Here is a 227,848-nt window from a genome sequence, read left to right as displayed (position 1 = left end):
TGATGATGAACAGGCCACGCAGGGCGATGCCGGCGGGCAGCAGCACGCCGTAGTCCTGGGCGATGGTCTTGTTCAGGTCGGAGACCAGGGGGAAGGACACGCCGTGGATGCCGCCGTCCTTGCGGGGCGTGTTGGCCCAGGCCCAGTGGCTGAAATGGGAATCCACGCTCACGCCGATGACCTGGGTGTTGCGGGCCTCGAACTCCTTGATGGCGTCGGAGAAGGCCAGGATCTCGGTGGGGCACACGAAGGTGAAGTCGAGGGGGTAGAAGAACAGCACGACCTTCTTGCCCTTGTAGTCGGACAGCGAGACTTCCTTGAACTCGCCGTTGACCAGGGCCTTGGCCTTGAAGTCGGGTGCGGGCTGGGTGACGAATGCGGCCATGATGCCTCCAAATGGGGACTTGCCCCTGGGTCCGGTGGGAAGAATCAGGCTACGGCGGGGCTCGGGGGGGTTCAAGGAGAATGTCCGACCAAATTGGTAAAGAATATTGAACCCGTAGGTCAACTGAGATGCGCAGATGCAGTCAGGATGCGGCTTCCATGCTAACCTGCGGGGTTCCAGACCCGCCCAGGACCTCCATGCAGCCCATCCACCTCTCCGTGTTCTCCGAGACCGCCCGCCTCAAGCAGGTGGTGATCCACAACCCCGGCCCCGAGGTGGACTTGATGGTGCCGGGGATGATGGAAAAGCTGCTTTTCGACGACATCCTCCACGGCGACCTGGCGCGCTACGAGCACGAGCAGTTCCGGAAGGTGCTGGCCAAGGTGGCCGACGAGGTGCTGGACATCCAGGACCTCTTCATCGAGTCGCTCCAGGACCAGGGCGTCAAGCTGGCCTTCATCGAGGACCTGCGGCGCCTGGTGGGCCTGCCGGACGACACCTGCAACCTGTTGCGGGACATGGCCCCGGCCGACGCGGCGCGCAGCGTCATCGGCGGCCTCCCCTGGGATGACATGCCCGGCCACACGCGCTGGGAGGAGGAGTTCGATTACCGGGTTCGGCCCATCCCGAACCTGCTGTTCATGCGGGATCCCGCCTCGGTCATCGGGGACGGCTACAGCGTGAACTCCATGGCCACCTGGGCCCGGGAGCGCGAGCCGCTGATCCTCAGCTATGTGTTCCGGCACCACCCGCGGCTGAAGCACCACACGGACCAGGACAAATGGTTCGATCAGGTCACGCCCCTGGTCCGCGGCGAGATCAAGGCCCCGGTGAGTCTGGAAGGCGGCGACATTCTGGTGCTCAGCCGCAAAGTGCTGGCCGTGGGCTGCAGCGAGCGCACCCAGGCCGACGCCATCCACCTGCTGGCCGAATCCCTGCGGGCGCACCGGGCCGAGAACGAAGACAGCTTCGACCACCTGCTCATGGTGCTCATGCCAAAGAAGCGCAGCGCGATGCACCTGGACACCATCTTCACCCGCACCAGCGAAGACGAATGTCTGGTCTATCCGCCCTACTTCGTGGAGGGCAGCCGGGAACTCCTGAATGTCACCAGCATCGACCTGCGCCACCCGGAGCTGCGCATGAGCACCCAACCGAGCCTGCTCCGGTCGCTGAAGGCCGTGGGCGTGGACCTGCAGCCCATCTTCTGTGGCGGGAAGGATCCCATCCTCCAGCAGCGGGAGCAGTGGACCGACGGCGCCAACGCCTTCTGCCTGGCCCCGGGAGTCATCGCCAGCTATGCCCGCAACATCGCCACGGGGGAGGCCCTCGACAAGGCCGGCTACCGGGTGGTGACGGCCCGGCAGGTCCTGACGGAGGCGAGCCTGGACCTGCTGGATGGCCAGAAGTACCTGATCCAGATCGAGGCCGGTGAGCTGAGCCGGGCCCGGGGCGGTCCCCGCTGCATGACCATGCCGCTGTCACGGGAAGGCGCATGAGCGCGGGCCCGGGCGAGCGCGCGACTGGCCACCCGGTGCTGGCCGACCTGGACCGCGCCCTGGCCCAGGGCGCCGCGCCCGAGGTGTGGATCCGCTTCCCGCGCCAGCTGGGCGATGTCGTGATGACCCTCCCCTTCCTGCGGACCCTCCAGCACCACTGGAACGGGGTGGCCACGGCCCGGGGCGTACACCTGCGGTGGATCGCCGTGGGCCATCACATCGGCGCCGCCTTGCTGTCGGAGGCCGATCCCGCCTTCATCGCCGCGTCCCTCATCGAAGGCGGCGGGGCCGCCAAGCCCGATCCCTGGGCCCTGGTGCGGGGCTGGCGCAAGCGCCCTCCCGCCGCCTTCCTGAACCTCTCGCAGAGCGCCCGGCTGCCCTTCGCCGCCTGGCTGAGCCGGGTGCCCATCCGGGCCGGCATCGCGGACAACCATCTGCGCCTGCTCTACCACCACCCCATCAAGTACCGCGACCTGCCCCTGCACATTGCCACCCGCATCCAGCCCCTGCTGGCGACGCTCACGGGCGATGACCGGGCCCTGTGGCTGCCCCTCACGCCGGACCTGCTGGGCGGGCGGAAGGGGCCCGAGAAGCTCCGCGAGGTGGGCTGGGCGGGCGAGCCCTACGCCACCCTGGCCTTCGGCACCCGCGGCTTCGGCAAACGCTGGTTCCCCGAGGACCGCACCTGGCCGGAGCTGATGCGGCTCCTTCAGGCCCGCGGCCTCCGCCCGGTCCTGCTGGGCGGGCCGGACGAGGCGCCGCTGGGCGCCGAGCTCGCCGCGGCGGTGCCCGGCGCATTGAACCTGGCGGGAAGGACGACCCTGCCTGAAGCCTGTGCCGTCCAGTCCGCGGCCTGGGGCAATGTGGCCATCGATACAGGTCTGGCGCACACGGCCGCGGCTACGGGGCGGCCCACGGTGACCCTCTTCGGCCCCAGCCCCGAGGTGTGGGTGAACCCCATCGGGCCCCGGGCCCTGGCCCTGCGGGGGCCGGATGTGGACTGCGACCCCGGGGTGGCGGCGGACTTCCCCACCCATGGCTCCAGCGCCCATCGGATTTCCCCATCTCGCGTGATGGAAGTGTTGACATTGCTGACGAAAGAATCCTGAAGGGGTTCCTGCTAGACTGACTGTCCGCGCCTCGTCACCCCGAGGCGCCCCTTTTTTTATGGCTGACATGACCCCCTCTCCCGCTCCCACGCTCCGGCACCGCCTGGAGTACGGTGTCTTCCGCCTGCTGGATGGGGTGATCGGGCGCCTGCCCTGGGCCACAGTGCAGGCCCTCGGGGAGGCCGCGGGCACCTTGTTCTATCTGGTGGACCCCCGGCACCGCCGCATCGTCCGGGAGAACCTGCGCTTCGCGGACCTGGGCCTCTCCGAGGCGGAGACCCGGGCCATGGCCCGCACCTGCTTCCGGCACTTCGGGGCCTTGTTCGTGGGCCTGCTGCGATTGCGCCGAGCCACCCCCGAGGAACTGGACCGCTGGATCAAAGTCGAGGGTCTGGAGCACTTTGATGCCGCCCAGGCTTCCGGCAAGGGCTTCATCCAGCTCACGGGCCACTACGGCAACTGGGAGGCCATCGCCCTGGCCCAGAGCCGCCACGGCCGTACCCTGGATGCCATCGGGCGGGAGCTGGACAACCCGCTGCTGGAGCCCATCTCCCTGGGCTTCCGCACCCGGTTCGGCAACCGGGTGATCCTCAAGGACGGCGCCATGCGGGAGACGCTGAAAGCCCTCAAGGCCGGCCGCGGCGTGGGTTTCCTGCTGGATCAGGATGCCCTCACCATGGGGGTGTGGGTGAAGTTCCTCGGCCAGTGGGCCTCCACCTTCGGTACCGCCGGCAGCCTGGCCGCGCGCTATGGCCTGCCCGTGCTGCCGGTCTTCAGCTGGCCCAACCCCGACGGCACCACCACCGTCCGCTTCGAGCCCCCCTTCCAGGTGCCCGTCACCGGCGATGCGGCGAAGGACGCCTGGGTGGCCACCCAGCTCATGACCGCCCGCATCGAAGATCAGATCCGGAAGGACCCCCGCTGGTGGTTCTGGATGCACCGCCGCTTCAAGACCCGTCCCGGCGAGGGGAACCCCCTTCCGGCTCCGCTTCCGCCCCCAGAATGGGTAGAATCGGTTCAACTCTCCCGCGTGTGACCGGGCCCCTCGGCCCGCCTTTTTTTGACCCTTTCCCCGGACATGACCATGCCCAAGCACGTGCTCGTGAAGCTCGAGAAGGAACTCAAGGACATCAAGCAGGCCCTTCTGGTGGACATCCCCCAGGAGATCGCCCGGGCGGCCGGGCAGGGCGACCTGTCCGAAAACGCCGAATACGAGCAGGCGCTGGCCAAGCGCGACATGTTCCAGAACAAGCTCGTGACCATCGAGAAGCGCATCTCCGAAGTGGCCAGCCTGGACATCAGCCGCCTGCCCAAGTCCCGGGCCGCCTACGGCTCCAAAGTCACGATCCTGGACCTCGATTCCGAGGAGGAATTCACCTACACGCTGGTGCTTCCGGAGGAACTGGATGGCCACCCGCAGCATCTCAGCATCAGCTCCCCCATCGGCATGGCGCTGGTGGGCCAGGAAGAGGGCAACGAGGTCCGCGTCCAGATCCCCGCGGGCACCCGGCGCTTCGAGATCCTGGAACTCAAGACCATTCACGATGTAGCCTAGGCACGGTGCCGTTCAGTTCAGCCCCCAGGAGGGGAGTGACAGATGAATAAATACAAGCGCGAGCAGAAATGCTCCTTCTGCGGCAAGGAGCCCCACGAGGTGGAACAGCTCCTCGCGGGACCCGAGGCCTTCATCTGCAACGAGTGCCTGGAAGCCGGGCAGCTCCAGCTGCGCATGAGCCGCCAGGGCAAGCCCCTGGGCAAGCACGAGGCCCGGCTCAGCCGGCCCAAGGAGATCAAGGCCTTCCTGGACGACTATGTCATCGGCCAGGAGGCCGCCAAGAAGCGCCTGAGCGTGGCGGTCTACAACCACTACAAGCGCATCCTCACCCCCCGCAAGGCCCTCGGCGGGGCCGAGGTGGAGCTGTCCAAGAGCAACATCCTGCTGCTGGGCCCCACGGGCACCGGCAAGACCCTGCTGGCCCAGACCCTGGCCCGCTTCCTGGATGTGCCGCTCGCCATGGCCGACGCCACCACGCTGACCGAGGCCGGCTATGTGGGCGAGGATGTCGAGAACATCCTCACCAAGCTGCTGCAGGCCGCCAACTACGATGTGGAGCGGGCCCAGCGCGGCATCGTCTTCATCGACGAGATCGACAAGGTGGGCCGCAAGAGCGAGAACCCCAGCATCACCCGCGATGTGAGCGGCGAGGGCGTGCAGCAGGCCCTGCTGAAGCTGGTGGAGGGCACGGTCGCCAATGTCCCGCCCCAGGGCGGCCGCAAGCACCCGCACCAGGAGTTCATCCAGCTGGACACCAGCAACATCCTGTTCATCTGCGGCGGCGCCTTCGTGGGCATCGAGGACATCATCAAGCAGCGCATCCGCGCCAAGGCCGTGGGTTTCGGCTCCACGCCCTCCTCCAAGGAGGACAAGGAGAACTTCCTGCGCCTGGTGGAGCCTGAGGACATCATCAAGTTCGGCCTCATCCCCGAGCTGGTGGGCCGCCTCCCCGTGGTGGCGGGCCTGTCGCCCCTGGACTGCGAGGCCCTGGTGGCCATCCTCACCCAGCCGAAGAACGCCATCACCAAGCAGTTCGTGAAGCTCTTCGACATGGACGATGTGGATCTGAGCTTCGAGGAGGGGGCCATCGCCGCCATCGCGGAGCAGGCGCTCACCCGCAAGCTGGGCGCCCGCGGCCTCCGCAGCCTGGTCGAGCAGATCCTGCTGGAGCCCATGTACGAGCTGCCCTCGGACAAGCGCACCTCCCGCGAGTCCCTGCGCATCACCCGCCAGAAGGTGGAGGAAGTGCTGGGCCTGCCCTCCCAGCCCATCTCCGCCGCGGGCTGAATCGAGGCTTCCTTGGCCGTTCCCAAAACCCTGACCCTGCCGGCCATTCCCATCCGGGACATGGTGCTGTTCCCCGGCGCGCGGGTGCCCTTCGTGGTGGGGCGGTCGGCCTCGGTGCGCACGCTGGAACTGGCCATCAAGGCCGGCGACCACCTCCTGATGCTCACGCAGAAGGACGCCAAGGTGGAGACGCCGGGCCAGGACGACCTCTTCGCCATCGGCACCCTGGCCCTGGTGGAATCGGTCATCGCCCTGCCCAAGGACTACTACAAGGTGGGCGTGAAGGGCATCGCCCGGGTGAACCTCCGCCGCTACGACGACAGCGGCGAGGTCATCCAGGCCGAAGCCTACCTGCTGCCGGAGCCCAGCCACCCGGCGGGCGAATCCCTGCAGCCCTTCCACCAGGCCGTGGAGGCCTTCCTGGGCCGCAACCCGGATGCCTCCCGCCTGCTGAGCATGGACCAGATCCGCGAGCTGCCCCTGGGCAAGGCCATCGACACCGTGGCCGGCCTCGTGCCCGCCGAGGTGAAGCAGAAGCAGGACATCCTCGAGCAGCTGGAGATCGGCCCCCGGCTCGAAGCGCTCATGCGCCTGCTGGAGCTGGATTCCGCCCGCTCCGAAGTGGACCGCACCCTGGACGAGAAGACCCGCCAGCGCCTGGATCAGGACCACAAGCACTATGTGCTGAACGAGAAGATGCGGGTCATCCAGCAGGAGCTGGGGAAGAAGGAAGAGAAGGACGAATCCACGCGCCTGAAGGATCAGATCGAGGCCGCGGGCATGAGTGCCGAGGCCAAGGCCAAGGCCCTGGAGGAACTGGAGCGGCTCGAGGCCATGCCGCCCCAGAGCGCCGAAGCCACCGTCAGCCGCACCTACCTGGACTGGCTGCTGGCCCTGCCCTGGAAGGCCATGGCCGAGGAGCGGCTCGACCTCACGGAAGCCGAGCGGGTGCTGGACGAGGACCACTCCGGCCTCGACAAGATCAAGGCCCGCATCCTCGAGCACCTGGCCGTCATGGCGCGGCTGCAGAAGGGGGAGAACGGAGATGAAGGCGCCCGTCCCCCCCTCCGCGGCCCCATCCTCTGCCTGGTGGGCCCTCCGGGCGTCGGCAAGACCTCCCTGGCCCGCAGCATCGCCCGGGCCCTGAACCGGCCCTTCGTGCGGCTCTCCCTGGGTGGCGTGCGTGACGAGGCCGAGATCCGCGGCCACCGCCGCACCTACATCGGCTCCATGCCCGGCCGCATCATCTCGCTGATGAAAAAGGCGAAGGTGCGGAACCCGCTCATGCTGCTGGACGAGATCGACAAGATGGCCTCGGACTTCCGCGGCGACCCCAGCTCCGCCCTGCTCGAAGTGCTCGACCCCGAGCAGAACGCCAGCTTCCAGGACCACTACCTGGATGTGGGCTTCGACCTCAGCCAGGTGCTCTTCCTGGCCACGGCCAACATCCGCCACCAGATCCCCGAGCCCCTGGAGGACCGCCTCGAGGTGCTGGAACTCAGCGGCTACACCACCAAGGAGAAGCTGGCCATCGCCGAGCAGCATCTGCTTCCCCGCGCGCTCGAAGGCCACGGCATGAAGGATGTGGGCGTGCGCTTCGAGCCGGCCGCCCTGGAAAAGCTCGTGCAGGCCTACACCCGCGAGGCCGGCGTGCGCCAGCTGGAGCGGGAGATCGCCAACATCCTGCGCAAGCTGGCCCGGCACACGCTCCAGCCCGAAAGGGGCGAACCCTTCGATCCCATCATCACCGCCGATCGCGTGCCGAAGCTGCTGGGCCCCGAGAAGATCCTGGAGACCCGCGCGGAGGACACGGCTCCGCCAGGCCTGGTGAACGGCCTGGCCTGGACGCCCACGGGCGGCGACCTGCTGACCATCGAGGCCGCCGTGCTGCCCGGCAAGGGCAACCTCAAGCTCACCGGCAAGCTGGGCGAGGTCATGCAGGAGAGCGCCAACCTGGCCCTGAGCTATGTGCGGGCCCGGGCCGAGCGCCTGGGCCTGAAGCGCGACTTCCTCGATTCGGTGGACCTGCATGTCCATGTGCCCGAGGGGGCCATTCCCAAGGATGGCCCCAGCGCCGGCATCACCCTGGCCACGGCGCTGATCTCGGTGCTGACCGGCATCCCCGCCCGGGCTGACATGGCCATGACCGGCGAATTGACCCTTCGGGGCCGGGTGTTGCCCATCGGTGGCCTCAAGGAGAAACTCCTTGCCGCCCACCGGCAGGGGCGCAAGGCCGTGCTCATTCCCAGCGAGAACGCCCGCCACCTGGAGGATGTCCCCGCCGAGGTCCGCGAACAGCTGAGCATCCACCTCGTGAGCCACATGGACGAGGTCATCCAGCTGGCCCTGACCCGGATGCCCCAGCCCCTCCAGATCGAGGGCGCGCCCATCGCCGCCCCTGTCCGGGAGAATCCGGCGACGGCGCAGTAGGGAAGGCCGGGCTCCGGCCTGCTACCCTTTCCCCATGCGCTTTCTCGCCAGTCATGTCCTCCACTTCGTCGTCATGGGTCTCGGCATCGCCCTGGTGCTGGGCCTGCTGCACCCGACGACGCGACCGGAACGGACGCGGGCCTCGATCCTCAAGCATGCGGCAGGGCTCATCGGCATCGGGCTGGTCCTGGCCTGGCTGATGTACTTGCTGCCCTGGCATCCCGTCCGCTTCTGACCCGGAAGGAGGGGCCGTGGTCGAGAAGGTCCTGGGCCTCTGGGCGAACCTGATCGCCATCCTGGAGCGGATCGCCCGGGTGCTGGCCGTCCTGTGGCACGAGATCGCCCGCGCCGTGCCGCCCCTGGGCCGGGCGGGGGCCTTCACGGTCGAGGTGCTGGGCAAGTACCACAAGGACGACTGCCTGAGCTACGCCGCCGGCCTCAGCTTCTGGCTCATCGTGAGCCTGGTGCCCCTGTCCACGCTGCTCTTCAAGCTGCTGGGGGCCATCCTCGGCAGCCGCGCCTATGGGCCGGCGACCTTGAAGACGCTGGAGGAGATCGTGCCCTACCTGCCGGACAAGCTCGTCGTGGACGCCCTGGCCAACAGCCAGAAGATCGGCGGCATGGGCCTCTCCTGGTTCGTGCTGCTCTTCGGCAGCTACTGGGGCATCAGCCAGCTGGACACCAGCCTCGCCCATGTCTTCGGCCTGCGCATCAAGAAGCACCGGCAGACACGCAAGAACCACCTGCTTCGCCAGGTGGCCTTCCTGGTGGGCGGACTGCTCACGATGGTGATCTTCCTGACGCTGATCATCGGCGGCGCCCTGCGGAAATTCATCCCCATGAAGCAGGCGGACCTGCTGCCCTACATGGGGCCCCTGCTGGGCCTGCTGGTGGTGACCATGGTGCTGCAGCACCTCCCGCGCCTGCATGTGAAGTTCCGCCATGCCTTTCTCGGCGCGGCCATTTCCACGGCCCTGTGGTGGCTGGCGAAGTGGGGCTTCGGCGTCTACCTGCGGCACACCCTGACCTGGGGCATCATGTACGGCTCCCTGCTGGGCATCGTCGCGGCCCTGACCTTCCTCTACTACAGCTGCGCCATCCTGCTGCTGGGCGCCGAGATCACGGCGGCCTTCTACCGCCACGAATCGGGCGCCACCATCGTGCCGCCCTGGCTGCGGGCGAAGGCCGAGGACCCGGCGAAATCCTAGGCGATCTAAACCGCCGGAACAGGCCATCGTAGCTCCGTCCATCGCCAGCCTGACCGCTGGTCCCTTTCCGGACGAGGTTCCCCTTGCGAAACCTTCGCACGCCAGGCCTTCGGCTCGTCGCCGCCGCCCTGACCCTCAGCGTCTGCGCCTTCGCCCAGGAATCCCGGGTTTCGGCGGTGGAACTCGCCCTGCAGGGTCGCAAGGCTCACCTGGCGAAGGATTATGCCCGAGCCGCCGAGTGTTACCGGCGCGCGGTCGCGCAGGGGGCGAGGAGCGCCCGGACTCCCTTCGACGGGGCGCGGGCCAGCGTCCAGGCGGGGGATCGGGAGGGCGCGTTCACCCTGCTGCGGCGGGCCATCGAGCTCGGATTCCGTGAGGCTGGAGAGCTGCGCGGCAGCGCCGACCTGGCCCCGCTCCAGGGCGATCCGAGGTGGACGGACCTGGTGGCTGGCGCCGTGGCGAACGAAGCCCGCTTCCTGGCCAGGCATGCGGACCCAGAAGGTGCGGCTTTCGTCACTTCTGATGTGGAACGCTTCTGGAAGGTCTATCCAAAGCTCCACGCCGCCGCCGATCCGGTGAATCTGCTGGCCCGCGAATACCTCGACGCAGGCAGCGTGGGGCTGCAGGACTTCATCCCGAACCGGATCCTGAGCGCCGCGAACCTCCGGGCCGTTCTCCAGAGCCACCCCAGGTACTTCGCGGCCATCCGGAACCACACGATGAAGGCGGCCGGCGCGGAACCGGCCGTGCGCCAGGCCTTCCGGCGCTTCAAGGCGCTCTATGCCGAGGCCACCTTCCCCGATGTCTACTTCGTCATGGGCGCCCTGAATTCCGGAGGGACCTCCTCCTCCAACGGCCTGTTGATCGGCGCCGACCTGTTCGGCGGAGGGCCGGGGGTGCCCCTGGACGAGATGGACGACTGGTGCCGGGCGGCCATTCACGAACCCACGGATCTGCCCAGCATCATCGCCCACGAGCTGATCCACTTCCAGCAGAGGCACGACGCACAGACCCTGCTCGGGAAGGCCTTCCATGAAGGCTCCGCCGATTTTCTCGCCTCGCTGATCTCCGAGGGGAACTTCAACCAGGCCGCCTACGATTACGGCTACGCCCACGAGGCCGAGCTGTGGAGGCAGTTCCGGACGGAGATGGGGGGAGGCGACGCGTCGAGGTGGCTCTACGGCAGCAGCAGGCGCGAGGGACGCCCTGCCGACCTCGGCTATTTCCTGGGATTCCGCATCGCCCAGGCCTACTACGGCCGGGCGAAGGACAAGCCACAGGCGGTCCGGGACATCCTCACCTCAAACGACTTCGAAGGGATCCTCAAGGCCAGCCGATATGGCGAGGATCTGAAGTAGGTCCCGGATTCAGTCGTCGTCCCGTCCCCGCTGGCTGGCGGGGATGGCGTAGCCGTCGGCCTTGTACTCGTTGATCTTGTTGCGCACGGTGCGGAGGGCGATGTCCAGCTGCTCGGCGGCGTGGGTGCGGTTGCCCTTCAGGGCGCTGAGGGTGGAGAGCAGCCAGAATCGCTCGAGTTCGGGCAGGCTCAGGCCCAGGGGCAGCACCACGGGCGTGCCCATGGGCACGCCGACGAGGGGCTTCTGGGGGTCGGCGACCACGGCCCCGGCGGGCGCGGTACCGGTGGCTGCGGCCACCGCTTCGCGCCGGGGGGGCGCTGCGCTGCTGGCGGCGGGTGTCCAGGCCTCGATGACCAGGCTTTCGGGGGGGTCGTCGGGCAGGTCCTCGAAGGCCTCGGCCGGCAGCAGCCAGCGGAGGTCCTGCTGGCTGAGGCGACGGCCCTGACTCAGCACCACGCAGCGCTGGATGACATTCTCCAGCTCGCGGATGTTGCCGGCCCAGGGATGGCGCGTGAGGGCGGCGAAGAAGCTGGGGACGAGCTCGGGCACGGGGCGCTCGTTCTCCCGGGCGTACCGTTCGGCGAAGTGGGAGGCCAACAGGTTCAGGTCACCCGGCCGGTCGCGCAGGGGGGGCAGGTCCAGGGGGATCACATTCAGGCGGTAGTAGAGGTCCTCGCGGAAGCGTCCGGCCTTCACCTCGGCTTGCAGGTCGCGGTTGGTGAGCGCGATGAGCCGCACATCCACGGGAATGGGGCGGGTGCCGCCCAGGCGGTCCACCGTGCGTTCCTGCAGCACGCGCAGCAGCTTGCCCTGGAGCCCCAGGGGCAGCTCGCCCACTTCGTCCAGCACCAGGGTGCCGCCGTCGGCCTGCTCGAAACGCCCGGCCTTGGTGCCGGTGGCGCCGGTGAAGGCGCCCTTCTCGTAGCCGAACAGTTCCGATTCCAGCAGGTTCTCGGGGATGGCCGCGCAGTTGATGGCCACGAAGGGGCCGCTGCGACGGGGGCTGGAGCCATGGATGAGCTTGGCCAGCAGCTCCTTGCCGGTGCCGCTTTCGGCCTGGATGAGGATGGTGGCGCGGCTGTCGGCGGCCCGGCGCGCCAGGGCCAGCGTCTCGCCCAGCACGGGATCCTGGGTGAGGATCACCGGGGCCTGGGCCGGCTCTTCGGCCTTCAGGTGGCCCTCGGACTTGAGCGCCTTGTTCAGGGCGAGGGTGAGTTCCTCGGGGCTGAAGGGCTTGGAGAGGAAGTCGAAGGCGCCCAGGCGCATCGCTTCCCGTGCTGTCTCGAGGCTGCCGAAGGCGGTGATGAGCAGGACGGGCAGGCCCGGATCCACCGCCTTCAGGCGGGCCGTGAGCTGCAGGCCGTCCATGCCGGGCATGCGCAGATCCGTGACCACGGCATCGTAGGCGCCGGGCCGCACCATGCGCAGGGCCTCCTCGCCGCCCCGGGCCTGTTCCGCGAAGAACCCGGACCGTTTGAGGCTCATGGCCATGCCATCCCGCATTCCGGGATCGTCGTCCACCACCAGCACCCGAAGGGGAGTCGCCATAGCTCAGCATCCAGGCGGCCATGACGGCCGCTCCACCTGTTATCGGGTGCTGGAGTCGGGACTGGAGTTTTGGGGGGGTCGGCGCTTCCGGAGCCGGTGGGGGAGGTCCCCGGCCCCGGATTCGCCCCGCACGGGGTCGCCATGGCGGCGGATGAGCAGGTAGAGCTGGCGGCGGCTCACCCCGAGGCGCGCGGCGGCCTCCACGCGGTTGCCGTAGGCCCGGCGCAGGGCGCGATGCAGGAGGAAGCGCTCCAGCTCGTGCAGGTTGGTGGCCAAGTCCTCGGCCTCGAAGCGTGGCGGCCCCGCGGGACCGGGCTCGGGCAGCTGGCCCAGCAGCTTCCAGCGCAGGATGCGGTTCCGCAATTCCCGCAGGTTGCCGGGGCAGGGCAGGGTGCCCAGGGTTGGGGGCAGGGGCCCCTCCAGGCCCTCCTCCGCGGCGAGGGCCGCCAGGACGGCCGGTATGGCCTCGGGATGTTCCTCCAGCTCCGGCAGAGCCAGATCCAGGCAGGCAAGGCCCTCGGGGGCCGGGTGCCGGGCAGCGATCACACCCCCCGGATGGGTGGTGAGCCAGGCCCCCGCATCGGATTCCTCCCCGGCTTCGGTCCAGGGTGTCCCGCGGCGCCGGGCGAGCTCGGCCGCCAGCGAGGAGACGCCGGAGCCCGCGGGACCATGGACCCATAGCCCCTCGGTGCGGGTCACCACCGCGTCCAGGTGGGCGCCCCAGCGGGCGAAGCCCGGCAGCAGCGGAAGGGGGATCAGAAGGGCTCCATGGCTCCGTCCATCTTGGGCGGGTGCGGCACCGGGGGCTAGTAGGTCCAGGTCAGCGAGCAGCCTGTTTCCTTGGCGAGCTTTTCCGCCAGGTCGGGATCATGCTTCAGGCGCAGATCCCGGCTGGCCCTCACGCGGGCCACGAGCCCCTCCTTGGAGCGGTATTCAAAGGTCACGGGAAGGTCGCCCCGGTGGTCGCCCAGGAGGGCGGCCAGGCGCGGGGGGCATTCCCCCGGGGGCAGGCGCACCAGGGCCCCGGTGAAGCCCTGGCCCTGGAAGCGCTCCAGGGGCTCGAGCTGCGTGGCGAAGACCTTCACCACGGTCTGTTCCTCCTCTTCTTCGGAGTCGCCGTTGCCATTGCCGTTTCCGTTGGCCTGGATCGTCTCCACCCGCAACTCGCCGGTGATGCGCAGCATGGCCTCGGGCAGGGCGAGGTGGCCGTACTGCTCGAAGGGCCGCCGACCGGGCTTCTTGGTGACGGGATCCCACTTGCTGGCCATGAGCAGCACTTCCATCTTCCCGGCGGGGTCCTCCACCTGGAGGATGGCCCAGGGCTCGCCTTTCTGGTTGGTCTTGAAAGCCACGGTGGAGACCATGGCGCCCAGCGTCACCTCGTTCCGGTCGCGGAGGCGGCCCGAGGCCACATCCTCCAGGATTTTCGACAGGGTGCCGTGCGTGTGCACCTGGATGGCGTCGGCGAACTCCTCGAGGGGGTGCCCACTGACGAAGAGGCCCAGCACCTCTCGTTCAGCGGCCAGCCGCGTCTTGCGGTCCCAGGGCTCGACATTCTCGGGCACACGCCAGTCCTCGCTGAGGCTGGCCAGCTCCGCATCGTCGAAGAGGCTGGTCATACCCTCGTCGCCGCCGCTGCGGGAGGCTGCGGACACGGCTCCGGGGAGGCCTTCGATGAGGGCGGCCCGGTTGGGTTCCAGGCTGTCGAAGGCCCCGGCCTTGATGAGGGATTCCCACACCTTGCGGTTGGCCTTCTGCAGATCGGTGCTCTTCAGGGCATGGAAGAGGTCCTTGAACCCGCCTTCGGCTTCGCGGGCTTCGAGAATGGCCTGGAGCGCCGCCTCTCCGAGCCCCTTGACCGCGGCAAACCCGAAGCGGATCTGCCGTTCGGAGGTGGCGGTGAAATCCAGCGCCGACTGGTTGATGTCGGGGCCCAGCACCTCGATGCCCCGTTCCCGGCAGTTCTGCACATATTTCGCCACATCGTCCGTACGGCCCGACTTGGTGGAGAGCAGGCCCGCCATGAACTCCACGGGGTAGTTGGCCTTCAGGTAGGCGGTCTCGTAGGCGACCATGGCGTAGGCGGCGCTATGGCTCTTGTTGAAGCCATAGCCGGCGAAGTACTCGATGAGGTCGAACATCTCCGCGACCTTGGCCTTGTCGTAGCCGCGGGCGGCGCCCTGCTCGATGAACTTGGTCTTCTCCTTCGCCATCTTCTCCTTGTCCTTCTTGCCCATGGCGCGGCGCAGCATGTCGGCCTCGCCGAGGGAGTAGCCGGCGACGAGGCTGGCGATCTGCATGACCTGTTCCTGGTAGAGGATCACGCCGTAGGTGGGGGCGAGGATGGGCTCCAGATCCGGGAACATGTAGGTCACGGGCTCGCGGCCGTGGCGGCGCTCCACATAGGTCGTGCCCATGCCCGCGCCGAGGGGCCCCGGGCGGAAGAGCGCGTTGAGCGCGATGAGGTCGTCGAAGCGGTCCGGGCCCAGCTGACGGAGCAGCTGCTTCATGCCCCCGGATTCGAACTGGAAGACCCCGTCCGTGTCTCCGGCGGCGAAGAGCTCGAAGGTCTTCTTGTCGTCGAAGGTGCGGATGGTGGTCATGTCCTTGGGCTGGCCATGACGCCGGGCGATGACTTCCTGCGTCTTCGCGATCTGGGTGAGCGTCTCGAGGCCCAGGAAGTCCATCTTCAGCAGGCCCGCGCGCTCGGCCTCGATCATGGTGTACTGAACCATCACCTTCTTGTCCTTGTCCATGCTGAGCGGCGCGAACTGCGTCAGCTCGTCCGGCGCGATAATCACCCCCGCCGCGTGGACGCCGGTGTTGCGGGACAGGCCCTCAAGGCGCGCCGAGATGTCGAGGATGTTCCTCACCTCGGGATCGGACTCGTACAACTCGCGGAGCTTGTCGCTCTTCTCGAGCGCCTCGCCAACGGTGATGGGCTTGCCGGGCTCCTGGGGAACCAGCTTGGTGAGGTTGTTGGCGAAGGCGAAGTCCTTCTCGAAGACCCGCGCCACATCCTTGATGACGGCCTTCGTCTTGAGCTGGTTGATGGTGACGATGTTGCTCACCTTGTCCTGGCCGTACTTCTCGGTGACATAGTCGATGACCTTCTGGCGGCCGTCCCGGCAGAAGTCGATGTCCACATCGGGCATGGAGACGCGCTCGGGATTCAGGAACCGCTCGAACAGCAGGTCGTACTGCATGGGGTCGATGTCGGTGATCTTCATGGACCAGGCCACGATGCTGCCCGCCGCCGAACCGCGGCCGGGGCCCACGGGCACGCCCATCTCCCGGGCCTTGCGGATGAAATCCCAGACCAGGAGGAAGTAACCCGGGAAGCCCATCTTCAGGATCATGTCGAGCTCGAAGGCCAGGCGCTCGCGGTATTTCTCCTCGGCATGCTTGAGGGCGCCCGCCTGCCAGAGAGGGCGGCATTCGGCCAGGCGCTGCTCGAAGGTCTCCTTCGCCACATGCAGGAAGTAGGATTCCAGGTCGTAGCCTTCAGGCACCGGGAAGCGAGGCGTGACGGGTTTCCGCGTGATGGGGAAGAGGTCGATCTTGGCGGCGATCTCGAGGGTGCGTTCCAGATACTCCGGGTGATCCGGGAAGACGGACCGCATCTCCTCGGGCGTCTTGACGAAAAACTGATCGGTGGAAAAGCGCATGCGCTTCTCCTTGGCCTTGGTGGTCTTGGTGCCGATGCACAGGAGCGTGTCGTGCAAGTCGGCGTCCTCGTGGTTGAGGTAGTGGGCGTCGTTGGTCGCCACCAGGGGAATGCCCAGCTTCTTCGCCAGTTCCATCTGGTAGGGGATGATCTCCCTCTCCTTGTCGAAGCCCTGGTCCTGGATCTCCAGGTAGAAGTCCTCCCCGAAGATGTCGCGGAAATCGCGGGACACGCGCTCCGCCTGGTCCAGGCGGTTCTGAAGGATGCGGGCCTGGACCTCGCCGCCCAGGCAGGCTGACAGGGCGATGAGGCCCTCGCTGTGCTCGCGGAGGATGTCCTTGTCGATGCGGGGCTTGTAGTAGAAACCCTCGGTGAAGCCTGCGGAGACCAGCTTGGAGAGGTTGGCGAAGCCCACGGAATTCTTCGCCAGCAGCACCAGGTGGTAGCCCGCGTCGCGGGACCCGCTGGGATCCACGCAGTCCTCCAGGCCCTCCTCGCCAGTGGTGTTCTTCGCCTCGAGCTTGCGGTCGAAGCGGGTCTTGGGGGCCACATAGACCTCGCAGCCCAGGATGGGTTTCACCGCCCAGTTGCCCTCGGCATCCTTCGTCTTCTCGCAGGCGTCGTAGAGCTTCATCATGCCGAACATGTTCCCGTGATCGGTGACGGCCACGGCGGGCATGCCGGAGGCCCGGCACTTCTTCACGAGATCGGGAATGCGCGTCAGGCCGTCGAGGAGCGAATGTTCGGTGTGCAGGTGGAGATGGGCGAAGCTCATGCAGCCATTCTCCGATGGAAGGTCGGCTCCGGGGCAAGTGCCCAGGGCTCAACATGCTTTTGGGCGCTCTGTCGGCTTTAGGGGCGCTCAGCGCCGGGACAGCAGGTCCTGGAGGAGCTCCCGGAGCGGCCGCTCCTCCGCGGTCCCCTCCAAGCGGGCGTGGGGTCCTTCGGTGGTGGGCCCCCCCACCTGCACCCAGCGGGGGCGGCGGCGCTGGATGTCGCCTTCCCGCCAGACCGCGAGAATGCTGGGCTCCCGGGCCCAGATCAGGACGCTGGGGTAGGGGCCTTCCCTCGGCGGCATGGTGCCCCAGAGCTGAACCTCGGCGCCCCACTCCCGCAGCCAGGCTTGGACCCGGGCGGCGGAGGCGGGATCGTCCATGCCCAGGGCCACGGTCCAGCCGGAGAGGAAGCCCCGGGCACCGGGCTGCGTCTCCCCGTCACGCTCGTACCACCCCAGCCGCTCGTGGTGGTAGAGGACGCGGGTCTTCAGCCGATAGGGCACGCCGTCCACCGCCAGCAGCGGCAGGTCGGGGAACTCCCGCACGCGGTCGGCCCAGGTGGTTCCGAAGAGGTTCTCCATCAGCGCCGAGGGCCGGTCGGTGCGGAAGGCGTTGCCGGGCACGAGGCTGCGCCAGACCTCCACCTCCATCTCGGCCCGGTGGATGCGCGATTCCATGGCGTGGACCACGAACCACTGCCAGGAGGTCCCGATGGCCATGGCGAGGATGACGAGGCTGAAGCCCGAGAGGCGAATCTTCAGGCCGAAGAGGCTGTGGGCGGCGATCTCGATCACCACGGGCAGGGTGACCCCGATGAACCCCAGGAAGAGCCGGCGCCCCAGCGGATCCCCATCCTGCTTGGCCCGAAGGGTCCAGAAGATGATGCAGCCGCAGCCCACGAGGTAGGTGGCGTTGTAGGCATGGTGGGCCCAGGCATCCGCCAAACCGGGATGGGGCAGCACCAGGTTGCGGACATAGTTGGGAATCATGCCCAGGGCGATCCATCCAGGGAACCGGGGGGGGATGTGGTTCGGGAAGAGCTTGGTGAGGGCCGTGCAAAGGGCGATGAAGCCGAAGACCACCAGCAGGCTCTGGGCCCGGTCCACCAGATCGGGGTTCATGCCGGGCAGGGTGCCCAGGGCCAGGACGCCATGCCGGCACCCCACCAGCAGGCAGGTGAGGGCCAGCCAGCCCATCATGCGGTCCCGCCGCGACAGGGCATCCGTGATGTAGCTGACAAACAGGGCCGCCAGGGCCCCGGTCTGCAGGGCATCGAGGAAGGGCCAGTCCAGGAGTTGCATGCGATTCCCTTGCGGGGGTGGGAGGATGGATGGGTCCAGCCTAATCCATCCTGGGTCCCGTTCGTAGCAACCAACATGCTGGAGAATGCCGTGACCGCCCTTGAGAATGCCGCGATCGTCATCGGGAGGCTTCCTTGATCGCCTTCGAAAACCTGGAAGTGCGCTACGCCGCCACGGCCGCACCCGCCCTGAAGGGCCTGACCCTCGCCCTGGACCGCGGCATCGTGGGCCTGCTGGGTCCCAACGGCTCCGGCAAGTCCACGCTGCTGAAGACCCTGCTGGGCCTCTTGACGCCCTCCCGGGGTTCCGGCACGGTGCTGGGGGTTGGCCTGGGGGCGCCCGAGGCTGCACGGTTGCGGGCCCGCATCGGCTACATGCCCGAGTACGATGCCCTCATCGAGGACACCTCGGCCTACGAGCAGGTGGCCTTCTGGGGTGAGCTGAGCGGTCTCGCGCCGGAATCCGCCCGGGATCGCGCCCACGAAGTGCTCTACTTCGTGGGGCTCGACGAGGCCCGCTACCGGCCGGTGAGCGGCTATTCCACCGGCATGCGGCAGCGGGTGAAGCTGGCCCAGGCCCTGGTGCACAGCCCCGAGCTGATCTTCCTGGACGAACCCACCAACGGCCTCGATCCCGACGGTCGCCGCCGCATGCTGGATCTCGTGCTGCGGGTCCACGCGGAGCTGGGCACGGGCGTCATCCTGGCCTCGCACCTGTTGGGCGATGTGGAGCGCGTGGCCGACCAGCTGGTGATCCTCGACCAGGGCCAGATCAAGGCGGCAGGCTCCATGGCTGGATTGCGGAAGGCCCTGGCGCGTCGCGTGGAGCTGCGTTTCCTCGATTCGCTGGACGCGGCCCAGGAAGCCGCCTTGGCGGAGCTGGGCACCGTGCTGGAAGGCCGGAACGGCCTCTACGACCTGGAACTGGTCGAGGCGGACCCCACGGCTGCCTTCCGCTGGGCCGAGAACCATGGCGCCACCCTGGTGCAGCTCACGCCGCGCCACGATCGCCTGGATGAAGTGCTGCTGCGGGCCCTCCACGGGGCTCCGGCGGCCGTTGGAACGGGAGCCTGACGATGCCCATCTACGCCCCCACCCTGCCGCCGGCCCCGGATCTCAGCCACGGCCATCCCCCGGTCCTGGTGCTCCTGCGCTTCGATGTCGCACGGCTCTGGCGCCAGAAGATCGGCCGCTTCTTCGGCTTCGCCTTCCTCATGCTCCTGATCTGGAAGGTGGCCCGCATCTATGTGGATCACCTGCTCCAGACGAACCAGGCCTTCAAGGCCATGCAGGACTTCGCCAAGACGGTCCTCACCCAGGGCGCGGATTTCCAGGCGGACCTGCTGAATCCCGCCAGCTACCTGCTCTGGTTCCTGGTGGCCCTGGTGGGCGGCGGACTCGTGGCGAGGGACACCCTCTACCGTGTGCGGCCCCTGATGTACGCGCATCCCGTGGCGCCCCGGGACTACCTGCTCGCCAAGCTCGGCTTCGCCTCGGCGCTGCCGTTCGCCATCCTGCTGCCCTTCGCCCTGCTGCCCTGGCTCATGTCCCTGCTGCTGGCCGGCACGAGCGGGCCGGTATGGGTGACGGCGCCCCTCCGCCTGCTGCCGGCCATGGCCATCAGCTCGGTGCTCATGGGTTCGCTGGCCGTGGGCGCCTCCAGCATGGCCGCCACCCCCCGGGCCGGCATCGGCTGGGTGCTGGGCCTCGTGCTGGGTGCAGGCACCCTGGCTTCCATGATCCACGGCCTCACGGGCATCCGGGCCATCGATGGCCTGAACCCCGTCATGCTGGCCGAGGCCTGGCCTCAGCTCTTGGTGGGCGTCGCCCGCCCCCTGGTGGGCTGGGTTCCGGCGCTGCTCGGCACCGCCTTCCACATCGGCCTCTGGACCTTCGTGGCGGCCCGGCGGACCCAGCCTTCGGAGGCGGTGATTTGATGATCTCCCTCGACCGCGCCTCCCTCCGCTACGGCCCCATCCTCGGCCTCAGCCCCACCACCTTCGAGCTGCCGGATGGCGGCGGCATCACGGGCCTGCTGGGCCCCAATGGTGCCGGCAAGTCCTCGCTGCTGCAGCTCCTTTCCGGCCTGCTGCCGCCTTCAGGCGGCGAGGTGAAGATCTTCGGCGAGGCCCCTTTCCGCAATCCCGCCGTGCTCGCCCGCCTGGGGCTCGTGCCCGAAGGCGACCGGCTGCCCTCGGGCCTGCGCGCCGATCGCTGGCTTCACATGATGGGCGAGCTCTCGGGACTGTCGGGCGAAGACCTGAAGGCCGCCGTGAGCCGGGCCCTGGACACCGTGGGCATGGCCGACCGCGCCCACCTTCCGTTCGCACGGATGTCCAAGGGCATGCGGCAGCGCATCCGCCTGGCCCAGGCCCTGCTGCACGAGCCGCAGCTGCTCATTCTCGACGAGCCCTTCAACGGGCTGGACCCGGAAGCCCGCCTCACGCTCATGGCCCTGCTGCGGGATCTGGCCACCAAGGGCGCGCGGGTCCTGGTTTCGAGCCACATCCTCGGCGAGATCGCCCAGCTCACGGACCGCATCCTCCTGCTGTTCCGGGGCCGCCTGCTGGCCGAGGGCACGGTCACGGAAATCCGCCAGCTGCTGGATCGCCACCCGGTGGAGTTGCGCCTTACGGGGGAGGCCCAGGTGCTGGCCCGCTGGGCGGTGGAGCAGCCGGAACTGGCGGCCCTGCGCATGGAGGACGGCGCCGTGGTGATCTCGGTGAGTTCCCCCAGGGACATCCTGCCCCGCCTGCAGAAGGCCGCAGCCGAAGGCGGCATCCCCCTGCGCGCCCTGGACCCCCTGGACCTGAACCTGGATGCGGTCTTCCAGTATCTCACCAAGGATCATGCCTAATGCTGTCCGGGGATTCCTCGCTGCGCGAACACCTGCGGGCCCCCGCACCTGGAGCGGGCGGAGTCCCCTCCAGGCTTGCCTTCTCAGACGCTGCGACCCGACTCGATCCCACTTGGGGGAATCCATGATCATCACGGCACCCTCTCCCCTGGCGACCCTCCGGGCCACGGCCCGCGGCTACGCACCCCGCGTCCTGCAGGGGCGCGGCTGGGTTCTGGCCGCACTCGTGGCGGTCCCCGTGGGCCTCAGCCTGCTCTTGTCCGTGATCGCCCGCCTCAAGGGGGCGGATGGCGATCCGGCCGAGGTCCTGAAGGTCTTCCACGAAGTGCTGGTGAAGATGATGCTGCCCATCATGGCCCTGGTGGCCGCGCCCGCAGGCATCCGCGAGGATCTGGAACAGCGCACGCTGCCCCTGCTGCTGGTGCGCCCCGCGCCCGCCTGGGCCCTGCCCCTGGGGAAGGGACTGCCCTGGTTCGCCTGGGGGGCCCTCTGGCTGATCCTCGGCGCCCTGGGCCTCCAAGTCGTCGGTGGAGATCCGGCCCTCCTGCCCGGCCGCATCCTGGCCCTGGTGGGAGCCTGGTGGGGCGAACTGGCCCTGATGACGCTCGCGGGCCTGCTCTTCAAGCGCGGCACGCTGTGGGGGGCGCTCTACTTCTTCCTGTGGGAGCCTCTGGTGCGGATCTTCCCACCGATTCTGCAGCGCCTCACCTTCACCCACCACATTGAAAGCCTCGCCGGCAGCCGCGCCGGCCAAGTGCAGGCCCATCAGCTGCTGGCCCAGGAGCAGGTGAGCACCCACCCGGCGCTGGCCATCCTCGCCCTCCTCGCCTTCGGTGCCCTCTGCTGGGCCCTGGCGGGCTGGAAGCTCCACCGCACGCCCGTGGGGCTGGCGGGGAGCGAGGCCGAGGGGTAGGGGCCGCCCCCTGTAGACTGGAAGGATGGCCGAACCCTTCCGCACCGTCACGCCTGCAGGCACCGAGATCCTGATCGAGCCTCTCCCCCATGTGCGGAGTTGTGCCGTGGGCTTCTGGGTGCGGCGGGGCTCCCGCCACGAGGCCACTTCCGAAGAGGGCCTGGCCCACTTCCTCGAGCACACGGTCTTCAAGGGCACGGCAGCCTATCCCACGCCCGACGAGCTGGCCGCCGCCACCGACCGTCTGGGTGGCCATGTGGATGCCTTCACGGGGAAGGAAGTGGCCTGCTTCTATGGCAAGGTGCTGTCGGACCAGCTGCCGGAGCTGATCCACCTGCTGGGCGAACTGGTGACCGCACCCCGCTTCGATGGTGAGGAACTGGTCCGCGAGCGCAGCGTCATCCTCGAGGAAATCGCGCAAAGCGAGGACCAGCCGGACGACTGGGTGAGCGAACTGTTCTATGGCGGCTTCTGGGAAGGCACGCCCCTGGCCCATCCCATTCTGGGCAGCCGGGAGCAGGTGTCGGGGTACGGTCCCACGGAAGCCCGGGCCTTCTTCGACCACACCTACCGGGCGCCGAACCTGGTGGTGGCCGCCGCGGGCGCCCTCGAGGCGGAACCCTTTCTCGCCTTGCTGAAGCCGATTCTCGACCGCCTGCCGAGGGGTACTGACCATGCGCCCGGCACCCTGGCGCGCACCCGCCCCTTCCTGCTGAATGTGCCCCGGAAGGACCTCCAGCAGGCCAACCTCGTCATGGGCTTTCCCGCACCGGATCACCACTCGCCGGACCGCGCGGCGGCCCACCTGTTGAGCCATGTATTGGGCGGCGGCATGGCCTCGCGGCTCTTCATGGAGCTGCGGGAGCGCCGGGGCCTTTGCTACCAGGTGGGAAGCTATCTCAGCCCCTACGCCGACACGGGCGCCCTTCAGATCACCGCCAGCTGCGCCCCGGCCCAGCTGCGGGAGCTGGTGCAGCGGACCATGGTCGAATGTGCGCGGGTCCGCGACCGGGGCGTGGAGGCCGACGAATTGGAGCGCGCCAAGCTCCAGGCTCGCACCAGCCTCGTGTTCAGCCAGGAAAGCAGCAGCAGCCGCATGTTCAGCCTCGCCCACCAGGCCATCCACCACGGCGAGCTGCGCAGCCTCGATCAGCAGATGGCCGAGATCGAAGCCGTCAATCCGGCGGATCTTCTCCGGGTGGCGCAGTCCCTGCTCGATCCCGCCCAGCTCGGCCTCAGCGCCCTGGGCACGCGCCGCGGCTGCGACATCCGGTCCCAGGATCTGGTGGCCTGAGGGCGCCGGACAAAACCCCCATGCGGCCGCGCGTCGTGGCCTACAACGCCCCCGCGAGGCGGCGCACGGCCTCCTCCAGCTCCGCTTCGTCCAGCGCCGAGAACCCGAGGCGCAGGTTGGACAGCGGCCGGCCCTGGAAGTCGAAGGCGCGGCCCGTGACGAGAGCCACGCCCGCCCGCCGCGCCCGGGCCGTCCAGGCCTCCGCGTCGATCGCCGGATCCACGCGGAGCCAGAGGCACATGCCCCCGGCCGGGAGGTCGAAAGTCACGGCCCCGCCCAGGTGTCGGCGCAGGGCTCCGGCCAGGACCTCTCGCCGGGCCTGGTAGATCCGCCGCATCTTCCGCGCGTGCCGCTGGATCAGTCCGTCCTCCAGGAGCTCCGCCGCCGCCCGCTGGAGCACCTGGTCCCCCTGGCCGTCGGCGGCCTCCCGCCGGGCGGCCAGGAGTTCCACCAGGGTGCGGGGGCCCGCCACGAAGCCGAGGCGGAGCCCAGGGGCGAGGATCTTCGACAGGGTCCCCAGGTAGATCACCACGCCGCCCGGGTCCTCGCACGCCAGCGGGAGCACGGGGCGCCCCTCGAAGTGGAACTCGTTGTCGTAGTCGTCCTCCAGGACGGCGATCCGGTGGCGCGCGGCCAGGTCCAGGAGGCGCATGCGGCGGGCGGCGCCCATGGTCACGGTGGTGGGGAACTGATGGTGGGGAGTCAGGTAGACCGCGCGGATGGGTCCCTCGGCCAGCCGCGCCGCCAGGGCCTCCACCCGGAGGCCCGCCTCGTCCACCGGCACCGGTACGAGTTCCGCCCCCGCGGCCCGCAAGGTGGCCCAGGTGGCGGGATAGCCGGGGTCCTCCACGGCCACCCGGTCGCCGGGCCGGATCAGGGTCCGCGCCACCAGGTCCAGAGCGCCCTGGCTGCCGCCCGTGATCATCAGGCGGCCCTCGTCCACGGCCAGACCGCGCATCTCGGACAGGAGCCGGGCCAGCGCGGCGCGCAGCCGCGGTTCTCCGCGCGCATCCCCGTACCCGAGCAGCTCCCGGCTGCCGAGCGCGCGGCGGTAGGCCCGCGCGAGGAGGTCCGTGGGCACAAGGCGCAGGTCCGGCAATCCGCCGCCGAAGGCCAACAGGCCTGGTTCCCGGAGGCTCTTCCGCGGGCGCGGCGCCGGCAGGTCGTAGCCCGCCCGGCCCATCGCCTCGGCCCGCGGACCGGCGGGGGGCTGTGGCAGGTCCCGGGCGATCCGGGTGGTGCGTTGCTCGGCTACGGTCCAGCCCTCGGCCTCCAGCTCCCGGTAGGCGGCCAGCACGGTGTTGCGGTGGACGCCCAGCGTGTCGGCGAGGGTGCGCGAGCCGGGCAGAGGGTCTCCCGGGCGCAGGCGGCCGCGCCGGATGTCCGCCCGGATGGCCTGGGCGACCTGCTGGAAGACCGGCTCCCGGGAGGGACCGGCCTGGAGGGCGACGGGGAAGGTCCAGGGGCGCATGGTCTAGTTGTAATGATAAAAATGGATCTTTTCAATGTGCCATGCCGCCCGATCCTGGAGATGGCCACCCCGGCCCCGGAGGCTCCATGCGCACCTCGAAACCCCACCCCGAACTCGCCCCCAAGGGCTACCAGGGCCTGCTCCAGGTCGTCCGGCATGTCAGCGCCTCGGGGCTGGAGCACGGCCTGCTGCACCTCCTCGAAGTTCGGGCCTCCCAGATGAACGGCTGCGCCTTCTGCATGGACATGCACGCCACGGCGGCACTGGAGGGCGGCGAGTCCGAGCGCCGCCTGAACCTCCTGGCCGCCTGGCGCGAGGCGCCCGTGTTTTCCCCCCGTGAGCGTGCGGCCCTGGCCTGGACCGAGGCGCTGACGGACCTGGGCCGGCACGGGGCCGACGATGCCCTCTACGCGGCCACCCGCGAGCACTTCACCGAGCAGGAGATGGTGGACCTGACCTACGCCATCGCCCTCATCAACGCCTGGAACCGCCTGGGCGTGGGTCTTCAGCCCGACCTCCCCGGGGTGACCGCATGAGCGCCGTCCTCACCTACAGCCTGGATCGGCGGCCGGAGGTGGAGGCGATCCGGGCCCTGTACGCCGCCGCGCCCCTGCGCCGTCCCATCCACGATCCCGAGCGCATCCGCCGCATGTTCGAGGGCTCCAATGTCGTGATCTCCGCCTGGGACGGGGACCGTCTCGTGGGTCTGCTGCGCGGCTGGACGGATTTCGTCTACGACGGCTACATCTGTGACCTCGCGGTGCATCCCGCCCACCAGAAGGCGGGTGTGGGGCGCCGCCTGCTGGAGCTGGCCCGGGGGCTGGACGAAGGCATCCAATGGGTGCTCCAGGCCGCGCCCCTCGCCCGGGATTACTACGCCCATGCGGGCTGGGAGCAGATCGGGAACGGCTGGAAGATGGACCGCGCGGGCTGGACTCCCGGGCCCTACGACGCCTATCAGGCGGAGCACGCGGACCTGGCGGCGAAGGCATGATGGCGCCTTCGCGCCCACCCCTGGCCCGGTGGGCCCTGCGCTACACCCGCCTGGCCCTGGGCGCGGCCTTCCTCTCCGGCATCGCCTCCCGCTTCGGCCTCTGGGGCCCGGGCCGGGGTTACGGATCCTTCGCGAACTTCATGAAGTACACGGCTCAGGTGAACAGCTTCATGCCCGCCTCGACCATCCCCTTCCTCGCCTGGGCGGCCACGGCCGCCGAGCTGCTCCTGGGTCTGGCCCTGCTGCTGCCGCTCCGCGGCGGTGCCGCCCGGGCGGTGGCGCTGGGCAGCGCCGCGCTCCTGGCGGTCTTCGGGCTCGCCATGGCCCTGTCCTTCGGCCTGAAGGAACCGCTCGACTACTCGGTTTTCTCGGCCTCCTCGGCGGCCCTGCTCCTGGCCCTGCACCCTTCTCCGGATTCCTGAGGCCCCATGAACGACCTGTCCCTCTACCTGGCGTCCGTGCTGATCTGGGGGTCCACCTGGATCGCCATCACCTTCCAATACGGACGGGTGGCCCCTGAAGTCTCCGTGGTCTACCGCTTCGGCCTCGCCGCCCTCCTGCTGGCGGCCTGGTGCTTCCTGCGGGGGCTGAAGCTCCGATTCACACGGCGCGAGCACGGTTGGTTGGCCCTCCAGGGTGCCCTGATGTTCGGAATCAACTATGTCTGCGTGTACCTTGCCGAGCAGCGGATCCCTTCCGGCCTCATGGCGGTGATCTTCTCCCTGCTGGCCATCCTCAACCTCTTGGGCGCGCGGCTCTTCTTCGGAACGCCCTTGGCCGGGAAGGCCCTCGGGGGCGTGGCCCTCGGCGTGGCGGGCGTGGGAATCGTCTGCCTGCCCGGGGCGGGACCAACCTTCGGCGCGGCGTCCCTCCGCGCGGGGCTGGCCCTGGCCCTGGGCGGAACCGTCACCGCCAGCCTGAGCAACCTGGTTTCCCAGCGCAATCAACGGCACGGCATCCCGGTCATGCAGGGCAATGCGGTGAGCATGGCCTACGGCGCGGCCTTCGTGGCCCTCTACTGCGCACTCTCAGGCCGGACCTTCACCTTCGACTCATCTCTCCACTACCTGGGTTCCCTGGCCTTCCTGTCCGTGTTCGGGTCGATCCTGGCCTTCGGCGCCTACCTCACGCTCGTGGGCCGCATCGGGGCGGGACGGGCGGGCTATGCGATGGTGGCCATCCCCGTGGTGGCCCTGGCCCTCTCCACGGCCATGGAAGGCCTCCGGTGGCACTGGGGTCTGGCCCTGGGCGCGGGCCTCTGCCTGGCGGGCAATGCCCTGGTGTTGCCCAGGCCGCCACGACCCAAGGGGGCACCCGTCTGAACGCTGGGACTGTGACTTCCGACGGGGCTAATGGGGCGGCATCTGAAGACCCCAGTAGCAATCGCGGAACAGGGGGCCGAAATCCTTCCTGCCGGCCATGGTGGCGACCTGCTCGACGGAGGCGGTGGTCACGGTCTTCCAGCGGAAGTTGGCGATGATCGACTTCATGAAGATCGCGAAGGCCTTGTCGCCCATCTCCTTGTGCATGGCGGCGAGAATGAGCGCCCCCTTCTCGTAGAGGAGGGAGGTGCGGGCCATGAAGGAACCTCGGGGGTCATCGACCCAACGGAGCCGGTTGGCGAAGGGGATGGTGCCCGATCCCGCGTAGGCCGAGGCCTGGTTCCGCCAGCGGCTCAGCAGGCCTTCGTAGGCGCTCGTCCCCTGGTTCTTCATGCTGCGCATGGCCAAGGCCGAGGCATAGTTCGCGAAGGATTCGGTGATCCACTGTTCTTCGGAGGAGGGCATCTTCACGAGGTGGCCCCAATACTGGTGGGCGATCTCGTGGGCGAAGCGCTGGTTGATGCCCTTGGTGAAGAAGCTGCTGATGGTGTCCATCTTCGCGTCGAAGGCTTCGTTGGTGATGATCATCATCCCGGGAGGGGCTTGGCCGTAGCCCAGGGAATTGACCTGGATGATGTCGAACTCAGGGAAAGGGAAGGCCTCGAACAGATCTTCGTAGAAGCCGATGGTCTGCCGGGCGATGTCGATGAGCCGCTTCTGCATGCTGCCGCCCTTGTTGCCGTAGGTGGCCACGCGGATGGTGAGGCCATCCTTGGTGTCTTCGACGAGGCTGTAGGCCCCTGCGAACATGGAGAAGAACTGCACGGGCTTGTCGATGCGGACTTCGAGGAGGTTTCCTGTCTCGCTCTGGATGCGTCGCAGGGTCCGGCCTGGAGCGACCGGCACATCGTCCTTGGGCGTCTGGACGAGGGCATGCACCGTGTAGGCTTGCCCGTCCATCTCCGGTTGCGGGAACCAGGGTTCGACGCCGAGTTCCCAGTAGTTGTCGCCGCCGGGGCGGAGCAGGATCGGGCCACCGTATTCGAAGGTCAGGGCGAAGGGCTGTCCCGCCGGTTGGGGGTGGTCGAGCTGGACGAGAAGGGTGTTGTTCCGGTGATGGAAGGCGAGGCTCCGCCCCTCGGCATCGAGCACCCGGGAGACCTTGTAGAATCCCCGCTTGTAGGCCCGGTCCACGAGGTCGTAGAGATTCAGCGACAGGACGGCCAGGTCTTCATCCCCGGCGGCGAGGGTCTCGGTGACCTTCAGGTCCGCCCCCCCCTTTCCGGCCTTCATATCAATGTCGACGGCTGTAAGGTTGAGCAGCGGCGCCAGGGGCGCCTTCCAGGTCCAGCCAATGGGCTGCTCGGACAACGGGATCAGCCGCAGACCATCGTAAATGGCAGGCCGATAGGGATCCGCAATGGCCCAGAGCCACTCGCGCTGCGCACCCCCCTGATCCATGGCGTAGATGAAGGGGCTGTCCACGCCGGTGATTTCGGCCCGCACCAGGGCGACCTTCGGTGTATTGGCAAGGTGGACGGCGAAGTCCTGGCCGCGGTCGCCCAGCCCGTCCCGCTGGAAGTAGGCCCAATCGGCGGCGAATGAATCCCTGGGCACCTCCGCGGTGTTCCCTGCCGGGAAGGCGAAGTTCAGGCCGGCCTGCCAGAGGGTGAAGCTCCGGATCTCCTCCGTCAGCACCTGCTGTCCGTTCGCGTCGCTGAGAATGGCCTTGGAGGCGTGCTTCTCGAGGTTGTGCTTGTGGTTGGAGGCGAAAGCGCTGCGCTCCAGAGGTTCTTCGGAACGGTATCGGAAGGAGCCCTTTCCCTTGAAGTGGAAACCGAGGGTTCGGCCCTGGGACACCAGGGGCACCACGGTGCCGGAGGCCATGCTGAAGGTCATCCGGCCCACCGGAAGCTCCCAGTTCTTCACCGCGAGGCCTTCTCCGAGCGTGGGCTGGGCGGTGTAGAGCGCCACCCGTCGGCTCAGGTCCGGGGGGACCGGGGCGTCGGCGGCGTTCACGACCGTGGACAGGCCGGCCAGGCACAGGGACAGCGCGAGGCGCAAGACGGAAAGGATGCGCATGAATCACTCCGGATCGGGGTGGGCTGAAGGCGGGTGACTCAGCTTACCGGATTCCACCGCGCCGCGAGGCCGTGCTCCAGGAAGGGGACACCGGAGCCCGGGGTGGAATGCCGCTAGAATGAACGGGGGCCTCGGCCCCCTTTTTCGTAAGGACCGGTGTCATCCCCCATGACCGATCACCACGCCATGCCCTGGGATCGCCCCGCCCCCGAGCGGGAGGGACTGCCTTCGGCCTGGTCGCTCTTTCCAGAGGAGCTGGCGGCGCTCGGCTGCCCCGGCAGCGCCCTGGAGACCTTCCGGCGCCTGCACCGGCCCTGGACCTGGAAGGGCGGTGTTCCGGACCTGGGTTCGGGCATCCGCCGCTGGCTGGAGGGCGTGGCGGACCTGCGCCTGCCGCGCCTCGCCGAGCGTCAGCCTTCATCCGACGGATCGACCAAGCTGGCCCTGGAGCTGGCGGACGGCCGGCGCATCGAGGCCGTCCACATGCCGCGCCGGGTGCGGAACCCCCGCGTGACCTACTGCATCTCCAGCCAGGTGGGCTGCGCCATGGGGTGCACCTTCTGCGCCACGGGCAGCATGGGAATCCTGCGCAACTTACAGCCCGGCGAGATCCTGGGCCAGGTGCTGGCCTTGATGGCGGCCCTGGGGCCCGACCGGGGCCACGAGCTGACGCTGGTCTTCATGGGCATGGGCGAACCGCTCCACAACCTGGACCACCTGCACCGCGCCATCCGTCTCATGTGCCACCCGGCGGGCCTGGGGCTGGGGAAGAACCGCATCACCGTGAGCACCTCCGGCCTGGTGAGCGGCATCGAGAAACTCTCCAAGCTGGAACCCCGCCCCCTCCTGGCCCTCAGCCTCAACGCCACCACGGACGAGGCGAGAAGCCGCACCATGCCCGTGAACCGCGTGTGGAACCTGACCCGGCTGCGGCGCGCCCTGGATGACTGGGCCCCTCGGCGCGGCGAGAAGTTCTGCTTCGAGTATGTGCTGCTGGCCGGGGAGAACGACACCGAGGCCGACGCGGAGCGGTTGGCGGCCTGGCTGGGCGATCTGCGGAGCGGGCACAACCTGAACCTCATCCCCATGAACGAGCACGCCGCCAGCACCTTCCGCGAGCCGGGCGAGGACCGCGTGCAGCAGTTCTCGGAATGGCTGAAGGCCCGAGGCTGCTTCGTGACGGTCCGGCGCAGCCGCGGCCGCGATGTGCAGGGTGCCTGCGGACAGCTGGTGAAGGGCAGGGCGCTGGTCGCGGAGGACGCGGAATACCGCGGAGTGCACGGAAAAACCCACGGATGATCGGCCCGGATTCCGCGCCTTGGTACCTGCCGTGACCAGCGTTTCCTTTGCCTCGGATCCCCAAGGCATTGAATGATGGAGCATGCACATCCCGGTCCACCAGCTCCCCCACGGCCTCGGCCTCGACCTGCCTGCCGCCGCCACGGCCCATGCGGCGGGCATGGACCTGCGGGCGGCGACGCCCGCAGGTGAGACCTGGACGATCGCGCCGGGCCAGCGGCGGCTCGTGCCCACGGGGCTGGTGCTGGCCATCCCCAAGGGCTTCGAAGGGCAGGTGCGGCCCCGGTCGGGGCTGGCCCTGCGCCACGGCCTCACGGTGCTGAACGCCCCCGGCACCATCGACGCCGACTACCGCGGCGAAGTGCAGGTGCTGCTCGTCAACCACGGGGAGGCGGCCTTCGATCTGCGCCGGGGCGAGCGCATCGCGCAGCTCCTGGTGGCGCCCGTCGAGAGCTGGACCTGGGTCCCCGAGCCCAGCGTCGAGGCCCTGGGCGACACCGAGCGCGGTGGCGGCGGTTACGGCAGCACTGGGCGCTGAGGGGTTTTCCCTGGAATGCCGGTTGGAACAGCTATAGGATCGGTCTCCCACCCCGGAGGCCCCATGCGCGCAGCCGCCCTTGCCCTGTCCCTCACCGCCCTTCCCGCGTTCGCAGGCCAGCCGCTCACCTATGCGGATGGCGCCACGAAGCTGGCGGGGTATCTTTCGAAGCCGGCGGCCGCCAAGGGCAAGGTTCCCGGCGTGGTGGTGATCCACCAGTGGATGGGCCTCACGGACCATGAGCGGAAGGTCTCCGACGATCTGGCGAAGCTGGGCTTCGTGGCCCTGGCCGCGGACATCTACGGCGAGGGCGTGCGGCCCGCGGACACGGCCGCGGCCGGCAAGCTGGCGGGCCAGTACAAGGGCGACCGGGCCCTCTACCGCCGCCGCATCGCCGCGGCGCTCGAGACCCTGAAGGCCCAGAAGGGTGTGGATGCCAGCCGGCTGGCGGTCATCGGCTTCTGCTTTGGAGGCACGGGGGCCCTGGAGGCGGCGCGGGCCGGCCTACCCGTGAAGGGGGTGGTCTCCTTCCACGGGGGGCTGGATGTGCCCGCGGGCTTCGCGCCCGGACCCGTCACGGCCAAGGTGCTGGTCTGTCACGGGGCCGACGATCCCTTCGTGCCCGCCAAGGAGGTGGCGGCCTTCCAGGAGGAGATGCGCGCCTCGAAGGCGGACTATGTGTTCGTGGCCTACGCCGGGGCCGTCCATGCCTTTACCCAGAAGGAGGCGGGCAGCGACAACAGCAAGGGTGCCGCCTACAACGAGGCCGCCCACCGTCGCAGCTGGCAGCACATGAAGGACTTCTTCAAGGAGATCTTCTAGGGGTACAGAGCTGCGCCCCGCGGTGGCGGGGCGCAGCCGGGACCTTCAGTTGGCGCGGTTGGGGTAGGCGGGCTTGCGAGTGGCCGGGGGCTGCTTCTTGAGGGCGGCCTCCACTTCCTGGATGGCCCGATCCAGCTGGGGATCCTTGCCCTGGGCCAGAAGCGCAGGATCGTCCATCACCTCAATGTCGGGGTCGACGCCGTAGCCTTCGACGACCCACTGGCCCTCCTTGGAGTAGATCCCGAAGGTGGGCACGGTCACATTGCCGCCGTCGATGAGGGCGGGGGTGCCGCTGATGCCGATGAGCCCGCCCCAGGTGCGGCGACCGATGAGGGGACCGAGGCCGGCCTTCTTGAAGTAGTGGGGGAAGAGGTCGCCGCCGGAGCCGCTCCAGCCGTTGATGAGCATGGCCATGGATCCGTCGTGGGCCACCGCGGGCCACTGCCAGTCCTTGCCGTCGCGCACGCCCCAGTAGTTGATGGTCCTGCGCCCCAGCATCTCGATGAAGCGGTCGGGGATCTGCCCGCCGCTGTTGAAGCGCTCGTCGATGATCAGGCCGGCCTTGTCCCACTGGCCGCGGAACTGGCGGACCAGGTCCGTCTGGCCGCCGATGCCCGTGTCGGGCACATAGACATAGCCGATGCGGCCGTTGGAGGTCTTCTCGACGAACTTCCGTTTCGCTTCGACCCAGGCGGCGTAGCGGAGGGCATAGTCGCTGGCGAGGGTGTCCACGAGCACTTCGTGGGCGCCCTCCAGGGTGGGCTTCTCATTGACGGTGAGGAGCACGGTCTTGCCGGCCAGGCCCTGGAACGCGGCCCAGGGATCCTTGCGGACATCGAGGGGGATGCGGTTCACGGCCAGGAGGTAGTCGCCCTCCTTCACCTTGAGGCCGGGCTGGGCCAGGGGGGCGCGGGCCTGGGCATCCCACTCTGCGCCCCGGAGGATCGTCTTGATGCGGAAGGCGCCGTTCTCCAGCGCGAAGTCCGCGCCGAGCAGGCCCACACCCAGGCGGGCGGGCATCTCCTGATCGCCGCCGCCGCGGTAGGCGTGGGAGGCGTTCAGCTCGCCGATCAGCTCGCCGATGACGAAGTTCACATCCTCGCGGGTCACGCAGTCCTTGAGCAGCTTGCCGTAGCGGGTCCGCATGGCCTTCCAGTCCACGCCGTGCATGCCGGGGTCATAGAACATGTCGCGCTCGAGCCGCCAGGCGTCGTTGTAGATCTGCTGCCACTCCGACTGGGGATCGACCGTCATCCTGAGCTCGGCGGTGGGAAGCTTCTTCTCGAACTTCTGATCGGGCTTGAGGTCCAGCAGGGCGTATTCCTGCTTGCGGTTCACGAGCACCTTCTTGCCGTCGCCACTGAGGACGGCGCCGTCCACATCGGCCAGGACGGCCTTCTCCTCGCGCTCCTCCAGGTCGTAGGTGTAGAGGGTGGTCTTGGTCTCGCCCATGGGGTTCATCTGCGCGGCGCGCCGATAGACCAGCTTGCCCTTCACCGCAGCGACATCCGCGTAGTAGCCGGCCGGGGGCGGCAGCAGCACCATGCGGCTTTCCATTCCCTCGAGGTCGATCTCGACGGGCTTGGGAGCGTCCTTCTTGTCCGCATCCTTCTTGTCCCCGCCTGATTTATCGGCACCGCCCTCCTTCTTGTCATCCTTCTTCTCATCCTTGGCAGCGTCGGCATCATTGCGGGCGGCCAGGGGGGAGGGGACATCCCGGCGCAGCGGGATGGCGGCGAGCCGGGTGGTGGCGGCATAGACCCAGGTGTTGTCGAGATCGCTGTAGGTGGGGCTGAACTGCTGGCCCGAGGTGAGGAAGAGGTAGTTGCCCTCCGGGTCGAAGGCGGCGTCTCCGGCGTTGAAGAAGGGCGAGGTCACCTCGTGGCGCTTGCCCGTCTTGGTGTCGTAGAGCGCCACCACGCTGTTGCGGTTCCCGGTGTCGCGGGGATAGGCGAACCAGCGGCTGTCGGGGGACCAGGTGGCGCGGAAGTCGTCCAGGGGGCCCTCGAACATGAAGAGGCCCTTGTCCACCTGCTGCACCTTGCCTGTGTCGAGGTCGCAGAGGTTGATGCGCATGGCCTGATCGGCGAACACCACGCGTTTGCCGTCGGGAGACCAGGTGATGCGGTAGCGGAAGCCGGGGCCCATGTGGGTGACCTGCCGCTCGGCGCCGGATCCGTCCGCGGGACGCACGCACAGCTCGTATTCGCCGCTGCGGTCACTGAAGTAGGCCACCTGCTTGCCGTCGGGCGACAGGGCAGGGTGGCGCTCCGCCGCGCCGGGGGTGCGGGTGAGGTTGATGACATAGCCCTTTTCCGCGGGCACGGAGAAGATCTCACCCCGGGCCTCGAAGACTGCGCGCTTGCCCTGGGGGGAGAGGGCGGGGTTCTTGATGAGACGGCTGGCGTTCTCCTCCCGGGGCTTCAGGGTGGCGCCATCGGTCACCACTTCGACCTTCACTTCCACGAGCTTTTCGGAGGGCAGCTCGATGCGGTGGAGGCGGCCCCCGGCCTCGAGCACGATGTCGGAGGGGCCGATGGCCGGGAAGTGGGCGTCATAATCCTTGAAGAAGGTGATCTGCTTGAAGGCCTTGCCGGCGAGATCGTAGGACCAGATATTCGCGCGCTTCGTGCCGTCGCGGTCCGAGAGGAAGTAGAGCTTCCCCCCATGCCACATGGGCTGGGAGTCATTGGAGCCGCCGGCGCTGGGCAGGCGGCTGGCGGTCTTCTTCTCCAGGTCGTAGAACCAGATCTCCGAGGCCATGCCGCCGCGGTAGCGCTTCCAGGTGCGGAAGTCGGTGGAGACGGGCTGGTAGGCGAGCACCTTGCCATCCGGGGACAGGGCGCCGAACTCGGCGTAGGGCAGGGGCAGGGCCTGGGGCAGGCCACCGTCCTTGGCGACGGTGAAGAGCTTGTTGAAGCGGTCCTTGCCGGACTCCATGCCCGAGGCGAAGAGCAGGGACTTGCCGTCGGGGGTCCAGTCCACCATGCGATCGGCCATGGGGTGATGGGTGATGCGAGCGGGGATGCCACCCGCCACCGGAAGGGTGTAGAGATCGGGGTTGCCATCGTAGAACCCGGTGAAAGCCAGCGTCTTCCCGTCCGGGGAGAAGCGGGCGAAGGACTCCTCGCCCTTGGGGGTGGACAGCCGCTGGGCCACGCCACCGGTCTTGGGCACCAGCCAGAGGTCGTTGGCGTAGGTGAAGACGATCTGGGTGGCCGAGACATCGGGATAGCGCATCAGCCGGGCGTCGACCTGCGCGCTGGCGCTGACGGAGGCGGCCACGACGATGGCGGTGGAGAAGAAGGGGAGAAGACGCATGCGACGCTCCGGGCTCGTGAGGGGTCCAGGCAGCTTACGCGGGAAGGATCCGGATCGTTGAGTCAGGTCATGTGCTTGTAAGTGACAACACTTTCGTCAAAAATGATCTAGACGGCATCTATGTTCTTCGAAAGCACCTCCATGGACACGCTCTTTACCGTCTGGCCCCTTGATGAACGCAGCAACCTGAACTGGCGCCTGGGGGAACCGGTGCCCCACTGCCATGCCTTCCACCAGGTCTTCTTCATCACGGAGGGGACCGGCACCCACTGGGTGGACGGTGAGGAGACCCGGATCCACGGCCCATGGGTGATGCTGGTGCCCAAGGGGAAGAAGCACCTCTACCTGCCGGATGCTCAGGATGAGGGGTGGATGTTCGATTTCGACGAGGAGTTCCTGGACGAGGACGCCTCGTGGCTGTTCTCGGATTTTCTCGCCTCGCCGAACCTTCCGCTACCCAAGGACGAACTGTTCCAGCAGGCCTCGACCCTGGCCCGGCTCCTGTGGGATCTCGGCAAGCTCAGAAACGACGAGTCGCGCCCGGTGCTGCGCCACCTGCTCTCGGCCTTCCTTCACCTGCTCCAGGGGCGGATCCGCGAACAGGCTGCCCACAAGCAGGCCCACCGAAGTTCCGACTTCAAGCTCTTCCAGGCTTTCCTGAGGCAGCTGGACGAAAGCTTCGCCGCGGAGAAGGAGGTGGAGTTCTACGCGAGGAAGCTGCGCTGCACCGCGCGCCGCCTGAGTTCAGCCTGCAGGCTCATTCTCGGCAAGACTCCGCAGATTCTCATCCTTGAACGCTCCATGCTGGAGGCGAAGCGGCTGCTGCTCCACTCCGACCTGAGCATCCAGCAGATCGCCGCCGAACTGGGTTGCGAGGACCAGTCGAACTTCACGAAGGCCTTCCGGAAGGTCTCGGGGGAAACCCCTTCCCAGTTCCGGAAGTCGCGGATCCTGATCCAGCCTGCGCCGGGAGCGAGAAACTGAATCACGCGATGGTGCCGTCAGGGCATCTCGGGTTCCTCGGGTACGGGATTTACCAATAATTGGTCGCCGGGTACCAGGAGGAAAAGGCGTTCCGGAGCTAATCTCTGGCCATGCCGTGGGCATTGAGAACCCATGGGTAGTTATTAACTCAAAATCATATAAATGTTGCTTTTAAGCAACCGGACGGAGGTCTGTCGTGACATCGAGAACCCTTCTTTTCACCCTGGTCGGAGCGTGCGCGCTGCCGCTGGGTTTGGCGGCGCAGGCGAGTGATGTGCAGATCTACGGCACCTTCCTGCCGTTTCTGGATCATGTGAAGACCAGCGGGGCGACCGCGCCGGGCCTGTCCCCGGCCAACGGCGGCGCCACCCAGGTGGCGGCCTCGGCCTACACCGGCGACCTGGGCAACCTGCCGGGTCGGAATCGCATGACCTCGGGCACCTCGAATCTGGGCTTCAAGGGCAGCTACAAGGTGAACGAGGACCTGAAGATCATCTGGCAGATCGAGAGCGCCGTCAGCCCCGACGGGGATGCGCCCAACAGCCTCACCAGCCGCAACAGTGCTCTGGGCCTCGAGGGCAGCTGGGGCCGGGTGTTCTACGGGAACTGGGACACGCCCTACAAATATCCCCTGCTGTTCGTGGGCGCGCTGCGGGGCCTGAACCCCTTTGACAACGCGCTGACGGCCAATCCTGGCTTCAATGTGCCCGGGACCACCACCCAGAACGGTCGGGCGAATACTGCGGCAGACGCCGCCTTCAACCGCCGCCAGGGGAACAGCATCCAGTACTGGAGCCCCGTGGTGAACGGTTTCTCGGGCCGGATCGCCTACTCGGTGAACGAGGGCAAGACCACGGCCACGGCAACGGCGCCTTCGGCCAGTCCGGATCTGTGGTCGGCGCTGCTGAGCTACAAGGCCGGGGCCTTCAACATCAGCTATGGATTCGAGCAGCACAACGACTACTTCGGCCTGGCGCAGCTGGGCGGATCGGCCGGAGCGACGGCCACGAATACCGGCTCCAAGGATGTGGGCCATGAGCTGGTGGCGAGCTACGCCTTCAGCACAGGCACGCGGGTGTCGGCCATCGTGGAGCGGCTGAGCTACGACACGGACGACACCGTGGTGGGGAAGGTGAATCACTATGAGCGTGACGCCTGGTACCTGCTGCTGCAGCAGCGCTGGGGTGCCCATCAGGTGTTCGGTGCCTACGGCAAGGCCAACGCGGGCAGCGCCAAGCTGGTGGGCGGCGGTCCGACGACGACGAACGGGCTGGGCGGTTCCCAGTGGAGCGCGGGGTACACCTACAGCCTGACGAAGACGGCGGATCTCTACACCTCCGTCTACGGGATGACCAACGAGCGATCCGCCACCTACGCGCTGTTCCCGCCCGTGGGCAGGGTCGCCCCCGGCGCCTCCACCACAGGCTTCGGCCTGGGCATCCTCTACACCTTCTGACGGGACGCCGGGCGCGGGGGACTCCCCCGGTGAGGGCACCCGCGCCCCGGCTCCACGACCAGACACACCCCCTTTTTGGAGCACGCCATGGGCAATCTAGGCATGACTGAAATTCTTCTGATCGGCGTCGCGCTGCTGGTCTTCTTCGGCCCATCGCGGCTGCCCGAACTGGGCAAGTCGCTGGGCAAGAGCATTCAGGAATTCAAGAAGGCCGGCCGCGAGATCACGGACTCGGCCAAGGAATCCGTCGCCCCCGAGGCGAAGGTCAAGTAGCCAGGCCGCGGGGCGGGGAAACCAGCCTGCCCGGCGTGCTGTGACATGAACCCGTCCACTCAGGAGGAATGAGGCATGAGCCAGGAACATTTCCAGGAAGACAAGGAAACAGATCAGTACACGAAGCAGGTGATCGAAAACGGCCTCTCGCGCCGGAGCTTCCTGTCGCGGGCGGCGGGAGGCGCCGCCGCCGCGGGCCTATTCGGGCTTTCCAGCCTGCCGGCCGTGGCCGCGGGCACCACGAAAACCAAGGACCTGGAGGTCGCGACGAGCTCGGATGGCGGGGCGACGCTCTCCTTCCTGCCGAAACCGAAGCCCATCCGCGACCGCGAGATCGCGGAGACCCTGACCTTCGATGTCGTCGTGGTCGGTGCGGGCGCCTCGGGCGTTCCGGCGGCCCTCTCGGCGGCTGAGAACGGCGCCAAGGTCGCGGTGATCCAGAAGGCGCCCTTCGCCCTCTCCCAGGGGAACACGGGATCCGGCGTTGATCTGGCCACGAGCGAGAAGGCCGGTGTCGAGGCGCTGGTCGCCAGGCTCATCGCCGACAGCAACCACCGCTGCAATCCCAAGCTCATCCGGCAGTGGGCCTACCACTCGGGCGAGGCCGTTCGGTGGGTCATCGACCGCGCCAGGCAGGGGGGGTCCCCCGTCGTGGATCAGGGAAGCCCCGCCCAGCGGGCCATCCTCAAGGTCAACGGCTACAGCATGGGCTATGTCACCTCTTTCTTCGGGCCGAAACCCTACACCACGGGCGACGGCATGCGCCACCTGGCCAAGACCGCCGAGAAAGCCGGTGTCCGGTTCTTCTACCTCATGCCTGCCGTCCAGCTGGTGCAGAACAAGGCCGGCGAAGTCATGGGCGTGATCGCCAAGGGCTCCAACGGCAAATACACGAAATTCCTGGCCAAGAAGGGCGTGATCCTGGCCACGGGCGACTACCAGAACAACAAGGCCATGTCCGACTACTTCGTGCCCGATGTGAAGCACCTGGGGCGCAAGCAACTTGACAAGACCGGCGACGGCTTCGCCCTGGCCTACTGGGCCGGCGGGGTCATTGAGCCCATCGGCCACACCAAGATGCTGCACGACTTTGACGCGGGTCCGGCCTCCATGTGCGACATGCCGTTCCTGGCCGTGGACCGCAAGGGCCGGCGGTTCGTGAACGAGACCGTCGAGATGTCCCTGCTGAACAACTACCTTCGCGACGCGGAGAATGCCGGGCACTACTCCCAGATCTTCGACTCGAACTACATGACCCAGGCCGCGACCTGGCCGGGCAAGCTGGTCCCGCCCGAGGGCCTGAAGAACTACATGCCCGACGATCCGAGTCCCAAGAAGGGCGTATTCGAGTCACAGGTCAACACGCATGTGGCCGACACGATCGAGGAACTCGCCCGGAAGATCGAGGCGGATCCGGCGATTCTGGCGGCCACCGTCAAGCGCTACAACGAGGTGGTCGCCTCGGGCAAGGACAGCGATTTCGGCAAGCCTGCCGACCGCCTGATCCCGGTCGTCAAGGCCCCGTTCTACGGGATCCACCGCCGCGTCCGTGTCTCGGCCATCTGCTCGGGCATGCTGGTGGACGAAAACCACCAGGCCCTGAACGCCGAGGGCAAGCCCATCAAGGGGCTCTTCCTGATCGGCAACCTCGGTGGCGGGTTCTACGGCGGGGTGGACTATCCGCTCACCGTCTTCGGCCTCTCGCTGGGACGCTGCTACACCTTCGGGTACCTCACCGGAAGGCATGTCGCAAAGCTGTAGGCCAAGCTCCGGATGTCCCCAGGGGGCCCGCTCCCCGGGGACATCCATCCGACGATCCATTTCAAGCTGGGGAATCGCCCCGACCGCTTCCCCAGAAGCCGCCACGATGGGAGAAGACATGAAACGCACGACTGTTCCAAAGCCCGCCGCCGCACTCCTCGTTCTGCTCTTGACCGCCCTGTCCGGAGGCGGCCTGGCCGCCGCCGGGACCGCCGCGAAGGGCCAGGCTACACGCACCTCCAAGCATGCCGGCCAGGGAATCACCTGCGCCCAGTGCCACGGCAAGGCCCCCAAGAAGTCGGTGGTTGCGATGCAGCAGTGCCTCGGTTGCCATGGCGACACGAAGGCACTCGCCGCTCGGACCGCCCAGGTCAAGCCGACGAATCCTCACGAAAACCGGCACTTCGGTACCGAGGCCGATTGCAACCGCTGCCACCACGAGCACATGACCTCGGAAAACCTCTGCCTCCCCTGCCACAAGTTCAATTTCAAAGTGCCTTGATCCAGGGCTCGGGCGAGGGTGGGGCATGCACCCCATCCTCGCCCGGCGACCCAGGTGGCCATCGCCTTCCGTGACCCGGCCCTGAAGGGACGCTGATCCGGCCGATCTTCCTCCGCGGATGGACCCTCCCGCCCCAGCCTGAACCGCCACCGCCCGGCCTCCCTCGGGGTTGGGCGCTTTTCTGATCGGACACCATGCCCACGCCGGCCGCGCCGCCCGACAAGATGAGCTTCTGGGAGCACCTGCAGGAGCTGCGGGTGCGCATCGTGCGCTCGCTCCTCATCGTGGCCGTGTGTTTCGCGGCGACCTACGCCTTCCGATTCAAGCTCTGGACCTGGGCCCAGAAGCCCTTCCTCGACGCCATGGCCCGCCAGACCGGCAAGGCCGCCGCCGAGCTCCAGCCCTTCGCCTTCACGGATCTCACCGAGCCCTTCTTCAGCATGATGCGGCTCTCCCTCTGGGCCGCCGCCTTCCTCGCCGCGCCGCTCCTCTTCTACCAGCTCTGGGCCTTCATCCGGCCCGGCCTGCTGCCCAAGGAGCGCCGCCTCGTCATCCCCTTCGTGGTGGTCACCTCGGGCTGCTTCCTGGCCGGGTCGGCCTTCGCCTACTTCCAGGCCTTCAAGTTCCTGGGCGACATCCTCTTCCAGGAGGCCGCCGCCGCGGGACTGCGCGCCAACCTCCATGTCTCGGACTACCTCGACCTCTTCATCTCCACCACGCTCATCACCGGCGTGATGTTCGAGCTGCCCGTCCTGTTCTTCTTCCTGGCGAAATTCCGCATCGTGACCGCCCGCCTGATGCTGAAGTACTGGCGCCACGCCACCATGGCCATCCTGATCTTCAGCGCCTTCTTCACCCCCGGCGATGTCGTCGTCACCACCATCTTCTTCAGCGTGGTCCTCCTCGGCCTCTACTTCATCTCCGTCGCCGTCGCCTGGGCCGCTGAACCCCGCCGGCCCAAATAGGCCGCACAATGGTCGGATCTCCGGAGGCCCCGTGCGATCCCTGTTCTGTGCCGTTCTCGCCTGCCTTGCCCTGGCGGCCCAGGGGCCGGGGGTGGACGAGGCCGCCCTCCGGGCCCACCTCGCCTTCCTGGCGGATGATGTGCTGGAGGGCCGGGGCACAGGACAACGGGGCGGGGACCTGGCCGTGCGTTACCTGGAGACCCAGCTGCAGGTGCTGGGCCTTCAGCCCGCAGATGGCCTCAGCTACCGGCAGGCGGTGCGCCTCTCGGGCCTCCGGCTGGATGTTGCCGCCAGCAGCCTGGGCTTCGAGGGGGCCAAGGGCGCCCTGACTCCGGCCCTGGGCACCGATCTGGTGATGGGCGCAGCCGCGGCGGAGGACGCCCTGGCCGTGGATGCGCCGCTGGTGTTCGTGGGCCACGGCATCGCGGCCGATGGCAGCCGGGACGACTACAAGGGCCTGGATGTGCGGGGCCGCATCCTCGTCATGCTCGTAGGCGACCGGCACGCGGGGCCGCCCATGCCCCTCTGCTGCGAACCAGAGAATTTCTACGGGCGGTGGACCTACAAGTTCGAGGAAGCCCGCCGCCGGGGGGCGGCAGGCGCCCTGCTGGTGCACACGGCCGCCTCCGCCGGCTACGGCTGGCCCGTGGTGCGGAACGGCTGGACCCAGGAGCGCTTCCAGCGGGCGGGTTCGGGGCAATCCGGCGCGATGCAGGGTTGGATCACGGAGGCCACCGCGATCCGGCTCTTCGCGCTGGCAGGCCAGGATTTCCGGGCGCTGGCGGCCGGAGCCGACGCCCCGGCCTTCCGCCCGGTGCCGCTGGAGGTGCGGGCCAAGGGGCGCCTCCGCTCGGCGGTCCGTTCACTGGTGCAGTGGAATGTGGCGGGCCTTCTCCCCGGTACCGATCCCGACCTGCGGAAGGAGCTGGTGATCTATTCGGCCCACTGGGATCACTTCGGCAAGGGCGTGGACGGCGCCATCTACGCTGGGGCCGTGGACAACGGCACGGGGTGCGCCGCGGTACTCGCCCTGGCGAAGGCCCTGGTCCACCAGCCCCTGAAGCGAAGCGTGATGTTCTTCTTCCCCTGCGGGGAGGAGCAGGGCCTGCTGGGGTCTTCCGCCTATGTGGCGGCGCCCCTCTGGCCGCTGGCGAAGACGGCGCTGGTCATCAACCTGGAGAGCCTCAATGTGGTGGGGCCCACGCGGGACATCGGCCTGCTGGGATCGAAGGAGGCCGGCCTCCGCAGCCTCTGCGCCCAGGCCGCCGCGACGACGGGACTGATCATCACGCCCGCCAAGGCCGATCCGGCGGGGCTCTGCTTCCGCTCCGACCACTTCCCCTTCATGCAGGCGGGGGTACCGGCCCTGTCGCCGGGCTTCTCGCTGGATGGCGGCTGGGACTACCTGGGCGACAAGGCGGCGGCCCAGGCCCGGGCGGCGGATTTCATGAACCACTACCACCGGCCCACCGATCGCTACGATCCCGCCTGGAACCTGGAGGGCCTGATGCAGCAGGTGCGCTTCGCGCTGGAGCTGGGACGCTTGGCGGGGACGGCGTCGCGGAATTAAAAACAGACCCTAGCGCCCGGTGACCACCGCGTCGCTCGCGTCGGCTCCGGCCTTCACCTTGCCGTAGTCCAGCTGGCTGCCCCGCAGGCTGTGGGGGATGAGATACACCACGGCCATGGCGAGGGTCGCGGCCAGCACGGCCGCGCGGGGCCAGACCTCGCTCCGACGGGGTCGCAACCCGGCGACGAGGGCGGCCGCCGCCCAGGCGAGCCACATGAGCAGGGTCTTGTTGTCGGTCAGGTCGTAGCCCCAGGGAAAGCCCGTCCAGTAGGCCCCGAAGGCGGCCTTCTGCACGAAGGGCCCGAGGATGAGGCCTCCGAGCGTGAGGCAGGCCAGCGTGATCCAGAGCAGCCGGCGGGGGGCCTCGGGTCCGAACAGCGCGCCGAGCCCGGCCCGCAGGCCCACCAGCACGGCGACGAACATCATGGAGAGGTGGGCGAGGAGCAGGGGCGCCGGGACGGGGCCTTTGTAGCGCAGCACGATGGGATCGGTGGCCGGGATGCGCTGGATCGCCCCAGGCTCGCCGACCTCCACGCTGTATTCCAGCTTGCCCGCAGCCAGTTGCTTCGGCAGGTAGCCCGCGAGCTCGGCGCGGCCGTCCTTCTCCTCCCGAACCATCGCCTGCCGGGTCCAGGCCTCCTGCACGGGGAACCGCCGCCACACCAGGGTGGCGGGCACGCCGGGATCGGGCAGGGCCACGCGGGCCTCGCGCACGGTTTCTTCGCTGCGGATGAACCTGTAGGCGACGGCCTTCCCGCCGACGGTCACGGTGCCTCGCAGGGGATGCGTCGGCCCCGTGCGCCGCTGGTAGATCACCGTGGCGGCCATGAGCAGCACGGCGAGGAGCCACAGCAGGGCTGCGCGGGATCGGAGGGACGGGGCGGGGGACATATGCGACCACCCTATCGCAAGCGACTACATTCCTGGAAGCCTCGCCCAGCGCAGCTTGGCGCTGGTGGACCGGGGATTGGCGCGCCGTTCCTCCGGGGAAGCCCGGAGGGGCTCCGGGGCGATCTCAGCGTAGATCCCCTCCCGGAACCCCTGCAGGAAGGCCTTCTTCACCCGCCGGTCCTCGCCGGAGTGGAAGGTGAGGATGGCCACCCGGCCCCCGGGGTTCATGCAGCCGGGCAGCAGGGACAGGAACTGGTCCAGCACCGTGAACTCGTCGTTCACGGCGATGCGCAGGGCCTGGAAGGTCCGCTGGAGGGCCTTCTTGGTGTCCGCTTCTTCCAGGCGCTCCGGGCGCAGGGCCTCGCGCACCCGTTCCGCCAGGTCGCGGGTGGTGCGGATGTTCTGGCCATGGATGGCCCGGGCGATGGTTTCTGCATGGGGTTCATCTGCGTTCTCCACCAGCAGGTCGGCCAGGGTCTGCTCGTCCAGGGTGGCCAGCAGGTCGGCGGCGGACTTGCCGCGCTGGGGGTTGAGCCGCAGGTCCAGCGGGCCTTCCACCTTCCAGGTGAACCCCCGGGCGGGGTTGTCGATCTGCATGGAGGACACGCCGAGGTCCGCCAGTACCAGATCGAAACCACCGGCTTCGGCCTTCAGGCGCGGCAGCCCGGCGAAGTTCATGCGACGCGTCGTGAACGCTTCCTCCCCGAAGCCCAACTCCCGCAGTCGGGCTTCGGTGCGCGGCAGTTCCAGGGGATCCACATCCACGCCGAAGAGGTGGCCCCCCGGCAGCAGCAGCGGCAGGATCTCCCGCGCATGCCCCCCATAGCCCAGGGTGGCATCCAGGGCCACCTCGCCGGGCCTCGGCTCCAGCGCCGCCAGGATCTCCGCGACCATGATCGAGCGATGCGTCCCGGCCGGCGTGTGGCCCCGGGCCTTCACCTTCTCCAGCTCGCCCGCATGCTGATCCGGCGCCAGTTCCTTGTATTTCTCCTCGAAGCGCCGCGGGTGGGTGCCCTTGTAGCGGGGCCGGCGCGGGCGCGGAAGGTCGTCAGGGCTCATGGACGCATGGTAGCCGTGCGCGGCGTCCCGGGCCAAAACGCGATCAAGGCCGGCCGACATCAGGCCGGCCCAAAAAAAACGCCACCATCGGCCAAGTGCTATATATTTTACCTAAGCATCATCAAAAAAAGACAGGTGGACCATGACCCTCAAGTGGACTTCCATCCTTCCCCTGGTCGCAGGGCTCCTGCTGCAGTCTTGCGGGGGCGGTGGAGGTGGCGGGTCCACCTCCGGAGGGGCGGGCGCCACGCCCGGCGACACCACCAGGCCTGTGGTCGTCTCCACCAACCCCTCCAACTTCGGGACGGGGGTTCCGGTCAACGCGGTCATCACCGCCACCTTCAGCGAAGCGCTGGATGCCTCCACGCCAGCCTCGGCCTTCACCCTCGCCCAGGGCTCGGCGCCTGTCGCCGGGACGGTCGCCTTCACCGGCGGCAACGCCACCTTCACGCCCTCCGCCAGGCTCGGCAACAGCCTGACCTACACGGCCACGCTGTCGACCAGCGTCCGGGATCTCGCCGGGAACGCCCTGGCCAGCCCCTTCAGCTGGAGCTTCATCACCAGCGACTGCAACGCCATCACCCTGGCCAAGCAGCTCAACCTGGGGGCCGTGGTCGGCGGGGTCGGATTCAAGGCCCTGGCCACGGATGGGACCTCCATCTACCTGTGGACCCAGGCGGACTTCACCGCCACCGTCGGCACCGTCTTCAAGATCGATCCCGTCAGCGGCCAGATCCTCAGCACCACGAATGTCCCGCTGGTGCCCATGTCGCCCACCAGCACCCCCAACGGCATCCAGTTCGTGGCCGACATCACCTGGCACAGCGGCGCGCTCTGGGCCACCGGCACCTACATCGGCCCGGGTGGGACCTTCCCCCAGGCGGTCTTCCGCATCAACCTGGCCACGGGCCTGGCCGAAAATCCGATCCCGGTCTCCGCCGGCCTCACCGGCGAAGTGACCATCCTGCAGGGCCTGGCCAGTGATGGCACGAACCTCTATGTCGCCATGGATCGCGAGCAGCAGACGACCGTGCCGCCCCACCTCATCGTCAAGTTCAATCCGGCCACCAGCTCGAAGATCCCCCTGTCTCCGGCCCTGGTCACCACGACCGGCCAGGCCACGCGCCTGGATTACGGCGGCGGGGCCCTGTGGGTCTTCAACAATCCGAACTTCCAGAAGAACGATCCCGGGTCCGGGGCGATCCTGGCCTCCTACTGCAAGACCGACGGAGGGGCCAACATCCTCTACCTGAACGGCTCCATCTGGTCCATCAAGGACACCGTCCTGATGGCCTACACGCTGCCCTGATCCGGCCGCGCAGGCCTCGTCCACCTGCGCGGGCGGGGCTACTCTGCAGGGATGGATGTCCCCGCCTTCACCTACCGTCCCCTCGGGTTCGTGCGCTCGCCCTACGCGAAGCGCATCGATGCCCCGCATCAGCCCACGGTCGTGGCGGGCACGGAAACGGGTGCTCCCGCGGAGGCCACGCTGGAGCTGGACCCGGCGCTGCCCGAGACCGTGCTGCGCGATCTGGAGGGCTTCGAGCGCATCTGGCTCATCTTCGCCTTTCATCTGAGCGAGGGCTGGGCACCGCTGGTGCAGCCCCCCCGGGGGCCGAAGGCGAAGCGCGGCGTGCTGGCCACGCGATCGCCCCACCGGCCCAACCCCATCGGCCTCTCCTGCGTGGAGCTCGTGGGCATCGAAGGACGCACCCTCCGCCTGCGGGGCGTGGACCTGCTGGACGGCACGCCGGTGCTGGACCTGAAGCCCTATGTGCCCTACGCCGACGCCTTCCCCGGGGCCCGTGCCGGCTGGATCGATGCGGTGGATGAGGCCACGGGCCAGCACTCGGCGCCGGGTCCGAAGCGGCCGCGGCGCGCTTGACGGGGTGGGGGTGCCAGTCCACCCTACGGAAGCTTCCACGCGCCATCACCCCATAGGAGCCTTCCATGGTCCCGGTTTCGGTCTCGCTCACGCAGCTCTGGCTGCCGATCCTCCTCGCCGCCGTCTTCGTCTTCGTGGCCAGCAGCCTCGTCCACATGGTGTTGAAGTGGCACAACTCGGACTACCGCGCCCTGGAAAACGAGGACGAGGTCCGCGCCGCGATTCGCAAGAGCTCGCCGGCTCCCGGCCAGTATGTGATTCCCCACTGCCCCGGCATGAAGGACATGGAGAAGCCGGAGATCCAGCAGAAGTACCAGGAGGGCCCGGTGGGCTTCCTGGTCCTGAGTCCCAACGGCCTGCCGGCCATGGGCAAGGCCCTCGGCCTCTGGTTCGTCTATGCCCTCGCCGTGGCCTTCATGGCCGCCTATGTGGCCTCCCGCACGCTGGCGCCGGGCACCCACTACCTGCAGGTGTTCCGCGTCGTGGGGGCCGTCTCCTTCCTCACCTACGCCGGCGGCAGCGTGCAGATGGGCATCTGGATGGGCAAGCCCTGGCGCAGCGTGGTGAAGGATCTGGTCGATGGCCTGATCTACGGCCTGGTGAGCGCCGGGGCCTTCGGCTGGCTCTGGCCGCGCTGAGTCCGGGCCCATGGACTCCGGTTCCCGCGATGCCTATGGGCACCTCTCGTACCGCGGCCTCATCGCCTGGCCCGAGCGCCTGAAGCGCGAGGAGCCGCTCTTCCGGCGGGTGCTGGAAGCGGCGCCCTCGCGGCGGGTGCTGGATCTGGGCTGCGGGACCGGCGAGCACGCCCGCTTCCTGGCTTCCCTCGGGTTCGAGCCCACGGGCGTGGACGCCTCCCCCTCCCAGGTGGAAGCCGCGCGGTTGGCCGATCCCGAGGGCCGCTATGTGCAGGGCAGCCTCACGGCGCTGTCGGGCCTGGTGGAACCCGGCTTCGGCGCCGCGCTCTGCGTGGGCAACACCCTGCCGCACCTCACGGACGCCGACGATCTGCGCCGCTGCTTCTCCGGCCTCGCCAGCCGCCTCCTCCCGGGCGGCCGCTTCCTCCTCCAGATCCTGAACTACGACCGCATCCTGGATCGCGGCGAGCGCACCTTTCCCGTGATGGTGCGGCCCGGCGAGGCGGGTGCCGAGACGGTCTTCCTGCGCCTGATGACGCCCCGGCCCGACGGGCGGATCACCTTCACCCCCGCGACCCTGCGCTGGCGGCCGGGCACGGAATCGCCCCTGGAGCTGGTGTCCGCCGAGGAGATCCAGCTGCGCGGCTGGCGCCGCGCCGAAGTGGAGGCCCTGCTGCGCGAGTCGGGATTCGAGGTGCGGGAAGTCCTGGGCACCATGACGGGAGAGCCCTGGAGCCCGGCCTCGCCGGACCTGGTGCTGCTGGCCCACCTTTGACCCGGGCCTGACTCGGCCCCGGCCCAGGCCCAGCTCAGGCCCCGGCTCAGGCCCGGCTCAGGCCTTGGGGATCACATGGAACATCACCCCGAAGACATGGCAGGCGCTGCCGGCCACGACGAAGAGGTGCCAGAGGGCGTGATGGAAGGGCAGCTTCTCCATGCTGTAGATGGCGGCGCCGGCGCTGTAGAAGAAGCCCCCGCCGAAGAGCCAGTAGAGGCCGTGGGTGGGCAGGGCCCGCGCCAGGGGCGCGGCGGCGATGACGATGAGCCAGCCCATCAACAGGTAGATGACCGTGGAGATCCAGCCCATGCGCTTCACGAACGCGGAGTTGAGGTCCGGGCTTCCGGGCAGGGCATGCAGGTGGTCCACCGGCGGAGGGAGGAAGGCCACGCGGGCGAGCCGGCGGTAGAAGATGCTCTTGAAGGTGATGCCGAGCACGGCCAGCCCCCAGATCAGGCCGAACAGGGTCCAGCCCCAGGCCCCACGGAGCACCGAGAGGCAGAAGGGCGTGTAGGTCCCGGCGATGAGGGTGAAGATGGCCGAGTGGTCGAAGACCTTGAAGACCAGCTTCACTTTGGGGCCCCGGAAGGCGTGATACAGCGTGGACATGAGGTAGAGCAGGATCAGCGTGGATCCGAAGATCGACACGCCCACCACATCCCTGGCCGTGCCCCGGATCGCGGCGAAGACCACCATCACCACCAGCGCCGCGATGGACAGGGCCACGCCAAGTCCGTGCGTGAGGCTGTTGGCCAGCTCCTCTCCGGGTGTCTGGGGGGTCGATCCGTGGATGGAAGCCATGCGGGACATGGCTCCAAGGATGACAGACTCTAGGGACCATCTCCTGGAGCTTCCGTGCGCATTCGTCCGATCTTCTCCCTGCTCCTCGCGCTGGCGGTTTCGGCCCAGGCCCCCGTCGGCAGGCCGGGGGGCGTGGTGGTGAGCCAGGAGCGGCTGGCCTCGGAGGCCGGGGCCCAGGTGCTTCGGGAGGGGGGCACTGCGGTGGATGCGGCCGTGGCCACGGCCTTCGCCCTGGCGGTGGTGCATCCCGCGGCAGGCAACCTGGGCGGTGGGGGCTTCCTGCTGTCGAGGTCGGCCGGAGGCCAGTCCTCCTTCGTCGATTTCCGGGAGACGGCCCCGGCCGCGGCCCATCCCCGCATGTGGCAGAAGGAGGGCGTCTACGACGAGGCCCGGCACCACCAGAGCCTGGCGGCCGTGGGCATTCCCGGCACCGTGGCGGGCCTGCGCGAGGCCTGGAAGCGGGAAGGCCGCCTGCCCTGGGCGCGCCTCCTGCGGCCCGCCATCCGCCTGGCCCAGGAAGGTTTCGTGCTGACCGAGAACCAGGCTGCCAGCCTGGCGGAGCAGCTGCCCGCCTTCCGCGTCCATGCACCCACCCTGGCCCAGTTCAGCCGGAAGGGCGAGCCGTACCGGGCCGGGGACCGGCTGGTGCAGCGGGACCTCGCCCGCACCCTGGCCCGCTTGTCGAAGGACTGGACGGAGTTCTACCGGGGCCGTACCGCCGCGCTCATCGTGCGCGACATGAAGGCGGGGGGCGGCCTGATCACGGCCTCGGACCTGCGGACCTACCGGCCCGTACTGCGCGAGCCCCTGCGGGGGACCTACCGTGGCCTCGAGCTGCTCGCCGCGCCGCCGCCCAGCTCCGGCGGCCAGGTGCTGATCGAGACCTTGAACATGCTCGAGGGCTACGACCTGAAGGCCCTGGGCGCCGGGTCTCCCGCGGCCATCCATCTGGCCGCCGAGGCGCTGCGCCGCGCCTTCGCCGATCGGGCCCAGTACCTCGGCGATCCGGCCTTCAATCCGGAGCTCCCGCTGGCCCGGCTGCTCTCCAAGGCCCATGCCGCGGAGCTGCGGACGACCATCTCGCGGGAGCGTGCGTCGGCCTCGGCGCCGGACCGCTTCACCTGGCCGAAGGACCGCCCCGACACCACGCACCTTTCCGTGGTCGACCGCCAGGGCAATGCCGTGAGCCTCACCTACACCCTGGAGGACAGCTACGGCCTCAAGCGCATCGTGCCGGGCGCGGGCTTCCTGTTGAACAACGAGCTGGGTGATTTCAATGCCGTTCCGGGCCTGACGGACGCCACGGGCCGCATCGGCACGGCGCCCAATCTCGCCCAGCCCGGGAAACGGCCCCTGTCCAGCATGTGCCCCGTGATCCTCGTGCAGGCTGGCGCGGTGTTCATGGTGAGCGGCAGTCCCGGGGGGCGCACCATTCCCAGCACGGTGCTGAACACGGTGCTCCAGGTCGTGGATTTCGGCCTGGACGCCCGCGCCGCGGTGGACGCGCCGCGCTTCCACCACCAGTGGCTGCCGGATCGCCTCCAGGTGGAGGCGGACCTGCCGGTGGCCGCCAAGGAGGCTCTGAAGGCGAGAGGACATGTCCTCAAGGAGGTGGCGCGGCAGGGCTGCGCCCAGGTGATCCTCGTGCAGGACGGGGTCCCCCGGGGCGCGGCGGATGCGAAGCGCTGGTCCGACAGCGGCGTGGCGACCGAGTAGGTCCGCCCTGGAGACCCGTCCTAGGCGACGGCGCCCTTCTCCTTGAGGAAGGCGCCCAGGGCCATGTCCTCGCCCTGGATGTGCTTGACCAGCCAGTCCTCGAGGAAGCTCAGGACGGACGAGGTGAGGACCACCTTGCCGGCCTGGTAGTTCGCGATCAGGTCACCGACCTCCTTCACGAGATCGGCGTGGATGGCGCAGTGGGTGTTGGTGCCGGGATAGCGGTGGGCGATCATCATGCGCTCTTCGCCCTTGAAGTGCTCCACGGTGTAGTCCTTCAGGAAGAGCAGGGTCTTCTCGATCTCATCCTTGCCCTTGCCCTGCTTCATCGCGGCGTGCAGGCGGTTCAGGGCTTCCACGAGGGAGCGGTGCTCCGAATCGATCTTGGCGTGACCGACTTCCAGGGTGGGACGCCATTCCATGTAGGCCATGTGCTTTGCTCCATTGGTCCAAACGCCCGCTCCGGCGGGGCGGAGGTCAGGTTATTCGGTGGAGCCGATGGAAGCCTAGTATTTGGATACCAGGATGTGATTTATGTCATAAGGCGCGTCGATGCTGTCTTTAAATGTGAAATTTGCGTGAACAGAATGACTTCTGTGTGACCCCAGATGCCTCAGGAGCCGGACTCGCCCTTCAGGTGGCGATCGAACCAGCGGAGCATTTCCCACAGGGTGTGCTCGATGGATTCGCGGGCGATGTAGCCGTGGCTCTCGAGGGGCAAGGTGACATAGCGGACGGTCTGTCCGTTGCCCTTCAGGGCCGCGTAGAGCCGCTCGCTCTGCATGGGGAAGGTGCCGGAGTTGTTGTCGGCCTCGCCATGGATGAGCAGGATCGGCGCGTTGAACTTGTTGGCCGCCATGAAGGGCGACACCTTCAGGTACATCTCTGGCGCTTCCCACAGGGTGCGGCGCTCGCTCTGGAATCCGAAGGGGGTGAGCGTGCGGTTGTAGGCGCCGCTGCGGGCGATGCCCGCCTTGAAGAGGGTCGAGTGCGCGAGCAGGTTGGCGGTCATGAAGGCGCCGTAGCTGTGGCCACCCACGCCCACGCGCTTGGGATCGATGACGCCCAGCTCGTCCGCCTTGTCGATGGCGGCCTTGGCGCTGGCGACCACCTGGTCGAGGTAGGTGTCGTTCACGGTCTGCGGATCGCCCACGACGGGCATGGTCGTGTTGTCCAGCACCACATAGCCCGACAGCAGGAAGAAGAGGTGGGACATGCCGCCGAGGGTTGTGAAGCGGTCGGTGGAACCGCTCACCTGGCCCGCGGTGGCGGCGTCGGTGAACTCCATCGGATAGGCCCAGATCACGGCGGGGCGGCGCTCGCCGGCCTTGTAGTCGGGCGGCAGGTACATCGTGAAGCTGAGGGCCACGCCGTCGGGCCGCGTGTACTTCACGAGCTTCTTCTGGATTTTCCGAAGGTCGGGCAAGGGATCCGCGAAGGCGGTCAGGGCCCTCGCCCCGGCTCCGTGAAGGACATAATTCGGTGCTTCCGCGGGGCTCTCGCGACGGGTGATGAAGCGGCCGTCCGGCAGCAGGGCCGCAGGGGACTCGAAGACGCCTTCGCTGCAGTGGAAGAGCCGTTCGGCCTTCAGCGTCGTGGAGTCGAAGCGGTCCAGGAAGGGGCGGTCGCCGGCAGCCGTGGCGCCGGATCCGGTGAGGAGCAGGGCACTGCCCTGCTGCCGCAGGGCCATGTGCCCGTTGGTCAGCAGGCGCTGGGCGAAGGCCCCGGGGTCGCGGTATTTGTCGTTGCTGCTGAGGTCGAAGGCCAGGCGCGCCTCGGCGGGCTTGGATGGATCCAGCAGCCAGGTCCGGGTCCAACGGCGGTCGCGCTCGTATTCCCGCACCACGGCCAGGTGGCCGCCTTCGCCCCAGTCCAGACCGCTCAGCCGGGCCTTGAGGCGGAGCCACTCCGTGGGCGCGGCCTGGAAGGGCGCGGCCTGCAGAAGGAGGCGGTCACGGAAGTCGGCCTTGCGCTTGGGATCACCGCCGTCCAAGGCCTCGACCCAGGCCAGCGTGGCGGGTTCCGTGGGCCGCCAGTGGAGGCGGCGGGGGCCCGTGCGCACACCTTCGAGGGGAATGCCCTCGGCCAGCGGCAGGTCGGCGGCCGTGTGGACGAGCGCGCCGCTGCGATCCCAGACCTCCTCGCGCACCGGGAACTGCGAGGCCGGCACCAGGAAGGAGAAGGGCCGTCGGAGCCGCGCCACGAGGATCCATTGGCCACCCGGCGCGGGCTGCACATTGGCGTAGAGGCCGGGCTTGCCAAGGGGCGTGGCGGTGCCGCTGGTCAGGTTCACGCGCACCAGCTGGGACTGGCCCAGGAACTCGAAGAGGGTCTCGTCGTGGGCGTTCTGGAGCAGATCCTGGTAGGTGGGGGCGGGGGCGGCCTTGCCCTCGTTCTCCTGGATGCGGGGCCCCACCGGCACCTCGGGCGCCCGGGGGACGGGACCCTGGCCGGCGGGCACGGCCTTGCAGAGCAGGCTGCCGTCCGGCATCCAATCCAGGGGATCGCCCAGGGTGGCATTCAGCTTCAGGCCCTCGACCCGGTGGAGCTTGCCGGTGCCAGCCTCGCCCACCCACAGCTCCGTGGCGTCCGCCGTGGTCCCGAGCAGCACGAAGCGGGCGCCGTCCGGCGACCAGCGGGGCTGGCCCAGCAGGATGCCCGGGGGCAGGGCGATGGGCCGGGCGGGCCCGCCCTTCAGATCCTGGATGGCCAGGGCTTTCAGCCGCGTCGGGTTGTGGGGACCCCGGGTTCGCGGATTCAGGCGCAGGCCAGCCAGCCGGACCATGGGCTGGGCGAGATCCTTGATGGGGGGATGGCGGGCGACCTCGGCCAGGAGGAAGCGGTCCCCCGTCGGGCTCGCGAGGAGGGTGGGCGTCCCGGGGGCATCGAGGACAGCCTGGATGGCCTTGGGCGCTTTCTGGTAGGGCGCCGGTTGGGCAACCAGGGCGAGGCTCAGGAAAGGCGCGAGGGGTCGCAACATGCTCGGCTCCGGGGAATGTCCAGGAGCCTACCATGTCATGCGAGGTATCGGTTGAGCGCGGGGCCGATCTTGCGTGGGACCCGTCTTGGGAAGGGTTTGCCGGAGCTACTCGATCCGGAAGCGGGCGTGGCTCCCACCGGGGCCGGGCGTGACCTCCAGGCGGGCGGGGATGCGGGCCTTCACTTCCTCCAGGTGGCTGATGAGGCCCACCAGGCGGCCGCCCTGGTTCAGGTCCTCGAGGGTGCGGAGGGCCAGATCCAGGGCCTCGGAGTCCAGGCTGCCGAAGCCCTCGTCGATGAACACCGTGTCGAGGCGGATGCCGCCCGCATGGCGCTGCACGACATCCGATAGACCCAGCGCCAGCGCCAAGCTGGCCTGGAAGCCCTCACCGCCCGAAAGGGAGCTCACGGCCCGGGCACGGCCCGTGTGGCTGTCGGTGATCTCCAGCTGAAGGCCGCCGGCCTTCCGCAGGTCCGTGCTGACCGTGGCCCGGCGCAGGGCGTAGCGCTGCTTGCTCATGCGGCGCAGGCGCTCCGAGGCCGAGATGAGCACTTCGTCGAGGATGGCGCCCTGGACGAAGCGCTCGAAGGAGACGCGGTCGCCCTCCTCGCCGCGGGCCACGCGGGCCAGACTGGCCGCGGCGCGGTGGCGGCGCTCCTCCGCCTCGCGTTTGGCCTCCAGGCGGGTGAGGGCCGTCTCCAGCCGCTGCAGGGCGGCCTGTTCGGACTGGGCGCGGCCCAGGGCCTCGCCCGTGGCGGAGAACCGGGCCTGGGCGCTGTCCCGGGCCGTCTGGAGGGCGGGCAGATCCGGGGCCTCCAGTCCCTCGGCCAGGGCCTCGGCGCGGGCAGAGCGGTCCCTCGCGGCGGCGGTTTCCGCGGCATGGGTCTCGAGGGAGGCCGCCAGGGATTCCATCTCCCCGGCACTGCGCCGGGCCAGGTCGAAATCCGTCCGGCCGTGGAAGTGGGCGGCGGCCAGGGCGTCTTCAAAGGCGCCGTTGGCATTCCAGGAATCGGTCCGCGCCGCCTCCAGGCGCCCGCCGTGGGCCTTCAGCTCAGCCTGGGCCTGCATGGCCGCAGCCTGGGCCGGTTCCCGGGCGGCGCGCGCGGCCTTGAGGCGGGCCTCGGATTCGGCCAGGGCCTCCTCGGCCTCGCGCCGCCGCGTGGAGAGGGCGCCCGGCACGCGCAGTTCCTGGAGCAGGGCATCCTCGAGAAGCTGCATCCGGGCCTTGGCCCCGGCCTCCTGGACCATCAGATCGGAGAGCCGCTGGTTCGTCTCGGAAAGCTGGGCCTCCGACAGGTTCCGCGCGGCCTCGGCCTCGGCCAGCCGCTGCTCCGCCCGGGCCAGGCCCGCCTCGGCGGAGCGGCTGCGGTCCAGGTCCTCCCGGTGCCGCGTTTCGAAGATGGACAGGTCCTCCAGGCTGATGCCCACATGCTCGCCCAGTCGCTCGGCCAGGTCCTGGCGCCGGGCCCGGGCCGTGTCCAGGGCGGCCCGGCGGGAGGCGGCAGCATCCTGGGCGCGGGCCTGGGCGGTCTCCGCATCCTCCTGCTGTTCCTGCGACTGACGCATCTCCTGGTCGTCTGGGAGGTCCGCCGAAGGCAGGGCCGGGTGGGGGTGGGCTTCGCTGCCGCAGACGGGACAGGGCTGGCCGGGATGGAGGTCGCGGGCCAGCCGGGCGGCCTGGGCGGCCAGCCGCTGCTCCTGCAGGCCCCGGTGGCGCTCCCGGGCAGCCTGGACGGCCTGTTGGGTGGCCAGCAGGGTTTCCTGGGCCGCTTCCAGGGCTGTGGCGGCGCGATCCACCGCTTCGATGGCCCGGTCCAGATCCTCCCGCTGGGAGCGTCGCTGGCGGACCAGCACCAGCAGTCCCTCGCGACCCGCCAGCTGGGAAGCCTCGGTGCGCGTCTCCTGCAGGAGGAGCCGCTGCTGGGAGAGTTCCTGCTTGGAAGTCTCGACCCGACGCTTCTGCCAGCCCGCCAAGTCCTCCAGTCGGCTCCGCTCCAGGGCCGCTTCCCGGGCCTCCTGCCGCGCCTGCTCCAGGGCCTCCAGCTTGGGCTCGAGGTCCCTCAGCCGCTGGATGGTCCGGCGCAGCTCTTCGCGGCGCACCTCGTGCTGCTCGGCGTCCGTCAGGACGGCTTCCGCGCGGGCCAGATCCTGGGCCCGCTCGTCGGCGAGAGCCGCGAGGCGCGCCTCTTCCTGCTCGAGTTCCTGGATGCGGGCGAGGCTCTCCTCCAGACGGACCGCCGCGGGCGTGACGGCTTCGCAGCGGCGGGCCCGCTCCAGCTCCGTGCGGCGGGCGTCCATGATGCGGGAGAGGCCCTGGAGGCGCGTGATTTCAGCCCGGGCGGCCTCGCGCTCCGCCAGCCGCTCGGCGGCGCGGGAGCCTTCGTTCAGGGCTGTGTCGGCCCGCTCAAGGAGGCCGCTGGCTTCCACCTGCTCGAGGCCCAGGGCTTCCAGCCGGGTCGCGGTGGCCTGGAGCAGGCCCGGGAGATCCTGGGCGGCGGCCACGCCGGCCTGCGCGAGGAGCTGACGGGTTTCCGCGTGGGCCGTGCGCAGGGCTTCCTTGAGGACCCTCTCCTCGTCGGCCAGGGCCTCGCTGATGCGGGCGTAGCGGATGGTCTGGAAGAGGGTCTGGAGGATCGCCTGGCGCTCGGCGGACCCGGCGAGCATGAACTCCTGGAAGCGGCCCTGGGGCAGCAGGACCACCTGCCGGAACTGGCTGGCCTTGAAGCCCAGCAGGTCGGCCACTTTCGCATCCACCGCCGTGGGCTTCTCCGTGGCGAGCGGGACTTCGGCCTCGCCCTGCAGCTCCCACAGGTTCGCGGCATAGGGCTGTTTCTTGGTGCCCTCGCCGCGCTGCCGGGGCACCTGCTGCTCTGGCGACCGCTCCACCCGGTACCGCCGGTCGCCCAGGGCGAAGTCGAAGACCACCTGCGTGGGGATGTCGGCGGCGGCGAAGTGGCTGCGGAGGTCGCGGGTCTCGCGCAGGCCCCCGCTGGTCTCGCCGTAAAGGGCGTAGCTGATGCCGTCCAGGAGGCTGGTCTTGCCGGCGCCGGTGGGCCCGTGGATGAGGAAGAAGCTCTGATCCTTCAGATCCGCGAAATCGAGTTCCTGCCGTCCCGCATAGGGGCCGAAGGCCTCCAGGGTGAGCTTGAGGGGCTTCACTCGGCGGCCTCCCCGGACAGGGCCCGGCCCGCCACCTCCTGGAAGAGGGCCCGTTCGGCCTCGTCCATGTCCCGCCCGGCGCTGTCGCGGAAGAAGGTCTCGAAGAGGGCCGCCGGGTCGAGCTCCCGGTCCACGGAGGGCACCACCTCCTGCGGCAGTGCCGGGGTGGCCGGGGCGGGCTGGATGCCGAGGATGTTGGGGTAGATCTGGCGCAGGCGGGCCATGGCATCCAGCACCGGGCCCTCATCCAGCAGTTCCAGGAATAAATAGTCCCCGGCCTCGCCATGGGGGCCGCGCATCAGATCCTCGAAGCGGCCCCGCAGCCGGCGGAGGTCGCGGCGGGGGCTGAAGGGGAGGGGCTCGGTGCGGACCGGGCCGTGATCCGGCAGCTCCACCAGGGTGAGGGCCTTCACATGGCCCGCCTCGGAAGCACTGTATTTCAAGAGGCTGCCGGCATAGCGCACCTGGGCGTAGCCCGCCTCCTGGGGTCGGTGCAGATGGCCCAGGGCGGCGTAATCGCAGGCCTTGAACAGGGCCGCGTCCACTTCGCCCGTGCCGCCGACGGCCAGGCCCAGTTCCGAATCAGAGCCCTCGCCCCCCGCGACGAAAGCATGCGCCACGGCCACGAAGCGGCGGCCCGCGGGATGGTTCGCGCGCGCCCGGGCCAGCTGGGCGGCGAGAGCGTCCTGGTGGGTGCGGATGGCGTCGTCCTGGAACGCATGGCGGGCCGTGGCGGGATCCGCGTAGGGCATGAGATGGAAGGCCGCGTTGCCGATCAGCACCGGCGAGGCCCCGGCCCCGAGGGGGCCGGCCACATGGAGGCCCTGGGTCTCCAGGAAGCCGGAGGCGAACCCCAGGCGCTCCGGGCTGTCGTGGTTGCCCGCGATGATCAGCACGGGCACGCCGAGGCCGCGCACGAGGCGGTCCAGCGCGTCATCCAGCAGGGCCACTGCCTCCTTCGGGGGCACCGCGCGGTCATAGAGATCCCCGGCGACCACCAGAGCCTCGGCGCGGGTCTCCTTCACCATGGCGGCCACCTGGTCGAGGGCGTGGGCCTGGTCGTCCAGGAGGTTGGCGTTGCAGAGGGTCTTGCCGAGATGCCAATCGGAGGTGTGGAGGAATCGCATGGGGTTCCGCAGGGGGCGAGCAGGGTAGGTGCTGGCTCCGAGTATTGCATCCCAGGCGTGGATCGGGGCCGCTCTCAAGTTCCCCGGGGCTCCGGGCCGATAGGATGTTGACCTTCTGCACGGAAGAAGGAGGTGCCATCCTGGTCACTCCCTCCCTTCCCCCGGTCTGAGGAGGCTCATGTTCAGCCGCAGAAAGAACGACGCAACCTCGCGGGCGGCCTCCGCGCCGGCCTCGACGGTGCTGGGCGCGGGCTCCCGGTGGCAGGGGGAGATCCGCACGGGGACGACCAGCCTGCGGGTTGAGGGGGAAGTGGAAGGCACCATCCTGAGCGAAGGTCAGGTCACGATCGCCGCCGGAGGCCTGGTGCGCGGCGCCATCCATGCCCGGCGGCTCGCGGTGATGGGCCGCGCGGAAGGCGTGGTCAAGGTGGAGGAATGCCTCGAGATTCTGGGTGCAGGCTGGGTCGAGGGTGAGGTGGAACTCGGCACGCTGGTGGTGGACGAGGGTGGGACCCTGGTCGGCAGCTGCGTGCGACACACCCTCCCGCCCGTGGAGAAGGCGCCGGTGCCGCTGGTGCCGCGCAAGGAGGAACGGACCGTGGACCGCTACGGCCATCCCGCCAGCGGCACGCACGACTTCACGCCCTCTGGTCGGGGCCCCGACTGGAAGTTCTAGCAGCCCGGGATTTCGGGCCGTTGCAGAGGTGGCGATTCCGGGGCGCTTGGCGCCGGTTGGTTCAGCGCTGGACGCCGGTCAGCTTAGCGCTTGGCGCCAGTCAGGTTGGTGGCGTCGAGGTTGGCTTCATCCAGGTTCGCCTCGCGCAGGTCGGCCCCGCCCAGGTTGGCACCGCTGAGCTTGGCCCGGTTGAGGTTCGCCCGGCCCAGATTGGCGCCGCTGAGGTTGGCCCAGACCATGTTCGCGCCGTTGAGGTTGGCGGCACTCAGGTCGGCGCCATCGAGGCTGGCGTCGATGAGGTTGGTGTGGCGCAGGTCCGCACCGGAGAGGTTCGCACCGGAGAGGTTCGCGCCGGAGAGGTTCGCGCCGTCCAGGTAGGCGTCCTGCAGGATGGTCTCGCGGAGGTCCGCCCCGCAGAGGTTCGCGCCGTCGAGGTTGGCCTGCCGGAGGTCCGTGTTCTTGAGCGAGGTCTGGCGGAGATCCACGCCACGGAGGTCGGCCCACACGAGGCTGGCGCCCGTGAGATCGGCGTTCACGAGATTCGCCTCGTTCAGGTTGGCCTGATAGAGGTTCGCGCCGCTGAGGTTGGCCCGGTTCAAGTTGGAATTGCTGAGGTTGGTGCGGTACTCGCCGCGGGATTCCGTGGGCAGGGAGGCCAGATTGGCTTCGCGCAGGTTCGCGCCCTCCAGGTTGCAGGCGAAGAAATTCGTGCCGCTGAAGTCCGAGTTGCGCAGGTCGGCGCTGGCGAGGTCGCTGCCGCTGAGATCCGCACCCAGGGCCTGGGCGCCGCGCAGGATGGCGCCCTTGAGCTTGGCGCCCGTGAGGTTGGCGCCGTTCAGGACGGCGCGGTTGAGATCCATACCTTCGAGGGCGAAGCCGCTGAGGTCCACGCCCGACAGGTTGGCGCCCGTGAGGACGGCCCGGTCCAGGGTGGCCCCGCGGAGGTTGGCGGCGAAGAGGTTGGCCTCGTGCAGGTTCGCGCTGAGGATGCTGCCGGCGAGGTCGGCCCCGGAGAGGTCGGCCCCGGAGAGGTCAGCCCCGCAGAGGTTGGCGGTGCGGAGGTCGTCACCGCTGAGCTTCGCGCCGCGGAGGTTCGCACCGCCCAGGTGGGTCTCCTGGAGCTTGGCGCCGCTGAACAGCGCCCCGGCGAGGTTGGCGCCATCGAGGTTGGTCTGGGCGAGGTCCGCCCGGGAGAGGTCCGCGCCCTTCATGTTCTTGCGGGAGAGGTCCACGCTGGCCAGGTTGGCGCCCACGAGCAGGGTGCCCACCAGCACCGCGCCGTCCAGCTGGGCCCCCGTGAGGCTGGCGCCGGTCAGGTTCGCGCCGCTGAGGTTGGCCCCGCCGAGGTTGATGTCGCGCAGGTCGGCGCCCGTGAGATCCGCTTCCCGGAGGTCGGTGTTGCTCAGGACCGCGCCGCCCAGCTGGGCTGCGCCGAGGTTGGCGCCGGCGAGCACCGCGCCGCTGAGGTTGCAGCCGCTGAGGTCGGCCTTCTGGAGGTTGGCGCCATGCAGGTCCGCACCCTCCAGGTTGGCCTGGCGCAGCACGGTCTCGGCCAAGTCGGCCCGGCTGAGGTTCGTGCGCCCCAGGTCCATGGCGCGGAGGTTCGTGCCGTGGAGGTTGGCGCCACTGAGGTTCGCGCCCTTGAGCTTGGGCACATCGTCTTTTTCGTATTTCAGGATGTCGAGGTTGCGGAGGTCCGCGCCGGCCAGGTTGGCGCCGCTGAGGTTCGTGCCCTTCAGGTTGGCCCGGCTCAGGTTCGCGCCCTCGAGGTTGGCCTCGGTGAGGCTGGCCCAGTGGAGATCGGCGTCGGCCAGGTTGCTGCCGCCCAGGTTCGCGAGGTTCAGGTTGGCCCCGCCCAGGGTGGCGCCCAGGAGGCTGGCGCCGGAGAGGTTGGCCTTGGCGAGGTTCGCCCCCACCAGGTTGGCCTGTCCGAGGTTGGCGCCTTCGAGGTCCGCGCCCTCCAGCACCGTCTGGCGGAGGTCGGCCCCGCTGAGGTCGGCCCCGCGGAGGTTCTTCCCGCTCAGGTCCAGGCCCGTGAGGATGACGCCGCTGAGGATGGCGCCGGCGAGGCTGGCCCCGCGGAGGTTGGGCACGGTGGCCGGTTCGTACTGCTGGATGTCGAAGAAGGTGAGGTCGGCGCCGCTGAGGTTGGCTCCCGCGAAGTTCGCCCCCGCGAGCCGGGCGCGGCTGAGGTTGGCGCCTTCAAGATCGGCTTCGTCGAGGTTGGCCAGCCGCAGGTCCGCGCCGATGAGGCTGGCGCCGCAGAGCCGGGTTTCGTTGAGGACGGCGCCCGCGAGGTTGGCCTCGGAGAGGTTCGCCCCAGTGAAGTCAAAGCCCCGCAAATCGAGGCCGCTCAGATCGGCGCGCTGGAAGTTCTTCCCCGACTTGAGGATGAAGACTACTTCCTTCCGGGTAAGTTCGCTCATGGAGCTTCCTTTGCGGCTTGGATCGACATTCGATTAATCCCGAGTTTATCCAGCACGCTTGGGGCGCGCCACAGGATTTAGGCCCATTCCGGAATGGAGGGGGAGGCTAAATCCCGCGGCCCGCAAGCCTTTGCGGCTTGGTCCCGGGCGGCTGTGAAAAAACACCCACTAGGTCGAGAACGATGAAGCCCCCTCGCGGGGGCTCCATCCGTGGAACGGGCTGGGGACTACTCCCGCTCGGCCTTGTTGAACGCGTCGGCCAGGGTCGCCTTCTTGAACTCGGGCTGGCGGGCCTTGGCGGCCTCGAAATCGCCGCGCTCCATGTCCTGCTCCAACTGCTTGACGGAGAGGCCGATGCGGCGCTCGGTGGGATCGAGCTTCACGATCTTCATGGTGAGCTCCTGGCCGGCGGTGAACTCCTTCTGGATGTCCTCCACCCGCTTGCGGCTCAGCTCGGACACATGGACCAGGCCCTCGATGCCGTCGCCGAGGTCGACGAAGGCGCCGAAGTCGGTCAGGCGGGCGATCTTGCCGGTGATGACGGCGCCCACATTGTGGTTCTCGAAGAAGATCTCCCAGACATTGGGCTCCATCTGCTTCACGCCGAGGCTCATGCGCTGGGCCAGGGGGTCCAGGTTGAGGACCTTGGCGGTGACGCTGTCGCCCTTCTTCACGATCTCGCCGGGGTGCTTGATCTTCTTGGTCCAGCTGAAGTCGGACACATGGATCAGGCCGTCGATGCCCTCTTCCAGTTCGACGAAGGCACCGAACTCCGTGATGTTGCGCACGGTGCCCGTGACGATCATGCCGGGCTGGTACTTCTCGGCGATGGCCATCCAGGGGTTGGGGGTGATCTGCTTCATACCGAGGCTGATGCGGCGGTTCTCGCTGTCCACCTGCAGGATCAGGGCCTCGACCTGGTCGCCCAGGTTGACCATGCCCTTGGCGGACTTGACCTTCTTCGTCCAGCTCATCTCGGAGACATGGACGAGGCCCTCAATGCCGGGCTCCAGTTCCACGAATGCACCGTAGTCTGTGATCGAGACGACCTTGCCCTTGACGGTGGCCTGGATGGGATAGCGCTCCTCGACGGAGAGCCAGGGATCCGGGAACTTCTGCTTGTAGCCGAGGCTGACGCGCTCGGTGTCCTTGTCATACTTGAGCACGGCCACTTCGACCTTGTCGCCCACCTGGAACATCTCGCTGGGGTGGTTGAGCCGGCCCCAGGACATGTCGGTGATGTGCAGCAGGCCGTCCACACCGCCGAGGTCGACGAAGGCGCCGTATTCGGTGATGTTCTTGATGGCGCCCTCGACCAGCTTGCCTTCCTCGAGGCCCGCCAGGGTCTCTTCCTTCAGGCTCGCGTTGATGGTCTCGAGGAACAGCTTGCGCGACAGGACGATGTTGCCCCGGCGGCGGTTGACCTTGATGACCTTCATGTCGAAGGACTTGCCGAGGTAGGGATCCAGGTTGCGGACGGGCTTCATGTCCACCTGGCTGCCGGGCAGGAAGGCGCGGATGCCGATGTCCACGGCCAGGCCGCCCTTGACCTTCTCGAGCACGGTGCCGTGCACGGTCATGTTGGAACGGAAGGCCTTCTCGACCTCGTCCCAGATCTTCATCTTCTCGGCGCGCTCGCGGCTGAGGCGCACATTGCCGTTGGCGTCCTCGAGCATCTCGAGCAGCACTTCAACGACATCGCCCACCTGGACGCCCTGGGTGCCATCGGGGTTGTTGAACTCGTCCAGATTGACGGTGCCCGACCCCTTGTAGCCGATGTCGATGATGACATCCTTGCCGCGGATCTCCACGACGACGCCACGGACGACCTCTTCCTCGCGGAGACCGCGGGTCTCGCCCTGCAGCGCGGCCATGAACTCCTGGCCTTCCGCGCTGTCGTCCTCGACATAACCCGCGTCGAGCACGGTGATGCGGCCCATCTGCTTGGAGCCCAGGCCTTTGATGATTGATTCTAACTTGGACATGTAAGTCCACCTCGTTTGGTTGCGCCCACGCTCTGGTGGTGCGCTGGAATCCCGGCACACGAAGTCCGGCAGAACGAACAGACTACCGAGGAACCCCTGGGGGGGCCAGGGAAAAGGCTGCCATTCAGGCCCGGCCTGCTCTTACTTCGCCGTGAACTTGAACTTCCCCTTGTGGCATTCGAGGCACTTGACGACCGGGGGCTGGTGCTGCCGGTGGCATTCAGTGCAGCTGATCTCCCCCAGGTGGGAGTCGTGGGGGTTCACCGGCAGGTGCTTGGTGACTTCCTTCATGGCCGGGTAGTCGCCATGGCAGGCCATGCAGGAATCGGAAGCCACGGCCTTCTGGGTGGGCTTCTCCTCGTGGTGGCAGTTGAAGCAGTGGACGCCGGCCTTCGCATGGTGCTCGGGCAGCTTGCGGGTCGCGGGAGCCTGGGCCAGGGCGGGGATCGCCCCGAGGAGGCCGCAGAGGAGGAGGGCGAAGCAACGGGCGTGGGTCATGGCAGTTCCAAAAAAGGCCCGTCGGCGCGACGCCTCTTGGTCCAGAAGCAGTGTACAGGATGCCCGTGCCGATCGGAGCCGGCCGCCGGGGCCTTACTGCCGAAGCAGGGTCATCCCGTTGGTCGCGGTGTATTCCCGCTGGCTGTAGATGCCGTTCCAGGTGTAATCGAAGGTGCCGGTGAGGATGTCCGTCGTGAAGTTGAACACCCCGGCGGGGGTGGTCCCGTTGTACAGGGTCAGCCGGGTGGAGCTGATGACCCCGGTGAGGAACATGGGGGAGACCTCGGGGACCAGGATCGGGTTTGCGCAGGCGGTGGCGGATACGGGGGCGTAGGTCCCGCGGGTGAAGCTCATCTGGACATACACATGGTTCTCGTCGGAGCCCGCTGTGATGACGAAGGTCACCGTCCAGGGCTGGGTGCCGGCCAGCATCATCGTATTGAGGGCGTTGCTGCAGGAGTCGGTGCTGATGTTGACCGTGGTGGGAAGGGGCGCCTTCCAGGTGCCGACAAGGGGGCGGGCCGGGGTCAGGACCGGGGCGTTCTGACCATCACCGGCGCCTCCGCAGGACCAAGCCAAGGACAACAGAACCAGGGCACCCGCCGGACGGGCGAAGTGGATGGACATGAGACCTCCCTTCGAGTTCGGGATGCGCGACCACCAGGAAGGGCCATCGCGCAAGGAGTTGGGCAAGTCGGCAAGGGGCTGTGGACCCAGTCTACTCCCGCAGGGTGCAAAGATAACGGATCTTTGTGTCTTCTAAAAAGCGCCGCCCCCCTCCTGCCTGGCCACAGGGATTCTCCGGAGGGCCTGCGCTGCGGCTCCAACCCAGGGGTGCCGGGCGAACTCAGACCGAGATCACCACGATTTCGGGGTCCACTTCCTTCTGCAGCATGCCCTCGATGGCGACCAGGGTGCCGGTGAGGCTGGCGGGGCAGCTGCCGCAGGCGCCCATGTAGCGGATCATCACCTGCTTCTCATGGCGCCCCACCAGCTCGAGGCCGCCGCCGTCCGCCGCCAGGGCCGGCAGGATGGCGCTTTCCAGCACCATGCGGATGTCTTTCAGCATGGGATCGTTCTCATCCTCGATCTTGGTGAAGACTCGCGGCGCTCCCGGGGCGCTGGCCTGGCCCCCACCCGCGCCCGCGGCCGCGCGGATGGGCGCGGCGAGCAGGGGCAGCATCTCGGGCCAGCCCTTGTCGTCGGTCTTGGTGACGGTGAGGAACTTGTCCTGCATGAAGACGGAAGTGACATTCCCCACGGCGAAGAGGTTCTTGGCCAGTTCGTCGTGCTCGGCGGTTTCCGCATTGGGGAAGGACTTGGGGAAGCCCACGGCCACGGATTCCTTCAACACGAACTTCACCGCGTTGGGGTTGGGGGTGTATTCGATTTCAGCGATTTTTGGCATGGCTATTCCGTCGAGGCTTCGGCTTCGCCCTTGAGCGCGGCGTGGAGGGTGGCCCAGGGGAGGACGGCGCACTTCACGCGGCTGGGCAGATCCTTGACCCCGCTGAAGAGGGTGAGCTTTCCCAGGAGGGGCGTCTGGGCGCCGGGCTCCAGCTCGCCGCGCACCATGCCGCGGAACTGCTCGGCCATGGCCTCGGCCTCGGCCACGGGCCGACCTTTCACAGCGCCGGTCATGAGGCTGGCGCTGGCCACATCGATGGCGCAGCCGCTGCCTTGGAACTTGATCTCCTGCACCAGGCCGTCCTCGATCACCAGGGTCAGGTCCAACTGGTCCCCGCAGAGCGGATTGTGCCCCTCCGCGTGGTGGGTGCAGGCTTCAAGCTTCCCGAAGTTCCGGGGCTTCTTGTTGTGTTCCAGGATCACCTGCTGGTACAGCTCGCGGGGGTCGCTCATTTGAACAACTCGATCGCCTTCAATACGGCGGAAATGAGCACATCCACTTCCTCGCGGGTGTTGAAGTACGCGAAGGAGGCGCGGGTGGTGGCGGGGACCTTGAAGCGGGTCATGACGGGCTGGGCGCAGTGGTGGCCGGCGCGGACCACGACGCCCTCGCCGTCCAGCAGGCTGCCCATGTCGTGGGGATGGATGCCGTCCACCACGAAGGAGATCACGCTGGCCTTGTCCTTGGCGGTCCCCAGGATGCGCAGGCCGGGGATGCCCGTCAGGCGCTCGGTGGCGTAGACCAGCAGGTCGTGCTCGTGGGCGGCGATGCGATCCAGGCCGAGGGTCTCGAGGTAGTCGATGGCCGCACCCAGGCCGATGGCCGCGGCGATGGGCGGCGTGCCCGCCTCGAACTTCCCCGGGGCGGCCATGTAGGTGGTCTTCTCCCAGGAGACGGAGCGGATCATGTTGCCCCCGCCATGCCAGGGCGGCATGGCCTCGAGGAGGGCCAGCTTCCCGTAGAGCACGCCGATGCCCGTGGGGCCGGAGAGCTTGTGGCCGCTGAAGACATAAAAGTCGGCGTCCAGGTCCTTCACATCCACCTTCAGGTGAGGTACGGCCTGGGCGCCGTCCACCAGGACGGGCACGCCCTTGGCGTGGGCCCGGGCGATGATCTCCTTCACGGGATTCACGGTGCCGAGGACATTGCTGACATGGACCACGCCGACGATCTTCGTGCGCTCGGTCAGGAGCTCATCGAGCGAATCGAGGAGCAGCTCGCCCGCATCGTTCATGGGGATGACCTTGATGGTGGCGCCCTTCTCCTCGGCCAGCATCTGCCAGGGCACGATGTTGGCGTGGTGCTCCATGGCCGACAGGAGGATTTCGTCGCCCGCCTTCACCACCCTGCGGCCGAAGGTCTGGGCCACGAGGTTGATGGACTCCGTGGTGCCGCGGGTCCAGACGATCTCCTTGACGGAACCGGCGCTGATAAACCGGCGCACCTTCTCGCGGGCCGCCTCGTAGAAGTCGGTGGCCTCCTGGCTGAGGGTGCTCACGCCCCGGTGGACATTGGTGTGCTCTTCCCGCTGGTACCGCGTCATGCGATCGATGACCGGAATGGGCATCTGGCCGCTCACGGCGCTGTCGAGGTAGACCACGGGCTTGCCGTGCAGGATGCGGGAGAGCAGGGGGAAGTCCTTGCGGACCGCCGCCATGTCGAGGGTTTTCAGGTCGACGCTCATCCGAGGTCCCCCAGCGAAGTGGCCTGGGTGCGGGCCATGACAAGCTGGCGCAGGGCCCGACGCAGGCTGGCCACGGGAATGTGGGTGAGCACATCGGCCGCGAAGCCGTAGGTGAGCAGGTTCCGGGCATCGTCGGCGTTCAGGCCCCGGCTCTGGAGGTAGAACAGCTCCTCGGGATCGAGCTGTCCCACCGTGGCGCCGTGGCTGCACTTCACATCGTCGGCGTAGATCTCCAGCTGGGGCTTGGTGTCGACCCGGGCGGATCCGGAGAGGAGCAGGTTGCGGCTCTGCTGCTTCGCATCCGTGCCCTGGGCATGGGGAGCCACGCGGACCTGACCGTTGAAGATGGCGCGCGCCTTGCCATCCACGATGCACTTGTGCAGCTGGTGGCTGAGGGCGTTCGGTTCCGCGTGGAGCATGAAGCTGTGCGTGTCGGCGACCTGGGGACCGTCCAGCAGGGCCAGGCCATCGAGGCTGGCTTCGGCCCCCTCGGCCAGGCGCACCCAGGGTTCCTGCCGGGACAGCCGGGCTCCGAAGCTGAGGGTGCGGGAATGGTACTGACCGCCCTTGGCGATCTCGGCCTTCAGGGTGCCCAGGTGGAAGGCCTCCAGATCCTCCCGCTGCACGCGCTCATGGCGGAGGATCGCGCCCTCGGCCACGCGGACCTCGACCACGGGGCAGCTCAGGTAGGTGCCTTCGCCGTGGTGCTCTTCCACCAGCTCAAGCTCGGATCCGCGCTCCAGGACCACCAGCACCCGGGGAAAGGTGGCCACGGGCGCCGCGGCCTGCGTGATGAAGAGGAGGTGCAGGGGCAGTGCCACCTTCAGGTTCTTCGGCACCAGGATCACGGCGCCGTCCTCGAACCGGGCGGTGTTCAGATCCGCGAACGGGCCCATCTCCGTGCCGGCCCCCACACTGCCGAGCGCGTGGCAGGCCTCGCTGGCAGTGGACATGGGGAAGAAGCGCACGCCGGCCGGCACGGCCGAGGTGCAGCTGGCATGGGGGGCGTGGTGCCCGTTCACGAAGACCTGACGCGTGCCCACCATTTCGGGGAGCAGGTGGCCGCTGATGTCGACGGCGGCCTTGGGGGCGGGTCCAAAACTGAGGCCAGAGAGGGGCTTCAGATCCGTGTATTTCCAGTCCTCGTCGGCGGTGGTGGGCAGGTCCCGGCCCGCCAGGCGAACCTCCGCCTCCACCCGCAGGGTCTCCCACTCAGCGGGCCGGGGCCCGCTGAGCAGATCCACCAGCAGGTTGGAACCAGCGGCGACCGTGGTCATCGGGCGCCCCCGGCGGCGGCCTCTTCCAGGACCCAGTCATAGCCTCGGTCCTCGAGCTCCGTGGCCAGCTCCTTGCCGGCGCTCTTGAGGATGCGGCCGCCGGAGAGCACATGCACGAACTGGGGCTGGATGGTCTCCAGGATGCGGGGGAAGTGGGTGATGATCAGCAGGGCACGGTCCGCGCGCTGGAGCTTGTTCACGGCGTCGCCGAGCACCCGCAGGGCGTCGATGTCCAGGCCGCTGTCCAGCTCGTCCAGGATGGCCAGCTTGGGTTCCAGCACGGCCATCTGGAGGATCTCGTTGCGCTTCTTCTCGCCGCCTGAGAAGCCTTCGTTGAGGCTGCGGTCCAGGAACTCCTCGCGCATGGCCACGAGCTTGATCTTCTCGTGGATGAAGTCGTCGAACTCGAGGGGATCCAGCTCGTCGCGGCCCTCGGCCTCGGCCTTCTTGTTGTAGGCCAGACGCAGGAAGGCGGCGTTGCTCACGCCGGGCACCTCGATGGGGTGCTGGAAGCCCATGAAGATCCCCGCGCGCGCGCGGGCATCGGGCTCGAGCTCGAAGAGGTTCCGACCCTCGAAGAGCACCTCGCCGCCGGTGACTTCGTAGGCCGGATGGCCCACCAGCACCTTGCCGAGGGTGGATTTGCCCGAGCCGTTGGGGCCCATGATGGCGTGGATCTCCCCGGCCTTGATCTCCAGGTCGATCCCCTTCAGCACCGGCGTGCCGTTGATCGAGGCGGTGAGGCTTTTTATGGACAGCATGGGCACTCCGAGGGTCATCCGACACTTCCTTCGAGCTTGAGCGACAGCAGCTTGGTGGCTTCGACGGCAAACTCCATGGGGAGTTCGCGGAAGACATCCTTGCAGAAGCCGTTGATGATCATGCTGATGGCCTCCTCAGCCGGGATGCCACGCTGTTGGAAGTAGAGCAGCTGCTCTTCCCCGATCTTGCTGGTGGTGGCCTCGTGCTCCACCTGGGCGCTGCGGTTCAGCACCTCGATGTAGGGGAAGGTGCTGGCGCTGCAGGCCTGGCCGATGAGCATGGAGTCGCACTGGCTGAAGTTGCGGGCGCCCTCGGCTTTCGGCTGCACCTTCACCAGGCCGCGGTAGCTGTTGGAGCTCTCGCCGGCGCTGATGCCCTTGCTGACGATGGTGCTCTTCGTGTTGCGGCCGATGTGGATCATCTTGGTGCCGGTGTCGGCCTGCTGCTTGTGGTTGGTGAGGGCCACGCTGTAGAACTCGCCGATGCTGTCGTCGCCCAGCAGCACGCAGCTGGGGTACTTCCAGGTGATGGCGCTGCCGGTCTCCACCTGGGTCCAGCTGATGTGGGAGCCCTTGCCCTTGCAGAGGCCGCGCTTGGTGACGAAGTTGAAGATGCCGCCCACGCCGTTCTTGTCGCCGGCGTACCAGTTCTGCACGGTGCTGTATTTGATGGAGGCATGATCCAGGGCCACGAGTTCCACCACGGCCGCATGCAGCTGATTGGTGTCGAACTGGGGCGCGGTGCAGCCTTCCAGGTAGCTGACGCTGGCGCCCTCCTCGGCCACGATCAGCGTGCGCTCGAACTGGCCCGACTCCTTGTTGTTGATGCGGAAGTAGGTGCTCAGATCCATGGGGCAGGCCACGCCCTTGGGGATGAAGACGAAGCTGCCGTCCGTGAACACGGCGCTGTTGAGGGCGGCGTAGAAGTTGTCGGAGGGGGGCACCACGCTGCCCAGGTACTGCTTCACCAGGTCCGGGTGGGACTTCACGGCCTCGCTGAAGCTGCAGAAGATGATGCCCACCGTGGCCAGCTTCTCCCGGTAGGTGGTGGTCACGCTGACGGAGTCGAAGACCACATCCACGGCCACGCCCGCCAGGGCCTCCTGCTCATGGAGGGGGACGCCGAGCTTCTCGAAGGTGCGCTTCAGTTCGGGATCCACCTCGTCCATGGAGGCGTACTTGGGTGCCTTGGGCCGGGGGGCGCTGTAGTAGACGATCTTCTGGAAGTCGGGCTTCGGATAGTCGACCTTGGCCCACTCGGGCTCGGTCATGGTCAGCCAATGCCGGTAGGCCTTGAGGCGGAACTCCAGCAGCCAGTCGGGCTCACCCTTCTTGGCCGAGATGAAGCGGATCACATCCTCGTTGAGCCCGGCCGCGACGCTGTCCGCCTCGATGTCCGTCACGAAGCCGTACTTGTATTCCTGGCTGGTGACCACATTCAAGGTGGTGCTCATCGCCGTCTCCCGTGAGGCACATCCAGGCCGTGGGGGCGGGTGCGCCTACCCGCGGCTGGGACATGCTCCTCATCCATTCTGAAATCTCGACCAAAATTGTCAACTTAATAGGCTGTGGCCCTGGTCACGGCTGGGGCGGTTCGTCCAATTCCTTCATGAGGCCCCGGATCTGGGACCGGACGCCCTTGGCCTGCGATTCGTTGAGGTCCCCGGGGTCGGCCTCCAGGCCGGTCTTGAGCAGGGTCCGGGCCTCCTCCCGCTCGCCCAGGCCCGCCAGGGCCGCGCCCAGCTGGAAATGGTTGATGAGGGTGGGCTCTTTTTCCAGGAGGGGGTCCAGCAGGTCCAGCACATCCTGGTGGTGCTTCAGGGCCAGCAGGTACTGGCCCAGCAGGGTGCGGGCGCGGGGTTCCAGGCCGGGCAGGGGGTGGGCGTGGAGGCGGCGGACCTCGACGAGGTCCTGCTCGGTGACCTGGCCGTTCATGAGGCGGTAGGCCAGGCGCATGAGGGCGGCTTCCCAGGCGCCGCTGCTCTTGGGATGCCGGGTGAGGAAGGCGTCCAGGGCCCGGGCGATCTCCGGCTCCCGCTTCTGGGCCATGAGGTGTTCGAGCACCAGGCGCAGGGCCAGGAAGCACAGGCGGGGGTGGCGGTCGGAGCAGGCGAAGTCGAGGGCGGCCTTCAGGGTCTTTTCGGGCTGACGGAGGAAGGCCAGGCGCAGCTCGAGCCATTCGAGGCGCTGGCTCCGGCCCTTGCGGCGGGCGCGCTTCAGGAGGAGGGCCGCGGATTCCAGCTGGTCCTCGTCCAGAAGGGTCTCGGCCTCGTCCAGCAGGGTCTGGGTGCCGGGCTTGCCGTCCCGGGCCTCCCGAAGCTGGGAGTGGGTCTCGGCATCCAGCATCAGCAGCAGCTGCGGATCCCCCGGGTTCTGCAGGAGCAGCTCATGGAGGATGGCGAAGGCCTTGGGGCGCTCATCCTGCAGGAGGTAGGCCTCGGCCAGGGCCTCCCGCACATGCAGGTCGCCGGGCAGGTAGGCGCTGGCATCCTTGAGCACGGGCACGGCCAGGGCGCTCTCCCCGCGAGCCAAGTGGACCTGCCCCAGCAACAGCAGCGTCTCCCCGTCTTTCCGGCGGGCCACGGCCTCCTGCGCGGCCTCCAGGGCGCCCTGGAGATCCTCCTGCTCCAGGAGCAGCTCCGCGAGCATCATGCGGGGCTCGGGGTCATCGGGGCGCAGGTCCGCGGCCTGGTGCATGGCTTCGATGGCCTGGTCGGCGCGCTCGGGCAACTCCTGGAGGAGCTTGGCCAGCAGCATCCAGGCCTCGAAGTGGCGGGGGCTCAGGCCCACGGCCTTCCGGGCGAGGCTTTCCGCCTCCTCGAAGTTCTGCGCGGCTTCGTGCAGCGAGGCGACCGTGAAGATGAGTTCGTAGTTCTTGGGATCCAGGGGCAGGGCCTGGCCCAGGCGCTGGGCGGCGCCCGGCAGGTCGGCGGATTCCAGCAGGGCCGTGGTCTCCAGCAGGGCCCGCTTGAGCTGGGACATGGACTTGGGCCGGGCGATGGGGAGGATCCGGGCCCGGTAGCGGGTGAAGAGTTCCCGGGCGCTGATGAGGTTCAGGTTCTCCTCCACCAGGTGCTCCCAGCGCTCGGAGAAGGCATGGGCATCCAGCTGGCGCTTCTGCTCCATCTCCTGCACCAGGGCCATCAGGCCGTTGCGCAGCATCACCTCGCTGCGCTCCAGCTTGCCCAGCTGGTCGGAGACGGTCTCCAGGTAGGTCTCCACCCGGCGGAGGGTCTCTTCCAGGCCGGTGATGCGCTCCAGGAGGTGTTCTTCCAGATCCTCGCCGCCCTCCGCCTCCTCGGGCTCGTCCTCCCAGGTCTGGTCCCCGGCGAGGATGAGGAGCCGCGTGCCGCACTTCACACAGGTCTCCCGATCCCCGGGATTCCAGGTGAGGCAGTTCTGGCAGTAGGAGCCGGGCAGGTCGTTGGCCATGACACCAGGATAGATGGGGAGGATGGTATCCGAGGTCTGAAGGTTTTATCCTGATGGCGGCGAGGGCCTCCCATGAGCGACGAGCAGGATCGGCAGGACAAGCGCCAGGAAGCCATGGAGTGGGTGGGGAAGGCCTATCAGCTCCACATGAAGAACGAGGTGGCGAAGGCCATCAGCCTCTACACCAAGTCCATCGAGATCTGCCCCACAGCGGAGGCCTACACCTTCCGGGGTTGGGCCCGGTCCTTCGAGAAGGACTACGCCTCGGCCATCGAGGACTGCCACCGGGCCATCGACCTGGATCCCGAGTTCGGCAATCCCTACAACGACATCGGCGCCTACTATGTCGAGCAGGGCGAGCCCGACGAGGCGATTCCCTGGCTGCGTATGGCCCTGAAGGCCAAGCGCTACGAAAGCTACTGCTTCCCCCACTTCAACCTGGGCCGCGTCTATGAGGCCAAGGGTCAGCTGGACAAGGCCCTGGAGCACTTCCGCCACGCCCTGGACGAGAACCCGCGCTACATCCTGGCCGCCAAGGCGGTGGAGCGCGTGAAGGGCAAGCTGGCCGCGCAGAACCCCGAAGCGATCCGCTGAATCACCCAGGACCGGGCGGGTTGAATGAACGCGGAGAAGAGCGGCCCGACGGACTCGGCTTTTCTCCGCGTTGAACGCATCCTCAGCACCCGAAGGGCGGCTGGATGAACCTACCGGAGGGTGACCTGCTCCGGGGCCGTCAGCGAGAAGGTGACGGACTGAGACGCGGGAATGCGGATCACGGTATCGGCGGTGCCGGCCGCGAGCGCCGTTCCGGCGAGTGCACCCGCCGCCGCACCACCCAGGGCATGATCCCCCTGGTGGTTCTTGTCGGTGAGCACGCCGACCAGCGCACCCAAAGCGGCGGTGCCTCCGATGAATTTGGCGTCACGCTTGCCGAGGGCATCGCCCACCACCATGTAGGTTCCAGCGTCCACGCCGTTGCGGCCCACCGTGGTCAGGCGGATGCCCAGCCCGCCCTTGCCGCTGGAGAGGCGGCCTGCGGGCGTGCTCTGGGCGACGACGCCGCTGACCGTGGTACCTGCGGTCCAGGCCACGGTGCCGCCCACCACCACATCCTCGGACAGGGTTCCCGACCAGGGATCGCCGGCCTGATCCCGATCCGTCGCGAGGTCGGCACTCATCCTGACGGTGATGCGCGTGCCACTGGGGACTTCCACCGTGGTCACCTTGGGAAGCTGGGCGACCGGGGTCGAGGCCAAGGTGACGGCATCTTTGCGGCGATCCGACGCGCGCTGGCGGGCCTCCGTCAGCTGGCGGTCCAGGGCGCGCATGTGGGCGGCGGTCACCTGCTTGAGGGCCTCCTGGTCGCCGGAGGCGGTGGTTTTGCCGGCCTTCATGTCGGCCACCTGCTGTTCGAGCATGGCCACCCGGTCATCCGCGGCCTTGGCCTGCAGCTGGGCGGCGACCTGGGCCTGGACGGCGGGATCGTTGGCCTTGGGTTGGCAGGCGGTGAAGCCGGCCACCAACAAGACCACCAAGGACCCATGGACGAATCGATCGTAGGTGTACATGTCTGCTCCTGATGAGGCCCCCGGGGAAGGCGGTGAGGCCTGGCCCGGGATCGGCCGAAAGGGAAAGGGCGACCCAGGCGTCCGGCATCTGCCAAGGGCAGGTACCCAACAGGTCAACCCCACCAACCACGCAGATTCCGGGCCAGTGTTTAAATATTTGATAAATAAAATGTTGAATTCGTTGTCGTTGAGGGACCAATCATTTGATCGATCAATATGAAGCAGAGTCTTGTTCAATTCGATCAAGAGCCCCTGGCTCCATGGGCGCCCTCGAGCTTGGTGTTCGTAGGGCCGTCAAATCTATGCTGAACTGGAGGTGAGGTTGCCATGAAGTTCACCATTGCCCACAGTCCCGATTCCGATGATGCCTACATGATGGCGCCGCTGGCGCTGGGCTGGCTGGATCCCGAGGGCTTCGAAATCGAGTTCATCCGCAAGGACATCGAGACCCTGAATGCCGAGGCCGTGGAGGCCCGGTACGATGTGACGGCCATCAGCTTCGGCGCTTATCCCGAATTGAACGACCGCTATGATCTGCTGACGGCAGGGTCGAGCATCCAGGAAGGTACGGGCCCGCTGGTGGTGAGTCGCGCGCCCCTGGAGGTGGCGGCCCTGAAGAGCCTGACCATCGCCATCCCGGGGCGCCGCACCAGCGCCTACCTGGCCATGCGGAAGTGGTGCGCCGAGCATGGCTTCGAGGCCGCGGTCGAGCTCGTGCCCTTCGACCAGATCCTGCCGGCCGTGGCCGAGGGCCGCTTCGAGGCGGGCCTGCTCATCCACGAGAGCCAGCTCATGTACCGGGACGCGGGGCTGCGCCTGGTGGTGGACCTGGGCGCCTGGTGGAAGCATGCCTACGACCTGCCCCTGCCCATGGGCGGCAACGCCATCCGGAAGGACCTGCCCGCCGAGGTGAAGCAGCGCTTCGCCGTCCTGATGCGGAAGAGCGTCGAGATGGCCCGCGCCCGCCACTGGGAGAGCGTGGACTACAGCCAGTCCTTCGGCCGCGGCATGGATCGCGAGATGATCGGCCGCTATGTGAACGCCTGGGTGAACGACTTCACGGTGGACCCCGGGCCCCGGGGCCGGGAGGCCGTCACCCGGCTGCTGGGCCTCGAGCCCGTGTGGATCCAGGGCTGATCCATCCGCCCGCGGGCCCCCCGCGGGCGGAGTCGCCTTTTTCTTCCCCGAGACGGTTCAGTCCCGCGCCGCTTCCAGGCGGATGGGCACCCGCAGCTTGCGGCCTTCGCGCTGGATGTCCAATTGGGCGCTGCTGCCCAGGGGCAGGGCCTCCACGGCATCCAGCAGGCCGTCCCAATCCTCGACGGCGCGGCCGTTCACGGCCTGGATGAGGTCGCCGGCGACGACCTTGCGACCGTCTACGCCGACCCCCTGGAGGCCGGCCCGGGCGGCGGCGCCGCCACGGAAGACCTTGCCGACCATCACACCCTTCTGGGGGCCGAAGGCGCGCTCTACCAGCCGCGGCGCCACGGGCTCGAGGCCCAGGTCCGGGCGCTCCAGCTTTCCCCGGGCGATGAGCTGCGGCACCACGCGGTTCACGGTATCCACGGGCACGGCGAAGCCGATGCCCGCGCTGGCGCCGCTGGGACTCTGGATGGCGGTGTTCACGCCGATGAGGCGGCCCGCACTGTCCAGCAGCGGCCCGCCGCTGTTGCCGGGGTTGATGGCCGCATCCGTCTGGATGACCCCTGCGATGCGGCGCCGGGTGACGCTCTGGATCTCGCGGCCCAGGGCCGAGACCACGCCGGTGGTGAGTGTCTGGTCCAGGCCGAAGGGATTGCCGATGGCCAGCACGGCCTGGCCCACCTGCAGGTCGGCGCTGGTGCCCAGGGGGATGGGCCGCAGCTTCGGGGGTGTCTTCGCCAGCAGGAGCACGGCCAGGTCCTTGTCCGGGGCCCCGCCCACATAGGCGGCCTCATGGCGGCTGCCATCCGCCAGGGTGATGTAGGCCCGTGCGGCGCCCTGGATGACATGGAAGTTCGTCACCACATGTCCTTCCGCATCCCAGATGAAGCCCGTGCCCGAGCCCGCGGGCACCTCCACCACATCGAGCCCGAAGAAGTCCCGGCTGCGCTCCTCGGTGGTGGTGATGTAGACCACGCTGGGGGCGGCCTCCTTGAAGCGCCGGATGGGCACCTGCTCCCACTCGGGGAGGGGACCGCGGGGCTCCACGGGACGGGGCCTGGCGAGGCTCGGGGTGAGGGCGTGGCCGCACCAGCCCGCGAAGACGCCCGCGGACAAGAGGCCGAGGATGAGAATGCTCCGGCGCATGGGACCTCCAAGGCGGGACCCAATCTACCGGGTCGGGTGGATAGGTCAACCCCTTGAGAACGAATAATTATGATTTCTTGAAAATCGAGGCTTGACATATGATGTTTAAGCACTAAGATTTTATTCGGTAACAGCATCATGGCCTGGGACTCAGGCTCATCGATGGCTGAGTGCCCCATTCACAGGAGGAATCATGACCATCCTTCGCACCCGCACCCCCCAAGTGACGCCGGCCACGGCCGCGACCCTGGAGCCCTTCCGCTTCATGCGTGATTTCATGCGCTGGGATCCGCTCCGCGACTACGACCTCGGTGCCCCGACCGCCGCCTTCATGCCCAGCTTCGATGTGAAGGAGAGCCCGGATGCCTACCAGTTCCGGGCTGACCTGCCTGGCATCCTCGAGGCCGACCTCGAGATCAGCCTGGAGGGGACCCGCCTCACCGTGGCCGGGAAGCGCGAGGAAGAGGTCCTGAAGGACGGTGAGCGCATCCATTTGTCCGAGCGCAGCCACGGTCACTTCAGCCGCACCTTCAGCCTTCCCGAAGATGTGGAGGGGGAGAAGGTGGTGGCGGAACTCCGCAACGGCGTCCTGACCCTCATGGTGCCGAAGCGCCCGGAGGTCCGGCCGCGCAAGATCAATGTCAGCCTCGGGTGAGCGTTCCGCTCCCGAAAAAAGGCCCCGGAAACGGGGCCTTTTCGCGTCAGTTGTAGAAGAACAGCGGGGGGCCGAAGGTGCCTGGGGCGGTTGGGCTGTTGAGGCGCACGGTGATGTCGCCGTCCGCCACCACCAGATCCGGGAAGCCATCGCCATCCATGTCGCCGATGGCCACGCCCATGGGCCCCCAGCTGCCCCGGTAGCTGGTGGGTGCCAAGAGGGCCCCGGGCGTGGTGGGATCCTGGAGGAAGACGGAGAGGCCGCCCGGATCGCCCGGAAGCCCCGAATCGGCCACCACCACATCCACCTTGCCATCGCCGTTCAGGTCCCCGATGGCCAGGGCGGTCGAGCGGTAGCCGGTGGCGTAGTGGACAGGTGCCAGGAAGGTACCGGGTGCGCCCTGGAGCAGTACGCTCAGGCCCTGGGCGGTGGGGCCGACCGCCGCCCCGTAGTTGGCGGTGAGCAGATCAGGTCTGCCGTCCCCGTTGAGGTCTACGGCCTTGATGGCCACGGGCTGGGTGCCCGTCGCATAGTCCACGGCGGGGGCGAAAATCCCGGCGCCGGTCTGGAGGAGGACGGACACGGTGTTGGCGGTGGTGGCCACGGCGAAGTCGGTCCGGCCGTTGCCGTCGAGGTCCGCCGCGACCACGGCCTGGGGATCGCCCCCAACGGCGTAGGCCAGGGGCGCATTGAAGGCACCGGTGGCGGTCTGCGTGAAGACGAGCACGCTGTTGGCCCCGCTGGCCGCCACCACGAGGTCCATCCGGCCGTCGCCATCAAAGTCCCCCGCGGCCACATCCAGGGGGCGGCGCCCCGGCGTGGCGAGCACGGTGGCGGGCTGGAAAAAGCCGGGCCGGGAGGGATCCGCCAGGCGGACCGAGAGGCTCTGGTCCCCGGCGTTGGCCACAATGAGATCGGGGCGACCGTCCCCATTCAGGTCCGCCAGGATCAGGTTGGCCGGACCGCTGCCCACGCCGAAGCGGGTGGGCAGGACGAAACTTCCGGCGGACCCCTGGAGCCGCGTGGACACATAGCCCTGGGTCGCGGCCCCGCCGAGGCTCGTGGAGACCATGCCGAGGATGTCCGGCAGGCCGTTGGCATCGATGTCGGCCACCGCGATGGCGTTCACCAGGTAGCCGGAGGCGGGGCCGTCAGCGTGATCCGAGCTTGAACATCCCAGCAGGGCGAGGATCCCGAGTGAACCGGAGAGCAGGGCGGGAAGGCGCATGGAAGCTCCTGGAACCTGTGAAAACAAGGATGCGCGGCGGGCCCGATTCCGCAAGGGCAGGCTCAGGCCCGGACACCCCTTGGATGCCGCGGACAGCTGGATGGTTGAGCCCTCAGATCTCCTCGACGCTCACCTGCCAGGTGACGAGTTCCCGGGGCAGCAGGGCGGGCCAGTAGGCCACGATCTCCTGGGCCTTGGGCCGGCCTCCGGCGAAACCGGTGACGCCCGCCGGGCCCGCTGTGACGAGCGGGGCGATCTCCCGACCGAAGCGCTCCACTTTTTTACGGTCGGGATCTTTCACGCTGAGGCGCAGGACGATCTCGGCGGGATCCGCCGGAGCGGGCGCGATGCCCGCGTGCACCGTGCTGGCGCCCAGGAATTCGGCGTCCGTGTGCTCGTAGTCGAAGCCCGCGGCCTTCAGGCGCTTCCAGACGATGTCCGCGCAGAGCTGCGCTTTTTCCAGGGCCCGGGGGCCGCAGAGGGTCAGCTGGCCCGTCGCCTTGTAGCCCTTGAGGTAGGCCCCGCTCACCTTGAGGAAGGGCGTGCGGGGTTTGCCGGTGATGCCGCTGACGCGCACCCGGTCGGGTCCGGCCGGTTCGAGGTGGATGCTCGTGAAATCCGCCACCACATCGGGCGTGATGTAGTTCTCCGGGTCGCCCATCTCGTAGACCAGCTGCTCGCTGACGGTATCCACGGTGACCAGACCACCGGTGCCCGCGTGCTTGGTGATGACGAAGGTGCCGTCCTCCGCGACCTCGGCGATGGGGTAGCCCACATTCCAGAGCTCGGGGACCTCCCACCAGCGGCTGAAGTTCCCGCCGGTGCTCTGGGCGCCGCACTCGAGGATGTGGCCCGCCACCGTGCCTGCGGCCAGGCGGTTCCAATCCTCCGGGGCCCACTTGAACTCGTGGATCAGGGGCGCGAGGGTCAGGCCCGGGTCCGTGCAGCGGCCCGTCAGCACGATGTCCGCGCCGGTGTCCAGCGCCTCCACCATGGCCTGGGTCTGAAGATAGACATTGGCGCTGAGGATGGTCCGCGGCGCGTCGAAGAGCCCCTCGCCGGTGTCCATGTTCGCGAGCTTCAGGCCCTTCGCCTCGAACTCGGGAAGCCGGGCCAGCACATCGTCGCCAGTCACCGTGGCGACCTTCAGGCCCGTGATGCCCAGCTGGCGGGCGACTTCCAGCACGGCGGCGCGGCAGGCCTCGGGGTTCACGCCGCCGGCGTTGGCCACCACGCGGATGCCGGTGGCCTTGAGCTGGGGGAGCACGCGCTTCATCAAGTCCACGAAATCGGTGGCATAGCCCAGCTTCGGATCCTTCCGGCGCTGCTTCTGCATGATGGAGAGGGTGACCTCCGCCAGGTAGTCCAGCGTCAGGTAGTCGATGCCCCCGGCCTCCACCAGGCGCACCGGGGCGTCGATGCTGTCGCCCCAGAAACCTTGGCCATTGGCGATGCGGACGAGCTTCGGCATGTCTGACTCCGATCGAGACGGATGACCAGTCTACTCGTAGCGCAGTGCCTCGATGGGATCCAGCTTGCTGGCCTTGGCGGCTGGGTAGAGGCCGAAGATGAGGCCGATGGCTGCGGGCACGGCGAAGGCGCTGACGATGGCCCAGATGGGGACCGAGCCCATGGTGCCCAGGAGGGCCTTGCCCAGGGCCGCGCCCAGGATGAAGCCGAGGCCCACGCCGATGGCGCCGCCCAGAACGCAGAGGAAGGCGGCCTCGATGAGGAACTGCAGCATGATGTCGTGGCGTTTCGCCCCCACGGCCTTGCGCACGCCGATCTCGCGGGTGCGCTCGGTGACGCTCACCAGCATGATGTTCATGATGCCGATGCCGCCCACCAGCAGGGCGATGGAGACCATGCCGCCGGCCACGGCGGTGATGGTGCCGGTGATGCCGCTGATGATCCCGGTGATCTGCTTGGGGCTGAACACCTTGAAACCGCTGAGTTCCTTGCCGCGCAGGCCCTTGATGCGGCGGAGGGCATCCTCCACCAGGGCGGCCCCGTCGTCGGCGGTGAGGCGGGGGTCGATGCGGGCCTGGAAGAAGAGCTGGCGGCGCTGGGTCTCGGACAGCTGGGCCAGGCCCGTGCTGAGCGGAATGAGGATGTTCTGATCCGGGTCGTTGCCCAGCTGCGCGCCCTGCTCCTCCAGCACGCCGATCACTTCGAGGCTGAGGGTGGGCGTGGTGAGGATGTGGCCGAGGGGGTTGCCCTTCAGGCCCAGCTTCTCGATGACCCGGGGGCCGATGATGGCCACCTTGTTGCCGAGCCGCAGGTCCGAGGGGACGAAGTTGCGGCCCGCCACCAGGTTGATGCTGTTGAGCTCCAGGTAGCTCTCGTCCGTCATGATGAGGTTGGCGTTGGCGGTGCGGCCGTCGGCCTTCACCTCCGAGCCGTTGAAGAAGATCGGCGTCACCTGGGTGATCTGGGGTACCGCGTGGGCCAGGGCCCGCATGTTGTCCAGCGTCAGGTCCTTGTTCTTGATCTTGGTGAGCTCGGCGAAGGGCATGTCGCCCGGCATGACGGGCCGGATGAAGATGGTCTGGCTGCCCGCGCGCTCCACCTGCTTCAGGACGCTGGTCTGGAGGCCCTGCACCAGGCTCACCACCACGATCACGGCCGCCACGCCGATGATGATGCCGAGGGTGGTGAGGGCGGAGCGCAGCTTGTTGGCCTTGAGGGCGCGAACGGCGGCGGAGAGGGGCTCGCGGATGTCCATTATTTCTTCGTGTCCTTGACCTTCGCCAGGTCGCTGTCCGACCGGGCGCGCAGCGTCACCGTGGCCTTGTCCTTCAGCTCCTTCAGCTTCCGGATGGGCCCCGTGAGCACTTTGTCGCCCTCGGCCAGACCTTCCTTGAGCTCGAAGAACTGGGTATTGGCGATGCCCACCTGCACGGTCCGCTCCTGGGCCTTGCCGCCCTTGAAGACCATGACGATGTTGCGGGTCATGGGGGCCAGGAGGCCCTGCTTCTGGGCCTCGTCGGGGCTCCCCTCCCGCTCGAGCACGGCCTGCAGGGGGACGCGCAGCACGCCCTTGGCCTCGCGGGTGAGGATCACGGCGCGGGTGCTCATGCCGGGCCGCAGCTGGCCCAGGTCCGAGGCTTGGCCCTGGAGCAGCACCTTCACCTTGTAGAGGTTGGCGTCGGTGCCCGTCTTTTCCGTGCCCGTGGCCACCTCGATGACCGAACCCGGGAAGACCTTCCCCGGCAGCGACTCCACGGTGACCTGGGCGGTCTGCCCCACCTTCGTGCGCACCACTTCGCTTTCGTTGACCTTGATCTCCGCCTGCATCTCGCTCATGTCGGAGATGACCATGAGCGTGGCCCCCGGCAGGTTGCTCATGCCGGGAATGGCGGTCTCGCCCTTTTCGGCCTTCAGGCTCGTGACCCGGCCCGTGATGGGGGCGCGCAGCGTGGCCTTGGACAGGCCGTCCTGCATGGCCTTCAGGTTGGCGTCGCTCTGGGCGACATTGGCCCGGGCGCTGTTGTAGGAGAGGACGGCGCTTTCCTTGGCGAGCTTCTGCTGGCGGAAGTCCTCGTCCGACATGAGCCCCTGCTGGCGCAGGGCTTCATAGCGCGGGAAGCTGTCCACGGCGCGGCGCATGGCGGCCTCGAGGCGGGAGGCGTCCTGCCGCGCAGCCTCAAGCAGGCCCTGGGCCTGGGCCAGGGCCTGCTTGAGGCGCTCCTGGTCGATGCTGACGAGCAGGTCGCCCGCCTTCACATCCTGGCCGTCCTTCACATGGATGGCCTTGATCTCACCCGCCACCGAGGTGCCGATGTTGATCTGGGTCTTGGCGCGGATCTCGCCGCTGGCGCTGATGGTCTCGCGGATGTCGCCGCGGCCCACCGCATCCCAGGAATAGGCGCTGTCCTCATCCTTGGCGCCGCCGAAGGCGATGCCGAGGGTGACCAGGATGACGAGGGCGGCGGCCCCGCCGAGCAGGAGCTTGGTGTTCCGGGACGCCATCTACTTGGCTCCGAGGATGCGGAGTCCGATGCCGAAGGCCATGGGCACGAGGACGCAGATCAGGGCGCCCGATGTCTTCATGCGGACGAGGTGGCGCAGGGCGAGATAGGTCAGCACGGCCTCGGCCAGGTAGAACAGGTCGATGCTGTAGAGGAAGGCGTGGAGCTTGAGGCTCTCCACATGCAGGAAGTAGCCCAGGGAGGTGGGGGCGAGCTTTTCGGGAGTGAGGCCGCCGATGGGGCGCACCAGGCAGATGACGATCAGGAGCAGGGTGTGGGGCAGCCGCACCAGGGTGGGGACCACCGCGGCGCTGAGGGCCTGCGGATACGAGGGGGCTTCGGCCTCGGGCAGGGCCTTGCCGATCAGCCAGTAGAAGAGCCCCACCAGGGCCATGGCCGCGGCGGTGCCGAAGAGGGCGCCGATGATGCCGAAGGGCAGGACGAACTTCTTCTGCATCTCGATGATCATGTCGATCTGCGAGGCCTGGATCTGGGGATTGCGCTCCAGCATGGGCCGCAGCATCTCCTCCACATCCACCCGCAGGCCCCAGATCACCGTGACCACCAGGGCGGCCACGACGAGGACCCCCAGGGCCCAGCCCCAGCTGGGGGCCTTGTTGAGCTTTTGGAAGAGCTCCACCGGGGCCGTGAAGACGCCGACGATCTGATCGATGAGTCCGGGGGCCTTGGGGCGCGGCGCCTCGGGCTGGTCACCGTACAGGGAGGAGGGCTGATCGCTCATGGGAATCTCCGGAGGCAACACCGTACTGGATAGGGGACCCCATTGTCCCATCCTTCCGCCCAGCGGCGGGAATCCACCGCCGGCCGGGTGGAGAGCTCCGGGGGATGGCCCCTGACACTTCGTCAAGGAAGCCTTGAGAAACCTGACAATCAGAGCCCGCCGGCCTACACTGGCCCTTTCTCATTCGGCAGCCATCCATTCCCACCTCGCCAACCCATCCCGGAGCTCCCATGGCCACCCTCGCCGCGAAATCCGAAGCGCTGATCCAGCAGGAAAACCAGTACGGCGCCCACAACTACCATCCCCTCGATGTGGTCTGCACCAAGGGCGAGGGCGTCTTCCTCACGGATGTGGACGGCAAGAAGTACATGGACTTCCTGGCCGCCTACTCCGCCGTGAACCAGGGGCACAACCACCCGAAGATCGGCGAGGCCATGATCGCCCAGATCAAGACCCTGGCGCTCACCAGCCGCGCCTTCCGCAACGACCAGTTCCCCCCGCTCCTCGAGAAGCTCTGCAAGCTCACCGGCTTCGACAAGGCCCTGCTCATGAACAGCGGCGCCGAGGCTGTTGAAACAGCCTTGAAGGCCATGCGCAAGTGGGGCTACGACAAGAAGGGCATCGAGTACGGCAAGGCCGAGATCATCGTGGCCGACGGCAACTTCCACGGCCGCACCACCACCATCGTGGGCTTCAGCACCGATCCCGACAGCACCAGCCGCTTCGGCCCCTTCACCCCCGGCTTCGTGATCGTGCCCTACGGTGACCTGGAGGCGGTGAAGAAGGCCATCAATCCGAACACCTGCGCCATCTTCATGGAACCCATCCAGGGCGAGGGCGGCGTGGTCATCCCGCCCGACGGCTTCCTCAAGGGCCTGCGCGAGGTCGCCACGAAGAACAACTGCCTCCTGGTGCTCGACGAGATCCAGTCCGGCCTGGGCCGCACGGGCAAGCTGTTCGCCTTCGAGCATGAGGGGATCCGCCCTGACGGCATCACCATCGGCAAGGCCCTCAGCGGCGGCTACTACCCCGTGAGCGCCTTCCTGGCCAACGATGAGGTCATGGATGTGTTCACCCCCGGCATCCACGGCAGCACCTATGGCGGCAACCCACTGGCCTGCGCCGTCGCCAGCGCCGCTCTCGATGTGCTGGTGGACGAGAAGCTGGTGGAGCGCGCCGCCGAGCTGGGCGAGTACTTCGCCAAGCGCCTGAAGGGCATGAAGTCCGACAAGGTGGAGCTGGTGCGCGTGCGTGGCCTCTGGGCTGGCGTGCAGCTGAAAGAAAGCGCGGGGAAGGCCCGTCCCTACTGCTACCAGCTCAAGGACCGCGGCATGCTCTGCAAGGACACCCACGAGCAGATCATCCGTCTCGCGCCGCCCCTTGTGATCACCAAGGAGCAGATCGACTGGGCTGTGGATCAGCTGGAAGCCGTGCTTCAGGGCTGAATTGCCGCACAAGTCACAATCTGATTACCCCATCCGCCCCTGGGTGATGGGAAAATGAAGGATATCGGCGGGAATTTCATAATCCCCGGAGTTCCTTCATGTTGAAAACGATCCTGACTTGCCTGATGGTCCTGGTTCCAGGGGCGGCGCAGCCGCCCCTGGAACCAGCCGGCGTCCGGGCCTCCGGGGCCATTCCCGGCTTCCAGGCCGATCCGGCGCCCCCGGCTTGGCTGCGCCTGGATTCCCATCTTCTGGCGGATCCCGATTGCCGCCACTACAGCTACGAGGCCTATGCCGCTCCGGACGGGTGGCTGGTGCGCTACATCATGTTCCCGGAGGACCGGGAGGATTTCCGGGAGATCGAGCAGGTCTTCCTCTATCCCAAGAGCCGGGGCAAGGCGGAACGGATTCCACCGGCATCGGTGCAGATCGAACCCCAGGCGGCCCAGTGGAAGGGGCGGACCTTCCGGCTGGTGGACCGCCGGGATCTGATCCGGGATTGATTCCGCGCCTCCCGCGTGGCTGACCGTGGCCGTTTCCTGGACACTGGAGGAGGAGGCGCCCATGACCCCTGGCCGAGTCGAGTCCATCCACCTCGCCATGGAGGCCGGGGCCTCCATGCGCGGCGTACCCGAGGCCACCGCCCTGCCGGGGGTCGGCCTGGAGGGCGACCGCTACGCCACCCGCATGGGCAGCTTCTCGGCCAAACCCAAGCCGGGTCGCCAGATCACCCTCATCGAGGCGGAGGCCATCGAGGCGCTGGCCTTGGAGCTGGGCCTGGTCCTCGCTCCGGGTGAAACGCGCCGCAACCTCGTCACCCGCGGGGTGGCGCTGAACCACTTGGTGGGCCAGGAGTTCACCGTGGGCGAGGTGCGTCTGCGCGGCCACGAGCTCTGTGAGCCTTGCGCCACCCTGGCCCGCGTGACGGGCAAACCCCAGATCCTGCCCGGTCTCATCCACCGGGGCGGCCTGCGCGCCGAGATCCTGGGCGGGGGCGTGATCCGCGTGGGAGATTCGGTTCGGATTTGACGGTCACCGGATTTTCGAACCACCCGGTTCAACCGGCCAAGGGTTCACGGCCTCCATGGAGGGGTTGGGGGACGCCGCCATGATCAGACTTTTCATCCGAGGGGACCTGCGCCTGGCTTTCGCTGGAGGGCTCCTCCTGGCCTGGGCTCCGGCCCGGGCCCAGAACCCGACCCCCCTGGTTCCGGTGAGTCGCCGGGTGGCCACCGCGCCCGATCGGGTGCTCGCGGCACCTGAGGCCGCGGTGGAACGGCTTGCGGCCCGGCTGGGCCTGACCGACGCGCAGAAAATCCAGCTGAAGCCCATCCTGGCGGAGCGCCAGGACCAGATGCGGGTCATCCAGGGCGATGCCTCCCTGCGCCCCCACCATAAGCTCCGGAAAGCGAAGGCGGTCCATGAGGAGTACGACCGGAAGATCCTCGCGATCCTGAATGACGAGCAGAAGCGCCAGTACGAAGCGTTGGAAGCCCAGGCCAAGGAGGCGCTGAAGCGCCGACGGCAGGCCCGGAAGGAACCCTCGGCGCCTGGCTACCCGGCGGACTGAAGAGGCTGGCCCCGGGGCGTCCGGAAGCGGGCCAACAGCAGGCCGGCGCCCAGGGCGATCCCGAAGGCGGAAAGCCACACCGCGCGCGGGCCGGCCTTGGCGTAGGCCAACACGCCCAGCCAGGGTCCCAGGGCCAGACCGGCGGCGAAGCAGAGGGAAAGCAGGCCCATGTACTCGCCGCGCCGGTCCGGGGGCGCCAGGGTGGCCACGGCGTCGCTCATGGCGGGGAACAGGATCATTTCGCCGAAGGTCCAGATCACCGTGGTGAGGATCAGCGTGGTGCGGCCCGTGGCCCAGGCCGTCAGGCCGAAGCCCGAGGCCAGGCAGAGCGCCCCGACGAAGAGCTGCCGGCCGTGCGGCCAGCGGGCCATGGCCAGGTTCAGCGAGACCTCCAGGGCCACGATGATCAGGGTGTTGACCGTGAACAACAGGCCGTAGAAGCGGCTGCCCAGGCTCAGGTCGCGCACCACCCACAAGGGCAGGGTGCCCTCGATCTGGAAGAACACCATCAGCAGGGGGACGAAGGGGAGCAGGAGAAAGGCCAGGTGGCGGTCCCGCCAGGGGCTGGCGCCCCGCGCCTGGTCCTGGTGGGGGGAGGGCCGGGGCGGCGTCTTCAGCAGCAGGCCCAATAGCGCGGCCCCGGCCAGGGTGCTGAGCCCGTCGGTCCAGAACACCCAGGTGTAGCTTCGATGGGCGATGAACCCGCCCACCGCCGGCCCCACGGCCATGCCCAGGTTCACGGCCAGCCGATGCAGGGCATAGACGGCCTTGCGCTGCTCGGGTGGGGCGAGGTCCGCCAACAAGGCCATGGCGCTGGGCCAGAAGGCCTGGGTGAGGCCCGCCCAGAGGAAGATGAGGGCGAAGAGCAGGGGCTTGGTGGTGGCCAAGGGTAGGAGCAGAAGCAGCGTCCCCGACGACCAGAGGCTGGCCTTCAGCACCTGGACATGGCCGAGCCGGTCCGCCAGGCGGCCCGAGAAGGGCCCGGCCGCCAGGGCCCCCGCGCCGTAAACCATCATGCCGAACCCCGCCTCCCCCGGCGTCCAGCGGCGGCCCTCGGTGAGGTAGAGCACCAGGAAGGGCAGGGCCATGGTGCCGAGGCGGTTGACCAGGGTGCTGGCGCACACCAGCCAGACTTCGCGGGGGAGGCCTCGGAGGCCCTTCCATGGGTTCATGCCTTTCACTCTAGCGAAAGACCGGGGGTTCCTTCCGCACCCGGGTTGCCGGGCTCCCGCTAGCCCCGGGCCCGCTCCCGGCCGCTGCGGCACCACTCGCTCCAGCTGCCCACATACAGCGAGGCCCCGGTGAGGCCCGCCACCTCCAGGGCCAGGAGGGTGTGGCAGGCGGTGACGCCGCTGCCGCAATGGACGGTGAGGCGCGCGGGCGGCACGCCCCCCAGCAGGGCCTGGTACTGGGCGCGCAGGTCCCCGGCGGCCTTGAAGCGGCCATCGGGGCCCAGGTTGTCCGCCCAGGGCAGGTTCAGGGAGCCGGGAATGTGGCCGGGGATGGGGTCGAGGGTCTCGTTCTCCCCGCGCCACCGCTCGGAGGAGCGCACATCCAGCAGCCGGCGGGTGGGATCCTGCCGGATCGCGTCCACCGCCTCCGCATCCGCCAGGGGAAGGGCCCAGCGCTCGGCCGGGTAGGGCCCGAGGGGAGTCACGGCAGGCACTTCGACAGTCACTGTCAAGCCGGCGTCGAGGGCCGCCTGGAGACCGCCGTCGAGCACGAGGACGCGCTCGTGCCCGAGGGCCCGCAGCATCCACCAGAGGCGGGCCGCGGCATTCCCTCCGCCGCTGGCATCGTAGACGACCACCTCCGTGCCGGGATCGATGCCCCAGGCGCCCACCTGGGCGGCGAAGCGGGCCAGGGGCGGCAGGGGGTGGCGTCCGCCCCGGGCCGGATCATGGCCGGCGTCGGTGGCGGTGCTCAGCTGGCGGTTCAGGTCCGCATGGAGCGCCCCGGGCAGGTGGCCGGCGGCATAGTCGGCGGGCTCCTGCCGGGCGTCCAGCAGGCGGACCCCGGGCAGGCGGAGGCGGAGATCGGAGGCGGACAGGATGGGCATCCCCCCAGTATGAAGCGGCTGCCGGCGGCGGTACCCTCGAGGCTGATCCTGGAGCCTCCATGTCCGATGCCTATGTTCCCGAATCCCGCTGGCGGACCCTGGCGGCCGCGGTCCTGGTGGGCGGGGGCCTGCTGCTGGCCGGGGGGGTGGCGATGCGGGGCCTCTTCGGGGGCGGGCAGGAGGGCGCAGCCTCCGCCGGGGTCGATGTGAGCCGCGTGGCCTTTCGCGATGCCGAGGGGAACCGGCACACCCTGGCGGACTACCAGGGCAAGGTGGTGCTGGTGGATGTGTGGGCCACCTGGTGCCCCCCCTGCCGCAAATCGCTTCCGGAGGTGGCCGAACTCCAGAAGGCCGGTGGCGACCGCTTCGTGGTGCTGCCCATCTCCGTGGACCGGGACGGATGGAACGATGTGAAGCCCTTCCTGGCCCAGAACCCCCGGTTGGGCCTCACGGCCTACCTGCCGGACGGGGAGCGCGGGCTGGAACCGTTCGGCGAGATCAGCGGCATTCCCACCACGCTCGTCGTGGACCGGAAAGGCCGCCTGGTGCAGCGCTGGGCGGGCTATGCGGAGGGTCGGGCCCGACGGGCCCTGGACGAGGCCCTGAAGGCGCACTGAGCATGGCCGCCCGGCCTGCCGCGCCAGCGGCCCCCCGGCCGGCCGCCGCGTTGGCGGGCTGGCCCGTCTGGGGCCGGCCGCTGGGGTGGCTGGCCGTGATCCTGCTGGGGCCGCTGCTGCTGCTCCCGACGCCCCTGGCCCCGCTGGCCGTGGGCTGGGCCATCCTGCTGGCCCTGGTGATCTGGGGCATCGGCGTGGCGACGGTGATCGGAGCCATGGTGGGGACCACCACGCCGGTGCTGATGCACCTGGAGCGCGGGGTCCGCCGCTGGGCGGCGCGGTTTGCGCCGGATCCGGAGGCCCTCTGGCTCCAGTGGGCGAGGGAGGCGCACCGCTCCAGCCAGGCCCACTGGTGCCTGGAGCGGGCATCGGACCTGGGTGGGGCCGAGGCCCTATTCCAGGAAGGGCTGGCCTATTTCGAGGGAGGATTCGGTGCGGGCGGACAGATCGCCGGTCGCGAGCGCATGGCCCGGGCCGCGCACCAGGGGCACCCCGAAGCGGCCTACTGGCTTGCGGAAGCCCTGCGCACGGGCCGCGGGGGGCGAGGCGACGCGGCGGGGGCGCTCCATTGGTACCAGGCGTCGGCCGCGGCCGGATTCGGTCCCGCGGCGGTCTGGCTGGCCGAGGCCCACGCGATGGGAGACGGCGTGGCGGTGGATCCGGACCGGGCCCGGCACTGGGCCGGGGTCGCCGGGCGCCTGGCCCCGCACCCGCCCCTGAGCCGAAGCCTCCTGCGGCATGACGCCGCCCCGGAGGATCCCCTGGTCCAGGCCGGGGCCAGCCTTCTCCAGAGCCTGGAGGACCTGGCGGATCGCGGACTCCAGCACCGGGCGGGGCGCTGGGCGCTGGGCGTGGGCGCGGTCCTGCTGGCGGGGCTGGGGTTGGGCACGGTGGTCACCTTCTTCCTGGTGGGCGCATCCGGGCTCTTCTTCCTGCCCCTGGTGCTGGTCGCCCCGCCCGGCATCATGCTGGCCTGGCAGGCATGGCAGCTGCGCCGGGATCGGCCGCGGCAGGGCCGGGATCGCCTGCGCGAAGCGGCCGAGGCGGGAGATCCCGAGGCCTGTTTCCGCCTGGGCATGGCCTACCGGAAGGGCACGCCGTCGATGCCCCCGGACGATTCATGTGCCGCGGTCTGGTTCCGCCGGGCCGCCGAGGCCGGCCACCGGGAGGCCATGGGTGCCTTGGCCCAGGCCTACCTCGGAGGCCATGGCGTGGTCAGGGATCCCCGGGAGGCGGCCCGCTGGACCGAGGCCTCCCGCCAGGGCCCTGCATGAAATGAATCAACTTCTCGACCGGCTCGTCCGATGACAGGTCAGGGAGGTGTCATGCTCCGCAGCTCGATCAGCCTGGTGGCCCTGCTCGCCCTGATGGGCTGCAAGGACGACCCGCGCCGCATCGAGAACGAGAACCTGGGCGTCGCCGCCACCTTCCCGGGGCCGCCGAAGCTGCACCGGCACACGGATCCCGGTCCCTTTGGGGAGGTGGAGTGGTTCGACCTGGCCATGAGCCCACCTGGGCGGCTGGACGAGACCTTCAGCGTGGCCGTGGGCAATCTGCCGCCGGGGGACAAGGGCGGAACCACGCCGCGGGAGATCCTGACCACCTTCCAGAACTTCCTGACCTACCGCCTCGGAGCCCTCCGGCGCGCGGAGCTTCCGGCCGCCAAGGGGCCCGGGTTCCGCTACAAAGTGAAGGGCGCGAACGGCGGCTTCATCGAAGGCGTGGTGGTGCTGCGCCGGGGCCGCCTGCACCATGCCCAGGCCGTCGTCCGCCGAGAGGACGATCCGCGCACCTTGGCCTTCCTCGACGACTTCGAGGTGAGGACGAGGTAGGGCCTCACCGCATGAGGGCGGCCACGGACTGGACCACCTGCTCTGGGTCCGCGTCGATGGGCAGGCTCGGATGGGCGCCGGGCACGGCCCCACCCACGCCCAGGAAGGGCAGGCCGGCCGCCTGGGCGGCGTTCAGGTCGTGAGGGCGGTCGCCCACATAGAGGTGGGGCCCGGGACAATCCTGCAGGGCCCGCCGCAGCAGGGCTGTCCGATCGTGGCGCGGCAGGGAGCCCAGGCGGGGGATGGCCGGATCGATGCCCAGGACCTCGGCCTTGAAGGCCAAGAGGTCCGGCGCGTTGCCGGAAACCACCCAGACCCGGTGATGGGCCGCCAGGCGATGCAGGGCGTCCAGGATGCCCGCGTAGGCAACGGCCTCCCGCCCCCCGGGGGCGAAGACGGCCCGGAAGCGCTCCACGCAGGCCGCCTCGTAGGCCTCGTAGCCCGCCTCGTCGAGCGCCGTCCCGAAGCGCATGCGGTGCAGCTCGTCCACGATCTCCCAGTCCGTGGAGCCGGTGCAGCGGCCCAGTTCCTCCGCGCTGGGGGCGGAACCCCAGAGTTCGCCCAGGGCCTCCCGCAGCAGCACGAAGCCGGAGCTGAAATGGCCCAGGGTTCCATCGAGGTCGAAGCAGAGCGGCATGGCCCAGGATCTCACGGGATGGCATGCTCAAAGGAGGACGGTTCCTTGATGCACCTGCGAGCAGCGTTTCTACTGGCCCTATCTCTTCCCGTGGCGGCGCAGGAAGGGCTGCGGTACCGCATGCAGGTGTGGATGCGCGGCGAGGCCGCGCCGCTGGAAACCCGGTTCCGCCTGGTGGCCACGGCGGGCACCGTCAGCCACAACCGCGTGAAGAAGCCCCGCATGGGCGGTTGGCGGCTGGAGGCTGACCGCACCCAGGGCACCCCCTACGCCCAGGCCCTGCTGCTGGGGCGGGCCGAGCGCCTGCTCTACCTGGCGGGCCCCTCGCCCCAGACGCGCCCTGAACCCATCGCCCTGCGCTTCGGTGCGCGCAGCTTACCGGTGTGGAGCCTGGAGCTGCCCAAGGGCCTGCATGCCTCCACCGCCTTGGTCGAGGTCGGCCCCCGGCTGCTGGCCCTCTGCGACCTCAGCGCCCGCTTCGAGCGCGGCGACCTCGCCCGGCTGGAGCTGCACCTCGAGGGCCTGGACGCCACGGAGTCACTGGCCCCCGCCGAGGCGGGGACGGTGCTCCTCAGCACCCTCCAGGCCTGGTCGCAGGAGCAGCAGGCGGAAGCCGAAGACGGCGGCACCGTCCGCTAGCGGTGCCGATCAGAGCAGGCTCAGGGTCGTGACCTTCTTCGTCAGGGTGGAGGTGCCGAATCCGGCATTGCGGTCCTCGCTGGTGGCCCGGCTCACCACCAGGCGGCTCCCGACCCGGATGAACTGCCGCTCCTGGCTGCTGCCGCCCTCGAAGCTGATGAACATGCGGCTGCCCTTGTAGGCCACGGTGGTGGCGAAGGCCAGGGGCTGGCCATCGGCACCCACCCAGACCTTCGCATCCACCTTGAGTTCCTTCAGGTACTTCCTTTGGTTCTCCGGGATCTTCGGGGTGAGCTTCAGCACCAGCAGCTTCGCCGGTCGGCCCTGCCAGGCCTCCGGCCGTTCCTCGAGGAGTTGGGCCTGTCCCAGGTCGCGCAGCAGGGCCTCGGCGTAGTCCAGGGCCTCGGTGGCTTCCAGGGGGTCCAGGTTCCTCAGGGCGGTACGGGTGGGTGCGGCGCGTTCAGGCTCACGCTCCTGGGCGGCCAGCTCCCGGACGGCCTGCTGAAGGGTGGGCCGCGCCCAGGTCACGAGGAGCCCCCGGGGGCCCTCCTCCAGCTGGGCGGAAACCTTCCCCTGGCTGACGATGGGCTTCTTGTCCTCAGTGGTCTGGCGCCAGAAGCTGTGCTCCAGGGTGGCCTTCACGGCCTCGCCCCCGTGGGGCTTCTGGAGGGCCGTCCGCAGGTCGTCGAGGCTGTTGGCGCCCAGGGGCAAGGCCGACGACAAGGTCAGGGCAAGCAGGAGGATGGGTAGGCGCATGAGGGCTCCGGAGTCGACCAGGGATGCGGAAGCTACGGGTTCCGGTTCCCGAGGGTTATTCTGGAGGACTCGGAGGAATCATGCCGTTCAGGGACGAATGCGGGGTGTTCGGGATCTGCCCCCAGGCGGAAGCCTCCCGTCAGACCTACCTGGGCCTCTACGCCCTGCAGCACCGGGGGCAGGAGGCGGCGGGTATCTGCTCCGGCGACGACCAGGGGCTGCACCTGCACAAGGCGCTGGGCTATGTGGCGGATGTGTTCACCGAGACGGTCCTGGACGGCCTGCCCGGCGATGCCGCCATCGGCCACACGCGGTATTCCACCACCGGCGGCAATGTCGCCTCGGCGGCGCACCCCTTCCTCATCCACGGCCGCTTCGGTCAGGTGGCCCTCTGCCACAACGGGAACCTGACCAACACCGAGACCCTGCGCGCCGCCCTGATCGCGGATGGCCACACCTTCACCAGCCCCTCGGATTCCGAAGTGCTGCTGGCCCTCATCAACCGGGCCCAGGCGGACACCCTGGAAGATGCGGTGGTCTCGGCCCTCCGTCAGGCGCAGGGCGCCTATTCCCTGCTCATCCTCACGGAGCACACCCTCATCGCCGCCCGGGATCCCCATGGCTTCCGGCCGCTGGCCATGGGCCAGATGAACGGCACCACCGTGTTCAGCTCCGAGACCTGCGCCTTCGATCTGGTGGGCGCGGCCTATGTGCGCGATGTGGCCCCGGGCGAAATGGTCGTCGTGCCGCGCCGGGGCGGGGAGCTCCGCTCCCTCTTCCCGTTGCCGAAGGTGCAGGCCAAGCCCTGCGTCTTCGAGCACATCTACTTCGCACGGCCCGATTCCCTGGTCTACGGCCAGAGCGTGATGGTGGCCCGGCGCGAGATGGGCCGCCGTCTGGCATTGCGGCACCCTGTGGAGGCCGATCTCATCGTGCCCGTGCCCGACAGCGGCGTGAGCGCGGCCCTGGGTTATTCCGAGCAGTCCGGCATCCCCTTCGACTTCGGCATCATCCGCAACCACTATGTGGGCCGCACCTTCATCGAGCCCAAGCAGAACATCCGCAGCTTCGGCGTGAAGGTGAAGCTGAATCCCGTGCGCCACCTGCTGGCAGGCAAGCGCGTGGTGCTGGTCGATGACAGCATCGTGCGGGGCACCACCAGCAAGAAGATCGTGCAGATGGTCCGCGAAGCCGGGGCCAAGGAAGTGCACATGCGCATCGCCTGCCCGCCCACCACGCACTCCTGCTTCTATGGCATCGACACGCCCAAGCGGCAGCACCTCATCGCCTCCTACATGTCGATGGCGGAGATCACGGCGTTCGTGGAAGCCGACAGCCTGGGCTACCTCGACCTGAAGGATCTCGAAGCCTGCATGGGCGACGATGGCCAGGGCTTCTGCTATGCCTGCTTCACGGGCGACTATCCCGTGGCGCCGGGCGCAAAGGGCTAGGAGCGGGCCGGGGAGCCTTCTTGGCGCTTATCATGGGCCATGTGCCTCATCGCGCTCGCCTACCGCGCCCATCCCGCCTTCGAACTGGTGGTGGCCGCCAACCGTGACGAATACCACGCTCGGGCCACGGCCCCGGCGGGCCCCTGGGAGGATGCGCCCGGGGTGTTCGGGGGCCGCGATCTGGCCCAGGGGGGCAGCTGGCTCGCACTGTCGAAGCGGGGCCGCCTGGCCTGCGTCACCAATGTGCGGCGCATGGAGGCCCCGGATCCGGCGGCGCCGTCCCGGGGGGCGTTGGTGGCCTCCTTCGTGCGGGGCCACGAATCGGCGCAGACCTTCTCCGAAGGGATGGCCACCCGGGCGATGGCCTACGCTGGTTTCAACTTGCTGCTGTGGGATGGTGGGGATCTGCGCTACCTGAACAACCACCCGCGGTTCCTCTCCCGCCAGGTGTCGCCGGGGGTGCATGTCGTCTCGAATGCGGACCTGGATACCCCCTGGCCGAAGACTGAGCGGCTCCGGGCGGTGATGGAGGCCTGGGTGGCCGCGGGGAAGGACGACGAAGCCCCACTGCTCGCCGCCTTGGCCGATGCGCGGCCCGCCCCCGATGCCGACCTCTCCGACACGGGCGTCGGGCTCGACCTGGAACGCCTGCTCTCCCCGCCCTTCATCGTGAGCCCGCGCTACGGAACGCGCTGCACGACCCTGGCGGCCCTGGGGCGGGATGGGGCCGTCCGCTTCACCGAGCTGCGCTTCGACCCCTCCGGCCAGCTGTCCGGGCGCACCGATGCGCGGTGGACCCTCGAACCGGAGGGCCGGTCGTCATGACGGGCTCCGGCCCTTCCGGGGCGCCCCAGGCCCGCTTCGAGGATGGCCTGCGCTTCCTGGCGGCCGCCCTGGCGCTGGACCTCGACCACCGCCACAGCGCGGCCATCGTGAGCACCGCTTGCGACGCCATCCAGTGCTTCCTGGTGGCCTTCGAAGCGGCGGCGCGGCGGCGCCTGCCCGATCCCCAAGGCGAAGTGGCCCGGCTGCGGGGCCAGCTCGAAGCCCTCCTCACCCCCCGGCAGACCCCCGAGGATGCCGCGCGGAATGCCCTGGTGGCCGCGCGCCTGGCCCGGGATCAGGCCGCCCGGCTGCTGCCGCGGCTGATCGATTAGGCCGGTTAGAAGTTGGCCCGGCCCAGGGGCACATTGCGGGGTACGGGATTGCCGCCGAAGCGGTCCACGGGCAGGGTGGCCGAGGCCAGGTTCGTGGGCTCGAGTCCCGCGCCCCCGCCGATGGCGCGGAGGAACTTCCGAAGGTCCTGGCGGAACCAGACGACGAACTCCTGGAACGCCACCTGGCGGAGCTCCTCCTTGGAGAGTTCGCCGACCACCTCCACCACGGCCGAGGCGGAATCCGCCGGAGGGGTGAAGGTGCGCCACGGCCGGACGCCGCCATCGGTGTCCCCCATGATCCGGGCCAGGAAGGCGGCATTTTTCCCCGGTTCCGGAAGCTCGGGACGGGGCTCCTCCCCGGCCAGAAGGCTCGAGGTCCCGGCCGTGAAGCCCGAAACGAGGCAGAGGGAGAGCAGGAGGCGCATGGTCTTGGAATGAGGGCATCGGAACGGAGGTTCCCGGCACCGGGCCTCAGTAGACTGGACCCATGCCCATCGCGATCCTCGGACCCACGGCCTCCGGCAAATCCGCCGTGGCGGTGGCCGTGGCCCGGCGCATCGGCGGCACCATCGTGAATGGGGATCCCTACCAAGCCCTCTCGGGCCTGGCCATCGGCACCGGCCAGCCGGACGAGACGGAGCGGGGCGGCGTGCCCCATGTGGGCTACGGCGAATGGCCCCTGTCGGCCCGCCCCAATCCTGCGGACTTCGGGGCCTGGGTGCGGGAACGGCTCTCGACCTGCCGCGAGCCTGTGCTGGTGACGGGGTCGGGCCTCTATCTCCGGGGCATCTGGGAGCAGCTCAGCGGCCTGCCCCCGGTGGCGCCCGGGCTGGTGGACCGGGTACGGCGCTGGGGCGTGGCCCTCAGCATGCCCACGCTGCACCGCTATCTGGCCGCAGTGGATCCAGTTCGGGCCGCCGCTCTGCATCCCAACGACGCGGCTCGGATCCAGCGGGCCTTGGCCCTGCATCTGGCCTCCGGGAAGGCCCCATCGACGCTGCTCACTGGCCCCGGGACGGGCCTTCCGGAGGGCTGGCGGGTGCTGGTGGTCTCGCCGGGCCGCGAGCGCCGACGGGAGCGCGTGACGGCCCGCGTGGCGGCCCAGGTGCGGGCCGGCTGGCCCCGGGAGGTGCGGGAGCTGGTGGCCGCGGGCCATGGCCCCGACCTGGTGGCGCTGCGCCCGCTGGGCTACACGGCCTGGATGGCGGGAGGGGACCCGGCCCAGACCCAGGCCACCGTCGTGCAGGAGACCCAGGCCTATGCCAAGCGCCAGGCCACCTGGTTCCGCAACCAGCTGCCTGCGGCGCCCCACTGGGATCCGGACACCGAGTCGCTGGAAACCGCTTTCGCCCGCTTGGGGCTGGCATGACGCCGACCGTCTGGTACGAGGGCCGTACCTCCCTGGAGCTGCTGGGCGGCCCCGGCTGGGCCTGGATCGGCCTGCGCTCGGGCGATGGGCTGAATCGCCTGCACAGCGACCTTCTGGTGGCCCTGGACCGGCTGTTCATCGAGCTCCGATGGGCTGGCGTCCGCCGCGTGGCCCTCAGCAACTCGGGATGGATGGGGGACCGCGGCCATCATTTTTCAGCCGGAGCGGACCTGCACGAGGTGGGCTCGCTGGATCCCGTGGCCGCCGAGCCCTTCGCCCGGCGCGGCCAGCGGGTGATGGCCCACCTGCTCTGGCCCGGCTGGCGCACGCTCACGCTCCTGTCGGGTGTGGCCATGGGCGGCGGCTGCGACCTGGCCCTGCACGGCCAGGAGCGCTGGGCGGTGGATGCGGACGCCACCACCGGCAAGGGCGGGCTGCGTCTGGCCCATCCCGCGGCGAAGCACGGCATCCTCACCGGCTTCGGCGGCACCGTGCGGCTCCCGGAGATCCTGGGCCCGGAAGGGGCCGATCGCCTCTTCCTTCATTTCGAGACCTGGGGCAGCGCCGAAGCCCTGGCAGCCGGCGCCGTCCACCGCACCCTGCCGCCGGAAGCGGCGGGTGCGGCCGTGCTGGGTTGGCTGGAGCTTAGCGCCCCGCCGCGATGAGGGCCGGGATGGCGATGGCGGCGGCGATGCCGCAGCAGCAGAGCAGGAAGATCGGCGTCAGCGCCGCGCAGACGCCGCGCCAAGTGTCGGTCCGGTGCATGCGCGCGAGGCCCATGCCGATGACCACCATGCCGGCGATCTGGATCAGGAAGCCCAGGTAGGGGATGAGGCCGCCGATCTGGATGAAGGCCGAGGCGTACCCGTAGGCCCGGATGGTCTGGCCGGTACCCACGCCGGGCTTGAGGCCGCCCCACATCCACAGGAAGAAGTGGTTCAGGGCGCCGCCGACGACCATGCCCAGGAAGCTCACCAGGGGCATCAGCAGCAGGATGACGCCGAAGATGATGGGCATGATGGCGGCGAGGGTCTTGCCGTCGCCTTTGCCGGTCTGCTCCAGGGCCGCGAGCATGATGCCCATGCCGACGAAGAAGAAGACGGCCGCCATGATGAGGAACACGGGGATGGAGAGGAGCAGTAGGAAGCGCCAGGGGGCGCCGAGGCCTTCTGTGACGGGCACGCGGTCGAAGAGCTCCATCGGGTTGCTGAAGACCAACCGGAACATGCCGCCCACCCGCGACCCGAAGGAGGGGAAGGCCTCTGTGTCTTCGAAGGGGATGGGCCGCAGGGCCGGGGTTTCCGGCAATGCATGGCCGGACGGAGGCGGGAAGGGTGGCGGCGGGATCCTGGGCGGTTCGTCCAGTTCAATGACCGGCGGCGGGGGCATCGGCTGAGTCAGGGGCTGAATCGGCGGCGGAACCCGAGGTGGAATGGGGGCTGGGGGCAGAGCGTCGTGCGGGCCAGGGATCTCGGTCATCCTTCGCTCCGGGGAAGTGCACCCACGCTATCACGCTTCGCGGAAGTCCTTCGGGCGCAGCCCCAGCTTTTCCAGCCGCGACAGCAGGGTGGAGGGGGCCAGATCCGCCAGGACCGCTGCGCCGTCGGCGCCGGAGATCTTGCCGCGGGTGTGACGGAGCAGCCGCTCCAGATAGGCGCGCTCCTGGGCCTCCCAGGTGAGGGGCCGCCCGGTCCGTTCACTGCCACTTCGGGAGGGCAGGGCGCCCGGAGGGAGTCGTAGCTCGTGGCCGGCCGAGAGGATGGCGGCGCGCTCCAGCACATTGTGTAGTTCGCGCACATTGCCGGGCCAGGCGTAGGCCTCGAGCTGGTCGCGCACGGGCTCCGGCAGGCGGATGGGCGGGCGGCGGTTCTCCCGGGCGAAGCGGTCGAGGAACCCCTCGGCCAGGGCGGCGATGTCCTCGGGCCGCTCCCGGAGCGGGGGCAGGTGGATGGGGAAGACGCTGAGGCGATAGAAGAGATCCTCGCGGAAGCGCCCCTCGGCCACGGCCTTGTGGAGGTCCGCGTGGGTGGCGGCCACCAGGCGCACATCCACCTTGCGGGACTTCTCCGAGCCCAGCGGATCGATCTCCTTCTCCTGAATGGCCCGCAGCAGCTTGGGCTGGAGGTCCAGGGGCAGGTCGCCGATCTCGTCGAGGAAGAGGGTTCCCCCATCGGCCAGCTCGAATCGCCCTTTGCGGGCCGAGGCGGCGCCACTGAAGGCGCCCTTCACATGGCCGAAGAGCTCGGACTCGATGAGCGAGGCGGGCAGGGCGCTGCAGTTGACCTTGATGAAGGGCTTGTCACGGCGGGGCGAGAGGTGGTGGAGCGTCTGGGCCACCTTCTCCTTGCCGGTGCCCGTCTCCCCGGTGATGAGCACCGTTGCGGCGGTGGTGGCCACCTGGCGCAGCTGATCGAGGATGCCGAGCATGGCGGGGCTCCCGGCCCGCAGGGGCTCCTGCAGCACATCCCGGCGCTGGACCTCGCGGAAGTAGCTGACCTCCTCCGCCAGGCTGCGTTCCCGTTCGGCCAGCCGGGCCAGGTGTTCAGCCTGCTTGAGGCCCAGGGCGAGCAGGGAGGCGAAGACGCCCACATGGTGGAGCACGCTCTCGGGGTACTGCCGGCACACCATCGCATCGAGGGTCATGAGGCCGAAGGTCTCGCCGCGGCTGCGGAGGGGAGCCACGAGGCAGCTGTGCCCATGGGGCATCTCGAGGAGACCGTGGAAGGTGTCCTCGCCGGGATCGTCCTCCTCGAAGGTGGCGGGCCGGGAGCGGGCCTTGAGCGCGTTCTGCAGGCGGAGATTGCCCCGCACGGGGATCCGGGCTTCGGACAATTGGGGCGTGGCCAGGGGCCCCACGGCGTAGGCGACCCGCAGACCTTCGCCCTCCCGCAGCAAGACGGTGGCGAGATCATAGGGCACCAGCTGACCGAGGCGCTCGAAGGCGTGGGCGACCATGCGCTCCGGCTCCTCGCCCAGGGTGAGCAGGGCACCCGCTTCTTCCACCAGGCGGGCTCCGGTGAGGGCGGTCTCGAGATCCGGCGTGGGCACGGCTACCTCCACTCCGATTCTCGACATTTCGAGATGGTGGTCAAGCCTCCAGCAACATAAACGCTTCCCTAGGTCGAAAGGTATACTTCATTCCTGCCACCAAGGACCTGCTTGCTCTCCGACGCCTCCCACTTCGGTTCCTACCGTCTGATCTCCCGGCTCGGGGAAGGCGCCATGGGCGAAGTCTGGAAGGCCCTCGACCTGCGGCTCGAGCGGGAGGTGGCGCTCAAGATCCTGAAGGATGCCGATGATCTCCGGCGCAAGGCCCTCATCGGCGAGGCCAAGCTGGCCTGCCAGCTCAATCACCCGAACATCGCCCATATCTATGACGCGGGCGAGGTGGAGGGGACGCCCTACATTGCCATGGAGCTGGTGGTGGGCCGCACGCTCCGCGCCCTGGTGGGCCGCCCGCTCGAAGGTGAGGCCCTGCAGGACCTGGCCCGCCAGGCCGCGGCCGCCCTCTCCCACGCGCACCAGAAGGGCATCGTCCACCGTGACATCAAGCCCGAGAATCTGCTGCTGACGGATGAAGGCCAGCTCAAGATCCTGGATTTCGGCATCGCCCGCCGGGGGGCCGACGACCTTCCCGCGGGGCCGACCTCCCATCACATGACCCTCGTCGAGCACACGGCACCCGGCTACAGCCAGGGCACCCCCGCCTACATGAGCCCGGAACAGGCCAATGGCCAGCCCCTCACGGGCCAGTCGGACCAGTTCAGCCTGGGCGTGGTGCTCTACGAGCTGGCGACGGCGGTCCACCCCTTCCTGCGCGGCAGCCTCGTGGACACGCTCTACGCGGTGACGCGCGATGAGCCTCGGCCTCTTTCGGAGGCGAGGCCGGATCTCCCGCGCACCCTTCAGGACGCCATCCACCGTCTGATGGCCAAGTCCCCCAAAGACCGGTTTCCGAACCTGCAAGCCCTGGTCGCGGGGCTGTCCGAGAACATCCCCACGGCCACGGTGCCCCACCTCAGCCGGCCGGTGGCGCTGCTCCGTCGGCCCCGGCGGACCTGGCTCCTCGTTTCCTCGGGCCTGGTCCTCGTGGCGGCCGCCGGGCTCGGCGGCTGGCTGCTCCGCAGCCGCGACGGCTCCGGCCTGGGGGAAGCCCGCCGGGCCTCGCGGCTGGACTTCACCCGGGGGCGCCGGGTGGTGGCCATCCTGCCCATGGAGCAGCTGCAGCCGGATGCGGAGCATGCCTGGCTGAGCAACAGCTTCGCGGATGCCATGGCCTACGGGCTGGTGCGGCGGGACGACATCCTGGTGGTGGACCGCCTGCGGGTGGTGGAGGCCATGCACCAACTGGGCGACACCCCCGGGCAGGCCCCCCGGGCCCTCGGCGAATTGGGCCGCCAGCTCAAGGCGGAGCTGCTGGTCCTGGGCAGCTATCAGGTCGTGGGGGGGCAGCTCCGCATGGGGGTTCGCGTGGTGGATGTGGCGCGGGGGGCGACCCGGCACCAGTTCCAGCTGGACCGCCCCGTGACCGACCTCCTGAAGCTGGAGGACGAGCTGCAGCAGCGGCTGCCCCAGGAGATGGGGCTGGGCAGCGATCCAGGCTCGCTTCGCTCCCAGGCCAAGAACCCCCGCACCCGGGAGCTCTACACCAAGGCCCTCCAGGTCATCACCGATGGCAACCAGGATGCGGTCCAGCTGGCGAACTCCCTGCTGGCCTCGGCCATCGAGATCGAGCCCGACTACGCCCCGGCCCGGGCGGAATACGCCTGGACCCTGGCGGAGCTGGGTGCGACCCGCGCCTTGAGCCAGGGACGCTTCGCCGAGGGGCAGGCCCTGCTCCGCCAGGGCAAGGCCGCTGCCGAGCAGGCCATCGCCCTGGATCCCAGCGCCTCCCAGGCCTACCGGGCCCTGGGTTCCATCCTGCTGCGACTGGGCGATCTGGAGGGCGCGAGCCGCTCCGCGCTCCAGGCCGTGCGGCTTGATCCCGCGGACCACAAGGCCTACGATGTGCTGGCGGATGTCTTCGCGGGCCTGGAAGGCGAGGACAACCACCAGACGGCCCGGCGCTACTTCGAGAAGTCCCTGGCGCTCTTCCCCGAGGGTTGGCAGGCCCACCACCGGTACGGCGTGCTGCTGCAGAATGACGGCGACCTCCTCCAGGCCCTCGAGCATGCGGACCGGGCCATCGCCCTGCGGCCCTCCGCCGAGTACGCCTATGTCACCGCCGCGGATGCCCTGCTCTGGATGGGGCGCGCTCCCGAGGCGGAAGTCCGGCTGAAGGCCGGCCTGCGCGAGGTGCCGACTTCCAATGTGCTGCGCAGCCTCATGGCCTACACCGCCTGGGACCGCGGGGATCGCGCCTCCGCCGAAGGGTATCTCCGGGAGCTGGAGAACGCCTGGCCTCCGGACCACTCCAACACCGTGCTCCTGGTGGCGGTCAAGCAGGCCGTGGAGGGCGAGGCGGCGGCCGCCCGGGCGCAGATCGAAAGCTACCGGCAGAAGCTGCTGGCCTCGGATCTCGCGGCCAAGAAGCACAACGAGAAGCGGGTGCTTTCCGTGAACCTCTACTTCATGGCCCGCATGGCCGCCCGGCTGGGTGATCCGACGGGCGCCAGGAACCTGCTCGACTTGGCGGACCGCCTGCACACGGGCAAGCGCCGCGTGGCCCAGCAGGATCCGGCCTTCCGGTAGGATCTTCTAAGATCTGTTTTCAAATTCCACGACACCGCGACGAAGTCGCGGCATTTGAAAACAGACCCTAGCAGGCCGTTTCGTGGGCCTGGGCCACCAGCTCTTCGATGCGGCGGCGCACTTCCTGCACGAGGGCTTCGCGATCCGGGTGGTCGGCCGGGTGGACGGGCTGGCCCATCAGGAGGGTGTACCGTCCCGGCCGGATCTTCAGGCTGCCCGGCGGGAGCACCTGATGGCCCCCCACAGTGGCCATGGGCACGATGGGCACGCCCGCATCCTGGGCCAGGGCGAAGCCGCCCTTCTTGAAGGGCAGCATCTGGCCGGTGTGGCTGCGGGTGCCTTCGGGAAAGATCACCACATTCTTGCCGTCGCGGATCTGCTGGGCCGCTTCGAGGATGCTGCGGCGGGCCCGCTCCCGGTCGCCGCGGTCGATGAAGATCACCCCTGCGGCCCACCCGGCCCAGCCGATGAAGGGCACATACTTCAGCTCCTTCTTGGCGATGTAGACCGCGGGAAGCGGAAGGGCGGCCACCAGGATGGGGGGGTCCATCTGGCTTTCGTGGTTCGACATGAAGATCACGGACTGGCGGCCTTCGCGGATGGCATCCGGCATCTGCTCCCAGCCATGGAGGGTGTAGGGGATGTGGCAGAACCAGGCCATGCCGCGGGCGAACATCGGCCCGACCGTGAAGAAGGCCCGCTGCCGACCGAGGACAGGCACGGCCAGCAGGATGCCCAGGACGGTCAGGGGTACCGTCGCCAGGGCCCAGGCCACCATCACAACTCCGCCGAATCCCGTGTCCCGCCAGTTGGCCACGACGCCTCCTCGTGCTATTCAAGCTAGCAGTTCTGGAGGTCTCCCGTGGGCATCACTGAGCAGATCCTGACCGACCACGCCACGCGAAAAGACGGGGAGGGCGTCACCTGGTTCACGGCCGCCGATCTGGCGCGGCTGGGCATCCGGGACGCGCTGTTCACCGTGATGCAGACCGTCCAGCACACCCTCCGCATGCGGAGGGCGCGCCAGATCGTCGAAAGCCACGGCTGCACGGATCGCTGGAGCGTGCAGGACGCCCACTGACCCGAAGGGTCAGACGCGGACACCCGCCTCCATCGCCGTGGCACGGGGGTGGAGAATCTGGTTTTCCAGGTAGATGTGCAGGTGCAGGTCGCGCTCCATGGTCTCCAGGCCGTCGTAGAGGGCCCGGAAGGTGGCGCAGCCGTCCGCCGGCGTGGTGTAGGCACCGGTGAGGTCCCGAAGCTCCGTCAGTAGGGCCCCGACGGCCTCGTGTTCCATTTCCATGACGCGGATGGGGCTCTGCACCGAGCCGAAGCAGGAGGAACCCGTCTGCCCCTGTTCCATCTGCCGGATGAAGGGGAAGAGAATCTGCTCTTCCTTCATCATGTGCGGCATGAGGTCGGCCACCAGGGCCCGGTAGAGCTGGCCCACGCGCTCCAGTTCAGGGTGCCGCTCGCCGTGGGCCCGGAGAACCTTCTCGAGGAGCATCTCGAGACGGGGCATCTCCTCGCGGAGGTAGTCGTGGTGGGTGACCACGATGTGCTGGATGAGGTCTCCGAGCGGGGCGTGAGTCCAGTCGCGGAGCGAGGGGACGCCTGCGGTGGGAATCTCCACGGTGGCCAGGCCCTTCAGGACTTCTTCAGGATCCTGGTGGGCGAGCTGACAGGCTTCTGCCAGGCTGCGGTGGCCACCGCAGCAGTAGTCGATGCCCAGGCGCTCGAAGTAGCGCATGGTTTCGGGCCGCGCCATCACCAGCTCGCCCACCTTCGTGTCCAGTTCCGTGTTCATGTCGGCTCCTCGGTGGGGACGGTCCCCCGGCACCCAGGATGAGGTGGTCGGGCCGTGAAGGGCATCACATCTTGACTAAAAAGGTCATATTTTCTTTAATTCTTTCGATGAAAACCTATCTACTTGATTTCACGATTTTTAATCTACGGTAATGGACTTCGATACATTCTTGGGGGCGTCTGGATGGACCCCATGGTCGGCCACGGTCAGTCGGTCCAGGTATTCCATCTTCAGCACGGACATGCGGAAGGCCAGGCGCTGGAGGGCCACGGTCGCGGCGAAGACGAAGAGGTTGGGATCGCCGCTGAAGGGGACCTCGATGTACTTCGACCAGTAGCGGTCCTGTCCCATGGGCTTGCCCGCCACGGCCAGGGCCAGCTCGGGCTGCTTTTCCGCGATGAGCATGATGTCGGCACCGCGGATCTTGTGGGTGTGGATCTGGCTGATGGTGATGCGGATGTCGCGCTCCTCGCTGGGGCATACGAAGAGCAGGGGGTAGTTGGAGAACCGGGTCTCCACCAGCTCCGGCCAGGCCTGGAGGGCCTCGATCCCCCCGGCGAAGGGGCGCCCGTCACGGTGCTGCTCGTAGACTTCCAGCAGGCCCGCCAGGTCCTGGATGGAGAACAGGGTGTTCTTGCCGAGGATGGTGTTGGGGCCGTGCTTGAACTCGGCCGCATCGTAGCCTTCGGCGTGGTTGAGCACGACTTCCCGGATCTTGAGGGCGCCCTCGCGGGCCAGGCCGATGAGGCCCGTGCCAAGGATGTGCAGGGAGGGCTCCAGGTAGAGGCGCTTCGCGGCCTCCTCCACATCGCGCTCGCACATCCGGAGGGTTTCGGCGATGAGTTCCTTGGCGCGCTCCAGGTTGGCGGCGATCTTCCGCTCGGTGAGCGAGAAGGAGGCGGCCAGCACATACAGGATGGCCACCTGGTTGAGGAAGCTCTTGGTGGCGGCCACGGCGATCTCGGGACCGCAGAGGATGGGCAGGTAGAACTCGGACAACTCCTGCGGGATGCGGCTGTTCTCGTTGTTCACCAGGGAGATCCGCCGCAGCCCCGGCACCCGGGCGCGCACATCCTGGAAGATGTCCACCAGGTCCTTCGTCTCGCCGGACTGGGTGATGCCGAGGAGGAGGTCGCGGGGCTGGAGTGCGTTCAGGTACATGGACCGGAACATGCCCGGATTGCACGGGAAGACGGCCACGCCTGAGAGGTTGTTGAAGAAGGTGGCCGCCACCAGGGCCGCGTGGTACGAGGTGCCCGAGGCGACCAGGAAGACGCGCCCGCCCTCCTTTTGCGTCTCCCGGATCGCCTGCACCAGCTCCATGAGATGGCGCGTGACCCGGCGGCGCTTCTTCCAGATGAAGAGCAGGTCGAAGAGGGCCAGAGCCTCGGAGGCCTGGGGATCGAGGCGTTCCAGGTCTGCAAGCAGCTGACGCTCGTCCGACAGGGGGCGCCCGCCGTGGGCCCGCAGGACATCGGCGTGGGGCTTCACCCGGGTGGTCAGCTCCCGATGGACGGGATCCGCCAGGAGCCCCTTGAAGGCCGCCACCAGGGCGGGTTCGTGGGGGGCCTCGTAGAGCGCGAGAACCTTGCCCAGCAGGGCCTTGCAGAGGTCCTTCCGGTCCTCGAAGGCGGCGAACAGGCCCTCGGTTTCGGGCGAGCGGAAGTAGTAGCGGAGCACCTCGTCCAGGTTGTCGGGCGCCGAGGCGATCTCCTGCTCCATGAAGTAGCGGAAGGGGGCCCGCAACCCCGTGTCGCGCACATTGAGCTTGGAGCGTTTGGGCCGCGGCACCGAGAACGCGAAGTCCTTGCCCAGGGTGAAGACCAGGTAGTCACGCTCCGTGAACCAGAGCCCCTCGCCCTCGGAGAGGGGGATGAGCATGCGGGTCTTGGAGAGCACGGATGTGAGGTCGCTGGACACCACCACGAAGTCGCCGTGGGCGTCGGTGCCGATGCCCGCATAGAGCGAGGAGCCGGATTTCACGGCCACCACGCCGGGCACCTTCGGATCCGCGAAGGCCGCGGCATAGGAGCCCTCGGCGCGGGCATCGGCCTTGCGGGCCGCATCCATCAGGAGGAAGGCGCCGTCGGGAATGGCAGCCTTCAGCCCGGCGGCCGCGTAGGCGGCCCGGCAGGCCGCCAGGGCCGAACTGGGGTCAGCCAGGTTGGCGGCGTAGGCATCCTCGGTGAGGTGCGTGATCATCTCGCCGTCGTTGTCGGAGACCACGGTGTGGCCCTGAATGGTCAGGGCGGGCTTGAGCGCATCCGTGTTCGAGATGTTGCCGTTGTGGGCCCCCACCATCTCGACCTTGCAGCGCACGAGGTGGGGCTGGCTGTTCACATCCGTGACGGCGCCGTAGGTGGCCCAGCGCACCTGGCCGATGAATCGCTGGCCGGCCTGCCGGTCGATGCCCAGCTCGGGCACCACGCGGCTGGGGGCGCCGACCTTCTTCAGGAGCTTGATGGCCCCGTCGTCCCCGATGAAGGAGGCTCCGGTGGAGTCGTACCCGCGGTATTCCAGGCGCTTCAGCAGCTCACCGGCCTCCCGCCCCATGGCGGAAACCTCGGATCCATAGCACAACGACACGATTCCGCACACCGCCGGACCTCCCCAAAGCCTTCATCAGCATTCATCACAGGCCAAAGCCACCCTCCATCCTGGGATAGAAGGGTGGTTTATGGAACCGGGTCGATCCCGCCCTGGGTCAGGGGTGAACAGCGGAGCAGGCGCCAGGTGGTGAGCAGGCCGCCGCGAAGGGTGCCGTACCGCTGGATGCAGCCCAGGCCGTAGTGGCTGCAGGTGGGGGTGAACTTGCACTGGGTGGGGAGGTGGCTGGACAGGGTCGCCTGGTAGGTGCGGATCAGACCGCGGCAGACCCAGGCGGTGGGCTGGAAGCGCACGGGCAGGCAGGCTTCCAGCACCAAGTAGAGCCCGAGGGCCGCCAGGGGGTGGGCCGCCAGCCAGGCCACCACCCTAGGCCTTCGCCGCATCCGCCTCGGCCTTCACTTTCCGGGCTTCCTCAAGGAAAGCGGGGACCAGATCCTCCTCCTTCACCTTCCGGATGAGCTCGCCCTTGCGGTAGATGAGACCCTCGCCCGCGCCGCCGGCCACGCCGAGGTCGGCGTCCTTGGCCTCGCCGGGGCCGTTCACCACGCAGCCCATGACGGCGTAGGTGATGTTCTCGTGGTTGATGGCCTTGAGGCCTTCTTCGATCTCATGGGCCACCCGGTTGAGGTCGATCTGCACGCGCCCGCAGCTGGGGCAGCTCACCATGCGGAAACCACCGGTGCGCAGGGCGAGCGACCGCAGCATCTCGTGGCCCACGCGGCACTCGTCCTCCCCGTCACCCGTCAGGGACACGCGGATGGTGTCGCCCAGACCCTCGGCCAGGAGGATGCCCATGCCCACACTGGAGCGGATGGTGCCACCGAAGGGCGTGCCCGCCTCGGTGATGCCCAGGTGGAAGGGGTAGTCCACCTGCTTCGCCAGCAGCCGGTAGGCCTGCACGGTGCGGACCACATCGCTGGCCTTGAGGCTGATCTTGATGTCGCGGAAGCCCTCGCGCTCGAGGACCTCGATGTGGCGCAGGGCGCTCTCCACCATGGCCTCGGGGGTGGCGGTGCCGAACTTCTCCAGCAGGTCCTTCTCGAGGCTGCCGCCGTTCACGCCGATGCGGATGGGAATGCCTTTCGCGCCGGCCTTGTCCACCACGGCCTTGACTCGGTCCTGGCCGCCGATGTTGCCCGGATTGATGCGCAGGCAGGCGGCGCCCCCGTCGGCGGCCACGAGGGCCAGGCGGTAGTCGAAGTGGATGTCGGCCACCACGGGGATGGGGCTGCGGTCGCAGATCTCATGGAAGACTTCGCCGGCTTTCTTGGTGGGCACGCTCACGCGGACGATCTCGCAGCCGGCGTTGGCGTAGCCGTAGATCTGGTTGACCGTGGCCTCCACATCCCGGGTGTCCGTCTTGGTCATGCTCTGGACGCTGATGGGGGCGTCCCCGCCCACCGGCACCTTGCCCACCAGGATCTGGCGGGTCTTCCGACGGGGGGCGAGGGGCTGGAGTTCCTGATCGGACATGGGGCCTCGGTCAAAGAATCCAGTTTACCCGCCTATGGATGGCTGTACGCAGCGCGCGGCCCGGGTGGGCCGCGCGACGAACGGGAAGTCCTGTTACCGCTTGAGGTTCAGGGTTTCCTGAAGCAGCTCGTCGGTGGTGGTCACGATGCGGGAATTGGCCTGGTAGCCGCGCTGGCTGAGGATGAGCTTGGTGAATTCGCCGGCCACATCCACATTGGAGAGCTCGAGGTTGGAGCCCAGCACGCCGCCGCGACCGCCCTGGTTGGCCAGGCCGACGGTGGGGGAACCCGAGGCGAGGCTCTGGCCCCAGTGGTTGTTGCCGGTCTGCACGAGGCCGTTCACATTGTTGAAGCTGGAGAGGGCCACCTGGGCAAGGGAGATGACCTGGCCGTTGGTGAAGGTGCCGCTGATGATGCCGTTCTGGTCCACGGTCAGGTCGCGCAGGGTGCCGGCCGCGTAGCCGTCCTGGAAGCTGCTGCTGGTGGTGCTGGCCGCGGAATACTGGGTCAGGTTGACGGAGTTGTCGGGGTTGACGATGTTCCAGGTGATGTCCTGGGAGGCGGTCCCGTTGTTCCAGTTGATGGCGGTCAGCTTGGGATTGTTCCCGGCGGTTGGGGCCGCGCCATTGATGGTCAGCAGGGTGCCGGCCGCGCTGAAGGTCAGCGTGCCGGTGGCGCCGCCGCCGATGGTGGCCGGGGCGGCGACAGAGGCCGCGTAGTCCCAGGTGTTGGGCCCCGTCTTTGTGTAGGTGACGATGATGTTCTGCGCATTGCCCTGGCTGTCGTAGACCTGGATGGGGGTCGTGAGCGAGGACACGGGGGCGCTGGGGGGGACCGTCGAGGTCGGGTCGAAGGTGGAGGCGTTCAGGTTGATGCCCAGGCGCACATTCTGGGTGGCGAAGGCGCTAGCGGTGGTGCTGGCGTCGATGCGGATGGGGGCCAGGGAGGCGGAGGTGTTCACCAGGCCCGTGGCCGTGTCCCGGTTCCAGCCCATGACATTGGCACCATCGCTGGCCACCAGGAAGCCGGCGTTGTTGCGGGTGAAGTTCCCGGCCCGGCTGAAGACCTGGCGGCCGTCAGAGGTCTGGAGGGTGAAGAACCCGTTGCCCTGGATGGCCATGTCGAGGGCGTTGCCCGTGCTCTGGAAGGAGGACTGGGAGAAGTCCTGGCTGACGCTGTTGGTCTGCACGCCCAGGCCGAACTGGATGGGGTTGCCGTTCCCCTGCGTGGACACGCCGCCCAGGCTCGTGCTGAAGATGTCGCGGAAGGTCGTGCTGGAGCCCTTGAACCCGACCGTGTTGATGTTCGACAGGTTGTTGCCGATCACATTCAGGGCACTGGCGTTGGTGGACAGGCCCGAAAGGCCGGAGTAGAAGGCGGAGTAGAGGCTCATGGGGTTCTCCTGGGGTCTGGGGTCGGGTTCAGGCGGTGATTTCGAGGACATCGGCGAGGGAGAAGATGTTGCCTCCCGAAGCCAGGTAGATGCCGTTGTCCTTGAAGGTCACGGCGTCCACCTTCAGGGTCAGGCTGGTGCGGAAACTCACGGCTTTGCCATCGTCGCCGGTGGCCGAGACCTCCACCTTGTAGGCACCGTCCGGCAGCGGCGTGCCCGAGGCATCCTTGCCGTCCCAGGCGAGGGTCGAGGCGCCCCGGTTGAGGTGGCCCTGGGGCAGGGTGGCCACCACATTGCCGGTGGCGTCGCGCACGGTCACGGTCACATTGGCCGCGGAGGCGAGCTCCAGGTTCATGGCGGCCTGGCCGGACTTCAGGTTGAAGCCGGAGCCGTCCACCTTCACAGTCTTGCCCACCAGGCCCGCAGTCTGGGCCTGGAAGAGGCCGGCGGTCTGGGTCTGGAGGCCGGTCAGCAGGGTGTTGGTCTGCTGGCTCTGCTCCAGGCTCGAGAAGCTGGTGAGCTGCTGGACCATCTGGTTGGGATCCTGGCCGGCCCCCGTGGGGTCCTGGTTCTTCAGCTGGGCGACCAGCAGCTTGAGGAATCCGTCCTTGTCCAGGGCGTTCTTGGCCGTAGCCGTCTTATTGGTCGTCGTGGTGGCGGCGGTGGTCGCGCTGATCATGCCGGTTTCCATAGGGACCTCCAGGGGGGTGAGAACAGGAAGCGTGCCGATCAGGCGTAGAGCTCGACATGGTGCGGGTTCAGGATGGACGGGGCGGCGGCTGCGGGTGCTTCTTGCCGGGCTGCCAGCCCCGCGAGCGGGGAACGGTCCCGGAAGGCGGGCGGCGGGGGCGCCTCCTGGAAGGGGCGGTGGCCCTGCTGGAGATCGAAACTGCCCAGTTGTAGACCTTGTTCCCGGAGGGACTGCTCCAGGTGGGGACGACCTTCCTGGACGGCCTGGACCGAGGCGGGCTCGGTGACCCACAGACGGGCATGGACCTCGCCGCCTTCGACGCGGAGATGGATGGTCACCTGGCCCAGGGACTCCGGGTGCAGCTGGAGGCGGGCTTCCTGAGCCCCGCCCTTGAGCATCCAGCGGAGGCTCCCATCGATCTGGGCGATGGGGCCGGCGGGGGGCGGCGGGGGGGCACTGGGGGGCGCGGCCGGAACGACCGGGGCTGGCGCAGAGGCTCGATTCGACGGTGAGATCGGAGCTCCGGCGGCGGTCAGGGCCGAGGTTTCGGCATGCGTCGCCGCCCGCGGCATCACCGTCTCGGGCGGCAGAAGGCCCGCTTCCGGTTTCAGGGGCGAGGGCTCCGCCGCTTGAACGGCTGAAGATGCTGCGGCCACGGGAGGGTCGATGGCGGTCTCGGAAACGGCAGGGCCCGGGGTGGTGCCTGAAGCCTTGATCCGGTCCTGGCGCAGATCCGCGGTGCGCAGTCCCGGCGTGGGCGGGGCGCTGGGTTCAGGCGTCACCAAGGGGACCGCCGACTCAACAACTGACTTCTGAGGGGCGAGGGGTTGGGGGCCGGCGGTCTTCTTGGAGGCCGGGCTGGCCTCCTTGGGATCGGGCGGGGCCGGTTGGGCTGAGGCCTGAGGCGTTGGGGGCGGAGTCACGGCAAGGACTGCCGGGGCCCCGGCACCCTTGGCGGCAGGGTCCGGCACCGAGGGGCCTTGAATCACCTGGATCGGCAAGGCGGTCTGGGTGGTGGAGGTGGTCGGGTCAAGCTGGCTGGGGAGGTTGGTGGTGATGGGAGAGCCGGTGGGAACCGGGGTCGGGGGCGTCTGCGTGGTCGAAGCAGAGGCCGGGGCTTCCGGGGCCGCCTCACCCTTCGAGGGGGCGGGAACGGGAAGGACGGAGTCCGCCGGAAGGGCGGCTGGGACGGGGGTCGGGGCGGAGGTCGGGGGGGTGGCCGCCGGCACTTGAGCGGGCGTTCCCAGGCCCTTGGTGGGCTCGGTGGTGGCCGCTACGGAGGGGGCCGGTTGGGGCGCCACGGCGGCGGCCAGCGTCGCTGGGGGAAGCGCGGGCGGGGCGGTAGCTGCGGGCGTCACCGCCGCGGGAGCAGCTGCGTCCTGAGTGCCCTCGGCCTTTTCGCGCGCCGCCGGGGCCTTGGTGGGGGGGGTGGTCGGGGCTTCGGGTTTGGTGTCCTGGGCCTGGGGGGCTTGGGCTCGAGCCGCGGCCTCGCGACGCGACGCCTCGGGCCCCGCAGGCTCAGGCCGTGCCTGGCCGCCCTCGTTGGCGGTGGCCTCCGTCCGGTCTGCCTGGCCTGAAGCCTGGCCAGAGGTTTGGGGCGACCTCTGGGAGGGCGTCTGGACGAATTGGGCCATCAGCCCGGCAAACTGGCCGTCGGAAGCCTCGAGTTCCTTGGCTTCCGGGCGCTCCGCCAGGGAGCGTTCGGGGACTGCAAGGACTGCTGTCGCACCGGCTGGAAGCATGGAAACTCCGCACCCGGACCTTCCGGGTAGGCTTCCAGCGCGAGGACCGTGCCGTGACCATCGGGCAGAAAATGACTAATGCTCCGCGGGGACCCGCATGCCCCGCCAACCCTCTCAGGCGGCAGGATCCTTCGGCTTGCTCAGGCCGACCCGCTCGGACAGGCGGCCCGCCAGCTTCGCATCCAGGGGGGCCAGCTGATCCATGAGCCTGGCGGCCTTCTTGGGGGTCATGCCCGCGAGGAGGGCCACGGCCACATCCATGTTCTGGCCGGCCAGCTCCTTCATGGCCTGGGCTCCGGCGGCGGGTTCCATGGCCTCGTAGGTGCGGATGATCTGGGTATCGATGACCGGGCGGACTTTAAGCTGTTCCAGCTTCGCCAGGGCATCCTGGACGGCCTTCTCCCGGGTGGCGAGCTCGCCGCGGTCCTTGTCGAGGGTGGTCTGCAGGGTGTTGAGCCGCTGCTCCAGCTGGCGCAGGTCCGCCTCCTTCTGGGCGATGGATTTCTCCCGGGCCTGGAGCTGGGAGGCCAATTCGGCCACCTTCACCCCCTCGGCGGCGGCCCCTTTCGGGTCGCCCTTGGGTTCCTGGGCGGACAGCCAGATCACGCCCGCGGACAAGACGACGGGCGCCGAGATCCAGAGAAGGTAGCGGGCGTTCATGGGGGACTCCTGGGGTCTAGGCGCTCTGGCGGTGGTGGCGGAGGACGGCCAGCTCGTCCATGTCGAGGATCTCGCGGAGCTGCTGCTCCCGGGCATGCAGGAGGGCCCTGCGCTCCTTGAGGCGCACCAGCATGAGGTGATTGCGGTGGGCCAGCACCAGGGCCGCCCGGGCGGCGGCCACCTGGGCCACGGCCTCCCGCAGGCGTTCGTAACCTTCGAGCTGGCGGCGCTCCAACACGACCAGGAAGCGCTCTCCGGCCCGCCACAACTCCAGGTCGAGGGCCTGGCCCGAGGCGGTGCGGCGGGATTCGAAGATGGCGCGGTGCTGCCGGGCCAGGTCCTCAAGGTGCTCGCGCACCTCGCGCTCTGCCTGGAGGGCCCGGGCCAGACTGCGTTCGGCCTCGCGTTCCAGAGCCTCCCGCAGCTTGCGCAGCGGCTCAAGACGGAAGTGGAACCGGGCGGCCATCAGGCGCGTCCCTTCAGGAACGGCGCGAGGTCGATGCCGAAGATCTGGCCCATGGCGAGCATGGCCTGGTGATGATCGGAGGCCTCGGCGGTGGCCTGGCGGAGGAAGGCCTGGATGGCGGGCTGGAACTGGATGGCCTGGTCGATGGCGGAGCTGGAGCCCTTGGTGTAGGCGCCGATCTGGATGAGATCCTCGGCATCCTGGTAGGTGGCCATGAGGTCGCGCAGCTTGCTGGCCAGCTGCTTCTGCTCCGGGGGCGCCAGGGCGCTGAAGAGGCGCGAGAGGCTGGCCAGCACATCAATGGCAGGGAAGTGGTTCTTCGAGCCGAGTTTGCGCGAAAGCACCACATGGCCGTCCAGGATGCCGCGCACGGCGTCGCTGATGGGCTCGTTCATGTCGTCGCCCTCCACCAGCACCGTGTAGATGCCGGTGATGGAGCCCATGCCCTCGAAGGTGCCGGCCCGCTCCATGAGACGCGGCAGCAGGGCGAAGACTGAGGGCGTGTAGCCCCGGGAGCTGGGCGGTTCTCCGGCACTGAGGCCCACTTCCCGCTGGGCCATGGCGAAGCGGGTGACGCTGTCCATCATCAGCAGCACATCCTTGCCCTGACGCATGAAATACTCGGCCACCGTGGTGCCGGCCATGGCGCAACGGAGGCGGAGCAGGGGCGTCTGGTCGCTGGTGGAGACCACCACCACGCTGCGGCGGAGGCCCTCCTCGCCCAGGTCGTTCTCGATGAACTCGCGCAGCTCGCGGCCCCGCTCACCCACCAGCGTGATCACATTCACCTCGGCCGAGGTGTTGCGGGCCACCATGCCGAGCAGGGTGGACTTGCCCACGCCCGATCCCGAGAAAATGCCCACCCGCTGGCCCTTGCCCAGGGTGAGCAGGCCGTCGATGGCCCTTACGCCCGTGGACAGGACCTGGTCGATCCGCTTGCGGCGCATGGGGTTGGGCGGTGGGCCCTGGAGGGGCAGATGGGCCGTGGCTTCGATGGGCGGTCCCCCATCCAGGGGCCGGCCCAGGGGATCGATCACGCGGCCCAGCAGGTCCTCGGACAAGGGCAGTTCCGATTGGTGGCCCGTGCCCTCCACCCAAAGGCCCGGGCGGATGCCTTCGGTCTCTTCGATGGGCATGAGCAGCACGCGCTGACCGGAGAATCCCACCACTTCCGCATGGATAAGCCGCGGGCGCCCCGCCTGATCCAGGCCGTGGATGAGCATCTGCTCGCCCACGGAGCACTCGGGGCCCGTGGATTCGACCACCAGGCCCACCACCTTGGTGACCCGGCCCATCCAGTCGGCCTTCGGGAGTCCCCGCATGCGGGCCGCGAGGGCCCCGGGATCCAGGAGGACGGGGCTCATGGAGCCTGGCCCTCGCGCATGCGGGCGATGAGCTGGAGGAGGCGCTCACGGCGACCCTCCAGGCTGCCGTTGAGAACACCCTGGGGGGTCTCGGCCCGCAAGCTGCCACGCGACAGGCTGGCATCGGCCGTCAGATTCAGGCCCCCGTGACCGACGAATTGATCGCCGACCTGGCTGAGGTCCTGAGGGTTGAGGAAGACCAGCAAGGGCGCTTCCCCCTCCCGGCGGCCGTGGGGCAGCGGAAAGGGAAGTTCCTCCAGCACCCCTTCCATGAGCGCCTTCACCGCCCCGGGGGAACGGTCGATCTGCTGGACAGCCAGGTGTTCGCCCACGGCCAGGGCCAGGGCCACCATCTCCTCGTTCAGGGCTTCGCGGAGGGCGAGGGTCACCTGGGACAGCTCGTCCAGGTGCTCCACCAGGCGCTGGATGTAGCCCTTGTACTGGCTTTCGCCGAAGGTGCGGCCCTCGGCCTCGCCCGAGGCGAAGCCCTCCTCGTAGGCCCGGCGGGCGATGTCTTGGGCCTGGCGCTCCGCTTCTTGGAGGCGGTCCACGAGGCGCTGCTCCACGGGCACCTGAGAGGCGGCTTCGTCGCCCAGGTCCGAGGCGACGGAGCTGCCACCCTCGTCGAGTCCGCCATGGCTAAGCGTCGCGTCCACGGGGAAGTAGGGGAAGGCCTCCAGGCGCGTGCCCTGGATGTCCTCGGACCGGATGAACCCCTTATGTGACATAGTCCTCGCCCCCGCCACCGCCGATGCTGATGACGCCTTCCTCTTCCAGCTGGCGGACGATCTCCACGACCTCGTGCTGGGACTTTTCCACATCCTTCAGCTTCACGGGGCCCATGAACTCCATCTCTTCCTTCATGAGTTCCACGGCGCGGCTGGACATGTTGCGGAAGAACTGGTTCTGCAGTTCCTCGCTGGTGCCCTTGAGGGCGATGGTGAGGGTCTTCTTGTCCGCCCGCTTGAGGATCTCGGTGATGCCGTTGTCGTCGATGAGCAGGATGTCGTCGAAGACGAACATGAGGTCGCGGATGCTGGCGGCCAGCTGGGGATTCTCGGTCTCGATCTTCTCCAGCACGGCGCGGCCGGTATTGCGATCCATGCGGTTGAAGAGCTCCGCCACGGCTCGGACGCCGCCGTAGGCTTCCGTTGCGAACGAGCCCAGGGCCTCCAGCTTCTGCTCGAGGATGAGGCTGATGCGGCGCACCACCTCGGGGCTGATTTCCTGGAGGCTGGCCATGCGCATGGCCACATCGCTGCGCAGGGCTTCAGGCAGGCTCGAGATGAGCTCCGCGGCCTGCGAGGCGTTCAGGTGGGCCAGGATGAGGGCGATGGTCTGCGGGTGCTCGTTCTGGATGAACTTGGAGAGCTGCTGGGGATTGGCGCGTTCCAGGCTGGTGAAGCCCGCGCTGGATTCCAGGGCCTTCACGAGGCGGTCGATGATCTTGCGCGCCACTTCCGGACCCACGGACTTGATGAGCAGCTTCTTGGCGTACTCGATACCGCCCTGGCTGATGTAGCTGCGGGCCTGGGTCATGGTGTGGAACTCCTCCATGACCTCTTCCGCGACTTCGGGTTGCACATGCTTGGTGATGGCGATCTCGCGGGAGATCGTCTGGATTTCATCTTCTTCGAGGTATTTGAAGATGCTCGCGGCGGTCTCGTCGCCCAGGGAAACCATGAGCACGGCGGCCTTCTGCATGCCGGTCAGCTTCGCCATGGCCTACCTTCCTTCTTCGAGAAGCCAGGACCGCACCAGCGAGGCCATGGTTTCCGGATCTTCGTGGGAGCCCTCCTGGAGCCGCTTCCGGATGAGCTCGCGGCGCCGGGCCTCGGGGGCGCTGAAGGCCGCATCGGCATTCAGCTCAGCCTCGATCTCGGCTTCGATTTCCGACATGGACTTCACCTGGACGGGCTTGCGGGGGGAGCTGCTGCCCGTGGCGCCTTCGCCCTCGGCACTGGCGACCCGCAGGGGGGTGGGCCGGTTGATGGCCGCGGACATGCGCTTGAGCATGGGCAGGATGATCATGAAGAACACCGCCAGCCCAAGCACGGCGTAGATGATGCTGGGGGCGAATTGGCGGACCAGGTCGACCCAGAACTGCTTCTTCGCCTCGGCCTCCTCCTTGGGATTCACCTGCAAGGTGGCGAAGGCCATGTTCTCCACGGTGAGCTCGTCGCCGCGCTTGGGTTGGATGCCCACGGCGGCGGCCACCTGGTCGCGGATCTTCTTGAGCTCGTCCGCGGACCGCGGCGTCTGCTTGAGCACGGGTTCGCCCTTGGGATCCTTCTCCCAGGTGCCGATGTGATCCACGATCACGGCCAGGGTTACGCGCTTCACGGAGCCCGTGGCCCGCTCGGTGGCAGACACGGTCTTGGTGATCTCGTAGTTGGTGGTGGTCTCCTTCTTCTCGGAGCTCTCCACCACGCCGGCCGTGGCGGTGGCGTTGGCCGGGGCCACATTGCTGGCGGTTCCGGGGACGCCGGCACCGGAATCGCGCTTCTGGACCTTCTCGTCCTTCTGCTGGACGCTGCGTTCCACCTGGCCCTGAGGGTCGAATTTCTCCTCGTTGATCTTCACCTTGTCGAAATCTAGGTCCACATGGGCGGTGGCGCGGACCTTGCCGATGCCCACCACGGGTTCGAGCATGTCGGTGACCCGGCGCACGAGGTGGTCCTCCTCCTCGCGGGCAACTTTCTTCTGGGCATCGCTGGCGCCCACCATGGGATCGCGGCCGGTGCGGGAGAGGATGCGGCTGTACTGATCGATGATCACGACCTGTTCGGGCTTGAGGCCCTCCACGCTGGCCGCCACAAGGTTCACGATGGCCTGGGTGTTCTCGTCGGGAAGGATGCGGGCGCCGCGCAGCTTGAGCAGCACGCTGGCCTTGGCGTCCTCCTTGTCGGTCAGGAAGGGGCTGTCATTGGAAGGGGTGATGTGGACGGTGGCCTCGGAGACCTGTTGGAGGCTCATGATCGTCTTGGCCAGCTGGGCTTCCATGGCCCGCCGGTGGATCACCTTCTGGGAGAAATCCGTGGTGCCAAGGCCGGCGTTCTCGAGCTTCTCGAAGCCCAGCTTGTCGCCCGACAGCAGGCCATCGCCGGCAAATTTCAAGCGCAGCTGGCCGACCTTGCTCTCCGGCACGAGGATGGTCCGCTGATCGGAGCTGAGCTCGTAGGGGACCTGCATCTTGTCGAGCTGGGCCACGATGGAGCTGGCCTCCTGGGGCGAAATGTTGGCCGCCAGGATGCTCTTGGATTCCTGGCCCGCCCAGATCCCCAGGCCGCCGAGGGCCATGAGCACTGTCAGGGAAATGGCGGCCACCATGACGCGCTGGGTGGCGCTCATGCCCTTGAAGGCGCTGGTCAGTTGTTCCGCGAGGTTCGTTTCCCCGGCCATAGGCGTTCCTCAGTCAGGGGTGAGGCCGCGCCGGAAAGCTCGGCCAGCGCTACATCTGCATGCGCATGACCTCGCGGTAGGCGTCGATCAGCTTGGATCGCACGGCCATCATCATCTGGAAGCTTAAATCGGCCTTCTGGACTGCCAGCATGGCCGTGTGCATGTCTGCACTCTCCCCTGTCATCAAGTTCCGTGCCTCACCTTCAGCCTGGGCTGAAACCTGGTTCACCTCCTGCATGGCCTGCTTGAGGAGGTCGCCGAAGTTCAGGTTCTCTTCCGTTCCGCCCACGCCGCCCTGGCCGGGCTTCGTGGTTCCGGAGACGGGGCTGAGGGGGGACAGCTGGGGGAGGTTCTGGAGTGGGTCCATGGGGTCGGCTCAGAGAGATAAGGCCATTCACACGATCGGTCGGGGGCTGGAAAGGGGCAAGTCGAAAATCCGACAGGCTACTGCACGCGGAGGATCTCCAGGGCGGAGGTGGCCATGGTCTTGGCGGCGCGGACCACGGCGATGTTGGCCTCATAGGCCCGGCTGGCCTCGGTGAGGTTCACCATCTCCTCCACGGGGTTGACATTGGGGTAGCTCACCACGCCGTCGGCGTCGGCATCCGGGTGTCCGGGCTCCAGGCGGGTCAGAAAGGGCTCCTGGCTGGTCTGGATGGAGGCGACCTTCACGCCAGCCGCGGCCAGGGCGCCTGAGAAGCCGAGGTTCTCGGACTGGAAGACCGCGTCCTTCCGGCGGTAGGGTCCGCCCTCCTTCGTGCGGGTGGTCTCGCTGTTGGCGATGTTCGAGGCGATGAGCTGCACGCGGAGCCGCTGGGCGGCCATGCCGGTGCTGGCGATGTCGAGAATCTGCGGGATGCTCATCAGTGCGCGCTCGCTTCTCGGATGAGGGAATAGAGCTTCCGAAGCTCGACCTGCATGAAGGTGGAGGCGCTCTGGTAGGTGGTCTGGGTGCGGGAAAGCAGCATGTTCTCCCGGTCCAGACTCACATCGTTGCAGTCGTTGCGCTCAGAACTGGGCCGCAGGGGGTCGGTGCTGGGCGGCAGGGACTCGCTCCCGCTGCCCTGGAGGTGCATGGGGTGGGTGGTCGCCATGGTGTTGGGCGAAGATTGCCCATCAAGAGCAGCCTTCATGGCACCTTCAAAGCTAAAATCCCGGGTCCGGTACCCGGGGGTATCCAGGTTCGCCAGGTTGGAGGCGATGAGCGTCTGGCGCTTGGAAGCCAGCGTCAGGCCTCGATCCATGGTCTGGATCATGCCGTTACCGCTGATGAGATCGAACATGGCGCACCCTGCAGAATGGGCCGGGCGGACCCGGCTTCCGAGGAGGAGGATGCAGACCCCGTGCCGGAACCTTTCCGGGTGCCCCTGGGGATGGGCTTGCGCCGCACCTTGGCACCTTTGCTACACTTACCGCTCACCTCGAGGCCCCCATGATCATGAACACGCGCAAGCACAACGACGTGCTGATCCTCTACCCCGAAGGCAAGATCACCCTGGGTGATGGCGACCAGGAACTGGGGGAGGCCGTTCGCACCTCCCTGACGAACGGCGCCCGCAAGATCGTGATTAACTTCAGCAAAGTAAGCTACCTGGATTCTTCAGGCGTGGGCGAGCTGGTGGGCTGTTTCACCTCCATCAAGGGTAAGGGCGGTGAGCTGCGCATCTGCGGCATGAGCTCCAAGATCTTCAGCCTCATCAAGATGACCAGCCTGCACTCGGTTTTCGAAGTGAAGGACACCGAGGACGAAGCCCTGGCCGGATTCTGAGCCGGTGCGCGTCCGCGCCGCCCTGGGTTGCAGCCTCCTGATCCTGGCACCAGCCGCGGGTCAGGAGGCTGCAGTGTCGTCTCCCGTGGCCTCCATCCGGATCGAAGGTGGCGATGAGGATGATCGCCGGTTCGCCCGGGCGGCCCTTGGTCTGCAGCCGGGTCAGAAGGTCGATCCCGAGGGCTTTCAGCGGGCCCTGGCGGCAGTGCGTCTGGTGGATCGCTACCGCACCGTGGAGGGCAGTCTCGGGGCTGGCGGGGAGGTCATCCTGCGCCTTGATCCCCTGGTCCCGGTCGCCGAGTGGCGCTGGGAGGGCGACCCGCTTCCGGCGGACCTGCGGAAGACCCTCCCGGCGGACCTGCGGAAGGGTCAGCGGCTGGGTGCCCAGCGGCTGGAGGCCCTGGAAAGAGACTCCGAGCAACGGCTGCGGGAGGCGGGGTATCGCCGCGCCAAAGTCAGCACCGCGCTGGAGGCCGGGGGGCGGAAGCTCCGGCTGATCCTGAGCCTCGGGGCGCCCCGGGTCATCCAGGAGGTGCGGCTGGAAGGCGACCCCGCGCCCTACGCGCGGGAGGCTCTGCTGAAGATCGCGGGGATCGCGCCGGGGCGGACCCACTGGACCCCCGCCGTCCAGCGGGAAGCTCAGCGCCGCCTGCGCCAGCGACTGGTGAAGGACAAGCGGCTGGAGGGCTCGGTCCGTCTGCTGCCGGTGGAAAACGAAGACGGCGTGATGATCCTGGAGATCAAGCCCGGGCCCAAGGTCACGCTGAAGGCGAAGGGGCTCAGCCTCCTGGGTCCCTTGTGGGGCGGCCGTCCCCGGCTGTCGGAATTCGTGCCCATGGCCCGCGCCGAACGCTATTCGCCGAGCCTGCTGGACGAAGGCGCCGGGCGGATCACGGGCTACTACCGCGACCAGGGCCACCCCGAGGCCCAGGTGACCTATGTCCGCGAGGTCACGGCCGGGACGCTGGAGCGCCCCGAGGCCGTGGTGATCACCTTCACCGTGGTGCCCGGACCCCGCAAGATTCTCGGTCGGGTCACCTTTGAAGGGAATCGGGAACTCTCCGACGACGAGCTGCAGGCGGCCGTCCGCCTGCCGAAGCGCTTCCTGCTTCTCCCCCCGCACGCCAAGACCGAGGCCATGAAGGCCCTGGAGGATCGCCTCACCGCCCACTACCTTCAGCGCGGCTTTCCGGAGGTGCGGGTGCGGCGGCGCGTGGAGGTCGGCAAGGATGGCTCCGTGGATGTGCGCCTCATCATCCGCGAGGGCCAGCGCCGCTTCCTCGATGCGCTGGTGCTGGAACTCCCGGCTGATCCCGCCTTCCCCCGGGATCAGCTGGCCAAGAGCCTGCTGTTGGCGCTGTCGGACCAGCCCGCTCCGGTGCGCGGTACGAGGGACTACCATTCCGATCGCCGGCATCTCCAGGGCTTCGAGGGGCACCTGGAAGCGACCGCCGACGGAGCCCGGCTGGCGTTCAAGCCTGCGCTGCCCCTGGTGCGGAACGACCTGGCCCTGGTGGTCTCCGACCTCCGTCGGCGACTCGCTTCAGCCGGGGCTGCCAACCCTCAGGTGAGGCTGGCTTTCGAGGATGACGAGACCCAGCCGGTGGTGCGGGTGCAGGTGCCGGCCCAGCCCCTGGACCGCGTCCGCCGCCTGGTTGTCCAGGGCGCCGATCGCACCCGCGCGGAGGCCGTACTGCGCGAAACAGAGCTGGCTCCCGGCAGCCCGCTGGATCCCGCGAAACTCGATCAGGGCCAGATCCAGCTGGGCGGCCTGGGCGCGTTCCAGCGCGTGGATCTGCTCACCTTGAAGGATCTGCCCGACCAGGAACAGCAGCCCTGGCAGCGGGGGGACCTGGCGGTGCGCCTGCAGGAGCGCAGCCCCTGGGTGTTCTCGGAATCCTTCGGCTACGACAAGACCCAGGGCTATCACTTCGGCCTGAACGCGCAGCGGCTGAATGTGGGCGGCATGGGGCGCACCCTGGATGCCGGCCTGCGGGCCGGCGACCAGACCCTGGACAGCCCCTTCCTGCGGCGGGCCTTCCCCACCGGCGAGATCAAGCGGTCTGTGGACAGCTACAGCCTCGGCTACACCGACCCCTGGTTCCTGCCCGGCTCCCTGGATGCGCTGCTGGCGCCGAAGACGCGGTTCCGGGTCGAAGGCGCCTACATCGAGGAGGCCCGGGCCGCCTTCTTCGCCCGCCGCCGGCGTTTCACGCCGAGCCTGGAGTGGAAGATCAGTCCGGTGCAGGTGGTGCAGCTGGGCTACCGCTTCGAGCGGGTGGAGGTGGCCGCCAACACCGACAGTGACGGGCATCCGCTCTACCGCAAGGAGGATCTCGTCCTCATCGCGCGGACGCCCGACCGGAGCATCATCTCCGCCCCGTATCTCCAGGTGGCGGTGGACCGCCGGGATCGGCCCTACGATCCCACCCAGGGCACCTTCTTCCTCGGCAAGCTGGAACTGGCCAACCAGGTCTTCGGCACCTCCACCAACAGCAGCTTCGTGAAGTTGGACCTGCGGCACCAGTGGAACTGGCCCGTGGGCTTCCATGCGGAAAACGGAGTGGTCATGGCCAGCGCCCGCCTGGGGCTCGCGCGCCCCACGGCCCAATCCGCCAAGGACCTTCCCCTGTCGGAGCGCTTCTTCGGGGGCGGCTCCTTCACCGTCCGCGGCGTGGAACCGGACATGCTGGGTGACATCCAGCGGACGGATTCGCTGGGCCACGAGCTGGCCCAGCCCATCCCCCTGGGCGGCCAGGCCTTGGTGGTCATGAACCTCGAGTACCGCTTCCCCCTCTTCGGCATGCAGAGCGTGTGGGCGGAGATCTTCGTGGACAGCGGCCAGGTCTACCGCAGCCTGACCACCGAGACCGACCCGACCGACCCCCAAAAGAGCATCCGCCCATCCTTCCCGGCCCTCCGCACCACGCTGGGCGCAGGCCTGATCCTGAAGCTGGGTTTTCCCCTCAAGCTCGAGTACGCCGCCGACTGGAAACGCATCATGGGCCGCCCCCGGACTCAGAACGAGCGGGACACTCAGCTGAAGAGCCTGCTGATCTCGGCGGGATTCCAGTTCTGACCAAAGGGCCCCTACCTGCCCGCCGGACTTGCCGGGTGGTCCGGGACCGTCCGATTTTTGGGACATGAAAAAAGGCCGCAAAAGCGGCCTTTGGCTGGTTGGCGCGGGCGGTCTCGAACCGCCGACCCCTACCGTGTCAAGGTAGATAGATGAGTCTGATGCGGTGTTTCATGGTACAATTTTGCCTTGAAATACATGAAAAACAGGGTTTGTTGGCCCGGTTTGTTCCGCGTCGTCCCGAAACATCTGTGCAAGATATATGCAAGACAGAACTCTGATCCGTTCTTTCGTCTGGGAGATGCCTGATGGCACGAGCCAAGAAGGACGCAACACTCGACAATCGGACAAACCGTTTGAAGGTCGCGCCCCGGAAGGCGCCGTACTGGACCTCTCTCGCCGAGGGGGAGCAAATCGGCTACTACCGGCCAATGTCCCGATCTGCGGGTACCTGGCAGGCAAAGTGGCGTGACAAGACCACCGGCGAACGCAGGGCCAAAGCCCTCGGTACCGCTGATGACTATGAGGACGCGGACGGCATCCGAATCATGAATTGGGCTCAGGCGCAGTCCAGGGCTCGGGACTGGTTTGCTGAGGTGGCGAGAGAGGCCCGCCGAAAGGTCGATGGGGGAACGGTTCACGAAGGACCGTTCACCGTGGCCGCTGCGCTGGCTGACTATAAAAAGGACTGCGAACGGCGGGGTGTCAAGGGAACCCAGACTCAGACCTATCAAGTGGAAGCACACATTCGCCCAGCCTTGGGGGATATTGAAGTCGGGAAACTGACACGGAAGAAGATTGAGAAATGGCTGGAGGTCTTGGCGACCTCCCCACGTCGTGTCAGGGCCAAGAAGGTTCCCACTCCGGATGTTCTAGGGCCCAAGCCGCGCAAGTTCAAACACCCCCGTAAGCCCCCTGAACCCCTTCCACCCCCAGCTCCTCCATCCACCGACAAAGAAAGGCGGGCTCGAAAGGACACCGCCAATCGCATCCTTACCATCCTGAAAGCTGCTCTCAACTACGCACACACGTCGGGTGCCTACAGGGGGGATCCGATCTGGCAGGAAGTAAAGCCATACCGAAACACCTCCACGGCACGTGTGCGCTTTTTGGCAATCGAGGATCAGGTTCGTTTTGTCCGGGCATGCCAACCCGACTTTCAACGACTGTCGAAGGGTGCCCTCTATACGGGCGCTCGTTACGGCGAACTCACCAAGATCACGGTCGCCGAATTCAACCGGGAAGCGAAAACCATTTTCATACCTGGCCACATAGCCAAGAGTGGGAAGGATCGGCACATCTTCCTGACTGAAGAAGGCACGGTGTTCTTCGAGGCCGTCACGGCTGGGCGGAGAGCCGACGAGACGATGTTCCTTCGAGATGGAGAGGTAAAACGACGGACACGGGAGGGTGGGCAGGTCTGGCTGCATGGAGATCAAAGACCAAGCATGGAAGTAGCATGCAAGGCTGCCGGGATCGCAAAACTTACATTCCACGAACTCCGGCACACTGCTGCGTCCACTTGGATCGCCGCAGGGATGGACCTCATCCTGGTCGCACGTCAGCTGGGTCACAGCGACACACGCATGGTTGAAAGACACTATGGACACCTCTGTCCAGACGCTGCGGCAGCGCGGTTCCGCTCGATCGCCCCAGCACTGGGCCTGGAGGGCTCTGAACGAGTGGTAAGTCTCAAAATACAGTCGTCCTAATCGGAGTTTTATCTTTTTGGATCGCGTAAAAAATAAGGATAAACATGCTTAAAAACAAAAAAATAAAAGAAATAATTAAAAAATTTACTGTTAATAATGATGTAGTATTTATGGAATATTCGCGTTTAAATAATAAAAAAATAATAATCAAGAATGAGTTAAAACAAAAAATGTTAGATTTATTTGATTTAAAAAATAAAAAAATAAATAAATTAGAACTTGTCGATGCATTTATTACAATATTGTCTTGGTATATGTTTTATTTAAAAAGATTTAACGAATTTCCAAAAGCAAAACAAATATTAAAAGAAATGAGAGATGTCGAAAATTTAATTGATGAACTACTCGTAAAATTCAGTAATTTGAATGAAGTTTCGAAATATATTTTAAAAACCCATAAAAATAAGAACGAACGAATTTTTGCAAGTAATTGGCTGCGACCACCTCATAAGCTGTATAGGTGTGACTATAGAGAACAGTATAAGGAAATGAAATTTAAAAAACGTCGCATTGTGAGGCCAATTGGACATGTCGTAGAGGGCCTACATTCCAAGAAGCAATTCAAAGAGTATTGGTATGCGATTCTTTGGAATATTTATTTAACAAAGCATATGAAGAGAGGGCGAAATTATGTAATGCCATTTATTGATAGGGAATTTATTGAAAATCTTGCCGCGATTTCATCAACGGCACACATTCGGCATGGCCAACTGGAAGCTGAACGGACAAGGTTTTTAAATGGTGGTAGGCCAGGTGAGCACTCACTAGCAGAATTAATATGGCCTTCCCCCCAGATTTTTTTGATGAGAGAATGTGGATTACTTTTGGCTATTAATGGTTGCAATATTGAAAACCATTTTGAATTAGCCAAATTAATCCATGCGCAATCAAAATTATTATATGTTTGTTCAACAAAAGGCAGCATTAGTAGTTGGGGAAAAAATCATAAAAAAGAAATCGAAGATTGGTTAAATGAAATAAAACCATATGTTGGTAGTTGCATACGTACTGGGCCAAATGGGGAAAGAATTAAGTGCGTATTCCCGTCTATTGACCAATTTCCGACATTTTTAACCCCAACCCTTTCTCGCTGCCCTCGAATACAGGACGACAATGATCCGCCCTACCCGGAGATGCCCTTTCCCAGCCACCCCAAGTCAGCGGAGCTCCTGAATGGTCCAGGTTGGGAAAGGGTCGGCCTAGCACATATTTGATTCACCTACCTCACTAAACATATCTACAGGTTGGCGTTGGACGAAAATCAGATCCTCCTTGCATCCGGCCGTGCTCCGGACCGTGCGAGGAGGCACCAATGCATGCAGCGATACCACCATATACACTGCGCGTCGCGCAGGCTGTTCAGTACAGCGGGGTAGATCGGACTTCCCTCTACCTAGCCATGAAAGATAAAAAGCTGGCCTACCTGAAACGGGGGAAAGTCCGGTTGATCAGAGTCTCGGACTTGCAGAGATGGCTCGACTCTCTTGAGACCTCTGAGGGAGAGGGGAAGTGATGAGCACTCTGCTGTCGGGGGCGGGCACCCGTCAAATTTGTAGCTGGCCGAAGGGAGACCACGACCAAAACCGCAATCCGCAGGTGTGCGCTTGGAGAGCACATGCATAGCGGCTACGGTTCAAACGCATTTCAATCGAGAATCATAAGTGAATACATAAGAATATATATAAAAGATATTCTGTACAATCCTGTATTAATTCAAGCTCCTCCAGAATTCCTTGCGGAAGCTATCGGTGTTCTGATTTTGTGCTCTGTGCATTGCATGATTTCAGAAAAGATTCCACAGGACCTATGCATTCTTGCTCGCCTGTTGCGAGTAACTGAAAAAACTGTTGTCCGATCGTGGCCTTTCATTCGCTTCGAATTTGAACCGATTGGAGAGACGCACTATGTCCATCCTCGCATCGAGGCGGAGCGGCAAGAGGCAATGACACTTTCGGAAAAGCGACGTCGGTCTGCCTACGGAAGATGGAACCCAGACACAGATCCCGAAGGTGCTCCAACGACATTGGAAGCGGAACTACCATGCGAAAAACCAAGGAATCCGTACTCAAAACATCGGAGGAAGCAACACCAGGCGATCGACCTATCCAACCATCCAATAGCTATGGAGATCCTATCCGTTTGGAATTCAATGGCAAATGGCACTAGTGGCGTGATCTCTCAGGGAACGGCGAGGGATCTCCCTGGTGGAATTGATGCAATCGTCGAGGAAATTGGAGGCCTGGAACAGATCCTTGAGGCCATCCGACGCATCCCAAAGTTGCCGTTTTACCTTGGTTCGGGTCCTCATGGATGGCGGGCAAGTTTGCCGTGGCTATTTCAGAAGAAAAGCATTGCGAATCTTCTCGCACAGACGCTGGATACGAAGCCCCCGATTCGATCGAGGGACGACCTTACAGATTCGGACCGAGCACTCATTGATCAGTTTCGAGAGGGCGACTCTCATGGCACGGAGGTGTGATCCATGCCTGAAGAGCTTTCATTCGATACAGCTCCGCGTTGCAATGCATCTTCTATTCGGATGCTTCTAGAAAATGCAGGTGTAATGCCGGCAGAGTTGGCTGCCGACATTAGCCAAATTGAAGAACCTCTCCGAAATACTTTGGAGCAGATACCCTTCCAGGCGCCGCCAAAGGTTCGACCCAATGGAGTGGTGTTGGCGGGCACAACAGGTGTGGGTAAAACCTACGCTATGGCTGCACTTGCAAAGCATCAACTCCTTAAGAAGTACGCATATGGAATTCCGAACCAATTCGATCCTGCTAATTCACCAGCCATTTGGAGGAGTGTCCTAGATCTTGTCACCGAGTGGCGCAGCATGGCTCTCCATCCTGCTGATCAGGAGCGCCTCTTTCGTCGACTCGCACAGGCAGATTTTCTGTTCTTGGATGACCTCGGCGGGGAGATCAAGGAGCGTGGGGGGCGAGAATATGACCGGGGCATTGCATTCATTGACCGGTTAATCCGGGCTCGGTATGACCACTACCGTTCCACCAGCTGCACGACCAATTGCACTGCCGAAGCGCTGATTATGCGATACGGCGCGCCATTCTTCAGTCGCCTCCAACATATGAGCATGTGGATCGAGTTTCCAAGGGGCAGCCGTGATCGGCGTCTACGAGGAAAGCCGTAGACCCAGGGATAGCGCTCCCGTCAATGGTGTGGAGCGAGCAAGGCAAACCGAATACATCGGGTCGCTTCGCTCGCCTCTGTATCCGATTCGCTGCTCGCCAGGGGCTTTGCCCCTGAACCCCCTTGTGGCTACCGCCAGGAAAGGAACTCTCTAATGTGTGCCGCCAGTAATCATCGAAAGCAGCGCGTCGAGGAGGCTCGACGCCGGGCTGTGATACTCACGGTTCGTCTGACCGGCGCTGAACATGTCCAACTCAGGAACGCCGCCAAGAATCACAACACCAGCCTGTCTTCCCTTGGCCGAAATCTGTTACTTGGGCAGATTCCCCCACCAATGATCGACCGGGAATTCGCTCAAGAACTTGGCCGAGTCGGTAACAACCTCAACCAGATCGCCCGAAATCTCAATTCCGGGGAGTCGTCATCATCGGACGGAATCCTGGTAGAGCTCTGGAATATTAGGGAGCTCCTCCTTCGGGTACAGGAGGAACTTCGACATGATCGGAAAACTCACGAAAGGTAATGGGTTTGGCCCTCTGCTGAGTTACCTGTTCCGAAAAACAGCCTCCGGGATGGAACGAGCCACACTTCTTGGTGGCACGTTGGCTGGCGAGTCAATTGCCGACCTACGGCGAGAGCTGGAAGCCATATCAAGACTCCGTAGGGCCATCCAAAAGCCTGTCCGCCACCTCTCGATCTCGCTTCGACCGGGCGAGCATCTTTCGATGGAAGAGTGGTTGCTAGTGGCTCAGCGAGTTGTTCAGGAAATGGGGTGGGATAGCTATTGTGTGATCCAACACCATGATCAGCCCCACGAGCATATCCATATCGTCGCCAGTCGCATTCGTGCCGACGGATCCCTCGCGAGGGAAGTCCTACGGGATTTCCGCAAGATCGAAGGTGCATTAAGGGTTCTCGAAGAACAATTCGGATTGGAGCCCGTGGCCAGTCCCACCCGGTCGGGCCGAATCCACCAGAAGGAACGCTTGAACTCAACACGTCCCCGCGGGAAGGAACGTGCCCTCGCCGAACGGACCGGACTACCGACAATCAAACAGAAGATTCGGTTGGTTGTGGACCAATCCATTGAAGCCGCAAACGAATGTTGGGGCGTTCGTCCTTTCCCTCGATTCTTAGAGGAATTTCGAGCACGTGGCGGCAGTGCCTCTCTAAACATCCGGGGCGCACGCATCACAGGTATTACATTCGAATTTGAAGGAGAACTCATGAAGGGTTCAGACCTCGGCAAACCGTACGGCTTTGCCAACCTCGCGAAGGTTCTTAAATATGACCCGGCCCTTGATCTGACAGCGATCAGTCCGGATACCGCCCTTGATCGGGCCAATCAGCACATACGGAGAATCAAGGATGAAGGCGCTGGAAATTCAATCGCCCCATGGTCGTCTCGAGCGACTCGAATCACCGAGCCAAGTCCCGAGCTGGGAGGAAGAGTGGCTGGGGCTCCCTCCTCCAGGGAGATGGAACCATCTCCCGGCGTGGGAAACCTGGAAGGGCACGGTCGCGGATTTAATGCGCGAGGCAAGGAGGAAGATCTGGGAGACTGGCGAGGCCCACGGGAAGATCCCCAAATGGGTTCATCTGCCTGGCCTAATGCCCAAAGGCTTGGAGTTCCCGGGAGTGCCGAGGCCGCTGCCATACCTGGACGAACGCCGGATCTTTGTGTTGGGAACTCGGATGGGGCCCATCTTGATCGAGGCAGTTCCGGAAGCGTTACTCACATACCTGGAGAACCCGATGGCCCTAATCCCGGCCTACATGGTGGACCTGGACGGGATGCATCCACTTCCTCTTTCGACCATCACGTTGTTAGGAGACAGCGATCCATTGCATCCGAAGCAAGCCAGGCTCTGGGGTTGGGGGGCTCTATATCACCAGTGTCTCTACCGCCTTTGGCCTCCAGATCCTTGCGAGCCTTAGCCCTTGTATATCTGCCAAAGCTAACGAGATGGTTCACCCTTCGTACACGGCTGAAGCTCTCTCCCGAGCCTGAAAAGTCTCTGATACATGCTAACGATGACTCATGGTCCATGCGTCTCACCCCATGCCTTCCAGATGAACTACCTGCTCGGGTCGAGAGGTTGGCTGAGACGAGTCTGGCCCATGGAAGTCACGAGGATCGGGGTGAGGCCTATTGGGCCGCCGATGATGCGATTCGCGAAGCCTATAACCTACATGAAAATAGTGATCCTTTGCCTCAGGAGCAGGGGTTTGCTGGATGGTTGGATAACCGACTGAGCCTGGTTCGCAGTGGGTGGAAAAGACTGGTCGAGTTGTCAGAGGCTCTGGCCCAAAAAATTGGCGACCCCCACGCAGACATTGAGAGAGAAGATCGGGCCAAAAGCCGAGCACCCTTCGGCGATCGTTGGCGCCGGGCCAGCAGTCTTGAACCGGAACTGGAAGACAACCGTGTGCGTGATTCCATCGAGAATCAGCCACGCCAGCCTCCTGCTGGACCAAAGGGCTTCTCCCGTTGATGGGCTTGCCTCAGGCCCATACCAGTTCCAACAAGCTTTAGGGAGGGCGTCCTTTGATGCAGTAACGACAAACAAAATCCACGAGAAGAATGTCTACATTCTTCTCGTGGCAACAGAGGGGATGCCGAGGTGCGAGTTGACGAAATCTTTAGGCCGTTGCCTTATTTTCGATTGGCAAGCCCCCGCCACATATCGTCGACTCGCTCCTCATCCATTCGCTCCACCAATTTGGTCGTGCCCTTTCGTACAAGATTTTCCAGAGAGGCATTCACTGCTGATATGAATTGAGGGAATTTCATCAATTCTGTTCCTGGGTAGGCCTTATAAAGTGAAGTGAATCCACCTCCAATGGATGGCTCGATTGATTGTGAAATATAAACATCAACCGCACCTATTTGAGCATTATCCGCTTGGAGATAAGAGGCTAGTGCCGTCTTTGCTTTAATGGCCATGGTCGCGTCATAGCTTACTTTTTTGGCAGTTGGAAACAACCAAGTAGAACCATTTTCGGAACGATGGCCCTCGGGTTGTACACCTTTTCGACCTAAGTAGAGGTGAAAATAGAGGTCAACAATCACCGGTGCATCTTCCTTCGGCACAACTTCCATGCCTAATTTTGTAAGCAGGCCTGATAAAACACGCTGAAGGCCAGGTTGAAAGACATCAGGGTGATCTGTGATTTCCCGGAAATAATATTTCACCCAGTGGCCACGCAGAAGTTCGTCATTGAGCCCTTCCACATTGATGACCACCGACCCCACACCTACTCGTCGCCCCTTGGTTGGGCGCGAAGGACCAGGAACCTCAAATTTGGACAGGTCGAGCTTGATTACTTGGTGGTAGTCAAAAGCCGGTTGCACTTCTTGCCCAAAAACGGAAAGGGCCACCAAGCAAGTAGCCAAAAAACAACGAAGGTTCATCGCATCTCCTATTGGAAACAAGGACGGTAATCACAGCGGGGTTGTCATGCTCTTGAGAAGGTTGCTCTGCATGGGTTTGGTAACTGACGAATGGAGTTGACCTGCTCCAGCCTGCGGCCGGGTGATGAACGAAGCGTAGAAAGTCGGAACATGAGAGGGGGAAGCCGGCAGCCTAGGTTGGCAACCATCCTTCTGGTTTGTCCTTTCACGCTGTCCTTCTCTGCTGAACCTGGATGGATTCCCTTATTTCATTGCCGAGATTGCCCTCATTTGGGAAATGCTACTTTAAGTCTGTAGATCCAAAGTCATCATAAGGCAAACGATGGCTGGTGCCAACAAAGCGCAGCCACTCCACAGCACGCTTGCTCTTCGCCTCCAATCTACGAAGGGCTCGACTTCAGTGCCGACTTTCTCAGGAAGGCTTGGCCGAGCTCTCGGAACTCCATCGCACCTATGTGGGCTCCGTCGAACGCGGCGAACGAAACGTATCCATCGATAACATGGAACGGTTGGCCAAGGCGGTTGGGTGGGAGCTTCGGGATCTACTGTCCCCGATGGACGGGGAGTAGCTGAGGCAATTCATTACCTCAGGCTGTCGAACAACGACCTTCCGGTCCGTGGGTCCGAGCCTACGCCGCTTCGTCCGCTCCTGCCCCGCTCCCTTCGGCTCGCCCAACTTGATGCCTCAAGTCGGGTCCCAACTCGCCTCCGGTCGCTCCCCGCTGCGCTCGTCCGGCAGGGGGCATAGCCCCGCCGGGCGGCTGAGCGTGGGGCAGGTGCTCCTACGCAGCTCCGGTTCTCCCCCCTACCCGAAAGGGCTTCCATTGAAGCCGAAAATCAATCAGGCGCTACCTGCTGCGATCACCCCTCCTCTATGCCTAGGGATCCTCCTGGAGAGAACGGATAAGTGCCTAATTGTAGTATTATTTATTGCTGATTTCGAATGCGGTTAATTGGAGCTGGTCACCCCGGCATAGGGTTACCCCAGATGATGCGATTACAACGCCTAATCGCATCATCTGGGGACGCTATTAGGGATGCCCTACTGCTTGCGTCACCTGGTCATTCAGGCCTCGCCCCCTTGCACATGATGTGATTAGAACCCAAAATCACATCATGTGGAGATGTGATTACCGTGAAGCGCACGCGCCTTTCACCTTCAAAGCCCGTAGCTGTCCACCACTCAGGGGAGGGCCTGGACCAAAATCTCTTGGATTCCCCATCGCCGAAGGTCCTCTGTCGCGCCTCCGGCATTCTTATCCCCAAGGAACAGATTCAGGATCGCTGGATTTGGCAGCACGCAGACTGGCCTGCTTTTACCTGGCAGTGGGATCAGCTGGTGGGGCCGCTTGGAACAGCACACCAGGCCCTGGGGCGCCTCCAGATGGCAGGCCGTGTTCTCTCCCCCAAAGCCTTTCAGGAAGTGCTGGCTGAAGTCCTCACCCAGGAGGGGGTGAGCACCAGCGCCATCGAAGGAGAGCACATCAATCCTGCCTCCATGGCTGCCTCCGTCGCCCGCCACCTCGGGCTTCCGGTGGACAGCAACGCTCCATTCGATCGCAAGGCGGAAGGGGTGGGTGCAGTCCTTTCGGATGCCATGCAGAACCCAAGCACCCCGCTCTCACTGGATCGTCTCTGCCGCTGGCATCGAGCGCTCTTCCCTAAGAGTCGCCCTGACATTGCCATCGGGATGCTCCGCCCGGGACTGGTCCATGTAGAGACCCGCGTGTCGGAGGAGGAGTCCATTGTCCATTTCATGGCGGTGCCCCGTGCTCAACTGGAACCGGAGCTTGACCGCTTCCTAGAGTGGTTCAACTCGAGTTCATCCACGGATGGATTGGTGCGTGCTGGCGTGGCTCACCTCTGGTTCGTCACCATCCATCCCTTTGACGATGGCAACGGCCGCATCACGAGGGCACTCACAGACCTGGCCCTCTCACAAGCTCACGACAGCGATCCAATCGTCCGCATGTCTAGCCGGATTCTCCAAGTTCGTCCGGACTACTACGCGGCCTTGGAATCCGCCCAGGCGTTCCGCCAGGGGCTGGACATTACTCCATGGCTGCAATGGTTCCTCACCCAGGTAGCGGAGGCCTGCACGCAGCCCGAGCAGATCATCCAGCGCTCACTCGCCAAGGGAACCTTCTGGGCCCGTTACAACGACAAGCAGATCAACGAGCGCCAGCGGAAGGCCCTCAACCGACTCCTGGATGCCGGGCCCGGCGGCTTTGAGGGTGGTATGACTACCCGGAAATTCGCAGCGCTGACAAGCTGCAGCCCCATCACCGCCTCCCGCGACCTCGCAGATCTCGCAAGCAGTGGATGTCTTATCGTGGTGGGTGCTGGCCGCAGCACGAGCTACATCATCCCCTGGGATTCCCTCATTCCCTCAAAGTAACTAGGTCTTCGCTGGATCTCGTCTACCCCAATTGGGCACGTCGAGCATGCCCAAGTAATGCCGAGCCAACATCCATAACGAGCTCGATTTCGGCTGGCGACAAGCGCGAGACGAACCACAAGAGCTTTTCGACCGCCCGATCTTTAAGGCTGTCCGTTTTCGGCAGCCGGAAGAGTTCATGCAACTCAATATCGAGGGATTCTGATAGAAGGATGACCAGTCTAAGCGAGATCACCCTTCTTCCTGTTTCGACGCGACTGATGGTTTCCGGCTGGACACCGACCTTTTCGGCCAGGTCTGCCTGAGTCAGCCCGACGGCCCGACGTTGTTTGGCGATTCGTCGGCCAAGTTTTTCTGCAAAGGTTTGCATGCGAGGAGCCCCAGTCGAGGCGGCCGCGCTGACTCGCGAGGTCAGATTCCCCTGTGGACTTAACCTACCAGGTCATGGTTTTGCAGCGAACTTGACCTCTCAGGTCATGGTGCGCCACCAGGGAGACGGATAGGGTCGTCTGCCTGGGCAACGGCAGTTTTGTGGAGCCGAAGCCATCGCCACGGGAGGCAAGGCGCAGCATGAGCGACGACTTTATCTGCGCAGCCCAATACGTCCGGATGTCCACGGAACATCAGCAATACTCAACGGAAAACCAGTCAGATGTGCTCCGGGAGTACGCCAGCAGGCGGGGCCTTCAGATTGTCCGAACCTTCAGTGATGCGAAAAAAAGTGGCCTTCGGATCGATGGCCGGGATGGATTGAAGGAACTGATTCAGGTGGTCCAAACCGGGCAGGCCGATTTCGCCATGATTCTCGTGTATGACGTGAGCCGCTGGGGGCGGTTCCAGGACGCCGATGAAAGCGCTTATTACGAATACATCTGCAAGCGAGCTGGAATCACCGTTCAGTATTGTGCCGAGCAGTTTGAGAACGACGGCAGCCCGGTCTCCACGATCGTGAAGGGCGTCAAGCGGGCCATGGCGGGGGAGTACAGCCGGGAACTGTCAGCGAAGGTCTTCAAGGGCCAGTGCCGACTCATTGAGCTCGGCTTCCGGCAGGGTGGGGCTGCTATGGGCTGCGGCGGTTGCTCATCGACCAGGCCGGAAAACCCAAGACCGAGCTACAACCAGGAGAGCAGAAAAGTCTCCAAACCGACCGAGTGGTGCTGGTGCCTGGACCTGCCGAAGAGCGCGCTGTGGTCCGCCGAATCTAGCAGTGGCCTGGCTTGGGCGGAAGTTGGGGATTTCTCTTCCGGGTCCGGGGAGGTCTAGTGTCGTTTCCAAACCATCCGTGCCCGACCCAGATGTCGAGGTGAAGCCCCACATCCTCACTCCCGAGATGCTGGATGTTCCAGAGGTGCCGCCAGTCCTACCCACCTTGGGGCCTCGTTTCGAAACCCCAGAGGAAGGCGATGCCTGGGAGCACAAAAAGAGGGTCGGGCAGATGAAACCTGATGTCGAGGTTGAGATCTACCGACCTCTAAGATGGAAACTGCCGGGGAGGCGCTGAGCTAGAATACAGATCAGGTAATGAGAATTACAATTATATGAAAATCCCCCTGATTCAAAATCGAACCGAGGTGCTTCCAGAACTGTTTCGAGAGGCGTGTGCTCTCGATTTCCTGTGCGTGCGGTACATTCATGTATCCCTGGCGAAGACTGTCGTCCTCTCACCCTAAAGCCCTCCGGAAATGGTTCCCAATTCCCGCAGAATCTATCCGAACCCAGGTCATCGCCTCAGATGTAGTGCCTTCAATTGGGCAGGAAGCTGGGAAAAATCAATGGAGGTACCCTGTTGAAGATCCTCATCGTGGAAGATGAATCAAGGCTGGCGGAAGTGCTCCGCCGCGGGCTTCGGGAGGAGGGCTTTGCTGTCGAACACGCCGCCAACGGCCTTCGTGGCGAAGAAATGATCATGTCGGCCCATTACGATGCCGTGGTTCTCGATGTCATGCTTCCGGGCCTGAATGGGTTCGATGTCCTACGAAGAATTCGAGCCAAGGGATCCAAGGTTCCCGTCCTCATCCTCACCGCCAGAAGCGGACTGGATGACCGGGTCCGGGGCTTGGACCTGGGCGCGGATGACTACCTTCCGAAGCCTTTCGCCTTCAAAGAACTGATGGCTCGGCTAAGAGCGATCAGTCGCCGACCAGCAGTAGAACCCCAGAACCGGCTTCTGATTGCGGATTTGGAAATCCAACTCGGAAGCCGGGAAGTCCGTCGCGGGGGGAAGCTCATCGACCTTTCCTCTCGCGAATTCGCCCTGCTCGAATTCCTGGTCCGGAGAAAGGGGCTGGTTCTGACACGATCCATGATCCTGGACCACGTATGGGCTTCTGATTACGACTATGACGGCGGTTCGAATTTGGTAGATGTCTACATCAACTATCTGCGCAAGAAGGTTGACCACGGAAACCCAATCAAGCTCATTCATACCGTCCGTGGGGCGGGGTATGTGCTCCGGGAGCCCAGCTCATGAAGACGACTGGCACCCTTCGCTTTCGACTGACGGCCTGGTACAGCCTCACCTTGTTGGCGGTTCTGACCGTGTTCGGGGCCATGCTCTATGCGGTGGTCCACCACCACCTGCTGCACCACCATGATGAGCCGCTTCGTGCCAGCGCCTACGCCATCCTGAAAATCATTGATGAGACCGAAGACTGCCACATCCTGACTGATCGCCAGGTCGAGCAACTCGGGAAAATCGGAAAGCTGGCCCTCATCCATGAGACCCAGGGGGAGCGGCGGGTCTTTTTCGATTCACCCGAACTGAGCGGCAGCCCACTCGAGCCGGTCCTGACCACCCTCCCGCTCAAAAACCCCTCCACTGCTCAGTTCGAAGCCTTGGAAAAGGATGGCGCCTTCTGGCGTGTCCTCTCCCTTCCTTATCAGGTCCGATCGGGGAGGAAGGGTATCATTCGCGTCGTAGAAGACATGGGCGACATCAGGGAGACGCTGGAAGCCTTGCGTCTGGGCCTGCTGATCCTGGCGCCCCTCGGCGTGCTCGTCTCCAGCCTGGGAGGGTATTGGCTTGCCGGAAAGGCCCTCGCCCCCATGGAGCGGATCACAATCATGGCCCAAGAAATCGAGGCCAGCAGCCTCCATCGACGTCTGACTCATCCAGGCAAGGACTCGGAGATCGGACGCTTGGTAGAAACCCTCAACCGGATGTTCAGCCGCCTGGACTCATCTTTCGAGTCCATGAAGCGATTCACGGCGGATGCTTCCCATGAACTCAGAAGCCCGTTGGCGACCGTCAGAAACGCCATCGATATCACCCTCAAGCGGCACCACACACCAGAGGAACACGAGGCAACGCTCAAAACCATCGGAGCGGAGGTCGATCGCCTGAGCAGCACTGTTGAAGACCTCCTCCTGCTGGCTCGTGCGGACTCCGGAAGGTTGGTCGTTCATCTGGAGCCGGTCAGGCTGGACCAGATTCTGGAAGCCCAGGTGGATGCTTTCCTGGAGCAGGCCGAATCCTCAGGCCTTCACTTGAGCCTCCGCTATTCAGAGGCGGCGATCATCCTGGGGAATGAACGGTGGCTCCACCTGATGATCGGCAACCTGATCGGGAACGCTTTGAAGTTCACACCCGCTCCCGGTGAGGTGATCGCCCAGACCCATCAAGCCGACGGATCCATCTATCTGATCATCGAGGATTCCGGCCCAGGGATTCCCCCAGAAGACCTTGAGAAGATCTTCGATCGTTTCTATCGATCCGACCCTGCCCGATCCCAAGCCACTGCTCCTGGTACGGGACTGGGCCTGGCGATTGCCGCATGGGTATCGAGCGTCCATGGCGCGGAAATCCGCGCGTCAAACCGAGCGAAAGGCGGAGCCAGGTTCACGGTTCGATTCCACCCCCACTCGGCATGAAGGCCGTATGATTTTCCATTCCCACCAAGGCAACATCCGCTTGTCCATCGAGGTCCAACATGGAATCCGCCCCCACTGAGGCAGTCGGCGTTCTCGACGCGGCTGTGGACAGGTATTTCGCAGATCCCGAATCCGTCTATCACACGTGGTTCCTCGGCGAAGATCGATTGAAGGCCTTCCGGAACATCCGCCGCGGTGTGCAAACGGTCATCCAGGACATGGTCAAGGGCACTTTTCCCCGCGACTACCGCGGGTCCAGCCTCGAGTTCCTGATGGCCGCCGTGACCGAGCAGAAGCAGGTCTTCCAGGGGGCGGCTCATGCCTTCTATTGGAAGCCGAAACTTCGGATTCCCGACATCTACGAGCACCGGGAGAACCAACTCGGATTCGCCCGGTTCCTGGAGGAGGCCTTCAAGGCCGCCCGGGAAGACCAGATCCTCGATGCGATCCATCGACTGGATGGGCTGAAGATCAAGGGGATGGGACCGGCCTCCGCGAACATCCTCTACTTCCTCCACCCCACCCTGATGCCCCCCTTTAACACGGCCATTCTGGGCGGGTTCAACGCCCTCACGGGAAGCGCCTTGAAGCTCGGATCCTGGCGAGACTACCTGGTCATGCGGAAGGGCATCCAGGCCCTCAATGATCGATTCGCCACCCGGTTCTCCCGGGATCTCGGTGCCGTCTCAGGTTTTCTCTTCGATGTCGGTATCGGCAAGATCGCCATGGATTCCAATGTCGAAACTGCCCTGGCTTTTGAAGAGAAGAAGATTCGAAAAACCCTGGATAAACGCCATCAGGAGGTCTTGGATGACGCCAAGGAGTCTTCACTGCACGCTCGGATGCAGGCCCACCTGTTGAAGGTCGGCCAAGCCCTCGGCTACCAGGTTTGGATTGCGCGCAATGACCGATCCGCGCCGAATTGCCATGGCGGCGGAAGGCTCGGGGAAACGGCCTTGGCGGTCCTCCCGCCTTTGGACCTGGGGGCTGAGGTGACCAACACCGTCGAGCTGATCGATGTTCTCTGGCTCCAGGGAAACAGCGTGGCCTGCGCCTTCGAGGTGGAGAAAAGCACCTCCATCTATTCGGGCATTCTCCGGTTACAGGATTTGAGCCTGTCACTCTCCGGGCTCGACCCTGATCTGTTCCTCATCGCGCCAGATGAGCGGGAGGGCGAAGTGCGGGCGCAACTCCTTCGTCCGGCCTTCCGCCAGTTGGCCAATCGGCCGTCCTTGATCACCTTCACCGATCTCGAAGCGCATTGTGAGGCCCTGTGCCGCTTTGGAAACGACCAGAAGGCCCTCAAACGCATTGCACGCCCCTTCTGAACCCCCTGGACGAATGGCTTCCCATTGGGGCTGAACTTTAATCTTCCCCTAATCCTACTGGACGATACTGACATTCCGTCAGAGCTCTGGCGGAGCCTACCCTCTCAATCGAGGAGTTCGTTCATGGACTTGGTGATGAATCGAGGGCGCGCTTTCATGCGTCGACACGCTGAGGTCCTGGGCCTCTTATTGTTGCTGGTGATATCCGCTGTGTCCTTCATCGCCTGGATCATCGTCCACGGTGTCAGTGCTCGTGACCAGCCGACGGCCGTCGAGGCCCTGCTGGCTCGATCTCTCCGGCACGCGGCCATTCCCCGATCAGACCGCGCCCTGGTCAATCCCGTGCCCTTCAACGAGGCTGCCCTGGAGGGGGGCCGGATGCACTGGGCGGATCACTGCGCGCTGTGTCACGGCAACGATGGGAAGGGAAACACCGAGATTGGCCGAAACCTCTTCCCCAAGGCCCCTGATATGACGACTTCGGTCACTCAGAACCTGAGCGATGGGGAACTGTTCTCCATCATCAAGAACGGTGTGCGGCTGACGGGCATGCCCGCCTGGGGTGCCTCATCCCACGCCGAGGATGACCAGACCTGGAAACTCGTCCACTTCATCCGGCACCTCCCCAGGACCACTGCCGATGAACTCGACCACATGAGAAGCATGAACCCAACCTCGCCCATGAAGCAGCGCGAAACCAAGGCCGAAGACGATTTTCTCAACGGGACGGACGCCCTCTCCTCGGCCGGGGAAAGCGCCCCGTCCACCCACAGAAAGGAACCCCGATGACAAGATCCTCACACCTGCTCTGCACCACCGCCCTGCTTGGCAGCGCCGCCATTGTCCAGGCCCACACCCACAAGACCCTCATGGGAACCGTGAAGGCCATGGATGGCAGCAAGATCCAACTGACCCTAAAGAACGGAAAGGCGCAGACCATTCCGCTCGCCAAGAGCACCATGATCATGCGCGGCAGCGAGATGGTGAGCGCCGATCAGGTGAAACTAGGCTTGCGCGTTGTGGTGGTCCTTGCGGAGGATGACCGCACTGCCGAGACCATCAGGATTCCCACGGCGAAATCCTTGAAATAGCCGATTACCTCGGGGATGGATCAACCCACAGGGTTCCATCCTGGGGGTTCTATGAGGACATATCCATGGCCACCTTCATTCCAGGCAAGAGCCCGGTGGTTGGCTGCAAAGATTGTTCGAGCTTTTCCAGAATCATCCTCCAGGCCTCCAAGGGGGCGTTCGAAGACATAGATGGCTCGCCCATCCTCTAGGCGGTAGCAGGCCGCGCGGCAGGAGGCCATGGTGCAGGCACATACCCCCTTCAGTGATTGTCCTGTCAAGCACACCGGAAGCCTGCTGTCGAAACCGACCGCTCGGGAAGACCACTGGCTGTAGTGCTCTTCAGGGTTGGGTAGAGTGGGATCCACCTTGAAATCCACTCGCTGGACTTCCATGTAGCTCTGGATCGCAGCCCGACTGATTCGTTCAGCCTCTAGGCTTCGCCAGCGAACCAGCCAGCCCCATGAACCTCCTCCGAGAAGGATCAACAGTGTTGCCGCGAGGCCAATTGCACGCCAACTCCAGGGCGAATCCTGTCGCCTAGCGGCACGCAACAAGCTCACTCGGAGGTCATCCGGGGCAGTGGTCGGATGGAGCACCAAGCGAAGATCCTTTTCGAATGCCGTTGCGGAGGTGGGTTTTTCATTCATGTCGCACCCCCTTTCAGTCGGTTCCCTGCCTTAGCCATTGCCGACTTCAAAGAAGCTTTTGCCCGATGAAGGCGACTTTGCACGGTGCCCATGGGTATGCCCAAAATGTCAGCCATCTCTTCATAGGAAAGATCCTGCTGGTACCGGAGATAAAGAAGCGATCGCGCGGCTTCAGAGAGATCGGCCATGGCTTCGGGTAGCGTAGCGAGCAGAACAGGGTCAACGGGTTCCTCGCCCTCCGGGCTGGGGATGTTCTCGAAGGCCTGATCGTCCCAAACCTCGAACTTGGCGCTAGCCCTGAACTCCATGGCGATCTCGTTGCGGAGGATGGACAACAACCAGCCGCGTACCGCCAACACATCTCGCAACTGGCCGCGCTTTTCGAAGGCCTTTAGAAAGGTTCGTTGAACGATATCCCGAGCGAGGTCTTCTTGGCGAACCTTTGCCCGGGCGTAGGCGTAGATGGCATCGAGATGCCCCTCAACCAACGATTCGCAAGTTAGGTTCACACCGTTCATTCTGGCCGAGTCCAGGTAGACCCCCAGTGTGCCTTAGCCAGAACGAGACGCAGGGATAAATATTGGAGAGGTGTGTCGGGCACCTTCGGACTCAACCCCTTGTCTCAGATTCGGTCGATGACCATACGCGGCTTCTCAGAAGGATCTGGAGGTTCCAGTGATCCTGGCTCCTACTGATTAAAGAGAATGCGTTCAGGGCTGGGCCCCGAGCAACATGGAGGTGGGTTCGGTGCCCTCTGAATCGGAACCGGTGCTGGTCATACAGTTTTGTACAGCATTGCAACGCAAGGGCTGCTTAGAGGCCGCGCGAATGTCATCCGCGGTTTGCAGGTACCAGGAGTCCTGGGTTGCTCTATCCGCCTTGATGCCATTCCTCGCGCTATTCCTATGACCTTGTGATTCCTCGCAAGTCATGGTTCGGCGCGCGTTCGGGTTCAAGTCGCTATCCGTCTGCAAATACCACGAATTGACGGTCATCGTGGCTGAGGCGATTGTCTCCTTCTCTGTACTATTCATGCAGCTAGGCCTATCACTGCAAGTTATAGACGATTGTGCTTTCGCGCGGAGGTCATCCGCAGTTTGCAAGTACCAGGGATCGACGGTGAGCACACCATCATCCTTGTCTTCATTGATGACCTTGCTCATCGAGCAGTGGCCTTCAGTGCTCTTGGCTGGCACAGCCTGAGCCCCAGTGTTCCCGGCAAAACCAATGCTGGAGGGAGAAAGGGCAAGGATGATGAGCAGGTTTCGAGTGATCTTCATGAAATCTCCTTTGTGAGGTCAGCCAGTTCGGCGGCTCATAGAAGGGATGCACCATTGGTCCGTTTGTTCCGTCTCGTTCTTGCCGAAAATTCGCGGCAGTACTTTGAGCCCTTCAGGAGGTATTGACATCCTCCCTATAAAACCTACGAAGGAGAAGGAGGGCCCTGGGTATAGAAGTGGTGAGAACGCCTGGGCACTCTGACGACGATGATCTAAGCGGGCATTCGCAGGGTCATGGTGCCTCTGGAATGAACGCGAGATCGAGGGGGGTCACGAACCCATAGGGTCTACCTTCGTGGATGACGAAAACCATGGGGTTCCGGAGAGCCAAGTCGTGGAGCAGCTCTAGATCCGCGCCCGAATCTAGCCATGGCAGTTCGCCCGAGACCCAGTGGCTGACCGGAAGGGTTCGTGCCGCGGGATCGGAGATTCCCCCAGCGAGCAGGGTGCGAATCTCCACCGCCCCAACCAGGCCCGACCCGTCCAGAACGGGAATCACGGTCAATCCAGCGGCTTCCATGCGCTTCAAGGCACTCCTTGTGGAATCGCCGGGACTCACCGATGCCGCAGTTCCGTCCTCGAACCGCCGCACCACCCAGTCCCTCAGGTCGCCAAGGCGGGAAGGACCGCCCCAGCCTCGTCGGCGAGTCCAAGATGGGTTGAAGACTTTGGATAGGTAACGGGCCCCGGTGTCGCACACGAATGTCACCACCCGCTTGGGTGCCTTCTGTTCTCGGCAATACCTCAGGGCGGCTGCCAGAAGCGTGCCTGTGGATGATCCCGCGAGGATACCCTCGGCCTCCAGCAGCCCGCGAGCCGCCTTGAAACTCTCCTCATCAGAAATGATGTAGGCCCGTCGCACCGCCGTGAAATCAGCCTGGGGCGGAAGGTAGTCCTCTCCGATCCCCTCCACAGCCCAACTCCCAGCCTGCTCCATCACCCCGTGTTGAAGCCAGGGCACTAGGACCGATCCCTCAGGGTCCGCGAGCACCATGTCCACCGATCGATTGTGCTTTTGGAAGCATCGGGTAAGGCCTGTGAGGGTTCCCCCCGAACCGACGCCGCAGACAACTGCATCCACATTGTCGCCCATCTGGGCCAGGATCTCGGGTCCCGTGCTTTCCTCATGGGCCTTCGGATTCGCGGGGTTGGTGAACTGGTCGGTGTAGAACGCACCTGGGATGTCGGCAGCCAGGCGAGCCGCTACATTCTGGTAGTAGTCTGGGTGCTCATTGCCCACATCGGAGCGAGTCAGGTAGATCTCCGCGCCCAGGGCCCGCAGTTGGATCATCTTCTCTTCCGCCATTTTGTCAGGGACCACCAGCAGCACGCGGTAGCCTTTGGCACGTCCTACCAAGGCGAGTCCGAGCCCAGTGTTCCCCGCGGTAGCTTCTACGAGAACACCGCCGGGCCTCAGCCGTCCCTCTCGTTCGGCCTCGCGGGTCATGGCCAGAGCGACACGGTCCTTGATGGATCCACCTGGGTTCTGGGATTCCAGTTTGAGAAACAACTCGCAGGGACCTGTGTCAATCCGGCCGATTCTCAGGAGTGGGGTGTGGCCGATCAGATCCAGTACCGATTGGGCGGGGCATGGGGCCATGGCAGGTCCTCGAGAAATCAGGGAAGGCCGACGATCACATAGGCCGGTGGTAGGTTTCGCCAAACCGGGCCCAGGACGTGAACCCGTCGGAAATGCCTCCGGAACACCGGGAGCAACCTCAGGCCGTACTGGAAGGCGATGAATCGGCCTTTCGGCGCAAGCTCGGCCCGTGCGGCCGCCAGGATGCGGTCCCTCGACAGGGCCGGAAGCGACTGGAAGGGAAGGCCTGAAACGATGGCATCTACCGGGCGCCCACCTAGGGTGTGGAGGCACTGCCCGAGATCCGCCGCATCTCCCATGCAAATGGCCAGGCGGGGATCCCTGACCTGGCTTCGGAGGCGATAGGCCAAATCCGGATCAAGCTCCAACGCGAGAAGCCGACCTTCCATCGGGAGGTGGGTCAGAAGCTGCCTTGTGATGCTTCCTGATCCAGGACCCAACTCAACGATGGTCCTCCCGGGCGCCAGCCGTGCCATGACCTTGGCCAGGGATCGGCCACTCGGCAATACCGCTCCGATTCTTCGAGGCCGGTAAAGGGCCTTCCCGGCGAAGAGAACGGGATCAAGCCATGGCGATCTGCTGAGGGTCTCTGGGGTTCGGTGTGTCGTCGTTGAATCCATGCTCCACTCCAGTCGTGGCGTATCGAGTGCTAGCTGTCATGAGGGACAGGCACGGACAACAGCGACAACCGGCGGATCCCGCAAGGAAACCGGACAGGTACTGGGCGGGCTTGGAAAGATGTCGCATGTGAGTTCCTTGAGATGTACGAAGGCTGGGCCTGGTAGGCGTTGCGCTTCAACACATCTGGGACATGGACTCCTCCGAACCTGTCCATGATACAGGATTTCCCTTCCCACGACACCGATGCTGTGCACCTTGACCGGCATCACTGCCCGATCCCCGAGGTCAACTTCTTTTGCTCGCCAGCGACAATTAGGATTCCCCATGAAGGAAGCAGGCCGTAGCGGAGGGCACTCCCCTCGGGCCGCAAGCCCAGCTTTCTTGTCACAGGAGTTGAGGTAGTACGGGTTTCTTGAACCCTTGGAGAGCCACCGAGAAAATTGCCGACAGTCCCTTGACTCTATACCCAAGTACAGACCTTAACCTTCTTTATGGGAGGTGGCCGTGGGGCAGAAGTTGCTGAAGATGGGCGACCTCACCAAAGCCTGCGGGGTGAGCGATCAGGCGGTGCGGCTCTACGAGCGCATGGGCCTCCTGAAACCAGTGGGCAAGACCTCCAAGGGTTACCGGATATACGACACCGGGTCCGTGGACACCTTGCGTTTCATCAAGCAGGCTCAGCGAAGCGGCTTCAACCTGGAAGAAATCAGAGCGCTTCTTCACACAGACATCCAGGATGATCAGGCCTGTGCGTCCATGAAGGGGTTGTTGGATCAGAAGATCCACGCCTTGACGGAGCGTCTGGTGGAACTCCAAGCCACGAAGGATGTCCTCCAGAGCCTGCGGAAGGCCTGCGAGGGGGAGCCGGGGCCCCTGTGCCCGGCATTCCTAAGGCTCTGCGTTCCGAATTGCACCGTCTCAAATCCCCAGGGGGTGCGTTCCTCCGGGCCCATTCATGAAGAGGAGAGACATGACGATTGAACAAGACAAGGGATGCGCGATCCATGCCTGTTGCAGCCCTATGGCCAATCCCCAAAAAACAGCCTCCTGCCCGGCGTGTGGAGCGGTTGGAGAACCCGTGAAGTCGATCACGCTACGATCCCTGCTCCAGCCACACCTCCTTCAGCAAGTCCAGGATGAGGGGTACCGCTTTTGCGCCAGCCCGGAGTGCCAGCTTGTGTACTTCAGCACGGATGGGGCTCAGACTTTTTCGCGTGGCGACCTGACCCTGCGGGTGGGAGTGAAGGAGGTTGGCGCACCGCGACCGCTTTGCTACTGCTTCGATCACAGTGCGGAGAGCCTCCGTGAGGACTGGGTCCTGAATGGGAAGAGCACGATACTGGAGTCCATCAAGGCTGAGGTGAAAGCGGGAAACTGCCGTTGCGAGGTGACCAATCCAAGCGGTGGCTGCTGCCTGGGGGATGTGATCAAGAAAATGAAAGCGATAGCGGCTGCTGAAAGGGGGCCTTCCAATGGCCTCTGAACACCACGATACCTGCCCTCCCTCCGAGGTGGATGAGTCCGTGAGTAGACCGGGGAACTGCACTCCCCCTCCACTCAATGGCGAGGACAGTGTCAGGCACACGGTGTGGGCCTCCGTTGGTTTGGGAGTGCTGGCCTCGGCCTGCTGCTGGGTGCCCCTGACGCTGGCGGGTCTCGGCGTGGCCACAGGAACCCTGGGAGCCAAGATCGCCTGGATTCGCCCGTGGGCTTTAGGCGGCCTTCTGACCCTGCTTCTGGGAGTGATCGGGTGGTGGATGCGCAAGCGTTTCACTTCGATTAGGCCTGCGGAAGACTGCTGCGCAACGGTCCCCAGGTTCCCAACCCTGGCGGTGACGATCCTGGTGGCCTCCTATGTGGTTGCTTGGGCCTCACCCCACCTTCTCCACGCAGAGAAGGATTCGCCTCTCACGGCCCTGACGCCGCCCAGGCCAAATGGGGGCACCCTCCTAGTAATCTCCACTCCTCAGTTCGAGTGCCCACCTTGCGTCGGCACCCTTCAGAAGACCATGGCGGCGACCCCTGGCGTGGGCTCTGTCCAGATCGATTTTGACAGGCGTGAGACCCAAATCGTGTTCCAGCCAGGTGCATCGATCGACACGACTCTGGTCCAGTGGAAAAGGGAACTGGGCTTCGATGGCAAGGAAGTCCGGCGGGAGATCGCCCCCGCTCCCCGATAAGGGAATGCCCTGCTACCGCGGATCACCATGCAATGAAAAGGGCCATCACCTTTGGGTCTCCAGCATCGGGCATCGGGTCACCTACGCATCTTTCGGAAGGCGAGCCTTTGCTGCTTCGGCAGGGTAACTGGGGCCGGTGAGTTCGAGGATCATGGCGTGGTGGACGATGCAGCCGATGGCCGCCACCGTGGTCATGGGGTCCCTGAAAATCCAGTCCCATAGAGAGAACACGAGGTTCGAGGTGATGACGACGCTGCGCCGATCGTAGCGTTCGGCCAGCAGGGTGAGCAGCACTTCGTCCAAGCAAGGAAGCGCCTTCGAACAGATGGGCGATGGTTGGCGAGTGGCTTCCACCAAGACCCAACTTTCCTCGCCAGAACGCTTCAAGGATGGAAACCGGAATCCAAGTCGGGCCTGGTTCCGGTAGGCTTTGAACATGGGTCCTCTGGGTTGGCGAAGGCTTTGGAACGGGCATCTCTGGCTGGGAATCGGCCTCCTGCTGCCCCTGCTCTGGTGGATGGGGACGGCCATCGCCTTTGTGATCTGGCCCCTCGACCAGGTTCGGGGGCGGACCCTGAGTACCGGGCCCAAGGAGGCTCCGAGCTTGCTAAAGGCGGGGATGATTCCGCCTCCCGACTTGGTCGAGCGGGCGAGGAAGGTCTCCATCCAGGTCATCGAAGGGCATCCCGTCGCGGTGGTCCACAAGGAAGAGGGAACATCCGTCTGGGACCTGGAGGAGCGGTGTTCCCTGGGCTCGGCCATTCCGGTGACCTGGGCAGAGGCCGCCGCGAAGCGGGACTTCAAGGGAGACTTCCTGCCGAGCGCAGTTCTCTTCTACGACGCGGATGAGAAGGGCGTGGCCCTCACGGGAGGCGGGGGAAACGCCAGAACCGCGCCCACGGAATACCCAGGCCCCTTTCCTGCTTATGCCTTCCATTTGAGTCAGGGCCCCTCGATGCACCTTTATGTGGATGGGCTCACGGGGGAGGTGAAGGCCCGACGCACCGGTGTGTGGCGGTTCTACGACTGGTGCTTCAGGCTTCACAGCCTGGACATCACTGGCGATGGTGCGAAGCGTAGCGTGATCTTCGCGGTCAGTGGACTGTGGTTCGCCCTTGGAATCACGGGAACTGTCATGGCTTGGCGCAAGCTGAGAAGGCGGGCCCGCTAGGGGCCTTTCGTTCGCCGATTCCCGCTCCAAAGGACATCAGTGCCCTCCGGGAATGGACCTGAGACGGAGCGCATTGAGGACCACCGTCACGCTGCTGAGGCCCATGGCCGCACCGGCGAGCATGGCACCCCCGAAGTGCTCCAGGGTGCCCGTGGCCGCGAGGGGGATGAGCACGAGGTTGTAGGCGAAGGCCCAGACCAGGTTCTGCCGGACGATGACTTGGGTTTTCTTGGCGAGGCGGAGGCCCATGCGGAGCGGCTCCAAGCCTGGGCGAAGCAGGTTGATGGGGGCGGCGGCCTGCGCGGCCTCAAGGCCCGCCATGGCAATGCCTGCATCGGCCTGGGCGAGGGCCGCCGTGTCGTTGACCCCGTCGCCCACGAATCCGACCACCCGTCCGCTAGCCTGGAGATTGGATACCTTGGCACGCTTTCCCTCGGGAGTGCATCCACCCAGGCCTTCGGACAGGCCGAGGGACTCCGCCATGCGTTTCGCGGCCTCGGGACGGTCTCCGCTCCAGAGGTGTACTTTCAGCCCCTGGGCGTTCAATTCCCGAATCAGGCCCATCGAGGCAGGGCGGACCGCATCCGCCAGGCGGAAGATGCCGATGAGGCGGTTTTCCTCCTGCAGCCCGACCAGAGTGCCCTCGGCATCGACCCAAGAGAGGTCCGTGCCGAGGAAGCTGGCGTTGCCCAGGCGGTACGCGCGACCCCGGAGGGTGCCCGAGACTCCGCCTCCCGGGAAGGCCCGGAAACCTTCCACCGATTCCAGCGCTTGCCCCTGTGCGGCCTCGCGGAGGCCCTTGGCGAGCGGGTGCTCGGAATCCCGCTCCAGGGAAGCGGCCAGGCGCACCAGGTCGTCCTTCGCCCACCCGCCGAAGGCGCGCACTTCCTGCAAGGCAGGCCGTCCCTCGGTGAGGGTGCCGGTCTTATCGAAGGCCAGGTCCGTGAGGTTCGCCAGGCGTTCGAAGGCATCAGCTTCCCGGATCAGCAGTCCGTGCCGGGCGGCGGTACCCAGGGCCGTGGTCATGGCCACGGGGGTGGCCAGACCCAGGGCGCAGGGGCAGGCGATTACGAGGAGGGTGACGGCCGGGCGCCAGGCCTCCGCCACGGAACTGGTATAGAGGTACCAGCCGAGGAAGGTCAGGGCGGCGAGGAGCAGGATCGCGGGGACGAACCGGCCCGAGATGCGATCCGCCAGAGCTTGGACGCTGGCCTTGGAGGTTTGGGCTTCGGCCACCTGGGCGGCCAGCTGGGCCAGCCAGCTCTGGGCACCCACGGCTTGGACTTCCACTTCCAGGGCGCCTCCATGCACTAGGGCGCCGGCGAGGACTCGGTCCCCTGCACGCTTGGAAACGGGAAGCGGTTCACCAGTCAACTGGGCCTCCTCTACATCGGCCTCACCGGTGAGGACAGACCCGTCGGCGGGGATTTTCGCACCAGGGCGGACGCGGATGCGGTCGCCTGGGTGGAGCTCGGCCACGGGAATCTCTCGCTCCGATCCATCCGCCTCAAGGAGCATGGCCGTGCTCGGAGCCAGTTTCAGCAAGGCCTTCAAGCTGTCGGCAGACTTGCCCTTGGCCTTGGCTTCTAGCCACTTCCCGAGCAGCAGGAAGGCCACCAGCAGCCCCGCGGTTTCAAAGGGCAGGTGATGGCGACCGGCGAGGCCCTCCGAGATGCCGAAGGCCCAGGCGGTGCCCGAACCGAGCGCGATCAGGGTGTCCATGCTGGACTCGCCCTGGCGCAGCAGCTTGAAGGCGCGCAGGAAGAAGGACTGGCCGGCACCGAACACCACTGCGGCGGAGATCAGAGCCTGGACCTGCCAGGCGAGGTGGAAGGCCAGACCGGGGATCATCGTGAGAAGCAGGGGGATAGACAGAATCCAGGCGACGGCGGCTTTCCGAGCGAGGGTCCGGGCTTCCGCGCCTTCAGACAGATTCGAGCGGTCGAGCACGAGCGTGTAGCCCTTGTCGGTCACGACCTGGGCTAGAGCCTGGGGCGTGACCGAGGGGCCGAAAGCCACGGTGGCCTCATTCAGGGCGAGGTTCACCGTGACGGCCTCCACCCCCGGCACGGTCTTCAGGGCCTTCTCGACCCGGAACACGCAGGTGGCGCAGGTCATGCCCTCGACGGGAAAGGTTCGGGATTCCATGGGTTCTCCTGGGTAGCTCGGGGCCACTCTGCTGCGGGCACATCTGGGGACGGGATAGAAGGATGACCGCGACTGGACGGGTCCGGTCGCGGCCAACGACCTGTGATCAAAGGGTGGTGGCGGGATAGCCTTCGGCCGACAGGGCGGCGAGGACGCCGGGTACCGCGCTGGCCGGAGCTGCGATGCGGACTTCCTTGGCTTTCAGGTCGATTCTGGCTTCGGCAAGCCCCAGCCCCAGGAGGGCTTTCCGGATGGTCGAAACGCAGTGCCCACAGGTCATGGTGGGGACGCTTAGGGTGATGGAGCTGGACATGGTGCCTCCTCTGGAAGGGGCCGGGATGACGGCCTTCACAGAGGAAGACGGGCGAGCTCCGACCTCCTTACAGGTTTTTTGGTTTCGCCTGGGCCGGCCGGCATCGGCAGTCGAGGCACCCATGGGCCGCACAGGTCCGGCAGGTCCGCTCCACCTTCTCCCGGAGGGCCCTCCGGGCCCGATGCAGACGCACCGACATCGCGTTCGGGGTGACACCCAGGAGGGCTGCGGCTTCCGCGGGCGTCCGGCCGCCCAGGTCAATGGCTTCGAGCGCCTCGGCTTCGGCCGGCTTCAGGGTGGGGAGCAGCGCCTGGATGCACTGGCAGGCCACCCTTTCCAGTTCCGGCTCCTCGGCCTCCACCAGGTCGCGGGCGTGCCGTTCCGTGGCGCGGAGTCGGGACTGGCTGGCCCGGTGGTGGTCTGCCAGGGCGTTCCGAAGCACCTGATAGAACCAGGCTACCGCGCTCTCGGCAATGTCTGGCTTGGCGGAGGTCTGGATGACTTTCAGGAGGGAGGCCTGGACGAGATCCTCCGCCTCGGCCCGATCACGGGTCCGCGCGGTCAGGAAGCGGACGAACTGCTCCCGGGCGCCCAGGAGGGTCGATAGCACAGGGTCTGGCTTGGAATGGGACATGGCTTCAAGGGGAGATCGAGATGGGAGGAGGCGGGTGCCCCCGGGCCTCCTCCCATTCTAAACGCCGTCAGAATGTGTGCCGGAGGCCGATTCCGATAGAGGTCGGGTCCGAGCCGAGGGCGACCTTCGCGCCTGAGGAGGCGTTTCCGATGCCGCCCACATCAAAGTTGTAGGCCACATTCGCGTCGTTGGAGATCCGCGAGTAGACCGCGTAGGCCTGGGTGTTCTTGAACATGTTGTAGGCGTACCTCAATGAAACCTGGGTAGCGCCTGAATCCTGGGTGGACAGGTAGGAGCCTTCGCGGTCCGGAGCGGAAGCGTAGACACCGAAGATCTCGTGGCGTCCCCACACCTGCTTGATTCCGAAGTAGAAGGATTTCTGCTTGATGTCCCTGTCCACAGGGGCGGTTGGAGTGCCCGTGGTGATCGTGCCCCGGTACTGCTGGAACATGCCGGTCAGGGTGGTGTCGGTGGGGAAGGTGTAGGAAACAAAGCCCGCGTCGGACTTGTTGGACTCGCTGACGGCACCGCCGAATCCCACATCCTTTAAATTCGTGTGGACCAAGGCGATCCGAAACGCCTGGATCTTGTAGTTGACCGAAGCCGCCCAGCCATAAGGATCCACATTCCCGTCCGCACTCTTGGCCGAATTCACCAGGTAGGCAACGGTTCCATAGAGCCCTTCCCAGATGGGAGTCGTGTATTCCACCTCGGGCGCGCGGAAGAAGAAGGTGTTGCTGTCTGTGGCTTTACCGAAGATGTTGTAGGAAGTCGCCACACCCGTGGCTCCGGGCGCCAGGTCGAAGCTCGCGGTGGTGGCGCGGAAGGGGGTGGAGAGGTAGCCGGCCTTCAGCGTTCCCCAGCTGCCCATCAGACCTAGGAAGGTGTCCCTGCGAGCGCCGAACACGGTGCCCGTTCCCGGTCCGTTTAGGCCACCCACCTTCGTGGTTTGTCCGTTGTTGATGATCGGCGTGTTCGCCGAGCCGACTTCGTTGTTCCCAAGGTCGATGTAAGTTTCAAACTGGTAGATGACCGTGGCGCCGTTGTCCATGGCGACCTTGCCCTTGATGCCGAGCAGGGAGCTGTTGGCGTTCAGGCGGGTGCGGCTTGAGATGTCGCTTCCGGGAGCCGTGGCGCCTTCGGCCTTGACGGATTCTACGGACAGGTCAGCCACCCCGTAGAGGGTGGGCCCGGATTGGGCAGCCAGCATGCTGCAAGCGAGGGCGGCTGGGACCACTGAAAGATATTTGGATTTCATGATTCCTCCATGAAATAGGGCAAAGCCCTCCCCACCGAAAAGGAACTGATCCCAAAAGAGGTCAGCCATTTTCGGTCAGGCGATTCTCGAACGGGAAACCGAGGGTCCTTGTCCTACAAACGGTAAGGGCCGGACCCCCAGAGGGGAGATCGTAGGTCGAGCAGGGACATCACGGCGCTTACGGAGGACCACGCGTGGAATCGCCAATGCATGGCTCCCCTTTCTGCTGAAGGTCTGTGGGGTGCCTTGAAAAAAGCGACTCACGAAGGGCATCCGGTTTCAGGGCCCACGGCCGCCCGCATGGGCGGTGAGCGAGCATGGTGGCGGGATGATCCTGGGACATTGAGGCATTCTCCCGGCTGCCGAACGCGCCTCTGTGGAAGTCGAAGGTCGCGCCGGTCCAGATGATCAATGGGCCACAGTTTCGAGCTTCCCAAAATCGACCAGGCCATCTCGTAGCACCAACACTCGGTCGAAATAGGCTTGATTCTCGGCATTGTGGGTGACCATCACGATGGTCTGCCCATCGCGATGCAGTTCCTTGAGCAGGGCCATGATCTCGGCGGAGGTGGCTGTGTCCAGGCTCCCGGTCGGTTCATCGGCCAGGAGCAGGGGGGGGCGGTTGACGAGGGCCCGGGCGATGGCCACGCGCTCCTGTTCACCTCCGGAGAGCTGGCTGGGGAGGTGCCCGCCTCGATGGGCCAGGCCCACCCGCTCCAATACCCGTATGGCCTGGGCGCGCTTCTCCGAGGCGGGCATGCGCTTGACCGCCAGGGGAAGCATCACATTCTCCAGAGCCGTCAAGTAGGGGACGAGGTTGAAGCTCTGGAACACGAAGCCGAGATACTCTCGCCTGAAATCCGCCAACCGCTCGGTCCCGAGGCGGAACAGGTCAATGCCGTCGACTTGGACGCTGCCCGAGGTGGGATGGCAGAGGCCGCCCAGCAACGAAAGGAAAGTGCTCTTGCCTGATCCGGACTGTCCCATGACGCCTAGAAAGGTGCCTTCGGCCACTTCCAGATCGATGCCCTTGAGGGCCTCGACCTGATGTTCGGAGACGCCTGAATAGGCCTTTCTCAGCTCCTTGATGTCGATGAATGCCATGACTCATTTCCTTATTGGAATCGGCGTTGAATGGGGGTGGAAGGACGAGGCCTCCAGAAATCAGATCGAGCGGAGCGCCTCGGTTGGATCCATCCGGCTCGCGTGCAGGGCCGGGTAGTAGGAAGCAGCCGCCCCGACCGCGATGGCCAGGAGCACGGAGCCTCCAGCCAGGGCCGGGCTCCACACCAGGTGTGGGTGGCTCTGGGCCAGCCAGGGGAGCAGCAGGCGAGTCGCGCCCATCCCCGACAGGAATCCGAGGATGCCGGCCAGAAAGCTGACGCCGACGGCTTCCATGAGGATCAGGCCGACCACATGGCTGCGCCGGAATCCCAGCGCGCGGAAGATACCGATCTCCCGCGTCCGTTCATTTACGGATCCCATCATGGTCACGAAGACCACCAAGGCCCCGATGAGGAGGACCACCACTGCCACGGCGAAGGAGAAGGCACGGAACTGGTCGAGGGCGTGCAGGCGCGTCTTGACGACCTGCTGGAGGGCGCTGACCTTCGCATCCGGAAGCGCGGTGGAGATCTGGTCGACCATATCGGACACCGGGCAATCGCCGCAGAGCGCCGCCACCTCCACCAGCGAGAGGGTCCCCTCTTTGCGAAGAAGCCGCTGGGCCGTGGCCAGGGTCGAGATAAGCAGGTCGTCGTCCTGGGAGCCCGTTTCCTTGAGAGTTCCCGTGACCTGGAAGGCCTGCCCATCCAGAACGACCGTGGATCCTGGTTTCAACGAGAGCCGTTGGGCCGCACGGCTGCCGGCCACCAGTTCGTTCGCTTCCGCCAGGCGCCGGCCCTCCAGGCTCCACCAGCCCTTGACATGGAATTCGGCCTTGGGCTCGACGCCCATCAGCATCACCCGCGAGGATCCCACCGACACCGCGCCGAGCACCTTCGGGGCTACCGCAGCGATGTTGCGGCTGTTGGGGATCTCCTTGAGGTGAAGGAGGTCTGCTTCGCGAATCTCCTTGGGATCCAGCGACAGCCCACCCAGAACGATGCCCCCGTAGGACAGGGAGAGATCATCGCTCTTGGGAGTGATCAGGATGTTCGCGCCGAAATTCTCGAGCTTGTGTTCCGCCTCCATGGTCAGGGATTGGGTCAGCGACAGGAGTGTAACCACCGTGGCGACACCGATGAGCAGTCCGGTCACTAGGAAGGCCATGCGCGACTTTCGCCGGCGCAGGTTGTTCAACGCGATGGTGCGAAGGTTCATGGTTTTGCCCGCGCTATGGATTGATTCGGAAGTAGGCGGCGCCCTGGATCAGGTCCGCTTCGGAAATGGCCAGGTTGGTTCCGGCGAGGACTCGGCCGAGGGGTACGGGGTTGCAACCACCCTTGATCTCGTTGATCTGGCTGGTGTGGAACTTCTGGTTGCACTTGTTGCAAACCATGAACTCCCCGAGTTGGCGATACCCCATCCGACCGCGATAGCACTGCACGCAGGTGTCGATGGCGGCTCGGACCTGGCCGTCGGTGCTCTTCACCACGAAGAAATTCACATCGGTGCCAGCGGTCTGGTAGGTGAAGAAGTGGGCGCTCCCATCCGAGACCTCGGCGGCGGGAAGCAGGATCTGCCCCTGGGAGGCCTTCACCACCGGGTATCGGCCGGTACTCCCGCCCGAAAGGGCGTTCCACCCGATGAGGGCCAGGGCGATCAAGCCCAGAGCGGCCCCCAGAATGATCGGAAGGCGCTTTTTCTTATGGGGCTGGGCGAACTGCGCCTTTTTGTTCTTGTGCTCGGACATTGAATGGCTCCTTGAGGGGGTCAGGGTGGGACGGGTCGCTGGCGGCCTTTTACATCGGGGATGCCAGCAGGGGTGGAAGGGTAGGATCGATCCTGGACTCGGGGAACTCTGTCGAGGGAACGCCAGCGTTCAATGAGCGTCAGCTTCGTGAGTCGGGACCGGGCCGGATCGCTCCAGCAAGGCCATGACATAGCGTCTGGTAACCGCTTCGATCGTGGGATTCCGGAGCCCGGCTCGTTTGGCCAGGGCGATGGCTTTCTCCACCGCCATAGCCCTGTCCAAGCTCCAAAAGGCGAACAGTGCAGCGCCAGCGCGGTTGCCCGAAGCGCAATGGATGAGAATCCTCGCGGTCGGTGGCAAGGACGAGATCAGCGCACGGAAGCGATCCAGACCATCGGGAAGGGCTTCCGAATGCACAGGGCAGCTCACATAGCTTCCGCCAAAGCTCTGGACTGCGGTGGCCTCCCATCCGAAGTCGCCCTCTTCTGGGGTCCTCAGATTGATGACATGGGTGATTCCCAGGGATTTCGAGGCGGTGAAAGTGCCTGAATCCGGGCTCCCTGCCAGGACAAAGAGCCCAGGAAGGATTTCAACGGGACTGGGGGCGGGAACGGGTTGGGCAAGCATTAGAAGTGGCAGGGCTGGAATCACAGCAATCCTCGGGCGGGGTGGGTGGTCGGTTACCTGGAAGACTTAAAGAGGGGATCTGGGACAAGGAGGCGTCGCCTGGGTGGGTGGAGGGGTGCCTCCGAAGGGTGCGTCGGTGCCGGGCTTTTCAGGACCAGCTTTCGAAGTTGGATAAAGGCGAGCCAAACACTGAAGAGCAGAATGGCCGCCACGCAGCACCCCACCGCAAAGCGGATACCCTTCGGATCTGTATGGGGCTGGAACGCTTCGGGCACGGCACCCTTCGGGTGGGCGACGGAAGGCATGACCAGACCTTTGAAGAATCGCTTCGTGGGGCCCTTCCGAGAGGACCGTCCCGAGGGATGTGAACGGAAGTTCGCCATTGCATGAATTCCTGTCCGAGGCGATTAACGGCAGCAAGGGCCACAGGTGTGGGTGGAGACAGGCAAGCGATTCACCGGAGGTGGCTTGATGAGATAGAGAATCGCGAGCGCCAACCCGGTGGCGGCACAGAGGTAGACGATCTGCCGTAACCAGGGGCGATCCTCGGGAGCGTCCACCATTTCCTCGCGTTGCGGTGCAGGTGACTTTCTCGCCCCGTCATCTGGATGGAGACCCTGCGCTTCGCCTCCTGTCGGCGTCGGGGAGCCTCGGGGGGTCATGGCAACTCCTCCAGAGGCACCCTGAGCGTGAAGACTGTCCACCCCAGGTCCGTCCTGATGGCCGCGGCTTCGCCGCCCATGTTCCGAAGCGTTTCCGCCACATTGAAGAGCCCGAAGGCATCACCGAGAGGACTCCCCGGCACCCAGTACACCGGGTCGAAGATCCGTCGAAGCTCCTTGTCCGAGGTGGCATACCCTCGATCTGAGATCTGAATCACGATGGCTTCGGACTCCTGCTCGCTGGTGATTCGGACGGGAGACTGGCCTGCCGAGGCATCGAGAGCCCGCTGGATCACCAACTCCAAACTCAGGCGGACCAGGTTCACTGGGCCACGCACCAGACTGGGGCCCTGAAGCAGATCCACCTCGATTCCGGCCATGGTTCCGCGATCCACATGGAAGGACTCGATGAGTTCGAGGAGGCAGACCTGGAGGTCGAAGACCCGGATGTCCGGTGCCTCCTCAACTCCAACCACGGCCCGATTGAATTGCCGAAGAAGGAGGGCCGCGTGTTCGGATGTTCGATGCAGGGTGTTCCAGGCCTCCAGGCGCGCCTCGCTTGCACCTTCCTCCGGCTTGAGCATGTCCTGGGCCAGCAGCATGGGATGCATGGCGTATTCCAGGTCCTTCGCGATGGAAGTGACCCTTCGCCCAGCCTGGACCTGCCATTGCGATTCCAGGAGGCGCCGGTCCTGCTCGACCTGCTGGGAGACATCACGCATCACGGCAAGGTGGGTCGGACCGTTGGGGTGTTCGATCCTCGCAACTCGGACATCCGCGGCGCGCAAGGCGCCCGTGGCGTGGAACAGATTGAGGCGAACAATCTCTCCGGAGGTGGATTCCTCCAGGCGCCTCAAATTCTCCTGGGAGAGCAGGAGGTGGATGTTCAAGCCATTCTGGTGGCGCAGGCAGGGCATGCCAAGAAGCTCGGACATGCTCGGATTCAGCGTCTCTACCTCTCCCGTGGAGCCCCAGGCCACAACGCCGTCGGGGATGGTATCCACGAGGGTTCTGGAGAACCGGGCCAGAAGGTCGCTGCGATGCCTCTGGTAGAGGGCCAGGCCCCCCGCCACACCGAATCCAAGGGCGATGGCGAGCGACACCCCGGCGAACATCGAGAGTCGTCCGGCGTTCCGCTGGCTCGATTGGATCGCAAGCGCCAGCATGTCCTTGTGGTAGCGGGCCAGGGTCTGAACGCTTCCGAGGACTGTCTGGTGCTGATGGTCTAGATGGGCATGAGCCGCCAGGGCCTCTAGCTGGAGGGTTGCCTTCCCCGGTCCACTGGGGATGGGGGGCCCCTCGACGGCGAGCTTACGCACTACCTGAACCTGCACCAGGTAGTCCGACAAGGTTTTGTCCACTGCAGTCAGGTACCGATCCGGTTCTCCCAAGGTGTTTCGGCCCAGTTCTCGACGCGACTCGGCCAGCCGGTCCAGGGCCGCATCGAGCGCGGCGGCCTCGACATCCGGGTGGGCGGCGTAGGGGAGTCGCGTGGCTTTTTCATGCACATCCTCGATGACGCCGAGGTGCCTCGCAGTCTCAAGGGTCCATGTGCTGCAATGAGCAAAGGCTTTGGAAGCTTGCTGTGTGGCCTGGATCAGCATCACCGACCAGACCAGGAGCCCCAGGAAAGGCATCGCCACGGCTCCCAGAATCCAGAGCCTGCGGGAACGCGGGACGATCGGATGCAAAGGAACCATGGCGCACCTCTCCGGCATGAGAATCAGTAGGGCAGCCCGTGGTCGCTGGCCGGGCGAGCATGGTCCGGGGTATTTTTCGGTGTACCATCCCGCTCCAGGTACCTTTCCGGGTACTTGGCCAACAGGTCGTCGCAGTCGGCACAGCAGATCCGGAACTCGTGCCCCTCGGCGACCACGGTCTGACTCTTTCCGTCCACCTTCCCCCCGAAGACGGGGCAGATGGTGTTGTCGGCCTTGTTCTTGGGCGTACCGTCTCGCTTCAAGTATTTGTTGGATTTCTCTTTGAGCATGGTTTCGCAGTCCGCACAGCAGATGCGGTAGTCCTGACCTCGCACGGAGACGATCTGGCTCTGCTCATTGACAGTTCCACCGAAAACCGGGCAGATCTGGTTGGTGGCCGGTCGAGTTTGAGGTGCGGTCGTGACTGCAAGGGCAAGCAGTAGGTTGAGCATGCTTTCCTCCTGATGAATCCGGGGCGGTGACTGGGCACCCTGGGTTGTGATTTTTGGGTTACAAGGTTGTTCTAAACGCGCCGTGGTTCCTGATGAATTCCGGGAGAGAGAGCTAAGGTGGCGTTCCTAGTGCATGTGGCCTTCATGACCAGATGCGGGCTTCTTCTCCGCCTTGGCGGCGTTCTTCGGCGTGCCGTCTTCGCGAAGGTACTTGTCTGGGTCCTTGGCGAGTTTGGCGTCGCAGTCCCCCGGGCAGCAGATGCGGTATTCCTGGCCACGGACGACGACGGTCTTCGACTTCTCCGTGACCTTAAGCCCCTGCACGGGGCACACGGCATTCACGGCAGGCTTGGCCGCAGGATTACTCGCCAAGGCGAGCGCGAGCATTAGGTTGAACATGGTGTCTCCTTCAGAAATTCGGCCAGGTAATAAGAGGGCGGCCCGGGCCGGAACGGGACCACCTCTCGGTGCCCCTAGATGCCACGGCCCCAGGGTTCGAATGGAATCAAGGCGGAGGTGGGCATGGACCCTACCGGAAGGCGATGCCCAGCGACCATGTTTTTGCATCCACGGTGTTTCGGCCGGAAATGATCCGGTTGTAGGACCCGATCAGGCTCCAGGAGGCATTGATGGACCACTGGACGCTTCCTCCCAGGTTGAAGAAGTCCTTCTGGATGCCAGCACCAATGCCTCGCGCGCCATTGGCAGAGGCGACCAGCGCCCACCGCTCCGCCGGAGACCAGCCGAGGTGGAAGCCGTAAGGGATTTCGTCGGAAATCTCGCCCAATCGCAGGCGGTATCCGAGGCTTCCGGTGATGTAACTGCTGTCCGACAGTTTCCTGGTCAGCAGGGCCTGCGCATCGCCATCGACCTGGGCATCTCCGGCTCCGCTGACGGCCGGGTAGTTGCCGGGAATTTTGACGCCGAACAGGAGGGCCGGCGTGAACCCGGCGACATCATCCAGGGTTCGTCTCGCCCATCCATACGTATCCCCAGCGCTCGACCAGGATTCCCGAACGACATCGGTCTGATTCTCAATCCTCTGGAAAGAGGTCAAGAGGGAGGCGCTCCAGCGGTTGGACAGAGCGTATTCAGCAAACACATTCAGGCTGTTGTTCGAGAATCGTCCGCCACCGGGATTCAGGACATGCTGGCCATCGGCGTTGAAACTCGCCTCTGAATCGAGGGAAGAAAGAAATAGGCGGAGCCTCCAGGAACCGGCCGGATCGGCCCATGCTTCGGCCTGGATCTGGCCGCCCCTCACAGTGGCAGCGCCGCCTTGATGGTGGGCACCTTCCGCGCGGGAAGGCAGCGCTGTGAGGTGGACGAAGGTGATTGAAGCCAAGATTCGAAAAACCTTGTTCATGGGTGCCTTGTAGAGAGGAATGGGCGCGGAAGGCCCGGGGGTCGAGGTGGGGACATGCATGTCCAAAGTCCGACAGCGGCGGTGGCCTGAACCCTCCAGAACAGGCCAACGCCGCTGCCGGTGGCGCCCCGCTGGGCGCCCCCCTCCGCCCTGGGTCCAGCGGAAGAGCGCCGCCGGAAACACCGCGCACGAAAGCGTGGTGTCCCCCACCAGGGAGTTGGAGGGGATCCGCAGGCATGTCGGTCCAGCCCCAGTGCCCTTCCCTAGGGACGCCGGGTTGCGTGGATCATCACCATGCCTGCGAATGGAAGACACAACTTCTCCTTGCCCCCGCGCAGCAGGGGATGGCCTGGGAATCCCAGGGTTCAAAATCAGGCCGAAGGGCCGGGTGGGGGTGTTGAACTCCTCAGTGGAGGCGAAGGGTTGCAGTGATCAGGGCGTCTCCGACCTTCTCGAAATAAATGCGGGTACCCGTCATGCCAGCCTGTGTCGAGAGGGTGTACCAGCCCTTGCGAAGCGACTGGATGTGCGCGAGAAACGGGGCCATGACCTTTCCGTGGTTCATGCCAATGTGGCGCGGATCACCGGCATAGGCGAGAATCTGGCCCTTGAGGTCGTACACAATCAGTTGGGGCTTGGAGGCGTCCTTGCTTGCGAACCGGCCGTTGGCATGGTTGATCTCATGGACCAGTTTCTCCAAGCCCGAAGCGCGGAGGACGGTAGCGGCCTCCTCGACCAAAACTTCGGCCTGGGCACGGTGATCCACCTCGAGCAGCGTTTCGACCTGAGTTCGACTGCTACCTTGGGCGGAGACTGGAAGCGCCCAGAGCGCGGTGGACAGGACTGCCAGGGCAGCTGGTTTCATGAAACCTCCTCAGTGTTGGTGGCCTTCGTGGCCGGATGGGTTTGCCGGAGCGGGTTGATCCGAACCCTTCTGGGTCCTGCTCCCATTCTTTTGCGGATCATTGAGGGGCCGCCCCTCCTTGTCGAAGTACTTGTCGTAATGCTCGGTCATCTCCGGTCCACACCCGCCACAGCAGACCAGATACGAGTTCCCGCGGATGACCACCTCTCGATCGCGCCCGGGGTCCACGGGCTCTCCCATGACAGGGCAGATCGTATTCGTGGCCCGACTCTTCCTCGGGGCATTTTCCTGGTATTCACCACGGCTTTGGTTGCCCCCGTGCCCGGCGTGGCTTCCTCCCCGGCTGGAGCCACACTGTGCCCGGGCTGGAACTGCTGCGAGAATCAGAAGCGCTGGAAGAATCAGGAGCTGGGCTTTCATTCGGAACTCCGAGTAGGGGAAAAAGATTCGAGGGCGATTCGTCAGCCCCTGGAGGCCGACTAGATTTCATTCAGTAGCGATCGCGAATTTTGGTAGTCGACTGGCTTTGAGTGATGTTTTTCGGTTTTCCATCACTGTCGAGGTATTTGTCCGGGTCTGCAGTGAGCCTGTCTCCGCAGTCCGAAGAGCAAATGTAGTAGTCGGGTCCATGTACCGTCACGACCTGGTTCCGGTTACTCACCGGATTGCCCAGGACAGGGCAGCGGCCGTTGGTGGCGGGCTTGGCCATGCCGATGGATGCGGTGGCGAGAACCGTAAGAAAGATAAGGGTTGCGCGAATCATTGGATGCTCCTTGGTAAGACATGGTCTCAGCGACCAGACGGGTTCAAGGCCATGCCATTCAGTGCTGATGGGCCGCCGGGGAGGCCGGAGGAGGGGCGGGGTTGTCCCCTTCCTTTTTCGGATCGTTCTTCGGATCGTTCAGCGGCTTCCCGTCCTTGTCGAGGTACTTGTCGTAATGCTCCGACATGGCCGGACCGCAGCCATCGCAGCAGACCAAGTAGTAGTTCTCCCGGATGACCACCTCCCGATCGCGGCCTGGTTTTACGGGTCGCCCCATGACTGGGCAGATCGTGTTCGTGGCATGAATTTTTTCGGGTTCACTCTCCTGTGGCCGTGCCTGTCCCCGACTCGATCCGTGATCGGAGTGGCCCCCGCCATGGCTGTGCTGTGCCCAGGCCGGGGCCGCGAAAAACATCAGGGAGAGAGGGAAGAGGATGTGAGAGGTTTTCATCTGCGTTTCCTTTGGCGGTTGCGAGATTGAGAATGGGGATTGCCACGGTTCAGACTGCATCCACTTGGGCATCACTCCCCCGATTTGGGAGGAAACATGGGCTGTCCGGTGTGGTGTTCGAGATTGGGATTGGAATCAGGCAATGGCTTGCCAGGCGGTTTTGTCTGGCCCCCATTCTTCACCGGGGGCGGGGATTGGCGTTCTGTCGTTTCATGGTGGCCAGGGGCAGGGGGTGATTCGTGATGGCCCCTGGCATGGAAGAACAGCAGCATCGCGGCCATCATCACGCCCATTAGAACGAAGTTCATGGGATCTCCCTTAGGCAGAAAACAACGGATTGGTTCAGACAGGATCCGGTATAAGCGTTGGGCTGGTTTCTGGAGTGACAGGCCCTTCCACGACTTCCTTTCTCTTCCACAAGTAGTAGATCGAGGGATAGACCAGCAGCTCCAGCAGGAAGCTGGTGGCGAGGCCTCCCACCATGGGCGCGGCGATGCGCTTCATCACATCGGCGCCCGTGCCCGTGCTCCACATGATGGGGAGCAGGCCCATGAAGGCCGCGAACACCGTCATGGCCTTGGGCCGCACGCGCTTCACCGCACCGTGGATGATGGCCTCCACCAGGTCGCCCGTGGTCTTCAGGCGACCCTCCTGCTTCGCTTCGTCGTGACTGAGGTCGAGGAAGAGCAACATGAATACGCCGGTCTCGGCGTCCAGGCCCATGAGGGCGATGAGGCCTACCCACACGGCGATGCTCATGTTGTAGCCCAGGGCCCAGAGCAGCCAGAAGGCGCCGATGGCGCTGAAGGGTACCGCCAGCATCACCACGGAGGCCTTGAAGGCGCTCTTGGTGTTGGCGTAGAGCAGGCCGAAGATGAGCACCAGAGTAATGGGCAGGATGACCTTCAGCCGTTCCTTCACGCGGATCATGTTCTCGTACTGACCCGACCAGGTGAGGCTGTAGCCGGCGGGTAGCTTGAGGTCCTTCTCCACGGCCGCCTTGGCGTGCTGAACATAGGTGCCCACATCGAACTTCGAAGTGTCAAAGTCCACCAGCACATAGCCGTTCATCTGGCCGTTTTCGTCGCGGATCATGGCGGGCCCATTGGCCCACTTCAGTTCAGCAATTTCTTCCATAGGGATCATGGCGCCGTTGGGCGCGGGGATAAGCACGCGTTTCAGGGCGTCGGGGCTTTCCCGGTAGTCGCGGGCATAGCGAACATTCACAGGGTACCTGGCCCGACCGTCGTAGACAGTGCTCTGGTTGTCGCCGCCGATGGCAGTCATCACCAGCATGTTGGCCTGCTCCACGCTGAGCCCGTAACGGGCCAGCTGGTCCCGCTTCAACACGAAGTCCAGGAAGTAGCCCTGGGCCGTGCGTTCCGCGAAGGCGCTACGGGTGCCGGGAACGCCGGCGAGGATTCGCTCTGCGTCCACCGCAACCTTCTGGATGGTCCCCAGATCAGCGCCGTTGATCTTGAGGCCCACGGGGGTGCGGATGCCCGTGCTGAGCATGTCGAGACGAGCCTTGATGGGCATGGTCCAGGCATTGGGAATAGCCGGGAGCTTCACCACGCGGTCGAGCTCCGCAACGATATCTTCCTGGGTGATCCGGTCCCGCCAGATGGGTCGAAGGACGGCTTTCATGAAATTCGGTGCCCAAGAGCTGAACCAGCGGGGTTTCTCTCGCCACTGCTCTTCGGGCTTCAGGATGATGACTGTCTCCATCATGGAAAAGGGCGCCGGGTCCGTGGCCGTGTCGGCGCGGCCCGCCTTGCCGAAGACGCGCTCCACCTCGGGCACGGTGCGGATCAGGCGGTCCTGCACCTGGAGAATGCGCTGGGCCTCGGTCTGGCTCAGGCCCGGCAGGGTGGAAGGCATATAGAGCAGCGTGCCTTCGTTGAGGGGGGGCATGAACTCGCTGCCCAGGCCCATGAAGGCAGGGATGGTGCCCAGCACCAGCAGCACCGCCACCGCGATGGTTGCCTTGGCGTGTTTCACCACGAAGCGGCAGGGTCCCTCGTAGATCCGATGCAGGAATACGCTAATGGGGTGCTTCTCCTCGGCGTAGTACTTGCCGACGGCCACCTGAGTAAAGGTCCAGGCCAGCCACTTGGGCTTGAACCGGAAGGGCTCCACCCGGGCGAACATCATGCGCATGGCCGGATCCAGCGTCAGGGCCAGGAGGGCCGCGATGGCCATGGCCAGGTTCTTGGAGTAGGCCAGCGGCTTGAAGAGCCGGCCTTCCTGGTCCAGCAAGGTGAAGATGGGCATGAAGCTCACTGCCACCACCAGGAGCGAGAAGAACACTGAGGGCCCCACTTCCATGAGGGCGGCGAGTCGGACCTCGTAGAAGCTCCCTGGTTTTCCGGCCTCGATCCATTTCTCGATCTTCTTGTAAGCGTTCTCCACCTCCACGATGGCGCCGTCCACCAGTACGCCAATGGAGATGGCGATGCCGGCGAGGCTCATCAGATTGGCGTTCTGGCCAATGGCGTACATCGGAATGAAGGCCAGCGCTACGCTCACTGGAATGGTGATGATGGGCACCAGGGCCGAGGGCACATGCCATAGGAAGATGAGGATGATGATCGAGACGACGATCATCTCCTCGATGAGCTTGTGCTTCACGGTCTTGATGGCGTGGTTGATCAGCTCGGAACGGTCATAGACCGGAACGATCTCCACCCCTTCCGGGAGGCCCTTTTTCAGTTCCCCCAGCTTCGTTTTCACCCGCTCGATGACATTCAGGGCATTCTCGCCCTGACGCATGACCACGATGCCGCCCACTACGTCGCCGTGTCCGTCCAGATCTGTAATGCCACGCCGCATTTCAGGGCCGAGGCTCACGGTGGCCACTTCGCTCAGGCGGACGGGGGTGCCGTTCTCGGCCTTGAGCACTGCCTGTTCAAGATCCTTGGTGGTCTTCACGTAGCCGCGTCCACGGACCATATACTCTCGGCCGCTGTATTCCACGAGACGGCCACCGACTTCCGCATTGGCGCCCTTCACCGCCCCGATGACGCTCTCGATGGGGATCTTGTAGGCTGCGAGCTTATTGGGGTCGACCTGCACCTGGAACTGCCGGGCCTGGCCACCCACGGTGGCCACCTCCGCCACGCCAGGTGTGCTTTGGACGGAGTAGCGCAGGAACCAATCCTGGAGCGAGCGCAGCTCATCCGTGCTGTGCTTGCCACTGTGATCCACCAAGGCGTACTGGTAGATCCAGCCCACGGAAGTGGCGTCTGGCCCAATGGAGGTCTGCACACCGGGAGGTAGGCTTGAGGTGATCTTGCTGAGGTATTCCAAGGTGCGCGATCGAGCCCAGTAGATGTCCGTGCCGTCCTCGAAGATCACGTAGACATAGGAGAAGCCGAAGTCCGATAGGGCTCGGACGGCCTTCACTTTGGGAGCCCCCAGGAGGCTCGTGACGATGGGGTATGTGACCTGGTCCTCGACGATGTCAGGACTCCGATCCCACTTGCTGTAAACGATGACCTGCGTATCGCTGAGGTCCGGTAGGGCGTCCAAGGGAATGTTCCGCATGGTCCAGAACGACATGGCCAGCAGCACTGCCGAGGCGGCCATCACCAGCCAGCGGTTCTCTGCCGAGAAGCGGATGATCCGCTGGAGGAAGGTCGGGTGTTCGGGATCGTAGGCGACGTTTCCGCTCATCTCTTTCCCCCTCAGTGCTGGTGGCCGCCCGCCGGGGCGGCGGCCGGGGAAGTGGATTTCTGGCTCAGGTGCGCCAGGGCTGCTTTGAGTCGCGATTCGGAATCCACCAGGAAATTCGCGCGGACAACCACGTCATCCCCGGCCTTCAGGCCTGAACGAATCTCGACCTTCTCGCCCACGGTGGTACCAGTCGTTACCTCTCTCGGCTCGAACTTGCCTTCACCCAGGGCGACGAAGGCCACCTTGGTTGTTCCTGCGTCCAGTACGGCGTCCAGGGGGATCAGCAGACCCTTGCGACCCGGGCCCTTGAGAAGGACCTCACCGAACATTTCGGGCTTCAGATCGCCGTTGGGATTGGGAAATTCCAAGCGCGCCTTGGCGGTGCGGGTCTTGGGATCCATCACGGGGTCCACGAAGGCTACCCGGCCCTTGAAGGTCCGGCCGGGCTGACTCTGCAAGGTGAGGTCCGCAGGTACACCCACCTTCACCCGGCCGAGTTCGGCCTCGTAGATGTCCGTGAGGACCCACAAGCGGCTAAGATCCGTAATTTCAAAAGGGATGTCTGCAGGCGTGATCCGTGCACCCTCCACCACGTTCTTGGCCGTTACGATTCCCGAGATGGGGCTGCGAAGGGTGAGGGCCCGTTGAACCTCGCCGGATTTCTCCAGGCGGTCCAAAACTTCTTGAGGGACATCCCAGAGCAGGAGGCGCCGCTTCGCCGAGTCCAGCAGGTCCCCGCCGGACTCCTGCAGGGCGCCTCCCGAGAGAGCCTTTTGGGTCTTCAGGGCCAGCAGGTATTCCCGTTGGGCGCTGACGAATTCGGGACTGTAGAGGCTAAACAGGGGCTGGCCCTTCGCTACGGGCTTGCCAACGAAGTCCACAAAGAGCTTCTCCACGAAGCCCTCTACTTTCACATTCACCTTGCGGACATGCGTTTCGTCCACGGCGACACGACCCAAGGCCCGAAGCTCCCCACCCACGGGGCCTTCGGTCACCTTGTCTGTCCTCAGTCCGATCAACTGCTGGCGCTCATGGTCGATTTTCACAGCCGCGTGCGTTTCTAGCCCGGCTCCTTCGCCCTTCAGGTCACCCTCGTAGACAGGAACGTAGTCCATGCCCATCTCGTCCTTCATGGGGACCTGAGACGTCAGGCTCGGGTTCATGGGCGAGCGGTAGTAGACGATCTTCCCTTTGTCCTTGGAGTCTTCGCTTTCCATGGGCACCAGATCCATGCCGCAGATGGGGCAGGTTCCCGCGTGATCCTGGATGATTTGCGGATGCATGGGGCACTGGAACATCTGCTTCTTGGGTGTTGAGGCAGCTGCGGTCGCGGCTCCGTGCTGATGTTCGGCCTTGGCATCTGGGCGCAGGAGCCATGTTCCGCTGATGCCAGCGATCAGTCCCAGGGCCACCAGACCGATGCTCCGGATGCGTGAAGGCCTGGGGGGAGGCATAATTGTCGTGTCATTAAACATTTGGTCGGCTCCGATTCACATGGATTTCGCGGCAGAACTGCCTTCGCCACCACTGGCAGAGGCCGCTCCGGATTTGGAGGAGGAGGAAGGCATGGCCGAGCCGCTGGGGCTCCCACCCGCACCCATGGCACCTGAATTCAAGCCCTGAGCCGAGATGCCTGGCGTCCCGGAAAGGTTGAATTCTTCCTGGGCGATTTGGACTGCCTGCGCCTGGGCCAAGGTCTGGAGGAATCCGCTGCGATCGGAGATCCAGCCGTTGAGCGCCTCAAGAACGCTGATGAAGGGGGTGCGCCCGGTCTCGTACTGCGCCAGATTGGCCTGGAAGCTGGACTCGCTCTGCACCAGAAGCCCTTCGCGGTACAGCCTCAGTGTGTCCAGGGCGGCATCCAGCTGAGCGGCGCGTTCATGAATCCGCTGGGCTAGAAGAATGCGGACACTCTCCGCATCAGAACCCTGGGCACGGCGGCGAAATTCCTGTTCGGACACGGCGCGTTGCTGTTTCTGCTTGGACCAGACCGGGAGGGAGATAGAGAACCCCACTGTCCACATGGGTTCTAGGGCACCTCTTGGCATGATCCCAGCGCTGACAGCAAAGTCGGGGTAGCGGTCCCGTTTGGCCAGGTCCAGGCTCCGTTCCGCCTGACGTATTCCGAGTCGGGCCGCTTGCAGTTCCGGGCTTTCCTTCTCTGCGCGATCGATCCAGGCCGACGCTGCATTGGCCTGGAGGGTGAAATCCTGGAGTTTCGCTGTGGTCGGAATGGGCGCCTCAGAGGTCAGGCCGCGCAACCGATTGAGCGTCGTCAATAGCACCTGTTCCTCTGATCGGAGCGAGATGCGCGACTGCCGGATGCGGTTCTGCTCAAGCTGGGCGCGCAGGAGGTCGGCCTGGGAACCCTGACCTACCTCGTACCTCAGCTTGGTGATGTCGCTGGCCTTCTGCCAGAACAGGGCCTGTTGGTCCAGCAGCTCCACCTGCCCACGAACCAGGAGGAGGCCGAAATAGGCTCGCTTCACATCCGCGATCAAACTCAGGCGAGTACGGTCGGCGGCTGTTCGAGATACATCCACGCCCAGACTGGTGATCTCTCCACGGAGATTTCGTTTCCCGGGCCAAGGTAGTGGCTGCGTGAGCATCACCTGGTAGTAGCTGGTTTCCATCTTCCCGACCTGGATTCCTTTGAATCCATCGTTCTGAAGCCCCAGCGAGAGGCTGGGATCTGGCAGGGCCTTGGATTGGGGGATGCGCTCCTTTTCGGCATCCACCAGAGACCTTGCCTTGACGAGGTCCGGGTTGCGGTCCAGGACTTCCTGGATCAAAGAGTTGAGGAGCGGGTCTCCCGGTTGGGCCACCTGAACGCTGCCAGGCAAGGGAGACGGCGTGCTAAAAGAAGCCTGGGGCTGGGCCCACCCGACGACCGGGATGAGGCTCAAAGCCAGGCGCGCAAAGTGGCGCATGGTCGAACTCCGTGAAATGAAGGTGGAATCAGTTCCGATCAGCTTTTCGGCTGGGCAGACTTACCCCTTCAAATCCGGAATACCGCCAATTTGGCGAGCGCATCAATGGGACGGCCGCGCGGAGTACCCTGAAGTTCGTCTGTCAGGACGGTCGCATCTGCCTCCATGGAGAGCACAGAAATCCGGCCGATGAAATCTCCGGGCCACGGCTTGGGCTCACTGTTCCGCTCCGAATCCAGGTCCGGCTCGTCCTGATTCTTTTCGTTCAGACTCGCGAGCGTAGGCGACACTCGCGTTGAGCAGGGCGTGCTAGGGGTCGAGCAGTTGGAGCCACTGGTCCCCGGAGAGCCAGGCGACATCGGAGGCATCTGTGCCATCGGATTGCTGGGACACATGCAATCCGCATCGGAAACCGCTCCGCAACCGCACTGGCACGCCATGACCGCAGGCCCCGTCAGTGTACGCACCGCCTCCACCGGCCCGACCAGGGTCAGAATCGCAATCGCGATGTAATGGAACCAGTGACGCAAGGGACACCACCTCTTGAGGGGGAAGTCTAGGGCAGGTGCCTTCTCTTTCAATGAGACCTTGTGCCGTGGCACATAAGGACCTGGAGAATTTGGAAGGTGGCGATGCGCTATTAATTGACTAAAACAAAACGACATATGTGTAGGTATGTGATTCGAAATCACGAAGGTCGAGCCGTGATGTGAATCACCGGATAGCAGTGTCCATTCTAATCTGTTCTTAATTTTCCGGTCCGGCGTGCGGCCTGTCCAGGATGTGGCGAATCAGGGCAAAATCCACTTGGCTTCCGAGGTATTCCTCGTCCTGATCGTTTGAACTCATCCTGATTCACCATCGAAGAATGTAAAGCGTTGGAAGCGGGCCTCCAGTTTTGCAGGAGCCGAAGCCCATTGAAAATGACAAACCAGGACGCACCCATGTCCGCGGCGATGGCGGACCACATGGAAGCGTGACCGATCAAGGTCAGCAGCACGAAGACCCCCTTAACCGTCAAGGCGAAGGAGATGTTCTGACGAATCACGCGTCGGCGGTCTCGATGCCGGCGTCGCTGTGCATGGTGCCATGACGATGCCGAGGGTGACTCGGGCCATGGCAGGCGCATCGTTCACGCCATCGCCGACCATGGCCACCTAGCCGTGCTCGGTGGCGAGGGCTTCGACCGCCGCCACTTTCGCTTCGGGCAAGGGCTGGTTCACCTGAGCACATTCCCGTGTGCAGCCAGAGCTTCGCAGAAGAAATCTCGATGACCAGTGAATTCCGACCACTTCTGGTTGAATTTGATCACCGCAATTCGACAGAGAGATGCACGATCTCCTCGTGAATGGACAGGGCCTCATGCACGGATTGCACAGACAAACCTGGAGCAGTCTTATCCAGTGCCAAGATGCAGGCGAATCGTCCCTTCCCGACGCGCCAGACATGCAGATCGGCGATGCGGATCTCGGCGCCCCATTCTGGGTGCGCTGCTATGACTTCTCGAATCTCGTCCGCCACCGGGTGATCATTCTCGGCGTCCAGCAGCACCCGTGACGTATCTCGCAGCAGGCCTTTGGCCCAGATGGCGACGAGGGCGGCACCTGCCAGGCCCATGACGGGATCGAGCCAGTTCCAATGGAATATCAGGCCACCGACCAGGGCCAGGATCGCGCAAACCGAGGTGGCCGCATCCGCCAGGACATGCAGGTAGGCGGATCGCAGGTTCAGGTCGTGATGGTGGTGACCCTCGTCGTGATCATGGTGATCGTGGCTATGGCCATGATCGTGGTCGTGAGACTTCCCCAGGATCAAAGCACAGCCGAGGTTCACCAGGAGGCCGAGGATGGCCACAATGATGGCCTCCTTGTACGCAATGGGCTTGGGCGCCAGGATGCGTTCGACGCTGCCGACGACCATGAGCACGGCCACGCAAATCAGGAAGAGCGCCGACGCGAAGCCGCCCAGGATTTCGATCTTCCAGGTTCCGAAAGCGAAGCGGCGGTCCTGGGCGTGGCGACGGGCCATGGCATAGGCGAACGCACTGAGCCCGATGGCCACGGCGTGAGAACTCATGTGCCAGCCGTCTGCGAGCAGGGCCATGGAGTTGAACCACCACCCCGCCACGATCTCCACAGCCATGGTGGCGAGGGTGATCCACATGACGAGGCGGGTGCCCTTCTCACCGGCCAGATTGCCTGTATCGAAGTCGTGCGTGTGGGTCGTGGTGGGCTCGTGGTTGGGCATGGAAACCTTTTTCTGCATGGCGACAATCAAAATCCGATTGGCTGTCGGTTTTTAGGTTACCCTGGTTGGGTCGGTGTCTTGAACCATGTCCCAGCCTTCCTCCTCACTCACCTTGGGCGACCTGGAAATGCAGGTCCTGGAACAGCTCTGGAAGCTGGGCAGCGGGGATGTCCGGGCCGTCCACGCGGCCCTGAGCGGTGAGCGTGAGAACCATCCCAATACGGTGCAGTCTGCCCTCGAACGGCTCTTCCGCAAGGATATCCTGGAGCGCGAGAAGCAGAGCCATGCCTATGTCTATCGCCCCCGATTATCCCGTGAGGCCCTCGCGGCCCGACTGATCGACGAGACCTTGCAGCGGGTGCGGGCTTCCGAGCCCCTGCCGACCCTGGCTGCCTTCGTGGATCTTGCCGTCGAGCAGGACCCCAGCGTGCTCGATGAACTCGAACATATGCTCCTGAGCCACCGGGCGCGGCAGCAGGACCGGTGATGCACGCCCCCGGCCTGGTCCTCGCCAGCGGCGTCCTCGTAGGGGCGACGGCCATTGCAGGCTCTCGCTTGAATGGACCGTTTTATCGTCTGGTGCGACCTCGACTGGATCGCCTCGCGCCCGAGGACCGCTCCCGAGTCATCACCCTCATCGCACTGTTGCCCTGGTTGCTGGCCGTTGCCGTCCTGATCATGGCTTTTCTCCCCTCCTTCGTGACCATCCCTGGCCTGATCGAGGACCACTGCCTCCCCCATGACCACCATCCCCACCTGTGCCTCGTGCATGGACGCTGGATGCCCTCCGGGCCTCTGTGGGGCAGTGTGGCGCTGCTCGGGCTGGGCGGAACACTTCTCTGGGGGCGTCTGGTGATCCGGGTCTTCAAGGCCCACCGCGTCGTGCTCAACCTGATGCGAGTGAGCCGACGCCAGGGCGCCCTCCAGGTGCTTCCGACACAGCACCCCATGGCCTTCACGGCCGGGTTTATCCGCCCCCAAACGGTCGTCTCGGACGCGGTCCTGGCGGGCCTCCCGCTTGAGGACCTAGATATTGTGCTCCGCCACGAGGAGGGTCACGCCCATCGCCGGGACACCCTGTGGCGGGTGATCCTGGAAGCTCTCGCCCTGGCGATGGCGAAAAGCAGTCGGGTCCTCCTGCTGGAGGATTTCTCCCTCGCGTGCGAGGAAGCATGCGACCGCCGGGCCATACGGGGCAGTGTGACCCCCGACCGTGTGGCGGAGGTGCTGCTCCGAATGCAGCGTCTTGGCTGCCTCCAGCCTGAAGGTGTGGTGGGCGCCACCGGTTCACACTTGAGTCGGCGCGTCCGAGCCCTCCTGGGCGATCCCTATCCGCCGCGGCCCCAGTGGATGAAGGCCCTCTGGCTTGCCTCCTTGCTGCTGCTTGCCGCAGACCCCGTCCATCACATGGCGGAGACACTGCTGGGCTGGCTGCTTTTCTGACTGCCACCTTAAGGACTTGCCTATGCGAAGCGCGCTAAAAAATCCGATACCCGCTCGGTGTTTGTGGACTCTCCTGGCCTGCTCACCTCTGGCGGCTCAGGGGCTGACGGAGGCGGATGCCGTGAGTCGTGCCCTGGCGCGTCCCGAGTGGCAGGCCATCACCCAGCTCTCTTCCAGGCAAGGTGAGGGCGCGGCCATGGAGGCCCGCACTTGGCTGGCTCCTGGTCTGGGATGGGATCGGCAACGATTCACGGGGCCCCTGCCCAATAGGCGGGAGGACACGATCCTCCTCACCCAGAGCATGGATGTCTCAGGTCGCTGGATGGCCAAGCGTGAAGCCGCCCTGAAGCGCGAAGAGGCAGGCAAGGCCGAGAGTGGGGTCCGCACGGCGGGTGTCGTAGCCCAGGTGCGGGGGGCCTTCTTCGAGGTAGTGGCTGCACGGGAGCGGGTGTCCCGTCTCGATCGCGCCCTGACTCGGCTCGGGAAGGTCCAGGAGCAGGTGGATCGCCTTCACACGGCGGGAGAAATGTCCGGCCTGGACCGGAGCCGGGTTCGCCGAGAGATGGAGATCTTCAAGAGCCGACAGGCTCAAGAACAGGCCGCGCTGGGCCGTGCCGAGGCGCAGCTCGCCGTGATGCTTGGGGAAAAGGCCGCCGAGCTTCAGGGCACCCTGTTGCCTGTTGCCCCGGAACCCCTTGAGCAACTCCTGGACCGTCAGCAGGCCGGTCCCGGCGCGACGATGACGCGGGCCACGGAAGCCGCCGCCCAGGCAGACGCCAAGGCGGCCCGCCGCTGGATGCCCGACCTCCAAGTCGGCGTGGGCGTGAAGCGATGGCAGGAAAACGGACTGTCAGGCAACGGCTCCGTGCTGTCCCTCGGCATCGCCCTGCCCATACCCAGCCGTGTGAAGGGCAACCAGATGAAAGCCGAGGCCGAAGCCCGAGCCGCCGCCGCTCAGGCCAAGCTCCAGCGGGAACAAGAAACGTCCGATCTGCGGAGTGCGTGGCAGGAAGCCACCCTGCTTCGAGCCTCCGCCGAGCACATGTCCCAGGAGGCCCTCCAGGACCCCGCCAAGGTGGAGACCGCCCTTGAAGCCGCCTTCAGGGCGGGAGAGATGGACCTCCTCGCCCGCCTGGACGGGGCCCGCAGCTTGCTGGAGGCCGAACTGGCGGCTCTCGACCAGGCCCAGCGTGCTCGCCGCGCCTGCATCGCCCTTGATCGTCTGCTTGGAAAGGTGAACCCATGATCCGAACGACTTCCACCCTGACCCTCTGCCTCGCCGTGGGTCTGACCTTCAGCCTCGGCTGCGACAAGAAAGAGGCTGAACACGGCCACGGAACGGCGGCGGGACACGCCCACGAAGCTTCAGAGCGCCCCTCCTTCGCCCCGACGGTTTATGCGGACGGCGTGCAGCTGTACGTGGAATATGTGGCCCTCGTGAAGGGCGAGGAATCCAAATTCGGCGTACATCTGACCCGACTGGACGGCTACCAAGCCGTGAACGAAGGCACCGTGGAAGCCATTCTCACGGGGGCGGGCGGAGAGCAGCGGAATACCGGAGAACTCTCTTCCACGCCGGGCATCTTCCGTTTGGCACCCAAACCCAGTGCGGCTGGGGATGTGAATGTGAAGCTGATCTGGAAGGGCCCCAAGGGCCAAGCCACCTTCGATCTGGGCAAGCACACGGTCTATCCCGACATCGCCTCCTCCATGAAGGCGGAGGTTCCTGAAGTTTCCGGTGGCATCGCTTTCCTCAAGGAACAGCAGTGGAATGTTCCCTTCGGAATCACCCGCTCCCAGCAGCGTCCCCTCTCCGATGGCTTCGAGGCCTACGCCTCGGTGCTGGCGGTTCCTGGCGGTGAGGGCCGTGTCTTGGCGCCTGTAGCGGGACGCCTCGAAGGCAGCGGTTTCCCCAGCATCGGGCAGATGGTAAAGCAGGGGCAGCGGCTCGGCGGACTGGTGCCCAAGGCCGGGGCCGACATGTCCCTCGGCAGCGTCCAGCTCGACTTCGAGCGGGCGAAGCTGCGCCTCGACCAGGCCAAGGCCAACCACACGCGCCTGAAGGGCCTGTTAGAGCAGGACGCCGTGCCCCGTCGCCGGGTCGAGGAGGCGGCCCGCGAGGAGGCCCTCGCCGAGGCCGAGTTCAAGGTCGCCCAGGCCCGCAAGGATGAGGTCACCACGGGCAAGGGCGGCATGGCCCTGGCCCTGACGGCTCCCGTGTCCGGCATCGTCAGCACCGTGAACGGCGGTCCTGGCGTCCAGGTGGCCGAAGGTCAGGAACTCTTCCACATCGTGGATACAAGAAGGCTCCGCCTAGAGGTGCAGGTGCCTGAGGCTCAATCCGGCCGTCTGGCCAAGGTCGCCAGCGTTTGGTTCCAGGCCCCCGGCCAGCAGCCGGTGGTGCTTGAACCCGGCAGTGGCGCGAAAGTTCTCGGACAGGGCGGAGCGATCCATCCCGAGCGCCGGACGGTGCCCTTCGTGATGGAGTTCGGGAACCCCTCCGGCACTCTCAAAGTAGGAGCCTCCGGCAAGGCCTTCGTGCGCACGGGCAACATCGCCCAGGCCATGGCCGTGCCCGCCTCGGCTGTCCAGGACGAGGATGGTCTGGCGGTGGTTTATGTCCAGGCAGGCGGCGAGAGATTCGAGCGCCGCCTCGTGAAGGTCGGCGCCCGGGACGGAGACTGGGTACAGATCCTGACCGGCGTGCAGAAGGACGAGTGGGTGGTAACGACAGGTGCCCACCTCGTGCGCCTCGCGGCAAGCTCGGGCAAGGTGCCCGAGCACGGCCACGCACACTGAGGAGCCCGTCATGATCGATCGCATCATCCGAGCCTCACTCAACCAGCGCTACTTCGTCCTTCTGGCGGCGGTCCTCATGCTGCTCTGGGGTGGCTGGACGGCCACCCGGATGCCGGTGGATGTGCTACCAGACCTCACGGCCCCCACGGTCACCCTCGGCACCGAAGCTCACGGCATGGCTCCCCAGGAGGTGGAACGCCTGATCACGCAGCCCGTGGAAAGCTCCATGCTGGGGGCGGCGGGTGTTCGCCGCGTCCGCTCCACCAGCCACGTGGGCCTCTCCCTGGTCCACGTGGAGTTCGACTGGGACGTGCCCATCCTTCAGGCGCGACAGGTGGTGTCGGAGCGCCTCCAGACGGCCATGGCCAGCCTGCCGCCGGGGACGCCCAATCCCGTCATGCTCCCCATCAGCTCGATCATGGGCGAGATCATGTTCGTCGCCCTGGAGAGCGACACCGTCAGCCCCATGGAGGTCCGCGCCCAGGCGGACTGGGAAGTCCGACGGCGCCTCCTCGCCGTGCCCGGCATCAGCCAGGTCATTCCCATCGGTGGCGAGGTCCGCCAATACCAAGTCCTCCTCAAGACCGATCGCCTGTTGGCCACGCGACTCACCGCAGAGGAAGTGGCCGAAGCCGTGAAGAAGGCCGGGGAAAGCTCGTCCGCGGGCTTCCTGGTCCACGGGGGCCAGGAGCACTTGATCCATGGCATCGGACGCCTCCAGAATGCGGCTGACCTGGAACAGGCCCTGGTCGCACGCCGAGACGGTCAGGCCATCCGCCTGCGAGACATCGCCGAGATCAAGGTCGGCCCCGCCCTCAAGCGCGGCGAAGGCAGCCACAACGCCAAGCCCGCCGTCATCCTCGCCATCCAGAAGCAGCCCGGCGCCAATACCCTGGAACTCACCCAGCGCCTGGACAAGGTCATGGACGAGATCCAGACGACACTGCCCCAGGGCGTGAAGCTGGAGAAGCAGATCTTCCGGCAGGCGAACTTCATCCAGATCGCCATCCGCAACGTGGTGGACGCCCTCCGGGACGGCACCATTCTCGTGCTGCTCATCGTCGGGCTCTTCCTGGCCCACAAGCGGGCGACGATCATCACCGCCGTGGCGGTGCCCCTCAGCCTCGTGGCCGCCATCCTGGCTCTGCGGGCCTTCGGCGCCTCCCTCAACACCATGACCCTGGGCGGCATGGCTCTCGCCATCGGCGACCTGGTGGACGACGCCATCGTGGACGTGGAGAATGTCCTGCGGCGCCTGCGCGAAAACGCGGCCAAGCCCCACGACCACCGCAAGCCGTTCCTCCAGGTCATCTACAAAGCCAGCATGGAGATTCGCTCCTCCATCGTTTATGCCACCGCCATCATCGTCGTCGTATTCACACCCATCTTCTTCCTAAGCGGCGTAGAAGGCCGGCTGCTCCAGCCCCTTGGCATCGCCTTCACCGTGGCCCTGGGGGCCTCCCTCCTGGTGGCCCTGACCGTCACCCCGGCCATGTGCGCCTGGCTGCTGCCCCACGACCTGGAAGACAAGCACAGCCACGAAGGCAGGGTCGTCACCTGGGTCAAGGCCCGCTATACGCCGATCCTCGACTGGGCGCTCTCCCGCTGGCGCGTCCTGGTGGGCCTGGGGGCCGCGGGTCTCGTGGCCGCCACGGTCAGCCTCTTCTTCGCCGGACGCAGCTTCATGCCTGAGTTCAACGAGGGCAGCCTGAATGTCACCTTCGTCTGCCTTCCCGGCACGCCGTTGGAAGTCTCGGACCGCCTGGGCCGCCAGGCCGAGGAGATCATGCTGAAGCACCCCGAAGTGGTGGCCATCGCCCGCCGCACGGGCCGGGCGGAACTGGACGAGCACGGCCAGGACATCTTCGGGGCCGAGATCGAGGTGGGCCTGAAGATGAAGGACCGCAGCAAGGAGGAGCTGCTCACGGCCCTCCGCAAGTCCCTCTCGGCGATCCCGGGGGTCTACATCAGCCTGGGGCAGCCCATCAGCCACCGGGTGGACCACATCCTCAGCGGCAGCCGGGCGGCCATCGCCGTGAAGGTGTTCGGACCGGACCGCCTGGAGCTTCGCCGCCTGGCCCAGGAGGTCAAGAAGGAGATGGCCCAGGTGGAAGGCGTGGTAGACCTGGCCATGGAGGCGGAAGCCGACCTGCCCCAGCTCGCCGTGAAGCCAGACCGGGCGGCCCTTTCCGCTGCCGGCCTCTCCACCCAGGATTTCTCCCACGCCCTGGAACTGACCTTCGCGGGCGAGGTCGTGACCCAGGTGCGGGAAGGCAATCGGGCCTTCGATGTGCTGGTGCGCATGGAGCCCTCGGTGAACCTGGACGCCGAGCGCATGAAGTCCGTGCTGGTGGCTACACCCAGCGGCCCGGTCTCCCTCAGCCAGCTCGCGACCGTCGACTTCGAGCGGGCCCCGGCCTTCATCCCCCGCGAGGATAACCAGCGGAAGCTGGCCGTCACCTGCAATGTGGGCGGGCGGGACCTCTTCGGCGTGGTGACGGACATCCAGGCCCGCATCAAGGGGCGGGTGAAGCTGCCCCAGGGCTACCAGATCTCCTATGGGGGCCAGTTCGAGAGCGGCGCAGGCGCGGCCCAGACCCTCACCCTGCTCGGCCTGGGCGCGGTGGTGGTGGTGTTCGGACTGCTCTTCCTGGCCCTCAAGACGGTTCGTGACGCGGCCCTCGTGATGATCAACCTGCCCCTGGCTTGGATGGGCGGCGTGATCGGCCTCTGGGCCAGCGGCGGCGTCATGAGTGTGGCCACCCTCATCGGCTTCATCACCCTCTTCGGCATCGCCACCCGCAACGGCATCATGCTCGTTACCCACATCCACCACCTGCACGACGAAGGCATCCACGGCGCGGACGCCATCCGCCGAGCCGCCCTTGAGCGTCTGAGCCCCATCCTCATGACGGCCCTCACCGCCGGGCTGGCCCTGGTGCCGATCATCCTCCGCCGCCACGCCCCCGGCAGCGAGATCCAGGCCCCCATGGCCTTCGTGATCCTCTTCGGCCTCATCTCCAGCACCGCCCTCAACATGCTCGTCGTGCCCAGCCTCTACCTACGGTTCGGGTCGAAGAAGGGACACCACAAGATCGAAGAGATCGGGTATTCAGATTCCGCCACCTGAACATCTGATACCTGCGTCCGCTTCGTAGGCATTGGCGACAAACTCGGGGATGCTCTTTTCGATACCCAGGATTACCTGGACGCGTTGTTGCAACGGCCGCCCCTCCCCCAAGTCCCGCCAGTACCGGGTTTAGCCACGATTGTCTGCCGGGCAGTCGATGTGTTCGGTGACCTCGAGCGGGCGGCCCATTGGCTGGACTCTCCAATCCTGGCCCTTGGTGGCCGAACCCCCAGAGAGGTGGCAACACCGACGCTCAAGCCGTTCTGGCTGTCCTAACCCGGATAGAACATGGGATCCATGAATAATGATGAAGATCCCCGTCAGAGGCGTTCTCAACCAATAGACGGAATGGACAGGAACTGCATTTCAGGGTTGACCGCCACTGAAGGGCGGCAGAAGGTCGTGATTCCACAGAAGCGGGAGACCGAATAATCCACTATTGCACGAAGTGGTGTATCATATCTGCGATGGCAAAACCCACCCTGAAGACTCCGGCCTGTCCTCCAAAGGTACCACTCGGTGCGAGACCTTTGTTGAGTGCGGCCCAAGCATCCGAATTGGCTCGGCTCTTCGAGGTGCTCGCCTCTGACACCAGGCTCAGGCTTCTCCATGCACTGGTTATATTGGGCGACCCCTGCATGACCGATCTCGCCGACGCAGTCGGCATGAAGCCCCAGGCGGTCTCCAACCAGCTCCGACGCCTTGTGGATCTCGGCATCCTGGATACCCGCCGCCATGGGGTCCATATCCACTACAGCATCGTGGACCCCTGTGTTACCAAACTGATGTACCACGGGCTCTGCCTCAACGAGGAGACCCGGGGCCATGCCCAGGCGACCGCATCATGAGGCGCTGGGCGGCGATCCTACTCCTGTGTCTGGCGACCTTTTATCTGGGGGCCACGAGCCTGGATCAGTGCGCTGAGGGCGTAAACGACGACTGCGCTCCTGTTTGCCACATCTTCTGCGCTGATGGCTGTGCCACCGTCCCAGTCCCAGACACCGCAGCCCCACCCGCCCCTAATTCTCTGCCACGCCCGCGTTACGAGGCAGAGCGGGCTGAAGACCTCGTCGAGTTGGTTATCGAACCGGAGAAAACCCCTCCTCGGGCTTGAGGAATCTGGTGACTGAACCTGCGGCTGGGCATCGCCCTGCCGTGAAATAGCCTACTTGTTGATAGAGGATCCTATGCGGACTTTTCCTTTTGGGGCGTTGCCCTGTCTGCTCGTAGTTCAAGCAGCAGCCCAGACCCCCCTGACCTACCAAGACATTCAGGCCAAAGCCCGGTCAGCTCCGGAGCAGTGGCGAACAGACGCTCTGCTGGCGGAGCGTCAGCGACAGATGCAAGAAACCCGAGGTTTCCTTCGGGAAGGGCCCACGGTTTCTTTTTTGGCGGGACCTCGCCGGATCCCCGGTGCACCCGGAACGACTGATAAGGCTCTCGACCTGGACCTGCCCCTGTTTTTGTCCTCCAAGGCACGGGCTGATCTGGAAGGCACCCTGGGGCAAGCACACCCCTTGTTGAAGGAGGCCGCACTCCGTGAGGGGATGTTTCGCCTTCGGGCAGCCTACCTGGATGCCTGGCTGGCCTCACGGCTCCTGGCCCTTCGAGAGGTTGACTTCGCAACAGTGGAACGCTGGCTCAAATCATCGCAGGCCCGTTTCGAGGCGGGCTCTGACCCAGCCTTCCAAGTCTCTCTCGTGGAAGGCGAGCTGTTGAAGGTTCGGCAGGACCTGGATGAAGCCTGGACCCAGGAAGCACGCACCTGGGGGACCCTGTTTGCGTTGGCCGATATTCCGATGGGTCCCCTTCCACTGGCTGATCCAGGGCCCGTGCCGGTGATCCCGACGGTGGATCTTGAGAGGCGATTGGAGGAAGGCCCGCTACGGAAGGCGCTGTTCGCACAAACCAACCTGGAAGAACAGAGCCTCCGCTTGAAGGAAGCCCAGGCCTTGAGCCGGTGGAGCCTCCGGGGCAGTTATGCCACGGAGGGCGATGAGAAGGTCGCACGCTTCGGCCTAGCGGTGCGCCTTCCTCGTCCCGGTGAAGGAAATTCCATTCGGAGCAATACCGAGGCCCAAATTCGGGCCAACCAGGGGGCTGCCAGACAAGCCCTTGCTGAACTTGATGCCCGCGCCTTGGGTGTGATCTCCCGCCTTAAGCTGGCTCCCACTAACCGGAGCATTCCCGATTTCACCAAGGCCATCGAGGCGGTAGGCCTTCGGCTACAGGAAGGCCGTGAACGCCCATCTGAGGCCCTGCCCATCCGTCGCCAACTCCTGGAATCCCAGATGGCCTCCTTGCGTCGCCACCATGCCCAGCATCTCCTAGCCGCTGAACTCAAAGCCCTGCTTCCCGAGGTGAACCAATGAACCGCAATATGATGAGCCTTCCCCTGGCCCTGGTGCTACTTGCTGGGGTGGGGTGCTCGAAGAAATCCGAAGCAAAAAATGAATCAGGGAAACATGCACAAGAGGCGGAAGAGCATGGAGGCGCTCACCTCCCCTTGAAGGACATCAGGGGTCTTCGATTCCTGGTGGTCCCCGAACCCAAGGCGGAAGGCGCGTGGTATCCCGCCGAGGCCATCGGCGACGAATCTGCCCAGGCCATCCTCAGTAGCCCCGTGAAGGGCATCGTCTCCGCAATCCAGACCCCCCCGGGACAGCATGTCGCAATCGGCGCAGGGCTGATCACCATCCAGAGCCCTGAACTGGCCCGCCTCAAAGCGGACTGGTTGTCCAGCAAAGCGAGGCGAGAACGGACGGAAGCCGAGCTGGCCCGCGAGCAACAGCTCTTTGAAGCCCAGGCGGGATCCCGACGAGAGTTGGAGGCCGCCAAGAGCGAAGCCGCCACGGCCAAGGCGGATGAAGAGGCTGCCCGCCTCGCATTGGAGGCTCGGGGTCAGAATCCAGAGATGGCAGGAGCGGCCCTGGTCGTTAGGGCCCCAAAGGCAGGTACTGTCTCGGCCTACAAGATCCAACTCGGCCAGGGAGTCGACGCCGGTCAGGAACTGGGCAGCTTCCAGGCGGCTTCCGCCGCCATCGCCCGGCTGGAGCTGCCGCTTCCCGCCCCCCAGAACTGGCAGCCCGGCGCCGTGACCGAGGTCCGGAAAGGTGATGGCCAGCGCTGGAAGGCCCGCCTTGAAGGCACGCCTATGACCCTCACCACGGATACCCGGCGGCTGAGCTATCGCCTGCGTTTGATGGGCAGCCCTCTGCCGATCCCTGGTACGCCGTTGGAAGTCCATGTGCCCCTCGCGAAGACCGTCGTCCTCCCTCAGAGCGCCTTGCAACAGGTGGAGGGCACTTGGGGCGTCTTCGTGAAGGAGGGGGAGGAGGCGGAATTCCGTCCGGTGCGCCGGGGCCCCGAACTGGGCACCGATGTGATGGTGCTGGAGGGCGTGAAGCCCGGTGAGACCGTGGTCGGCGAAGGTGCCTACTTGCTGAAGTCCCTCCAAATCAAGCGGAAGAGTGGGGGGGAAGACCATGACCACTGAGCCGAATCTCCCGCAGGACCCGGACATCCCTCTTGATCCGGCCATGCCCGATGATCCCTACAAGGTCTACACACCCCAGCACCGCACGCTGATCCGCCGCTGGTTTGACTGGATGCTGCCCCGCAAGGGTTGGGTATTCGCCTTGGCCTTGGTCTGGGCCGCCGCCGGAGTGGCCAGCTTCGCGACGCTGAAGCGGGATCTCTTCCCGGACCTCACCCTTCCCAGCCTCAACCTCCTCATTCAGAGCCCGGGCCGGGCCGCAACGGAGCTGGAGCTGACCGTGGCCCAGCCAATCGAACAGGCTATTGGTGGCCTGCCCGGCGTCAAGCGGGTGGTGAGCACCGTGCAGGCGGAGGTCGTACAGGTGGTGGTGGCCTTCGAAGGTGACACCGATCCCTGGAGGGCTCGACAACTCGTGGCTGAACGCCTCTCAGGGGTGGTCGGCAACTTCCCGGAAGGGACCCGGGCGCCCCTCATGTCCAGCGCCGCGGGCCGGCTCCAGGAAATCATGGAGATCGTCCTCGAAGGACCCGCCACGGACCCCATGAAGCTGCGGGACCACACGGAGAAGGTGCTGATTCCCCGTCTCCAGGCCGTTCCAGGCGTTGCACGTGTCGAACGATTGGGGGGCGAGGAACGTCAACTACAGGTCGTCGTCCAGCCCGAGCGCATGCGACTCCAGGGCGTGAACCTAGGCCAGATCCTGGATGCGCTGGATGGTAGCAACCAGGATAGCGCCGCCGGAGTCATGGAAATCCAGGACAAAGGATGGTTCATCACGGTAGGCAGCCTTGCAGCTCAGCCCGAGGCCGTTAAAAAGCTCCGGCTGAAGACACCCCGTGGAGCGATCCTTCTCGGTGATGTCGCCGAAGTTCGCGAAGGTGCGGGTTTCCGGCGTGGTCTCGCCCGCCACCAAGGGCACGAGGATGTCAGCCTACGGGTGGTCAAGCAGCCCACGGCCGAGGCCCTGACTGTGGCTAAAGAGACCAGGAAGGCCCTGGATGAACTCCGCCAGAGCCTTCCAGAAGGCATGGAGCTGACCCTGATGTATGACCAAGGAAACTTGGTCACCCACGCCCTGAATGGCGTGACCTTGGCGCTCCTCCTGGGGGGATTCTTCGTAGCCTTGGTGCTTGTGGTCCTGTTGGGCAACCTCCGAGGGGCCCTTATCGTCATCGCCGTGCTGCCCCTTGCCACCCTAGGCGCAGCGGTACCCCTTCAGGCTGCGGGCCTTGGCCTGAATGCCATGACCCTAGGCGGCCTCGCTATCTCCGTGGGCTTGCTGGTGGACGCGGCCGTGATCATGGTGGAAAACCTTGCCCATCGCCTACACGAACACAAGGAGCACATCGAACCTCGGAGGGTTGCCCTCACGCGTGCCGCAGCCGAAGTGGGTGTTCCCATCCTCACGGCGGTAATGGTGATCCTGGCGGTCTTCATTCCGCTGCTTGCCATCGGCGGCCTCGCAGGCAGGCTCTATGCGCCACTGGCCGTGGCCATCGCCGCCGCCATGACTCTCAGCCTGGTGCTGAGTTTCACGCTTGTTCCGGCACTCGTCGAGCGGTTCCTGCCTCCGGGTTCCCTGCTGGAGGAACCAAGGCTGGTGAAGGCCCTGAAGGCATTCTACAAACCCGGACTCGAATGGGCTATGCGCCACGGCGCCATCGTGCGAGTGCTGGCTCTGGGACTGACGATCCCTAGCATCTGGCTTGCCCTACATCTGGGTAGTAACTTTCTGCCGAATCTAGATGAAGGTGCCCTGCTCCTCAACAGCATCCTGCCTGCTGAAACCAGCCTAGCCGCCGTGGATGAGGCCAACTTTCAACTCGAACAGAAGCTGGTGAAGCTCCCCGGTGTCTCCTCGGTCTATCGCCGGACGGGCCGTTCCGAACTAACCGAGGACCCTATGCCTCACACGATCTCCGATGTGCTGGTGGTGCTGGACGGCACGCACCGGACACCTGAGGTCCAGAAGGAAGTGGCCGAGATGGCCGAGGAATTGCCCTATCCAGTGGAGCTGACCACACCCATGCAGATGCGCATCGCCGAGGGCATTGGCGGCACCCCGGCGGACATCCAGGTGAAATTTTTCCACCCTGATCTGGCAGCGCTCCAGACCCAGCTCTCCGGCATCCAGGAGACCCTGGCCAAGGTGCCAGGCGTGGCGTCCATTACCCCAGAAGGTGCGGGCGCCCTGCCCAAGTGGACAGTTGTACCCGACGAGGACGCCCTCCGCCGCCTCGATGTCCCGCGAACTCTTTTGGTGAAAACCCTGAGGACTGCGCTTCAGGGCTACGATACGGCCCCCCGCTTCGATGGACCCCAGCGTATCGAGCGAGTGGTTCGATTCCCAGATGATGGACGAACCAGTCCCGAAACCCTCAAGCGGTTACCCCTCGTCCTCGATGACGGACGCGTGGTGGAGCTGGGTCAAGTGGCCCGCTTCGAGGAGGCAAGCACCCCGAGCCTGATCCGACGGGAGGCCGCCCAGCGGCGGCTTGCCTTGAACGTCCGCACCGCAGGAGATCTCGGCGGCACCGCCGACCGCCTGGAAAAGGCCCTGAAGGGAATGGCCCTTCCCAAGGGCACCGTCGTGAAGCTGGGCGGCAAGATCGAAGAAGCCCGGGAAACTCAAAAGCGTCTGATGGTCGCCATCGGGGCAGCACTCATCCTGGTGGTGGGCCTGCTCTATCTGGCCCTTGGACGCTGGCGGGAGGTTATGGTCGTGGTGCTGACCCTACCCGATGCTTTTGCCGGAGGTCTGTTCGCGCTTTGGCTCGCTGGGGAGACTTGGAACATCAGTTCCATCGTCGGGATGATTGGGTTATTCGGCGTGGCCGTTCAAAACAGCCTAGTGCTCATCACCCAGGCCAAGCATCTCGTGGATTCTGGCATCCCCTTCCACGAGGCGCTCAAGGAAGCCAGCCTCGGCCGCGTGCGTCCGAAGCTCATGACGGCGGGCGCGGCCATCCTAGGCCTGATGCCCATGCTGTTTGGCATCGGCGGAAGCGAACTGGAACGCCCCTTGGCCATCGTCATGGTGGGTGGCCTCATCACCAGCACCCTCTTTACCCTTCTGGCTTTGCCGAGCTTCTACGCCTGGGTCGGCAAGCCGAAATCTAGCCCCGAAATCCTGCCGGAGAGTGAATCATGATGACCGCTATGGCAGTTCTTCTCCTCGCCACTCTGAACACCACATCTCCATCAACACCAGTTTCTCAGGCATTAAAAGGATTGCTGGAAACCCAACCCCCTATCGGTTCCACATCGAGATCTGTGGATTACAAGGTTTCCTACAAGTCGTTCCATGAAGGGAGATCAAAAGGAGAATTCAAAGAATCTGGCGCCCTGTTCGTAGGAACAACTCGCCAGGGGAACACCTGGGCAAGCGCACCTCAGCATGCTCATGACCCGCAATTGGGAGAATCTGCCCCTTTGTCAGAAGGACAGCGTTGGTTCAGCCAGGTCACCAGCCCATCCAAGATGGCTGCGTTGGCCGATCCGGGTTCTGTCTTGATCCGGTTCGTCCGTCGCCTCCAGCCGAGAGCCGAGGAAAGTCCTTCGGCTGGTCGCGGTGAGCCAGGTGACAGGATTCTGGTCTACCCTCTTGAAGCACCTCGCCCGGCGGGCAAATTCTGGACCTTCAAAATGAAGGTGGGTGAGGCGAGGCTTCACCTGAAGAAGGATGGCACTCCCGTCAGTTTAGAAATCATCCAGGCCTACAAGGGGAAACTGTCGCCCCACTTCGGCGAGTACATGCTGGATCGCAAAGAGACGTGGTCATTCTCTGTTGACACAGGCCGATTGCAGGTCACGAAATACCAACTTTCACTTCACAGAAAGGATTGGAAAGACTCCTTCGAAGCACAGATGGAGATGGTTATTGGAGGGCTTCAATGAACACCCGGCGCAGGACCTTCAAGGTTCATGGAATGGATTGCGCCGAGGAAGTGGCCACCCTCAAGCGTGAGGTTGGTCCCGTGGTTGGGGGCGAGGAACATCTCGCCTTCGACCTCTTGAATGCCAAGATGATCGTTTCAGAGGGGGCTTCGGCCTCCTCTGAGGCCATTCTTAAGGCCGTGGCTAGTACGGGCATGAATGCCGAACCGTGGCGGGAAAGTGCGGGATCAGGTCACGAGAAGTCCGGACGTCAAAAGGTCCAGTTAGTCCTCACGATTTTCAGCGGTGGACTCACCGCCCTGGCCTTCGGCCTCCACATTTGGTCCTCGGGCGGCTTTCATGAAGCCCTTGGCGCTGAGGGTATGGGCCATGTCCACAGGATCCCCTGGGCTTCAAAAGGTGCCTACCTGGGCGCGATGTTCGCCGCTTGCTGGTTCATCGCACCGAAGGCGTGGCTATCGGCCCGGCGCCTGCGCCCTGACATGAACCTACTCATGGTGATTGCTATCCTTGGTGCCATCAGCATTGGAGAGTGGTTCGAGGCCGCAACGGTGGCTTTTCTCTTCGCGGTGTCGAATGCCCTTGAAGGATGGAGCCTGAGCCGTGCCCGTCGGGCCGTGGAAGCCCTCATGGATCTGACGCCAACCCTTGTTCAGTTGGTGAAAAATGGAGGGAGCACACCTGTCCGCCCCGAAGAGGTCTCCGTGGGTGCCCTCTTCCATGTGAGACCCGGGGAACGTGTGCCGCTCGATGGCCTCGTCCTCCAAGGCACCAGCGCACTCAACCAAGCTCCAATAACCGGAGAAAGCATGCCGGTCACGAAGGTCCCGGGCGAGGAAGTCTTTGCAGGAAGCATCAACGGAGACGGCGCACTTGTCATTGAGTGTTCCAGGCCCGCTAGTGACACAGTGCTCGCCCGGATCATCCGCATGATCGGAGAAGCCTCGACCAAGCGTGCAGCCTCAGAACAATGGGTGGACCGCTTCGCGAAGGTTTACACCCCTGTGGTGATGGTCTTGGCTCTCCTGGTAGCTTTAGTCCCACCCTTGATGCTGGGCGGGATCTGGGGGGATTGGTTTTATCGAGCCCTGGTCTTGTTGGTGATCGCGTGCCCTTGTGCGCTTGTGATCTCCACACCCGTAAGCATCGTGGCGGGTCTGGCTTCTGCTGCCCGGCATGGCGCCCTCGTAAAGGGAGGCATGTACCTGGAGATCCCCGCCCACCTGAAGGCCATCGCTTTCGACAAGACTGGCACACTCACAGAAGGCCATCCCAGCGTGGTGCAAGTGGTTCCCCTGAATGGCCACACCAAACTGGAACTCCTTCGTGTGGCAGGAGCCATGGAGTCACAAAGCGATCATCCCCTGGCCCGGGCGATTGTGGCCCATGTGAAATCCCAGGGGGTGGCTTTCATGCCCGCCCAGGACTTCCAGGCCTTTCAGGGCAAGGGAGCTACAGCATTTCTGAATGGCAGTGCCCATTGGCTCGGTTCCCATCGCTTCTTAGAGGAACAGGGAGCAGAAAGCCCTGATGTTCATGCACAGTTGGAATCCCTGGATGCGGATGGTCGAACGGTCGTGGCCTTCGGAGTGGGGCGAGAACTAATCGGATTTCTTGCCCTAGCGGATGCTGTGCGCCCCACCACTGCTTCAGTCTTTCAGAACTTGCGTGGAGCCGGAGTGGAACACCTAGTCCTCCTCACGGGAGATAACAAAGGCACGGCCCAGGCTGTGGGCCGACAGGTTGGTTTGACCGAGATCCAGGCCGAACTCATGCCCGAGGACAAGGTAAAGGCAATCGAGGCACTGGTGGCTAAGTATGGTCAAGTAGCCATGATCGGAGACGGCGTGAACGACGCTCCTGCCATGGCTCGCGCCACATTGGGCATCGCAATGGGTGCTATGGGCAGTGACGCGGCCGTCGAAACTGCCGACATCGCGCTCATGAACGACGATCTAACGCGGATTCCCTGGCTCGTGAACCACTCCCATCGGACCCTCACCGTGATCCGCCAGAACATCACGTTTGCTTTGGCGGTAAAGGCATTGTTCGTGGTTCTTACTATGGTTGGTCACGCTTCGCTCTGGTCGGCCATCGCGGCAGACATGGGGGCCTCCCTGCTGGTCATCTTCAACGGACTAAGGCTACTGAAGGCATAAGACGATCTCATCGGGCATTTTCACATGGAGGCCCAAGACGCGAAGTCGACAAGAACTGTCTTCTGGCTTGTGATGGTGCGGGCCGGGCAAGGCCTTCGTTTACCGATTTTAGTCCCGAATACGGTTGAACAAACGGGCTGAAGGGCGGGAGATGCCCCTTCGGGATTGAGATCAAAGTGACGAATAAAAAAATTCGTCACATATTTCGTCAGTTGAACTCCGCCGTCCAACTCGTTACCCTTGGAGCATGCCTAGCGCGCCTGTTTCCGACATCAAGGCTCTACAAGACGAGATCGCCAACTTGGCGCGATTGGCGACTTTGTCATCGGATGAAGATGTTCGCCTGTACCTGGCAAGGCTGGTGAGGAAATATCGCACCTCACAACCTGCTCTTGCCGAGCGGTTGGATCAAAGCCTAAAGGCGACCCGGACTCGCTCCGGGGGACCATCCCTCCTACGTCAGGGCTCAACTTCGGAACTGACGGCGGCATCTGGCCCCGTTCCAACCGATGGCGATACTCGCCTCGCCCTCATTCGGGTCTTCGATGACCGGGATGGACTCGCCCCCCCGTTGCTTGCTCAGGAATTGCTCAGTCAAATCGAGGCCATCGTTCAGGAGCGTGAGGCCCGAGACCAACTCCTTCGGAAAGGCATCACTCCAACTCGATCTGCGGCCATGATCGGTCCCCCAGGGGTCGGCAAGACATTGTCGGCACGTTGGATTGCAAGCCGAGTCGGAAAACCTCTGTGGGTGCTTGATCTGGCCGCGGTCATGAGTAGCTACTTGGGAAGGACGGGGAACAACCTTCGTTCCGCTCTCGACTACGCCAAAGCCAACGAAGCAGTCCTGTTGCTTGATGAGTTCGATGCAATAGCCAAGAGACGTGGCGACGAAACGGATGTAGGAGAACTTAAGCGGCTTGTGACCGTGATGCTGCAAGAGATCGATCTGTGGCCTGATAACAGCTTGCTCTTGGCGGCCACCAATCATCCCGAGTTGGTAGATCCCGCACTTTGGCGTAGGTTCGACACTGTTCTTAAGTTCGATGTGCCCTCACAGACGGCCATACAGGTCGCTGTCGAGCGATTCCTTGACCGTGACCTCAAAGATTTTGCATCTTGGGTGCCAATTCTAGGCCTCGCCTTTAGGGGGAAGTCGCTTTCCGATGTAGAACGCGCTATCAATACCCTTCGGAGGGGCCACGCCCTTCGTGCTGCGCCCACAGAGGAATTGGTGGGGACCCTAGTTGGGCAAGCTCATGCGAATCTTCCACGAGCTGATCGAACGAAAATGGCCATCCAAATGGCGAAGAAGGGGACATACACCTACTTGCAGATTAGCCAGCTGACGGGTGTTGCCCGAGACACCATTCGAAAGCACGCTGGACCGTCGCCTCGACGAGGAAGGGGGATGAAGTAGGTGGCTACGCGATATCTGATTGGCAAAGGGGAATTGCTAACCCAACCCATTGGCCCTCCCCTGAGAAATCAGGGTACGAAGCTTCGCCCGTACTCGCTGAGGGAAGCCCTAGCGGCCATTCTCCCCCAGATGGAACAGGCGTGTGAGACCTTCGATTCTCTGCCCGACCTCGCCTGCCCGAACGACATGGTTGTAGCTCGTATGGCCCTTCATCCAGCGTTCCTTGCAAAGTCGTATTTCCCGAAGGCGATGTTGGATGGAGCGGGCCTTGTATCCGTGGGCTCTCGAACTGTACGACTGCAACCTAGAAAGAAAGTCAGAAGCAAAGACCCTGTCGAAATGGAGACTACTGAGTTCTTCATCACAGGTAGACGACAGGCTATGCGCGCCTTTCCCGCCTTTGCAAATGGATTATCCGACGGAAGTCCCATCGCCCTTCAGTTCGCCGAGATCGAGAACTTTGTCCCACAGCTCCCGATGGAACGCCTGAGGGGTGATTACACTGACTCATCAAGGGTATTCGAGGTCGGTCTCCATCTTCTTCCTGACGCCGCAGAGGAGGAGCTTCGGGCTCACTTCATTGCCTACGCTCAGGAGTGTGGATTTAAGGTCAATGAAGAATTGATCTTCAATGCTGGTGGCATGGTGTTTCTGGCTGTTGAGGGTGAAGCAAAAGGAATCACAGAACTAGCCAAGTTCACAATGATACGGGTCCTTAGACCAATGCCTCGTCTTCGTGGGGTCCGCCCAGTGACAAGGGGGGCTCCGTTGGCTCTGACCTTTGCGCTTTCGGGCCTCGACCCAATATCTCGTGAACCTAAGGTGGCCATCCTTGATGGAGGGATGCCTCGGGAACATGTATTGGGGGGATATGTACGACGTTACTTCGAGGCAGACCCCAGTGCTCATGATGTTGATGATTACCTGCACCACGGTTTGGGCGTCACCTCGGCGTTTCTTTTTGGGCCAATCGAACCAGGAACAATTGCTCCCCGGCCGTACGCAGCCGTGGACCACCATAGGGTTCTTGACTCTCAGAGCGATGAAGAGGATCCCTACGAGCTGTTCCGGACCTTGGCCAATGTAGAAACCATTCTGCTATCACGGCAGTACCAGTTCATAAACCTTAGCCTGGGACCTGACCTGTCAATTGAGGATCACGAAGTTCATGCCTGGACCTCGGTGATTGATACCATCTTGAGCGATGGGGAGACCCTTATGTCCGTGGCTGTTGGCAACAATGGCCAGCATGATGACGCCACCGGGCTGAGCCGAATTCAGGTTCCTAGCGACTGCGTGAACGCACTTTCCGTTGGGGCAGCTGATCAGCGTGGAACAATGTGGACCCGAGCTTCATATAGCGCCAAGGGGCCTGGCCGAAGCCCTGGTCGTCGGAAACCAGACCTCCTCGCTTTTGGTGGATCTCCCAGGGATTACTTCCATGTTGCGGGTCCAGGCCTCCGTCCAGAAGCTAGCGCCACACTCGGCACTAGCTTTGCGGCTCCTTTGGCGCTGCGCTCTGCGGTTGGCGTTCGGGCGATTTTGGGGGACGAGGTATACCCTCTCACCACAAAGGCCCTGCTGATCCACGGGTGCGATTCCCGGCCAACAGACGATCCGGATGAAATCGGTTGGGGCCGCGCACCGGAAGACATCAACCAGCTCATCACTTGTTCAGATGGGGTTGCCCGAATCATCTATCAAGGTGAACTGCGTCCGGGGAAATACCTCAGGGCTCGTGTTCCTCTCCCGAAAGATCCATTGACGGGAAAGGTCAACCTCCGTGCGACATTCTGTTATGCCAGTCCGATAGATCCCGAAGATGCAGCGGCCTATACGAAGGCGGGTCTTGAGATCACCTTCAGGCCGCACAAAGAAAAGAAAAAGCCTGGAGCGGTCGAGGCAACTTCCCAGACATTCTTTCCAATGGCCGAATTCCGAACTGAAGCCGAGCTAAGAACGGATCTTGGGAAATGGGAGACAGTTCTCCATGCCCAGTCCAACTTTTATGGCGCAAGCCTCTACGAACCAGTATTCGATGTTCATTACAACGCTAGGGACGGCGGGGGGCTTGCCGGAGCGGGAGCGCAAAGAATCCGATATGCACTCGTATTGACCGTGACCGCACCAAAGCACCCGAATCTTCACCAAGAAATTCTTGATGCCCATACCGTGCTCCAGGCTCTCGCGCCGCAGATTGCTCTGCCCATCCGTTTATAGGCCTATGCGCAATCCTTCTCGAAGGAAATGTGAAAGGTTTCGACGGAAGCGGACGCAAACATCCTTTGATGCGTGCATCCGCTTAGTCTGCGAATCGATTTATAACTATGTACCGAGGAGGGTCGCGGGTCTGGGCGAAGACACATTGAGGTGCCAATTTGGTACCTCAATGTCGAACGCCGTAGGAATGGAACGGCCTGTAAGAGTGCAGATCGTGGCTGCCGGTACGCAAGTCTAAACTGTTGCAAGTTTGATGGTTAAGTGATTACATCCAAATGAGTGAATGCTGCTTGCTCCACTTCTACAATCACCACAGGTCTCATTCGTCCCTAGGCGGAACGGTGCCGAAGGCCTTCAGCAGGGTCATGGCCAGGGTGTAGGGCTCCTCTCCCGTGGAGCAGCCCGCGCTCCAGAGGCGGAGGCGGGACGGAAGCCCGCGGACCTGCAGCAGCTCAACCAGCCGAGTGAAGTGGTGGCCCTCGCGGAAGAAGCTCGTGAGGTTGGTGGTGAGGACGTTGATGAACTCGGCCCACTCGTCAGACTCGGGGTCGGCCGCCTGGGCCAGGTATACCTCGTAGTCCGTCAGTCCCAGGGCGCCGAGCCTCTTGGCCAGCCGCGACTGGACCATGGCCAGATTGTGGGGGGCCAGGGCGATGACCGCATGGTCGTGCGGGGGCGCGCGGAGGGGCCGGAAGATCGCTGTGGATAGGGGAGGGGGATCCAGGACCAGGGGCCCTCGCTCCGTTCGGGGCCGGAGAGTCATACCCTGACCGCAGCCTCGCCAGCCTCCAGGCGCAGGAGACCTGGCACATCGAGGATGAGGGCAACGCGCCCGTCGCCCAGGATGGTGGCGCCCGAGACGCCCTCCACGCGCCGGTAGTGGGTCTCGAGGCTCTTGATGACCACCTGCTGCTGGCCCAGCAGCTCGTCCACCGCCATGGCGGCCCGGCGACCCTCGGATTCCACCAGCACCATCAGGGTCCGGCCCGAGCTCTCTTCGCGCGCCTCCCCCTCCCCAGCAGCTTCCACAGCCGCACCACGGGGATGTACTCGCCCCGAAGGCTGATCACCTCGCGGTCCCCCTTCACAGTCTGCACATCGCCGGCCTGTCTCAGGAAGCTCTCTAGCACCGAGGCCAGGGGAAAAACGAAGGTCTCCATGCCCACCCGGACCGTGAGCCCGTCAAGAATAGCCAGGGTGAGGGGCAGCACTAGGCGAATAGTGGTGCCCCGGCCCGGGACGCTCTCCACCTCGATGCGACCGCCCAGGGCCCGCACATTCTGGCGGACCATGTCCACGCCCACGCCCACGCCCCGGGCCACCGCCTTGGCGAGGATGCGCTCGCGGTCCAGGCCTCGGCCGTCGTCCCGTACCTCGATGTGAATGTGGCCGCCGCGGCTGGAGGCGCGCAGCAGGATGGTGCCCTCCTGGAGGGCCTTACCCGTGGTCGCTCGGGCCGCGCGGTCCTCCATCCCGTGGTCCACGGCGTTGCGCACCAGGTGCGTCAGGGATTCCACGAGCATCTCGATGAAGGTTTTGTCCAGTTCGGTGGATTGCCCCTCCATCACCAGCTCCACATCCTTGCACAGCTGTCTGCCCAGTTCGTGGACGAGGCGCGGGAAGCGGGAGAACACCATCTCCGCTGGGACCATGCGGATGCCCATGACCCACTCCTGGAGCTCCCGAGTCTGCCGGTCCAGCTGCAGTAGGGCCGCGGCCAGCTGCTCCTCGCCCAGCTTGGTGTGGGAGGCCTGCGAGGCCTGGGAGAGCATGGCCTGAGTAATGACGAGCTCGCCCACCAGGTTCACCAGACTGTCGATCTTTTCGGTGGCCACACGCACGGTGGAGGCCTCAGCCTGGTGGTGCTTCTTTTGCTGCTGGTCCAGGGCGCGCTCCACCGTCTCGGGCCTCACCTTGTCGGCCTCAACTAGGAGGGTGCCCAGGGGCTTCTGTCGGGCCAGAGCTTCGCGGATGTCCCGGGGGCTAACGCCAGCCTCGACCTGGAGCAGCTCGCCCAGGGGAGGATGGCGTCTTCGGGCGGAAGGGGTCGGAGGCTGAAGTTGTCCCCCTCGGCCACGAACTCGAAGACCTCCTCCACGGTGGCGAGGGGCTCGGCGGTCTCCAGCCGCAAGTCCCAGGCCAGGTGGCAGTCCTCGGGATCGAGCTTCCCGAGGTCCGGCAGGCACGAAGTGTCCAGCCATGTGCGGAGGGAGCCGAGCCGGGCCAGGTCGCGGAAGAGCCGCTCCAGGTTCACGCCGCGCCGGAAGGCGTCCACCGGGGCTTCAAAGCGCAGCGCGAAGCCAATGCCGCCCTGGGGCCTGGTGGCAGTCGCCGGGGCCGACCTGGTGATCCTCGACATGAACATGCCCGGCCTCAGTGGGGCCGAGACGCTGCCGCGCATCCTGGCCCTCCGGCCGGGCCAGCCGGTGCTGATGGCAAGCGGATACAGCGAGAGCGACCTAGAGGGCATCCTGGCCTCCCACCCAACCGTGCACAGCCTCAATAAGCCCTTCACCTTGGGGGAGCTCACGAAGAAGATCGCCGGCATGATGCCGCCCGCCGTCGGAGAAGCCAGCAGGTCCTAGGCTTGCCACATCTCCTCGCAGCGCCCGTTTCTCGGGCCAGGGAAGGGGCTGGGTGAGCATCACCTGGTAGTAGCTAGTCCCTCACTTTCGGGTGTACCGGATACCCACAAAGTTCCTCAAATCCTTGCTGAACCTATACCTTGGAATTTTTCAGGGCCGGCTGATTTACGGGGAGAACGTCAATGCCATTGATCTGAAATGAAGGTTGGATCGATCCTCTGAGCCCGGAAAAGCCATGGTTCGCGCTTTAAAATGGACTCGAAGTCGCTATTGAACGCAATGTGGTGATTTAGATCTCAAGATTGCAGGTTCGATTTGGCGGCGAACCGAACCAACCACGATCTGAAGTTGGGTAAAGACTATTCGAATGAGCGTATGGAGATCGGATGATAGAGGCTGGTGAGCCTGGGTTAAGAGCGAGGTCAGGCCAAAAGGGGTTCGCGTCATTCATTTCCTAACCTCACCTGGGCCGAGGCCCAGGCGCTTGTTTTCAACAAGAAGCGAAATCGCCTCTGTGACTCGTTTGTTTCGTGTCTCCTCGCGCTTGGCAGACAAAATCCAGCCAACATACCGGCGCTGATACGACCCCGGAAGGGATGTGAAGTTTCTCCAGGCGGTTGCATTAGCTTGAATTGCCATTGTCAGCCAAGCGGGTATCCCTGAGTCGAGCTGCTGAGTGGGATTTGCGCTGGCCGGTGAAGCGGATTTGGAAGCAAGGCCCGCAGGTGTCATGAGGCCTTTAGCCTCCAATGCCGCGGCGAGCGCCTTGTTTGTTTCAGACCAACGAGAAGACTTGGTTCTTGGTGAGAAACGCTGAGCGTATCGAAGGTCATCAATCCGTTGCCGAACTCCGTCGATCCAGCCAAAGCACAGCGCCTCTTCGAGAGCTTCTTGATATGTGATCGCAGCTTGCTTGGTGTGCTTCTTAAGGAAAATGAGCCAAATCTCTTTGGCCTGACTGTGGTTGAGATCAAGCCAATTGCGCCATTCCTGACGGGTCTTTGGTTCAACTGAATCCGTAATGATCATGATTTGGCCTAACGGAAGAGCTAACCGGCGCCACCAAATGGGAGTTGAGGTCGGGGCAGGAATTCGACGGATTTGCGAAGAGGAAGCCTCGCTGAGGCAGTGTCCAAGATTGAGGGTCGAGTTAGACGAGTGTTGGCTTCGTTGGGGACCAATGAGTTTGAATGATTTGCCATTCCTTTGCTGTTCGACGGTACACCTCTGTGCAATTCCATCTGTGTTCTGTGTCACTTGCATCACACGAGACGAAATTGAATGTAAGCACTGCGGCGTCTCCAGCAATCTGAACTAATGGATTCCGTAGCTCGAATCGCTTGGCTTTAACTTTTCCCCTAATCGGTTCGTAATATCTGGTCAAGGCTTCCAAGCCGTCGAGCCGGCACTCCAACATCGGATCAAAATAGACGACATCAGGTGCGGAGATTTCGATGAATCCTGATGGATCACCGTCGCACCACCGCCGCAGGGCGTCGCTTTCCAACCTGATTATTTCGGTTTCTACCGTCTGTTTTGACATGTCACCTCCTGTTTCTGGCTGGGCACGGTGAATTCTTGCCTAATGATGTGGTGTGTTTGAAAGCAAGGGTACCGGAAGCTTTTCCTGCGCGGGCAAATGATCGCACGGGCACGGCACGGGCCAAGGGCGCAAGGGTTGCACCGCCAGACTGCGGCACACCCCTTGCGACCCCGCGGAGCTTTGTCCCGTGCCGTGTCCGTGCTGGTTGGCTCCGCTGTGCAGGAATAGCAGGGAGTCAGGCTGGCTGGGGGGAATAGGGTTCGTCCTGGATCGGGACGGCCCGCATGACGAGGACCAGTTTCTTCATGAGGGCGCCGAGGGCGGATTTCTTGGGCTTCCCCTGGTCCACCAGATGCCGGTAGAAGTCCCCGAGAGGCGTGGCGTGTGCGACTGGCTGCGACGGCGGCCATGTAGAGGACTGTCCGGGCGTGGGCGCCTCCGATCCGGCACATGCGGGTGCGGCCTCGGACGCTGCTGCCCGAGTCGTAGCGGCGCGGGGAGACGCCGACGAAGGCGGCCAATTGCCGTCCGCGCCGGAAGGCTCGGAGGTCTCCCGCTTCCCCCAGCAGCGTGACCGCAGTGATCCTGCCGACCCCGGGAATGGTCGTGAGCAGGGCCACCGCATGACCCAGGTCGGCAACCAGGCGGAGCTGGCGATCAATGGCCCTGTCCAGGGCCTCGACCTGGCCCTGGAGCACCTGCAGGACCTTCTGCTGGGCCTTCCCTGCAGGACTGCCGATCCTCACGAGGGTGTCGTCCAGCCGGAGGCGGATCGTGATCTGGAGGCGGATCGTGATCTGGAGGCGGACCAGCTTGGCTCGGGTTCGGATCAAGTCTCTCAATTCGACCCGCTCGGCGGTCATGGGCATCCAGGCCTCTGGGGCCCGCTCCTGGCCATAGCGGGCGAGCATGCGGGCATCCAGGCGATCGGTCTTGTTGCGCAGGGCCAGCGAACGCCCGAAGGCCTTCACCAGGGAGGGATTGACGATGGCGATCCGGCTGCCGGGCAGATCCCGCTGGAGCCACCGGGCGAGCTCCTGGGAATAGCAGCCGGTGGCCTCCATGACCACGCCGACCGCATCGCCACCATGGGCCAGGGCCCAGGTTCGGAAGGCCTGGACGCCTTCCTCCGTGCGAGGAAAGGCTGCCGTGGCCATCCTCTGGAAGTCCTGGTGGCCCCAGAGGGCGGCATCGAAGGTGGCCTTGGAGACATCCATCCCGATCCAGAGCAGGGTTGAGGGAGAAGGTATGAGCATGGGGCCTCCCGTGACGGGATGGCTTGCCTACACTTGGGGTGTGCGCACCCAGGCCACTATTGCGAATACGGGCATGTCCCGAAGTGGTGTCCGGCCATACGGGTGCTGCACGAAAAGAGGGGCGGGAGTGGCATCGTTAACGGCCACAAGCAGTCGGGCCACCGAAGTTACCATCACCGCCCCTCCCCTTTGGGTGCAGAACGCCATCTCAAACCCTGAGCCTAGACTTGCTCAGGTACGGAGAAACATACAAAGAAGCTAACCGGCCCAGCCGCGGCTGAAACGATTGGCAGAGAACGGGTGAAGGAATCACCAGGATGTCAGGACCGAGCCGCTTGCGGCTGGGTCCGAGTTGAGCGCGATGTTAGGCCGAGACGCTGGGGTAGCCAATGCATGAACCGAGGCGACCGGATTACAGCGCACTGATTGAAAAGAACGAGACCGAGCCTGCCACCATGAACGCACGCCGGCCACGAAACCCGAAATAGAACGGCCGAACGGGCGAATTGGCAACCTGAACGGGACGCAAACGGACCTGTTTTTCGAGGCCTGACTATTAATTATGCGAACTCGTTCGATGGGATGAGGTTCACATATGTGGGTGCTTTGAGTTACTAATTGCTGATACCAAGTGTACTAGTGCTGGGCCTGGTGGTTAGGGCATGCCGGATGAGAAGGCGATAACCACACCGGTGCGGCCGACCCAAATCATTCACGGGGTGGCTCAGCGAGCTTGGCTGCGATCTGCCTCTTCCCCATGCCCCGGAGGGCGGCAATGGCTTCCAGCTGGCGAGCCTGTGGCCGGGACTTGCCAGACTCCCAGTTGTAGACAGTCTGGGCGGATACTCCAAGAACCACCCCTATCTCTGCGGCAGACAATCCGAGTTTCTGCCTCTTGGCCGCGAGGCCCTTGGCGCTGAAGCGGAAGGTCGGTTTCCCGCCAGAGGCCTCTGCCTGAGAGGCATCGTGTCCAGCTTTCTTCTCGGCCCGAGCACGCATCTTTTCTAGGGCCTCCATACATCGCTTCAAGGCCGCGATTTCGGACCGGTAATGGGCAGATGCCTTCTTCAGGCCCTCCACTTCCTGGCGGACTTCCTTCCGGGCCAGGCGAAGGATCTCAGCTTTTAGGGAAGACGCGAAATTGGACATTGGGGCTCCAGGTGTTGTGAGTAAAGCGTTTGATGTTGTATGTGAAGCTCGGAATGCCTGACCTTGGCTTTGATATTAAGGTGGATCCAAGCATTGCAAGCTTAAACTTGGACTTCGACACGGGATGTGGCAAAGGTTAAACGCCCGAAGGTACATGCTGCTATTCCATGGGCGGGGGGAAGAAATTTCGACCCTCCCACTGCTTAACGCTGGGAGGGGTTCGGTGGATCATTGCCTTCATGCCATTAAGACTAATTTTATATTTATTTATAACAAACAGAGGTGCGGTGTCTACTCTCTTGGGAAACCAACTCCTGGCCTGGCGTGTCGAGATCGCCGTGGCAGGGGGCTATCTCCAGGCGTTCTACCGGCCATTGGACCGAAAGCAATGGGATCGAGCTGAACGGGTAACTCGGAAGGCTTGCGAGATGATCACTCGGAATCATCCGGAATGCCTCGTCTTGGTCAGGGAAGGCATCGCCGAGCTTCAGTCACATGGGGCTGTAGACGACTGCCTAGCCGAGCAGGATGCATGGAGAAGGGTCATTCAGGCCATGATGTGCCTGGCGAGCCTTTTCGGCATGGTCGAGACCACGAAGCGATCTGTCACAGGACTTCAGGGCTTGCGCACTGACACGACTCGAAGCCTGGGGACGGCGCTCCAGGCATCTCGAACAGCATTCCCAGAAGGAACCCTTAAGGTGCTTGCAGGGCAGGCTCTGGAGGACGCTCTACTGGCGACCGAGCGGATCCTGGCAGAGGATCTTCGCGAATCTGGGACCTCGCAGGAAATGGAACCTGATCTGCTTGCCCGCGCTGCGAGGGACAGTTGTGAACCGGTCCTTAGACAGTTTCTGGAAACACACCTGGATTCCGGGGTGTAGTCAGATTCCGGGAATGGCCGCTGAACTTGCTTCATTGGTCGAGGATTAGGCTTCGGGGCCTGATTGAAGCCGTATTTTGTCGGGGCAGGGGGGCCAGCCGTGTCTGCCTGAGGAGGGGCGATCTCAGGTGTGGGGCCGGTTCATTGGCTATGCGATTTGGGCGCCTTGGGGAGGGGCTCCACTATCTTCCGGCGGCTCTTGTCCTCCCGGGGCTACGGAATCCGTTGCCCCCCCATGTACGTCTGTAGTCGGCCCTGAAAAACCCATCGAGCCAGATCAGACGGATATGGGAAGCGTTCTGGGCCCGGCCTGATGTTCGAGGGAGGCGATCAGGGCGCTGATGGCCCGCCTCTACCAGCCGCCGAAGGTCAGCCTTCCTGGACAGGCGACCACCCTTCGCGGTTCGTGGAACGGGAAGTCGCGCGTGTGTGGCCGTGGGGCGTCGGCGGTCGATCGGCCCTAGGAGCAGCGGAAAGCCCGAATTTCACTTTGGCAGCCACCATCACTTCTTCTACAAGCCGGTAGTCCCGAAGGAATTCCCGCGCGAGAGTTTCATCCCACCGGCATCGGCTTCCGACATAGTGCACATGCGGTGTCGGCACTTCCGCGTCTGAATGGCCGATACAGACCCAGGCGTCCCAGCCAAACCGTTCGGCCAATTGTTCGCCAACTCGCCTCCGGTCGCTCCCCGCTGCGCTCGTCCGGCAGGGGGTATGGCCCCCGCCGGGCGGCTGAGCGTGGGGCAGGTGCTCCTACGCAGCTCCGGTTCTCCCCCCTACCCGAAAGGGCTTCTTCTGGGGCCGAAAGTCAATCAGATGCTATTTGCTACGAGCGCCCTCTTCTATGTCTGGATGTCCTTCGGAGAACGATTGAGCCATGGTGTAATTGATTCAAAAGATTGTATTTGCGACAAATAATAACAAATTCTGAAAATGGTTGCCCCGTCATAGGGTTATCTCGGATGATACGATTGCAAGAGCTAACCGCATCACAAACAGACATGATTATGAACCTCTGCTGATTGCGGGACCTGGTCATTCAAGTCCCCGCCCCCTTGCGCGTGATGCGATTAGCATTCACAATTACATCATATGGAGATGTGATTGCTGTGAAGCGCACGCGCCAATCATATTCAAAGCATGTTGGAGCCCGCCCCTCGGGGGAGGGACTGGATCCAACCCTCTCGGATTCCCCATCGCCGAAGGCTCTCCGTCGCGCCCACGGCATTCTTATCTCCGAGGAACAGATCCAGGATCGGTGGATCTGGCAGCACTCGGACTGGCCTGCCTTCACCTGGCAGTGGGATCAGCTGGTGGGACCGCTCGGAATGGCGAACCAGGCTCTGGGGCGCCTCCAGATGGCCAGTCGCGTCCTATCTCCGAAGGCTCTCCAAGAAGTGCTGGTCGAAATCCTCACGCTGGAGGGAGTGAGTACCAGCGCCATAGAGGGAGAAAAGATCAATCCAGCCTCCATGGCTGCCTCCGTCGCCCGTCACCTTGGCCTCCTAGTGGATGGCACCGCACCCATTGATCGGCAGGCGGAGGGGGTGAGTGCTGTTCTCTCGGATGCTATGCAGCATCCAAACACCCCGCTCACCTTGGACCGCCTCTGCCGCTGGCATCGGGCTCTCTTTCCTGAGAGCCGCCCGGGTGTTGCCGTCGGGATGCTTCGGCCAGGACAGGTCCATGTGGAGACCCGCGTATCAGAAGAAGAATCTCTTGTTCACTTCATGGCCGTGCCACGAGCCCAGCTGGAACCAGAACTTGATCGATTCCTCGAGTGGTTCAACTCAGGTTCATCCATGGATGGGCTGGTGCGCGCCGGCATGGCTCATCTCTGGTTCGTCACCATCCATCCTTTTGATGATGGCAACGGCCGAATCACCCGAGCACTCACGGACCTGGCTCTCACTCAGGCGCACAACACCAACCCCATCGTTCGAATGTCCACGAGGATCCTCCAGGTTCGCCTGGATTACTACGCGGCTCTAGAATCGGCCCAGGCTTTTCGCCACGACCTAGACATTACGCCCTGGCTGCACTGGTTCCTCACCCAAGTTGCTGAGGCCTGCACTCAGCCTGAGCAGATAATCCGACGCTCACTCGCAAAGGGCACCTTCTGGGCCCGCAACAACGACAAGCAGATCAACGATCGCCAGCGAAAGATCCTCAACCGGCTCCTGGATGCAGGGCCTGGCGGCTTTGAGGGAGGCATGACGACCCGCAAATACGTCTCTATGGCGGATTGCAGCCCTATCACCGCTTCCCGCGATCTTGCAGATCTTGCCGCCAGCGGGTGTCTTATCGCCGCTGGGGCTGGGCGTAGTACGCACTATGTCATTCCTTGGGATACCCTGCTTGCTCCGAAATAGCTCGGTCATTGCTGGATTAGACTATCCCGTGGGGACCGAGGGACTCCCGAGCAGTCAGTAGAAGTTACAGGTTCTGATGCCTCAATGGCGTGCGTCGTGTGTGCCCAAGGACTGCCGCACCAACATCCATAACGAGCTCGATCTCAGATTCCGATAGGCGGGAAGCGAACCACAAGAGCCTTTCGACAGCCCGATCCCTCGGGCTGTCCGACTTCTGGAGTCGGAAGAGTTCATGCCGTTCCAAGTCGAGTACCTCAGACAGATGGGCAACCAATCGTAACGAGACCGCCCTCCGACCCCTTTCGATCCGGCAGATCGTCTCGGGTTGTATGTTGGCCTTTCGGCCAGCTCAGACTGGGTGAGACCGATGGCTTTGCGATGCCTGGCGATTCTTTGTCTCAGTTTTTCTTCAAAGCTTTTCATCCAAGGTGACTTTATCAAGGCGATCTGGCCGACCCGGCAGGTCAGATTCCGCGTGGACTTGACCTATCAGGTCATGAAATCGCAGCCAAATTGACCTACTAGGTCATGGTCAATCACCGAGGATGCCATTAGGGTCATCTGCCAAGGCTCTGGGTTGAGGAGCCGAAGTCGCAGCGAGGAGAGGCAGGGTGCAGCATGGCCGAGGACCTGATTCAGGCATGAGCGGCCAAGGCCACCGGGGTAATGCCCAGGAGCTCCAGGAACTCAGCCTGAAGAATTTCGCCTGGATGGGTGGGGGTGCGATGGGTTGGGATCATGATGGCACCGGGTTCGTGGCAGTCGACGAGGCGGACGCGCACCCCTGGACCCTCATGTTGGAAGGTGTGTCCCCAGTGTGGCGCCCCGGGAGGCCCACCCGCAGGTGTTTCCAGAGGGGAAACCGCCCTCAGCCTCAGGGTCGGGACCGGGTCTCGGAGCTCCGAGGGCTCGCGGGCCCCCAAATGAACGACAGCAGGCTCGGCCTGATCGCCCGACTCCATTTCTCCCGAAGGAATCTCCCAACATCCACACCACTTTCCTCGGGACGGCGGACCTCAATCCAGGCCTGCTCGGCCACCCCTGCGGCCGCACAAATCACGCCATCGGAGAGCTGATCCAAGTCTTGTTCCACCATGTCGCCGGGGAAAGCCGTGGTGAACCCCAGGAGGGCCTGTTTCAGCTCTTGATCCAGGTGGCGGTGCAGGGGAGAGGCCTTGGAGGAACCTTCTACACCGAGGGCGACGAGCATCGTCAGACCCAGAAGCGCCTCGATCAGGGCCCGCCAGGCCATCCGTTCGCCTTCATGGCCAGGCTTGCCAACCCAGGGCCCAGGAGCTCCTGAAACGGGGGGGCGCCGCGCTCGGCACCGCTCCCGCGCGAAGGTCCCGGCCTCGAGCGCTCGATCCCTCTGAAGGGGATCCTTCAGCTCCAGGTACAGCCGCCCCAGATACCCCGAGGCGGACGAGGCCTGCTGGAGCCAGGTCGTCATCGTTGGGTTCGCGGGTGGGTGCGGCTTCATAGGGTCTTTGTGCTTTAGGGGTTGGGAGTCTCGCAACCCGGTCCCGAGTCGCGAGGCTGATAGACTGAAGCCGCCGATTTACCACAGAAAACAAGGAGATTCGATGAATCCCTCACTCGACTGGAAGCGGTTCCAGTTCATCACCATCGCACAGACCGTCATCCTCAACAACGCGATCAACCTGTCCCTGAACGAGGATGCCAAGGAACACCGGCACATCTTCTCGGCCACGGGAACCATCATCCTCATGGACCAGCTGTTTCACGCGGCGGAGAACATCCCCAGCGATCTGACAGCTTTTGAGGCCGCTCACGCGTTCTGCACCTATTTCCTGGAGAACCTCCGAGAGACCGAGATCCAGGCAGGGGCAACCGTTGACCTGCCCTATTGGTGTGCGCGGTAGGTCCGATCCGCAGGTGTTTTCAGACTGAAAACACCTCACAGCCCCAGGGGCGGCACCAGGTCCCGCAGCTCCGAGAGCTCGAAGTGGTCGGCGTAGCGCTGGGTGGTGGCTACGGAGGCGTGGCCCAGCAGCTTGGACAGGCCCACGATCTGACCAGCTCAATCGCAAAATCCCCGTTGGCCCGGCTTAGTCTGCGTGATCGCGATATGGCATATTGCCACCGCAAGACCTGTCCGCTGGGCCCGACCGATAGCTCCTCCTAGCGCTTCTCGCGGCTAACTGATATGGCTTTATCCTCCCCGAGAATCTCCAATTAGAAATGAGCCTTGAACTCCTGGAGGCTCCATCTGGGGGTAATGGACGGTGGGTGAGCCAAAGGTTCTGCGCTATATGTTGTATTTGTACGTCTTGAAATCTCCATACACGATCGGACAGGTTATGGTTCCAAGGCCGAGGCATCCGGCGCGATTTCACCCCCGAAAAGAGGCTGAAATCGCGCCTCATCGGACAGGATATGGTTCCTGAACCGGACACTTTATCGTTCACGACACACCGCACCAGGAGCTCATCACGCGGGACGACGCCCGCCGAAAAATTCTGTAGGTGGTAACTCAAGGCATGGAGCTGCTCATGCCGACCCCCTTTGCCTCCCTGCTTGCGCTCGTCCTCCTCGCGGGCGGCCTCGGATGGTACGCCCTCCGGAAGAATTACAACCTGAAGCTCGCCATCAAGGGCTGGTTCGTCTTTGAGGCGAACCGCCCGCGGCGTCCTGGATGATTCGTCCCAAAGGTCGGTGCGCTTCAGGCATGCTGCTTTCGATCGGAGGCGCGATGAGAAATCCGAAACTGGAGAAGGAACGGGGAGAGCTCGCGAGGCGGCTCTCCACTCTGGGTGATCTCCGAAAGACCATGCCTCCCGGCACCAAGAAAATCCTTGTTGGAGCCGAGAATGAACCTGATGTCTACCCTATCCTCTGGCTGAGGGCTTCAAAGTCAGCAATGCGAGTCCCTCCATCTGCTGGCTATCGTGGCATCTCTCCAATCAACACTACGATTGAATATAACTAGCGATCCACCGAGGGGGATTCCCCCCCAATAAAAGAGCACGCATCGATTCTAATCGATAATGAGTCGAGACTCACCTTTCTGAAGACCTACCGTGGTGGGCCGAATAGGGAATCGCCAAGCCTTAACCTTTTGATAAACTATTTTGAAGTAAGTTCAGCAATAACTCGCCCATTGTAGTATAATTTTACCGGGAATCGAACTGCGCTATTAAGGACATATGTAAATTGAATGTGGGCCGAGGGCCCAACTTTGACCCCTTGTGGAATACCCCAGCGACCAGGTTCACGCACTTCAACAGTTTCAATGATACTCTGGCTACCATCAGAGCCTATAATAATTATATTTTGGGGTGAAAATTCAATAAAATGATCTGTAAGGTTATTAACTTCTACGGTCAGCCCCTTATGCTTTAAAGAAATAAATTGCATTGATAATGCATCAACTTGAATTGATATTTTGTTAAATTCCACTACCGTTCCCTGAAAGTAATTATTTGTTTCAGATTTCTGGGCGGTCAACAGATTACCGTTCAAAAGAATAATAATCATGATTATGATTTTTTTAAAACCAATATTTTTATTCATTTTAATTTCCTTTGAATAATAAAAATAGAATTAGCAGAAGCGCTAAATTTACCATTCGTTAAATTTCTCGAAGTGCCATTAATCCAGTATTTTGCATAATTGCCTTCAAATCCAGCAATATAAACATTCCCACCTAAAATAGCTATTGAATTCGCTATCGATGATACTTTACCGTCGGCAAGCTGAGCCCCTTGACCATTCTTCCAACACATAGCCACGCTAGAATTTCCAATGTACTTATAACCAACGACATAAATATCATTTGATGAAATTGCGATGGATGTAGCTATCGAATCTTCATTGCCAGTCATTGGGATTAATTGCCCGTTCTTCCACAATCGGGCTAATACACGATCTCCATAACCAGTATTTTCCGTTTCCCACCCCACAACATATACATCCGATCCTGTGACTACGGTGCCTGTCGCACCAGAATTCAGACCACTCTTGAGATCCAAGGTCATGGGAATACCATTTTTCCAGATCCTTGCAACCGAAACCAATTCATTGGTTATAGGGCCAGTCGAAACAATCTCCAGTTCATCTCCAGCCACATAAACATTGCCGTCTGATACAGTGATCGCCCTAGCCATCGCAGAATGGGTCCCATCAGTCAATTTAACTTTATTTGTATTTTTCCAATATTCTGCGTTCGCACCTACATTTGGAGCATAAGCAGCTTCTCCTCCCGCAACATAAACATCATTACCAGAAATCCAAACAGAATTAATCTCTGCATCAGTTGATCCATCGGTGAGAGCTGTTTGAAGACCATTTTTCCAAATTTTAGCAACAGGGCCAATCAGATTTTCATCAAATTCTCGACCGACAATATAGAGATCAGATTGATTACAAAAAATAGAAGTCGCAACACCGGCAGTGACACCATTGGATAGCAATGCAGGTATACCATTTTTCCAGTATTTTGCAATTTTCAAGTCGCCACTAAATTCATAGCCAGCAACATATATATCGACTTCATTTGACAAATTATTCGAACTTCTAGATCCAGAGCAACCTGCTAAGAAAATAATCGTGTACATCAATACAGAAATTGATTGACTCAGAAAGAATCTAATTAAACTCAGCATTTTTATTTTATGCATAATTTAATTCCTCTATCTAGATGCACCAGGCATTAAAATGCCTGGTGCATCTAGCGCATAAAGCATTATTGCATTGCATACATAAACATATAGGTGCCAAACAGGTTGTCGCGGTATACATTCACCGAATTGGGGCCTTGCCATGTGGAACTGGAGGGCCCGACAATGCTGAAGGAAGTTTGAATATCGTTTGTTTGTGTGGCAGTATCAGTGTGCTCCTGGCCCCAAGAAAGAGAATAGGAGATCTTGGAACCAGCTTCAAAAAACTTTGAAATCCCCGCCGAGGCAGTCCATGTGATACCAACGGTTTCTGTCTGTGAGTTGGTGGTAGATTTTGTGTTTGAATATTTATTTTTATCAAAACCACTAGTGGTGTTGTTCGGAAGATAAGGGATAGTCGTAACCCAAGTGAACCTGGAACCAAGAGAGGCTGGCGTTGGGAAATTGTTCGGGTTCCAATAAGGGTCATAACTTAAAATACTGTCAAAATCTGCCTGGACAAGCCCTCCATCTCCTGCCCATTCCCTTTTAATCTTCTTACCATTGCCGTCTGGGCTCATGATTGATGGATTACGCAGTTCTGCTACCGTTAGAAACGCAAGGTCCATTACATTAATATCGACTGGTTGTCCGGCATCTATTTGTGCCTTTCCAAACGCCTGATTAGATTCAAAATCCTGAGAAACGGTAGCCAGCAATGGATTTTGTAAATTAGAGGCTGTTACCTTAATTTGTGGATTAAGCCATACAATAATAATATCATTATCATGATTAATGCCATCGTTTGCACCGTTCCAGGTGGAACCGCTTCCCGAGGATGTTGTTAGTGAGGTTGTAATGCTATCCTTATGCGAGTTGGTCCAACTTCCAGTAATTGAGAGAGCACCACTCGCAACAATTAACCCGGCCTCAAAATTAGCTGTTGCATTAATAGTGTTTGACCAAGATTTTGAAGTATTACGAGTGACACCTAATTCTTGTGATTTATTAAATTGGACGTTACTTCTTGCACCTGGAGGGGAATATATTACCCCTAGAACAGTATATTTTGTAGTTGCCCTTCCAACGATAGAAACAGATCCAGAGCCTCCCTTCGCGGAGAGAATATATGCGCCGTCGCTTGAGGTAGCATTAAGACTTGTATAGCTAATACCTGTGAGTTTTGGATCTTGATCGACATAATATATGTAATGAGGATTCGCAGAGGTTTGACCTGCAAAGGTATGTGTCACACCATCTCTATCTGTCCATGCCCAATCTGTATATATTTCCGAATTTGGATCGTCAGGATTTGTAATAGTCGTATGCGTTAAGGCCCCTCCAGCTGGCCACGCAGCTGATGATTGCGCAAATCCTACTCCTGCTATTCCAAGGCCAAAAATAAATGCAATAAATACTTTAATTACTTTAATAATTTGAATCGATGCAATGTGATTCATTGCTGCTCCTTTATATGTAATTAGAATAATTCATGAATATATCATACGCAAGGCTGGCATTTAAGCGTAGGCCGTAAGCTTCCAGGTAATCGCCTGATTATTATAGGGCGGCATTATATTGCCTTTTGCAATGGGTGCTGTTGTGGATGGGCTACTGATTGAAGTCCACACTCCACTTTCTGGACACTTCTCTCCAGTTCTTGCCGTACTCCCGAGGGGTAATCTCGACATATAGGCTCCTTTTTTAGACCTTTTGCAAGTCTGACTCGACCATTGTCATGGGGCCAGGGATTTCCGCGCACGGTCGAATTTAGCCTCCGAACGGATTATCACCGTGTTTAGCATTGACCATGCTTGTATTGAATGGGCAAATCTCGACACGCGTATTGAGCGCTTCCATTGAACTTTGCCAAGGAGGTTACTCCCCCGGGCTGAGCTTGGAAACTATGGTTACCCCAAACGAATGGAACGATCTCTATGGAGGTAATTTGGTATTTTTTAATATATGCCAAAATTGTCAGAGGGGTGCTTACAATTCTTTGCCAGGGCTGATTCCATATTTCAGGTCCGAGTTTGGCGGAGATGCAGACTTATTCCCTGACTCTCCCTTAGATGATGGACCAACCATCATGAAGCAATGCCCCCTGGGCTATTTTCAACAAGCTCGTGGACACCATCTCACAAGGAGCGCAGCCGTCTACCTTGAAGATCCAGTCTGGGACGAGGCCCGGATCAAGGTCCGGAGCGAGGAACTCTTCGAGGTCGCCAAGAAGATCTGGCCACATCCCGGACCGAAGGCCGATGCCCCTGCCGTCAGCGCATGCAGTAATGGGGTTTTTAGCGATGACCTCGATCCCAGCGACACGCCCTGGCTGCCCGTGAAGAAGGCCAAGAAGAATGGGAACAGCGAGCAGGGTCCCTGGAACGGCCAATACTATGTGGCCTTCGGCGACGAGGAATCTCGCAACTGGGATGAGGCCATCAAATACGGGTTTGTCTCAGCCGGAGGTGGGCGCTGGTACAGCAAGACACTAGCTGACATTCTCCCCGCAAATTAGTCCATTCATAATGTGGAATCCACCTCAATCGAGTAGAGGAGGAGCCATGAGAAAGAGCCGGTTCAGCGAGGAGCAGATCATCCACGCGCTGAAGGAGCATGAGGCGGGGATAAAGACGGCGGACATCAGCCGTCGCCTTGGAATCTCGGACCAGACCTTCTACCGATGGAAGGCGAAGTTCGGGAGACTGGAGGTCTCGGACGCCCAGCGCCTGAAGCATCTGGAGATCGAGAACGCGAAGCTCCTGCGGATGCTGGGGCAGCGGGACGTGGACATTGAGGCCCTGAGGTTCCTCCTTCGAAAAAAATTCTGAGGCCCGCCGATGACCCTACGCAGCGCCGCAATTTGCCTCGCGGACATCACCACCGATAGGAGAATGCAACATGTCTGATCGCATCGCCAGTTATTGCAAACATGAAAAGTGGACAACCAGAAAAGCTCTGCTCCTGTTCCGGGAGGAGAAGGAACTCGAATTCAAAGTCGGAAAGGAGAGCGCTGCCAAATTTACCCCTAAATCCTTCATCGAGCAGCAGATTCAATTCATGCTCGGACCTAGACCAAGTCCTGCCTCAAAGTATCTGATAAGCGCTCAATCATTCGTTATGACGATTTCGACCTTCATACTTATGGTTGTATCCATTAAATATATCCCTTCCGATCTCAGAAGCTATCGATTTTGGTTGGTCATGCTGCTTCCTATTGGTTCCACTATCTTCTTCTTGTGGTTATCTAGTCGTGAATCAAAACTATACAAAGCCAATCTGGAAAAGTGGTTCTCTAAGCCCAAGGAAGAAAAATGGCATGAGATTGCGATCTGTAAGCAGTGCGGCTTTGAATGGCAGATTTCAATGGCTCCCCCTGAAGCAAAATGAACCATCCAAATTTTCAGTCGACGGAAGTAGAGCTTCTGGATTTCAAGGTTACGAGGTGAAATCAATCAGTCGTGGGAAACCAACTGAACTAAGAAAATCGCCCGAGGTCGAAATGTCTGGTAATTCTGTCGCGATATCGTTTTCAGATAGCCCGATTTTATCTGCCGACGAGGATCGATTACACCGCAAACCCTATGCCCATCACCTTGCTGAGTTTCTTTGCAACAATGTGGGGAAAGACAGCCTTGTTATGGCGATTCAAGGTCCCTGGGGCTCTGGGAAGACCTCTCTTCTGAATCTAATTGCAGAGGAGATAGGCGACAGGACCATTATCCTTCGATTCAATCCATGGTTGTTTTCTGGAAGCGAACAGCTGGTCAGCCAATTCTTCGTGGAAGTGTCCTCCCAACTTCAGCATGGTGATCAAGCGGCGCTAAAGAAACTGGCCGAGGCCATCGCCAAATACGGCGACTACTTTGCAAACCTCACGGGAAAAATCCCTCATGGAGCCTGGTTTCAGTTTGTGTTCAAGGTATTCAGTTTCTATATCTTATCGAAAAGCAATCAACCTGCTTCCGAGCTCAAGCGGGGGATCGAGGCCCAATTCGTAGCTCTTGAAAAGCGCGTTGTAATTTTCGTTGACGACCTTGATCGGATGCGTGATGAGGAAATCCGTGAGATCGTCCGTTTGGTCAGGCTCGTTGGGAACTTCCCAAATGTGTCCTATGTTCTTGCATATGATCAGAGCAAGGTCGCCAGTGCATTGGACTCGAACCTAGATGTTGGTCGAGCCTTCCTCGAAAAGATTGTTCAAGTCGCTTACGAAGTTCCCCGGCCCGGCCAGGAGGACCTAGACACACTTTGTATTGACGCGCTAGGCGCATGTCACGAAATGACTCCGCATAGAGATCTAGATGAGAAGGAATGGCCTAATCTCTGGCATTCGATTATTCGCCCATTGATGAAGACACCACGGGATGTTCGCAGGTACACAATTTCGCTGCCTGCGATTCTGAATTCTGTTGCTGATGAAGTGGCCTTGGCAGATCTTTTAGCAATTGAAGCCATACGAATCATGCTTCCGAAATCTTTTCAACACATGGTGATGATGCAAGACTTTTTGACGACAGAACGCCAGAATTGGAGAGGACAGCCCCCTGAAGCTTCCGTAAAGATGGCTTTCGATGAATTGTTTGCTACTGGTGGTGAGCATTCTGAGGTTCTTCGAGAGGCATGTCGTAGACTTTTCCCCGCTACCCAAGCATATTTAGGCAATAGACACTTCGCAGCCGGAACTTACCAGGAGCGTGAGCGAGACCGTCGGATTTCAGCTCCTGAAGTGTTCTCCTTCTATCTGCGCCATGCTCTATCGGACGGGGACATCAGGACCCACGAAGTAGAAGAGGCTCTCAGATCGATGGGTGATCGCGACGCTTTTTCTATGGCTCTTCGTGGACGCGGCCCCGAGGGCATGGAGAAACTTATAGTGAGGATAGAAGCCTACGAAGGGATTTATCCAGAAAAGGGAATCGAGCCCGGAGTTGGAGCGATTTTCGATTGCTACGACCAATTCCGACAAGAACGCCCGGGGATGTACCAGAATTCTGGCATCACGAAAGCAACACGAGTGATATATAGGCTCTTGAAGCAGTTGGAGCCACCAGAAGAGAGAGCGGCTGCAATTTTGCGAATTATTCCTACCTTAAAGTGGCACTCGGCGGCCCACGAGCTAATTCGTTTATCAAAAGGTCATGAATTCATTCCAGAAGATTTAGAGAAGGAGCTGCTATCGAGCCTTTATCTACGGATTTTGGATGAATCTGCAGAACATCTGCGTGGAGAGCGTGATCTGTTGTGGCTCTCTAGCGCCGTTGTCCAAGCCCACCCCGAAGAGAAAGCTCGATTCCTGGAAAAGTTCGAAGAGAATCCTCTCTTCTTCAGTATGCTCCGAAGCGGTCTAAGCCAAGGTCATCGCCACTCCGGGGACAACCTCTACAGCGAAGTCATTCACTCACTCCCATGGGAGTCTTTTGTTGAGATCTTCGGTGAAGAGCATCTTGTCCAACGAATCAACAGGCTTCCCGCTTCCGAATCCATTCCAAACATCGAACCCTTGGTTGCCACGGCCATTGACTTAGCCAAAAAATACGCAACTGGATGGCGTCCTGACGATTTCTTTGGGCGTCGTCAGGCCAGAACAGCCCCTGCAGTGGTCAATGAACAGGAATAGGGTGAGCGCCAGGGTTCTGCGACTCTCTTCGTTTTCATGGACTCAGGGATTAGCAATGACGGACTGTGATTGGCCTCAGTGAATCAGAGCAAGCGAGTGAGATCCAGATGTCTGGAAAAGGTCGATCGTCCCGCCTCGACCCGTGCCGTCCCGCACCGTCCATACAAGTCATATGCAGTACAGGCGATCTTGCATGACCTTGAATGACGTAATTAAACAAGAACACCCTAGATTTCTCTAGGGTGTTGCTGGTTGGCGCGGGCGGTCTCGAACCGCCGACCCCTACCGTGTCAAGGTAGTGCTCTACCCCTGAGCTACGCGCCAGCGCGAAGCTCCATTCTAGCGGAACCGGGGCGGCTGTCGAGCCTCCAGGTCATGGAGGCGGGGTTCGTCAGGAGTTCCAATACCAGAGCAGCAGAGCGGCCAGGGTGCCCGCGGCCACCAGGAGCCAATCCCCAGCGTAGGGGTGCTCCACCGGGAAGAAGCGCAAGGGCAGGTGGGTGTGCGGGTGGTGGTGGGCATGGGTGGTCATGGCGACCTCCGATCCGGGGGACCACGGTCCACCCCAAACATGGGTCGCAAACGGGCCCGGCGCCAACGCTTCACCGACCCCGGAGGGGGCTAAGGGTGGGTGGCGGGCCAGAAGAGCCAGGCGAACAGGGCTCCGGCGAGGATCAACAGCCAATCCAGCCCGGGGGACGGCAGGAAGTCGTGGCGACGGAGGAAATGGGCAGCCATGGCAGCCTCCACTCCTGGGATGGCCGTCCATACGACATGGCGGCGATCCATGCCCAACATGGGGCCGAGGCCGAGTGGCCGCCGTGACTTTCCTGGAACATCCAGGGCGGGCTATTCCACGGTCACCGACTTCGCCAGGTTTCTCGGCTGGTCCACATCACAGCCCCTCAACACGGCGATGTGGTAGGCCAGCAGCTGCAGCGGCACGGCGTAGACGATGGGGGCCAGCCAGGGATGGACGGCGGGCAGCTCCAGCACATCCTCCGCGATGCCCGCCAGGCCGGTGTCGCCCTCGGTGACCAGCGCCAGGATGCGGCCATCGCGTGCGGCGGCCTCCTGGAGGTTGCTGAGGGTCTTCTCCCGGTGGGCGTCTTTCGGCATGAGGGCCACCACGGGGAGGGTCTTGTCGATGAGGGCGATGGGGCCGTGCTTCATCTCGCCCGCCGGGTAGCCCTCGGCGTGGATGTACGAGATCTCCTTCAGCTTCAGGGCGCCTTCCAGGGCGATCGGATAGCAGGGGCCGCGACCCAGGTAGAGGAAGTCTGTGGCGTCCTTCCAGCGGTGGGCCCACTGGACAATCTTCGGCTCCAGGGCGTTCAGCCGTTCCAGGTGCGCGGGGAGCTCGCGCAGGCCCTGCAGCAGCTCGGCCTTGAGCCTGGGATCGAGCGTGCCCTTGGCCTCGCCCAGCTTGAGGGCCAGGAGGGTGAGCACCGCCAGCTGGGTGGTGAAGGCCTTGGTGGAGGCCACGCCGATTTCCGGCCCGGCATGGGTGAGGATGGTGGCCTCGGATTGCCGGGTGGCTGTGGAACCCATGACATTGCAGATGGCCAGCGTGCGCGCGCCACGGATGGCGGCTTCCTTCATGGCGGCGAGGGTGTCGGCGGTCTCGCCGCTCTGGGTGATGCCGACGATGAGGGTGCCCGGCTGGACCACCGGTTCGCGGTATCGATACTCGCTGGCGTAATCCACCTCCACGGCGACGCGGCTCAGCTGCTCGATGAGGAACTTGCCCACGAGGCCCGCGTGCCAGCTGGTGCCACAGGCCACGATGTGGATGCGGGTCAGGTCCGCGAGATCCTGGTCCGTGAAGGGCAGATCCAGGGGAATGGCCTCGCCGTCCAGGGGGAGCCGGTTCAGCAGCGTGTTGGACAGGGCCTGAGGCTGCTCGAAGATCTCCTTCTGCATGAAGTGCTTGTAGCCGCCCTTTTCCGCCGCCACGGGATCATAGGGAATGGTGTGCACCTGGCGCTGCACCTCGCTGCCATCCAGCCGGAAAATGCGGGCGCCCTCCCGGGTCAGCTCCACCAGGTCGCCGTCCTCCAGGAAGATCACCCGGCGGGTGTGGGGCAGCAGGGGCACCACATCCGAGGCCAGGAAGGTCTCGCCCTCGCCCAGGCCCAGCACCAGGGGCGGTCCGCTGCGGGCCGCGAGGATGCGGTCCTTGTCCGAGGCGTGGAGGCAGGCCAGGGCGTAGATGCCCTTCATGCGTCCCACGGCCTCCCGGAAGGCCTCCCGGAAGCCCAGGCCCCCCTTCATCAGGTGGGACACCATCACCGGAAAGCACTCGGTGTCGGTCTCGGAGCGGAACGACTCACCCGCAGCCTTCAGCTCGGCGCGCAGCTCCAGGAAGTTCTCGAAGATGCCGTTGTGCACGGCCACCACTTGGCCGTCGCCGCTGCGATGGGGGTGGGCGTTCTCCTCCGTGGGCCGGCCGTGGGTGGCCCAGCGCGTGTGGCCGATGCCGAGGGGGGTGGGGTCGGAGAGGTCCACCTTGCCGGCGAGATTGACCAGCTTGCCCGAGGCCCGGATGATGCGGAACCCATCCTGGGGATCCGAAAGGGCCACGCCCGCGCTGTCGTACCCCCGGTATTCCAGGCTGCGGAGGCCGTTCACGAGGATGCCGGCGGCGCCCTGCTGACCGATGTAACCGACGATTCCGCACATGAGAGCTCCCAACGGGTGTGCTCTCAACTTAGCGGGATGGGGCCCGGGTTCCAATGTGGTGGGGGGCACACGCCCTGCGGCAGGCGCCGCGCCACAGGTTGTGGTCGAGGCCACACGCCTGGATCCCCACCCAGGTATAGTCGGGCGCAGCGCTGGGCACAGCACCGGGCACAGCACTGGGCGCAGGCCCGCGGTGGGGTAGGGAGGCGGATGAGGCTCGGAGGGTGGGTGGTCCTGCTGGCGGTGGCGAGCGCCCGGGCGCAGGGGCCGGAACCGCCGCCCCGGGAGCCCGCCTGGTGGGAGCCCCGGACGGAGTTGCGGCTGCGCCTGGATCGGATCACCGAGGCCGATCAGGGGGGCGTGGAGCGGGTCTCGTCCCAGCTTCGGGTCCGCTGGGAGGGCCAAGGCGCGGGTGGCTGGGAACCCTTTTCCTATGCCGGGGGCTTCCGGTCGGCCCTGGGGTCGGATGGGAATCGCCTCAACCTGCGCCGGTGGGACCAGCAGCCCTCCAACGGCACCCAGCTGGATGTGGCCCGGATCGGGATCGCGGGGCGCACGGAACGGACCTTCGGCGAGGCGCACCTGGGCTTCCAGGAGAGCCGCCTCATCGCGCCGGAAGCCCTCTGGGACCGGGATCTCCGGTTCCTGGGTCTGGGCATGCGGGCAGGGCTGAGGGATCGGGAGGGATGGATTCCGGAGCTGGGGTTGCGCGCCGCCGCCGGACGGGTCCGCACCCTTCAGGGGGGCAATCTCGACCTGACCGCGGGGCAGATCGTGCTGAAGCTGGAGACCGGGCCCGTCTCCTGGACGGCCCATGGCGGGCGCTGGGAGATCGCCTGGGACCGGGGTTTTGCCCGCACCCGGCCCGTGCCGGGCCATGCCGCGGAGCCGCGGCAGCGGCTCCGGCTGGATGCCTACGGGGCCAGCGCCACCTGGAACGCCGGGCTGCCCGTGGAGGTCCGGGCCTTCGGACAGCGCAACCGCGAGACGGGAGAGTCCGGTGCCGAGACTCAGTTCCTGGTGGGCAGCCTGGAGCGGCCGTTCTGGCCGCGCCTGAGCGTCACCTGGCAGCGGCTGTCCCGCACGGGCACGCTCTATCCCGTCAACGGCGACCAGTGGTGGTTCTACTGGAACGCCCGGGGCCCCCGCTACGAGATCGCGCTGCCGCTTCAGGACCGCTGGTTCGTGGCCCTGACCTTCCTGCGCCATCAGGATTACGGGGAGCCTTACGCGGCGGAGCGACGCATGGTCACCGTGACGAAGCGGTTCCCGCTCGAGTGAGCCGCCGGACTTCGGCAAGGGCTTCAGCCATGCGCCGGCAGGCCTCGTTCTGCTCCTCCACCTCGTGGGCCGCGAAGCCCAGGCACAGGAAGGGGATTGGATTCCGGCGGAAGTCGTACAGGCGGCCCGGATAGAAGACCACCCCCTTGGCGGCACAGCGCTCCACCCAGGCATCGAGGGGGAGCCCGTCTTCCACTTGTACCCAGAGGGAGAGCCCCTCGCCCGGGTCCTCCACTGAAACGGCGGGGTGCAGGTGGAAGAGGAGCCGGTCCACCAGGGTTTCGCGGCGGGCGTCGTTGACCTTGCGGATGCGGCTCAGGTGGCGGTGGATCTCGCCGTCTCGGAAGAGCTCCTCGATGGTGGCCTCCTGGACCTGGTTGCCTGGCCAGTCGATGAGCTGGCGCTGCTTCGCCATGGTCTTGATCAGGGGGGCGAAGCCCGCCAGGAACCCCACCTGGAGGCCGGGCGCGAGGATCTGCTCCAGGGCGCTGAAGTAGACCACGGTGCCCCGGGTGTCCTCGCTGGCGAGGGGCAGGCTCGGGTGCTGCTCGCGTTGGAAGCCGAAGGCCAGGTCACCCTCCAGGATCCGCGCTCCGTGGGCCTCCGCCAGCTCCAGCAGCCGCCGGCGCCGGCTGGCACTCAGGATGGCGTGGGTGGGGTAGTGGGGGCTCGCGGTGGTGTAGATGAGCCGCACGGACTCCCGGGCCATGAGGGCTTCCAGGGGCTCCAGCTGCAGGCCCTCGGCATCCACGGGGATCGGGAAGAGGCGCGCCCCCGCGGCCCGGAAGGCCTCCAGGACGCGGAAGTAGGCGGGGTCCTCCACGGCCACAGCCTCGCCCGGGTTGAAGAGGGTGCGGGAGACCAGGTTGAGGGTGCTCATGAGGCCGCGGGTGAGCACTAGGTTGCCGGGTTCCAGGGCCATGCCCCGCAGTTCCCGGAGCATCCGGCACAGGGAGATGCGGAGATCCAGAAGGCCCCGCGGATCCCAGCCGGGCTGCAGGATGCGCTGCTGCTGGAGGTTCAGCACCCGGCCATGGGCCCGGTGGATGGCGGCGGTGGGTGCCAGGCGCACATCCGGCAGGTCGGGGATGAGGCGGAACCCCTCCCGGTCCGTGGCGCGGGGCTGGTAGAAGGGCTCGGTGAGGGGGGTGGGAGCGGCCCAGGAGCCCGAGTCCGAGGCGGCGATGCTCTCTTCTTCCTCCGGGTACGCCATCGGGAGCTTGTCCGCGATGAAGCTGCCCCGATCAGGCTCCGAGAGGATCCAGCCTTCGGCTTCCAGCTCCTGGAAGGCCGCCAGCGTCGTGTTGCGGTTGACGCCCAGGCTCTCGGCCAGGGCCCGGGTGCCGGGCAGGGCGTCTCCGGGGCGCAGGCGCCCCTTGCGGACATCGGCCACGATGGCCCGGACGATCTGCAGGTACATGGGTTCCCGGCTCGTCCGGTCCAGTTCGGTGGTCATGGACCATGGGGGCACGCAGCGACTCCTCGGGTGGGGTGTCCCACCTTCCTTCCCGGAGGCGCCTCCGTCAAGGGATGGATCCCCCTTCTGTGGACCCGGAGGGGTCGCCATTTGGGAGCCGGATCTGGAGGCGGGGCCCCCGGGGGCGATGGTGGAACCCAGACATTCAAGGCTGCCGCCGATGCGGCGAAGGAGGTGCCATGTCGATCAAGTTGCAGGCCGCAGGTTCCCTGGCGATCTTCGCTCTGGCGTGCTCGGGGGGAGGCTATGGCGGGGGCGGGGGCAGCAACAGCACGCCCGCCGGAACCGTGCTCGCCACGGATGCCCAGTTCTCCGCGACGGCGGGCACACCCCAAAGCACGCCCGTGACCAACCCCTTCGCAACGGCGCTCAAGGTCACCCTGATGACCCAGCAGCGGGTGTCCAACGGGGACGGCTACGGGGGCTACACCATCGTCAGCACGCCCAAGGCGGCAGCCTCGGTGACCTTCACGGTGGTGGCGGGGGCCACCGGGGCCAGCGGCACCTTCCCCGGGGCCGCCACGACGGCCACGGTGACCACGGATGCCTCGGGCGTGGCCACGGCTCCGACCCTCACGGCGAATGCCACCGCGGGCGTGTTCACGGTGAATGCCACCACGGTCGGCGTCACCGCCCCCGTGGCGTTCACGCTCACGAACAACTGAAACCGGGGATAGACGCTCGATCCGCGGCCTAACCCAGGCTGCGGATCCGGGCGGCGCGGCTGTCGATCTCCGTGATGCGGAAAGCGAAGTTGCCGTCCACCACCACCACCTCGCCCCGGGCGATGTGCTTGCCGTTCACCAGCATCTCGACGGGGGCATCCGCGCTGCGGTTGAGCTCGAGGATGGAGCCGGGCGTGAGCTTCAGCAGCTCGCCCATCTGCATCTCAGTCTGGCCCATGCGGACCACCACGGGCAGCTGGATGTCCAGCAGCAGGTCCAGGTTGCCGGAGTCGGGCATGGGACCGGCGGCCACGGGGGCCCGGTGGGCCGGGGCCGCCGCGGCGGCGGGGGCGGCCTGGGGCGGCGGGGCGGCCGGGGCCGGAGCTTCCGCGAGGCCGAGCTTGCGCTTGAGCTGCTGCAGGAGAAGGTCGGGGAAGAGCAGGTGGATGGTGGTGCTCAGGGCTTCCTGGGTCGTGGGCAGGGCGATGCACTGGAACGGTCCCTGGCCCAGTTGCTCCGAGAAGGCGGAAGCCTCCGGCGCGAGGGCGAGGATGTCCACATTGGCGATGGCGAAGGTTTCCCCGGCCAGATCGGACAGGGTCTGGTTGGCGCTGCCCATGACCTGGTTGAAGGTCTCGGCCAGCGCGTCCTTGGAATCGCCCACCAGCTCCTCCGCGGGCGCGCCTTCGCCGCCCAGCATGAGGTCCACCAGCATGGTGCCTTCCTTCAGGGGCAGGGTGAAGAACAGGGTGCCGTTGAGGCCCTTCTGGTAGTTGGCCTTCACCAGGATGGTGGGGGCCTGGTGCAGGGCGGCGGCGCCCTGGGGATCCACCACCTCGCCCGGGGCGGACTTCAGCTGGAACTCGCGGCCCGTGAGCATGGAGAACACGGAGGCCATGCTCTCGGCAAACGCGTTGCCGACTTTCTGGAAGAGTTCGGTGTCACGGGCATCCATGGCTCATCCTTCCGACCGGGCGCCGGTCACTTGGAAGACGCGTTTTCCATTGGGGTTCAGGGCCACCAGGCCCATGAACCGGGGGATCCCGTCCACGCAGAGGTCGAGCTCGGCATCAAAGCGCTTGGTGAGCGGGATCAGATCGCCGGGCTTGAGCTGCAGGACCTCCTCCATGCGGAGGCTGGTGCCGCGGATCTCGGCGGCGGCCTCCATGGGGCAGCGCTTGAGGCTGGCCATCAGGAGGCGGGCCTCCTCGAAGGTGGAGGACTTCTTGTAGCCGGTGAACATCTCCTGGTCGAACTTGGTGGAGATGGGCTCGAGGATGATGCTCGGGATGGCCAGGTTGATCATGCCGCTGACCGGCCCCATCTTCACTTCGAAGACCACCAGCAGCACCACCTCGTTGGGGGCGACGATCTGGATCAGCTGGGGGCTCGTCTCCCGGGCCTGGATGCGGAAGTCCAGATCCACGATGCCGCGCCAGGCCTCGCGGAGATCCTCCAGCACCAGCTTCAGCACCCCGTCGAAGATGCTCTGCTCGATGTCGGTCATGGTGCGGAGCTGCTTCAGCGGTTCGCCAGGGCCGCCCAGCATCTTGTCGATGATGGGGAACACCAGGGTGGGATTCACCTCCAGGGCCAGCGCGCCTTCGAGGGGCTTGATGGAGATGGCGTTGAAGCAGGTGGGGTCAGGCACGGACAGCAGGAACTCCTGGTAGCTGAGCTGCTCGACACTCACCAGGTTCACTTCCGTGATGGTCCGCAGGTAGGCGCTCAGGGAACTGGAGAAGTTCCGGGCGAAGCGGTCGTGCATGAAGTGCAGGGAGCGCATCTGCTCCCGGCTCACCCGGTCGGGGCGGCGGAAGTTGTAGAGGGTGACCTTGCGCTGGGCCTGGGCCTTTTTTGCCTGATATTGGGGAGCGCCGCGCTCGGGCCCCGGAGCGGCCGGGGCCTTGGGCCCGGTCCTCGTATGGGACTTAAGTAGCGCGTCTACTTCCTCTTGGCTAAGAATTTTGGCCATGGATTATCCTTCGATGTGCTTCTCCAGGAGCTTGCCCCGGAGTCGCAGCATGGCCTTGGTATGCAATTGGGATACCCGGGACTCGGTGATGTTCAGGAGCGTCCCGATTTCCTTCATGGTCAGTTCGTCGAAGTAGTAGAGCTGGACCACGAACTTCTCCTTCTTGGGCAGCACCTCCATGGCCCGCCTCAGGATGTCCTTGATCTCCGTGGCCTGGAAGGTCTGGTGCGGATCCTCGGCATCCGGATCCGGCACGAAGCTGATGAGGCTCTCCCCCTCGCCGTCCTCGCCCACCTCCACGAAGGTGCCCAGGGTGACGCCCTTCAGCTCATCCAGGTTCTTGTGCAGCTCCTCGAGGGGGACCCCCAGGTGGACGGCCACCTCCTCGTCTGTGGCGGCCCGCCCCATCTGCTGCTCGAGCAGGTGGTAGGCGTTCTCGATGTCCTTCTTCTTGCGGCGCAGGCTCCGCGGGACCCAGTCCAGGTCGCGCAGGCCGTCGAGGATGGCCCCCTTCACCCTCAGCTCGGCGTAGGTCTTGAACTTGATGTTCCGGGCCGGCTCGAACTTCTCGATGGCGTCCATGAGGCCGAGGATGCCGCTGTTGATGAGGTCGTCCAGCTCCACATGCGAGGGCAGGCGGGAGGCGACGCGGTGGGCGACGAACTTCACCAGGGGCACATAGTCCTTGATGATCTGCTCGCGATTCTCGCGGTCGAAGGGTTCCGGCGGCTCCTGGGCCTCGGTGGCGCCGGGCGCGGCATCCGCTGCCGCCGTCGAGGCGGCGGCCGGAGCAGCTGCGACGGGAATGGCGGCGGGGGGAGCGCCCTTGCCGTAGGCCTTCGCCGCCGCCAGGGCCGCCCAGGGCCGGAGCGCGGCGGGCGCGGCCTCCACGGCCCGGGCCGCCTCACTGCCGAGAGGCGGGGCGGGGACAGCGGATGGGTCCGACCTCGGGGAGGACATCCTGGCTCCTAGTTGGGGTCGTCGGAGGCGAGCTGCCTCCAGAATGCCGCAAACCCGCCGGGCTGCAAGGATACCTGTCCCAGCAGTTGCCGGGCCAGAAGCTGGAAGGCCTGGGCGGCGGGGCTCCGGGGGAAGAGGTCCACCACGCCGCGCTGCTGGCGCACGGCCTGCAGGATGTGGGGGTCGTTGGGGATCATGCCCAGCACCTGGAGCTGTTTGCCGAGGAAGCGCTCCGTGGCCGCCTGGAGCTGATCGATGGTCTCCTGGGCCTCGTCGGAACTCTGGCCGTTGTTCACCAGCAGCCACAGTGGCTTGGAGGCCTCCCGCAGGTGCAGCACCTTCACCATGGCGTAGGCGTCCACCAGGCTGGTGGGCTCGGGGGTGGTCACCAGGATCACCTCCTGGGCGGCCATGAGGAGCTTGAGGACGGAATCGTGGATGCCGGCGGCGGTATCGATGAGCAGCCAGTCCGCCGTCTCCGATACCCGCTGGAGGCCCTGCACCAGCCGCAGCTCGCTCATGGTGTCGAGGCGGGTGAGCTCCTGGATGCCGCTGCTGGCGGGGATGATGCGGATGCCCATGGGGCCTTCCAGCAGGATCTCCTCGAGCACCTTCTCGCCCCGGAGCACATGCTCCAGGGTGAATTTCGGGGAGAGGCCCAGCAGGATGTCCAGGTTGGCCAGGCCGAAGTCCGCGTCCATGACCACGACCCGCTGGCCCTGCTGGGCGAGGGCGATGGCGAGGCCGGCCACCACATTGGTCTTGCCCACCCCGCCCTTGCCGGAAGTGATGGCCACCACGCGGGCGGCGAAGAGGGGTGCCTCGGGGCGCTGGCCCTGGGCCATGCTGCGGAGGCGGGATGCCTGGTCGCTGCTCATTCGGCCTCCTTCACGGTGGCGGGGAGGATGAGGTCGGCCACCCGGCGGCTGGTGGCCAGTTCCAGGGCCTCGGGCACTTCCTGGCCCGTGCCCAGGTAGCTGAGGGGCCGCTTGACGCGGACCAGGGTGCTGAGGATGGGGCCGTAGGTGGAGGTCTCGTCGAGCTTGGTGAAGAGCAGGCGGGTGGGGTGCAGGGGCTCGTAGCGCGCGGCGATCTCGGCCAGATCGCGGGGCTTGGTGGTGGCCGACATCACGAGGTGAGTCTCCACCTCCGGCAGCTCGTCCAGCAGGCCGCGCAGCTGCCCCAGCGTCTCGGTGTCCTTGGGGCTGTGGCCGGGCGTGTCGATGAGCACCAACGCGCGGTCCTGATAGAAGCGCAGGGCGCTGCGGAGGTCCTCCACCGTGAGGGCCACATGCAGGGGCACCTGCAGGATCTGGGCGTACTGCTGGAGCTGGTCCACGGCGGCCATGCGGTAGGTGTCCAGGGTGAGCAGGGCCACCTTCTGCTTCAGGTGGAGCTGGGCGTAGGCGGCCAGCTTGGCCAGCGTCGTGGTCTTGCCCACGCCGGTGGGACCCACGAGCGCGGCCACGCGCATCTTGCCGGGATCCAGCTGGATGGGGGGCGCCACGGGGATGAAGTCGGCGATGACCCGGCGGAGGAAGAGCCGGGCCCGCTCGGCGTCCACGGCGCCGGCGGCGGAGTCACCATCCTGATCCACGAGGGCCCGCTGGGCGTATTCGCAGAGCCGCAGGGCCACCAGCGGTTCCACATCGTTGGCCACCAGGTCGCCGTAGAGCTCCAGCAGGCTGGGGGGCAGGTGCAGCTGGGCCGGGGGCATGCCCTGGCGCTGGATGCGGCTCAGCAGCGCCTTCATCTGATCGAGTTCCTTCAGGATCGAGGCGTTGCGCTGATCGTTGTCCTTGAGGGCCGCCACGGCGCCCTTGATCTCCAGCAGCTCCCGCCGGAGCGGCTGCAGATCCATGGGGGGGGCCGGGGGGGCGACAGGGGGCCGTACCGGAGGTCGGGCCGGGGGCCGGGGCGGCGCCGGTTCCAGCGAGGGGCGGAGGCCGTAGGTCAGGGAGGCGGGGCTGCCGGCGGCGAGCGGCGGCGAAGGCAGTTTCGCTCCGGGCTGGGCTTCGTCCACGGCGGCCGTGACCTCGATGACGGCCTCCTCGCCCAGGCCCAGGCCCAGGGCCGAGGGTCGCCGCCGGGTCCGGGTGGAGAGGATGAAGGCCTCTTCACCCATCTCCTTCTTCACGATGTCCAGGGCATCCTGCATGGATCCGGCTTCGAAGGTCTTCACGCGCATGGTTCACCCTTCACGAGTCGGTTCATGAAACAGTGCCCAGGTTCACGACGCGGACATCCATGGGCACCTCGCTGTGGCTCAGCACCACCAGGTGGGGCAGGGCCCGCTCCAGGAGGCGCCGAAGGTGAGGGCGCACGACGGGATTGGTCAGGAGTACCGGCTGGGCGCCGGGCAGGAGGGCCGCGATGCCGTTGGCGATGCGGGTGAGCAGCTCCTGGGTGCGGCCCGGCTCCAGGGCCAGGAAGCTCCCCCGGTCGGTTTGCTCGATGCCGCCCTGGAGGGTCTGTTCGATCTGGGGATCGAGCACCAGCACGCCCAACTCCCCGGTCTCGGACAGGTGCGGGCTCGTGAGCACGCGGCCCAGGGCCTGGCGGACATATTCGGTGATGAAGCCCACATCCTTGGTCATGGTGGCGGCATCGGCCGTGGCCTCGAGGATGCGGCCCAGGTCCCGTACGGGCACACGCTCCCGCAGGAGATTGTGCATCACCTTCTGGAGGGTGGTCACGCTGACCACATTGGGGATGAGGTCATCCACCAGCCGTGGCGAGGTCTCCTTGAGGGTGTCGAGGAGGTGCTGGACCTCGGGCCGGCCCAGCAGGTCTGGCGCGTGCTGCTTGATGAGTTCCGACAGGTGGGTGGTGAGCACGGTGGCGGGTTCTACCACTGTGTAGCCCAGCATCTGGGCCCGGTCCCGCTGGGCGTCGGGAATCCAGTAGGCCGGCAGGCCGAAGGCGGGCTCCGAGGTGGGCGTGCCGGCCAGGTCCTCCGTGGCGGTGCCGGGGTTCATGGCCAGGAACTGGGTGGGCTGCAGCTCGGCCCGGGCGATCTCCTCGCTCCGGAGCAGCAGGCGATAGGTGTGGGGGGGGAGCTGCAGGTTGTCGCGGATGCGCACGGGGGGCACCACGATGCCCAGCTCCTGGGCCATCTGGCGCCGCACGGCCTTGATGCGCTCCAGCACCGTGCCGCCCTGGTTCACATCGAGCAGGGGGATGAGGCTGTAGCCCACCTCCAGGCCCAGGGGGTCGACCTTGAGCAGGCCTTCGACCCGCTCCCCACCTTCCGCGGCAGCGGCCTTGGCCTTTTCCGCGGCGGCAGCGGCCTCCTCGGCGCCGGGGGCCGGCTTCGGCAGCTTCCAGGCTGCATAGGCCATGACGCCGAAGACGGAGCCCATGACCCAGAAGGGGAACAGGGGCAGGCCCGGAACCGCCCCGAAGAGGAAGAGAACCGAGGCGGCGATGGCCAGGGGCCGGTGGTCTGCACCCATCTGGCCCAGCACCTGGCTTCCCAGGCCCGTGGCGTCGCTGCCGCTGCGGGTGGTGAGGATGGCGCCGCCCACGCTGATGAGCAGGCTGGGGATCACCGTCACCAGACCGTCGCCCACCGTCAGCAGCGTGTAGACCTCCAGGGCCTGCGTCACGGGCAGGTTGTAGCGCACCACGCCCAGGATGATGCCCGCCACGATGTTGACGGCCAGGATGATCAGGGCCGCCACGGAGTCCCGCTGGGTGAACTTCACGGCGCCGTCCATGGCCCCATAGAATCCGGCCTCCTCCTGGAGATCCTTGCGGCGCCGACGGGCCTCCTGCTCATCGATGTAGCCCGCGTTCAGGTCGGCGTCGATGGCCATCTGCTTGCCGGGCAGGGCGTCCAGCGTGAACCGGGCGGTCACTTCGGCGATGCGGCCGGCGCCGTGGTTGATCACCAGGAACTGGATGGCCAGCAGAATCAGGAAGACCACCAGGCCGATGACATAGCTGCCGCCCACCACGAACTGGCCAAAGGCCTTCACCATGTGACCGGCGGCATCCGCCCCCTGGTCCCCGGCGAAGAGCAGGATCCGGCGGGTGGTGGCCACATTGATGGCCAGACGGAAAAGCGTCACCACCAGCAGCACCGAGGGGTACGAGCTGAACTCCTTGGGGCGGGGCACATACATGCCCACCATCAGGATCACCAGGCTCAGGGTGATGTTCAGGACGATGAGCAGGTCCAGCATGAAGGCCGGCAGGGGCAGGACCATCACCACCAGCACGATCATCACGAAAACGGGCGCAGCGAGGTCCGACCGCCGCGAGAGGCGGGCCATATACGGAAGCAGACGGTCCAGGAAGGTCAACATACCGACACCCAGGGGGTCCGGGGCGAGGGCTGTGCCAGCCGCGCGGCCAGGGGCCTCTCCGGGTCGCGGCGCTCCCATCACCCGGGTCCAATGCCCGAGCTAGGACTCCCGGGCCACCTTGAGCCCATCCCAGCGCTCCGGAGCGTGGAATTTCCAACGCCACCCGGCCCAGCTCACCCGCTGGAAGGTGACCCTCCCGGGCCAGGGCACGCGGTCGAGCCAGGTCCGGAGGGCCCGCTGCAGGCGGAGGCGCTGCTCGGGCTCCAGGGCCGTGTCGGCGCCCACCCAGGCTCCGGGGCGCCGGGCCTTCACCTCCAGGAGCCGCAATTCCGGCCCCCGGCTCAGCAGCAGGTCCAGCTCGTAGCGGCCCAATTTCTGCCGCCAGGCCACCAGGTCCCAGCCCCGGGCCCAGAGCAGCCAGAGCGTCAGCCGCTCGGCCCGGAGGCCCAGGCGGCGGGCGGCCTCTCCGCGGCGGGTCAGACGGACTCCCGGGTGTAGAACACGGTATCGACGGGCATGCGGGGGAAGTCAGGGGGCAGCGCTTCGGGCTCGACCCGGTGGAAGTTGTTGCGCTCGTAGAAGCGATGGGCCGCCGCCATGTGGGGCAGGGTGCCCAGCCAGAGGCCCGGCAGGCCCTGGGTCCGGGCGTGGGCCAGCAGCGTGTCGAGCAGGGCCTGGGCCAAGCCGGTGCCGCGCTGATCGGGGTGGAGGAACATCTTCCGCAGGGCGCCTCCGCCGCCGGGGGCCTGGCCGAAATCGATGAGGCCGAGGGTGCCCACCACCCGATCGCCCTCCAGGCCCACCCAGAAGCCCCCCCTGCCGGACTGGTAGACCTCGGGGATGCGACCCAGATCCGGCTGATCCGCCGCCGTGATGGGCACGCCGAACTCGACCTGCTGGATGGGCAGGATCAGGTCGAGCACCTGGGTTTCGAGGCCCGTCTGGAAAGGCTGGATGCGGAAAGCCATGGCCCTACTCGTCCCGCCTCGGCAACAGCAGGCTGCGCTGGACGCGCTCGAGGTTGCCGTGGATCCGCACGATCTTCCAGGCGAGGACCATGGCGTAGCCCAGCCAGACCCAGAGCAGGCGGGGATCCACGGGGGTGCGCTTGAGGACATCGGTGCCCAGGTCCAGGCGGAGGCCCTGGAGGTACCACACCACCACCCCGAAGGCGATGAGCAGGTAGCCCCAGCGGATCCAGTAGGGGCGCAGCCCCTCCTTCACCTTCCAGCGCAACAGCAGCCAGCGGTCGAAGCGCTCGGTCTTCTCCTCGGCGAAGTGCAGGGCCAGCAGCTGATCCACCAGGGGAGCGTAGCGGTGGACCTTCAGTTCCTGGATCTCCTCCTCGCCATTCACCTTGCGCAGGAAGGCCGAGCGGATCTTCCCGACGCATTCCTCCCAGGGGGCCTCCTCCCGCTGCAGCGAGAGGTGCAGCCGCACCAGCCCCACCCAGAGCAGGGCCTGGGCCATCAGCACCACCCACAGGGACCAGCCCTGCCAGCCCTGGGTGCGGACGAGGTCGAGAAAGCGGGTGAGATCCATGGAGGGAGTGTAGCCCGATCAGCTACCATGGCCGGGATCGGCTGGATGGCGATGTGGAGGTTGCCAATGATGGCGGAAGACCTGAAGACGGCGGCGGCCTGGGCCAAGGATCTGGGCGTGGCCGAGAAAAAGCTGAAGGAGGCCCTCAAGGCCGCGGGCATCGAGCCCGATGCCAAGAAGGGCGTGTGCGCCTACTACTCCAAGGCCTCTGCCGAGAAGGCGAAGAAGGCCCTCAAGTAGGGGTCAGGTCCAAGCCGGAATCAGACCTTGGCCCAGGGTACTTCGCCGGCGGCGAGGAAGGCTTCGCCATCCATGCCCCGGTCCTCGGCCCGCTGAATGAGGTGTTGGAGCGCCTCGGCCGTGGCCTCGGCGTCCTGCAGGGCGCGATGGGCCCGGGTGTTGGTGATGCCGAGGAAGGCGCAGAGCTCGGCCAAGCTGCGCCGGGGCAGCTCAGGAATGAGCTTCTTGGCCAACAGGCGGGTGCAGATGAGCCGGTGGCGGCGCCAGACGCCTTCGGGGAGCCAGGCCTTGAGGAAGCTGCCGTCATAGGGCGCATGATGGGCCACCCAGACGCGGCCCTCCAGTTGCGGGGCCAGCTTCAGGGCCACCTGCTCCCAGGGCGGGGCGCCCGCCAGCATGGGCAGGCTGATGCCCGTGAGACGCTGGATCTCCTCGGGGAGGAAGCCCTGGATGGAGGCCAGGCTGGAGTAGCGATCCTCCACCACCACGCCCGAGAGGCGCACCAGGCCGACTTCCGTGATCTCAGAGGGCTGGATGAACCGCCCGTCCTTGCCCCAGCGGGCCTTCGGGCTGCCTCCCGTGGTCTCCAGGTCCAGCACGGCGAACTGGAGTTCCCGGAGGGCGGGGGAGGCAGGCTCGAGGAGCGGCTCCTGCGTCATGCGCTGACCAGGGTCTTGAGCCCATCCCTGAAGAGCACATCGACCTTCTTGCCCAGGCGCCGCTGGACCCGCCCCAGGCCGAAGCTGGGGTGATCCATCCAGGCGCCTTCCTCCCAGCGCTCGGCGATGCTGTAGCGCCGGGCCTGGGCCCCGCCCTGCTCCTGCATCAGGACTTCCTGGAACTGGGAGACCAGCGAGCCCGGCCGGGGGCCGCCCGCCTTGGCCGCCGCGGGGATCCGCGGAGAGCGGGGCAGGGGCTCGGGCTTGGCGACCCGGAACTTGTGCACGGAGCGGCAGTTCCCGCAGATGAGCTTGTCGGGCACGCCATTGGTCACGGTCAGGACTTGATGCCGCGTCTCGCCGCCGCAGCGCCCGCAAGGCGCATCCACATCCTGGCCGGCGTAGTAGATCTTCGTCATGCCACCAGACTAGCAGGGCTCGGCCCCTGATTCCGAGCCGCCTGAAACGCAGTGCGGGGGCCCGGAGGCCCCCGCATGCACTCCGGGGTGGGCGCGTCACTTCTTGATGTGGCCCAGCCAACCGGTGGCCTGGAAGTCGTTGGGATTGTTCGTATAGAGCAATCCGCTCTGGAAGTAGGCCTGGTGCTCCTGCACGCTGGGCTGGAAGATGAAGCGCTGGCCGGCCCCGCTGCAATTGAAGACATCATCGAACGAGGTGGTGATGTTCAGGATGATCTTCCCGGGGGCGCTGGAGAAGGTGCCCGACCGGGTGGCGACCCGCTTGGAGGTGCTGATGCAGACATCGTGGTTGAGGTAGACCAGCGAGTAGGTGAAGGTGCCATTGGCATTGAAGGTGTAGAAACTGCCCCAGGTGCCGGTGACATCGATGAACTCCCAGTTCCCCACCAAGGCGGGGTCGAAGGTGGCTGCCGGAGCGGTGACGGTCACGGTGGCCGTGCCCGTCACGCCGCCGGCCGCGGCGCTGATCGTGGCGGTACCTGCGCCCACGGCCGTCACCACGCCATGGCTCTCGACCGTCGCCACCGCCGGGTTGGAGGAGGTCCAAGCCACATTGGTGTCGTAGGGCACGGTGGAGGTGTTGTTCGAGAAATTCCCCGTGGCGGTGAGGTCCACGGTGCCGCCCACTGTGAGGGGCGCGGTGGTCGGAGCCAGTGAGATGGAGGTCAGGGTGGGGGCGGTCACGGTGACCGCGGCCTGTCCGGTGACGCCGCCGTAGGTGGCGCGAATGGAAGCCGTGCCGGCGCCGAGGGCCGTGGCGTGGCCGAGGTTGTCGATGCCGATGACGGCGTTGTTCGTGGAGGTCCACTGCACATCGTAGGTCATGTTGAGGCGCGTGCCGTTGGACCAGGTCACGAGGGCCTGGAAGTCCTGGGCGTTGTTCAGGGGCAGGGTGGCGCTGGCGGGGGAGACTTCGATCAGGGTGACGGTCGTCGGGGCCGTGACCGTGACGGTGGCGCTGCCGGTGATGGCCCCCGAGGTGGCGGTGATGGTGGTGGTGCCCCCGGCGACGCCGGTGACGAGACCGCCGGCATTGACCAGGGCGATGGCCGGCGAGGCCGAAGCCCAGGTGGCGGAGGCCGTGAGATTGGCGGTACTGCCATCGGTGTAGGTGCCCGTGGCCGTGAGGGGGGTGGTCGAGCCGCTGGCGACGGTGGGATTGGCCGGAGTCACCTGGAGGCTGGAGAGGGTTGCGGCGCTCACGGCGAGGGTGGCGCTGCCGGTGATGCCTCCGCTGGCGGCGGTGAGAGTGGTGGTTCCCACGGTGAGCCCGGTGGCGATGCCCGAGGCGTTGATGGAGGCCACGGCGGGGGCGGACGAGGTCCAGGTCACGGAGACCGGACCGGTGCTTCCGTCCGAGAAGGTTCCGGTGGCCGTGAAGGTCTTGGTCCCGCCCTTGGTCACGGAGCCGTTGGCCGGGGTGACGGCGATGGAGAGCAGCGTGGCGGGGGTGACGGTGACCTGGACCTGGGCCGTGGTGGCCCCGGAGGCGGCGGTCAGGGTGGTGGTCCCGGCGCCGACGGCCGTCACCAGCCCGGAGCCGTTCACGGAGGCGATGGCCGGGGCGGCGCTGGACCAGGCGACGGTGGCCGTCAGGTCCCGGCTCGTGCCATCAGAGTAGGCGCCCATGGCCGTGAGCTGCTTCGTGGCGCCCTTGGCCAGCGAGGGAGCGGTCGGCGTGATCGACAGGGCCGTGAGGGTGGCTGCGGTGACGGAGACCTGGGTCTGGGCGGTCACGGCACC

The 227,848-nt window shown here is 64.9% G+C and carries 203 protein-coding genes, 1 tRNA gene and 3 pseudogenes (1 of these 207 only partly in view); 97 read left to right on the top strand and 110 right to left on the bottom strand.

Going from position 1 to position 227,848, the window contains the following annotated elements; genetic code table 11:
- Positions 1-385: the 5' portion of a peroxiredoxin gene (locus tag QZ647_RS12160; protein WP_291272418.1), read on the bottom strand. 197 nt of this gene lie to the left of the window's left edge; only the first 385 of its 582 coding nucleotides appear in the window; the start codon lies at positions 383-385; the stop codon falls past the left edge of the window.
- A 197-nt stretch (positions 386-582) separates the two neighbouring features.
- Here QZ647_RS12160 and QZ647_RS12155 point away from each other — a divergent pair, with 197 nt between their 5' ends.
- The 9 genes from QZ647_RS12155 to QZ647_RS12115 all read left to right on the top strand — a co-directional run bounded on the left by QZ647_RS12155 (position 583) and on the right by QZ647_RS12115 (position 10,831).
- A complete protein-coding gene (locus tag QZ647_RS12155) occupies positions 583-1,884 on the top strand; it encodes an arginine deiminase family protein (protein ID WP_291272417.1) in 1,302 nt (433 codons plus the stop codon).
- Complete coding sequence (locus QZ647_RS12150; protein ID WP_291272416.1) at positions 1,881-2,993, top strand: glycosyltransferase family 9 protein; 1,113 nt, start codon at positions 1,881-1,883, stop codon at positions 2,991-2,993. The genes QZ647_RS12155 and QZ647_RS12150 overlap by 4 nt, the downstream gene beginning before the upstream one ends.
- Before the next feature lie 67 nt (positions 2,994-3,060).
- Positions 3,061-4,029: a lysophospholipid acyltransferase family protein gene (locus tag QZ647_RS12145; RefSeq protein ID WP_291272415.1), complete on the top strand. Its 969-nt coding sequence runs from the start codon at positions 3,061-3,063 to the stop codon at positions 4,027-4,029.
- 48 nt (positions 4,030-4,077) lie between these two features.
- Positions 4,078-4,548: a GreA/GreB family elongation factor gene (locus QZ647_RS12140; protein WP_286355070.1), complete on the top strand. Its 471-nt coding sequence runs from the start codon at positions 4,078-4,080 to the stop codon at positions 4,546-4,548.
- Between the two features lie 42 nt (positions 4,549-4,590).
- Complete coding sequence (gene clpX, locus QZ647_RS12135; protein ID WP_286355071.1) at positions 4,591-5,835, top strand: ATP-dependent Clp protease ATP-binding subunit ClpX; 1,245 nt, start codon at positions 4,591-4,593, stop codon at positions 5,833-5,835.
- A gap of 12 nt (positions 5,836-5,847) precedes the next feature.
- Complete coding sequence (gene lon, locus QZ647_RS12130) at positions 5,848-8,265, top strand: endopeptidase La (RefSeq protein WP_291272414.1); 2,418 nt, start codon at positions 5,848-5,850, stop codon at positions 8,263-8,265.
- Between the two features lie 34 nt (positions 8,266-8,299).
- A complete protein-coding gene (locus tag QZ647_RS12125) occupies positions 8,300-8,500 on the top strand; it encodes a hypothetical protein (RefSeq protein ID WP_291272413.1) in 201 nt (66 codons plus the stop codon).
- A gap of 16 nt (positions 8,501-8,516) precedes the next feature.
- Positions 8,517-9,473, top strand: a complete 957-nt coding sequence (locus QZ647_RS12120) for a YihY/virulence factor BrkB family protein (protein WP_291272412.1) — start codon at positions 8,517-8,519, stop codon at positions 9,471-9,473.
- A gap of 83 nt (positions 9,474-9,556) precedes the next feature.
- Complete coding sequence (locus tag QZ647_RS12115; protein ID WP_291272411.1) at positions 9,557-10,831, top strand: hypothetical protein; 1,275 nt, start codon at positions 9,557-9,559, stop codon at positions 10,829-10,831.
- A 9-nt stretch (positions 10,832-10,840) separates the two neighbouring features.
- Here the strand turns inward: QZ647_RS12115 and QZ647_RS12110 are convergent, their stop codons facing one another.
- The 4 genes from QZ647_RS12110 to QZ647_RS12095 form a co-directional block, all read right to left on the bottom strand.
- The gene (locus tag QZ647_RS12110) at positions 10,841-12,379 is read right to left on the bottom strand and encodes a sigma-54 dependent transcriptional regulator (RefSeq protein WP_291272410.1); all 1,539 of its coding nucleotides are present in this window, start codon (positions 12,377-12,379) and stop codon (positions 10,841-10,843) included.
- Positions 12,380-12,418: 39 nt separating this feature from the next.
- Positions 12,419-13,078, bottom strand: a complete 660-nt coding sequence (locus QZ647_RS12105; RefSeq protein ID WP_291272409.1) for a helix-turn-helix domain-containing protein — start codon at positions 13,076-13,078, stop codon at positions 12,419-12,421.
- A gap of 107 nt (positions 13,079-13,185) precedes the next feature.
- On the bottom strand, positions 13,186-16,821 hold the full coding sequence (dnaE, locus tag QZ647_RS12100; RefSeq protein WP_291272408.1) for a DNA polymerase III subunit alpha: 3,636 nt from the start codon (positions 16,819-16,821) through the stop codon (positions 13,186-13,188).
- An 87-nt stretch (positions 16,822-16,908) separates the two neighbouring features.
- Positions 16,909-18,123: a hypothetical protein gene (locus QZ647_RS12095; protein ID WP_291272407.1), complete on the bottom strand. Its 1,215-nt coding sequence runs from the start codon at positions 18,121-18,123 to the stop codon at positions 16,909-16,911.
- A gap of 134 nt (positions 18,124-18,257) precedes the next feature.
- On the opposite strand from QZ647_RS12095, the gene QZ647_RS12090 reads away from it, so the two are divergent.
- The 5 genes from QZ647_RS12090 to QZ647_RS12070 all read left to right on the top strand — a co-directional run bounded on the left by QZ647_RS12090 (position 18,258) and on the right by QZ647_RS12070 (position 23,186).
- On the top strand, positions 18,258-19,196 hold the full coding sequence (locus tag QZ647_RS12090) for an ABC transporter ATP-binding protein (protein ID WP_291272406.1): 939 nt from the start codon (positions 18,258-18,260) through the stop codon (positions 19,194-19,196).
- Between the two features lie 2 nt (positions 19,197-19,198).
- Entirely contained in the window at positions 19,199-20,059 is an 861-nt protein-coding gene (locus QZ647_RS12085; RefSeq protein ID WP_291272405.1) for a hypothetical protein, read from the top strand.
- Positions 20,059-20,979, top strand: a complete 921-nt coding sequence (locus tag QZ647_RS12080) for an ABC transporter ATP-binding protein (RefSeq protein WP_291272404.1) — start codon at positions 20,059-20,061, stop codon at positions 20,977-20,979. The genes QZ647_RS12085 and QZ647_RS12080 overlap by 1 nt, the downstream gene beginning before the upstream one ends.
- Before the next feature lie 124 nt (positions 20,980-21,103).
- Positions 21,104-21,892: a hypothetical protein gene (locus QZ647_RS12075; RefSeq protein WP_291272403.1), complete on the top strand. Its 789-nt coding sequence runs from the start codon at positions 21,104-21,106 to the stop codon at positions 21,890-21,892.
- Between the two features lie 25 nt (positions 21,893-21,917).
- Entirely contained in the window at positions 21,918-23,186 is a 1,269-nt protein-coding gene (locus QZ647_RS12070; protein ID WP_291272402.1) for a pitrilysin family protein, read from the top strand.
- Positions 23,187-23,226: 40 nt separating this feature from the next.
- On the opposite strand, the gene QZ647_RS12065 is transcribed toward QZ647_RS12070, so the two are convergent.
- Complete coding sequence (locus QZ647_RS12065) at positions 23,227-24,657, bottom strand: PLP-dependent aminotransferase family protein (RefSeq protein WP_291272401.1); 1,431 nt, start codon at positions 24,655-24,657, stop codon at positions 23,227-23,229.
- Positions 24,658-24,743: 86 nt separating this feature from the next.
- Here QZ647_RS12065 and QZ647_RS12060 point away from each other — a divergent pair, with 86 nt between their 5' ends.
- Genes QZ647_RS12060 through QZ647_RS12045 form a run of 4 tightly spaced genes read left to right on the top strand, consistent with a single transcriptional unit; the run spans position 24,744 to position 26,973 of the window.
- Complete coding sequence (locus QZ647_RS12060) at positions 24,744-25,193, top strand: carboxymuconolactone decarboxylase family protein (protein ID WP_291272400.1); 450 nt, start codon at positions 24,744-24,746, stop codon at positions 25,191-25,193.
- Entirely contained in the window at positions 25,190-25,651 is a 462-nt protein-coding gene (locus QZ647_RS12055; RefSeq protein ID WP_291272399.1) for a GNAT family N-acetyltransferase, read from the top strand. Before QZ647_RS12060 ends, QZ647_RS12055 begins: the two co-directional genes overlap by 4 nt.
- Positions 25,651-26,073, top strand: a complete 423-nt coding sequence (locus tag QZ647_RS12050; protein ID WP_291272398.1) for a hypothetical protein — start codon at positions 25,651-25,653, stop codon at positions 26,071-26,073. Before QZ647_RS12055 ends, QZ647_RS12050 begins: the two co-directional genes overlap by 1 nt.
- Positions 26,074-26,079: 6 nt before the next feature.
- Positions 26,080-26,973, top strand: a complete 894-nt coding sequence (locus QZ647_RS12045) for an EamA family transporter (RefSeq protein ID WP_291272397.1) — start codon at positions 26,080-26,082, stop codon at positions 26,971-26,973.
- Between the two features lie 27 nt (positions 26,974-27,000).
- On the opposite strand, the gene QZ647_RS12040 is transcribed toward QZ647_RS12045, so the two are convergent.
- Positions 27,001-29,055: a M1 family aminopeptidase gene (locus tag QZ647_RS12040; protein WP_291272396.1), complete on the bottom strand. Its 2,055-nt coding sequence runs from the start codon at positions 29,053-29,055 to the stop codon at positions 27,001-27,003.
- A gap of 168 nt (positions 29,056-29,223) precedes the next feature.
- Here QZ647_RS12040 and rlmN point away from each other — a divergent pair, with 168 nt between their 5' ends.
- The 3 genes from rlmN (at position 29,224) to QZ647_RS12025 (ending at position 31,714) form a co-directional block, all read left to right on the top strand.
- Complete coding sequence (rlmN, locus tag QZ647_RS12035) at positions 29,224-30,354, top strand: 23S rRNA (adenine(2503)-C(2))-methyltransferase RlmN (RefSeq protein ID WP_291272395.1); 1,131 nt, start codon at positions 29,224-29,226, stop codon at positions 30,352-30,354.
- 82 nt (positions 30,355-30,436) lie between these two features.
- Positions 30,437-30,892, top strand: coding sequence for a dUTP diphosphatase (dut, locus tag QZ647_RS12030; protein WP_291272394.1), 456 nt, complete (start codon positions 30,437-30,439; stop codon positions 30,890-30,892).
- Between the two features lie 63 nt (positions 30,893-30,955).
- On the top strand, positions 30,956-31,714 hold the full coding sequence (locus QZ647_RS12025; protein ID WP_291272393.1) for a dienelactone hydrolase family protein: 759 nt from the start codon (positions 30,956-30,958) through the stop codon (positions 31,712-31,714).
- A 45-nt stretch (positions 31,715-31,759) separates the two neighbouring features.
- Here QZ647_RS12025 and QZ647_RS12020 read toward each other — a convergent pair whose 3' ends face one another.
- Complete coding sequence (locus QZ647_RS12020; protein ID WP_291272392.1) at positions 31,760-35,035, bottom strand: S41 family peptidase; 3,276 nt, start codon at positions 35,033-35,035, stop codon at positions 31,760-31,762.
- A gap of 141 nt (positions 35,036-35,176) precedes the next feature.
- Here QZ647_RS12020 and QZ647_RS12015 point away from each other — a divergent pair, with 141 nt between their 5' ends.
- The 7 genes from QZ647_RS12015 to QZ647_RS11985 all read left to right on the top strand — a co-directional run bounded on the left by QZ647_RS12015 (position 35,177) and on the right by QZ647_RS11985 (position 42,546).
- Positions 35,177-36,019, top strand: coding sequence for an AraC family transcriptional regulator (locus tag QZ647_RS12015; RefSeq protein WP_291272391.1), 843 nt, complete (start codon positions 35,177-35,179; stop codon positions 36,017-36,019).
- A gap of 196 nt (positions 36,020-36,215) precedes the next feature.
- Positions 36,216-37,475: a porin gene (locus QZ647_RS12010; protein ID WP_291272390.1), complete on the top strand. Its 1,260-nt coding sequence runs from the start codon at positions 36,216-36,218 to the stop codon at positions 37,473-37,475.
- An 87-nt stretch (positions 37,476-37,562) separates the two neighbouring features.
- Entirely contained in the window at positions 37,563-37,748 is a 186-nt protein-coding gene (locus QZ647_RS12005; RefSeq protein ID WP_291272389.1) for a twin-arginine translocase TatA/TatE family subunit, read from the top strand.
- Positions 37,749-37,823: 75 nt separating this feature from the next.
- On the top strand, positions 37,824-39,509 hold the full coding sequence (locus tag QZ647_RS12000) for an FAD-dependent oxidoreductase (RefSeq protein ID WP_291272388.1): 1,686 nt from the start codon (positions 37,824-37,826) through the stop codon (positions 39,507-39,509).
- Positions 39,510-39,627: 118 nt separating this feature from the next.
- Positions 39,628-40,011: a cytochrome c3 family protein gene (locus QZ647_RS11995; RefSeq protein ID WP_291272387.1), complete on the top strand. Its 384-nt coding sequence runs from the start codon at positions 39,628-39,630 to the stop codon at positions 40,009-40,011.
- A gap of 194 nt (positions 40,012-40,205) precedes the next feature.
- Positions 40,206-40,976 carry a twin-arginine translocase subunit TatC gene (gene tatC, locus QZ647_RS11990; RefSeq protein ID WP_291272386.1) on the top strand — a complete coding sequence of 257 codons (771 nt, stop codon included), beginning with the start codon at positions 40,206-40,208 and terminating at the stop codon, positions 40,974-40,976.
- 31 nt (positions 40,977-41,007) lie between these two features.
- Entirely contained in the window at positions 41,008-42,546 is a 1,539-nt protein-coding gene (locus tag QZ647_RS11985) for a M28 family peptidase (protein ID WP_291272385.1), read from the top strand.
- 9 nt (positions 42,547-42,555) lie between these two features.
- Here QZ647_RS11985 and QZ647_RS11980 read toward each other — a convergent pair whose 3' ends face one another.
- Both QZ647_RS11980 and rsmH read right to left on the bottom strand, forming a co-directional pair.
- Entirely contained in the window at positions 42,556-43,437 is an 882-nt protein-coding gene (locus tag QZ647_RS11980; RefSeq protein ID WP_291272384.1) for a hypothetical protein, read from the bottom strand.
- 24 nt (positions 43,438-43,461) lie between these two features.
- The gene (rsmH, locus tag QZ647_RS11975; protein WP_291272383.1) at positions 43,462-44,496 is read right to left on the bottom strand and encodes a 16S rRNA (cytosine(1402)-N(4))-methyltransferase RsmH; all 1,035 of its coding nucleotides are present in this window, start codon (positions 44,494-44,496) and stop codon (positions 43,462-43,464) included.
- A 142-nt stretch (positions 44,497-44,638) separates the two neighbouring features.
- On the opposite strand from rsmH, the gene QZ647_RS11970 reads away from it, so the two are divergent.
- The 4 genes from QZ647_RS11970 to QZ647_RS11955 all read left to right on the top strand — a co-directional run bounded on the left by QZ647_RS11970 (position 44,639) and on the right by QZ647_RS11955 (position 47,794).
- Positions 44,639-45,805, top strand: coding sequence for an Ig-like domain-containing protein (locus tag QZ647_RS11970; RefSeq protein ID WP_291272382.1), 1,167 nt, complete (start codon positions 44,639-44,641; stop codon positions 45,803-45,805).
- Between the two features lie 51 nt (positions 45,806-45,856).
- Entirely contained in the window at positions 45,857-46,381 is a 525-nt protein-coding gene (tsaA, locus tag QZ647_RS11965; protein WP_291272381.1) for a tRNA (N6-threonylcarbamoyladenosine(37)-N6)-methyltransferase TrmO, read from the top strand.
- Between the two features lie 65 nt (positions 46,382-46,446).
- On the top strand, positions 46,447-47,019 hold the full coding sequence (locus tag QZ647_RS11960) for a hypothetical protein (RefSeq protein ID WP_291272380.1): 573 nt from the start codon (positions 46,447-46,449) through the stop codon (positions 47,017-47,019).
- A 10-nt stretch (positions 47,020-47,029) separates the two neighbouring features.
- A complete protein-coding gene (locus tag QZ647_RS11955) occupies positions 47,030-47,794 on the top strand; it encodes a class I SAM-dependent methyltransferase (protein ID WP_291272379.1) in 765 nt (254 codons plus the stop codon).
- A 57-nt stretch (positions 47,795-47,851) separates the two neighbouring features.
- Here QZ647_RS11955 and QZ647_RS11950 read toward each other — a convergent pair whose 3' ends face one another.
- Positions 47,852-48,607 carry a hemolysin III family protein gene (locus tag QZ647_RS11950; protein WP_291272378.1) on the bottom strand — a complete coding sequence of 252 codons (756 nt, stop codon included), beginning with the start codon at positions 48,605-48,607 and terminating at the stop codon, positions 47,852-47,854.
- A 45-nt stretch (positions 48,608-48,652) separates the two neighbouring features.
- Between QZ647_RS11950 and ggt the strand changes: the two genes are divergently transcribed.
- A complete protein-coding gene (gene ggt, locus QZ647_RS11945) occupies positions 48,653-50,314 on the top strand; it encodes a gamma-glutamyltransferase (RefSeq protein ID WP_291272377.1) in 1,662 nt (553 codons plus the stop codon).
- A 20-nt stretch (positions 50,315-50,334) separates the two neighbouring features.
- Here the strand turns inward: ggt and QZ647_RS11940 are convergent, their stop codons facing one another.
- The 4 genes from QZ647_RS11940 to QZ647_RS11925 all read right to left on the bottom strand — a co-directional run bounded on the left by QZ647_RS11940 (position 50,335) and on the right by QZ647_RS11925 (position 57,580).
- A complete protein-coding gene (locus tag QZ647_RS11940; protein WP_286355112.1) occupies positions 50,335-50,745 on the bottom strand; it encodes a bacteriohemerythrin in 411 nt (136 codons plus the stop codon).
- 182 nt (positions 50,746-50,927) lie between these two features.
- Complete coding sequence (locus tag QZ647_RS11935; RefSeq protein WP_291272376.1) at positions 50,928-53,294, bottom strand: prolyl oligopeptidase family serine peptidase; 2,367 nt, start codon at positions 53,292-53,294, stop codon at positions 50,928-50,930.
- A gap of 105 nt (positions 53,295-53,399) precedes the next feature.
- The gene (locus QZ647_RS11930; protein ID WP_291272375.1) at positions 53,400-56,453 is read right to left on the bottom strand and encodes an SMC family ATPase; all 3,054 of its coding nucleotides are present in this window, start codon (positions 56,451-56,453) and stop codon (positions 53,400-53,402) included.
- Positions 56,450-57,580 carry an exonuclease SbcCD subunit D gene (locus QZ647_RS11925; RefSeq protein WP_291272374.1) on the bottom strand — a complete coding sequence of 377 codons (1,131 nt, stop codon included), beginning with the start codon at positions 57,578-57,580 and terminating at the stop codon, positions 56,450-56,452. The genes QZ647_RS11930 and QZ647_RS11925 overlap by 4 nt, the downstream gene beginning before the upstream one ends.
- 178 nt (positions 57,581-57,758) lie before the next feature.
- Here QZ647_RS11925 and QZ647_RS11920 point away from each other — a divergent pair, with 178 nt between their 5' ends.
- Positions 57,759-58,256, top strand: coding sequence for a polymer-forming cytoskeletal protein (locus QZ647_RS11920; protein WP_291272373.1), 498 nt, complete (start codon positions 57,759-57,761; stop codon positions 58,254-58,256).
- An 83-nt stretch (positions 58,257-58,339) separates the two neighbouring features.
- Here QZ647_RS11920 and QZ647_RS11915 read toward each other — a convergent pair whose 3' ends face one another.
- From QZ647_RS11915 to QZ647_RS11865, 11 genes are all read right to left on the bottom strand, one after another.
- Positions 58,340-60,682: a pentapeptide repeat-containing protein gene (locus tag QZ647_RS11915; protein WP_291272372.1), complete on the bottom strand. Its 2,343-nt coding sequence runs from the start codon at positions 60,680-60,682 to the stop codon at positions 58,340-58,342.
- Positions 60,683-60,909: 227 nt separating this feature from the next.
- Entirely contained in the window at positions 60,910-62,667 is a 1,758-nt protein-coding gene (locus QZ647_RS11910) for a 30S ribosomal protein S1 (protein WP_286355118.1), read from the bottom strand.
- A gap of 141 nt (positions 62,668-62,808) precedes the next feature.
- Complete coding sequence (locus QZ647_RS11905; RefSeq protein ID WP_291272371.1) at positions 62,809-63,165, bottom strand: cytochrome c3 family protein; 357 nt, start codon at positions 63,163-63,165, stop codon at positions 62,809-62,811.
- A gap of 93 nt (positions 63,166-63,258) precedes the next feature.
- On the bottom strand, positions 63,259-63,792 hold the full coding sequence (locus QZ647_RS11900; protein ID WP_291272370.1) for a hypothetical protein: 534 nt from the start codon (positions 63,790-63,792) through the stop codon (positions 63,259-63,261).
- Positions 63,793-64,012: 220 nt separating this feature from the next.
- Positions 64,013-64,573, bottom strand: coding sequence for a NifU family protein (locus QZ647_RS11895; protein WP_291272369.1), 561 nt, complete (start codon positions 64,571-64,573; stop codon positions 64,013-64,015).
- A 2-nt stretch (positions 64,574-64,575) separates the two neighbouring features.
- Positions 64,576-65,025: a Fe-S cluster assembly sulfur transfer protein SufU gene (gene sufU / locus QZ647_RS11890; protein WP_291272368.1), complete on the bottom strand. Its 450-nt coding sequence runs from the start codon at positions 65,023-65,025 to the stop codon at positions 64,576-64,578.
- Complete coding sequence (locus QZ647_RS11885) at positions 65,022-66,257, bottom strand: cysteine desulfurase (protein ID WP_291272367.1); 1,236 nt, start codon at positions 66,255-66,257, stop codon at positions 65,022-65,024. The genes sufU and QZ647_RS11885 overlap by 4 nt, the downstream gene beginning before the upstream one ends.
- Positions 66,254-67,534 (bottom strand): Fe-S cluster assembly protein SufD, encoded by a 1,281-nt coding sequence (gene sufD / locus QZ647_RS11880; protein WP_291272366.1) that lies wholly within the window; start codon positions 67,532-67,534, stop codon positions 66,254-66,256. The genes QZ647_RS11885 and sufD overlap by 4 nt, the downstream gene beginning before the upstream one ends.
- A complete protein-coding gene (sufC, locus tag QZ647_RS11875) occupies positions 67,531-68,295 on the bottom strand; it encodes a Fe-S cluster assembly ATPase SufC (RefSeq protein WP_291272365.1) in 765 nt (254 codons plus the stop codon). Before sufC ends, sufD begins: the two co-directional genes overlap by 4 nt.
- Positions 68,296-68,309: 14 nt before the next feature.
- Positions 68,310-69,749, bottom strand: a complete 1,440-nt coding sequence (gene sufB / locus QZ647_RS11870; protein WP_291272364.1) for a Fe-S cluster assembly protein SufB — start codon at positions 69,747-69,749, stop codon at positions 68,310-68,312.
- Between the two features lie 124 nt (positions 69,750-69,873).
- The gene (locus QZ647_RS11865) at positions 69,874-71,727 is read right to left on the bottom strand and encodes a tetratricopeptide repeat protein (RefSeq protein ID WP_291272363.1); all 1,854 of its coding nucleotides are present in this window, start codon (positions 71,725-71,727) and stop codon (positions 69,874-69,876) included.
- Positions 71,728-71,799: 72 nt separating this feature from the next.
- Here QZ647_RS11865 and QZ647_RS11860 point away from each other — a divergent pair, with 72 nt between their 5' ends.
- A complete protein-coding gene (locus tag QZ647_RS11860; protein WP_291272362.1) occupies positions 71,800-72,321 on the top strand; it encodes a tetratricopeptide repeat protein in 522 nt (173 codons plus the stop codon).
- A 110-nt stretch (positions 72,322-72,431) separates the two neighbouring features.
- Here the strand turns inward: QZ647_RS11860 and QZ647_RS11855 are convergent, their stop codons facing one another.
- Positions 72,432-73,295 carry a hypothetical protein gene (locus QZ647_RS11855; protein WP_291272361.1) on the bottom strand — a complete coding sequence of 288 codons (864 nt, stop codon included), beginning with the start codon at positions 73,293-73,295 and terminating at the stop codon, positions 72,432-72,434.
- A gap of 327 nt (positions 73,296-73,622) precedes the next feature.
- Here QZ647_RS11855 and QZ647_RS11850 point away from each other — a divergent pair, with 327 nt between their 5' ends.
- Entirely contained in the window at positions 73,623-74,432 is an 810-nt protein-coding gene (locus tag QZ647_RS11850) for an MqnA/MqnD/SBP family protein (RefSeq protein ID WP_291272360.1), read from the top strand.
- A 57-nt stretch (positions 74,433-74,489) separates the two neighbouring features.
- Here QZ647_RS11850 and QZ647_RS11845 read toward each other — a convergent pair whose 3' ends face one another.
- Positions 74,490-75,584 carry a trypsin-like peptidase domain-containing protein gene (locus QZ647_RS11845; protein WP_291272359.1) on the bottom strand — a complete coding sequence of 365 codons (1,095 nt, stop codon included), beginning with the start codon at positions 75,582-75,584 and terminating at the stop codon, positions 74,490-74,492.
- Between the two features lie 193 nt (positions 75,585-75,777).
- Here QZ647_RS11845 and QZ647_RS11840 point away from each other — a divergent pair, with 193 nt between their 5' ends.
- Positions 75,778-76,239, top strand: coding sequence for an HSP20 family small heat-shock protein (locus QZ647_RS11840; RefSeq protein ID WP_291272358.1), 462 nt, complete (start codon positions 75,778-75,780; stop codon positions 76,237-76,239).
- 46 nt (positions 76,240-76,285) lie between these two features.
- On the opposite strand, the gene QZ647_RS11835 is transcribed toward QZ647_RS11840, so the two are convergent.
- The 5 genes from QZ647_RS11835 to QZ647_RS11815 form a co-directional block, all read right to left on the bottom strand.
- Positions 76,286-77,467 carry a VCBS repeat-containing protein gene (locus QZ647_RS11835; protein ID WP_291272357.1) on the bottom strand — a complete coding sequence of 394 codons (1,182 nt, stop codon included), beginning with the start codon at positions 77,465-77,467 and terminating at the stop codon, positions 76,286-76,288.
- Positions 77,468-77,579: 112 nt separating this feature from the next.
- Positions 77,580-78,938 (bottom strand): acyclic terpene utilization AtuA family protein, encoded by a 1,359-nt coding sequence (locus QZ647_RS11830; protein WP_291272356.1) that lies wholly within the window; start codon positions 78,936-78,938, stop codon positions 77,580-77,582.
- Between the two features lie 30 nt (positions 78,939-78,968).
- Positions 78,969-80,192, bottom strand: a complete 1,224-nt coding sequence (locus tag QZ647_RS11825) for an ABC transporter permease (protein ID WP_286355134.1) — start codon at positions 80,190-80,192, stop codon at positions 78,969-78,971.
- Positions 80,192-81,439: an efflux RND transporter periplasmic adaptor subunit gene (locus QZ647_RS11820; protein ID WP_291272355.1), complete on the bottom strand. Its 1,248-nt coding sequence runs from the start codon at positions 81,437-81,439 to the stop codon at positions 80,192-80,194. The genes QZ647_RS11825 and QZ647_RS11820 overlap by 1 nt, the downstream gene beginning before the upstream one ends.
- Positions 81,440-82,180 carry a YIP1 family protein gene (locus QZ647_RS11815; RefSeq protein WP_291272354.1) on the bottom strand — a complete coding sequence of 247 codons (741 nt, stop codon included), beginning with the start codon at positions 82,178-82,180 and terminating at the stop codon, positions 81,440-81,442. It abuts the gene before it with no gap.
- 230 nt (positions 82,181-82,410) lie between these two features.
- Between QZ647_RS11815 and rocD the strand changes: the two genes are divergently transcribed.
- The 4 genes from rocD (at position 82,411) to QZ647_RS11795 (ending at position 85,195) form a co-directional block, all read left to right on the top strand.
- On the top strand, positions 82,411-83,625 hold the full coding sequence (gene rocD, locus QZ647_RS11810) for an ornithine--oxo-acid transaminase (RefSeq protein ID WP_291272353.1): 1,215 nt from the start codon (positions 82,411-82,413) through the stop codon (positions 83,623-83,625).
- Between the two features lie 98 nt (positions 83,626-83,723).
- Complete coding sequence (locus QZ647_RS11805) at positions 83,724-84,128, top strand: hypothetical protein (protein ID WP_291272352.1); 405 nt, start codon at positions 83,724-83,726, stop codon at positions 84,126-84,128.
- Between the two features lie 61 nt (positions 84,129-84,189).
- A complete protein-coding gene (locus QZ647_RS11800; protein ID WP_291272351.1) occupies positions 84,190-84,654 on the top strand; it encodes an MOSC domain-containing protein in 465 nt (154 codons plus the stop codon).
- 79 nt (positions 84,655-84,733) lie between these two features.
- On the top strand, positions 84,734-85,195 hold the full coding sequence (locus QZ647_RS11795) for a hypothetical protein (RefSeq protein WP_291272350.1): 462 nt from the start codon (positions 84,734-84,736) through the stop codon (positions 85,193-85,195).
- On the opposite strand, the gene QZ647_RS11790 is transcribed toward QZ647_RS11795, so the two are convergent.
- Both QZ647_RS11790 and QZ647_RS11785 read right to left on the bottom strand, forming a co-directional pair.
- Complete coding sequence (locus QZ647_RS11790) at positions 85,180-86,367, bottom strand: MFS transporter (RefSeq protein WP_291272349.1); 1,188 nt, start codon at positions 86,365-86,367, stop codon at positions 85,180-85,182. The genes QZ647_RS11795 and QZ647_RS11790 overlap by 16 nt on opposite strands.
- Positions 86,368-86,426: 59 nt before the next feature.
- Complete coding sequence (locus QZ647_RS11785) at positions 86,427-87,254, bottom strand: sulfurtransferase (RefSeq protein WP_291272348.1); 828 nt, start codon at positions 87,252-87,254, stop codon at positions 86,427-86,429.
- Positions 87,255-87,313: 59 nt separating this feature from the next.
- On the opposite strand from QZ647_RS11785, the gene QZ647_RS11780 reads away from it, so the two are divergent.
- From QZ647_RS11780 to QZ647_RS11770, 3 genes are read left to right on the top strand one after another with little or no spacing between them, the layout of a single operon-like run.
- A complete protein-coding gene (locus tag QZ647_RS11780) occupies positions 87,314-87,871 on the top strand; it encodes a TlpA disulfide reductase family protein (protein WP_291272347.1) in 558 nt (185 codons plus the stop codon).
- A gap of 2 nt (positions 87,872-87,873) precedes the next feature.
- A complete protein-coding gene (locus QZ647_RS11775) occupies positions 87,874-89,145 on the top strand; it encodes a tetratricopeptide repeat protein (protein WP_291272346.1) in 1,272 nt (423 codons plus the stop codon).
- A 51-nt stretch (positions 89,146-89,196) separates the two neighbouring features.
- Positions 89,197-89,703, top strand: coding sequence for a hypothetical protein (locus tag QZ647_RS11770; RefSeq protein WP_291272345.1), 507 nt, complete (start codon positions 89,197-89,199; stop codon positions 89,701-89,703).
- Between the two features lie 4 nt (positions 89,704-89,707).
- Here QZ647_RS11770 and QZ647_RS11765 read toward each other — a convergent pair whose 3' ends face one another.
- Positions 89,708-90,355, bottom strand: coding sequence for a haloacid dehalogenase-like hydrolase (locus tag QZ647_RS11765; protein ID WP_291272344.1), 648 nt, complete (start codon positions 90,353-90,355; stop codon positions 89,708-89,710).
- Positions 90,356-90,388: 33 nt separating this feature from the next.
- On the opposite strand from QZ647_RS11765, the gene QZ647_RS11760 reads away from it, so the two are divergent.
- A complete protein-coding gene (locus QZ647_RS11760; RefSeq protein ID WP_291272343.1) occupies positions 90,389-90,979 on the top strand; it encodes a hypothetical protein in 591 nt (196 codons plus the stop codon).
- Between the two features lie 9 nt (positions 90,980-90,988).
- Here the strand turns inward: QZ647_RS11760 and QZ647_RS11755 are convergent, their stop codons facing one another.
- Positions 90,989-91,735: a hypothetical protein gene (locus tag QZ647_RS11755; protein WP_291272342.1), complete on the bottom strand. Its 747-nt coding sequence runs from the start codon at positions 91,733-91,735 to the stop codon at positions 90,989-90,991.
- Positions 91,736-91,815: 80 nt separating this feature from the next.
- On the opposite strand from QZ647_RS11755, the gene purF reads away from it, so the two are divergent.
- The 3 genes from purF to QZ647_RS11740 are packed head-to-tail and all read left to right on the top strand — an operon-like array spanning position 91,816 to position 94,343.
- Complete coding sequence (purF, locus tag QZ647_RS11750; protein ID WP_291272341.1) at positions 91,816-93,186, top strand: amidophosphoribosyltransferase; 1,371 nt, start codon at positions 91,816-91,818, stop codon at positions 93,184-93,186.
- A gap of 39 nt (positions 93,187-93,225) precedes the next feature.
- Positions 93,226-94,011, top strand: a complete 786-nt coding sequence (locus tag QZ647_RS11745) for an NRDE family protein (RefSeq protein WP_291272340.1) — start codon at positions 93,226-93,228, stop codon at positions 94,009-94,011.
- Positions 94,008-94,343, top strand: coding sequence for a hypothetical protein (locus tag QZ647_RS11740; protein ID WP_291272339.1), 336 nt, complete (start codon positions 94,008-94,010; stop codon positions 94,341-94,343). Before QZ647_RS11745 ends, QZ647_RS11740 begins: the two co-directional genes overlap by 4 nt.
- Positions 94,344-94,348: 5 nt before the next feature.
- Here the strand turns inward: QZ647_RS11740 and QZ647_RS11735 are convergent, their stop codons facing one another.
- Positions 94,349-94,768, bottom strand: coding sequence for a hypothetical protein (locus QZ647_RS11735; RefSeq protein ID WP_291272338.1), 420 nt, complete (start codon positions 94,766-94,768; stop codon positions 94,349-94,351).
- Between the two features lie 62 nt (positions 94,769-94,830).
- Here QZ647_RS11735 and QZ647_RS11730 point away from each other — a divergent pair, with 62 nt between their 5' ends.
- Both QZ647_RS11730 and QZ647_RS11725 read left to right on the top strand, forming a co-directional pair.
- Complete coding sequence (locus tag QZ647_RS11730; RefSeq protein ID WP_291272337.1) at positions 94,831-95,712, top strand: tRNA (adenosine(37)-N6)-dimethylallyltransferase MiaA; 882 nt, start codon at positions 94,831-94,833, stop codon at positions 95,710-95,712.
- Positions 95,709-96,377 (top strand): enoyl-CoA hydratase/isomerase family protein, encoded by a 669-nt coding sequence (locus tag QZ647_RS11725; protein WP_291272336.1) that lies wholly within the window; start codon positions 95,709-95,711, stop codon positions 96,375-96,377. The genes QZ647_RS11730 and QZ647_RS11725 overlap by 4 nt, the downstream gene beginning before the upstream one ends.
- Here QZ647_RS11725 and QZ647_RS11720 read toward each other — a convergent pair.
- Complete coding sequence (locus QZ647_RS11720; protein WP_291272335.1) at positions 96,358-96,939, bottom strand: YIP1 family protein; 582 nt, start codon at positions 96,937-96,939, stop codon at positions 96,358-96,360. The genes QZ647_RS11725 and QZ647_RS11720 overlap by 20 nt on opposite strands.
- 282 nt (positions 96,940-97,221) lie before the next feature.
- Positions 97,222-98,760 (bottom strand): sigma 54-interacting transcriptional regulator, encoded by a 1,539-nt coding sequence (locus tag QZ647_RS11715; RefSeq protein ID WP_291272334.1) that lies wholly within the window; start codon positions 98,758-98,760, stop codon positions 97,222-97,224.
- 111 nt (positions 98,761-98,871) lie between these two features.
- Here QZ647_RS11715 and QZ647_RS11710 point away from each other — a divergent pair, with 111 nt between their 5' ends.
- The gene (locus tag QZ647_RS11710) at positions 98,872-101,403 is read left to right on the top strand and encodes a serine/threonine-protein kinase (protein WP_291272333.1); all 2,532 of its coding nucleotides are present in this window, start codon (positions 98,872-98,874) and stop codon (positions 101,401-101,403) included.
- A gap of 67 nt (positions 101,404-101,470) precedes the next feature.
- Here QZ647_RS11710 and QZ647_RS11705 read toward each other — a convergent pair whose 3' ends face one another.
- Entirely contained in the window at positions 101,471-102,220 is a 750-nt protein-coding gene (locus tag QZ647_RS11705; protein WP_291272332.1) for a lysophospholipid acyltransferase family protein, read from the bottom strand.
- A 45-nt stretch (positions 102,221-102,265) separates the two neighbouring features.
- On the opposite strand from QZ647_RS11705, the gene QZ647_RS11700 reads away from it, so the two are divergent.
- Positions 102,266-102,484, top strand: a complete 219-nt coding sequence (locus QZ647_RS11700) for a hypothetical protein (protein WP_291272331.1) — start codon at positions 102,266-102,268, stop codon at positions 102,482-102,484.
- A 9-nt stretch (positions 102,485-102,493) separates the two neighbouring features.
- Here QZ647_RS11700 and ric read toward each other — a convergent pair whose 3' ends face one another.
- The 16 genes from ric to flgB form a co-directional block, all read right to left on the bottom strand.
- Positions 102,494-103,210 carry an iron-sulfur cluster repair di-iron protein gene (ric, locus tag QZ647_RS11695; RefSeq protein ID WP_291272330.1) on the bottom strand — a complete coding sequence of 239 codons (717 nt, stop codon included), beginning with the start codon at positions 103,208-103,210 and terminating at the stop codon, positions 102,494-102,496.
- Positions 103,211-103,348: 138 nt separating this feature from the next.
- Positions 103,349-105,763, bottom strand: a complete 2,415-nt coding sequence (locus tag QZ647_RS11690; protein WP_291272329.1) for an SIS domain-containing protein — start codon at positions 105,761-105,763, stop codon at positions 103,349-103,351.
- Between the two features lie 122 nt (positions 105,764-105,885).
- Positions 105,886-106,110, bottom strand: coding sequence for a membrane protein insertion efficiency factor YidD (gene yidD / locus QZ647_RS11685; protein ID WP_366526188.1), 225 nt, complete (start codon positions 106,108-106,110; stop codon positions 105,886-105,888).
- 73 nt (positions 106,111-106,183) lie between these two features.
- Positions 106,184-107,290, bottom strand: coding sequence for a flavodoxin-dependent (E)-4-hydroxy-3-methylbut-2-enyl-diphosphate synthase (gene ispG / locus QZ647_RS11680; protein WP_291272327.1), 1,107 nt, complete (start codon positions 107,288-107,290; stop codon positions 106,184-106,186).
- Positions 107,291-107,383: 93 nt separating this feature from the next.
- Positions 107,384-108,682 carry a flagellar hook protein FlgE gene (locus tag QZ647_RS11675; RefSeq protein WP_291272326.1) on the bottom strand — a complete coding sequence of 433 codons (1,299 nt, stop codon included), beginning with the start codon at positions 108,680-108,682 and terminating at the stop codon, positions 107,384-107,386.
- Between the two features lie 28 nt (positions 108,683-108,710).
- Positions 108,711-109,361 (bottom strand): FlgD immunoglobulin-like domain containing protein, encoded by a 651-nt coding sequence (locus tag QZ647_RS11670; protein WP_291272325.1) that lies wholly within the window; start codon positions 109,359-109,361, stop codon positions 108,711-108,713.
- Positions 109,362-109,411: 50 nt separating this feature from the next.
- On the bottom strand, positions 109,412-111,115 hold the full coding sequence (locus QZ647_RS11665) for a flagellar hook-length control protein FliK (protein WP_291272324.1): 1,704 nt from the start codon (positions 111,113-111,115) through the stop codon (positions 109,412-109,414).
- Positions 111,116-111,229: 114 nt separating this feature from the next.
- On the bottom strand, positions 111,230-111,775 hold the full coding sequence (locus QZ647_RS11660; protein ID WP_291272323.1) for a hypothetical protein: 546 nt from the start codon (positions 111,773-111,775) through the stop codon (positions 111,230-111,232).
- Positions 111,776-111,791: 16 nt separating this feature from the next.
- A complete protein-coding gene (locus QZ647_RS11655; RefSeq protein ID WP_291272322.1) occupies positions 111,792-112,241 on the bottom strand; it encodes a flagellar FliJ family protein in 450 nt (149 codons plus the stop codon).
- Positions 112,241-113,563: a FliI/YscN family ATPase gene (locus QZ647_RS11650; protein WP_366526187.1), complete on the bottom strand. Its 1,323-nt coding sequence runs from the start codon at positions 113,561-113,563 to the stop codon at positions 112,241-112,243. Before QZ647_RS11650 ends, QZ647_RS11655 begins: the two co-directional genes overlap by 1 nt.
- 38 nt (positions 113,564-113,601) lie before the next feature.
- Positions 113,602-114,333: a FliH/SctL family protein gene (locus QZ647_RS11645; protein ID WP_291272320.1), complete on the bottom strand. Its 732-nt coding sequence runs from the start codon at positions 114,331-114,333 to the stop codon at positions 113,602-113,604.
- Positions 114,323-115,327, bottom strand: a complete 1,005-nt coding sequence (fliG, locus tag QZ647_RS11640; RefSeq protein ID WP_286355171.1) for a flagellar motor switch protein FliG — start codon at positions 115,325-115,327, stop codon at positions 114,323-114,325. Before fliG ends, QZ647_RS11645 begins: the two co-directional genes overlap by 11 nt.
- A 3-nt stretch (positions 115,328-115,330) precedes the next feature.
- The gene (fliF, locus tag QZ647_RS11635) at positions 115,331-117,007 is read right to left on the bottom strand and encodes a flagellar basal-body MS-ring/collar protein FliF (protein ID WP_291272319.1); all 1,677 of its coding nucleotides are present in this window, start codon (positions 117,005-117,007) and stop codon (positions 115,331-115,333) included.
- Positions 117,008-117,056: 49 nt separating this feature from the next.
- Complete coding sequence (gene fliE / locus QZ647_RS11630; protein ID WP_291272318.1) at positions 117,057-117,374, bottom strand: flagellar hook-basal body complex protein FliE; 318 nt, start codon at positions 117,372-117,374, stop codon at positions 117,057-117,059.
- A 77-nt stretch (positions 117,375-117,451) separates the two neighbouring features.
- Positions 117,452-117,871 carry a flagellar basal body rod protein FlgC gene (gene flgC, locus QZ647_RS11625; protein WP_286355174.1) on the bottom strand — a complete coding sequence of 140 codons (420 nt, stop codon included), beginning with the start codon at positions 117,869-117,871 and terminating at the stop codon, positions 117,452-117,454.
- Positions 117,871-118,290 (bottom strand): flagellar basal body rod protein FlgB, encoded by a 420-nt coding sequence (gene flgB, locus QZ647_RS11620; RefSeq protein ID WP_291272317.1) that lies wholly within the window; start codon positions 118,288-118,290, stop codon positions 117,871-117,873. Before flgB ends, flgC begins: the two co-directional genes overlap by 1 nt.
- A 149-nt stretch (positions 118,291-118,439) precedes the next feature.
- On the opposite strand from flgB, the gene QZ647_RS11615 reads away from it, so the two are divergent.
- From QZ647_RS11615 to QZ647_RS15640, 9 genes are all read left to right on the top strand, one after another.
- Positions 118,440-118,775, top strand: a complete 336-nt coding sequence (locus tag QZ647_RS11615) for an STAS domain-containing protein (protein WP_286355176.1) — start codon at positions 118,440-118,442, stop codon at positions 118,773-118,775.
- Positions 118,776-118,779: 4 nt separating this feature from the next.
- Positions 118,780-121,854, top strand: a complete 3,075-nt coding sequence (locus tag QZ647_RS11610; protein WP_291272316.1) for a BamA/TamA family outer membrane protein — start codon at positions 118,780-118,782, stop codon at positions 121,852-121,854.
- 305 nt (positions 121,855-122,159) lie between these two features.
- Positions 122,160-123,563, top strand: coding sequence for a site-specific integrase (locus QZ647_RS11605; protein WP_291272315.1), 1,404 nt, complete (start codon positions 122,160-122,162; stop codon positions 123,561-123,563).
- A gap of 44 nt (positions 123,564-123,607) precedes the next feature.
- Positions 123,608-124,777: a hypothetical protein gene (locus QZ647_RS11600; RefSeq protein WP_291272314.1), complete on the top strand. Its 1,170-nt coding sequence runs from the start codon at positions 123,608-123,610 to the stop codon at positions 124,775-124,777.
- 98 nt (positions 124,778-124,875) lie between these two features.
- Positions 124,876-125,076: a helix-turn-helix domain-containing protein gene (locus QZ647_RS15650; protein WP_366526176.1), complete on the top strand. Its 201-nt coding sequence runs from the start codon at positions 124,876-124,878 to the stop codon at positions 125,074-125,076.
- Between the two features lie 102 nt (positions 125,077-125,178).
- Positions 125,179-126,042, top strand: coding sequence for a hypothetical protein (locus QZ647_RS11595; protein WP_291272313.1), 864 nt, complete (start codon positions 125,179-125,181; stop codon positions 126,040-126,042).
- A gap of 3 nt (positions 126,043-126,045) precedes the next feature.
- A complete protein-coding gene (locus QZ647_RS11590; protein ID WP_291272312.1) occupies positions 126,046-126,714 on the top strand; it encodes a hypothetical protein in 669 nt (222 codons plus the stop codon).
- Positions 126,715-126,867: 153 nt separating this feature from the next.
- Entirely contained in the window at positions 126,868-127,236 is a 369-nt protein-coding gene (gene mobC / locus QZ647_RS15645) for a plasmid mobilization relaxosome protein MobC (protein WP_366526175.1), read from the top strand.
- Complete coding sequence (locus QZ647_RS15640; RefSeq protein WP_366526174.1) at positions 127,211-129,208, top strand: relaxase/mobilization nuclease domain-containing protein; 1,998 nt, start codon at positions 127,211-127,213, stop codon at positions 129,206-129,208. The genes mobC and QZ647_RS15640 overlap by 26 nt, the downstream gene beginning before the upstream one ends.
- Before the next feature lie 161 nt (positions 129,209-129,369).
- Here the strand turns inward: QZ647_RS15640 and QZ647_RS11585 are convergent, their stop codons facing one another.
- The gene (locus tag QZ647_RS11585; RefSeq protein WP_291272311.1) at positions 129,370-130,128 is read right to left on the bottom strand and encodes a hypothetical protein; all 759 of its coding nucleotides are present in this window, start codon (positions 130,126-130,128) and stop codon (positions 129,370-129,372) included.
- 329 nt (positions 130,129-130,457) lie between these two features.
- On the opposite strand from QZ647_RS11585, the gene QZ647_RS11580 reads away from it, so the two are divergent.
- Positions 130,458-130,697: a helix-turn-helix transcriptional regulator gene (locus QZ647_RS11580; protein ID WP_291272310.1), complete on the top strand. Its 240-nt coding sequence runs from the start codon at positions 130,458-130,460 to the stop codon at positions 130,695-130,697.
- A gap of 566 nt (positions 130,698-131,263) precedes the next feature.
- On the top strand, positions 131,264-132,526 hold the full coding sequence (locus QZ647_RS11575; protein ID WP_291272309.1) for a Fic family protein: 1,263 nt from the start codon (positions 131,264-131,266) through the stop codon (positions 132,524-132,526).
- A gap of 22 nt (positions 132,527-132,548) precedes the next feature.
- Here the strand turns inward: QZ647_RS11575 and QZ647_RS11570 are convergent, their stop codons facing one another.
- Positions 132,549-132,896, bottom strand: a complete 348-nt coding sequence (locus QZ647_RS11570; RefSeq protein WP_291272308.1) for a helix-turn-helix transcriptional regulator — start codon at positions 132,894-132,896, stop codon at positions 132,549-132,551.
- 200 nt (positions 132,897-133,096) lie between these two features.
- Here QZ647_RS11570 and QZ647_RS11565 point away from each other — a divergent pair.
- The 6 genes and pseudogenes from QZ647_RS11565 to QZ647_RS11540 all read left to right on the top strand — a co-directional run.
- Positions 133,097-133,728, top strand: a pseudogene (locus tag QZ647_RS11565) (recombinase family protein); the annotation flags it as partial.
- Positions 133,729-134,312: 584 nt separating this feature from the next.
- The gene (locus QZ647_RS11560) at positions 134,313-134,996 is read left to right on the top strand and encodes a response regulator transcription factor (RefSeq protein ID WP_291272306.1); all 684 of its coding nucleotides are present in this window, start codon (positions 134,313-134,315) and stop codon (positions 134,994-134,996) included.
- The gene (locus QZ647_RS11555; RefSeq protein ID WP_291272305.1) at positions 134,993-136,396 is read left to right on the top strand and encodes an ATP-binding protein; all 1,404 of its coding nucleotides are present in this window, start codon (positions 134,993-134,995) and stop codon (positions 136,394-136,396) included. The genes QZ647_RS11560 and QZ647_RS11555 overlap by 4 nt, the downstream gene beginning before the upstream one ends.
- A 59-nt stretch (positions 136,397-136,455) precedes the next feature.
- On the top strand, positions 136,456-137,724 hold the full coding sequence (locus tag QZ647_RS11550; protein ID WP_291272304.1) for a hypothetical protein: 1,269 nt from the start codon (positions 136,456-136,458) through the stop codon (positions 137,722-137,724).
- A gap of 156 nt (positions 137,725-137,880) precedes the next feature.
- Positions 137,881-138,513, top strand: a complete 633-nt coding sequence (locus QZ647_RS11545; RefSeq protein ID WP_291272303.1) for a c-type cytochrome — start codon at positions 137,881-137,883, stop codon at positions 138,511-138,513.
- Positions 138,510-138,815: a hypothetical protein gene (locus tag QZ647_RS11540; RefSeq protein WP_291272302.1), complete on the top strand. Its 306-nt coding sequence runs from the start codon at positions 138,510-138,512 to the stop codon at positions 138,813-138,815. The genes QZ647_RS11545 and QZ647_RS11540 overlap by 4 nt, the downstream gene beginning before the upstream one ends.
- Positions 138,816-139,440: 625 nt before the next feature.
- Here QZ647_RS11540 and QZ647_RS11535 read toward each other — a convergent pair.
- The 4 genes from QZ647_RS11535 to QZ647_RS15635 all read right to left on the bottom strand — a co-directional run bounded on the left by QZ647_RS11535 (position 139,441) and on the right by QZ647_RS15635 (position 142,800).
- A complete protein-coding gene (locus QZ647_RS11535; RefSeq protein WP_291272301.1) occupies positions 139,441-139,962 on the bottom strand; it encodes a sigma-70 family RNA polymerase sigma factor in 522 nt (173 codons plus the stop codon).
- Between the two features lie 192 nt (positions 139,963-140,154).
- Positions 140,155-140,724 (bottom strand): hypothetical protein, encoded by a 570-nt coding sequence (locus QZ647_RS11530; protein WP_291272300.1) that lies wholly within the window; start codon positions 140,722-140,724, stop codon positions 140,155-140,157.
- Positions 140,725-140,956: 232 nt separating this feature from the next.
- Entirely contained in the window at positions 140,957-142,324 is a 1,368-nt protein-coding gene (locus QZ647_RS11525; RefSeq protein WP_291272299.1) for a pyridoxal-phosphate dependent enzyme, read from the bottom strand.
- A gap of 17 nt (positions 142,325-142,341) precedes the next feature.
- Positions 142,342-142,800: a methyltransferase domain-containing protein gene (locus QZ647_RS15635; protein ID WP_366526186.1), complete on the bottom strand. Its 459-nt coding sequence runs from the start codon at positions 142,798-142,800 to the stop codon at positions 142,342-142,344.
- A 649-nt stretch (positions 142,801-143,449) separates the two neighbouring features.
- On the opposite strand from QZ647_RS15635, the gene QZ647_RS11520 reads away from it, so the two are divergent.
- Both QZ647_RS11520 and QZ647_RS15630 read left to right on the top strand, forming a co-directional pair.
- Positions 143,450-143,926 (top strand): MerR family DNA-binding protein, encoded by a 477-nt coding sequence (locus QZ647_RS11520; protein WP_291272298.1) that lies wholly within the window; start codon positions 143,450-143,452, stop codon positions 143,924-143,926.
- Positions 143,901-144,428, top strand: coding sequence for a (2Fe-2S)-binding protein (locus QZ647_RS15630; RefSeq protein WP_366526173.1), 528 nt, complete (start codon positions 143,901-143,903; stop codon positions 144,426-144,428). The genes QZ647_RS11520 and QZ647_RS15630 overlap by 26 nt, the downstream gene beginning before the upstream one ends.
- A gap of 778 nt (positions 144,429-145,206) precedes the next feature.
- On the opposite strand, the gene QZ647_RS11515 is transcribed toward QZ647_RS15630, so the two are convergent.
- Positions 145,207-145,563: an ATP-binding protein gene (locus tag QZ647_RS11515; RefSeq protein ID WP_291272297.1), complete on the bottom strand. Its 357-nt coding sequence runs from the start codon at positions 145,561-145,563 to the stop codon at positions 145,207-145,209.
- On the opposite strand from QZ647_RS11515, the gene QZ647_RS11510 reads away from it, so the two are divergent.
- Entirely contained in the window at positions 145,562-146,296 is a 735-nt protein-coding gene (locus tag QZ647_RS11510; RefSeq protein ID WP_291272296.1) for a PepSY domain-containing protein, read from the top strand. The two genes, QZ647_RS11515 and QZ647_RS11510, sit on opposite strands and share 2 nt — an antisense overlap.
- Positions 146,297-146,332: 36 nt before the next feature.
- On the opposite strand, the gene QZ647_RS11505 is transcribed toward QZ647_RS11510, so the two are convergent.
- The 18 genes from QZ647_RS11505 to dmeF all read right to left on the bottom strand — a co-directional run bounded on the left by QZ647_RS11505 (position 146,333) and on the right by dmeF (position 169,259).
- Positions 146,333-148,444: a cation-translocating P-type ATPase gene (locus tag QZ647_RS11505; RefSeq protein WP_291272295.1), complete on the bottom strand. Its 2,112-nt coding sequence runs from the start codon at positions 148,442-148,444 to the stop codon at positions 146,333-146,335.
- 106 nt (positions 148,445-148,550) lie between these two features.
- Positions 148,551-148,757 (bottom strand): heavy metal-associated domain-containing protein, encoded by a 207-nt coding sequence (locus QZ647_RS11500; RefSeq protein WP_291272294.1) that lies wholly within the window; start codon positions 148,755-148,757, stop codon positions 148,551-148,553.
- 67 nt (positions 148,758-148,824) lie between these two features.
- On the bottom strand, positions 148,825-149,391 hold the full coding sequence (locus QZ647_RS11495; RefSeq protein WP_291272293.1) for a sigma-70 family RNA polymerase sigma factor: 567 nt from the start codon (positions 149,389-149,391) through the stop codon (positions 148,825-148,827).
- A 67-nt stretch (positions 149,392-149,458) separates the two neighbouring features.
- Positions 149,459-150,649, bottom strand: coding sequence for a porin (locus QZ647_RS11490; protein WP_291272292.1), 1,191 nt, complete (start codon positions 150,647-150,649; stop codon positions 149,459-149,461).
- A gap of 408 nt (positions 150,650-151,057) precedes the next feature.
- A complete protein-coding gene (locus QZ647_RS11485; RefSeq protein WP_291272291.1) occupies positions 151,058-151,753 on the bottom strand; it encodes an ABC transporter ATP-binding protein in 696 nt (231 codons plus the stop codon).
- A gap of 60 nt (positions 151,754-151,813) precedes the next feature.
- Positions 151,814-152,971, bottom strand: a complete 1,158-nt coding sequence (locus QZ647_RS11480; RefSeq protein ID WP_291272290.1) for an ABC transporter permease — start codon at positions 152,969-152,971, stop codon at positions 151,814-151,816.
- Positions 152,972-152,984: 13 nt separating this feature from the next.
- Complete coding sequence (locus QZ647_RS11475) at positions 152,985-153,503, bottom strand: DUF2318 domain-containing protein (RefSeq protein WP_291272289.1); 519 nt, start codon at positions 153,501-153,503, stop codon at positions 152,985-152,987.
- A 1,285-nt stretch (positions 153,504-154,788) separates the two neighbouring features.
- The gene (locus tag QZ647_RS11470; RefSeq protein WP_366526185.1) at positions 154,789-156,429 is read right to left on the bottom strand and encodes a HAMP domain-containing sensor histidine kinase; all 1,641 of its coding nucleotides are present in this window, start codon (positions 156,427-156,429) and stop codon (positions 154,789-154,791) included.
- A gap of 86 nt (positions 156,430-156,515) precedes the next feature.
- Positions 156,516-156,944, bottom strand: a complete 429-nt coding sequence (locus tag QZ647_RS11465) for a hypothetical protein (RefSeq protein ID WP_291272287.1) — start codon at positions 156,942-156,944, stop codon at positions 156,516-156,518.
- A 126-nt stretch (positions 156,945-157,070) separates the two neighbouring features.
- A complete protein-coding gene (locus QZ647_RS11460; protein WP_291272286.1) occupies positions 157,071-157,343 on the bottom strand; it encodes a hypothetical protein in 273 nt (90 codons plus the stop codon).
- A gap of 130 nt (positions 157,344-157,473) precedes the next feature.
- The gene (locus tag QZ647_RS11455) at positions 157,474-158,370 is read right to left on the bottom strand and encodes a hypothetical protein (RefSeq protein WP_291272285.1); all 897 of its coding nucleotides are present in this window, start codon (positions 158,368-158,370) and stop codon (positions 157,474-157,476) included.
- Positions 158,371-158,716: 346 nt separating this feature from the next.
- Complete coding sequence (locus QZ647_RS11450) at positions 158,717-159,175, bottom strand: hypothetical protein (protein WP_291272284.1); 459 nt, start codon at positions 159,173-159,175, stop codon at positions 158,717-158,719.
- Between the two features lie 490 nt (positions 159,176-159,665).
- The gene (locus QZ647_RS11445; protein ID WP_291272283.1) at positions 159,666-159,938 is read right to left on the bottom strand and encodes a hypothetical protein; all 273 of its coding nucleotides are present in this window, start codon (positions 159,936-159,938) and stop codon (positions 159,666-159,668) included.
- A gap of 58 nt (positions 159,939-159,996) precedes the next feature.
- Positions 159,997-160,215 carry a hypothetical protein gene (locus tag QZ647_RS11440; protein WP_291272282.1) on the bottom strand — a complete coding sequence of 73 codons (219 nt, stop codon included), beginning with the start codon at positions 160,213-160,215 and terminating at the stop codon, positions 159,997-159,999.
- A gap of 516 nt (positions 160,216-160,731) precedes the next feature.
- Positions 160,732-164,064: a CusA/CzcA family heavy metal efflux RND transporter gene (locus tag QZ647_RS11435; protein ID WP_291272281.1), complete on the bottom strand. Its 3,333-nt coding sequence runs from the start codon at positions 164,062-164,064 to the stop codon at positions 160,732-160,734.
- An 11-nt stretch (positions 164,065-164,075) separates the two neighbouring features.
- On the bottom strand, positions 164,076-165,347 hold the full coding sequence (locus QZ647_RS11430; protein ID WP_291272280.1) for an efflux RND transporter periplasmic adaptor subunit: 1,272 nt from the start codon (positions 165,345-165,347) through the stop codon (positions 164,076-164,078).
- A 207-nt stretch (positions 165,348-165,554) separates the two neighbouring features.
- Positions 165,555-166,994, bottom strand: a complete 1,440-nt coding sequence (locus QZ647_RS11425) for a TolC family protein (protein ID WP_291272279.1) — start codon at positions 166,992-166,994, stop codon at positions 165,555-165,557.
- Between the two features lie 1,308 nt (positions 166,995-168,302).
- Positions 168,303-169,259 carry a CDF family Co(II)/Ni(II) efflux transporter DmeF gene (gene dmeF / locus QZ647_RS11420; protein WP_291272278.1) on the bottom strand — a complete coding sequence of 319 codons (957 nt, stop codon included), beginning with the start codon at positions 169,257-169,259 and terminating at the stop codon, positions 168,303-168,305.
- Positions 169,260-169,326: 67 nt separating this feature from the next.
- On the opposite strand from dmeF, the gene QZ647_RS11415 reads away from it, so the two are divergent.
- From QZ647_RS11415 to QZ647_RS11355, 14 genes are all read left to right on the top strand, one after another.
- Entirely contained in the window at positions 169,327-169,728 is a 402-nt protein-coding gene (locus QZ647_RS11415) for a BlaI/MecI/CopY family transcriptional regulator (RefSeq protein ID WP_291272277.1), read from the top strand.
- A gap of 92 nt (positions 169,729-169,820) precedes the next feature.
- Positions 169,821-170,684: a M56 family metallopeptidase gene (locus tag QZ647_RS11410; protein ID WP_291272276.1), complete on the top strand. Its 864-nt coding sequence runs from the start codon at positions 169,821-169,823 to the stop codon at positions 170,682-170,684.
- 121 nt (positions 170,685-170,805) lie between these two features.
- Complete coding sequence (locus tag QZ647_RS11405; RefSeq protein WP_291272275.1) at positions 170,806-171,930, top strand: TolC family protein; 1,125 nt, start codon at positions 170,806-170,808, stop codon at positions 171,928-171,930.
- The gene (locus QZ647_RS11400) at positions 171,927-173,483 is read left to right on the top strand and encodes an efflux RND transporter periplasmic adaptor subunit (RefSeq protein ID WP_291272274.1); all 1,557 of its coding nucleotides are present in this window, start codon (positions 171,927-171,929) and stop codon (positions 173,481-173,483) included. Before QZ647_RS11405 ends, QZ647_RS11400 begins: the two co-directional genes overlap by 4 nt.
- Positions 173,484-173,493: 10 nt before the next feature.
- Positions 173,494-176,613 carry an efflux RND transporter permease subunit gene (locus QZ647_RS11395; protein ID WP_291272273.1) on the top strand — a complete coding sequence of 1,040 codons (3,120 nt, stop codon included), beginning with the start codon at positions 173,494-173,496 and terminating at the stop codon, positions 176,611-176,613.
- 159 nt (positions 176,614-176,772) lie between these two features.
- The gene (locus tag QZ647_RS15625) at positions 176,773-176,889 is read left to right on the top strand and encodes an MbcA/ParS/Xre antitoxin family protein (protein ID WP_366526172.1); all 117 of its coding nucleotides are present in this window, start codon (positions 176,773-176,775) and stop codon (positions 176,887-176,889) included.
- 191 nt (positions 176,890-177,080) lie between these two features.
- Positions 177,081-177,461 (top strand): metalloregulator ArsR/SmtB family transcription factor, encoded by a 381-nt coding sequence (locus QZ647_RS11390; RefSeq protein ID WP_291272272.1) that lies wholly within the window; start codon positions 177,081-177,083, stop codon positions 177,459-177,461.
- A gap of 492 nt (positions 177,462-177,953) precedes the next feature.
- A complete protein-coding gene (locus QZ647_RS11385) occupies positions 177,954-178,985 on the top strand; it encodes a TolC family protein (RefSeq protein WP_291272271.1) in 1,032 nt (343 codons plus the stop codon).
- A 134-nt stretch (positions 178,986-179,119) separates the two neighbouring features.
- Positions 179,120-180,109 (top strand): efflux RND transporter periplasmic adaptor subunit, encoded by a 990-nt coding sequence (locus tag QZ647_RS11380; RefSeq protein ID WP_291272270.1) that lies wholly within the window; start codon positions 179,120-179,122, stop codon positions 180,107-180,109.
- Entirely contained in the window at positions 180,099-183,263 is a 3,165-nt protein-coding gene (locus QZ647_RS11375; protein ID WP_366526171.1) for an efflux RND transporter permease subunit, read from the top strand. The genes QZ647_RS11380 and QZ647_RS11375 overlap by 11 nt, the downstream gene beginning before the upstream one ends.
- Positions 183,260-184,009, top strand: coding sequence for a hypothetical protein (locus tag QZ647_RS11370; protein WP_291272269.1), 750 nt, complete (start codon positions 183,260-183,262; stop codon positions 184,007-184,009). The genes QZ647_RS11375 and QZ647_RS11370 overlap by 4 nt, the downstream gene beginning before the upstream one ends.
- Positions 184,006-186,168 (top strand): heavy metal translocating P-type ATPase, encoded by a 2,163-nt coding sequence (locus QZ647_RS11365; RefSeq protein ID WP_291272268.1) that lies wholly within the window; start codon positions 184,006-184,008, stop codon positions 186,166-186,168. Before QZ647_RS11370 ends, QZ647_RS11365 begins: the two co-directional genes overlap by 4 nt.
- A gap of 247 nt (positions 186,169-186,415) precedes the next feature.
- A complete protein-coding gene (locus QZ647_RS11360) occupies positions 186,416-187,588 on the top strand; it encodes an ATP-binding protein (protein ID WP_291272267.1) in 1,173 nt (390 codons plus the stop codon).
- Between the two features lie 381 nt (positions 187,589-187,969).
- Entirely contained in the window at positions 187,970-189,808 is a 1,839-nt protein-coding gene (locus QZ647_RS11355; protein WP_291272266.1) for a S8 family peptidase, read from the top strand.
- Positions 189,809-190,127: 319 nt separating this feature from the next.
- Here the strand turns inward: QZ647_RS11355 and QZ647_RS11350 are convergent, their stop codons facing one another.
- The 4 genes from QZ647_RS11350 to QZ647_RS11335 are packed head-to-tail and all read right to left on the bottom strand — an operon-like array spanning position 190,128 to position 192,173.
- Complete coding sequence (locus tag QZ647_RS11350) at positions 190,128-190,571, bottom strand: CheR family methyltransferase (RefSeq protein ID WP_291272265.1); 444 nt, start codon at positions 190,569-190,571, stop codon at positions 190,128-190,130.
- Positions 190,568-190,783 carry a chemotaxis protein CheW gene (locus QZ647_RS11345; protein ID WP_291272264.1) on the bottom strand — a complete coding sequence of 72 codons (216 nt, stop codon included), beginning with the start codon at positions 190,781-190,783 and terminating at the stop codon, positions 190,568-190,570. Before QZ647_RS11345 ends, QZ647_RS11350 begins: the two co-directional genes overlap by 4 nt.
- Complete coding sequence (locus QZ647_RS11340; RefSeq protein WP_291272263.1) at positions 190,783-191,721, bottom strand: ATP-binding protein; 939 nt, start codon at positions 191,719-191,721, stop codon at positions 190,783-190,785. Before QZ647_RS11340 ends, QZ647_RS11345 begins: the two co-directional genes overlap by 1 nt.
- Positions 191,722-191,735: 14 nt before the next feature.
- A complete protein-coding gene (locus QZ647_RS11335; RefSeq protein ID WP_291272262.1) occupies positions 191,736-192,173 on the bottom strand; it encodes a hypothetical protein in 438 nt (145 codons plus the stop codon).
- Here QZ647_RS11335 and QZ647_RS11330 point away from each other — a divergent pair.
- Positions 192,166-192,393 (top strand): hypothetical protein, encoded by a 228-nt coding sequence (locus tag QZ647_RS11330; protein ID WP_291272261.1) that lies wholly within the window; start codon positions 192,166-192,168, stop codon positions 192,391-192,393. The genes QZ647_RS11335 and QZ647_RS11330 overlap by 8 nt on opposite strands.
- 447 nt (positions 192,394-192,840) lie before the next feature.
- Here QZ647_RS11330 and QZ647_RS11325 read toward each other — a convergent pair whose 3' ends face one another.
- From QZ647_RS11325 to QZ647_RS11315, 4 genes are all read right to left on the bottom strand, one after another.
- Positions 192,841-193,422, bottom strand: coding sequence for a YdeI/OmpD-associated family protein (locus QZ647_RS11325; RefSeq protein ID WP_291272260.1), 582 nt, complete (start codon positions 193,420-193,422; stop codon positions 192,841-192,843).
- A gap of 121 nt (positions 193,423-193,543) precedes the next feature.
- On the bottom strand, positions 193,544-193,936 hold the full coding sequence (locus QZ647_RS15620; protein WP_366526170.1) for a nuclear transport factor 2 family protein: 393 nt from the start codon (positions 193,934-193,936) through the stop codon (positions 193,544-193,546).
- Positions 193,918-195,153, bottom strand: a complete 1,236-nt coding sequence (locus tag QZ647_RS15615) for an IS110 family transposase (protein ID WP_366526184.1) — start codon at positions 195,151-195,153, stop codon at positions 193,918-193,920. Before QZ647_RS15615 ends, QZ647_RS15620 begins: the two co-directional genes overlap by 19 nt.
- A 747-nt stretch (positions 195,154-195,900) precedes the next feature.
- A complete protein-coding gene (locus QZ647_RS11315) occupies positions 195,901-196,341 on the bottom strand; it encodes a helix-turn-helix transcriptional regulator (protein ID WP_291272258.1) in 441 nt (146 codons plus the stop codon).
- 1,947 nt (positions 196,342-198,288) lie between these two features.
- Here QZ647_RS11315 and QZ647_RS11310 point away from each other — a divergent pair.
- Positions 198,289-199,596: a Fic family protein gene (locus tag QZ647_RS11310; protein ID WP_291273033.1), complete on the top strand. Its 1,308-nt coding sequence runs from the start codon at positions 198,289-198,291 to the stop codon at positions 199,594-199,596.
- Positions 199,597-200,470: 874 nt separating this feature from the next.
- On the opposite strand, the gene QZ647_RS11305 is transcribed toward QZ647_RS11310, so the two are convergent.
- Complete coding sequence (locus tag QZ647_RS11305; protein ID WP_291272257.1) at positions 200,471-200,848, bottom strand: hypothetical protein; 378 nt, start codon at positions 200,846-200,848, stop codon at positions 200,471-200,473.
- A gap of 331 nt (positions 200,849-201,179) precedes the next feature.
- On the opposite strand from QZ647_RS11305, the gene QZ647_RS11300 reads away from it, so the two are divergent.
- Complete coding sequence (locus QZ647_RS11300) at positions 201,180-201,479, top strand: hypothetical protein (protein ID WP_291272256.1); 300 nt, start codon at positions 201,180-201,182, stop codon at positions 201,477-201,479.
- Between the two features lie 630 nt (positions 201,480-202,109).
- On the top strand, positions 202,110-202,256 hold the full coding sequence (locus tag QZ647_RS11295; RefSeq protein WP_291272255.1) for a hypothetical protein: 147 nt from the start codon (positions 202,110-202,112) through the stop codon (positions 202,254-202,256).
- A 427-nt stretch (positions 202,257-202,683) separates the two neighbouring features.
- Here the strand turns inward: QZ647_RS11295 and QZ647_RS11290 are convergent, their stop codons facing one another.
- The 3 genes from QZ647_RS11290 to QZ647_RS11280 all read right to left on the bottom strand — a co-directional run bounded on the left by QZ647_RS11290 (position 202,684) and on the right by QZ647_RS11280 (position 205,675).
- Positions 202,684-203,130, bottom strand: a complete 447-nt coding sequence (locus QZ647_RS11290; RefSeq protein ID WP_291272254.1) for a hypothetical protein — start codon at positions 203,128-203,130, stop codon at positions 202,684-202,686.
- Complete coding sequence (locus QZ647_RS11285; protein ID WP_291272253.1) at positions 203,127-204,236, bottom strand: hypothetical protein; 1,110 nt, start codon at positions 204,234-204,236, stop codon at positions 203,127-203,129. The genes QZ647_RS11290 and QZ647_RS11285 overlap by 4 nt, the downstream gene beginning before the upstream one ends.
- A 65-nt stretch (positions 204,237-204,301) precedes the next feature.
- Positions 204,302-205,675 carry a hypothetical protein gene (locus tag QZ647_RS11280; RefSeq protein WP_291272252.1) on the bottom strand — a complete coding sequence of 458 codons (1,374 nt, stop codon included), beginning with the start codon at positions 205,673-205,675 and terminating at the stop codon, positions 204,302-204,304.
- A 905-nt stretch (positions 205,676-206,580) separates the two neighbouring features.
- Here QZ647_RS11280 and QZ647_RS15610 point away from each other — a divergent pair.
- From QZ647_RS15610 to QZ647_RS11260, 4 genes and pseudogenes are all read left to right on the top strand, one after another.
- A pseudogene (locus tag QZ647_RS15610) lies at positions 206,581-206,709 on the top strand (nuclease); the annotation flags it as partial.
- A gap of 70 nt (positions 206,710-206,779) precedes the next feature.
- Positions 206,780-207,043, top strand: a pseudogene (locus tag QZ647_RS11270) (transposase); the annotation flags it as partial.
- Positions 207,044-207,116: 73 nt separating this feature from the next.
- Positions 207,117-207,605, top strand: a complete 489-nt coding sequence (locus QZ647_RS11265) for a hypothetical protein (protein ID WP_291272250.1) — start codon at positions 207,117-207,119, stop codon at positions 207,603-207,605.
- 55 nt (positions 207,606-207,660) lie between these two features.
- On the top strand, positions 207,661-209,835 hold the full coding sequence (locus tag QZ647_RS11260; protein ID WP_291272249.1) for a P-loop NTPase fold protein: 2,175 nt from the start codon (positions 207,661-207,663) through the stop codon (positions 209,833-209,835).
- 249 nt (positions 209,836-210,084) lie between these two features.
- On the opposite strand, the gene QZ647_RS11255 is transcribed toward QZ647_RS11260, so the two are convergent.
- From QZ647_RS11255 to glmS, 3 genes are all read right to left on the bottom strand, one after another.
- Positions 210,085-210,159 (bottom strand) — tRNA-Val (locus QZ647_RS11255).
- A 67-nt stretch (positions 210,160-210,226) separates the two neighbouring features.
- A complete protein-coding gene (locus tag QZ647_RS11250; protein ID WP_286355178.1) occupies positions 210,227-210,367 on the bottom strand; it encodes a hypothetical protein in 141 nt (46 codons plus the stop codon).
- A gap of 317 nt (positions 210,368-210,684) precedes the next feature.
- Positions 210,685-212,517 carry a glutamine--fructose-6-phosphate transaminase (isomerizing) gene (gene glmS, locus QZ647_RS11245; protein WP_291272248.1) on the bottom strand — a complete coding sequence of 611 codons (1,833 nt, stop codon included), beginning with the start codon at positions 212,515-212,517 and terminating at the stop codon, positions 210,685-210,687.
- 228 nt (positions 212,518-212,745) lie between these two features.
- Between glmS and QZ647_RS11240 the strand changes: the two genes are divergently transcribed.
- Entirely contained in the window at positions 212,746-213,798 is a 1,053-nt protein-coding gene (locus tag QZ647_RS11240; RefSeq protein ID WP_291272247.1) for a hypothetical protein, read from the top strand.
- Here the strand turns inward: QZ647_RS11240 and QZ647_RS11235 are convergent.
- Positions 213,767-215,269, bottom strand: a complete 1,503-nt coding sequence (locus tag QZ647_RS11235) for a PLP-dependent aminotransferase family protein (protein WP_291272246.1) — start codon at positions 215,267-215,269, stop codon at positions 213,767-213,769. The two genes, QZ647_RS11240 and QZ647_RS11235, sit on opposite strands and share 32 nt — an antisense overlap.
- 185 nt (positions 215,270-215,454) lie before the next feature.
- Here QZ647_RS11235 and QZ647_RS11230 point away from each other — a divergent pair, with 185 nt between their 5' ends.
- Positions 215,455-215,940: a hypothetical protein gene (locus QZ647_RS11230; protein ID WP_291272245.1), complete on the top strand. Its 486-nt coding sequence runs from the start codon at positions 215,455-215,457 to the stop codon at positions 215,938-215,940.
- A 28-nt stretch (positions 215,941-215,968) separates the two neighbouring features.
- Here the strand turns inward: QZ647_RS11230 and fliN are convergent, their stop codons facing one another.
- The 9 genes from fliN to QZ647_RS11185 all read right to left on the bottom strand — a co-directional run bounded on the left by fliN (position 215,969) and on the right by QZ647_RS11185 (position 224,727).
- The gene (gene fliN / locus QZ647_RS11225) at positions 215,969-216,895 is read right to left on the bottom strand and encodes a flagellar motor switch protein FliN (RefSeq protein ID WP_291272244.1); all 927 of its coding nucleotides are present in this window, start codon (positions 216,893-216,895) and stop codon (positions 215,969-215,971) included.
- A gap of 3 nt (positions 216,896-216,898) precedes the next feature.
- Positions 216,899-217,915, bottom strand: coding sequence for a flagellar motor switch protein FliM (gene fliM / locus QZ647_RS11220; protein WP_286355184.1), 1,017 nt, complete (start codon positions 217,913-217,915; stop codon positions 216,899-216,901).
- 3 nt (positions 217,916-217,918) lie between these two features.
- Positions 217,919-218,875 carry a FliA/WhiG family RNA polymerase sigma factor gene (locus tag QZ647_RS11215; RefSeq protein WP_291272243.1) on the bottom strand — a complete coding sequence of 319 codons (957 nt, stop codon included), beginning with the start codon at positions 218,873-218,875 and terminating at the stop codon, positions 217,919-217,921.
- A gap of 8 nt (positions 218,876-218,883) precedes the next feature.
- Complete coding sequence (locus QZ647_RS11210) at positions 218,884-219,753, bottom strand: MinD/ParA family protein (protein ID WP_291272242.1); 870 nt, start codon at positions 219,751-219,753, stop codon at positions 218,884-218,886.
- Positions 219,750-221,063 (bottom strand): flagellar biosynthesis protein FlhF, encoded by a 1,314-nt coding sequence (gene flhF, locus QZ647_RS11205; RefSeq protein ID WP_291272241.1) that lies wholly within the window; start codon positions 221,061-221,063, stop codon positions 219,750-219,752. The genes QZ647_RS11210 and flhF overlap by 4 nt, the downstream gene beginning before the upstream one ends.
- A 22-nt stretch (positions 221,064-221,085) precedes the next feature.
- Positions 221,086-223,185: a flagellar biosynthesis protein FlhA gene (gene flhA / locus QZ647_RS11200; protein ID WP_291272240.1), complete on the bottom strand. Its 2,100-nt coding sequence runs from the start codon at positions 223,183-223,185 to the stop codon at positions 221,086-221,088.
- Between the two features lie 99 nt (positions 223,186-223,284).
- Positions 223,285-223,614 (bottom strand): YraN family protein, encoded by a 330-nt coding sequence (locus QZ647_RS11195; RefSeq protein WP_291273032.1) that lies wholly within the window; start codon positions 223,612-223,614, stop codon positions 223,285-223,287.
- Positions 223,615-223,661: 47 nt separating this feature from the next.
- Positions 223,662-224,153, bottom strand: coding sequence for a GNAT family N-acetyltransferase (locus QZ647_RS11190; RefSeq protein ID WP_291272239.1), 492 nt, complete (start codon positions 224,151-224,153; stop codon positions 223,662-223,664).
- 4 nt (positions 224,154-224,157) lie between these two features.
- The gene (locus QZ647_RS11185) at positions 224,158-224,727 is read right to left on the bottom strand and encodes a hypothetical protein (RefSeq protein ID WP_291272238.1); all 570 of its coding nucleotides are present in this window, start codon (positions 224,725-224,727) and stop codon (positions 224,158-224,160) included.
- A 69-nt stretch (positions 224,728-224,796) separates the two neighbouring features.
- Between QZ647_RS11185 and QZ647_RS11180 the strand changes: the two genes are divergently transcribed.
- Positions 224,797-224,967 carry a hypothetical protein gene (locus tag QZ647_RS11180; protein ID WP_291272237.1) on the top strand — a complete coding sequence of 57 codons (171 nt, stop codon included), beginning with the start codon at positions 224,797-224,799 and terminating at the stop codon, positions 224,965-224,967.
- A 20-nt stretch (positions 224,968-224,987) separates the two neighbouring features.
- Here the strand turns inward: QZ647_RS11180 and QZ647_RS11175 are convergent, their stop codons facing one another.
- From QZ647_RS11175 to QZ647_RS11165, 3 genes are all read right to left on the bottom strand, one after another.
- Positions 224,988-225,626: a 3'-5' exonuclease gene (locus QZ647_RS11175; RefSeq protein WP_291272236.1), complete on the bottom strand. Its 639-nt coding sequence runs from the start codon at positions 225,624-225,626 to the stop codon at positions 224,988-224,990.
- Positions 225,623-226,045, bottom strand: coding sequence for a hypothetical protein (locus QZ647_RS11170; protein WP_286355194.1), 423 nt, complete (start codon positions 226,043-226,045; stop codon positions 225,623-225,625). Before QZ647_RS11170 ends, QZ647_RS11175 begins: the two co-directional genes overlap by 4 nt.
- Before the next feature lie 96 nt (positions 226,046-226,141).
- Positions 226,142-227,848, bottom strand: a 1,707-nt coding sequence (locus QZ647_RS11165) for an Ig-like domain-containing protein (RefSeq protein WP_291272235.1), incomplete at its 5' end; no start/stop codon positions are given.

Source organism: Geothrix sp. (assembly GCF_020622065.1).
Taxonomy (GTDB): domain Bacteria; phylum Acidobacteriota; class Holophagae; order Holophagales; family Holophagaceae; genus Geothrix.
This window is presented reverse-complemented; position numbering and strand designations above follow the sequence as displayed.

Coding starts and splice junctions, on each gene's coding strand:
- QZ647_RS11790 (WP_291272349.1), bottom strand. CDS start 86,367: ATGAACCCATGGAAGGGCCTCCGAGGCCTCCCCCGCGAAGTCTGGCTG.
- QZ647_RS11365 (WP_291272268.1), top strand. CDS start 184,006: ATGAACACCCGGCGCAGGACCTTCAAGGTTCATGGAATGGATTGCGCC.
- QZ647_RS11900 (WP_291272370.1), bottom strand. CDS start 63,792: ATGTCCATCCACTTCGCCCGTCCGGCGGGTGCCCTGGTTCTGTTGTCC.
- QZ647_RS11910 (WP_286355118.1), bottom strand. CDS start 62,667: ATGTCCAAGTTAGAATCAATCATCAAAGGCCTGGGCTCCAAGCAGATG.
- QZ647_RS12055 (WP_291272399.1), top strand. CDS start 25,190: ATGAGCGCCGTCCTCACCTACAGCCTGGATCGGCGGCCGGAGGTGGAG.
- QZ647_RS12125 (WP_291272413.1), top strand. CDS start 8,300: ATGCGCTTTCTCGCCAGTCATGTCCTCCACTTCGTCGTCATGGGTCTC.
- QZ647_RS11660 (WP_291272323.1), bottom strand. CDS start 111,775: ATGAACGCCCGCTACCTTCTCTGGATCTCGGCGCCCGTCGTCTTGTCC.
- QZ647_RS11730 (WP_291272337.1), top strand. CDS start 94,831: ATGCCCATCGCGATCCTCGGACCCACGGCCTCCGGCAAATCCGCCGTG.
- QZ647_RS15615 (WP_366526184.1), bottom strand. CDS start 195,153: ATGGATGTCTCCAAGGCCACCTTCGATGCCGCCCTCTGGGGCCACCAG.
- QZ647_RS11415 (WP_291272277.1), top strand. CDS start 169,327: ATGTCCCAGCCTTCCTCCTCACTCACCTTGGGCGACCTGGAAATGCAG.
- QZ647_RS11995 (WP_291272387.1), top strand. CDS start 39,628: ATGAAACGCACGACTGTTCCAAAGCCCGCCGCCGCACTCCTCGTTCTG.
- QZ647_RS11485 (WP_291272291.1), bottom strand. CDS start 151,753: ATGGCATTCATCGACATCAAGGAGCTGAGAAAGGCCTATTCAGGCGTC.
- QZ647_RS11450 (WP_291272284.1), bottom strand. CDS start 159,175: ATGAAACCAGCTGCCCTGGCAGTCCTGTCCACCGCGCTCTGGGCGCTT.
- QZ647_RS11515 (WP_291272297.1), bottom strand. CDS start 145,563: ATGTTCAAAGCCTACCGGAACCAGGCCCGACTTGGATTCCGGTTTCCA.
- QZ647_RS11295 (WP_291272255.1), top strand. CDS start 202,110: ATGCCGACCCCCTTTGCCTCCCTGCTTGCGCTCGTCCTCCTCGCGGGC.
- QZ647_RS11395 (WP_291272273.1), top strand. CDS start 173,494: ATGATCGATCGCATCATCCGAGCCTCACTCAACCAGCGCTACTTCGTC.
- QZ647_RS11175 (WP_291272236.1), bottom strand. CDS start 225,626: ATGACGCAGGAGCCGCTCCTCGAGCCTGCCTCCCCCGCCCTCCGGGAA.
- sufB (WP_291272364.1), bottom strand. CDS start 69,749: ATGAGCACCACCTTGAATGTGGTCACCAGCCAGGAATACAAGTACGGC.
- QZ647_RS12085 (WP_291272405.1), top strand. CDS start 19,199: ATGCCCATCTACGCCCCCACCCTGCCGCCGGCCCCGGATCTCAGCCAC.
- QZ647_RS11925 (WP_291272374.1), bottom strand. CDS start 57,580: ATGCGATTCCTCCACACCTCCGATTGGCATCTCGGCAAGACCCTCTGC.
- QZ647_RS11830 (WP_291272356.1), bottom strand. CDS start 78,938: ATGCCGAAGCTCGTCCGCATCGCCAATGGCCAAGGTTTCTGGGGCGAC.
- QZ647_RS11265 (WP_291272250.1), top strand. CDS start 207,117: ATGTCTGATCGCATCGCCAGTTATTGCAAACATGAAAAGTGGACAACC.
- QZ647_RS15650 (WP_366526176.1), top strand. CDS start 124,876: ATGCATGCAGCGATACCACCATATACACTGCGCGTCGCGCAGGCTGTT.
- QZ647_RS11590 (WP_291272312.1), top strand. CDS start 126,046: ATGCCTGAAGAGCTTTCATTCGATACAGCTCCGCGTTGCAATGCATCT.
- QZ647_RS11435 (WP_291272281.1), bottom strand. CDS start 164,064: ATGAGCGGAAACGTCGCCTACGATCCCGAACACCCGACCTTCCTCCAG.
- QZ647_RS11905 (WP_291272371.1), bottom strand. CDS start 63,165: ATGACCCACGCCCGTTGCTTCGCCCTCCTCCTCTGCGGCCTCCTCGGG.
- sufU (WP_291272368.1), bottom strand. CDS start 65,025: ATGAGCGACCCCCGCGAGCTGTACCAGCAGGTGATCCTGGAACACAAC.
- QZ647_RS11535 (WP_291272301.1), bottom strand. CDS start 139,962: ATGAACGGTGTGAACCTAACTTGCGAATCGTTGGTTGAGGGGCATCTC.
- QZ647_RS11725 (WP_291272336.1), top strand. CDS start 95,709: ATGACGCCGACCGTCTGGTACGAGGGCCGTACCTCCCTGGAGCTGCTG.
- QZ647_RS11835 (WP_291272357.1), bottom strand. CDS start 77,467: ATGCGCCTTCCCGCCCTGCTCTCCGGTTCACTCGGGATCCTCGCCCTG.
- QZ647_RS11545 (WP_291272303.1), top strand. CDS start 137,881: ATGCGTCGACACGCTGAGGTCCTGGGCCTCTTATTGTTGCTGGTGATA.
- QZ647_RS11885 (WP_291272367.1), bottom strand. CDS start 66,257: ATGAGCGTCGACCTGAAAACCCTCGACATGGCGGCGGTCCGCAAGGAC.
- fliM (WP_286355184.1), bottom strand. CDS start 217,915: ATGGCCAAAATTCTTAGCCAAGAGGAAGTAGACGCGCTACTTAAGTCC.
- QZ647_RS11475 (WP_291272289.1), bottom strand. CDS start 153,503: ATGTCCGAGCACAAGAACAAAAAGGCGCAGTTCGCCCAGCCCCATAAG.
- QZ647_RS11570 (WP_291272308.1), bottom strand. CDS start 132,896: ATGCAAACCTTTGCAGAAAAACTTGGCCGACGAATCGCCAAACAACGT.
- QZ647_RS11375 (WP_366526171.1), top strand. CDS start 180,099: ATGACCACTGAGCCGAATCTCCCGCAGGACCCGGACATCCCTCTTGAT.
- QZ647_RS11745 (WP_291272340.1), top strand. CDS start 93,226: ATGTGCCTCATCGCGCTCGCCTACCGCGCCCATCCCGCCTTCGAACTG.
- QZ647_RS11655 (WP_291272322.1), bottom strand. CDS start 112,241: ATGGCCGCCCGGTTCCACTTCCGTCTTGAGCCGCTGCGCAAGCTGCGG.
- QZ647_RS11300 (WP_291272256.1), top strand. CDS start 201,180: ATGAATCCCTCACTCGACTGGAAGCGGTTCCAGTTCATCACCATCGCA.
- fliN (WP_291272244.1), bottom strand. CDS start 216,895: ATGGATGCCCGTGACACCGAACTCTTCCAGAAAGTCGGCAACGCGTTT.
- QZ647_RS11585 (WP_291272311.1), bottom strand. CDS start 130,128: ATGAACCTTCGTTGTTTTTTGGCTACTTGCTTGGTGGCCCTTTCCGTT.
- QZ647_RS12150 (WP_291272416.1), top strand. CDS start 1,881: ATGAGCGCGGGCCCGGGCGAGCGCGCGACTGGCCACCCGGTGCTGGCC.
- QZ647_RS11955 (WP_291272379.1), top strand. CDS start 47,030: ATGGACTCCGGTTCCCGCGATGCCTATGGGCACCTCTCGTACCGCGGC.
- QZ647_RS11980 (WP_291272384.1), bottom strand. CDS start 43,437: ATGTCCCCCGCCCCGTCCCTCCGATCCCGCGCAGCCCTGCTGTGGCTC.
- QZ647_RS11720 (WP_291272335.1), bottom strand. CDS start 96,939: ATGTTCCGGTTGGTCTTCAGCAACCCGATGGAGCTCTTCGACCGCGTG.
- QZ647_RS11465 (WP_291272287.1), bottom strand. CDS start 156,944: ATGCTCAACCTACTGCTTGCCCTTGCAGTCACGACCGCACCTCAAACT.
- QZ647_RS15620 (WP_366526170.1), bottom strand. CDS start 193,936: ATGTCAAAACAGACGGTAGAAACCGAAATAATCAGGTTGGAAAGCGAC.
- QZ647_RS12015 (WP_291272391.1), top strand. CDS start 35,177: ATGGACACGCTCTTTACCGTCTGGCCCCTTGATGAACGCAGCAACCTG.
- mobC (WP_366526175.1), top strand. CDS start 126,868: ATGTGTGCCGCCAGTAATCATCGAAAGCAGCGCGTCGAGGAGGCTCGA.
- QZ647_RS11505 (WP_291272295.1), bottom strand. CDS start 148,444: ATGGAATCCCGAACCTTTCCCGTCGAGGGCATGACCTGCGCCACCTGC.
- QZ647_RS11440 (WP_291272282.1), bottom strand. CDS start 160,215: ATGGGGCGACCCGTAAAACCAGGCCGCGATCGGGAGGTGGTCATCCGG.
- fliG (WP_286355171.1), bottom strand. CDS start 115,327: ATGGCGAAGCTGACCGGCATGCAGAAGGCCGCCGTGCTCATGGTTTCC.
- QZ647_RS11915 (WP_291272372.1), bottom strand. CDS start 60,682: ATGAGCGAACTTACCCGGAAGGAAGTAGTCTTCATCCTCAAGTCGGGG.
- sufD (WP_291272366.1), bottom strand. CDS start 67,534: ATGACCACGGTCGCCGCTGGTTCCAACCTGCTGGTGGATCTGCTCAGC.
- QZ647_RS11530 (WP_291272300.1), bottom strand. CDS start 140,724: ATGAAGATCACTCGAAACCTGCTCATCATCCTTGCCCTTTCTCCCTCC.
- QZ647_RS11555 (WP_291272305.1), top strand. CDS start 134,993: ATGAAGACGACTGGCACCCTTCGCTTTCGACTGACGGCCTGGTACAGC.
- QZ647_RS11185 (WP_291272238.1), bottom strand. CDS start 224,727: ATGGATCTCACCCGCTTTCTCGACCTCGTCCGCACCCAGGGCTGGCAG.
- ispG (WP_291272327.1), bottom strand. CDS start 107,290: ATGTCCGATCAGGAACTCCAGCCCCTCGCCCCCCGTCGGAAGACCCGC.
- QZ647_RS11500 (WP_291272294.1), bottom strand. CDS start 148,757: ATGTCCAGCTCCATCACCCTAAGCGTCCCCACCATGACCTGTGGGCAC.
- QZ647_RS11645 (WP_291272320.1), bottom strand. CDS start 114,333: ATGTCACATAAGGGGTTCATCCGGTCCGAGGACATCCAGGGCACGCGC.
- QZ647_RS12140 (WP_286355070.1), top strand. CDS start 4,078: ATGCCCAAGCACGTGCTCGTGAAGCTCGAGAAGGAACTCAAGGACATC.
- tatC (WP_291272386.1), top strand. CDS start 40,206: ATGCCCACGCCGGCCGCGCCGCCCGACAAGATGAGCTTCTGGGAGCAC.
- QZ647_RS11675 (WP_291272326.1), bottom strand. CDS start 108,682: ATGAGCCTCTACTCCGCCTTCTACTCCGGCCTTTCGGGCCTGTCCACC.
- tsaA (WP_291272381.1), top strand. CDS start 45,857: ATGGATGTCCCCGCCTTCACCTACCGTCCCCTCGGGTTCGTGCGCTCG.
- QZ647_RS11280 (WP_291272252.1), bottom strand. CDS start 205,675: ATGAATCACATTGCATCGATTCAAATTATTAAAGTAATTAAAGTATTT.
- QZ647_RS11935 (WP_291272376.1), bottom strand. CDS start 53,294: ATGTTGCGACCCCTCGCGCCTTTCCTGAGCCTCGCCCTGGTTGCCCAA.
- QZ647_RS11550 (WP_291272304.1), top strand. CDS start 136,456: ATGGAATCCGCCCCCACTGAGGCAGTCGGCGTTCTCGACGCGGCTGTG.
- QZ647_RS15630 (WP_366526173.1), top strand. CDS start 143,901: ATGAAGAGGAGAGACATGACGATTGAACAAGACAAGGGATGCGCGATC.
- QZ647_RS11960 (WP_291272380.1), top strand. CDS start 46,447: ATGGTCCCGGTTTCGGTCTCGCTCACGCAGCTCTGGCTGCCGATCCTC.
- QZ647_RS12020 (WP_291272392.1), bottom strand. CDS start 35,035: ATGCGTCTTCTCCCCTTCTTCTCCACCGCCATCGTCGTGGCCGCCTCC.
- QZ647_RS11775 (WP_291272346.1), top strand. CDS start 87,874: ATGGCCGCCCGGCCTGCCGCGCCAGCGGCCCCCCGGCCGGCCGCCGCG.
- QZ647_RS11780 (WP_291272347.1), top strand. CDS start 87,314: ATGTCCGATGCCTATGTTCCCGAATCCCGCTGGCGGACCCTGGCGGCC.
- QZ647_RS11210 (WP_291272242.1), bottom strand. CDS start 219,753: ATGAGCAGCGACCAGGCATCCCGCCTCCGCAGCATGGCCCAGGGCCAG.
- QZ647_RS11470 (WP_366526185.1), bottom strand. CDS start 156,429: ATGCCTTTCCTGGGGCTCCTGGTCTGGTCGGTGATGCTGATCCAGGCC.
- QZ647_RS11735 (WP_291272338.1), bottom strand. CDS start 94,768: ATGCGCCTCCTGCTCTCCCTCTGCCTCGTTTCGGGCTTCACGGCCGGG.
- QZ647_RS11740 (WP_291272339.1), top strand. CDS start 94,008: ATGACGGGCTCCGGCCCTTCCGGGGCGCCCCAGGCCCGCTTCGAGGAT.
- clpX (WP_286355071.1), top strand. CDS start 4,591: ATGAATAAATACAAGCGCGAGCAGAAATGCTCCTTCTGCGGCAAGGAG.
- QZ647_RS11865 (WP_291272363.1), bottom strand. CDS start 71,727: ATGGCCAACGACCTGCCCGGCTCCTACTGCCAGAACTGCCTCACCTGG.
- QZ647_RS11860 (WP_291272362.1), top strand. CDS start 71,800: ATGAGCGACGAGCAGGATCGGCAGGACAAGCGCCAGGAAGCCATGGAG.
- QZ647_RS11445 (WP_291272283.1), bottom strand. CDS start 159,938: ATGATTCGCGCAACCCTTATCTTTCTTACGGTTCTCGCCACCGCATCC.
- QZ647_RS11330 (WP_291272261.1), top strand. CDS start 192,166: ATGAACATGCCCGGCCTCAGTGGGGCCGAGACGCTGCCGCGCATCCTG.
- sufC (WP_291272365.1), bottom strand. CDS start 68,295: ATGCTGTCCATAAAAAGCCTCACCGCCTCGATCAACGGCACGCCGGTG.
- QZ647_RS11430 (WP_291272280.1), bottom strand. CDS start 165,347: ATGCATCCGCAAATCATCCAGGATCACGCGGGAACCTGCCCCATCTGC.
- flhF (WP_291272241.1), bottom strand. CDS start 221,063: ATGCGCGTGAAGACCTTCGAAGCCGGATCCATGCAGGATGCCCTGGAC.
- QZ647_RS11600 (WP_291272314.1), top strand. CDS start 123,608: ATGCTTAAAAACAAAAAAATAAAAGAAATAATTAAAAAATTTACTGTT.
- QZ647_RS11940 (WP_286355112.1), bottom strand. CDS start 50,745: ATGGCCTACATGGAATGGCGTCCCACCCTGGAAGTCGGTCACGCCAAG.
- dut (WP_291272394.1), top strand. CDS start 30,437: ATGCACATCCCGGTCCACCAGCTCCCCCACGGCCTCGGCCTCGACCTG.
- QZ647_RS11650 (WP_366526187.1), bottom strand. CDS start 113,563: ATGCGGGGACTCCCGAAGGCCGACTGGATGGGCCGGGTCACCAAGGTG.
- QZ647_RS11180 (WP_291272237.1), top strand. CDS start 224,797: ATGGCGGAAGACCTGAAGACGGCGGCGGCCTGGGCCAAGGATCTGGGC.
- rlmN (WP_291272395.1), top strand. CDS start 29,224: ATGACCGATCACCACGCCATGCCCTGGGATCGCCCCGCCCCCGAGCGG.
- QZ647_RS12155 (WP_291272417.1), top strand. CDS start 583: ATGCAGCCCATCCACCTCTCCGTGTTCTCCGAGACCGCCCGCCTCAAG.
- QZ647_RS12075 (WP_291272403.1), top strand. CDS start 21,104: ATGATCATCACGGCACCCTCTCCCCTGGCGACCCTCCGGGCCACGGCC.
- QZ647_RS11370 (WP_291272269.1), top strand. CDS start 183,260: ATGATGACCGCTATGGCAGTTCTTCTCCTCGCCACTCTGAACACCACA.
- QZ647_RS11190 (WP_291272239.1), bottom strand. CDS start 224,153: ATGGCTTTCCGCATCCAGCCTTTCCAGACGGGCCTCGAAACCCAGGTG.
- QZ647_RS12095 (WP_291272407.1), bottom strand. CDS start 18,123: ATGCAACTCCTGGACTGGCCCTTCCTCGATGCCCTGCAGACCGGGGCC.
- QZ647_RS11760 (WP_291272343.1), top strand. CDS start 90,389: ATGCACCTGCGAGCAGCGTTTCTACTGGCCCTATCTCTTCCCGTGGCG.
- QZ647_RS11805 (WP_291272352.1), top strand. CDS start 83,724: ATGTTGAAAACGATCCTGACTTGCCTGATGGTCCTGGTTCCAGGGGCG.
- QZ647_RS12025 (WP_291272393.1), top strand. CDS start 30,956: ATGCGCGCAGCCGCCCTTGCCCTGTCCCTCACCGCCCTTCCCGCGTTC.
- QZ647_RS11855 (WP_291272361.1), bottom strand. CDS start 73,295: ATGTACACCTACGATCGATTCGTCCATGGGTCCTTGGTGGTCTTGTTG.
- QZ647_RS11315 (WP_291272258.1), bottom strand. CDS start 196,341: ATGTCCAATTTCGCGTCTTCCCTAAAAGCTGAGATCCTTCGCCTGGCC.
- QZ647_RS11850 (WP_291272360.1), top strand. CDS start 73,623: ATGAAGTTCACCATTGCCCACAGTCCCGATTCCGATGATGCCTACATG.
- purF (WP_291272341.1), top strand. CDS start 91,816: ATGCCGTTCAGGGACGAATGCGGGGTGTTCGGGATCTGCCCCCAGGCG.
- flgC (WP_286355174.1), bottom strand. CDS start 117,871: ATGAGCATCCCGCAGATTCTCGACATCGCCAGCACCGGCATGGCCGCC.
- QZ647_RS15640 (WP_366526174.1), top strand. CDS start 127,211: ATGATCGGAAAACTCACGAAAGGTAATGGGTTTGGCCCTCTGCTGAGT.
- QZ647_RS11840 (WP_291272358.1), top strand. CDS start 75,778: ATGACCATCCTTCGCACCCGCACCCCCCAAGTGACGCCGGCCACGGCC.
- QZ647_RS11670 (WP_291272325.1), bottom strand. CDS start 109,361: ATGATCAGCGCGACCACCGCCGCCACCACGACGACCAATAAGACGGCT.
- QZ647_RS11290 (WP_291272254.1), bottom strand. CDS start 203,130: ATGAATAAAAATATTGGTTTTAAAAAAATCATAATCATGATTATTATT.
- QZ647_RS11525 (WP_291272299.1), bottom strand. CDS start 142,324: ATGGCCCCATGCCCCGCCCAATCGGTACTGGATCTGATCGGCCACACC.
- QZ647_RS12080 (WP_291272404.1), top strand. CDS start 20,059: ATGATCTCCCTCGACCGCGCCTCCCTCCGCTACGGCCCCATCCTCGGC.
- QZ647_RS12060 (WP_291272400.1), top strand. CDS start 24,744: ATGCGCACCTCGAAACCCCACCCCGAACTCGCCCCCAAGGGCTACCAG.
- QZ647_RS12110 (WP_291272410.1), bottom strand. CDS start 12,379: ATGGCGACTCCCCTTCGGGTGCTGGTGGTGGACGACGATCCCGGAATG.
- QZ647_RS12005 (WP_291272389.1), top strand. CDS start 37,563: ATGGGCAATCTAGGCATGACTGAAATTCTTCTGATCGGCGTCGCGCTG.
- QZ647_RS11400 (WP_291272274.1), top strand. CDS start 171,927: ATGATCCGAACGACTTCCACCCTGACCCTCTGCCTCGCCGTGGGTCTG.
- QZ647_RS11795 (WP_291272350.1), top strand. CDS start 84,734: ATGATCAGACTTTTCATCCGAGGGGACCTGCGCCTGGCTTTCGCTGGA.
- QZ647_RS11595 (WP_291272313.1), top strand. CDS start 125,179: ATGCATAGCGGCTACGGTTCAAACGCATTTCAATCGAGAATCATAAGT.
- QZ647_RS11820 (WP_291272355.1), bottom strand. CDS start 81,439: ATGGCGTCCCGGAACACCAAGCTCCTGCTCGGCGGGGCCGCCGCCCTC.
- QZ647_RS11800 (WP_291272351.1), top strand. CDS start 84,190: ATGACCCCTGGCCGAGTCGAGTCCATCCACCTCGCCATGGAGGCCGGG.
- QZ647_RS11480 (WP_291272290.1), bottom strand. CDS start 152,971: ATGAACCTTCGCACCATCGCGTTGAACAACCTGCGCCGGCGAAAGTCG.
- QZ647_RS11460 (WP_291272286.1), bottom strand. CDS start 157,343: ATGTTCAACCTAATGCTCGCGCTCGCCTTGGCGAGTAATCCTGCGGCC.
- QZ647_RS11950 (WP_291272378.1), bottom strand. CDS start 48,607: ATGTCCCGCATGGCTTCCATCCACGGATCGACCCCCCAGACACCCGGA.
- QZ647_RS12065 (WP_291272401.1), bottom strand. CDS start 24,657: ATGCGCCCCTGGACCTTCCCCGTCGCCCTCCAGGCCGGTCCCTCCCGG.
- QZ647_RS11895 (WP_291272369.1), bottom strand. CDS start 64,573: ATGCCAAAAATCGCTGAAATCGAATACACCCCCAACCCCAACGCGGTG.
- QZ647_RS11665 (WP_291272324.1), bottom strand. CDS start 111,115: ATGCTTCCAGCCGGTGCGACAGCAGTCCTTGCAGTCCCCGAACGCTCC.
- dmeF (WP_291272278.1), bottom strand. CDS start 169,259: ATGCAGAAAAAGGTTTCCATGCCCAACCACGAGCCCACCACGACCCAC.
- QZ647_RS11815 (WP_291272354.1), bottom strand. CDS start 82,180: ATGAGCGATCAGCCCTCCTCCCTGTACGGTGACCAGCCCGAGGCGCCG.
- QZ647_RS15635 (WP_366526186.1), bottom strand. CDS start 142,800: ATGGCACGGCTGGCGCCCGGGAGGACCATCGTTGAGTTGGGTCCTGGA.
- QZ647_RS11350 (WP_291272265.1), bottom strand. CDS start 190,571: ATGACTCTCCGGCCCCGAACGGAGCGAGGGCCCCTGGTCCTGGATCCC.
- QZ647_RS11455 (WP_291272285.1), bottom strand. CDS start 158,370: ATGCATGTCCCCACCTCGACCCCCGGGCCTTCCGCGCCCATTCCTCTC.
- QZ647_RS12000 (WP_291272388.1), top strand. CDS start 37,824: ATGAGCCAGGAACATTTCCAGGAAGACAAGGAAACAGATCAGTACACG.
- QZ647_RS11360 (WP_291272267.1), top strand. CDS start 186,416: ATGCCTAGCGCGCCTGTTTCCGACATCAAGGCTCTACAAGACGAGATC.
- QZ647_RS11170 (WP_286355194.1), bottom strand. CDS start 226,045: ATGACGAAGATCTACTACGCCGGCCAGGATGTGGATGCGCCTTGCGGG.
- QZ647_RS11325 (WP_291272260.1), bottom strand. CDS start 193,422: ATGATCATTACGGATTCAGTTGAACCAAAGACCCGTCAGGAATGGCGC.
- QZ647_RS11215 (WP_291272243.1), bottom strand. CDS start 218,875: ATGTCCTCCCCGAGGTCGGACCCATCCGCTGTCCCCGCCCCGCCTCTC.
- fliE (WP_291272318.1), bottom strand. CDS start 117,374: ATGGACCCACTCCAGAACCTCCCCCAGCTGTCCCCCCTCAGCCCCGTC.
- QZ647_RS12050 (WP_291272398.1), top strand. CDS start 25,651: ATGGCGCCTTCGCGCCCACCCCTGGCCCGGTGGGCCCTGCGCTACACC.
- dnaE (WP_291272408.1), bottom strand. CDS start 16,821: ATGAGCTTCGCCCATCTCCACCTGCACACCGAACATTCGCTCCTCGAC.
- fliF (WP_291272319.1), bottom strand. CDS start 117,007: ATGGCCGGGGAAACGAACCTCGCGGAACAACTGACCAGCGCCTTCAAG.
- QZ647_RS11845 (WP_291272359.1), bottom strand. CDS start 75,584: ATGCGCCGGAGCATTCTCATCCTCGGCCTCTTGTCCGCGGGCGTCTTC.
- QZ647_RS11755 (WP_291272342.1), bottom strand. CDS start 91,735: ATGCGCCTACCCATCCTCCTGCTTGCCCTGACCTTGTCGTCGGCCTTG.
- QZ647_RS12070 (WP_291272402.1), top strand. CDS start 21,918: ATGGCCGAACCCTTCCGCACCGTCACGCCTGCAGGCACCGAGATCCTG.
- QZ647_RS11615 (WP_286355176.1), top strand. CDS start 118,440: ATGATCATGAACACGCGCAAGCACAACGACGTGCTGATCCTCTACCCC.
- QZ647_RS12040 (WP_291272396.1), bottom strand. CDS start 29,055: ATGCGCATCCTTTCCGTCTTGCGCCTCGCGCTGTCCCTGTGCCTGGCC.
- QZ647_RS11540 (WP_291272302.1), top strand. CDS start 138,510: ATGACAAGATCCTCACACCTGCTCTGCACCACCGCCCTGCTTGGCAGC.
- flhA (WP_291272240.1), bottom strand. CDS start 223,185: ATGTTGACCTTCCTGGACCGTCTGCTTCCGTATATGGCCCGCCTCTCG.
- QZ647_RS11230 (WP_291272245.1), top strand. CDS start 215,455: ATGTCGATCAAGTTGCAGGCCGCAGGTTCCCTGGCGATCTTCGCTCTG.
- QZ647_RS11510 (WP_291272296.1), top strand. CDS start 145,562: ATGGGTCCTCTGGGTTGGCGAAGGCTTTGGAACGGGCATCTCTGGCTG.
- QZ647_RS11690 (WP_291272329.1), bottom strand. CDS start 105,763: ATGGGGCGGGAGGCCGGTGAGCTGCTGAAGCGCCTGGAATACCGCGGG.
- QZ647_RS11355 (WP_291272266.1), top strand. CDS start 187,970: ATGCGCGCCTTTCCCGCCTTTGCAAATGGATTATCCGACGGAAGTCCC.
- QZ647_RS11390 (WP_291272272.1), top strand. CDS start 177,081: ATGGCAAAACCCACCCTGAAGACTCCGGCCTGTCCTCCAAAGGTACCA.
- glmS (WP_291272248.1), bottom strand. CDS start 212,517: ATGTGCGGAATCGTCGGTTACATCGGTCAGCAGGGCGCCGCCGGCATC.
- QZ647_RS11605 (WP_291272315.1), top strand. CDS start 122,160: ATGGCACGAGCCAAGAAGGACGCAACACTCGACAATCGGACAAACCGT.
- ric (WP_291272330.1), bottom strand. CDS start 103,210: ATGAACACGGAACTGGACACGAAGGTGGGCGAGCTGGTGATGGCGCGG.
- QZ647_RS11335 (WP_291272262.1), bottom strand. CDS start 192,173: ATGTTCATGTCGAGGATCACCAGGTCGGCCCCGGCGACTGCCACCAGG.
- QZ647_RS11305 (WP_291272257.1), bottom strand. CDS start 200,848: ATGGCCTGGCGGGCCCTGATCGAGGCGCTTCTGGGTCTGACGATGCTC.
- QZ647_RS11785 (WP_291272348.1), bottom strand. CDS start 87,254: ATGCCCATCCTGTCCGCCTCCGATCTCCGCCTCCGCCTGCCCGGGGTC.
- QZ647_RS11310 (WP_291273033.1), top strand. CDS start 198,289: ATGCGATTAGCATTCACAATTACATCATATGGAGATGTGATTGCTGTG.
- QZ647_RS12145 (WP_291272415.1), top strand. CDS start 3,061: ATGACCCCCTCTCCCGCTCCCACGCTCCGGCACCGCCTGGAGTACGGT.
- flgB (WP_291272317.1), bottom strand. CDS start 118,290: ATGTTCGATCTCATCAGCGGTAACGGCATGATCCAGACCATGGATCGA.
- QZ647_RS11825 (WP_286355134.1), bottom strand. CDS start 80,192: ATGGACATCCGCGAGCCCCTCTCCGCCGCCGTTCGCGCCCTCAAGGCC.
- rocD (WP_291272353.1), top strand. CDS start 82,411: ATGGCCACCCTCGCCGCGAAATCCGAAGCGCTGATCCAGCAGGAAAAC.
- QZ647_RS11425 (WP_291272279.1), bottom strand. CDS start 166,994: ATGCGCCACTTTGCGCGCCTGGCTTTGAGCCTCATCCCGGTCGTCGGG.
- rsmH (WP_291272383.1), bottom strand. CDS start 44,496: ATGAGCCCTGACGACCTTCCGCGCCCGCGCCGGCCCCGCTACAAGGGC.
- QZ647_RS11970 (WP_291272382.1), top strand. CDS start 44,639: ATGACCCTCAAGTGGACTTCCATCCTTCCCCTGGTCGCAGGGCTCCTG.
- QZ647_RS11250 (WP_286355178.1), bottom strand. CDS start 210,367: ATGACCACCCATGCCCACCACCACCCGCACACCCACCTGCCCTTGCGC.
- QZ647_RS12045 (WP_291272397.1), top strand. CDS start 26,080: ATGAACGACCTGTCCCTCTACCTGGCGTCCGTGCTGATCTGGGGGTCC.
- QZ647_RS11345 (WP_291272264.1), bottom strand. CDS start 190,783: ATGGTGCTGGTGGAATCCGAGGGTCGCCGGGCCGCCATGGCGGTGGAC.
- QZ647_RS11770 (WP_291272345.1), top strand. CDS start 89,197: ATGCTCCGCAGCTCGATCAGCCTGGTGGCCCTGCTCGCCCTGATGGGC.
- QZ647_RS11385 (WP_291272271.1), top strand. CDS start 177,954: ATGCAAGAAACCCGAGGTTTCCTTCGGGAAGGGCCCACGGTTTCTTTT.
- QZ647_RS11490 (WP_291272292.1), bottom strand. CDS start 150,649: ATGAAATCCAAATATCTTTCAGTGGTCCCAGCCGCCCTCGCTTGCAGC.
- QZ647_RS11285 (WP_291272253.1), bottom strand. CDS start 204,236: ATGCATAAAATAAAAATGCTGAGTTTAATTAGATTCTTTCTGAGTCAA.
- QZ647_RS11495 (WP_291272293.1), bottom strand. CDS start 149,391: ATGTCCCATTCCAAGCCAGACCCTGTGCTATCGACCCTCCTGGGCGCC.
- QZ647_RS11920 (WP_291272373.1), top strand. CDS start 57,759: ATGTTCAGCCGCAGAAAGAACGACGCAACCTCGCGGGCGGCCTCCGCG.